The organism is Bacillus sp. KH172YL63, assembly GCF_011398925.1.
In the GTDB taxonomy this organism is placed as follows: domain Bacteria; phylum Bacillota; class Bacilli; order Bacillales; family Bacillaceae_B; genus Rossellomorea.
In genome coordinates, this window is record NZ_AP022842.1 from 1,857,967 (window position 1) to 2,088,652 (window position 230,686).

A 230,686-nucleotide genomic window follows, 5' to 3' on the forward strand; every position below is an offset into this window, starting at 1 on the left:
AACATCTATTGAAAAAGATCATCTCAACCGAAGAGGTGCTTTCAACGATGGTTGGAATGAAGCAAGTGAAACATATAAAAGAAAATCTTGAAGTGTTGAAAGGTATTAATGTTTGAGAGAAAAATAGGATTGCAGAAAAATTGGGGGGAAGTGTAATGAATTCAATTAACGGAAGGGTAGTAGGGTTTGAGTTATCGAGCCAGGAACCGGAAAAGGCCGTTGCTTTTTATTCAAACGTGTTTGGTTGGGATGTGGCACCGCCTCAATGGGACTATTGGAGAGTCAATACCGGTGAAGGAGTAAGCGGGGGAATCAGCAAAGGACCGGGTGACCACCCTCACGGAACGCGTATTCAAATTGAGGTGGATTCAATCGATGAGGCCATCACGGCGGCCATAGACAACGGAGCGATGGTCGTGCGGGAAAAAATGGAGTTTGATCATTTTTACCTAGCGTATCTTGTAGATCCAACAGGAGTGGGATTTGGATTGATTGAGAATAAATGATCGTGGTAAAACAGGGATTGTTGTTACATGGCTTTTATCGGGCGGGATGGAGAAGGAAGTCAACCGTCATTTCTTGCATTCGATATGGGTCAATTTGATGAAGAAATTCAGGAGCTGTGACCGGAGATGTAGCTCAGAAACGCTAATGAATGATCAGGGAGCGAACGTTATGTTTAAAACCGTAATAGGGTTAAGTGAAATAAATGGTGAGCGTGAAAAGAAAGTAAGGACTGCAGTAAGAGCCGTCATTCTCCGGGATGATACAATCCTCCTCATGCATACCAACAGGGGAGACTATAAATTCCCCGGTGGCGGGGTCGAAGCAGGTGAGACGCTTGCAGCGGCGCTGGTAAGGGAAGTGATTGAAGAGACGGGGTATGTACACTGCAGCGTAGGAGAGCCCTTTGGGATGGTCACGCAGAGGCACAGGGATGTATATGACCCGGAAATATTATTCGAAATGAATTCCCATTACTTTCTCTGTCAATTACTGGACAACGAGCGGATACCCCAACAGTTGGAGAAGTATGAAACAGAGCTGAATATGGAGGCGAAATGGGTTCCGGTGGAGGAAGCCATCCGTGCAAATGAAGAGCTGATGAGCGAGTACGATCATAACCAATGGCTCATCCGGGAGAATTTTGTTTTGAGGGAATTACAACAGAAGCAGAAACAAACGTTTTCAAGCTAACAGAACATCCTCATGGTGATTCAGCCTGTTTGTGTCGAATCACCATGAGGATGTTTATGTGTGATGAGGAATCAACAAGTTGGAAGGGGAAATCTGTAAAGAATTCTATTTTTATAAGTCCATCCCGTACTTCTTCAACTCTTCACAATCATGTGGTAGTACCACATACCCTTCGTGCTTCATTCCGAGTTTTTCGAGAAGGTTTGAGGAAGCGGTGTTATCTTTTGTCGTAATCGCAACCAGTCTGTTCAATCCTTTGTCTTTGGAGAATGAGATCACAGCAAGAGCCGCTTCATAGGCAAAACCTTGAGATTGACGGGCTTCCAGGAACGCGAAGCCGATATCGACATCTTCTAGTCCATCCCGCTTGATTAGTCCGCACAGCCCGATGGGAACGTAATCCACTTTTCGTTCCACGAGGAAAAGTCCGAATCCTTCACGCTGGTACATGGCCTTCGGACCATTGAGAATATATTTCTCTGCATCTTCAAGTGTCCTGATGCCTTTATCACCGATATATTTTAGCCAGCCTGGTTCATTTAATAATGTCAGAATAAATCCGGCATCATCCGTTTCGACCCATCTGAGCATGAGTCTTTCCGTTTCTGCAATTTTCATGGTTGCACCCCGTTTCTTTTACCATTTTACCTGTAAAAATGAATTTGCGACAGTATGAATCTTTCAAGTATTTATCCCCCTTCAAGCCCTCTCATCCGTTCTAAGTGGTATAGTAGTTCCATAGATATTGACCAAGAAAGAGGAGTAACCATGTCGAAAACTTTCAAAATTGAAGTGCCAAAGATTCCGTCCGATTTGCCATCTGCTGACCTCAGCGCTGTCAACACTGATGAGGACCCTATCCTGTCAAACGGCAAAATCGAGCAAACACGTATGGAGCACATACACATTGATTCACTGCTTTTAACAAAGATGAGGTTTAAACATGTTTCATTCATCGGTTCTTCCTTCCCGCATATTGATATGACAGATGTCGTATTTGAGAACTGTGACTTTTCAAATGTCACCTTTTCAGAAGGAATCATTCACAGGGTGACATTTGATGGGTGTAAACTGATCGGAGCTGATTTTTCTGAAGCCACTTTGGGGAATGTACGCTTCGTTGGATGTCTGTCAAACATGAGTGATTTTGCAGACGCCCGGTTGAAACAGGTATTATTCAGCGATACATCATTACAGAATGCCAATTTCTCCGGGGTGAAATTGGTGAAGGTCGGGTATGATCAGTGCGATATCCATGACGTTGATTTTACCAGTACAAGTTTAAAGGGGATTGATGTCAGTACGTGTACGTTTTCCCGGATAAATGTATCCCTTGAACATTTACCTGGATGCAGGGTCTCACCTGAGCAGGCGATCGGATTTGCGAAGTTATTAGGTTTGGAAGTGTCAGATTAAACGTAAGATTTCGAAATAGTATGGGAGGGAAAGGCATAAGGATAGTAACGATGGTTTGCCATTATGCTTTTTATTATCATGTTTGTGTGTTAAAAGTGGGAATGAATGAGTTGAATCTTTTCTGCCTTCTCAATTGTATACGAAGTAACATCAGGAAGTGGCACTATTTAATGAAAGGAGTGTTCTAAATGATTGAAGTGTGTAATGTTAGAAAGCGGTATGATGCGATCCAGGCTCTCGGGGGAGTTGAACTGACTGTCCAAAAAGGCAGCTGCTTCGGCCTCGTTGGACCAAATGGGGCAGGAAAGTCGACGTTGATGAAAATCTTATCAGGCATCCTGCAGGATTTTGAAGGAGATATTCTGGTAAACGGGCAGTCGGTGACCGGGAATCGTAAGAAAGTGAAGAAGATGATTGGCTACATACCGCAGGATATTTGTCTGGAAGAAACACTCTCTGCCAAAGATAATCTTCTATACTTTGGGAGGTTGTACGGATTGAAAGGGAAGCTGCTCGATCAACGTGCAGGTGAAGTGTTGGCGCAGATTGGCTTGAAAGACCGGGGCAAGGATAAGGTCAACACTTTTTCCGGTGGGATGAAGAGGAGGTTGAATATTGGGTGCGCGCTGCTTCATGATCCCTCAATCGTCATCATGGATGAACCTACAGTCGGTATTGACCCCCAATCAAGGAATTCAATTTTCTCCATTATCAATCAATTGAAAGCAAAGGGCAGCACGATTATATATTCCAGTCATTATATGGAAGAAGTCGAGCATCTCTGTGACAGCATCGGGCTCATCGATAAAGGGACGCTTGTTGAATGGGGGACGATGAATGACCTGCTTCAAAAATATAATGAGCCTTCTCTATTTATATCAGGTGAGGGGATCGACGAAAACTTGCTTTCCAAGCATGGCCACGTTGAAGCGAAGGGCAGTGGATTTATCGTGGACAGTGAGGAACCATTACAGACACTTCAGGTTCTGATTGAAGAGTTGCGTGCTTTAAAGATTGATCCTAAACGATTGGAATTATACCATCCAAGGCTGGAAGAAGTATTCTTCAACCTGACAGGAACCCAATTAAGAGATTCATAGAAGGGGAGGGAAAAATATGTGGGCCATTGCAAAGACGGAATTGAAAAAGAATTTGCAAGACAAAGGGTTATGGTTTTGGACGTTCATCTTACCCATCGTATTCATTATTGCATTCGTATCGATTTATTCCGGTGATGAAACGACAAGCCACAAGGATGTTGTCACACAGATCATCCCCGGATACACGATTATGTTCACTTTTTATATTATGATTTCCATGGTGATCGGTTTTGTGAAGGATCGGGATCGGGGGATGGTTGCCCGTATCGCCAGCACCCCCCTGCCGCTTGCTGATTATTTCATAGGGAAATGGATACCGTTCTTATTGATTGTGCTGATCCAGATTACAGTGTTGTTCGGATTCGGGGTAATTGTCTACGATCTTCCTTTAGGAGACCCGCTCTCATTGATGATACTGTCACTATCCCTGGCATTTATCGTAACCGGCTGGGGGATGGCGCTGTCTGTTCTTGTGAAAACCGAGAATATGGGCATCGCCATGACACAGATCATCGCTCTCGGCGGAGCCATGCTCGGAGGGTTGTGGATTCCTGTAGAATATATGCCGGACCTCATTCAATCCATCAGCAAACTTCTCCCTCAATACTGGGCGATAGAAGGCTATAAAGAAATCCTTTTAAGAAACGGGACGACCGCCGACATCGGATGGAATATCCTCATTCTACTGGGTGCCGGTATCGGTGGGGCATTGATAGCATATGCGGGGTATCCCCGTTTTCTCCGATTTTCAAAAAGTTGATACGCACACCTGTGCATCAGAAAAGCTCAAAACAGGTAAGGTTTTGAGCTTTTCTTTGTTCATGATTCCTCTTCTATGATCAACGTCTCTTTTATCCGGTCCCTCGCTCCTTTCCTCCATTTCTTCACAGCTGAAACCGATACATTCTCAGCCTCTGCAATCTCAGAGATTGTCAGCATATGCACACATGTATACAGCACCCACTTCTTTTGATTGGCTGTCAGGTCAGCGCAGTAGGATAAGACCAGATCATATGCAAGCTGATCATTTCCACTTTCATCCTCTATCACCTCGAAAAATGACGCTTCTTTAAACATGATTCGTTCTTCATTACGATTCTCAGTTGACAACTGAGACAGAATCCGTCCCCTGATGAAGGAATAGGCATACGAAGGAAACGCACCTTTTTCTGAATCAAAGTTTTCCCTGGCCTCCCATAAAGCAATGAGACCAGTCTGGTAATATTCACTCTTGTTTTTGTAGATATGCAGGGTGTGGATCAATTTATGGATCATCAAGTCGTACTGGGATTTCAGTTCTTCGAAATTATCCATGCCAATTCCTTCTGATTGACGCGCCAACTCATTGTGTTCCCGGGTATTCCTACCGTACAGGGGATTCAGTCAGCGCACAAAGGAGGGAAGGGCATGTTTGATGTATGGAAAGAGCAAAGTAAATATAAGGGAATGATGCTTTTGCATGAATGAAATTGTATGATAAACACAAATGATACAATAATTAATAATGAATGTTTATGAATGTAGTAATTGACAAGGAATGCCCTCTGTAACAAAAAGATTGTTTAACTCATAAACCTTCTGCATCCAGGACATCCGACCATTTCTTTTTCCATGCATCGACTTTGGCTTCGATTTCTTCTTTTGCCAGTTTGGCTTCCTGCTCTTTCTTGTCATACGTCTCATTGATGTATTCATTTCTCACTCGGTGCATTTCCTCTGTTTTTTCTATCAGGATAGTTCGTTGCCCGGAATCGATGATGCGTTTGGCGTATAGCTCATTTACAGCATGCTTGATGCGCTGTTCCTCCCTCAGTGAGGAATAGAATAGAGCATTTTTAATGTTAACAAGCTCTTCGTATTGTTTTGCATAGTCAGGGAGACTCACACCATGTGTGGTCATGATCTGCAATCTGCTTGGCCTCCATTTTTCACTGACAACCTTTTCTAATTCCTGTTTATCTTTTACAGTGTCATATTCACCGCCGCCGGCTTCAGCTATTTCCTTCAGTTGCTGTTGACCTTCATCATCAACATCAAAACCGATGATGTTCACTGTTGCGTCTATTTGGTGATTTCTTAGCTTTGAAACTGCTTTGATTGGATCTCCGTCACACGTTTCAATGCCATCACTTACGATGAACACTTTGTTATGAAATTTCTCTTTTGGGTAGGTTGATAAGATTTCACCGGCTTTATCAATTGCAGCCGAGAGGGGAGTCCAGCCGCTTGCCTGGAATGAATCCATGGCTTTTGAAAAACGTCCGTGATCCAGGGAATCTAAAGGATAAACGGTTTCAATGGCCTTGCAAGATTTTTCTTTGTCTTCTTCACTTCCAGTACCTTTATGACCATATGCAATCAAGGATAAATGTGAGTCTTGATTAAGGTTTTCAGTGAACTTCCTGATGCTTTGTTTTGCCAGTTCCATCTTGATACCGCCGTTTACTTCTTGTTTCATGCTGCCGCTTGAATCAAGGAGAATCACAATGTTCGTTTTCATATTTCTCTCTGCCAGGACTTCTTCCTTACTTTCCGGCAATTCGGGCATTTCGTATCCGTGGTCAAATGACAATAGTTTGTCATTATATTCGGCATATTGACCAGAAGCCAACTGATAGACAAGGTAGTCATAGATTTCATCATTGCTTAAGTCTGGGTGTTCCTTAAAGAATCTTGCCAGTTCTTTTTCAATAATAGGATAAAATGTTTCATCCATATATGTACGATAGCGGTCAATATGAAAGCCATTGATGACTTCCAGTTCAGGATCTAAATGTTTGTTCACGAGATTTCCGGGTTTTTGATCAAGCATGCCTTCCAAGGTTTCAGGTGCTGCAGGAATCGCTTGCTCCTGATGATTGACCTTTGGTTCAGCATCAACCCTTTTCTCCGTGGAAGAAGAGGGGTCAGGTGAACAGCCGTTGAGGACAAAGAATGCTAATGTAAACAGTAGGGGAAAGTATAAAATTTTTTTCAATTTCGAATGCCTCCTTATGTAAATGGGTTATCATCGTTTACAATATTTTCAAAACCACATCTTCCGTTTACCCAAAAACAGGAAGGAATTAACCCTCGTTCAGAAGATAGAATGATGATGGATTTTTTTCTAAGATCCGTTACTATACATAAAAAAGATAGGGGAATAACATGAAAAAATCAATGAAATGGTCAGCTGTCGGGATATGTGTGTTGATTTTACTGGCAGCGGGCACTTATAAATGGATGAATGCAAGGACCTTCCAATTGTTCGGTTCTTTAACTGCTGAAGTTGAAACCAATGAAAAAATAATAGCCATCACGTTTGATGATGGACCTACCGAAAATACTGATGAAATCATAGCAACTTTGAATGATTATGGAGCTCAGGCGACATTCTTTCTCGTCGGGAATGAAATTGAAAAACATCCTGATGAAATGAAAAAACTGATAGAGGCCGGGCATCAGATTGGAAATCACTCTTATTCACATGAACGGATGATCTTTAAATCCAGCCATATTTACAGGAAAGAAATTGAAAGGACAGATGAATTGATCAAGAAAGCGGGGTATCAAGGTGAAATCCATTTCCGTCCTCCTTTTGGGAAAAAGCTCATCGGTCTACCATGGGCGCTCCATATGCAGGGGAAAAGGACCATCATGTGGAGCATCGAACCTGATAGCGTATCATCCGATACCGACGAGAAGGTTTCAATTGTAAAACAAAAAGCGAAGCCGGGCTCCATCCTGCTATTACATCCCATGTATGATAAAAGCGGCCAAGAAATAAAAGTGCTGGACGAAATCCTATCAGCCCTATCCAAAGAAGGCTACACATTCGTAACAGTGAACGAGCTTCTGCAAAGGGCAGGAGAAAATTAGTGAGGGACGGACCTCTTCCCTTCCTGGAGATTGATATGCACATGGTCAAAATTTGATTTTAATAGAGGTATCCATCCTAAAAGTGTTGAATATTACCAATTGGTAGATACAGAGAATTGGAGGTTGAAAGATGAAAAGCCCAATACGAAATAAGATAAGTGGTGTTTTTATCCCGGTTCATGATATCTCAATGGCAAAAGAATGGTACAGCAACATGTTGGGGCTACCTGGTGGAGAGGAGCACTTCGATCATCTATTTGTTGCGGATATGGAAGGGACGGGGATGATCCTAGATACAATGCCGATGTGGAGAGATGAAAATGGACGTCTTCCAAGGCTCAATTTCCCAGCCGTCCAATTTGCTACTGACGATATCCATGCCGCCTATCAATTCATGAAGGAACACGGAGTAGAATTAGAAACAGAAATTGTGAATGATCAATTCTTTGTCTTTAAAGATCCTGACGGGAATATGTTGATGGTTTGTCAGTGATCAATCGTGGGAAATCGGCGATTACACTGCGAAGACCTAAAGAGGTGAAGTTGTAAAAGAAAGAGAAGGAGTACGATACGATGTCAATCAGAAATTCAGCAAAAGCCATCATCATCAAAGGAGATAAACTGCTGCTAACAAAAAACAGGGATGAGGAGGGGGATTTCTACCTTTTCCCGGGTGGCGGACAGGAACATGGGGAAACGCTCCATGATGCCTTGATTAGGGAATGCATGGAAGAAACCGGGTGCACGGTGGAAGTCGGGGAACTGATTCATATCCGGGAATACATAGGGAAAAACCATGAGCATGCTTCGTTTGATTCCGGGCTCCATCAGATGGAGTTTTACTTCCGGACAACTATTACGGGAGAACAGGACACCCCTCAACCACCTAGCATCCCTGATAGCCATCAGGTCGGAACGGAATGGCTTGATCTGCAGAGTCTTGTGCAATTCAGGATCTATCCTAAAAAAATTATTCCGCATCTCATAGGAAAAGATGCGCCGGTGTATTTGGGGGATATGAACTAAATGCTGCAGGAACCGCTCTGTCAGTAGTGAATCACTGGACAGAGCAGGATGTGCTACCGGAGGATCCACTCTCCAGTAGGGACGGTATCAGCAAACCAGCGGAGCACTTCATTGTGGTGGGAAATGATCTGTTCGGCGGAAATGCCTTGTTTATCAAACGTTGAGTGGGCATCGGAAAGCAAAGTAACTTTGTAATCCAAGCTGAAAGCCGCCCTGCACGTTGTATCAACACAGGCTTCAGTCTGAATCCCTGCCACAATCAGATGCTCGATCTGCTTCTCTTTCAACACCTGATGAAGCCCTGTCCGGTAAAAGCTGTCGGGCGTCTTCTTCTCTACCACAAGAGCACCGGTACCCGGTGCGATCCTTTCATGAAACCGCCATCCCTCTGTGCCTTTCTCCAGTGGGCTTCCTTTCTTTCCATTATGCCTGATGTAAATGATCGGAATTTCATTTGTCTTCGCATACTTAACTGCTCCATTAATATGTTGCAACAGGACTTCACCCCCGTGGACGGGAGAGGCGGAGGAGAACATGCCATTCTGAACGTCAATCACCAACAATGCTTCTTTCATTGACCATTCCCCCTTAATGTTCCATTCCACTAGGAGGCTTCGGTCTTCTGACTAATTCCCCGCTGCAGTTTGGACAGATGAAGTCATATTTCTCCGTGCATTTTTCACAAAAACTGCATTCATGAACGCAAATATACGCATCTTCATGCAAGGATTTATAGCATGCCTCACAGTTTGTTTTCATTTCCAGTCCCATATGTATCTCCCTTTCTTTCACACTATTTCCATTATATTCTAACATAAGTTAAGATAGTGAAAGAGAAGAAATGTGATAACCAAAGGAGGAAACCTGATGACATCCACATATGCAACATGGGGGAAATCGAGGGTGAAACTGACTTGGGAGCAGGGTCCTCACCTCCCCGACGTTAACAGGATCACCAGCGTGCACGGCTTCTGTTTCCATAAGGGGAAGATCCTGCTTGTGAATCTGCACAAAAGAGGATGGGATTTTCCCGGAGGACATATAGAAACCGGTGAATCCCCGAAAGACTGCTTAAACAGGGAGGCAATGGAGGAGGGGTATGTTTCAGGACCTTCAAATCTACTGGGGACTATTACAGTGGATCATCACGACAATCCTTACTGGAATGAAGAGAGTCCGTATCCCAAAGTGGGCTATCAGGTATTTTATAAAATGGAAGTTGAGACCATCCATCTATTTGGAGCCCAGTATGAATCAGACAGCAGGTGCTGGATTGAACCCGGAAGTATAGGGGATTATTATCCATCATGGAACGGACTGTATCAGGAAATTCTGTCGCTGGCGTGCAAAGGAGGGGATTCTTTATGATCAAGGCGGCGATATTTGATCTGGACGGGACGCTGTTAAACCGGGACGAATCAGTGAAGACATTTATTTCAGCGCAACATAAGAGATTGAAGGATCAGTTGGGGCATATTCCTGAAAGCTCTTACAGGGAAAGATTTATCCAATTAGATCAGCGGGGATATGTATGGAAAGACAAAGTTTATCGGCAGCTTATCGAAGAATTCAATATTCCCGATGTAACATGGGAGAACATGCTTGAAGATTATCTTAAGGAATTCAAGCACAGCTGCGTTCCTTTCCCCAACATGCATCAAATGCTGAATGAACTGAAGGGGGCTAACCTGAAGCTCGGGATGATCACCAATGGATTCGGACAATTTCAAATGGATAATATAGTCGCCCTTGAGCTTCATACATATTTTGATGAAATTCTTATTTCAGAATGGGAAGGGCTGAGAAAGCCTGACCCAGCCATTTTTGAAAAAATGGTGGACCGGCTGAACGTTGAGCCCGGCGAGTGTATCTTTCTCGGTGATCATCCGCATAACGATGTAGAAGGAGCCCAGCAGGCAGGTATGAAAGGCCTGTGGAAAAAGGACCACGGTTGGAAGCAACCGGCCAATGCCGATGCAGTGATCGATGATTTACTTGAATTGCCCGGCTATATCAAATCTCTGAAATAGGCAGTAAACAGGAATATTGACTAAAGGAAGTGTTCAAGTGGCTAATCCAACTGTTCAACTCGTTCCATACGATCCCAAATGGCAAACCCAATATCATCAGGAAAAAAACAATATTGTGAGCGCACTGGGTCGCTCCCTCAAAGGAATTGAACACATCGGAAGCACGTCTGTGGAAGGGATGGACGCCAAGCCCATCATAGATATCATGGTAGGTGTGAAGAATCTCGGCGAAGTGGATTCCTTGATCGAACCTTTGGGAAATATTGAATACACGTATATACATAAGCCGGAGTTAATCAATCGCAGATTTTTCCGAAAAGGCGGGTGGCGATCAGGCACATGTCACCTGCATATATGTCAGTTCGGAGGGAGTGAGTGGCACGAAAAGCTTCTGTTTCGTGATTACTTAAGGGAATTTCCTGAGTCTGCAGAACAATATGCCAGGTTGAAAAGAAACTTGGCAACATTGTACCAATTCGACCGTCCCCGCTATACGAAGGAAAAAGAACCTTTCATCATGGAAACGCTCCATCGGGCGATGAATAAATGAATCGGATAAGAACAGGATGGAGAACAGTATGAATGTAGAAAAGCTTGAGTCCATACCCCCGCAACAATTGAAAATATTTTTCGAAACACATTGGGGGAGTCCTGTGATTGTCGTGTCAACGGGAACCTATGACTGCACGACACTGTCAGGGTTCGCCGTCCTCGACGAACATTCGGCGATCATCGGCTTGGTCACATATGCTCTGAAACGTGACGAATGTGAAATCATCTCATTAGACAGCCTTCAAGAAGGAAAGGGAATAGGCACATCATTGATCAGAAAGGTGGAAAGTCTCGCTTACACACAACAGTGTAAAAGGCTGAAGCTCATCACAACAAACGATAATTTACATCCGCTGGGATTTTATCAGAAGCGTGGTTTCAGACTTGCCGGGGTATATGTGGGTGCTGTTGAGAAAGCGAGAAAGATCAAGCCTAAAATCCCATTGAAAGGTTTTGGCGGCATTCCGATACGGGATGAAATCGTGCTGGTGAAGGATCTCGTGTGAAGTACCCTACTCTGCAGTGTTTCTTATGATTTTAGAAATTTATTCCCTTACCACAATGACTTCAGAATAATGAACCAATTTACAGTTATTCAGTATATCAGACGTAATCTCAATAAACCCACTTTCGTAAATCCAAAACACAACGTATTCTTCTTCATCGTATAGGACTTTATCACCTAAATGATATTCCATAATATTACCTCGCTCATTAAAAGTTGGGTATATAATACCATTCAATGGGAAATGATGAATATCCGTCGAGCTATGAAAATATTGAGATTTCTACTTGAAAGAGAGAGAATGCGCTACCATTTGTATGATAATATTCTTATAGGCATTTTTGCATATATTGGATGAGTGGGTTTATCCCTCCCCTCTATGAAAAGATTCGTTTTTTTAGTATAATAGACACCTTGTTACTACATATACAACAATATGTGAGAGAAATGAATCATCAGGAGGGTCCAACTTGTTTGAACTTAGTGACTTATTTACAGAACCAGTCAAGACAGTTGCGATCAACATTGCAATTGTTTCACTGGCTACGCTTTCTTTGACCACATTCATTTATACAGTGCTTAAATTTATTAAGCTGCCGGAAAAGGTAATCGAGAATATGATTGGTTTCATCGTGGTGGGCGTCGGAATCAGTACTGTATATTATTCATTAAAATGGGATTTATTCTTAGCGCTATAACAATAAGAAGAAAGTTTGTAAAGCATCTTAACAGGTGCTTTTTTTTATTGTCAGCCAAAAGTCTTAATATGTCTCAGCCGGGTGGTTCATGACCGGCTATTTGGAAAAAGGTACACTTTCATTAGAAAAGGATGAATATCCTCTTGCTAATATGTAGAAATTTCTTTATATTTAGTGAATACCATTTTGCCAATTGTTGGAGGGATCAGCATATGAGTGACCTGATGAAACTTTGTAACTCCATTAATCAATGTTTAGTGAGGCCAGGTTCCCGTCGTGATGAATTACATATAGGGGAAATTGTTTACATATTACGGGTGAAGTCCCGGTTGACGCAGGAGGATCTTGCCCAGAAAGCAAAAGTATGTGCCCAAACAGTGAAAAGACTTGAAGGTGGAAAAGGGAAAGTAAGTGATTTCACATGTCGTGCCATATTTAAGGCGCTCGGGGTACACATCACTTTACTGACAAAACTGCTGGATGACTGAAGAGCATGTCTGATAGACAGAGAGGGGGAAATGTATGAGATTCAGAGATTTTCATAAAAATATTAAAATACGGATCATTGAAACATTCATGAGCAGATTTATCGGAAGCATGATTTTTCCGTTCATGTCGATCTATTTAGCGGTTCATTTTGGGGCGAAGGTGGCGGGGCTGCTTTTATTGATCAATGTATTTGTCGGGATCGGGATAAACTTTCTGGGAGGGTATTTCGCCGATCAATTTGGCCGCAAAAAAATCATGCTATTTGCAGAAACGCTCCGGTTTCTAGCATTCGTCACGATGATGATCTGTAACTCGCCGTGGTTTCAATCAGCTTCGATTACGTTTGCCATGATGACGATCAACAGTATATGCTGGGGCCTTGCAGGACCTGCAAATCAGGCGATGATGATTGATGTGAGCAGCCCACCTGAAAGAAAACTGATGTACTCAATCATGTATTGGGCAAACAATCTTTCCATTGCCATCGGAGGGATCATCGGTGCCTTCCTCTTCAAGGACTATCTGTTCGAGCTGTTCCTTGCACTGAGCATCGCATCTGGAGTGACAGCCACACTGGTAGCTTTCTTCATAGATGAAAGCTATGCACCGGATAAAAAAGAATTGTCTCCTGCACAACATGTCGCGCAGCTGCTATCCAACTACGGAAAAGTGATGCACGACAAATTATTCGTCTTCTTTACCATTGCCGGTGTATTGATCCTTTCCATGGAATTTCAATTAACCAATTACATCGGTATCCGGCTCAGCGAGGATTTGCCATCACAGCAGTTCCTGATGTGGACAATTGACGGCGTACAGACAATGGGGATATTAAGAAGTGAAAATACGATATTAGTCGTGATCCTCATGCTGTTCATCACAAGGATCCCCCATTCATTGCAAGACAAAACCATCCTGGTGTGGAGCTGTTTCTTCTTTACGCTGGGGTATGCGACACTCGCCTACTCAAATCATTTATTCATCCTGGTTATGATGATGGCGCTCCTCACCGTTGCAGAAGTTTTCCGCGTACCGGTCGAGCAGTCATATATGGCGGCGATCCCACCCGATGATGCGCGAAGTTCTTATATGGCATTCAATGGATTGAAATTCAACCTTTCCATGCTGATCGCCTCCCTTACAGTCACCTTGGGAGCCATTCTCCCTACAGGCGTCATGGCCGTCATGATCCTCTCCATCGGACTTGCCGGAACACTGATCCTGAAAATGATCGCCCCGGAACTCGACATCCGGAAAGAAGGAGCCGAATTGAAAGCGCATATGAAAGCAGTATAACGAGCGGGCAGCCTTTCTGTTGGAAGGCTGCCTTGTTTATTTTGCAAAATGCTTTGAATTTGAAAGTTGGAAGATTAAGTCTATATAATTGTGTAAATAAAAAAGGGCCATTTTAATTCCCATGATACAATGTTTTCGACCAAGAAAATCTGTATATGGAGGAATTAAAATGACCCAACTTAATCTTACTTTAAATATCGAAGAATTAAAAGACCAGGTAGCTAACTCTGATCTAGATACCCTTGTTAAATCTTCCCTCGTCTTAGTGCTTAATGAGTTCATGGAAAAAGAACGTAATGACTACTTAAACGCCAAGGCTTATGAAAGAACTGACGAACGTTTAGACTACCGAAATGGCTACTACAATCGTGATTTTGTCATTTCAATCGGCAAGCTTACTTTAACCGTTCCTCGTACAAGGAACGGGGTATTCTCCACTTCATTATTTGAAAAATACAAGCGTGTAGATCAGGCACTGGTGCTTTCAATGATGGAAATGGTGGTCAATGGCGTTTCTACTCGAAAAGTTACTAAGGTAATGGAACAACTTTGTGGTGAAAGTGTATCTAAGTCAATGGTTTCTAACATTACCAAAAAATTAGATCCGATTGTAAACGAGTGGGCAACACGCCCTCTTAATGTCATGTACTACAAATATGTTTACGTTGACGCTATGTACATTAAGGTGAGAGAACATCAACGAGTTGTATCCAAGGCGGTCTATATTGCGATTGGAATCAATGAAAAGAATAAGAGAGAAATTATTGGCCTCAGCGTGAATCATGCAGAGTCCAAATCTGGTTGGATTCAATTCTTCGACCATTTAAAATCCAGAGGGTTTCAATCACCTCAAATGATAATCTCTGATGCGCATGAGGGCTTGAAAAGCGCTATTCGAGAATCTTTTATTGGGGCAAGTTGGCAACGCTGCACCTTTCACTTCAAAAAAAATATGATTGATGTAATGCCTAAAAAAGACTCTCGTGAAGCCAAACAAATCATCAAAAAAATCTTTGATGCCTCTACTCCACAAGAAGCTAGAGAAATCAAAGATGGATTCATTACCCTATTCGAAGGACGAAGTTCTTATCAAAAGGTTATAAAGGTTTTAGATGATGGATTTGAAGACGCGATTCAGTTCATGAATGAGCCTCAGGAATATCATCAAAAACTAAGAACCACAAATAATTTGGAGAGATTAAATTCTGAAATACGAAGACGCGAACGTGTGATCAGAATCTTTCCAAACACGCAATCAGCCTTTCGACTAATTGGAGCAGTTCTGATGGAGCAGGAAAAAGCCATGGATCCAGGAAACAGAAAATATCTCTATTGAGTTTTCAATGTTCTTTTGGGGTCCTCCAGCTAGCTGGAGGACCCCAAAAGAACAATCACTAATATTGGTTGAAGACATGTATTTGAATTTACACAATAAAGTGGACTTGACTAGTTGGAACATGTGAAATGAGTAGATTGAAGTATAATGGAAGAGACTTTTTATAGTATAAGGTGAGAGGGCATTCAGCTAGAGGTGGTGAGGGGTACTTATCGGCGAAATATTAAGTTTAACGGCGAAATTTTCATTTTAACGGCGAAATCCCTGATATAACGGCGAAATTTTCATTTTAACGGCGAAATCCCTGATATAACGGCGAAATTTTCATTTTAACGGCGAAATCCCTGATATAACGGCGAAATTTTCATTTTAACGGCGAAATCCCTGATATAACGGCTAAATATCAAATATAACGGCGAACGCATATCCCCTACACCGAAAGCACCTGCCGACCCTTCCCAAAGAAACCTCCGCCCAAAAAATTCAATAAGCAGAAACCCGCCTCCCTGCATAAAGTTCATTCCCTCTACTAACTTTCATCAAACTGATGAGAATTTATTTAAATTTTGCCAAAACTAGTTTATCATAATGAAGTAGATGCAAATTTGTAAAGTCAGCGGAGTTAAAGGAAGGTACACATATGACATTAGAAAATGAAAGAAATATTACGAGAATACATATGGATGGGAAAGAATACATCCTGATCGGAACGGCCCACGTTTCCCGTCAAAGCGCAGAGCAGGTCAAGGAAGTGATCGAAGCGGAGAAGCCGGACACGGTGTGTGTGGAGCTCGATGAACCGAGGTATCAATCGATCGTCGAAGGAGACAAATGGAGAGATACAGACATCTTCCAGGTAATCAAAGATAAAAAAGCGACATTGCTCCTGATGAACCTTGCCATCGGCTCATTTCAACGGAGGATGGCGAAGCAGTTCGGTATCAAGCCAGGTCAGGAAATGATTCAGGGAATCCAGTCGGCAGAAGAAACAGGAGCGAAGCTGGTTCTTGCCGACCGCAATATCCAAATTACATTTTCACGGATTTGGAGCTCTGTCGGATTCAGCGGCAAAGCAAAGCTTCTGACTCAAATCGTTTACAGCATATTCAGCAATGAGACCATTTCCGAAGAAGAGCTCGAAAAAATCAAATCTCAGGATATGCTTGATTCCATGCTGAATGAATTCACACAGGTGTTCCCTAAATTAAAGACACCGTTAATCGATGAGCGGGATCAATACCTCGCACAAAAAATCAAGGATGCACCGGGAGAGAAGATCGTTGCCGTCCTTGGTGCAGCCCACGTGCCGGGGATTACGAAAGAAATTCATAAGAACCATGACCTCGATAAGCTGAATAGCCGTCCTGCCAAATCGCCATGGCCGAAGATCATCGGGTGGGCGATCCCCTTCATGATTCTTGCTGTTATCGCTTATACCTTCTTCTCCAATCCGGATGCAGGTATTCAACAGGGAATCAGCTGGATTTTATGGAACGGTGGCTTTTCTGCCCTGGGCGTGGCCATTGGGTTAGGTCACCCATTAGCAATTTTGACTGCTTTTGTAGCAGCCCCATTCACGTCTTTGAACCCGTTGCTTGCAGCAGGCTGGTTTGCAGGATTCGTTCAAGCTTATTTCCGCAGGCCTAATGTAGGGGATTTTGATTCTCTCCCGGAAGACGTATTAAGCGTCAAAGGATTTTGGCGGAACAAAGTGACCCGGATCCTCCTCATTGTGGTGCTTGCCAACCTGGGCAGTACGCTTGGGACGGTCATCGGTGGAGCCGACGTCGTGCGTTTATTCATTGAAAATTTATAAAAAGTCTTAAATAAGCCGTCCTTCTGGATGGCTTATTTTTTCATTGTTATTGGTATATTATGTTAAAGTATAGATGCAAAGATGAAATGGAAGGAGAATGGCATTGAAGCGATTTCTTGGCAGGAACGCCCATTGGTTATTGTTTTTTATTGTAGGCTTAAGTCTATTGACAGGATTCACCTTCATGAAAAATTCAGTACAGGGAATCATCGCGGGGATATTCGGGTTGGTTGGATTTGCAGGTGCTGCCTATCTTGCATTTTTCATGGAAAGAAAAAAGCGTACATAATGAGTGGCAGGAGAGGTCTCTTTTATGCCTTCAGAACATCACTTGATTGTTTCAGAGACTGATAAGACCTACACCCTTCATCTTCTAATAGAAAGGATACACAACATGATATATGTAATCAGGCATGGACAGACCGATTTGAATCAAGAAGGCAGGCTGCAGGGCAGGAGGGGCCGTCCGTTAAATGAAGCTGGCATGATTCAGGCTCAGAATGCAAAAGAGGCGTTATGTGACATTCATTTCGATTACGTCTTTTCTTCCCCTCAGGAAAGAGCGGTGCAAACGGCAGAAATCATCTCAGGCAAAGAGGTGAAAGTGGATGAGCGATTGGATGTATTTGATTTAGGTGAGGCGGATGGACTGTTGAAGACTGAAGTGAAAATGTCTGGATACCTTCCTGATCAATCCGTCTATGAAGGAATAGAAAATAAGGAGGACTTCATGGGGCGGATCTTTTCATTTATGGATGAGCTTCAAGGGAGTTTAGCCTCCAAGGATGTAAATATCCTGATATCAGGACACCGTTGTACAACAGGGGGGATTGGTGCCTATTTCAAAGGAATTCCAACAGATCTGAACATCCTCCAGTACTCATCGAACAATGGTGAGTTTAAGACGTACCGCTTTAAATGATTTTTTTAGGAAAAATGTCCCTGAGGCGTTTTCAAGGATGCAGGTTGGGTATATAGTTATTAGCCTTTACCCGCAACCCTGTGGGGGGAAGATAATAGGAGCTGTGGAAAGCGTTGTTCAATATACACGACAAGTATTCAATTGTTTTGTATCAAACATATGTTGCCAGAATGCAGGCTTCTCGCAAATCTCAGAAAATCACAATCCAAATGCTTTCTCAGTACACAGGCTTTTCTGAGGAAATTATTCTCGAAGCACTAGAGCTTGGAACATTATCACCTGAATTATCTTATGGATAATCACCAACGTGTAAAGGTCTAAGAAAATTATTTTCCCCACCAGGGTTGACCCATCTTATGGCGTTACATCATTGAATGATTTTGTAAAATAAATAAATGTGGCTTTATTAGCATATATTGTTGTTATTATTAGACGTTAATGGGAAGATCATTGGTACCTTGAGATAGCGTAATAAAAAACTTTTATAGCAATGAATCAAAGGCAATGTACTTAAATGACGTTGATCATTACTATTCAGAAGATGAATTAATCCAGTGAATATGGTTTTTATCTTCGATGGTTGATTGGAGCGGAAGATGCTCGACTCCTGCGGGAACTGATGGACAGGTGAGACCCCGCAGGACGAAGTCCGAGGAGGCTCACCGCCATCCCCGCGGAAAGCGAGCATCTGGAGCGGAAATCAACCGCATCTGACTGTTTATAAGCAACAATGTTTACAAAACAACCATAATTTTTAAAGAATATATTGAAAAAACAAGCCTATATTTATTATAATAGCAGAAAGGATTTATAGAGGAGGATCTAATGGACACCCACAGGAGTAAAAGGATATCAAAGTTATACCGAAAGTTGATTACTTCTGATGCAACACAAGCTTTCCTTATTTATAAAGGCCTAGATGAAGCAACCAAAGCAGAATTACTCGATTTAGTGGCAGAGATGGGCGCACAGCACTCAGAAAAACTTTTGAACAAAATAAGCTAATATATATGCCAAACATAAAGACCTGGAGAAGGAATTCTCCGGTCTTTTTTATTGTGCGCCCGGCATGGGTGTAATCTATAGGGTGAGAGTCCCGAGCCGTGAAGACAGTTGTAGCGGTTAGCTTAACGCAAGGGTGTCCGGGGTGACCTGGAATCTGAAGGAAGCGGGCGGCAAACCTCCGGTCCGAGGAACACGAATCTCATATAAGGCTTGTTGCACTGGATGAGTCTGCAATACAAGATGAAGTCCGAACTGTCGAAGGTGCAGAAAGTAAATGAGGCGGATAGATGGAGGGAAAGATTACACTCTTACCCGGGGAGATCTGGCGGATACGCCTTGAACACTTGGTAACCGGAGAAGTGATTCTCCGCTGAACCGCCAGAAGTCAGCCGAGGTCATAGTACCGGCTTTTCTCGAGGAAGCCGGGAAGGACTGAACAATCAAGAGAGTGCCACGACCTGGCTCATGGTAACTGAGAGACTCACAGACAATCTGAAAAGAGCTTTCCATTTAGAGGTAACGGTGAATTCCGTAAGGGCTGGTGGAAGTGTGAGGCAGGGTCATCGAAAGAGGAAACGTGACACACGAAGGAAAGGAATATCAGTGATGTTGATGAATATGATTCTGTCTAAACCGAATATGCTTGAAGCACTGAAACGTGTAGAACGTAATAAGGGAAGCCATGGCGTGGATGATATGCCCGTACAAAACCTGCGATCGCATATCATGCGCGAATGGCAGTCGATTCGCAAGAATCTCCTTGGGGGAACCTACAAACCGGACCCGGTACGTCGGATCGAAATCCCGAAACCAGACGGCGGCGTCCGGTTGTTAGGCATCCCAACGGTGACAGACCGTATGATTCAACAATCAATTGCCCAAATACTCTCCGGGATATACGAGCCGACCTTCTCTGATCATAGTTATGGGTTCCGACCAAATCGGAGTGCCCATGACGCCGTTAGAAAAGCGAAGATGTATATCCGGGAAGGGATATCGCTGGGTTATCGATATTGATTTAGAAATTCTTTGACAGAGTGAATCATGATAAGCTCATGGGTCTTCTGGCGAAGAAAGTAAAGGACAAAGCACTTCTGAAACTGATTCGTTCTTACCTCAATGCAGGAATTATGATAGAAGGTGTAAAGGTGAAAAGCGAGGAAGGTACGCCACAGGGCGGACCTCTCAGTCCATTGCTTTCTAACATCATTTTGAATGAACTGGACCAGGAATTAGAGAGACGGGGGCTACGTTTTATACGGTACGCAGATGATTGTAATATCTTTGTCCGTTCGCCAAAAGCCGGTAACCGGGTGATGACTTCAGTGACGATGTTTCTTGAGAAGAAACTTAAATTGAAGGTAAACCGAAAGAAATCTGCGGTGGATAGACCTTGGAGAAGAACGTTCCTTGGCTTTAGCTTTACATCGAATCGTAAACCAAAAGTCAGAGTTGCCTCCCAAAGTATAAAACGGTTGAAACAGAAAATCCGTTATCTAACTTCCAGATCTTCAGGATGGTCGATGGAGGGACGAATCAGAAAGCTGAACCAATATTTAATGGGATGGATCGGCTATTTTCAGCTGGCTGATACACATAGCATCCTAAAATACCTGGATGCATGGATCAGAAGAAGATTGCGAATGTGTCTGTGGAAGCAGTGGAAACTGCCGAAAACTAAAGTCCGTAACCTCATTGCGCTCGGCGTTCCAAAATGGAAGGCATATGAATGGGGAAATACCCGGAAGGGGATATTGGAGGGTCGCACAAAGTCCAATACTACACAGAACCCTTGGCAATTCCTTTTGGAATCGCCAAGGGCTCCTAAGTCTTATCGGTAGGTATGAAAGTCTTCGTCAACCATCTTGATTGAACCGCCGTATACCGATCGGTACGTACGGTGGTGTGAGAGGTCGGGGATTAATCATCCCCTCCTACTCGATTTGTTTCCTTACTCACGGGAAAAAGAGAAAGGTGCGGATTACACCGGTAGTTTCCTTCGAAAGGACTGATACTTTTGTAAATAAGTAAGGGGAAAAGAAAAACAGATACATCACAACAGACTATTTTCCTGTTTTTATGTAAATAGGAGATTATTCCTTTTTATTCAAAATAATGTTGTATTATTATATAATGATATTTATAATATTAAGAAAATTCTATAAAAAGAGAGGGGGAGCGCAATGAAGGTGTATATGTCTGTGGATATGGAAGGGATTACCGGTCTGGTCGATCATACCCACGTTAGTCGCCAGAAGCATAATTACGAGCGTGGAAGAAGGCTCATGACCGGCGAGGCAAATGCGGTGGCAACCGCTGCATTTAATGCGGGGTGTCAAGAAGTGCTGATCAATGACAGCCATTCTGAAATGAATAATGTATTAATTGAAGAGCTGCACCCTGAAACGAAACTGATATCCGGAGGAGTGAAACCATATTCTATGGTTCAAGGACTGGATGGATCGTTTGATGGTGCTTTTTTTATAGGGTATCATGCCCGGGCCTCTATGATGGGTGTGATGTCGCACTCAATGACCTTTGGGGTGCGCCACATGTTCATTGATGATGTGGCTGTTGGGGAGCTCGGGTTCAATGCCTATGTCGCCGGATATTATGGGGTACCTGTATTGATGGTGACAGGGGATGATCAAACGGCACGCGAGGCGGAATCCCTGATTCCCAATGTGAAGACGGTCATTGTAAAGGAAGCGGTATCCCGGTCCGTTGCGAAGAGCCTGACACCTGAGAAGGTGCAGAAATTGTTGTATGAGAAGACGCCTGAAGCGATACATAACAAAGGAAATGTTAAGCCACTTATCCCACCGGATCGTCCGGTATTGCGGATAGAATTTGCAAATTATGGCCAGGCCGAATGGGCCAGCCTCATGCCGGGGACGGTTCATGAACCTGGTACAACCACAGTCAGGTTCGAGGCGGAAGATATTCTTGAAGCGTACAGAGCGATGCTTGTTATGACTGAACTCGCCATGCGCACTACATTCTGTTAGAAAGTGAGAGATCTATGGGCACATATTTGATGAAGAGGCTGCTGGCGATGGTGTTGACACTATGGTTGATTGTTACATTGACATTCTTTCTGATGCACGCAATACCGGGTTCGCCTTTTAATGAAGAGCGGAATACAAGCGACATTGTTCAGCAGAATTTAGAAGATCATTATCATTTGAATGAACCACTGATGGTTCAGTATTTTCTCTACATAAAATCACTTGTATCTTTAGACTTTGGTCCCTCCATCACACAGCCGTCCCAAACGGTGAATGATTTGTTGGGGAGAGGCTTTCCGATTTCATTTGAGTTAGGGATGCTTACACTATTGATTGCCGTCTTTTCAGGGATCACCCTTGGCGTATTGGCTGCCCTCAGGCATAACGGCTTGATTGATTACGTGGCAATGGGCTTTGCCGTTCTGGGGATCTCCATTCCCAATTTTGTAATGGCCACACTCCTGATTCAGGTGGTAGCGGTGAATTGGGAAATACTCCCTGTTGCGACCTGGACAAGCTGGCGGCATATGGTCCTTCCCACCCTGGCGCTTGCTACAGGGCCTATGGCAATCATTGCCCGCCTGACACGTTCAAGCATGCTGGAAGTCTTGACCCAGGATTATATCCGGACTGCCCGGGCGAAAGGTTTGTCACCAATGAAAATCGTAGTCAAGCATGCTCTTAAAAATGCCTTAATGCCGGTGGTAACGGTGCTTGGAACCCTGGCTGCAGGCATATTGACGGGAACTTTCGTGATTGAACAGATCTTTGCGATACCTGGAATGGGAAAATATTTTGTGGAGAGCATCAATCAGCGGGATTACCCTGTCATCATGGGAACGACCGTCTTTTACAGCGCTTTTCTCATCGTCATGTTATTTCTCGTAGATTTAACTTATGGATTCCTTGATCCACGGATAAAGTTGCACAAGAAGGAGGCGAAATGATGGGAATCCGAAAACAACAGGATCGATTGATGACAACTGAGGTGAAGGACGAATGGTTTACCCCGAAGCGAAGTCATTCAGACGACAGAGAAGCGGTGGTAAGGCCGAGTCTCTCATACTGGCAGGATGCCTGGAACCGTCTGTTGAAAAATAAACTCGCCATGTTTGGTTTAATATGCTTGATCGGATTGCTCGTGATGGCGGTGTTCGGGCCCGTCATTTCGCCCCATGATGTGACAAAGCAGACGCTTTCTAGTCAAAATCTTCCCCCTTCTGCTCAGCATTGGTTCGGGACAGATGATCTCGGCCGTGACGTTTTTACACGTACTTGGTATGGTGCAAGGATTTCCCTTTTTGTAGGTTTTATGGCAGCCCTGATCGATTTCGTCATCGGAATCGTCTACGGGGGGATCGCCGGGTATAAAGGGGGCAAAACCGACCAGGCCATGATGCGCATTGTCGAAATTCTATACGGCTTGCCTTATTTATTGGTGGTTATTTTATTGATGGTTGTCATGGGACCGGGTCTTTTGACGATTATCGTGGCCCTGACCGTTACCGGCTGGATTGGAATGGCAAGGATTGTAAGGGGACAAGTACTTCAGATCAAGAATTATGAGTTTATACTCGCTTCCAGGACATTCGGGACGAAAACAGCAAAAATCATCCGGAAGAACCTGTTGCCGAATACGATGGGGCCGATCATCGTGCAGCTGACATTGACGGTGCCCAGTGCCATCTTTGCCGAAGCGTTTTTAAGCTTCCTTGGGCTCGGCATCCAGGCCCCTTATGCGAGTTGGGGCGTGATGGCCAATGATGGGCTTTCGACGATCCTTTCAGGATACTGGTGGCGCTTATTCTTCCCGGCTTTATTTATTTCATTGACAATGTTTTCATTTAACGTGTTGGGCGACGGATTACAGGATGCCCTTGATCCGAAGCTGAGGAGGTGAACAGAATGGACCACGTATTAACAGTAAAAGACCTCGAAGTCTCATTTACGACTTATGGGGGTGAAGTCAAAGCGGTCAGGGGAGTGAGCTTTGATCTCAGTAAAGGTGAAACGCTTGCCATTGTAGGGGAATCGGGCTGTGGGAAGAGTGTAACCTCCCAAAGTATCATGAAATTGATCCCTTCTCCACCGGGGAAAGTGACGAACGGGGAGATACTCTTTAAAGGGTCCGACCTGTTAAAGCAAAGTGAAGCACAAATGAGGAAGATCAGGGGAGCAGATATTTCCATGATCTTTCAGGATCCGATGACTGCCCTGAACCCGACATTGACGATAGGGGAGCAGTTGATGGAAGGGATACTGGAGCATCATCCGATCGGCAAAAAAATGGCCAAACAAAGGGCGATTGAGATGCTTTCTCTTGTGAGTATCCCAAATCCTGCAGAGAGGATGAGGCAATATCCCCATCAGTTCAGCGGCGGGATGAGGCAGCGGATCGTGATTGCCATGGCCCTTGCGTGTGAGCCGGATGTGTTGATTGCCGATGAACCTACAACCGCTCTGGATGTAACCATACAGGCACAGATTTTGGAACTGTTTAGAAAAATACAAAACAACACCGGTGTTTCCATTATATTGATCACCCATGATTTAGGCGTTGTCGCCCAGGTGGCCGATCGCATTGCGGTCATGTATGCGGGAAAGATTGTGGAAGAAGGGACAAGAAGGGAAATTTTCTACTCTCCTCAACACCCTTATACGAAAGGGTTGCTGAAGTCGGTGCCGCGGCTGGATCTCGAAGGGGAAGAATTGTATCCGATCCCCGGGTCACCGCCGGATTTATTTGCACCACCAGTCGGATGTCCGTTTGCTGCCCGGTGTGAAAAAGCAATGGAAGTGTGTGTGCGTGTCCATCCGCCAAAGACACAATTATCCGGGGATCATCATGTGGAATGCTGGCTTCAGGATGAACGGGCGAAAAATATGGCGCTTTCATCGATTAGTCTGACAATCAGGTAGGCTAATTGTTTGATAGATCAATACTATACAAGGGGGAAAAACATGAAAAAGCTAATGACATTCTGTTTAGTCGGCATGCTTCTGTTTGTTATGACTGCATGTACTGCTACCAAAGATGCCGGGAGTGAATCAGACAGCAAGACAGAAAATGCAGGAAAGGTTCTTTACTTGAACAATGGCGGGGAGCCTACTTCATTTGATCCGCCGATCGGGTTTGATTCTTATTCATGGACAGCGCTTAACAACCTGATGGAAGGAATGACACGGCTGAATGCAAATCACGAACCAGAAGCGGCCATGGCAGAAAAGTGGGATGTTTCTGAAGATGGGAAAGTATATACGTTCCACATTCGTGATGACGCCAAATGGTCGAACGGGGATGATGTGACAGCGGGAGACTTCGTCTTTGCCTGGAAACGCTTATTGGATCCGGAAACCGGGTCTCCAGCTGCATTCCTGGGTTATTTCATTGAGGGTGGTGAAGCCTTCAATACGGGAGAGGCTGCTGCTGATGACGTAAAAGTTGCTGCACTGGATGATAAAACTTTCGAAGTGACATTAATCAGTCCGCAAGCCTACTTTTTAAGCGTAATTGCAAACCCTGCTTTCTTCCCAATTAATGAGAAAGTGGCGAAAGAGAATCCTGAATGGTACGCAGAAGCGGATTCTTTCGTTTCTAATGGACCTTTCACTTTGGCAGAGTGGGAGCATGACAGTCATTTTGTGATGGAGAAGAATGACCATTATTGGGACAAAGATTCAGTAAAGTTGAATAAAGTTCATTGGGCAATGGTCAATGATTCTAACACCGATTATCAATTATTCAAGACGGGGGAACTTGATACTTCAGATGTTCCGGCAGATCTAAGCAAGCAATTATTCGATGAAGGAAAGGTGAATGTTGAAGACCAGGCCGGAACCTACTTTTACCGGTTCAATGTCGAGAAAGAGCCTTTCCAAAATGAAAACATAAGAAAAGCATTCGCGATGGCAGTCGATCAGCAGCAAATGGTGGACTTTGTCACAAAGAATAAAGAGAAAGCCGCCTACGGATTTGTGTCGAACGGATTTAAAGACCCAGCCGGGACAGATTTCCGTGAAGCAAACGGGGACCTTGTGAAAACAGACGCACAGGAAGCAAAGGCGTTGCTTGAAAAAGGCATGAAAGAAGAGGGATACGACAAGCTCCCTCAAGTCACTTTAACGTACAGTACGAGTGACACCCATCAGAAAATCGCAGAGGCCCTTCAACAAATGTTCAAGGAGAACCTTGATGTAGAAGTAGGGTTGGCCAATATGGAGTGGAATGTATTCCTTGATGAACAAAAGGCATTGAAGTTCCAATTATCACGCAGTTCATTCTTAGCCGACTATGCGGATCCTATCAATTTCTTGGAAAATTTCCAAACCGGCCACACGATGAACCGTACGGGCTGGAGCAATGGAGAGTATGACAAGTTGATCCAGCAGGCGAAGAATGAGGCGGATGAGACGAAGCGTTTCGACTATATGTATGAAGCGGAAAAAATCCTCATGGATGAAATGCCGATCATCCCGATCCATTTCTACAACCATGTGTATTTACAAAATGAAAAGGTATCCGGTATCGTCCGCCATCCGGTTGGTTATATGGAATTGAAATGGGCAGATAAACAATAGAAAGTAAAACAGAAGGAGTGGAGGAGCGCAGGAGAAAAGCCTCGCGTTTACCTCCTTTTTTTCTCGGAAAGGAGTAAGGGATAGTGAAGCCTTCTAAGTTGAGAAAAGGAGATACTGTCGGGGTGATCGCACCTGCAAGTCCGCCAAAAGCAGAACCACTGCAAAAGGGTGTGGACTTTTTGGAAGAGCTGGGTCTCAAAGTGAAAGTGGGGGCGTCTGTATATAAGACATTCGGTTATCTTGCCGGAAAGGATCAAGACCGTATAGATGATATCCATACGATGTTCAGTGACCCTGAGGTGAAAGCGATCATCTGTGCATGTGGCGGATACGGGACTGGGCGGATTGCCGCCGGACTGGATTATCATTTGATCAGAAACAACCCGAAAATCTTTTGGGGTTACAGTGATATTACATTTCTACATACAGCCATTCATCAACAAACAGGTCTCGTGACGTTTCACGGGCCGATGTTAAGCTCCGATATTGGACTAAAGGATGTTCATGACGAGACCAAGGGGAGTTTTCAACAATTATTTCATACAGGAGAACTCGCCTATTCTTTCGAAGGATCAAAGCTTGTGACAGTAGTGGAAGGGAAAGCGGAAGGCGAGGTGATCGGCGGAAATCTGACGTTACTTTCAAGCACGTTGGGAACACCATACGAGGTAGATACAAAAGGCAAAATCCTTTTCATTGAAGATATTGATGAAGAACCTTATAAAGTTGACAGGATGCTGAATCAATTGAAGATGGCTGATAAATTCAGTGAAGCAGCAGGCCTCATCATCGGTGACTTCAAAAATTGCGAACCGAAAAAACGGGAGGACTCCCTGTCATTGGAGGATGTGCTGAACGAATATATCACATGTGAAGGAAAGCCGGTCATGAAAGGGTTTCATATCGGCCATTCATCACCAAGCATCGTGATTCCGATTGGCTCCAGAGCAAGAATGAACACCTCTGACCACAGCTTCATCATTGAGTCCCCGTTCAGTGAAGAGGGGACGTCATGAAAATAACCCAAATAGATACATATAGGACATCCGTCCCCTTGCATACGCCATTCAAGACTGCACTCCGGACTGTGCATGAAGCTGAGGCAGTGATTGTGAAGGTCACATGTGATAACGGGATGACCGGATGGGGAGAGGCCCCTCCTACAGTCGTCATCACAGGGGAGAGTCTGTCAAGCATTGAAGCTGCGATCCAGCAAGTCATCACACCTGTCATCATCGGGAGCGACCTTCTTGATTATGAAAAACTGTTCCAGTATATTCACTCCTGCATCATTGGGAATTCCAGCGCGAAGGCAGCTGTTGATATGGCGATTTACGACTGTTTGGCACAAAACAGCGGGCTCCCCCTTTTCAAGTATCTTGGAGGATACAGGAATGAACTTGAAACGGATTACACGGTGAGCATCAATTCCCCTGAGCAGATGGGTGAGGATGCGGAAGCGTATGTTGCGCAAGGGTTTCATATATTGAAAATAAAAGTCGGAAAAGATGACGCATCTCTGGATATCAAAAGGATTCAAGAAGTACGAAGCCGCGTCGGGAATGGGATCACATTGAGATTGGATGCCAACCAGGGATGGGGCACGAAGGAAGCCATCTCCGCGATTCGAAAAATGGAAGATCTGGATCTTGGAATAGAATTGGTAGAGCAGCCGGTCCCGGCGTGGGATATTAAAGGGTTAAAATGTGTCACTGACGGGGTGGATACACCGATCATGGCTGATGAGAGTGTGTTCAGCCCCCAACAGGCATTTGATGTCTTAAAGACCCGCAGTGCAGACTTGATCAATATTAAGCTGATGAAGTCGGGAGGGATCTATCAAGCCGAGAAAATTAATGCGATGGCTGAGTTATGCGGGGTCGAGTGCATGGTAGGAAGTATGATTGAAACACGACTCGGCATTACAGCCGCGGCCCATTTTGCGGCGAGTAAGAAAAATATCACCCGCTTCGATTTCGATGCCCCGCTGATGCTTGCCAAGGATATCGTAAAGGGCGGAATCCTTTACAGTGGAAGGAAAATTTCTCTGCCGGCCAAGCCCGGGCTTGGTGTGAATCATATCGAAGGATTGGGAAAGGGGAAGGAAAATGAATGAATATGGGATGATCATTGTTCCTGCCGCAACAGTATGGACGAATCCAGATTCGGCCCGTGAAATAGATGCAGGCGCCATTTCAAACCCTGTGAATATCTCTGGCTGGTTGGATTCTTTAACAAATGAAACCCGGCTGGCACTGTGTGATGAGAACCGGATACAGACCCAATGTTTATTTGGTGAAGCTGTCATTGTGACAGAAGAGAAGGATGGCTGGTCACATGTCACCATTCCTGATCAGCCGTCACGTAAGGATGAACGGGGATATCCGGGCTGGATACCGAGTACCCAGATAATAAGGGGTGAATTACCCCATTGTGAAAAATATGCGATCGTCAAAACCCCATTTTCACCATTAGTTACAAAAGATCCAGAAAGTGGAATAGAGCTGAGCTTCCAAACGGTTCTGCCTGTAATAGAAGAGCAAGGTGACCTGATCAAAGTAGCCACTCCTTCCGGGATCGGCTTCCTAAGAGCAGAGGATGTAACCCTCTCTTCCACAAAGCTGCCCAGCCGGAAAGGGACGGGTAAAGGCATCGCTTCGTCAGGCGAGCGGTTCCTCGGCCTCCCCTATTTATGGGGCGGAATGTCAAGTTACGGCTATGATTGTTCGGGTTTCAGCTATACGATGTGTAAAACACAGGGCTATCTGATACCAAGGGATGCCACTGATCAGGCGAAAGAGGGAAAGGATGTCCCGCTGGATTCATTAATGGAAGGAGATCTTCTTTTCTTTGCATATGAAGAAGGAAAAGGGAGCATTCATCATGTAGGCATATATTATGGAGACGGCAAAATGATTCATTCCCCGACAACAGGAAAGAGCATAGAAATCCTGGCATTGAAAGGAACCTATTACGAAAAGGCGCTGTGCGGGGCAAGACGCTACTGGGGGGATCGTGAAGATGGATGAACCAATACTTGAAGTGAAGAGTTTAAAGAAGTACTTTCATCTTGAAAAAGGAAATGTATTAAAAGCGGTCGATTCCATTTCGTTTTCAATCAACAAAGGTGAGACTTTCGGTTTGGTCGGGGAATCGGGATGCGGGAAGTCGACAACCGGAAGGACCGTCATCGGTTTATACGACCGGACAGATGGAGAAGTCCTTTACAAAGGGAAGAACGTTCATACGCTCCGAAAAAAAGAGAAGTTCTCCTTTTCCCGCAGCATGCAGATGATCTTCCAGGATCCGTATGCCTCTCTCAATCCCCGTTCAACGGTGAGGGAAATCATAGCTGAACCGATGGAGGCGCACGGCATTTATAAGGATAAGAAAGAACAGATGGAACGAATATATCAATTGCTCGAAGATGTCGGTTTGAATCGTGATCACGCCAACCGGTACCCCCATGAATTCAGCGGGGGGCAACGACAGCGGATCGGAATCGCCAGGGCATTGGCTCTCGAGCCTGAATTCATCATCGCAGATGAACCGATCTCTGCCTTGGATGTGTCTGTTCAGGCACAGATTGTAAATCTCTTAACCACATTACAAAAAGAAAAAGGATTGACCTTTTTGTTCATTGCACATGACCTGTCAATGGTGAAGCACATCAGTGACCGGATCGGCGTGATGTATTTAGGGCAAATCGTCGAAATGACGGAAAGCTCCGAACTGTATAGGAAGCCTCTTCACCCTTATACCCAGGCGCTATTATCAGCAATTCCGATTCCGGACCCAGACATCGAGGATGCAAGGGAAAGGATGCTCATTGAAGGAGAGATTCCAAGCCCGATCAACCCTCCAGGCGGGTGTGTGTTCAGTACCCGTTGTCCGGCGGCCATGGAGGCATGTACAATCCATAAACCAAAGTGGCAGGAAGTAGAAGACAAACATTTTGTTGCATGTCACTTGTACGATAAGGAATACAGCCGTGAACGGGATGAAGTGGCTGCCACAAAATAATGCAGGGCGAAAGAAAGATCCAGGGTTTGTCATCCTGGATCTTTCTTATTTTATCGGTCTGTTTCTCTGAACGTGATGTTGACCAGCTTCTCCGTCGGAGTCTCGTACTGAATGTCAATCAGAACACCAAATTCCCTTCCATCCTGTTTCAGCCAAAGTTTAAACTTCTCCGTCGAAACTTTCGACCCATTTTCCCTTCCGATATGCAGATAATCAATAAGATAGGCCCGTGGATATTTCTCTTTGGTTTTCTGGACTGCAAGACTGCCCCATTTGGCATAGGATGGGATTTCTTGCTGAGCATGAACAGTGTGATGGGATTCAATCGATGCCAGCATGCACATAGAAAGTAGAGAGAAAGAGAATAGAAACATTTTTGTCCTTTTCATGGTTTAACCCCTTTTTTCAAGTAGGTTGTTCAAAAAGAGCTGGAATATCCCAAGTATGACGATTTTTATCGGGCGTTGCATCATGAAGTGTATAAAAAAGTAAATGAAATATTTCTTTTTATTAGAATATTCTTTACTTACCGGCGTAAAAATTTTAAACTGTGGAGGTGGGAAGAAAATCTTTCCAATCATTGAAAGGAGGCGATGACGATGATGACAATCGTCGATGTACAGAAAATGAATGATTATGAGGTTCTTTCACTTAAAACATAGCGTAGGAGGACATGATGAGAACAACATTGGAAGAAGTAAAAATCGTGGAGTATCATAATGGGTTAGCACAAGGGGTAGCGAAAATGTGGAATGAAAGCCGTGAGAACTGGGGCGGGGGATTCCACTGTCACAACAGAGCAGGATGTTCTTGATAAAGAAGCGAACTCATCGAACCTTCACCTGTTTCTTGCAATGGTAGGGGATGAAGTGGCAGGATACTGCGGTCTGTCCGAGTACCGGGAGGATCAGGACGCTCTTTATATCCCATTATTGAATGTGCACCCACAATATCAAGGGTTGAAAATAGGAAAAAAACTTGTCATCACGGCCGTAGAAAAAACGGTGGAATTAGGATGGCCGAGACTCGATCTGTTTACCTGGCCGGGGAATACGAAAGCGGTCCCGCTCTATAAAAAATGCGGATTCTTCTGGGAGGACCGTGATGATACTGTCCATTTAATGAATTTTATCCCGATGGTACTGCAAATTGAACTGTTAAAACCATTTTTCAAAAAACATGACTGGTATCACACGTCGCAGAGATCAATAGAAATCAAACCTGACGGGCTGAAAGAACAAGACCATACAGTATACGAATACAGGTGGGAAGCAGGGGAGGATTTCGTTCGTATTCAGGTGGAGAGGACAGGTCGGGGAATCCGGTTGATAGAGACGAACGATCTCTTCGTACAGATGAGTCTCCCTCACTTCAAGCTTCTTGAAAAAGTGGGGCATACCGTATCTTACCGGGTCGAAAATCGTATGGAAAAGCCAGTGGAAGTAGAGCTGAGAGGAATTCTTTCACCTGACGTCCAGCATGATTTTCAAGAGAAGATAAAAGTGGATTCCGTTTGGGAAGCGGCATTTCCGGCAAGCGTTGAGATGCCGGACAGGGAGCCGAGCCCGTGGAAGACCCATCCGACCGTAGGGTCCCTAATAACAGTGAATGGCGTGACGCTGCCTCTGAAAATGGGGATCTTCCCGAAACAGGCCGGCAAACTTCATTTAAGGTCAGTGAAAAAGCAATGGAGACCATCCAGTGAGGAAACGCTTTACCTCGACCTTGAAAGTCAGTTAAATGAAGATACGTCCTGGACGATCAAACTTCCCAACAATGACGTGGTGCAGTGGAAAAGGGAAGAAGTGAAAGTGGATATCAGTGGTAATGGCAGAACCTCAGTCTCATTACCTGTCCAGGTGCTTAGAAACGGTCACATATCTGAAGACGTGACGGTATCGGTAGAAGCGGGCAATGGGGAGACCACCACTTTCACAACCAGAATGTCTCACTCCTTTCCGGGATCCGGTGCGAAGTTTGGCGGCGAAACAGAAGAGCATTGGACCGGATACAATGGGCCATATTATGTAGAGATTGAAAAACGGAATCATATTGTCAAGATTGGATCGACAGGTTACACGAAGGATCCCATTACCCTCTTCACTCCGAAACTGGGCAAGCCATATAGTGAAGAATTCTCCAAGAAGGAAGCCTCGGCTATTGAATTCATTGAGCTTCCGGAGGCTTTCGTCATGAAAACAACACTCATGTCGGACACATTTCCTTCAATCCTGCTAAACTCCTATTATAAAATCTTTGGGGACGGCTTGGTGGAAATCAAGCATGAAGTTGTCAATACCGGCGCAAGTGACAGGGAGGGCCTGTCGCTGTTCCAACCGATTTTCACCAGCCTACAAGGGATGGCGGTGCCTCATAAGGATGGGGTGCTGATCGGAAATGAATCCCTTGTACCATTCATGGATTATCTCCATCATCATCTCATTTCTGAGAGATGGCTTTACCTGTCTTCAGCGAAGGGGGAAAGCTTCGGTCTATCCTGGCCGGATAACGCCCGTGCTCTAAAAGACGACTGGCGGATGGCTTTCGAATATCACATGGATCACGTAAAGGCCCATGAAGAAGTATGCCTCGGTCCGATCCGGGTCGGCGTGGATGTGTCCGGTCACTGGTCAAAATGGCGTGAAACCATACTTGGAAGCAACGGGGTTGTACCTAAGGAAGTGCCGCTCTACAGTTTTGAAGGAGAGAATGGTGATGTGGTTTGTAAAGCGGGAGAAATGGTGGATTATTCGTTTAAAACGAGGATGTCCCCATATGTCCACGGCAATCTTACAGTACGAAATGGTGCCGAAACACTCACGGAAAGCTGTCTGAAAGAGGAAGAGATGACGAGCATGAAGGTCGGTCTCAAACATCAGGCTCCTTGCATCAAATGGCTGAAAGGCGAGTTTCAATCTCCAGGTCAACATGGATCGTTTGAAACGGTGCAATTCGTCCAGGGATCCAGTGCAGTGAAGGTGGAAAAAGATGGTGATATCTGGTCGGTGGACAACGGGGCCCTCACGTTCCAAGCGTCCGCTTCTTACTTCCCTGGTATCTTCTCGTTAAAGATCAGGGGGGAAGAGGTGCTGGATCATCAATATCCTTCTCCTGGTCCCCGCGGCTGGTGGAATCCATGGGGCGGCGGGATTGGGTTTGCATTCCACGATGTCAGTGCCTATTCAAAGCTGAAAGAGGCAACGGAGATTGAACACGTCACAAAAGTGGATCAGCACGGCAATGAATGGTCAGGAATCTGCCTGATCACAGCGTATAGGGAACATGAAAAAATGAAAGGCGTCATCCTTCGCCAGTATGCGCTTACCCTGCCTGATGTCCCGGTGTTTGCCATATATGCTGAAATTCAGCAGGATTCCGGCAGGACTTTTGCGAAAGAATTACTCGACCTGGAGGCATTCTTCAAGATTGGTGAAGATTTATCAACAAATCACGCCATGTACCCTACAGAAGGCATCTTTAAGCAATACTATGCAGGAACGGATGAGGTTGTGTTGAGAGATACCCCATACGTCACAATTGGCGCAGACGGGGAAGCGGAAAGCATCTCTGTCATCCATCCACATGAGAGAAAGCACTCAGAAGCCTACTTGAATCAGGATGTCTTCCTTATTGGTTCTACCCATGAATGGTCGGCAGCAACCGGGGAAACGGTGAAAATAAAACCGACTGTCCTATTCCATGGAAGTGTCAAAAACACACAAAGCATTCGCCCGATCCAAAACCTGAACTTTCAATAATCGTCACGCGAACCTACATTAAATAGGTTCGCGTTTTTTGGAGAAGGGGACGGACCTCCAAAATCATCGATGTTTTTAGAAGGAATGTTGATTTGGCAAGGTATGAGGTGTATGCATGTGTCATATTTGGAGGTCCGTCCCCCATCTGACATGAAGGGAGCAGATACAAGGTGAATCAACGTGAAATGAGCAGGGTCAATGGAATTGGCTGGAATCAGGGGGCATATGCTGCCTGGGTGAAACGCTATGGTGTGCCGGAGGAGTATGCCGAGATACTGAAAGGGAATCCACAGAGGAAGGTGTCACACTATACATCCTACATAGGGGATGTGAGGGGAAAGAAGATTGCCCATTTATTAGGTTCCAAGGGAAATAAGGCGGTGTGCTTCGCTTTAATGGGAGCAAATGTGACGGTGGTGGATCTTTCAGTGGAGAATAAAGTATATGCTATGGCGCTTGCTGATCACGCCGGTGTAACGATGGATTATATTGTTTGCGATTTGTTGGAGGTGCCGGAGAAGCATCCCCTTAACGATTTCGATGTCGTCCTACTCGAGCTTGGCGTTCTCCATTACTTCGTGGATTTGAAGCCTGTGTTCACCATTGTAAAGGACATTCTCAAGTCAGGCGGTATGTTTGTATTAAGGGACTATCATCCTGTCGCGTCGAAGCTCCTCAAAGTAGAAGCAGGGAAAATGGTGGCTGAAGGTGATTATTTTGATAAGGGGATCGTGGATTTAGATGTAGCGTTTTGGAACTTGCTGGATGAAAGAGAAACTGAAGGATACATTCAAAATAAAATCCGAAGATGGACATTGGGTGAAATCGTCACTTCCTTAGTTGAAGCAGGACTGACAATCAAGCGGCTGGATGAAGAAAGTGGTGTGAGATGGGCATTCCCACATCAAGCTCCACCATCAATCGAACATCACATACCAGGGCTGTATACCATTACCGCTGTAAAGGAGTAAGGGACGGACCTCTAAAACGGTCCTTTTAGTGTAAAAAGAGGCCGTTTAGAGGTCCGTCCCTCAAAAAAAGCTGGTTTCTTCTATTAATATACTTTATCTCCGTTGAAGATGGAGTTTTTGACGATGACGTAGTCGACGGTGCGGATGGCTTCGAGTTTTGTTCCGCCTGCATATGAAATGGAGGATTGAAGGTCTTGTTCCATTTCGATCAGGGTATGTTCTAGAGACCCTTTGTGTTCTACATACATTTTCTTTCCTTCGACGTTTTTCTTTTCACCTTTTTGGAATTCAGAGGCAGAACCGAAATATTCTTTATAGAGTTTGCCCTCTTTCTCAATCGTATCCCCTGGAGACTCTTCGTGACCGGCAAACAGGGAGCCAATCATCACCATTGAGGCGCCGAAGCGGATGGATTTGGCAATATCTCCGTGTGTACGGATGCCGCCATCGGCGATGATAGGTTTGGTAGCGGCTTTCGCACACCAGCGTAAAGCGGCAAGCTGCCAGCCTCCCGTTCCAAAGCCGGTTTTGATTTTTGTGATGCATACTTTCCCCGGCCCGATGCCAACTTTGGTCGCATCAGCCCCGGCATGCTCGAGTTCCCGTACAGCTTCAGGCGTACCGACATTTCCGGCGATGACAAAGCTTGATGGAACATGCTTTTTGATATGCTGAATCATGCTGATCACGGCATTTGAATGGCCATGGGCAATGTCGATCGTGATATAGTCGGGAGTCAGCTTTTCCTCTGCCAACATTTCAACGAAAGCATACTCTTCTTCTTTCACACCGACAGAAATTGATGAAATCAATCCCTTCGCCTTCATATCTTTAATGAAGCTGATCCGTTTTTCAGGCTCGAACCGGTGCATAATATAAAAATAATGATTTTCAGCTAAATAGGCTGCAATTCTTTCATCGATGATGGTTTGCATATTGGCAGGTACCACCGGGAGTTTGAACGTATGTTCACCGAGTGTCACCCTTGTATCACATTCTGAACGGCTGTTAACCACACATTTTGCAGGAATTAATTGAATATCTTCATAATCAAACACATTTTCCATTATTACACCCCTAAATACGAATATTAATTATTGTATATCTATAAAACGTTCGTACATAACGTAATTTACATCATTTTCATGTAGATGTCAAAGGTTTTAAAAATATCAGATGAAAACAGGCAAAAGACCAGAAAGGACAGTGGAAGTCAGTCTATGTTACAGTATAAGGAAGAAATATGACGTTAAATTGGAAAGGTGGTCTACGAATGTATTGGGTCATCGCCCTGTTCGATAGTAAAACAGAAAGCACGATTGAAAACATTTGGAAAGAGCTGACGGTGAAGGATATTTCTTATTATGAAGAAGAAATTGACGACGCCCGCCCGCATATTACGTTGGGAAGTTATACAGAGTTGGACAAAGAAGCATACATACAATCCCTTGAAACCTTTTATGAAGGGAAGGAAGCGGTCAATCTCACATTCAATACTGTCGGATCATTCATGAATTTCGGTACACTATTTCTTTCTCCGACTGTAACGAAGGAGCTTCTCGACTTTCATTCTTCTCATCATGATCATTTCCACTCCTTTCAGGGGACCGCCAATCACCTCTACCTTCCAGGCAGCTGGATCCCTCACTGTACGCTGGCGAATAAGTTACCACCTGAAAAGCTTGCAGAAGGTTTCAAGCATTGTTTAGAAAGGGGAGACCTCATAGAAGGACAAGTAACCTCCATCGCATTGATTGAACTGGTCGATGACACAAGTGAATGCATGGATGCCCCGATTGTGTATGAAAAGCAGCTTGTACGTTAGATAATGTTTAAGGCTCTTTTTGCATAGGCTGGTGTTATTCTTTGCCAATCGCTTATTCGTGACCGTGGATTGAAGGATTAATCTAATTGAGTTCCTCTATTTTCTGCCTTCAACCAGGTAGATGAAGGTTTATGTATGCAAAAATAAAAACTTGCACAGTTGATTTAAGCGAGCATCCCTCGCTGCAATCAACCACCTCTCGCTTGTTTAATGCAACAATGTCTAAGAATCAATCATTTTATGTGGTATTTTACCAAGGAAAAAGCAGTGGATGTTACATCCACTGCTTTTTGTCATGCATGCCGCATGTTTTTTAAGGATTTTCAAGTTAATCCCCTACAAAACGTTTGAACTTTACGTTAACGTAAATGGTAAACTATTAATATCGAAATATTCTAAAAAAGAGATGATGCCATGACATTCAACATATCCCAACTGTCAGAGGAATTCGGCGTGTCGACACGTACGATCCGTTATTACGAAGAACTTGATCTGCTGCATCCTGCGAGAACACAATCAGGAAGGAGAATCTATTCTAAAAGTGATGTAACGAAGCTGAAACTGATTTTCCGGGGGAAAAGGTTTGGCTTTTCGCTGGAGGAAATCAAAGAGATGGTCCTGCTGTTTGATGAGGACAGGAGTGGACGTAAACAGTTGGAACGAACGATTGAATATGGAACGAAAAGGATCGGGGAAGTCACCGATCTCATTCAGGAGCTGGAAGGCATGAGGCGTGAACTGATTGAACTGAGAGATGATTTTGCCCGGAAATTGGAAGGGGAAGAATCCCTCCACGAATGTGACGATAACAAATAGTGAGGAGTTCGATTGCAGATGATGAGGACCATTGAAAACTTTTATAAAGAAGATGTTCACTTACAGTCCATTTTAAAACAGAAACTTCCTAAAGACTTCTTCAACTGGGCAGATCAAAGATTGGATTCATTTGGTGCGCTATGTGCAGGGGAAATCGATGTGCGGGCTGCCCACACGGATCGTGAAGGTCAGCCTAGGCTCATTAAATATAACCGGATGGGGGAAGAGATTTCAGAAATCTGGGTGAATGAGGGGTATAAGAAGACGGTTGAGCAAACGTATAACGAAGGAATCGTCGGTTACATTCATAAACCGATCCCTGAGCTTGGACGCAAAGGTAATTATCTTTACTCCTATGCTCAAGGGTATTTGTTGTCCCAGACAGAGCCCGGTTTCTATTGTCCGGTGACACTGACAATGGCCACTGCACTGCTGCTCGAAAAATATGCCTCGGATGAGGTGAAGGAAAGATTCTTACCTCATGTTCTGTCAACCGGGGACGTAGAATTGTTTGAAGGAGCGACATTCCTGACCGAGAGACAGGGAGGATCAGATGTCGGTGCCAATGATACCCGGGCCGTTTTGAATGGCGAGACGTATCAATTGTGGGGTGAAAAATATTTTGCTTCAAATTCCGGCATGTGCGGCGTTGCGATGGTGCTGGCAAGGATGGATGGAGCAGGAAACGGGACGAAGGGGCTCAGCTTATTTGCCGTGCCATGGCGGAATGGTGATGGTTCATTGAATGGGATCCATATCAGGAGGTTAAAAGATAAGTTGGGTGTCCGGGCGGTCCCTTCTGCGGAAGTTGAATTCAAAGGAGCAGAAGCCTATCTTGTCGGAGAACCCAATCGAGGGATCTATTACATGATGGAAGCCCTGAACCTATCCCGGATATGCAATGCAGTCGCGTCGATCGGCATCATGAGAAGGGCGTATATGGAAGCGAGGAATTACGCTTTTTACCGTGAGGCATTCGGTGAGCCTTTAACCAATTATCCGATGATCCAGGAATCTTTGACCCTCCTTGCTACCAAACAGGAAGTAGAAACGAGTGCAGTCTTTCATCTTGTATCATTATTTGACCGGGTCATATCAGATGAAACCCCGACCACGGAAGAAGAAGCTGTCCTGAACCGCCTGCTGATCGCGATATTGAAGAAGGAGTCTGCAGAACAGGCCATCCATTTTTCTCACGAAGCGATCGAGATGCACGGCGGCAACGGATATATTGAAGACTTTGTCCTACCCCGATTACTCAGGGACGCACAAGTATTAACCGTGTGGGAAGGAACCGCAAATATTTTAGGGTTGGAAGTATTGAGGTTAATGAATAAACATCGTGCCCATGAATATTTTTTGGCATATATCAAGAACGAACTGGCCAACCTCCCTGAAGATCTTAACGTTTATGCAACTCCGGTTAAAGCAGGGGTTGAAACACTTCGGCAGCTGGTTGGAAAAGTAGCATCCTCAGATGAGGATGCCCAGACATATCATGCAAAACGGATTGCTGTACTGATGGTTAAAATCTTTGAAAGCGTTCTCGCACTGAAAGACGCCGGTATAATGGGGGGAGAAAGAAGGAGGCAGATTGCTGAAATCTTCATCGGCCACACTTGGAATCAATCTCAATGGATTGATGAAGATATGAAGGCAGTCCGCTATTTTGATAGTATCGTTGGAGGCAAAGTACGGGTGTAAACAGAGACCCCTGAACCGGTTAAAAGGTTCAGGGGTTTCTTTCATTTCTCACAACAGCATGGACAATCGCATTCCTTTTTAGTTTTACAGGTGCACCGTTCACAGGAACATTCTTTTTTCACCAAAAGTTCCACCTCCTCTGTCATGTTTTTTCACTATTCATCGTGTCCAAAATAAGAGGTTCCATACGCTTTGGGATAGGTGAAAGAACAAGGTGATCTCTAAGGAGCATGATCATTCATAATTTATAACCTCTCCATAGTAACTATAACTTTATTATGTAAACCTTTTTCTCCCTTTTGAAATCTGTTTACAAATAATACAAATTTATATCCAATTGTTTACAAAATAACACCTATAAGGTAATATATGTAATTGAAGTGACGAACAAAAGGGGGAGAAATTTATGAAGAAATTGATGTTGCCATTTCTATTACTGTCCATGAGTTTATTCATTGCAGCATGCAGCAGCGATGAAGGAGGTAAGGAAGAAGGGGAAATGGAGAAAGAAACGACGGAAGAAACGGCTCAGAATGATGAAGGGGAAATGAAGACAGCTCTACTGGACTTTCAAATGGAAGTCATTGACACAGTAAACGCAAATGATTCAGCGATTTATGCATTTGAAACAGCGAAAGCAAAAGAAGAGGATAAGCCTTCTGCAGAAGAAATCGCCAAGCTGAAAACTGACGCTGAGGCAGCAGCCAAAAAGGTAGCGGAAGATGTCAAAGCGCTTGAAGTACCAGCGGCGCTCGATTCTAAAAAGGAAGAGATCCAGGGTGCTTTGGATGATCTATCATCATCCTATGAAACAAGAGCTGCCAACTTATCGGATGAAGCGGACGCTGAATATGCAGAATCAGATGAAAAATTTGCATCATTTGAAGAGAAGATGGCTGCTGTGTATGAAGAAGTCGGTTTGTCAAAGCCTAGCTTTGCAGCGGATATCGTTGACTGAAAGTAGATTCATAGAGAGATTTTAATAATTAAAGGCTGCTTTTGCAGTCTTTTTTTATTGATTGCAAGGGGATTTAGAATTCTCTGAAACTTCAATCGACCTCAAAACGTATAACTTAAGAAGAGGTGATGATATGACAGGATTTATATTATTAATGATCGTATTACCGGTAGCATTCGTGTTTGCGGCGATTTCACTTGCAAGATCTGCAAGGCGGGATGATCGTCATGGGGACGGTGGATACACTGGACCAACTGACGGAGGAGCTGAATATGCCGACCATTTTGACAGTGGAGGGGACGGAAGTGATGGCGGGGGAGGAGAATGATTTTAACCGTCATCATATCTAAGGGGAAGGAGTTCTTTTATTGAAACGGTATTTCATTGAAATGAACAAGCAGTCCATACATATAACGGAATGGGGAAGCCCGGATCACCCTGTGATATTTTGCCTTCACGGGCTGGGGTCTACATCTTTGAGTTTTATAGAGCAGGCAGAACGGTTGAGAGATGAGTTCAGGATCATCTCGGTTGATGCCCCGGGTCACGGGAAAACAGCGGCCTTCGCTTCTGGCGAGCAATATGAGATGAATGGGATGGCAGATTGGTTGAATGGAGTGGTCGAGGAGCTCGGCACCTCCCGTTTTTTCTTTCTGTCCCATTCTTGGGGGAGTTTTGTGGCCCTCTTTTTCACAGCCAGGTTTCCCCATCATGTACTGGATAACATAATGATAGACGGTGGATACCAGGGGAAACGTCATTCCGATCTAACCATGGAAGAAGAAGTTGCCTATTATGAGGCGGATTTTGAACAGGAATGGAAGTCATGGGACGACTTTCTCGCCCTGGTAAAAAGTGAAACACTTTCCTGGTCCGACTTGAAACTTGAGGCGGCCAAGGATCTATATTTGGAGAAACGTGGTCACTACTATTGGCATGCCCGCGGAGAGACAGCCTCTCATATCGTCCGTGCCATGTATAAAGACGAAGCGGAGGATATCTATCATAAGCTCGATTCTTCCATATTACTTCTAAGGGCTACCTTGCCTCAGACATTGGAGAAGAAACGTCACAGATCTGCAGCCATCCTGCAGGAAAAGACCGGTGCAGGGGTGAAATTGATAGAGGGAACCCATCTCCTTCATTGGGATTACCCTGAACAGGTGGTGGAGGAGATCAGAAATCGCTGGTCAAATAAGGAGGAACACAACATATGATTCAATTAATACCGATGACAGAAGAAGCATATTCCGTGTGGCTTAAGACTGCTATCAAGGAATATGCAGAAGAAAAGACGACAGCAGGTAACTTCCAAGAGGATACGTCAGTGGAACAGGCAGACAAAGAATTCAATCAGCTGTTACCCCATGGGCTTCAGACTGAAAATCATCACCTGTTCACGTTGGTTACAAACGATGATGAAAAAATCGGGTCACTCTGGGTCAATACAAATCCAGAAAAAGATGAGATATTCATTTATGATATTAAAATCTCTTCCGACAGAAGAGGAAAAGGATATGGGAAACTGGCATTGCAATCCCTGGAAGGTTTTGCGAAAGATAGAGGAATATCGAAATTCTCACTTCATGTATTCGGTCATAATACCATCGCCCGGGCATTGTATGAAAAATCAGGATATGTGGTGACGAATGTGCTCATGACCAAAACAATCTGACATACTGCATGAAAAAAGGAGTGAATCGCCATGGCGAATGTAGCATATGCCCAGATGTCCGATTTGTTGTCCCTGGTTGAAATCGACTGCGCCGTGATCGGAAATGAAAGCCGGAAGGAAGAGATTCTTCAACACATCCACCGAATGCAATGTCTGGTTGTGAAGGAAGATGGCACGGGAACAGGATTTCTATTATTTCATACTTCTTTCTTTGATCAGACATTCATCTCCCTCATCGTGGTTGAACCGGGACATAGGAGGCAAGGGCATGCTTCTTTATTGTTGAAGCATGTTGAAGAGATTGCCGGGACAGAGAAAATCTTCTCTTCTACAAATGAGTCCAATAAGAACATGCAACGCGTTTTTCAAAGAAACGGTTATGTGAGAAGCGGCTTCATCGAAAATCTTGATGAGGGTGATCCAGAGATTGTGTATTTCAAACGGAAGCTGGAGGAGATTTAATTTCGTGTTTCAATCAAGCAAGGAGGCTGCAGGATGATCTTCATCGTATTAATTTTTTTGTTAATCTTTTCTTATGACTTTACGAAGTTTAGAAAACAAAATCAAACCATGATCGAGCAGAATGAAAGGATCATTTCCCTACTTGAGGAAATAAAAAATAAATAAAGAGCTCATACGGAGAAGGCTTTATGTTTGAGTCTTCTTTCTTTTAGGCTCTTTTCCTATAGATTTGTACGACACATAGATGACCATGTTGCATGCTCACTTGTTTATAAGCAACAATGTTTACAAAAGCACTCTGCTATATGACCTACATGCAGGATTTCACGATAAGAAGATAGAAGTATGATGTGGAGACAGGAGACTGAAAGGGGAGAAGGGCAGTGTATGAACTAAAGACAAAACAAAATGACAACTCGGTCATTGAATTCATTGAAAAAGTGGATAACCCGAAAAAGCGGGAGGACGCTTATCGGTTATTGGACCTCTTCACTGAAACAACTGGCTATGAAGCGAAGATGTGGGGCCCGAGCATCATCGGATTTGGTGCATATCACTATCAATATAAAACGGGTCATGAAGGCGATGCGCCGCTGGTTGGTTTTTCACCGAGAAAAGCGAAGATCAGCCTGTATTTTGCAACCGGTGATCCACAAAGGGAGGCGCTGCTTGCAAAACTGGGGAAGCACACATCCGGAAAAGCGTGTGTTTACATAAATAAAGTGGCAGACATCGATCAAGAGGTTTTGAAAAAGTTGATCACTCAATCTGTCAATTTTTTACAGGAATTGTATCCGGATTAAATATAATTGGAGGAATTAGTCATTTATAAGGGACTAATTTCTTATTTTTTTGAACGAGAACCTTTAAATTTGTATTCGACATTAATATCTTATATTATTAATCTTGAATTAAGACTATATCGTTTCAAGATAAATGGAATGGGTATATTCACTACATCACTGTATTTCGTACAGATTTAAAAATAGAAAGGGAAGATTCAACATGACAAAAGTTTTATACATCACGGCACATCCGCATGATGATACACAATCCTACAGCATGGCGGTAGGGAAAGCATTCATTGACACATACAAGGAAGCAAATCCGGCACACGAAGTGATCAACATTGATTTATACAAGGAGAATATCCCGCAAATTGATGCAGACGTATTCAGTGGCTGGGGGAAATTGCAATCAGGAAAAGGGTTCGAGGAACTTTCTGCAGAAGAACAAGCGAAGGTAGGCAGACTGAATGAATTATCTGATCAGTTTATTGCAGCTGATAAGTTCATCTTTGTGACACCGTTCTGGAATTTCTCATTCCCTCCAGTGATGAAAGCTTATATCGATTCAGTTTCAGTTGCCGGCAAGGCATTCAAATATACAGAACAAGGTCCTGTTGGACTGCTGACTGACAAAAAAGCCCTTCACATCCAGGCACGGGGAGGTATTTACTCCGAAGGTCCTGCAGCAGCGATGGAAATGGGACACCGTTACCTTGAAGTTATGATGCAATTCTACGGGGTGCCTTCATTTGAAGGACTATTCGTTGAAGGCCATGCGGCAATGCCTGATAAAGCGGCGGAAATTAAAGAAAATGCCATCGCACGTGCAAAAGATTTAGCCCACACATTCTAATAGATGAATAAAGAAAAAGATGTCATCGTGTCACTCGATGGCATCTTTTTTATTTTAGGAATAAATTCTCAATGGAAAAAGGAAAAGAAGCGGACGGCCTCGCCTCAGCTCGTCGTCCGCTTCTTTCAACTGAAATTATTTCTTGATGAACATCTGTGTCCAATAATGGCCGTAAGATCCACCTTTAACATAGCCGACACCAATTTCGGTGTATGTCGGGGAAAGTATATTCTTTCGGTGACCTTCACTGTTCATCCAGGCTTCGACCACTGCTGCAGGCGTTTTTTGACCGGCTGCAATGTTTTCACCGGCGGACTGGTAGTGAATGCCGAAATCCTTCAACATTTGAAAAGGTGATCCGTAAGTGGGAGAGGTATGGCTGAAATAATTTTTCGCGATCATGTCTTCCGATTTATAACGGGCAACACGTGATACTTCCCAGTTCTCCTTGAGGGGAGGTAATCCGGCTTTTGAACGTTCCTGATTGACCAGCTTCACGACCTCGGCCGTATAATTGTCGGCAATGCCATTTCCACCAGGGACGTTGATGCTTTGACCAGGGTAAATCATATTTGGGTTAGAGATTTGCGGGTTTGCTGATATCAATTCAGAAACACCGACCTGATGTTTGACGGCGATCTTCCACAGCGTGTCACCATGAGATACAGTGTAGCTCCCTGCTGCAGATGGGCTGCCTATTCCAAAGACTAAAGTGGCGAACAACAAAACGGAAAGAAGTTTAATAGTTTTCATAACTCTATTACAGTATATTTCTGCGGTTCTTGAAACAGGTAGTTGTTGCCACCCCGTGTGAGCCCTTTCATAACGGGGATTAGCAATTTTTCCTAGGGTGAATTTAAGACAATGGTGGTCTGAATATGGTATACTTTGGAAAAATGAAAGCTGACTATGGGAGGAATCGTCATGACAACTCAGTTATTCGAAGATTTATTGAAAGAAGTGGAAGAGGAATTTACCGGCTGGGATTTTTCATATATTACAGGTACAGGGCGTATGGGCTCGGGTATGATTCCATGGTCTTATGGCAGCATGGCAATCCCACTGATCAGGAATGCTGATTCAATGCTCGACATGGGGACGGGTGGGGGCGAACTTCTGTCCATGCTGCAGCCTTTTCCACCATCAGTGTGTGCAACAGAAGGGTATCCACCGAATGTACCAGTTGCAAGGGAACGCCTTGAACCATTGGGTGTGAGGGTGGAAGAAATCAACGAAGATTTTCATCTGCCGTTTGAAGATAATCAATTCGATCTGATTATCAACAAGCACGAATCTTATTCACCGGCTGAAGTGAAACGGATATTATCGGCTGGAGGCACATTCCTGACCCAGCAGGTCGGAGGGGATGATTGCAACGGGATCAACATTGCGTTGGGTGTTCCCATTCCTGAAGATTACACACATTGGACCCTGGAGTATGCCGTACAGGAGTTGGAAAAAGAAGGTTTTGAAGTTTCATATTCCAATAGAGCGTATTCCTGTCAACGATTCTATGATATCGGTGCTCTCGTCTATTACATAAAAGCCATACCGTGGCAAATACCTGATTTTTCGGTTGAAGCATATCGTGACAGCCTGTATAGGATTTACCAGCTCATTCAGGAAAAAGGTTTTTTTGAAGTGAAGCAGCACCGCTTTATCATCAAGGCATCTTTGGCAAAATGATAAAGTGTGATTGAAACTTTCTTCCATTTTCCAACGTATAACTAGAAGGGGATATGTTTCCTTTGAAATCTTCTGAAGGAAGGGGGATCTTTATGTGGCTGAAAGGTATTTTCATCATCTTGGTTTCGTGCGGCGCATTCCATCTGATCCGTCACAGAATCAACCTTAAAAAAGCAGCAGATAAGACAGGTACGGCCATATACCCTGCGAGTAGACAAGAAATGAACAGTATTCTTATTCCAATCAACTATAAGGAAATGGAGCCATTATCGAAAAGAACAAAGTCGTATCAATTGGTGAAATGGGGGAGCAGAGCAATCATCGCAGCTGTGGTGTGTTTGACCTGGTTCGTATTGACAACAGAGGAAATTCTCCAGATCCTCCCCACCGTGCTGTACCTCTTCATTCTGTCGATCTCGACCATTAAACACCGGGGGAATTTTTATATTTTGCCTGATGGACTTATTGTGAACGGAAAATTCATTCCGTGGACAAGAATCAAGGAATATAAAGTGGAGAAGATCATGAAGTATCACCCTCTATATGGGCTGGATGATAAAATCAATCACGCTTATAAACTGAGCATCAAAGTGAAGAATATATGGCTTCAGACAAATTATGTCGTCGTCAGGGACCCGGACAGTCTTGATAGAATACTTGCTCTATTGGAAGAGCGTGGCATCACTGGATCACAGCTAAAGGATAGCGGCTATATGTCATTGAGGAAAAATTAGTGCTTTCACAGCTTTTATATTCCACTGATTGAATAGGAGATGACTTTTATGGACTGGTTGAATTGGTATGACCTTTTGGCACCAACAAATCCATATGCTTCACTGCTCTTCGGTTTCATTATTACGTTGGTCGTAGGGGTGGCCGTCATGCTCGAAACGAAACAAAAGCGTATCGGTGTCATGGCTGTTATTACGGGGGTATTAACGACGGTCATAGGCGTAGCCTTCCTTACATGGATGGGATTATATTGATCATCCGGGCCGATAAGTGCAGACAGGGTGGTATAAGCTCAATGAGCCACCGGACGTCTCCCAATGAACTGAAAAGGTAGTGTATAAGAATGAATAATCTTTCCCTTGACGACTATGATGTTGTGATGTTTGATTTGGATGATACACTGTTTGATCATGTGCAAGCTTATTCAAAAGGACTTGAAGTTGCTATCAGGCAATTTGAACATTTGGATGATATCAGCACTTCTGATTTCCAGACAGCTTTTACAAGACATCATCATCTTTTATGGCCCAAGTTTGCAGGAAATCAGATGGATTATCAGGAGTTATCACGAGTAAGGATGGAAAATACATTGAGTGATGTCGGGGGTGAAATGAAGGGGGAAGCGTTACTTCAGCTTGTAAAAGCCTTTCAGGCCTCCTACCTTGATCAAATCAAACCAGACAGGGAGCTCAATGATTTTTTGGCAGACATTCAAAGATCCGTTTTTATAGGAATCATTACAAACGGCACGGTGTCCAACGCCTATGAAAAAGTCAGACGTCTCGGTTTGTCAGGGCTTTTCCCTGCTGATTCGGTGGTTGTGTCAGAAGACGTGGGTTTTTCTAAACCAGATCCACGGATTTTCAGGCATGCACTCCACCGTTTTAATGCATCTCCAAACAGGACGTTATTTGTGGGTGATCATTATCACGCAGATATTTTGGGCGCTATATCCATCGGTATGGATACGGTGTGGGTCCAACAGATTGATTCATCCCCTTTGATTGAAAAGCCCCACTATATTGTGAAGAGAATATTGGAATTGAAGCCTTTGATGCTATAGGGGAAATGTGAAAAGAAGAAATATGTTGAGTATTTCCATCATCTGTTCATGGATAGTAAATAAAGACAAATCAAATCAGTATGGAAAGCAGGATAATAACATGACAAGGCGTCCACCGGTACAAGCTGCAAAAGATTTTTTAAAGAATCATTTTCCTGACTGCCAGGGGGCTCTGCTTGCAGGGAGTGTCGTACGGGGAGAGGAAACCAGCACCTCTGACCTTGATATCGTCATCATAGACGACACCCTGTCTTCTGCATACCGGGAATCCTTTTTCGTGAACGACTGGCCAATTGAAGCCTTCTTTCACAACCAGCATACAATCCGGCAATATTTTCAAACAGACTGTGAGCGGGGGGAGACCTTCCCTGCCAAGAATGGTGGCAGAAGGGATCACTATCCTCGCTCACCCTCTCATCCCGATCCTCAAAGAAGAAGCAGATAAGCTGTTGGGGGACGGACCTTCACCTTGGTCAAAGGAGACCCTAGAAATGAAAAGATATTTCCTTACGGACGCACTTGACGACTTTGTCGGAGCTGCCGACAGGGGTGAAGGTTTATTTAGCGCAAACCTGCTTGCCGAATCCGTCCATGAATTTGTCCTTCGTACGAATCGAAGATGGACCGGACAGGGAAAATGGGTTCTCCGTGCGCTAAAGGAGTATGATCACAAGTTTGCAGAGAGATTCTTATTCGCTTTCGACCAATTTTATTCCAAGGATGATAAAAGGGCCATCGTGCAACTGGTCGACTCAGTTCTGGATCCACATGGAGGCCGGTTGTTTAATGGGTTCTCTATGGGAAAACAATGAACATGCCATACTTAAATTAAAAAGCCAAGAGTACTGGTTATCCAGCATTCTTGGCTTTTATCATATATCCTGACATATCCGCCAGGCAAAAATTATACTAAAATCTGAAATTCATCATGGTCGACGCTGTTGACACCGTCATCAAAGACGAGACGGGTGACAAATTTATAAGAGACCGACTCACTGCTTGGAGGAAATGAATCCGATAGTCTGCAGGAAAAGTGGATGGTGCGCTGTTCGTTTGCTTTCATCGTGGATGAGCTCAAAATGGTATTGTGATGAAGAACAGAAAAGCGGTCAACATTCTCGTCATATTGAAGAAGGTCAGTTTCGATCCTCTTTAATTTCTGCTCAACCCGTCCGCCGGTCAATTCATATTCGCCCTTAATGACGTCGCCCGGACGAAATTCGTTCTTATTCAACACCAAATCAATTTTTGTGGCCCCAATACCGAATCTGCACATCAGTTTACTAAACATATCAGTCATTCAACCTCTCAATCATCTAGTTACCAATTCTACGCAATAAGGAGAGCTTTGGTTTCATTTTTCTTCGTCTTTTATACGATTTTATTCTAAAAGAAACGCAGCCGTTTTGTCTATATTCCTTCTTCGACATTTTTTGCAGAAGATGATCGTGACGCACGCGCATAATAGCGAAAAAAGTAAAATAATTGGTATTTACACCATAAAGAGGTAGAAATGGAGTGGTCTTTTCTTTAAAATAGAAGAGGACCTTATCATATTTTGGTAAAATACAAGTTTAAAAGGGGTAAATCAATTTGAAGGAAAAGAAGAAAAAGAAAAAAACCCATGTCCCATTAAGGATGAATCTATTATTTATAACGGTCTTTTTTCTGTTTTCGGTTCTGATTCTTCGTCTGGGAATTGTTCAAATCGTGCAGGGGAACCATTATGAAGCAGAAGTGTCGCGTACGGAGAACGTTAAATCCCATAATGGTACACCGCCGCGGGGGAAAATTTATGACCGCAATCGCAATGTGATTGTCGACAATGTCCCATTAAATGCGATTACATACACAAGAACACAGACCACAAAATCTGAAGAAATGCTGAAAGTAGCTAAGAGCCTGGCTGAGTTGATAGAAATGGACACCGGTAAAATCACCGACCGTGACAGGAAGGATTTCTGGCTCCTTACTCATCAAGATGCTGCAGAAAAACTGGTTTCCAAGGAAGAAATAAAGAAATTGGAAAACAATGAAGATCTTTCTGATGATGACAGGAACAAGAAGATTTATCAAATGCAGCTGGATCGTATCACAGATCAGGATATTCATTCCTTTTCCAAGCAGGAGGAGGAAGTGCTGGCGATATTCCGTGAATTCAATACCGGATATGCCCTCAGTCCTCAAATTGTAAAAAATAGGGATGTTTCCATGGAGGAAATGGCCCGGGTGAACGAACGATTATCAGAGCTTCCCGGTGTGAACGTCACCACAGACTGGGAAAGGAAATATGTGAACGCCAGTACCCTCAGGACAATTCTTGGGAGGGTGTCGACGTCGCAGCAGGGACTTCCGAGCGAACTGGTGAACGAATATAAAGCACAGGGATATGCACTGAATGACCGGGTCGGGACAAGCTATTTCGAATCGGAATATGAAAATGTCCTTAAAGGTCAAAAAGAAGAAATCGAATTCATCACGAAAAACGGAAGCGTCCTGGATACAAAGCTTGTAAGTGAAGGGCATAGTGGAAAGGACGTCGTTCTCACAATCGACCTGGAACTTCAAAAAGAAATCGAGAAAATCGTGGAAGAGGAACTGAGCAGGCAGGCGTCCAAGTACTGGCAGTCACCTTTCCTCGACCGTGCCTTCGTCGTGATGATGGATCCCCATACAGGGGAGATCCTCTCAATGGTCGGAAAGAAGTACGGGAAGAACGCCGACGGTAAGACCGAGCTTCAGGATTATGCACTCGGCACCTATACTTCAGAATACGGGGTGGGATCTGCTGTTAAGGGTGCTACGGTGTTGACGGGGTATATGACGGGGGCGTTGAGTGTTGGAGAAGTTTTATATGATGAACCTATTAAAATAAAAAACACTCCACAAAAAAAATCCTGGTTTAATTACTCAAAATACTTCTCAGATGTTGAAGCTTTAGAAATATCATCCAATGGGTACATGTTTAAAACAGCGATTAAAATTGCAAACGCAACATATCGCCCAAATCAACCAATGGACATTGATACTGAAGCCTTTGATACTATGAGGAATTATTATAGTCAGTTTGGTTTAGGAGTTAAAACTGGCATAGACCTGCCAGGAGAAGTAGAGGGGTTAAAAGGAACAGAAAGGATACCAGGAAAACTACTGGATTTTGCAATAGGACAATATGATTTATATACCCCTATGCAACTTGTTCAATACGCATCTACCATTGCAAATGGTGGATATCGAATGAAACCACATATCATGAAAGAAATCCGTGAACCTAGTCAAGAAAGGGGGAAGGTGGGCCCCCTTTTGTATGAAAATGAATCTCAAGTCCTCAACCGTATTGACGCAACTGACAACCAGATACATCGGGTACAGCAGGGCTTTTATAGAGTCACACATGGGAGCAATGGTACAGCGAAAATTTTTAGTGCTGCGCCATATAATGCAGCCGCTAAATCCGGAACCGCTCAAGCATTTTACTACAGTCCGGAAGAAAAGAGACAGTATGAAACGTATAACACCACGTTAATTGGCTACGCTCCATTTGATAACCCGGAAATTGCGTTCTCAGTGGTGCTGCCATACTCTCATCAGGACATAGATCCTTATGTGAATAAAGACATAGCCAAACGTGCAATGGACAAATACTTCGAATTGAAAAAGAAGTATGACAAAGAAGGGTATTATAATTCATCCACTGAAGAAAAAGTACGGAATGCGGATCAATTGGAAGATACGGCTGATCCAGAAACTGAAAATGAATAAATCAAAGCGCAATCTTTCACGTTAAAGATTGCGCTTTTTTTGGTTCTATATCCTCTCCCAACCTCATATGGTGAAGGGCAGCATATGGGAAGTGTTCTTTCTGTAGCAGCAAGGACTATTTCCTTATTTATCCCGCCATCGTTGACATTGATAATCATTTTCACTTATGATTTCAATTGAAAATAATTATCATTTAAAAGGAGGTTTCAATATATTGAACACAGTCGAAAATCCCGATTTACTTTTGATCCAGGATCACAATGTTCAGGCGAGTCTGGAAGAGCTCCTGCCTCGTTCAGAGAAACGGATTCTTCACAAATTGATACAGGCGATTCTTCGTGAAAAAATAGTCCCCTATTCGTGGATGCAAAATGAATCAGGAAAAATCTTTTACATAAACACAAGCCATGACCGGACTGTCAGCATTCCGGTAAAACATACTTACATACTCGGGCACATCGATATCGATGGACCAATCACCATCCAAACGGAAAACGGCAGGAGCGTGATCGAAACCCCAAAAGATTTGGTCAATGAGTTGTTCAGGGGAAAAGCTGCAAATGCAGGCGTAAAGCAGCTGTCGGAGGAGCTTGACAACTCTGTCAGAAATGACGCATTGGCTTTAACGGCAGGAGAACAAAGGAAAAGTCATTTCGGCAATGATACTCTGACTTATTTGCAGGAAGCACAAACCTCTGATCCTTCTTTCAGTCCTTTAGTCTTTTTGGAACAAATGGTCATCGAAGGGCATACGCTTCACCCATGCTCTAAGACAAGAATCGGTTTATCAGCGACTGAAGTTATCAGCTATGCACCTGAATGGAGGAAAGAGGTCAATCTTATCCCCCTTGCAATCCATAAAAGCATATCGAGAATGACCTATATGAATGATGGCAAAACCATGGCGGAAATATTATTCCAGGAACATTCAGGATTAAAAGAAGCGGTCCGGGAAAGCGTCATGAAGTTGGGTAAAGCTTTCGGTGAATACGAAGTAATTCCCGTTCATCCATGGCAGTACGAACACACCATTACTTCTCATTTTCAGGAAGAGATAAAATCAGGGCTGCTCATCCCGGTTCCATTGGACCTTCCGTATCATCCGCTCATCTCATTTCGGTCATTGGCACCGGGGAGCAGAATGAAGCATCACGTCAAAACGGCGCTGAACGTACAAATGACCAGCGCGAAAAGAATTGTATCTCCCACATCTGTCTGGAATGGGCCTGTTCTTTCAGAGCTGCTGCAGACGATTTCAAATCACGACGGTGCCATTAAAGAGACCATCACATTTTTATCAGAACGGTGCGGGGGACATTATCACGCTCAAAGGAGCGACGACTCCCTGCCTCTGTCGAAAAACCTGTCTGCCCTCATCAGGGAGAATCCGGAAGCAGACTTAGCGGAAAATGAAATTGCTGTCCCGGGGGCTGCTTTGATCAATACTTCCCCTGTATCAGGGGAAATCCTTGTTAGTGAAATCATACAAATCTGGGCAAAAGCCAAAGACGTGACTACGGAAATCGCAGGTGTGGATTTCATTCAGGATTATGCACGAACACTCATCCCTGGTCTGCTGCATTTGATTGTAAAATACGGCATCAGCATGGAGGCCCATCTTCAAAACGCACTGGTACGATTCGAAAATGGAGTACCGAAGAAATTACTAGTGCGGGATAACGGAGGGATAAGGATAATGGCAGAGCGTCTCCGTCCCTATATCGAACCGGGAAGAATCAGCAATGATACTAATCTGCTCACCGAAGACCCGGTTGACCTCTATAAAATGTTTTCACACGCAGTCCTGCATAATCATCTTGGAGAAATGATTGTGAGTATTGCAAAAGAGCTGGGCATAGAAGAAAACCTTATGTGGAAAAAGGTATCTGTTGTCATAGAAGATACGCTGGAGGAACTGAAAGCAGAGGAAGCACATCGAGATGCTGCCATCCATGTTGAAGAAGCATTATTCGGTCCCCATACTTATTTAAAATCGCTGATCAAAATGAGGTTATCAGACGCGTTCACGGATAATGCTTATGTTTTTGCACCGAATCCATTGATTCATTCAGGAAAGGAGAATTCTATTGTCACTCTATAATCATCCCCAATCAACCGACCATCTGCTGGAAGAAGAAAAGCGGTGTTTGAACTATTTGGAAGAGAATCAGCCCCACTTGGTAGGTCACTTTCGGGCACACATAAAGACAGGGAGAATGGCGATTCTTCATAAGCTTGCTGCTTCTCTACTGAGAGAAGATGTTCAATCGCTGTATTCAGATTCGGTTCAATTGAAGAAAATTGGGTCCGTGTACGTAACCAGTCTGCTGAAGGTGTATAAAAAATGGGAGCCGTTTCTTCATCAGCTTCAAAGTCTAAATTTAAAAGAAGGGATTTCATATAGGATGAAGTCTTTCGGTGAGTATGTGATCCTGTTTCCTATCAAAGATGAACTTGCCTTCCAGCGTGTCACGCTTGCCGGGGATATCCTGGTGATTTCACAGGATTCACACCGTATCGTCAACACGGCAAATGAGCTTCTATCACTGCTTGGTCTATCAGAAGCAGGGCAGGGGCTCGCTGATGAACTGGACAATGGAACAGCCAATCAAACGTTGGGATATGCTGCACATTCATTCTGGAAAGAAGAATTGAAGAAGGATAGCAACGGACGCTCGATACGGTCAACTCTTGACTATATCCGTATCAAAAAGGGGGAACAATCAACATGGAGTCCCCTCGCTTTCTTCGAACAGCTGAGCCTTGAAGGGCATCATCTTCATCCTGGCTCAAAAACGAAAACGGGTATGTCCCCAGGGGATGTGCTTCGATACTCTCCAGAATTCCATCAGCATTTTGATATTTGTTTCGTGGCAGTGGATAAAGAATATATGGAAAACACTGAAATCGAAAGCGGAATCATAGAGGGAACTTTTAGCAGCATCATGCCTCAATATGAATCATTCATGATAGAAAGAGGGATTGATCCCCGCGGATATCAACTGCTGCCTGTTCATGAATGGCAGTATCAGCACGCACTGCATTCTCTTTATCGTGATGAGATCAAGAAAGGGATCGTCATACCTATTGATGCCCTTTGCGTCCAATGTGGTGCCACATCATCTTTCAGAACCGTGATTCCTGCCAACCGTCCGGACCGTTTCATCAAGCTTGCGGTGAACAGCCAAATGACTTCAACTGTGAGGTCGATCTCTAGTCAAACCGCATTGAACAGCACCGTGTTCACGGATATGATGGATATCATATTAGAAAGAGAACCGGCCCTTTCAAACTTCCTTCCTTTAAATGAAATTGCGGGGTATACATTTAAGTCTGAACGAAATGAACAAAGGAGAAACCTGACGGTGGTCATCAGAGAAAACCGGGAAGATGAACTGGAACATGAAGTGATGGTAACCGGAAACAGTTTGTATGCCATTTCCCCATTTTCAGAAAAGACGATCCTCGCTGAACTGCTCGATGAGTATTGTCATCATCGGGGAGTGCCAAACAGGGAGGGTGCCAAACTATTTTTCAAAGACTATGTATCTATTACATTACCCGGGGTACTTACCCTGTTGACCAAATATGGTGTTGCACTTGAAAGTCATTTGCAAAATAGTGTCCCGGTATTCAAAAATGGTAAACCGGTCCGCTTTTACTTCAGGGATTGGGGGGGAGCACGGATATACAAGCCCCGTCTGGAAGCACAGGGAATATTCCCGGCGTTTTATCCCGGCAGTATCACGATGACCAACAAGAAGGACGAGATGTATGCGAAGGCACATTATACATTTTTTCAAAGCCATCTCGGAGAAATCATCCGGTTGTTGGTTGAGGAAACAGGTGTGAATGAGAGTGAGTTTTGGCAAATTGTAAGGGATGACTGTGAACAGATTTTCAGTTCCCTTTCTATGACGGTTCCTTTGAATGTAGAGGAAGATCGGGCATATATCTACCAAGGGGAGGTAAGTCACAAAGCATTGACAAAGATGAGAATGATGCCGTCATCAGGTTATCTTTATTCTCCCGTGCCAAATCCTTTAAGCAAAGAAGCGGATACAAAGTGAGCCTTTCCACCGCATCACAGCAGCTGGCATTAAAGTCTCCGTCTTTCCGTCGATTTTTATATGGCAGTTTCTTTGTCAGGTCCACTGACTGGATGGACCTCACCATTCTTAACTGGGTTGTGTACGAATGGACCCATTCGGCTCTCGCTTTAGGATTCGTCAATGCATGCAGGCTTTTGCCCGTTTTTATCTTTTCCATGTCTGCAGGGCATGTCGCTGATAAGCACAGTCGGAGGAATCTCCTGTTTTTCCTGTATGGCGGAATGTTCCTATCTACGATTGGCATCGCCCTCCTGATCAGTGAGGAGGCGTCGTTTTATGGACTGCTCATGTTGATTACATTTCGATCTGTTCTGATGAGCTATGAGGTGCCGATCAGGAATGCATATTTATCAGATATTGTTCCTTCTGTCATGCTTGGCAGTGCCATCACACTTCAGACTACGTGCATCAATGTGGCGAGGATGATCGGACCTGGTTTGGCCGGCGTGCTACTTGGCTATTTTACGGCTGGAAGTGTGATGATGGGCGTATCGTTCGGCACACTTTTCGTAATGATCTCCCTTCTTTCGCTGCCGAAACTTCAAGGGCAAGTGAAAGAGAAGAACCAGTCGAACAAGCAGTCGTTTCAGGATACACTCCGTTATATCAAAACTCAGCCGGGAATCATGGGTATTTTACTCATTGCAATCGGGCCGATGATTTTCGGATTTCCTTATACGACCATGCTCCCCGTTTTTTCAGAACAGTTGATGGGACTCGGACCGGCAGGATTTGGATTATTGCTATCCACATCATCTGCCGGAGCGATTGTTGCAACCGGAATCCTCACCTATCGCAGGCCGGCTGCAGGAGGGAGATGGCTGATTCTTTCTTCCCTTTTATTCGGGACGAGCCTCATCCTTTTCATCGTTTATAGCTCTGTATACATAGCAGCATTGGGCATGATGTTCATTGTTGGATTCGTCAGTCAGTATTACCGGACATTGAGCAGGATCCTTATTCAAACAAAAGTATCGGACGAGTTCAGGGGAAGGGTCCTTAGCATCGCGTTGATGGACCGGGGATATATCCCGCTTGGCGCCATTGGTATCGGATTCATTGCAAGTACTGTTGATGCATACGCTGCCGGGATGTCAATGGGCATCGGGACAATCCTTTTCACATTGATGGTAGTGCGGGGGAACCGCACATTATGGAAGGAGTAAAATATGATCTCACAGACCGTAACAGAGTGGATTCCATCTCTCTTAAAGAAACGAACAGAACCAATATGTGCATATGTATATGACATAGGCGCATTGAAGCAACACATGGAGAAAGTGAAGACATCTTTACCTTCTTACTGCTCGCTGTTTTATGCAGTAAAAGCAAACCCAGACGAAAACATCATACAGACTCTAGAAGCGTTCGTCGATGGATTTGATACTGCATCAGAAGGAGAAGTGATGTTGATAAACAAACTCTCCAACAAGCCGATCTTTTTCGGGGCTCCCGCCAAAAAAGACAAGGAAATGTCCTATCTCGCTGAGGGAACCCTGAAGGCGATGAATATTGAAAGCGAGCGGGACCTGCACCGTTTGAACCGCCTGGGATCCCGGTATGGAAAGAAGCTGCCGGTTCTCATCAGGGTAAATAGTACATACCAGGTCGCGATGAGCTCCCACAGGATGGCCGGGGTGCCGACCCAGTTCGGGATAGAGGAAGAGGGGATACCGGCATTGTTGGACGGACTTTCTCAATTTCCATTTGTAAAAGTGGAAGGGTTTCATTTTCATGCAATGAGCAATAATCTGGATGCAGACGATCATCTGGGATTCATCCAGTATTGCAAGAAGAACATGCTTGAGTGGAAGAAGGATTTCGCACTCTCTGCATCCGTTCTGAACGCAGGCGGAGGGATCGGGGTGAATTATGATGATCCTGGTGTCCCATTTGAATGGGGAGCGTTCAGCAAAGGCTTGCATGAATTGGAGCAATCCTTTAATGCAGACGGTATACAGCTCGTCTTGGAACTTGGGCGGTACCTTGTCGCAGAATGCGGGTACTATGTTTCTGAAGTGATGGACCTGAAGAGTAATCATGGGGAGCATTTTGCCCTGCTCAGGGGAGGGACGCATCATCTGCGCTTACCTGCAGCCTGGAAAATCACGCATCCCCACACGATTTACCCGGTGGAGGAATGGTTCGATGATCCCCTCCCGCGGCCGCAACTGAAGGATGAAGCGGTGACAGTCGCAGGAGAACTCTGTACACCTAATGATGTCTTGATAAGGAGACAGTATGTGGAGTCCCTGATGGTGGGGGATTTAATCGTCTTTTCCCTTGCAGGTGCATACGGGTGGACGATTTCCCATCATGATTTCTTGTCCCATCCCCATCCTAAATTTTATTACTTGAAAGAGGAGTGAGCAGTGTGATCGGGCACTGCTCTCTTTTCTATTTAGTCAAGGGGGATATGGTAAAATGATCTTGTTAATTAGTGTAAATACATAAATAAGTGGGTGCAGGTGAGGGGAGGAAAAACATGATTTCAACTGAACATGATATTCTCGAATTGATCCAAAACGATCCCTGGATGATGGGGATCTTAAAGACGGCCCATAAATTAGACTTGCCTGACTGGTGGGTTTGTGCAGGGTTTATCAGAACAAAAGTGTGGGATGTCCTGCATGATTTTCCGAGTAGGAGTAGATTACCGGATATTGATGTCATCTATTTTGATCGTGTGAATACAAGCGAAGAAATTGAAAAATCACTTCAGCAGAAATTAGACAGGATGATGCCAGGCGAACTCTGGTCGGTCAAGAACCAGGCAAGGATGCATAAGAAGAATGGGGAAAACCCATACGCATCCTCAATCGATGCGGTTTCACGCTTCCCTGAAACCGCGACCGCAGTTGCTGTGACATTGAATGATAACGGAAAAGTAGTCATGGAAGCTCCGTGGGGAGTCGATGATTTACTTGCTCTGCAAATTAAACCAACACCGCCATTTATAGATAAATCGGCACTGATGACGATCTATGAAGATAGGCTGAAGAAAAAGGATTGGCAGAAAAAATGGCCAAAGGTGACCGTTCATCCTTCAGGTTGACGCCTTAGGGACGGACCTCCAAAATGGCTGATGTTTTCGAAAAGAAACCTTTGATAGCGGGATGCCCGTACAGAATTGTGACAATTTTGGAGGTCCGTCCCCCGGCAGTTGCGAAAAACCATAACGTTTAACTGTACGGTTACCGTGAAATGCAGTATACTACTCTAGAGGTGATATGCTTGGGAAATTGTATCGAATAGGGGAACTTGCGACTTGCAGTCAAGTGTCCAAGCGGACGATTGATTATTATACGAAAATGGGACTGTTGACATGCGACCGTTCCCGGAATAATTACCGGTATTATCAAGAAGACGCCCTTGATGACTTGAAGCTGATTGAACAGTGTCAGCAGATGAATATGACACTCAGCGAAATCAAAGACCGGTTGGTGCTGATGAAGTCTGAAAAGGTGGATCAATCCGTACTTGAAAAGCAAGTGAATCATATCCGGAACGAAATGAATCATCTGCACGATGAATTACATGAAGTCCTTCAGGCGATGGATACGCTCGGAGAAGACGAGAGAAAACGCATGATCAAACAGGTATCGCCGCAGGCCCTGGCCTTATTTCAGACATTAATGGTTTTTTCTGGTTAGCCAGCATAATAGATAATCAACTACAGGAGAGTGACTTTTTTTTGGACGATATACCACTGAATTCATTAGTATTACTAGGGGCATTGATACTTTTATCCGCCTTTTTCTCATCAGCGGAAACCGCTTATTCCAGCGTGAATAAAATCAGGCTGAAGAATTTTTTGAGTGAAGGAAGAAGAGGAAGCGTAAAAGCGCATTACATTGCTGAAAACTTTGATAAAGCCCTGTCCACGATATTGGTAGGTAACAATATTGTGAACATCGCGGCAGCGAGTATTTCAGCAAAGCTTGCGACAGATATTTTTGGAGGAAATACGGGGCTTGTCATCAGCACATTTGTCATGACGTTGCTGATCCTCATTTTTGGGGAGATCCTGCCTAAATCATTGGCAAAGGAAAATGCAGAATCCTATTCCCTGATCATATCCGGCGTGCTGTTTTTCTTGATCAAGCTTTTGACGCCGATCAACTTTTTCTTCATTAAACTGAAAGAGCTTGTTTCGAAATTCTTCTCAAAAGATTTCGAGATGCCGTCTGTGACAGAGGAAGAGCTAAAAGTAATGCTTGATATTAGTGAAGAAGAAGGAGTCATAGATAAAGAGGAAAGAGAACTGATCCATCGTTCGATGGACTTTGACGAAATCCTTGCAACAGAGGTCCTGACTCCCCGTATAGATGTGAAGGCCGTAGAGGTCAATCAATCGATCGAAGAAATCAAAGAAATGTTCTTCGAAGAACGATTTTCCCGTATTCCGGTATATGAAGACCATATCGACAATATTATCGGAATTCTTTCTGAGAAGGAGTTTTTCACTCACTTGATTAAATTTGGTGAAGTGAACGTCCGGGAATTGATCCGTGAACCGATGTTCATCTTCGAATCTGCAAAGATTTCATCTCTGCTCACAAAACTTCAAAAGAACAATGTGCATATGGCCATTGTGGTAGATGAATTTGGGGGGACGACAGGAATCATCACCCTTGAGGATATCCTGGAAGAAATCGTCGGTGAAATTTGGGATGAACAAGATGAAAAAACCCATTCGATGAAAAAGATCAGTGATAAGGAGTACACATTCGATTCTCAATATCAGTTGGACGAATTCACTGAACTACTTGACGTACCGGAACCTGAAAGTTCGTACCATACACTTGGCGGTTGGGTCGTCGAAAGCTTTGAAGACCTGCCTTCAGAAGGGGACAGCTTCGATTACGAAAACTTAAAAGTCAGCGTAGAAGAAGTCGATAACCGCCGCGTACGTACCATCAAAGTGGAAATACTTGAAGAAAAAAGAGAAGAAATCATTCAGTGACAAATGAAATAACAGGCTTAGTCGCCTGTTATTTTTTTACACAAATTTGGAGCGAAGCTGGAGGGACGGACCTCGAAAAAAGGTACCTTTCGCAAATTGAACCTGCTGTTTGCAGGATTCTTTCCGGGAAGCATATCATTTCTCGAGGTCCGTCCCTCCAAGTCTTATAGAGGGGATGTTCGGTTTGGATATACATGGTTATCGGGTAGGTGAGGAGGTTTTGCGCTCTTGGGGGGAGAGGCTGGTCCCTGAGGTGGAGTGGTTTTATTTTGATGAGGAAATCGAGGGGATCGGCGCAATGGAGGAGACAGCATCTCTTGATTACCTGCGGGATGTGCCTCTTGATATCCGTACTTCATATTGCACGTGGGCAATAAGTGAAAGGGCCCGCTTCTTCACTAAGATGGAGCCGGAGAGCTTTGCAGTGTTACAGCAGGAACTGAAGGATCAAATCCTAAAGAAGCAGTGGGAGCTGGGCAGGGGGCTGGTCTTCAAAAAAGATGAGCTTTATGAATGGCTCGGTACCGAAAGGCTGGATACACCGGTCACGATCCTCGATTCAGGGGAAGAAGTCATCCTCCTGCACCGCCTGCTGTGGGAATCGCTTCCTAAGAGGGCCCAACACTCGTTTCTGTTAAACTATTGCGCAATGTGGATAAAGGACAGGTCACGTAAGGCAACAATGTCTGAAGAAGATGTGAATGAGATTTTCCTGGCCACCCCTCATCTTCGGGATATGATTGATGCATTCCCCCTCGAGAATGGACCTAACTGCTTGGCCGCTGTTGCAACAGCACTATCCGGCAACCGTACATATAAGGATCAATGGATGATGAGCGTAGAATTTATGGGAATACTTCATAACGAAGGCTATCATTCAACCGATTCGAAGCACCCAAGGCGAGGGGATGTCCTGGTCTGGTACACTCAAGACAGGACAGCGGTGCATGCAGCATACGTCCTTACCCCTGATTATGTCTTTAACAAGCATGGACAGACAATGTTCAATCCTTGGCAGCTCCTGTCGGTTGAAGAAGTGTTATCCGCGTGGAACCAACCTGATCTCGTATGTGTCATATACCGGAAGAAAAGCAGGGGAACATAAAAGGGAGGAGTGTTGTATTGTCAACACTCCTCCCTTTCTTGTGCGGTCATTCCCTCAGCGCTTTTTATCTGAACGAATTATTCTTCCTCGTTTTTATCTTTATTGAACCAAAGTGGCTCGTCATTATCCACTTCTCCATTATAGTTAATGAGCAACTCTTCGCCGGCTTTGATGTCTGTGTATGCATAAAAGTCGAAAGTGTGGTTGTCAAAATTAATGTCATAAACCGTATTCGGTGTATATGAGTGGTTAAACAGCATGCCGTATCCTAGTAAAAGGGCGGTGTGGTTGATTCCATATTCGAATACATAATCCGCCAGGAAAGTCTTCTCGATATGTTCATGCTCTTCATTTGGATAAGGGATGACTGGTGCTTCATGAACCAGCTCACCTTTTGCAATATCTCTTTTAGCAAAAACGCCGCGATTCAAGTCACCATCGCTGAGAGATGAAATTTTTACTTCGATCATTATGCCACCTTCTTTCTAAATCCTCTAACTTAGTAAGCTTGACACGAAAAGGTAAGAAAAGCAACCGGAAATCATGGTAAATCATATTTATACGGGGGTTTAAAATATATTCTCGAAGAAATCCTGGATTCCACGGGCACTGCGAACGAACCAGCTTGCTTTTTCTACTGTTTCTGCAGCGTAGACATCCAACTTATATGAAGTTTCTTTTTTATCAAAAATGTATTCTTCCGCCACCGGAATGTCGATGACCAGTTCCCCGATTTTTTCACCTTTTTCTATCGGTGCTTTTAGCGAGCCTTCTTCATCGACTTTGTCAGGATCCATTTTCAGATTCGTTTTGACGCTGGCTGCCTCCTGTTTTCCAAGCCTGATGGAAAGAGGCTTGTCTACTTTCAAGCTTATTTCCTGCTTCACCCCGTCCGGTACCGGCAGTTTATGATTATTTTTATCAAGAGATTCCAACCCATACTTGACGGTTTTGAACTCGTTGAATCCATAATCAAGCAGCTCTTTCGTTTGAAGAAATCTTTCCCGGCTGCTCGGTTCCCCGTCATCATCCTTGGCATCCAATATGACGGAAATATACCGGACGCCATCCCGCATGGCCGTCCCGGTGAAAGTCGAGCCTGCAAATGGGGTCGTGCCCGTTTTCAGGCCGTCTGCTCCCTGATAATAATAGGATTTCCCTTTTAAGAGACCGTTCGTGTTTTTCATCACCAGTTCTTCATTCGTTCCCGGCCTGAATACCTTTGAAGACAAGCTGGACGTCTCGAGTACTTCAGGGAAGTCATGGATGAGATAATAGGCCAGTGTGGCCATATCTTCCGCCGACACCATGTTTTCATCAGTCACTTTTGTCCCTTCGGGGAACATCCCGAGCATATCGTAATTACTCAGACCTGACGCATTCACAAACTGATAATGCTCAAATCCCAGTTCCTCTGCTTTCCGATTCATCTTCTTGACAAATTCCCCTTCGGAACCTGCCACCACTTCAGAGAGGGCGATTGCGGCACCGTTCCCCGATTTAATGACCATGGCGTCATATAATTCTCTCACCGTATACTCTTCACCGGCTCTTAAGGGGACATTGCTTAGTCCGGGGGCATTGGCGAGCTGATAGACTTTCTCGCTCACTTTATACTTTTGCTCCCAATTGATTTTTCCTTCTTCGATGGCTTCTAACACAAGATATTCAGTCATCATTTTCGTCATGCTGGCAATCCCCAGCATCTCATCTTCATGTTCACTGTAAACGATCTTTCCAGTATCTGCTTCCACCAGGATTGCAGCATCAGCATGGATGTCAGGTTTTGTTTTTCCGTGAGCCGTTTGTTGAACGGAAGACATGGCAAGTAGAGATAACATGACAACCGACAAGCTTTGCTTCATACTTTTCTTTTTCAATTCTGTACCTCCATAAAGCCATTGATAGACAACTAAATTATTTTACCATACATTCGCCTCAACATCCCATAACGGGCTGTTCAAATGGAATTCAAACATCATAAATGGTAAAAAATTCTTGTTATAGAAAGTGTGTTCTGTTAGAATAGTCTAAATTGTCTGGGGAGGAAATCACATGATCACTTATCCAATATTAAAAAAAGATGCAATGGTCGGTGTTACCGCCCCCTCTTCGGGCGTGCCGGATGAATTGCATGGCATCCTTAAGGAAGCCATCCTCTCTATGGAGAAAAAGGGATATGAAATCAAATGCGGAGAAACGGTGTGGACTCAAAGAAAGGCAAAATCAGCACCCGCAAATAAGAGGGCAGCCGAGTTAAATCACATGCTTCAGGATGACAATATATCTTTGATTATTCCGCCATGGGGCGGTCAGCTGCTCGTTGAAATATTGGACCACATCGATTTTGATCTTATTAAGCCTAAATGGATCCTGGGATATTCTGATATTAGTGTGCTATTGCTTGCAGTCACATTAAAAACAGGGATCGCCATCACTGCCCACGGAACGAATCTCGTCGATCTGAGAGGGGAGCATAGTGACCAGACGACGGCAGAATGGGAGAATGTCCTTTCTACAAAGGAAGGCGCTTCCGTTACACAATATTCTTCCCCGCAGTTTCAAAAAGCGTGGGACCATGAAAGTCCTTCACCCGTTGTATTTCATTTAACCGAACCAACTCATTGGAAAGCGGTCGGGGATTCAGCTGTTCAAGTAGAGGGAAGACTGCTAGGCGGCTGCATCGATGTCATCCGGCATCTGATCGGCACTCCATACGGGGATATAGAGGATTTTGTGAACATCCATACGGATAACGAAAGAATTCTTTGGTACTTAGAGAATTGTGAGTTATCGAGTGCGGATCTCAGGAGGACGCTGGTACAAATGAAGCTCGCAGGTTGGTTCGACCAGGCTTCGGGGATCATGTTCGGAAGAAGTGCAGCCAATCATACGGTTGGGGATTACACAGTTGAGGATGTGTATGCAGAGCTCCAGGAAGAATTAAACATTCCCGTCCTTTACGATATCGATTGTGGGCATCAGCCCCCTCAGCTGACCTTCATCAATGGATCATACGGCTGCGTGGAGGTGAAAGACGGAGAAGGCAGGTTGAAACAAATTTTCAAATAAATGATTTCGAACATACTAAGTATCCAGCAATTGTTCCTTGCTATCTACGAATATATCGAAAAGGAGCTATGTACTATGAAAGCAAACATCATGAAAGTCCGAGGTAAGGGAATTCATGTCGAAACATACGGCTCAAATCTTCACCCTGCACTGCTTTATTTACACGGCGGACCTGGGGAAAGCTGTTATGACTTTACTTTCCATCAGCGTGAACGCTTAGCCGACAGCCTCTTTCTTGTCGCCATCGACCAGAGGGGCGTATGCCGTTCAGAAGCAATCATGGAAGGGGAAGCTTTTGGCTTTGACGATTTGATAGAAGACTGTGAAGCACTTAAGGAAGAACTGGGGATCGAAAAATGGTCTGTACTTGGTCATTCCTTTGGTGGTTTCCTGGCACTCGCATATGTACAGAAATATCCTGAAAGCATCCAAAAAGTTATTTTCGAATGCCCTACATTCGACTTTGCACTGACTTCAAAAGGGCTTCTCAAGAAAACGGCTGACCTGTTTGGGAAATATGATATGCCCAAGCTTAAGGAGGAAGCGCTGCGTTTAGTTGAAAAGGAAATGTCCCCCAGGGAATTCACTGAAACCTATATGAAGCTAAGTGATGAATTGGGGGAAAACAGGATGGAAATCTATACCCATTGCTTTGACAACCCGACCGATTATCACCTGATGTATACGGATGAAGAGTGGGATCGTTACTATGACCGGTCCGATCATCATTACGTGCTGTTACGGGAGGAGGGCTTTATTTTCAACAGTTTATTAGACTCATTGAAACACATCGAAAACCCTATGCTGCTTTTAACAGGCGAATATGATCCGGTTACATGTGCTGAACATATCTCATGCTTTAAAAGGGATGCAAGAAATGGTGAGGTCATACACTTCCGGCACAGCGGCCATACGCCTCACTATGAAGAAGCAGACAGGTTTAGAGATGTAGTAAAGGATTATGTAATGGAAAGATGATGAAGAGTGAAGGGGTGGGCTGAACGTGTTTACATATCGGATTAATGAAGAGTTAGCATTACGCTTACTTGAAGAACGGGATGCTGAAAGGATGTACGAACTTATAGACGGTTCCCGCCAATATTTGCAGCAATGGCTGCCATGGGTGGCGGGGACTAAGGCTCCGGAAGACTCAAGGGAGTTCATCAAAGGAACCCGTCTCGGTTTTGCACAGTACAATAGTTTGACGGCGGGAATCATTTTCCGCGATGAATTAGTGGGTGTTGCAGGTTTCAATGAACTGGACTGGTCCAATCAGGCGGCATCCATCGGCTATTGGCTTGGAGAAGGGTACCAGGGGAAGGGGATCATGACCACCGTGACCAGGGAATTGATTCAATATGGATTCAAGACGCTTAAATTGAATAGAATCGAAATAAGAGCGGCAGAATTCAACCATCGCAGTCGTGCAATCCCTGAAAGGCTTGGTTTCAAAGAAGAAGGGAAACTCAGGCAAAAGGAACAAATCCATGATCGCTATGTTGATCACGTTGTCTATGGAATGCTTGCGAAGGAGTGGGAAACTGCATGATCGGCGAAAAATCTCGTGCTTTTTCAGATCTGATTACATGGGTGGAAGACATAAAAAGGAAAAATAAAAGTTCAGCTTCTGCCCTATATATTGTGAAAGACGGAGAAGTTCTGCTGGAGCATTACAGCGGCAATCATTCCCATGACCCGCATGCACGACCTGTCACTGCAAGCTCTCAATTCAATATCGCCTCAGCCCGCAAGAGTTATTTAGGACTTGCTATTGCATTCGCCCTTTATGATCGTCATATCCATCACCTTGACGAACCTATCCTCAAGTTTCTTCCGGAATTGGACAGGGATGTCATGAGGGATACAACCATCCGTCATCTTGCGACTCATTCACACGGCCTTGATAGAGATGAAAGTGGAACCATTTACAGGCAATTCAAAGCCGGCACGGGCTGGGCTTATCATAATATCGGAGTTGAACTCCTGACCATACTGATTCAAAGGTTATACGGAATTGATTTTCCAAGTCTCCTTGAAGAAAGGGTATTTAGTCAGATGGAATTCAAAGAAACCGGCTGGAGGACAGAGAAAACCGATCATCTTGTAGACATCATCGATGAGTGGGATCAACCTTCTTTGTCGGGCCTTGGAAGTACTGCCGATGGAAGCGACAGAAATCTTTTCGTTTCCGCCCGGGAACTTGCCCTGTGGGGAGAACTGCACCTGAACGAAGGCAGGATGCACGGAAGACAAATCGTACCGGTGGAAGTAATCAAGCTTGCAACATCGATTCAGAATGTGCGCTGCAACGATCCGGCGCTCCCAGACAACGGTCTTTTCTGGTACGTCCAAGATCTGCCCCGTGAACGGAGTGAAATAGGGGAGCGGGTGCCAAAGGGTTCTTATCAAATATTGGGCGTCACCGGCCCCACGATACTGGTAATTCCATCAATGGGTGTCGTTGTCGCAAAAATGTACAATAAGAGGTACAACTATGGCGGGGAAGGATATCTACACTACCTCCGTGAGTTCAGCAATAAAGTGGCGGACCTGTTTTCAGCCCCGGGTATCTCTTGACAGGGGACGGCTTTTGTAATTGAAAAATGATCGAGAAATCAGGCATGGCGTATATAATCGTTCTCAAAACGAATAAAAATCCGAATGAACATTCGACATTCAGTACAAAAGTCGACCGCATTCGGATTTTTTATTGTTCTTTCTGAAAGATGTTCAGCGGTTTTCAGGTTTTTGAAAGGCGCAGGTAGGATCAGGAAGGAACCATCCCACGCTGCAATCAACCGTATCTCGCTTGTCTAAAGGTTTAAAAGCAACAATGTTTCCAACACCCTTATAAAAATAATACCATCAGCTCTTCATCAAAGTATTCATCATTATATTTCATTGCTCTCTTTTCTGTACCATACGGCTTGAATCCGCATGACAGGTATAGACCCCTTGCACTTTCATTGCTCGTTACGACTGTTATGGACAGCTGTTCGATGCCTTCGATTTCTTTAGATAAAGCGATGGCTGCATCCATCAGCTTCCTGGCAACACCTTTTCCACGATATGCAGGGCTTACATACATGGCATAAACGGATGCTTTATGGCGCATTTTTAGTGGGGCTTCCCGGACCAGGGTCACTGTCCCGGCTAATTGTCCATGAAACCAACAGCCAAATGTATGACTTTCCGGATCTTGTAATCTTTTAGAAACGGTACCGATGGGATCTGGACGTTTGATCGCTTCTTCATAGCTGCCTGCAAAGCTCGCCGGGCTATCCTGCAACATTTGGAGGCGAAGCGCCCAGTATGCCTCTGCATGACTGACATCCAACAATTTAATTTCCATTATTTTCTGACCTTCTTTCACTTCCATGATATGATAGGGGAAACATTATATGATCTAAACAACAATGTTCGACATAAATAAGGGAAACCCTTTATTTCACCGGATTATGGGAGGGAACGGAATGAAGAATTGCTTAGGCTGCAGTCTTGCCCATGAGAAAGAGAATGTTTACGTCATATATGAGGATCAATATATCACCTGCATCCTCGACCACATCCCCCATCATCCTGGGCATACGCTGATCCTTCCAAAGAAGCATAAAGAGGAAGTGACCGAATTCACTGACGCTGAAAGTTTATCAATCATGAAAGCTTCACAGCTCATATCACGTGTGATTCACACTTTATATGAACCGAAAGGCATCACGATTTGCCAAAATGGAGGCGTATTCAGTGATTTAAATCATTATCATATGCATGTGGTCCCAAGAAATGAGGAAGAAGCGCTTTTTGGTGAATTGTTTTACGGGAATGGCGAAATAATCGAACCTTTTGAAACACTGAAAGAAACGCATGAAAAGATGAAGAACTGCATCAATACAATGCTGGAAGAGGAGCCATACAATGACTATACATAAAGATTTGCATGAAAAAATGAAGAAATATGCCGAACTGGCAGTGAAAGTCGGAGTCAATGTGCAGCCTGATCAGCCTTTGTGGATTTCTGCACAGCTTGGTTCCGAAGATTTCGTTCGGCTGGTGGTGAAAGAGGCATATGCTGCGGGAGCAAGGACGGTACATGTTCAATGGACCGATGAAGAAATTCTCCGGACACATTACGAAATGGCACCGTTTGATGCTTTCTACGAATTTCCAAGCTGGCTGGCAGCTGCCCATGAATGGGTGGTGGATGTCAACGGGGCATTTCTTCAGATTGAAGCCAATGATCCCGACCTGCTCAAGGGCATCGACCCGGACAGGATCCTGAACTACGAAAGGGCAACAGGGGATGCGCTCGATCGCTTTTATGAAGCGATCGAAGAGGATCAGATCAGCTGGTCGGTCGTCGCCATACCTTCAAAGAAGTGGGCCGATAAAGTGTTTCCAGACCTTCCTGAATCAGATCGCATCGACCGTCTATGGGACCGGATTTTCACATCCGTGCGCATCGATCAAAAAGATCCGATCGCCGCATGGCAATCCCATATCCAAACCTTGACCAACAGGGCGTCCCAGCTTAATTCCCTAAAGCTTCGGAGCCTTCATTACCAATCTGAAGGGACGGACCTCAAAGTGGACCTTCATGAAGATCATTTATGGCTGACGGGTGCCAGTAAAACCCCTCAAGGTGCTCGTTTCATTGCCAATATGCCGACGGAGGAAGTATATACAGTCCCGGTGAAGACGGGAGTCAACGGTGTCGTAACGAACACGAAACCACTCGCATACAGCGGGAACGTCATTGACGACTTCACTTTGACATTCGTTGACGGGCAGATCACAGAAGTTACAGCAGGGGAAGGAGAAGATCTCTTGAAGAAACTGATTGATACAGATGAAGGAGCTTCCTACCTGGGAGAAGTTGCACTGGTGCCTCATCACTCGCCGATTTCAGATTCAGGTGTCCTCTTCTTTCAGACGTTATTTGATGAAAATGCATCAAATCATTTGGCCATCGGCTCTTCCTACCCTACATGTATAAAGGATGGCAAAACCTTAACTGATGAAGAGCGGGAAGAAAAAGGGCTGAATGACAGCGTGGTTCATGAGGACTTCATGATCGGGTCAGAGCATATGAACATCGACGGCGTCTGTGAAGATGGAAGCAGGGTTGCCATCTTCAGGAATGGAAATTGGGCCATTTAACCTGCATTTAGCTGAAAGAAAGGGAGTGGCAACGTGGGGGAAGGGATAAAGCTGATAAAGCCCACAGTCCGTTTGGAAAAAGAGTATTACGAGTACTATGCTGAATGGAAAGCAAGCGGTGAGGATATGGTGCCGTGGGTGAGCAAGAAAGATCCCAGTGAATTCAAAGAGCTGGTTCAGTTCTTGCTTGATGGTCAAAAGCCCTCTGCCGGGCAGGTTCCCCACTCCACCTACTGGCTTGTCACAGACTCTGGCCGGATTCTCGGGGTGGTGAATATCCGCCACTCCTTGACGAATCAGCTATTACGAAATGGCGGACACATCGGATATGGAATCAGGCCCTCTGAAAGAAGAAAGGGATACGCAAGGGAATTGCTTCGTTTGACCCTACAGAAAGTGCATGAAATGGGAATGGAAGAAGTACTGATTGTCTGCGATGCGTGGAATGAAGCTTCAAAACGCACAATCATGGGTGAAAACGGCAAAAGGACCGAAGATTTCGTCGAGGAAGACGGGAATGTCATCCTCCGTTATTGGGTAAAAACGTATGAGACCGCAAAGAATAGTATGGGGCGTGAATGGATGGCATTCATTCCACTCTCAGAAAGTGATATGGATCACTATGGACCCATTGCGGGCTCATTTTCTTTTGTTTTTCAAAATGAAAAAGTACTTCTTTGCTATCATTCGCTGCGTCAGCAGTGGGAGCTTCCTGCCGGGAAAAGGGAGAATCAGGAGACAGCTCTTGCTTGTGCGATCCGTGAGCTGTATGAAGAAACAGGACAAAAGGTGGATCACCTAGAGTTCAAAGGCTTAATGAAAATCAAGAGAAGTTCCGGAGAAATTCAATTTAATCCAGTTTTTTCGACTGAAATAACAGCACTGCAGCCATTTGTTGAAAACGATGAAACAAGCCGGATCATGTTATGGGACGGAAAAGAAGAAATCGGGATCGTCGATTCAATTGATGAAAAATTGATTCAAATCTTTTTGAGAGGGACACGTTGACAATCAGTGTGTTCCTTTTTTATGGGCACCGGCCATGGCAGGGATAGTGCCGGCTGTTGTATGACATGGTGATGAAAGATACGGGGGGGATACTATGTTTACAGAAGAAAGACGTGAGAAAATATTTGAAAAGGCGGAGAGGGATGGCAGGGTCCTCGCTAAAGACCTGGCGGAGGAATTCGCAGTATCGATCGATTCCATTCGTCGTGATTTAACTTTCATGGAAAGGGATGGATTATTGAAACGCACCCATGGAGGAGCCATCCTGCATCCGAAAGTTCAGAAGAAGCCCCGGGAAAGTGCCGACCGATATGGTGAAGGCACCCCTTTTCAACACGGGATCGCAAGGGAAGCGGCGGCCTGCATACAGGAAAATGAAACGGTCTTTATCGGAGGGGCAGGCATTCATGCTGTCATGCTGACATACCTCCCTAGTAAAATGTCTTTTACGGTGGTCACCAATTCGGTTGAAATCGCCTATCGTTTAAGGGACTATGACCTTATTCAAACCTATCTCATTGGCGGGAGGATGAAGAAGTCGGGTAATATGACTGACGGTTTGGCGAATGAATTCGCCGGTCAATTCACCTTTGACCGGGCATTCCTGACAGCCGGCGGGTTAACATTGAGGGGGCTCTGCACCGCCACTCCCGAAGTGGCGGTTTTTCACAGGACGATCGCTCAGCATTCGAAAATCGTCATTGCACTGATTGAACATACCAAAATCGGGTCGGACCTATTCGCGGACATGATGCCCCTGTCAAAATTGGACCTCATCATCACGGATGAAAAAGCGGAAGCAGAGGAAATCTCAATGCTCCGATTAGAAGGGGTGGAAACAATCACGGCTATAGTTCATGAGTAAAACTGCGTATGTAAGTTTTAATAAAGGATGCAGTCTATCCATTCCATATTGTGGTAATATGAAGGAGAGCTATTCGAATTATGTTATAATTTCTCCTTGTGAAAACTTTACATATGAAAATGAATGACGGAGGGAAAGAAAGTGAGCTTTGAAGGCCAAAAAATACTACCTGCTATCCGGTCGATGAAGGATTTTGATAAAATGCTCGACACTTCGTTTCAATACGGTGTGTTTCTCGATCTTCACGTCGGGATGTTGAAAAGCGTTTTTGAATATGCCCGGAATGAGAACCGAAAGATGTTTCTTCATATGGATCTCATCAATGGGCTGTCCAGTGACGAGTATGCAACGGAATATATTTGTCAGGAAATCAAACCGTATGGAATCATTTCGACCAAAGGAAATGTGATTAAAAAAGCAAGGCAAAAGGGCGTATTTGCGACACAAAGGATGTTTGTGATCGATTCTAGCGCAATGAACCGCGGCATCGAACTCATCCGGAAAACAGATCCGGATTTCATTGAGGTACTGCCAGGGGTCATTCCGAAAATCATCAGTGAAATTGCCGAGAAAACCGGCAAACCCATTTTTGCGGGCGGTTTGATCGACACTGTTGAAGAAGTGGAAGCGGCCATTTCAGCAGGCGCGAAAGCAATCACCACCTCAGACCGGGTGTTATGGAAACATTTTGATTGTTGATAAAATCAGAATATGATATTGACAACGCTTTCACTTCGGGTTAACATTAGTTCCAAGTTAATACGTTGTGAAAGAGAGTTAGAGACTCACGTGAATTGCCCCCTGATAGGTGGGGTATTCCGTGAGTCTTTCTATTTTTATTTGATCCGGAGTCCACGGTTATGAATGATTACAATCGGGTAAATGAGCATATAGAGGTTGGTGACATCCTGATCATTTGTTCTTTACCTGGTCATTCATTTCCCACCGGATATTTGCCAAATCAATGAAATGAGGGATGTAGGATGAATGCTTTTTTAGGAGAAGTGGTAGGAACAGCACTGCTCATCATTTTCGGTGCAGGGGTCTGTGCGAATGTCAATTTAAAGAAATCGTTCGCTTATAACGCAGGTTGGATGGTCATTACATTTGGTTGGGGCCTTGGCGTCGCGATGAGTGTATATGCAGTCGGTAAGTTCAGCGGGGCACATTTGAATCCGGCGGTCTCATTGGGGCTAGCCTTTAACGGCGATTTTCCATGGGGGGATGTGCCAGTGTACATTCTTGGACAAATGATCGGTGCGATGATCGGTGCTGCGGTCATTTATCTTCACTTTTTACCCCACTGGCATGCAACGGATGATCCAGGGGTGAAATTGGGGGTTTTTGCGACGGGCCCTGCGATTCCCCATTATTTCTCTAATTTATTGAGTGAAATCATTGGAACTTTTGTACTTGTTGTAGGATTATTGTCAATTGGGGCGAATACGTTTACTGACGGATTAAATCCATTCATTGTCGGGTTTCTGATTATCGCGATCGGAATCTCTCTTGGGGGAACGACGGGATACGCGATTAATCCGGCCCGTGATCTTGGGCCGCGCATCGCTCACTTCCTCCTTCCGATTCCAGGGAAAGGTCCTTCTAACTGGGGCTACTCATGGATTCCGGTTGTAGGCCCGGTAGTAGGAGGGTCATTTGGCGGCGTGTTCTATAAAGCGGTTTTCATTGGACAAGTCACGACAAGCTTCTGGGTGGTCCTCGTGGTTACACTCGGGGTGCTGGGACTTGCATACGCCAGTGACAGAAAGAACTCCCTGGCACAAAAAGTGCATAAATTATCAACTGAAAACTAATTTTTGGAGGGGTTATTGATGGAAACGTATATTTTATCATTGGATCAGGGAACAACAAGCTCGAGAGCGATCCTTTTTAATAAAAAAGGGGAAATCGTTCATTCTGCTCAAAAGGAATTCACGCAGCATTTTCCGAAACCGGGCTGGGTAGAGCATAATGCGAATGAAATCTGGGGTTCCATTTTGGCGGTTATTGCAAGCGTTTTATCTGAGACAAGCATAAAGCCGGAACAAATTGAAGGAATCGGCATCACCAACCAGCGTGAAACGACAGTTGTATGGGATAAAGAGACAGGTGAGCCGGTTTACAATGCAATCGTTTGGCAATCAAGGCAGACTGCCGGTATCTGTGATGAATTAAAAGGCCAGGGACTTCATGATACATTCAGGGATAAAACAGGTTTATTGATTGATGCATACTTTTCAGGGACGAAAGTGAAATGGATCCTTGATAATATTGAAGGCGCAAGGGAAAAGGCGGACGCAGGCAAATTATTGTTCGGGACAATTGATACTTGGTTGATCTGGAAAATGTCAGGCGGGGCTTCCCATGTGACAGATTACTCCAATGCGTCCCGTACGCTGATGTATAACATCCATGAGCTGAAATGGGATGAAGAGCTTCTTGACATCCTCGGGGTGCCTGCAAGCATGCTTCCGGAGGTCCGTCCCTCATCAGAAGTTTATGGGAAGACGGTTCCGTATCATTTCTTCGGAAGAGAGATTCCGATTGCCGGAGCGGCAGGGGATCAGCAGGCCGCCTTGTTTGGACAGGCCTGTTATGAAGAGGGGATGGCAAAGAATACGTATGGAACGGGCTGTTTCATGTTGATGAACACCGGTGAAAAAGCCGTAAAGTCTGAGAACGGTTTACTGACGACTCTGGCATGGGGGATCGACGGTAAAGTGGAATATGCCCTTGAAGGAAGCATCTTCGTTGCCGGTTCTGCCATCCAGTGGCTCCGTGACGGTCTCCGGATGCTGAAGGATGCCAAAGACAGTCAAAGCTATGCGGAAAGAGTCGACTCTACAGACGGTGTATATGTTGTCCCGGCATTCGTCGGCCTTGGGACCCCTTACTGGGACAGTGATGTACGGGGAGCAGTATTCGGTTTGACGAGGGGGACGTCGAAAGAACATTTTGTAAGGGCGACGCTTGAATCACTCGCGTATCAAACGAAGGATGTGCTGACGGCAATGGAAGCTGATTCAGGCATTTCCCTCAAGACATTGAGGGTGGACGGAGGAGCAGTGAAAAATGATTTCCTGATGCAGTTCCAAAGCGATCTGCTCTCTGTACCCGTGGAGCGTCCTGAAGTAAATGAAACGACTGCACTTGGCGCGGCCTATTTAGCTGGACTTGCCGTCGGTTTCTGGGAAGACCGTAAAGAAATTTCCCAACAGTGGAACAAAGATAAACAATTTGAGCCGGAAATGGCAGAAGACACTCGTGAAGAGTTATACAGCGGCTGGAAAAAAGCAGTGAAAGCTGCAATGGCGTTTAAATAAACTTTTATTTCAATCAAGCATATGATACAATGACAACAAGTTAATATTTCGGTTAGAGAGTAAGAGAGACCAAGCACACATTGTGGACATATATCCATAATGTTTGTTTCGGTCTCTTTTTTTATGGTTATACAAGTATAGAGGGAGTAAAGACACTTTATTGATCTTAGGAGGAACAGACGATGACATTTTCAAGCACTGCAAGACAAGAAGTGAAACATACATTATCTCAAACTCAATTTGATTTAATCATTATCGGAGGAGGGATCACCGGCGCCGGAATCGCACTTGATGCATCCAAGCGGGGCATGAAGGTAGCCCTAGTGGAAATGCAGGATTTCGCAGCAGGAACCTCCAGCCGGTCAACAAAACTGGTACACGGGGGCCTGCGATACCTTAAGCAGTTCGAAGTGAAGATGGTGGCTGAAGTAGGGAAAGAACGGGAAATTGTGTATGAAAACGGTCCACACGTCACCACCCCGGAATGGATGTTGCTACCATTGCATAAAGGGGGCAGCTTCGGATCCTTCAGTACATCGATCGGATTGAAAGTGTATGACTATCTGGCAGGTGTCAAGAAAAGCGAAAGACGGTCAATGCTTTCTGCATCCGAGACCCTTTCAAAGGAACCCCTCGTGAAGAAGGAAGGCCTAAAAGGCGGAGGTTATTATGTAGAATACCGCACGGATGATGCCAGATTAACAATTGAAGTGATGAAAGAAGCAGTTGCCCACGGAGCAACGGTACTTAATTATACGAAATCACAACGTTTCCTATACAGTGATCGAAAAGTGGTAGGCATTGAAGCGGAAGATCTCGTATCAGGAGAAACGATTGAAATCCGCGGTTCAAAAATCGTCAATGCAGCAGGTCCTTGGGTGGATGATGTCCGGGGTAAGGATTACAGCACAAATGACAAACAGCTCCGGCTTACAAAAGGTGTCCATCTTGTGATAGATCAAAGCAAATTCCCGCTCAAGCAAGCTGTATATTTCGATACACCGGATGGCCGGATGGTATTTGCCATCCCCCGTGAAGGGAAAGCGTACGTTGGTACAACCGATACGGTCTTTGAACAAGATAAATCAGCGCCTCATATGACGTCTGAAGACAGGGAATATATCCTGAATGCGATCCATTATATGTTCCCGGAGGTTTCTGTTACGGCAGAAGATGTTGAATCAAGCTGGGCAGGTGTCAGACCGCTGATTTTTGAAAAAGGGAAAGATCCTTCCGAAATATCCCGTAAAGATGAAATATGGGAAGCGGAAAGCGGCCTCATCACCATTGCAGGCGGTAAACTGACCGGGTACCGGAAGATGGGGGAAACAGTCGTTGATCTTGTTTCAAAACGATTAAAAGAAGAGAATAAACAAAAATTCCCATCTTCATCCACCAAGTATATGCCGATCTCAGGCGGTCATGTTGGAGGCTCTGAAAATTTCCAGGCATTCATTGAGCAGAAGGCAGGAGAAGCTGTCCAGTACGGTCTGACGGAAGCAGAGGGCAGGAAGCTTGCATCCATGTATGGGTCAAATGTTGATCAGCTTTTCAAACTTGCACATGCCTATTCCGGGACCGGGGACGAAAAAGCGATCCCGGCAGCATTATATGCACAATTGATCTACTCCATCCAGGAAGAGATGGCCATGAGCCCTGTGGACTTCTTTATTAGACGTACAGGCGCCTTATTCTTTGACCGGGAATGGGTTGAAAAATGGAAGGAACCTGTGATTGTTACCATGTCTAAGTTATTAAAATGGACAGAGGATCAGGAACAACAATACAGAAAAGAATTGGAGAAAGAACTGGTGAATGCAGTCGTCCCGGTCGACCTTCAAGCATAATGGAGAAAACGGCAGAAGATAGTTTCTGTCGTTTTTTTATTTTCTCGAAGAAACGGAAGGATATGGTAAAATTAGAGAATGATTATACTGGAGGGGGTTGCTTATTGAAAAGTGTTTATCAAGATAAAAAAGGTTTACTACTCATCCTCATTACTCTTACATTCTTTTTGATGGTCGTTCTTTTTTATAGCGATGAAAGAAGAGCCAAGGTGACGAAGGAAAGTGAGATATCAGCGCACCTTGAGAAGGTGTTCCTGAATGAATTCAATGAAGAAATCCACATAAAAATGACAAAGAAAATCGATTATCAATACTTGATCCTCTATAAGAGTAAAGCTGGCATCGGGGTAGCCCAATATGAAAAAATGAAAAAAATCCCTCTCTATCAGTTAAAGCATATTGTTCATTCCCCTCAGCATGCTGTCGGTGCTGGTTCAATTGGTGAAAATGCCTTTTTTGTATACGGGGACAGGGAGAGTATAGGGGCAGATTTCTTTTCTTATAGAAGGGGAAATGAATCCAGGAAGGTCAGACTCCTGGCACAGAACTACTTTCTTCAAGTGGAAGACGGCGGGGAGCGGGGGCATGTTCCCTTGGTGAATTATTATCGGGAGGATGGAAAGATTGTCGCATCCACACCGGAGAAATGAGTACTATGCCTACAATTATACGATTGGATGAAATGGGACCTTATTGGGATAATACAGCCGTTTATCGACTGAGAGAACAGGATATTGCTTCTGAGTGGATTTGTAGATGGAATCAGCATCATGTACATTATGAAGTAGAAATTGACATGACTCCTCGTTTGAAAGGCCCGGCTTCAATGGGATGGAGCCGGGCCTTTTTTTGTATAGATTCAAATGGAGCATTCAGTATGCTGTGTTGATCGAGGACGTTTATGCAAGGCCTTAAGGGGAATGAAGGAAGAGAGAAGCTGGTTCATCATGGGAAGTCGGAAAATCCTCAGCTTTGCATGTTAACTGCAGCTCTGCAGAACCTGATCAAGCTTATAATAACCACCTTGTTATTGTGACTGTGCAAAGAGTATTCTAAAATATCAAATCCTTACCGAATTCTATATGAGAAAGAAGCGAAACGTGCTATCCTAGAATTGGAAAAATGTTTTACACTATACATATAAAGGAGAGAATAGAATGGTGAAACGTACTGGAGAAGTCGTGATGGGGATCATTGGCATTGTGTTTTCCGCATTATTTTCTATCGCGGGTATAGTCGTCAACGTGTTGATGGACGATCCTGAAGTCAAGAACGCAATGGAAGAAGAAATGGGTAACGACCCGAATATGCAGTCAGCAGGCATGACAACAGAGGAAATGAATGCAATGATAGATATGATTGGATCAATGGGACCATATCTTATCGTACTTGGCGTAATCGCTTCGATACTGGGCCTTGTTGCCGTCTTCACGATTGTGAAAAACAGAAAGCCTATACTGTCCGGGATCATGTTCATCCTTGCATCACTTGTCATCGGTATCGGGACATTCGGTGCTGGATTCATACCAGGCCTATTATTCCTGATCGCCGGCATCATGGCATTTGCCCGCAAGCCTAAAAAAGTTGAGACGGTTTATTAATAAGCAATTTCAGCTTGTCTTCACCTTGATTTCTGCTTGGATTTATACTATCTTAAAAGTAGAACAGAATTAAAAAACAGAAGACATTGGCGGCAACCGATGTCTCCTGCTACACAGCAAACTGCAAGGAAAGCAGTGGCCCAATAGAGAAAGGAATATAACTCTACCCTTTAACGTTCAGGCGCTTCATGAGGGTGGGGTTATTTCTTTTTTTCGTTTGAAATAACTATGGCAATGATGGAGACAATCAATGAGCCGAATGTGATCATCAGCGTCAGTGCCTCATACGTCGTCACTATAAGCACCACCTCCTTCTGTCAGGAAGTGGCCACTCCCACCCTACATTCACTGTATACACCAAATTATACCACATGCCAAGAAGGTTTCTTATAGGTAAGAGGTAGGATTCCGAGGCTCATGGGGGCAGCGGCAGCCTGTACGCAGGGATTGTTTTCAACTCTGCTCAAAATATGTTAGCATGGATATGCTCTTATGAAACGATTACATAACAACACGAATTCAAGGAGGAACATATGACGAAACAACGATTGGAAGTATTAAGAAGCTGGTTACAGGAAGAAAGCATCGATGCTGCCTTCATCAACTCCACTGAAAACGTATTTTATCTGACAAATTTTCATACAGATCCACATGAACGCCTTATGGGATTATTTGTATTCCCTGATGCAGATCCATTTGTCGTGGTACCTGGAATGGAGGCCCGGCAAGTGAAGGATGCTGGATGGGATTTTGAAGTGATTGGGTACTCCGATCATGAAAACCCATGGGATTTCATTCAGCAGGCGATTGAAGCTAAGGGCATCAAGGGAGCGAAAGTATGCTTTGAGAATGAAGTTGTCACTTACGGAAGGGCACAGAGCTTCTTAAGCAAGTTCGATTCTCCACAAGTGGTGAACGTCGAAGATAAGCTGAATGAAATGCGTGTTGTAAAGGACGAAACCGAGCTCGAAATCATGCGCCGAGCTGCCGAAATGGCCGATTATGGGGTTGAAGTGGGTGTAGCTGCCCTGGAAGAAGGCGTCACCGAAATGGAAGTCCTTGCGAAGATTGAGTATGAATTAAAGAAGAAGGGCATCCGGGAAATGTCTTTTTCTACGATGGTGCTCTTCGGAGAAAAAGCAGGTGATCCCCATGGTAATCCAGGTGATCGCAAGCTGAGAGCCGGTGACTTCGTACTATTTGACCTGGGGGTCGTACTCGAAGGCTATACATCCGACATTACGCGGACATTTGCGTATAAATCAGTTTCTGATAAACAAAAGGAAATTTACAATACAGTCCTTAAAGCGGAACTTGCTTCCCTCGAAGCAAGTAAGCCGGGTAACCGGATCGGTGACCTTGATCAAATCGCACGGGATATCATCACAGATGCAGGATATGGTGACTACTTCCCTCACCGGATCGGACACGGACTCGGAATCAACGTACATGAATTCCCTTCGATGAGCCACCTGAATGATGGCATCCTGAAAGAAGGAATGACCTATACAATCGAACCGGGTATCTATGTGCCTGAAATCGGAGGAGTGAGAATAGAAGATGACGTCCTGATCACGGCTGATGGTCACGTTACATTAACCAAGTTCCCGAAAGAGCTTCAAATCATCGGGTGAGGACGGTAAGCGAAACGCCTTGCCGTTAGTTTGTTGGGCAACAAGCAAGGTATGATCATCATAAAATCAATCACAGAAGGTGTTACAAATGAAATATATAATTTGTAACACCTTTTTTGTTTCATGCTAGGTACTTAGGTCAAAAGTATAGAACAAGAGTTCTGTGAAACGTGATATAATATAAGAAAAGTAGAACAGGAGAATGTTATGAAAGTTGTAATAGCAGAGAAACCCGACCAGGGAGCCACTCTTGCAAAACCGTTTTCCCACCGAAAGAGGCAAGGGTACATTGAAATCCATCCAAACGCCGTGTTTCCGAAAGGTGCATACATCACGTGGGCAGTCGGCCATCTTTTTCAACTTCAGGCACCTGAGAAATATGATAGTAAATGGAAGAAATGGACGCTGGAGGACCTTCCTCTCATCCCTCATAGATTTCAATATGAATTGCAGCGGGCAAAAGCCAAACAATTTTCGGTCATAAAAGAGCTTTTACATAAGAAAGAAGTCACAGAAATCATCCATGCCGGAGATGCCGGGCGTGAAGGGGAATTGATCATCCGGAATATCATTTCCATGAGCAAGGTACAAAAGCCGATGAAGAGATTGTGGATTTCATCCCTTACTGAAAAAAGCATCGTAGCAGGCTTCGAAGGTTTGCGGGAAGAAGCGGAAATGAGACCTCTTTATTTTGAAGCTTATTCACGGGCTTGTGCCGATTGGCTTGTCGGGATGAATGCCTCCCGTGTATACAGTATCCTGCTTAAACAACAGGGCATGTCGGATGTGTTTTCGGCCGGCAGGGTACAGACCCCGACGCTTGCGCTCATTGTAAAAAGGGATGAAGAAATCGACCGTTTCAAGAGCGAGCCTTTTTGGGAAGTGAAGGCAAGCTTTAAAATGGATGATCATATTTATGAAGGAACGTGGGAAAAGGACGGAGAGAGCAGAATCAATTCCCGGGAACTTGCCGAAAAGATCGCCTCATTCTGTGAAAGCAAGCCTGCCGGGGTTGCAGAAATGAAAACCGAGCGAAAAGAATTTGCACCACCATTGCTGTTCAACCTTTCCGCCCTTCAATCGACCATAAATAAAATGTATAAGTTTTCCCCGAAGAAAACCTTGGATACCCTCCAAAAGCTTTATCAAAAAGGAATTGTATCCTATCCAAGGTCAGATTCACAATATGTGACGAAGGGGGAAGCAGAAACTTTTCCGGAAATTCTCGGAAAGCTGAAAGAATTCAGCCCATACAACAAGTGGATCCCAACCCCGAATGAAAGCTTGATGAATAATAAAAGGTTTGTGAATGATGCGAAGGTTTCAGATCACTATGCGATCATACCGACCGAGCAGGTGACGGATCCTGCCTCATTATCACCTGATGAAAAGAAAATCTATGACGTAGTCGTAAAACGATTCATCGCTGCCCATCATGATAAAGCGGTGATCAATTATACGACGATCAAGACCCTTGTCGACGGACGGGCTGAATTTATTTCCAAAGGGAAGCAGATTCTGCAGGAAGGCTGGAGACAGGTTCTTATCCAGACGGATGAAAAAGAAGACGAACCGTTACTCCCGCCGGTAAAAGAAAATGATTCCGGAATCGTAAAGAAGATTGATATCAAGGAAGGCAAGACACAGCCCCCGAAACGATATACGGAAGGACAGCTTATCACCTTGATGAAAACCGCCGGGAAATACATGGACAATGATGAATTAGAGAAAGTATTGAAGAAAACAGAAGGTCTCGGGACCGAAGCGACCAGGGCAGGAATCATCACAATGCTCAAGGACCGGCAATATATTGATATCCAAAAAAATATCGTATACCCGACAGACAAAGCGAAGGTTCTCATCAGGGCGATAGGGGATAATGTCCTTGCATCTGCCGAGATGACGGCAAAATGGGAACAGCGCCTGCAGAAAATAGGGAAGGGACAAGCTTCAGCCCCGGATTTCATGGAAAAAGTAAAAGTGTTAAATGAAAGACTGGTAGCGAGCGCCCTGGAAGAATCCAAGACCTGGAGTTTCTCAGACCTTGATACAGGATCCATCCAGAGACCTGCGGGTAAGAAAGGGAAAAGAGCATCCAAAACGAGCCTTGGTGCATGCCTGAAGTGCGGTGGCAAGGTGATTGACAAAGGGAAGTTCTATGGTTGCGCCAATTACCAAAAATCGAAATGCAGCTTTACGATATCCAAAACCATACTTCAAAAAAGGATCACCCAGGCAGTCGTGAAAAAAGTCTTATCAGAAGGAAAATCCGATCGGATTGATGGATTCAAGAAGGGTGAGAAAGAATTTTCAGCGTACCTCAGCTGGGATCGCACGCAGCAAAAAATTCAGTTTCAATTCGATCTGGTATAACATTATCTTAAGGTGGTGCTCTCCATGTTAGCAGGAAGTGTGTTCAAGGGTGTTTTTTATCAATCCAGGGTTCCTCAATTGATCATGACGACAGATGAAAAACAAATCATGTATAATCCTGCTTTCATAAAGTTTCTCGGCTATTCCGAAGAGGATTGGACAACTAAGACATTACAGGATATTTCACACATACAGGATTACGCCGTCAACAAAGATTACCTGCAGCAGCTCGTGAACGGTGACCGGGAAGAATATCAGCTTGAAAAGAGATATATTTGTCAGGACGGCTCAATCAAAACAGGAGATTTGCATGTCTCCCTCATCCAGGACAAAGGGATTCCTTACATCTTGGTCCAGGTCATTGATATTACGGAGAAGAAGCAAGTGGAAATGAAGAAACAGCAAAGCGAAGATAGATACCGGCTCCTGGCAGAAAATTCTTCGGATGTGATCAATCTTCACGACCATGATGGACATTATGTTTACTTATCGCCATCCATTCATTCGACCCTCGGTTTCCACCCCGATGAATTGATCGGTAAACACCCGAATGAGTTCATCCATCCAGATGATGTACCACTTACTGAAGAGTGGTTCAATCAGATGAAAAATGACAATATACCTGTGGTGATGACTTATCGGGCAAGACGTAAATCAGGGGAATACTGCTGGTTTGAAAGTGTAGTGAAGGCGGTCGTAGACCATCAGACGGATCAAGTTGCCAACATTGTATCCGTTTCAAGGAACATTGATGAAAGACTGAAAGTGGAGGATCAAATCAAGAAGTCCGAAAAATTAGCTTTGCTTGGTCAAATGGCAGCTGCCGTTGCCCATGAAATACGGAATCCCCTTACACCAATCAAAGGCTTTCTTCAATTATGCAACGATAAGAAGCAATATAATGAAGAATATGTACGTGTGGTCATAAATGAAATCAGCAGAGTTGAAAGCATCATCACTGATTTTCTGCATCTTTCTAAACCGCACGAAGGGTTGAATGAATGTGTGGATATCAGGGAATTGGTGAAGGAAGTCCTGACAATTCTCGATTCCGATATTTCCTCGAAGGGAGGGAATATCCATTTACCTGATGTTTCTTCACACACAGCCGTCTTGGGAAGTACAAATGGGCTGAAGCAGGTCCTTTTTAATATTCTGCAGAATGCGCTGGATGCTGTCGAACACGGGGGTAGCATTTCCATTAATTTTGAATGGGAGTCATCCTTCCTTCATACCATCATTAAAGATGACGGCTGTGGGGTCCCGGAAGCCATCATGCCTCACCTTGGAGAACCTTTCTATTCTACGAAGGAAAAAGGAACAGGCCTCGGCTTGCTTATTTCCCATAAAATCATTGAAAATCATGGAGGTCGTATTTCATATCTATCAAAGACCGGATCTGGTACGGAAGTGAGGATCAAACTTCCTTTATATGAAGAATACTCTCCTTCAACAAGAATCCAACAAAAGAGCTGACGGAATCCGTCAGCTCTTTTGTTGAATTTCTTTAACCTGCTTGTCATACGAAAAAAATGATCAGTGGAAGTTTAAATCTGCTCCAAGTGGATAAACACTTAAATAGTAAAGAGTGTTTCATAATTGGAGGGTTAAGATTGAAGAAGATATTAATGGTTTTAACAAATGCTAGTAAAATCGATGATGAACACGAAACGGGATTATGGTTATCAGAGTTCGCCGAACCGTATGAAGAATTTAAGAATCAGGGGTTTGAAGTGGATGTGGCAAGCCTGAAAGGAGGGCGCATCCCTCTAGATCCGAACAGCCTTGATGACGAGTTGACGGAAAAATGGAAAGGAATTACGAAGGAACTTGACCAGACAATGGTCCTTTCTCAATTGAACTGTCATGAATATGCAGGCATTTTCCTTCCCGGAGGACATGGAACAATGTTCGATCTGCCTGACAGTCCGGAGCTTCAGAAAGCTTTGGCCCACTTCGCAGAGAACAATAAGGCGATCGGAGCGGTTTGCCACGGTCCTGCAGGATTTGTCGGCACCAAGCTGTCGGATGGGAAGTGGCTGGTTGAAGGGAAGTCTATGACGGGTTTCACTAATGAGGAAGAACAGCAAACAGGCCTTGATTCATTAATGCCATTCTTGTTAGAAACCAAATTAAGGGAGCAGGGCGCTCAGTTCGAGAAATCCTCTGCCTGGGCTGACCATGTCGTGACCGACGGGAAATTTGTGACCGGGCAGAATCCCCAATCCAGTCAATCAACAGCAGAAGCATTTGTGAAAGTCGTATAAACAGACATCAAGTGATGCATGAGCATGGGGTGATTCCTGTGCTCTTTTTATTTTACCACGCTCCTGCAATGATTATGTTAAAATCGGATGAAGGATATTTGAGAGGAGATACATATGCAAGCCATGCGAATTCTCATGCAAATTGCCATTCTGTGTTTATTCTATGAATGTGGTAAATGGATTTCAGCCTACTTCCATTTACCGATTCCAGGCAGTATCATCGGCATGCTGCTATTATTTTTATTATTATTGACCGGAGTGATAAAAGAACGGGTATTGATGGACGGAGCAGGTTTTTTTCTCAGACATTTTTCATTCTTTTTTCTGCCTTTGTCTGTCAGTGCGATTGTACTTGGTTCATATTTCAAAGAATTTGGATGGAAATTGCTGATCATCCTGATTGTCAGCGGGTTGGTCGGGTTTGTGGCAACTGCTGTTTCAGCTGATCGCGTTGTGAAAGGGAAGGAGGATAAGAGCCATGGTTCATCTCATTAGTTCTTTACTCGCCCTGTCCATCACATTCCTGTATTTTCTCTTTGCGGTGAAGATCCATCGGATGTGGCCGAATCCCTTCACAATCCCGATTTTTATCAGTACCATTCTGCTGATCATCACACTCCTCGCGGTGGATATGCCCTATAGCAGATATGGGGAGCTTACTTCAGCCATCACCTACCTACTGGGGCCGGCGACAGTAGCGCTTGCTTACCCTTTATATCAGCACCGGAAACTGATGGCTGAAAACCTGATGCCGATTATGGTCGGGATATTGGTCGGAAGCGGTATATCGATGGGGCTGACCTATTATCTCTGTCTGTGGCTGGGTATTCCAACAGAGTGGGGAAGGTCTCTATTAATCAAAACGATTACCACTCCAGTCGCAGTTGATATCGGAGGAGTGATTGGTGCCAAGATTGAAGTCATTCCAACGGTTGTCATCGTGACAGGGATGATCGGTGCCATGACGATCCCGTTCATTTTGCGCATAATCGGGATCCGTCATCCTATTTCCCGGGGGCTTCCGTTCGGTGTCATTTCCCATGGGGTCGGTACAGCACAGGCCATCAAGGAAGGAGAGAGGGAAGGTGCTGTAAGCGGTGCAGCTATGGCGCTTACAGCTACGATCATGTCTTTTATCATTCCAATCATTTTTCTGTTGGTTTGATACCTTGTTATGAGGAGAAACTATAGGTAACGCACCTCTTGCACTGAAAGGAGATCAGACCAACATGAAACGATTCCTTATGGCTATTCGAAAAGGGGTATGGATCGTACCTGCCATCTACAGTGTAGGTTCATTGGCTTTGGCGATTGTCACTGTTTCGCTGGATACTTACTGGATACATAAGCTTGAACCGTTCCTGCCGGTCATGATGCTGACGAGCATCGACCTCGCCCAAACGGTACTCAGCGCGATAGCGTCATCGCTGCTAACGATGACGACGTTCACATTTTCAACTGTGATGGTTGTATTGACCACCTACTCATCACAGTTTTCACCAAGGACACTTCAAAATTTCGTCAGGGACAAAACCACGATGAGGGGACTAGGTATATTCCTCGGAGGTTTCATCTATTCAATCGTTTCTCTGCTGTTTATGAGGCAGAGCCTGGAAGAACACCTTGTATCCTCTGCATTTATTGGCGTTCTATATGCTGTCATTTGTTTAGCGTTTTTTGCCTATTTCATCCACCATATTGCGACATCCATCCAAATCAGCAGGTTAATAGAGCGCCTGGAGGGAGAAGCCTCTAAGGTAATCGATTATTACCGGGGGATGCAGGAGAAGCAAACGGTGAAACCATACAAGACGAATCCGCTTGGATATGAAAATAAATCCGGGATTTCGGCGAATCAATCAGGCTTCATTCAATACATTGATTTTTCAGGTCTTATCCATTACGCTTCGGAGAATCAAATCCTGATCAATTTTCAGAGAAGCGTAGGAGAATTCGTAAAGACCGGTGACACTTTACTCCATTATCATGGGGAAGGTGGTAAGGAAGAGGACATACATTCTTTCATCTATATTGGCAGAGAACGGATGGGTGAGTATGATCTTGCTTATTCCCTTCAAAAGATTGTTGAAGTCGCTTTAAGGGCTATTTCACCTGGGATCAATGATCCGAATACAGCAAGGGATTCCATCAAATACATGGGTCTCATTCTGAGTGAGACCCATTCCCTTGAAGATGGGATTGTCATTTTACATGATGAAAAGGGAAATCCCCGGGTCCAAGTGACTCTCTTTTCCTTCAACCATATTCTTTATCAAAGCTATTACCAACTCGTTCACTATGGAAAAGAAGACATTTCCGTGATTCTTTCCATTATGGATTCACTTGTCATGATTTACAGGGATGCCCCAATGGCCCGGAAGCATATCGTATATGACTTTCATAAATATGTATTGCATGGGATGGATAAGGATCAAATGCAGGAGTGGGATTTATATTATTTGAACGCAAAAATTGAAAAGTTGAAGACGGAAGAAGAAAGTGAGAACAATAATGGCTGATCCCGGCTTGGGTGTTCGTGAGGAAACAAGGAGCTTTCCCTTTAAAAATGGTCAATGTTTAGGTATAGTAAGGGAAGTAAATTTATAAAGTGAAGGAAGATAATATGATTGTTAAAACAGACGAAGATTTACTGGCCTTAAAAGAAATCGGGCGGATTGTCGCAATGATTCGTGATGAACTTCGCGCCCAGACAAAAGCCGGTATAACTACAAAAGAACTTGATGATATGGCCGGAAAGCTGTTTGAGGAAAACGGCGCGATTTCAGGCCCTAAAGGTGAATATGACTTCCCAGGGTTCACATGCATCAGTGTGAATGAGGAAGTCGCCCACGGTATCCCTGGAGACCGGGTGATACAAGGCGGCGACCTTGTCAACATCGATGTTTCCGGTTCTAAAAATGGATACTACGCAGATACAGGCATATCATTTGTTGTCGGCAACGGAGATCCGAAGCTGCAAGATTTATGCGATGCTGCAGTCAAGTCTTTCGAAGCCGGACTTCAAAAAGCAAGAGCGGGCTCCAAACAGAATGGAATCGGAAAAGCGGTAAACAACGAAGCGCGTAAAAATGGATATACGGTCATCATGAACTTGACCGGTCACGGTGTCGGCCGTTCACTGCACGAAAAGCCGGATCATATTCTCAACTATTTCGATCCTTGGGATAATGCCCTGCTCAAAGAAGGCATGGTCATTGCGTTTGAACCTTTCGTCTCAACGAAAGCACAAAACGTTGTGGAAAAAGGCGACGGCTGGACATACATCACACCAGACAACAGCCGTGTCGCCCAAATCGAACACACCATCATCATCACCCGTGATGAACCCATCATCCTAACAAAATAACCCCTTTAGAGGGACGGACCTCAATTCCTAGGAGCTGCTCCTAGGAACAAAGGTCCGTCCCTCTTTTTTGTTAAGATATTGGGTTATTGGAAGATTCTGAGCATAATGGTTGTGCAGGGGTGTGGTATGGGGTACATTTTATATACTTGTGTTGTACATAAATTATACAAATGACAAGGGGAATATATTCTGCATTTTATCGGAGGCATCCACTCATGGCTGTGTTATTTTCAAAGAAACCTAAAAACCATTCTGTCATCATGCCAACATCCAAGACAGTTGTAGTGAAAGATCAGAAGCTGAATGAAAGGCTTCATTATATGAAGTTTCAGGAACATCATTTGCTCGAGTTGAAGGAGGTTCTTCCTGTATATGAACAATTGGCAGATTTTCTTCTTGAAGCAGTGCTTGACCATTTTTATCAGCATCCGAGCTTAGTTGAAATCGCTCATCATCATTCCAGCAGGGAGCGGCTGAAGGCTGTGTTCCATGACTATTTCCGCTCCCTATTCTCCGGCGAATTGAATGAGGAATATTTCAGGATGAGAGAGCGAATGGGGCGGACACATAATCGAAACGGTGTGACAATTGACTGGTTCATTTCCACATATACAACGATCAAGCATTTCATGCTCCCGAAAATCGTTGAGCTCCACCAGCATGATCCTTCAAAACTCGCTTCAGTTTTGGTGGCGATTGATCATGGCATCCACCTGGATATGAGCATCGTTTCTGAATATTATATCCAAAGCCGGATGAACGAGCTCCAGGACCTCCATTTAGAAAACCAGGTGCTGCAAGAAGAAATGTTGAAAATGAATACTGAATTGGGCTCATCTCTTTCTCAAACAGAGAAAAGCTTAAACGGGACGGCAACAAAAGCAGAAAATATCCGTGATCAATCAGAAGAGACAGAAAAGAGCAGCAGGAATCTCCTTCAGCTTTCCAAATTGAATAAAGATCAGACAGACCACATGATCATGAGTTTCAGCGGTATAACAGAGGAAATCAAAACATTGCTCGGAGAAATTCATGGAGTGAAACAAATAGCAGAACAAATTACGCCTCTTTCGAATGCCATCCAACAAATTGCTGAACAAACCAATCTGCTTGCATTAAATGCTTCCATTGAAGCAGCAAGGGCGGGAAATGAAGGCAGGGGGTTTGCGGTAGTCGCGTCTGAAGTAAGAAAGCTTGCCGAAGATTCGAAAGAGCTGAGCACATCCATCCATCGCCTCGTGAATGAAAGTAATCAACAAATTAGTGTTGTCTCCAAGAGAATCCATCATATGACCGAATTGACAGAAGCATCACAAAAAGAAATCAGAAATGTTCAAAGCGGAATCATGACGGTCCAGATGGAGATGGAAAACTATATGGATATGTTCAAGCGCAATCGAGCCGAACTACACCATATTGTAGAGGCAATCAGACAGATCAATCATACAACGGATGAACTTGTCAGCTTCTCATCCGCCATCATAGAAAAGATGAATAGATAGAAAAAGGGAAGCCGGAGGACACCGGCTTCCCTTTCAAATTGTGCCATCGCTTAAACGATTTTTGTTTTACCTTCAGGATCTTTATAGAGGACGATATGTTCTTCATTGTTTTCCATCTGTATTCCTCCTGCTTTACCGCTATATTCAATATTATAGATTCTTTCTATCATCTTGTTAAGTAGAATTCTTCGATACGTATAAGCAGGCACTGCGGTGTGAAGAAATCACTGCAGCTTGCACTTCACCAATAATCATCCAAAATATCTATATTTTTCATCTTTTATTTCCTCAATTCTCCTATTTAAGATAGTTTATACAGGAAATCGCTTTCTATTACATCCATGAAATATACTTGACGCACGATGTTAAAGTCTCTGTTATTGTATTGAGATTTTCCTATGTTACGATGGGTCCTGTTAGCAAAAATAAATAACCCGCTAGCTACATAAGGAGGAATGTTTCTATGAAACTAAAAAAATCAATTATATCTGTGGCTGCTTTTACAACCCTTGCAGTATCTGGTGGAGCTAGCGCTTCAGCACAAGACATAGAGGTAAAAAAAGGCGACACACTTTGGGGAATTGCCAACGAATACGGCACATCGGTTGATCAACTGATGAAGTGGAACAACTTGAACTCAGACATCATTTATCCTGATCAGGAACTTAAAGTTTCTTCGAAGGAATATTATACAGTGAAAAAAGGCGATACTCTTTGGGGAATCTCTTCCCTATACGGTGTCTCAGTTGAAAGCTTAAAAGGATGGAACGCCCTTGAAAGCGAACTGATTGTACCTGGACAAGAGTTGGTCATCAATCTTGACGAAAAAACTTCAGCTGCTGCAAATACTTCTGAGCCGGCAAAATCCGTGAATGAAGAGGCAGAAGTAACTCCAGAAGCTGAAACTGCTGCAGCAGAACCTGCTGCAAATGAGCAGGCTGTGAAAGAATTGACAGTTGAAGCCACTGCGTATACAGCTGAATGTGAAGGTTGCTCTGGTACGACAGCAACTGGAGTCAACCTAAAAGAAAATCCAGATGCAAAAGTCATTGCCGTTGACCCTGATGTCATTCCGCTTGGTTCTAAAGTGTATGTAGAAGGATATGGATATGCAACAGCAGAAGATACTGGCGGAGCCATTCAAGGAAACAGAATCGATGTCTTCATTCCTTCAAAAGATCAGGCTACTGATTGGGGAAGAAAGACAGTTACTGTGAAAATTCTTGAAACAAATTAATAGATATATTGAAAACACTGGGAATCCATTCCCGGTGTTTTTTTATTGGTTTGTGGATCAATAATGCCACCCTGTTTGGGAGAAGTTGTGTTTCTTAAAACCCGGGAAAAAGAGCACTTTTTTATAGGGATTGAAATCTTACACGATCTAGCTTGATGAAAATTGTTGAAGTCACTCATATAGCCATTCATTTTCAAGAATGGCACATTCACCCTCAAACATCAGGTTGTTCCATATGCTGCCCATCAAAATTCTCCATTATTTGAAGCCTTTAGAGATATTTCCAGTGCTATAGACAGAAAACAATAAATATTACAGGCCTGTCATAAGATTGTTATTGGTTTATAAACAGTTTGTTATGTCCCTGAGGTCAGTCTATGTTACTATTTCACCTGTTGGTTTCTTAACCAATCATAAAAGGAGGAATCATTCAAGATGAAAAAAGTATTATTTTCCATTTTTTCCTTCGCTGTTTTTCTATCATGGGGACTTATAACTGTTTCTGCAGAAAGTGACGATAAGAGCATTAATGATTATCATAATATAGAAGAAGGCGACATTCTCTGGGAGATTGCCAATCGTTATCATGTGTCGATTGATGAAGTAGGCACACGTCAACTATTACTAGAAGAAGGCTTGGCCGTGAATAGTGAATCGGAAAACGATCAGGCTGTGAAAGCTGCCGAGTCCACAACTTCTGATAAAGAGGTTGTGAAAGAGGTTAACGTAACGGCTACAGCATATACAGCCCATTGTGAAGGCTGTATCGGAATCACAAAGACTGGTGTTGATTTACTTGAGAATCCTGACGCCAGAGTCATCGCTGTCGATCCTGCTGTCATACCTTTGGGAAGTAAAGTATATATAGAAGGTTATGGTTATGCACGGGCAGAAGATACGGGTGGAGCCATTAAAGGGAAGCGTATAGACATTTATATGGAAAAAGAAAAAGACGCCCTTCAATATGGTGTCCGGGATGTTTCTGTACAAATCATCGAAGAATAATATGAAAAAACGGGCGCCTGGCATAGGGCGTCCATTTTTATGGATGGAAATCTTTTTATTTTATTTTCCCAACTTTTTATATTTCTATTTACATGAAGTGAGACAATTTTTAATGACCTTGATTAAAAGGGTGGAATTACCAGATTGAAGTTACCTTCAACCGATGTTAAGCAGCCAAAGTTACGCAGCGGAATATTCTGTTTCTTCCTATTTATATGCACCTGAATCTTTTCCATTTCATTGAATTACGAGTGTTTTTTATTTTGATTATAAAAACGGTTCCATTTCCAATTTCAAAAAGTTGTTTACGTTACAATCTTATCTCCATATTAAAAAATAAAAGGGAATGAAATAGAAAAATTGACAAACACTATTAAAAAGAATAGTGTTTTTTACTTGCAATGTTCAACTTTTTTCTGATAGGGTAACAAATGTTGGTTTTATTAGAGAGTGACAAGGGAATAGGTAATAAGTAATTATCCCTTCGCTTCAGAATGCACATTTTCCCATCTGCATTAACTGAGACTCTTTCAGCATGAAGGTCTGACAGCCCGATTACATAGGAAGCATACAACACGCATCGGCTGAATGGCCCTACATTCAGAAAAGAGCAACGAAAAAATGAAGAATATGGAAAGGAGAATTTTATGAAGAGAATATCTAACGTCTTCTGGATTACTGTATTGCTTGTTGCAGCAGCAGTTGCGTATGGAGCGATTGCGCCTAAATCTTTTGAAGACATCACATCAAACATGCAAACATTTATCACCTCAACATTCGGTTGGTATTATCTTATTTTAGTCACAGTGATTGTCATTTTCTGTGTGTTCTTAATCTTTAGTCCTATGGGGACGATCCGATTGGGGAAACCAGATGAAAAACCAGAGTATACAAAAGGTACATGGTTCGCCATGTTGTTTAGTGCAGGGATGGGAATTGGATTAGTATTCTGGGGGGCAGCAGAGCCGCTGTCTCACTATATGTCGCCTCCGATGGCAGAGGGCGGAACAGATCAGGCGATCAAAGAATCGATGCGTTATACATTCTTCCATTGGGGAATTCACGCATGGGCAATTTATGCAATCGTGGCTTTAGCCCTTGCGTACTTTAAATTCCGCAAAGATGAGCCTGGCTTGATTTCTTCTACGCTGAAGCCAATCTTCGGAGATAAAGTGAAAGGACCACTCGGGACGGTCATCGATGTTCTTGCAGTATTCGCAACAGTGGTTGGGGTCGCAACGACACTTGGATTTGGTGCGGCACAAATCAACGGTGGGCTTTCCTACCTGCTTGGAATACCGAATAACTTTACTGTCCAGGCGATCATCATTGGGGTCGTTACAGTATTATTCATGATTTCTGCTTGGTCAGGATTAAGTAAAGGGATCAAATACCTGTCCAATACGAACATGGTACTTGCGATCATGCTCCTCGTATTGGTATTCTTCATCGGACCAACTTTGTTGATCCTGAATATGTTCACTGATACAATCGGTGCTTATATTCAAAATATCGCAGCAATGAGCTTCCGGATTGCTCCGCTGAATGAGGAGCACCGTTCATGGATTAATGGCTGGACCATTTTCTATTGGGCTTGGTGGATTTCCTGGTCACCGTTCGTCGGCATTTTCATTGCCCGGGTTTCCCGAGGCAGAACGATTCGAGAATTCTTGATCGGTGTCCTCTTGTTACCGGCTCTTGTCAGTTTCATTTGGTTTGCAAGCTTTGGTACATCTGCGATTGAATTACAGCAAGCAGGTGCTGAGCTTACAGGACTGAACACAGAGGAAGTACTATTCGCTGTATTCAACGGATTTGAATGGTCAACGATTCTTTCAGTGGTTGCGATCACATTGATCGGTACATTCTTCATTACATCTGCAGACTCTGCAACGTTTGTATTGGGGATGCAAACCACATACGGATCATTAACACCGCCAAACTATGTCAAGTTGACTTGGGGTCTTGCCCAATCTACGGTCGCATTGATCCTGCTATACAGTGGCGGACTGCAAGCATTACAAAATGCTTTGATTGTGGCAGCATTGCCATTTTCAATCATTATGGCATTAATGATGGTTTCTCTTTATAAGGCATTGACGATAGAGAAAAAGGAACTGGGCTTATATATTAAACCAAAGCCTAGAAAATCAAAAGAACAACAATCATAAGAACATGAAACCGCCTGGGACCTCTCAGGCGGTTTTTTTATTGCGGAGAATAGACATTTTACTCATTTTTTCAATCTGACACAGCCACAGAACCTTGTGATGGCGCGGATACCCACCACAAGGAGTCCGGTGCCAAAAAAATGGTCTCATGATACATTAACCTACAATTTGTCCACTACATACATTAATATCGTAGTAAGATAACTGGAGGTGACTGATGATGTATGGATATGGATACCCTGGATATGGATATGGCTGCGGTGGTGGTGGCTACGCTGGTGGTTTTGCGTTAATCGTAGTTTTATTCATCCTGTTAATTATCGTTGGAGCAGCGTTTGTTTGTTAACAATATATGAATAAATGATAAGCTGATGACCTCTTTGGATCCGGTGATTTACCGGGCTTTAAGGGGTCGTCTTTTTTATTTTCACCATATATGTGTGGTTGGATTCTCTTTTAGCATTGATTGTTGCTATTATGCAACTTTATGTGAGCATCTTTGGTAATTTGAGAACGGAAATTGAAAAAATAAGCGGATAATCCAATGAATTTTTGGTTTTTATCTTGGATGGTTGATTCTCGCTGCAGATGCTCGACTCCTGCGGGAACTGATGGACAGTCCGAAAAGCGGAGGCGGCTCGTACAGCCCCGACAAGCATAAGCTAAATGGGCTGTGAAGGCGGTCTTTGCCTTCATGGACCATTTAGCTTATGACCTCGAGGGGCTAGCCGCTAGACAGGTGAGACCCCGCAGGACGAAGTCCGAGGAGGCTCACCGCCATCCCCGCGGAAAGCGAGCATCTCTCGCTGCAATCAACCGCATCCCGCTTGTCAAAAGCCACAATGTTACGAAAACAGCCTTAATTTTTAAGAAGAGTGTAGAAGATGAATTGATAACAGTTCAATAATTTTATAGGATTTTCTTAAACCGTTGATTCTCGCTGCAATCAACCGCATCCCGCTTATTATTAAAGTTAAAATGATAACTCTTACTAGGAGAGAAAAATCAATAACGGATTGCCATCACGTACAACTCATATTAAAATACTTAAGGAAGTCATTATTATGAAAAGGATCGACCTCATATGCCCAAAAAAATGCTAAAAAAGAATAAACGATCCTCACCCATTCTTATTCTGCTCATACCAGTTATGATCTTGGGAATTTACTACTCAGTGAATAAAGAAGAGGTATCTTTTCAACTCAGCTCTATAGGGAAAGAAGAAGTTCCTTCAGAATATATTCCGATCTACAAAGCTGCCCAGAAGGAATACGGCGTGCCTTGGTATTTACTTGCGGCCCATCATCGGGTCGAAACAAAGTTTTCGAGTATGAAGACGCTTGTGTCTCCTGTCGGTGCAGAGGGACATATGCAATTCATGCCATGTACATTTGTGGGTTGGGCACATCCGAGCTGTAACGGCCTTGGCAAGGGGAATATTCCTGAAGAGCAGAAAACAGACCCCGACGTCATCAAAAAGTATGGCGGTTACGGCGTGGACGCCAATGGAGACGGCAAAGCCGATCCATACCAAATCGAGGATGCCATTTTCAGCGCAGCCAACTATCTGGCGCGCAACGGAGCGGCCGACGGGAACATCGAACAAGCTGTATTTGCCTATAATCACAGCGAACAATATGTAGAAGATGTGTTGTATTACGCAGACCGTTTTGTGAAGAAAGATGAAAAAGAGAAAGGAAACCCCCTATGACTCTTTCCTGAAATAGACACAAATGTTTTCTTAACACCCTTACTCATATGGGTGTTTTTTTGCTATAGTATATTCGTGACTTTTCCAAAAAAGGATATTTATTCTAATGAAAACTAGTAAGGGGAGTACTGACATTGTTCATTAAAAACAGATTAAAACCAAAAGAGGAAAACAGACTGAACGAAGAATCAAAGCTTTCGGAAGTGAGTATCAAAGTCTCTGATGAAGTACAGAAACAATTGGAATTGATTCAATTATCAGCAGGGGATCTGGCGGTACTAGCAAGTACAACCCCACATGTTGAAGACAATCTTGGTGAGATCATAGATGGGTTTTATTCACCTATTGAACGAAATCCAACATTAATGAAGATTGTAGAGAAATACAGCTCTATTGCGCGTTTAAAGCAGACACTGGCAGTACATGTAACAGAAATGACTCATGGGGTCATTGACCAGAACTTCATTGATAAACGCCGGAAGATCGCAAACATGCATATACATATAGGTCTGCCTACAAAATGGTACATCGCTTCATTTCAAAGTCTGCAAACTACCATACTAGACGTAATGTACCGCTCATACCATAACAGGAATGATTATAATAAAGTTATCAATGCCTATACAAAAATTTTAAACCTGGAGATGCAGCTGGTTCTGGAAGCATATGAAGAAGAAATCAATAACATGAGGGCAGAGTCTCAGCTTTTAAAAGATAAAATGAATGAAAATGTCAGGGAAGCGACCACCAATTTATCGGCTGTTTCAGAAGAATCAACAGCCTCATTGGATTCGATCAACTCCAGAATGAATGAAGTCAGTATCCTTACGAAAGAAGGGACTCAATCAATTGAAAGAATAAGTCACTTCTCCATTGAAGGCAAAAACAAGATGGGTGTGCAAAAAGAACATATGGGTAAAATTCTTTCAGACATGAGAGAGATGCTTAATGAAATCAATCAATTGCAGCAGATTTCAAATCAAATTTTTGATATCGTGTCCATTGTCCAGACGATTGCGGAGCAAACGAATCTGTTATCACTTAATGCCAGTATTGAAGCTGCACGTGCTGGAGAGCACGGAAAAGGTTTTGCCATTGTAGCGGAAGAAGTCAGAAAGCTTTCAGAACAAACCAAGCATTCTGTAACCAACGTATCAAGTCTGATCAGTGGAACCAAGCTGCAGGTGGACAAAATCTCGGGATATATCGTGTCCGTTGAAGAGCTTGCTGAAAGCGGGATGGTATCTACGAACGAAGCGGACGTATTCTTCCATGAAATTGTAGAGTCCATCGGAACTTCGAAAAATCAGAGTGAAAAAGTAGAAAGAGAGATGAATGAAATTTCCGTCGCTGTAGAAGAGATCTCCAATGCTGTCTCTCAACTCTCCCTATCAGCAGAACAATTAAGTCAGTTAACTGCAGATTTATGATAGTATACATACTTTGTTGATTGGTAAATATTCGAGCGGCTTTTTTCTAAATGAAACAAGGTCGCTCGACTTTTTTGTTTTATCATGAGCCACTGATCCATGTACATCCCGAACTAAAATTGTTATGATTGTATTCTTGATTTTAACGGAAATAACAAAGGTGATCACAATGCGTATGACAGATATGATTGAAGAGTGGAAAGAAGCTCTTGATATGGAAATTCTACAATTGAAAAAACGGGAATCCAACGGGATATCAATAGAAGAAGGCAGATGCATCAAAAAAGGGGAAAATGAGTATATATACTGGTTTATCCTCACTTACCCCTCTTCGCTTCCGGAAGGCGCCGGAGTTATGTTTAAGCGAAAGAACGCCTCCTATCAAGGTATGGTGATCAATTCAGAAGAGCGGGAATGCATCGTGGAGTTTGATCAATTCCTTGGGGATACGATTAGCTACGGGCAGCTTCTTCATGAACCGTGGGATAACCTTGTGAAACTTATGGAACGGTTGGATGAAGGGAAGGAGCGTCACGGAAAAGCTTTGCGTATGCAGCAGGTGATGAAGCCATCACCTGTCATGAAACACCCTGATACCCCATATGACACTCCTTTACACGAAGCATACGTCAGGAGTAAATACAATCCAGTCACGTTTTTATGGGGACCGCCGGGGACGGGGAAGACGTATACGTTGGCCCGGGTCGCGTCCTATCACTACTCTGAAGGGAAGAAAATCCTTCTTCTGTCCCACAGCAATGCTGCGGTGGATGTATTGATTGAAGAGATGCATCATTTCCTCAGCAGTCATGATCGATGGGTGCCGGGTGAGGTGATCCGTTACGGTGCAAACCGGAAGATGTTCGGAGAAGATGTGACGGATTTAAGTGTTCTTCAATTACTTGAAAAACAAGATCCAACACTTTCAGAGGAAAAAGGAAAGGTCGAAACATATAGGAGAAGATTAAAGGCGAAATTATCGAAAGCCTATTCTTCATACGATTCGGAAAGATTATCTCAACTTGAGGTTCATTATCAAAAGATCAAAGAAACATTCAAGCGGAGGGAAGGAGAGCTTGTCTCAGAGGCGAAAGTCATCGGGACCACCCTCTCAAAAGCTGCCATCGACCGATTGATCTACGAAGATGAATTTGATGTGGTAATTGTGGATGAATCAAGTATGGCATATGTCCCTCAGGTAGCATTCGCTGCCTCCCTGGCAAAAAAGACGATTATATGCGGTGATTTTAAGCAGCTGCCGCCCATATCAACTTCCTACCATCCACTCGCTGCAAAGTGGCTGAAGGAAGATATCTTTCATTCGGCAGGAGTCGCACGGGCTGTGGATGCAGGGCTCTTTCATCCTCAGCTATTGTTGCTTCCGGAGCAAAGAAGGATGCATCCCAGTATTTCTTCATTTACAAATAAATATATTTACCATTCAAATGTGGGGGATCATCCTTCCGTTGAAACGAAAAGAGCGGCCATTACCAATAAAAAGCCGTTTCCAACCCACGGTGCGACGTTGTTTTCCCTCATTGAAGGGACACAGTGGGGAGAGACGCACAAAGGATCCAGATGGAATGTATTATCCAGTCTGGTCACGATTCAACTGACGCTTCAAGCAGTAGAAGACGGAATTCATTCGATTGGTATTGTGACCCCATACCGGGTACAGGCAAATTGGTATAAACACTTACTGAGTGAGCTGGTGAATGAGACAAATCAGTCAGATCTTTATGCCGCCACCGTACACGGCTTCCAGGGTTCAGAAAATGATATGATCTTATTTGATCTTGTGGATGGCGTCTCTCATGGGAATCCCGGTGCGCTACTGACAAGAAAAGGAAGCGAAAGGCTCCTGAATGTGGCTGTCACGAGGGCAAAAGGAAAACTGGTGGTTGTCGGGAACGATCAGTTCATCACAGCCGGCACCCACCCGTCCAAACCGGTCCATCAATTCATCCGGCACCTTCAACAGGAGGGCCATAAGGAAAGCAGCGTTTCACTTAAACCCCAATCAACTAAGAAGATGAAGTGGATACCGTCCGGTGACTTCAGAAAGCTTGCGAAGGATTTACTTGCAGCAAAGCAGCAGATCGTCATAAATGTTGGGGCAGCAGCTGACATCCCGTCAGACATGCTGGATGTCCTCAAGACTGCGGCAAACGATATAGAAGTGATCGTTCAGTGCCGGGCATCACAAGGGACCAAGCTGTCAAAGAATATTGCAGTTAAACAAGCAGTCACTGACATTCCATTCATCGCGCTTGATCATAAAGTGATGTGGTTCAATTCTTTCACGAAAGATCATCAGGTATTTCCATATCAAATCCGGCTTTTTTCAAAACATCTCACAGCGCAATTCTTTAAATTGATTGAAGGAAAGTAAACGGTTGATACACTTGAAATGGGCCGGCACCTTGTCAAAATTAAACGAAGGTCTGGGGCAGAGCCCCAGACCTTTTGTATGGTAAATGTTAAGATTCATCAGACAATCCCTGTACCCGTATGACAAAAGATGAAGGTACCGAGCATTCTTTTTTTGGGATATTGATTTCGATTGTGTGATGTTCGATTGAATATGTGATAGGCCTCTGTTTTAAACAGAAAGGAAAACAGATGGTCCTTTTCCTCGTTTTCTCTTCGTTTTTCATCAGGATTGACACGTCCAATTGTGTATCCTTTTTCTTGATGATCAATTCTTCCGGACAAACATTTTCTGTTTCAATCTCTACAATGAATGAATCGGTCGTATCAAGAAAATCAACCCGGAATTCTTCCTCATCCAATCGGACCGTCGCAGGATCCAAAAGCCAATCCTTCATATTTTCCTCCCAATTTTCTAAGAAAAAATCCTCCTTTTCCTTACCCATTTTCCACCTGACCCCCAACTACTTCTTTTACATATTGTATTCGGCGTCAATGATTGTGTGAGGATGTGGAAAGCAGAGGGGAAAGAGGAAGCGCATGAAAAAAGAGAGCGGTCATTGTGCCGCTCTCCCTTTTAATCCTTACATATCGTGATGTCCATGTTGTTTTTGTCTTGTATGATTTCGGTTCTTGACTTTATGTGAACCGCTCAGAGGCTCCTGCTGCCCTGATTGCTTTGGTGCATTTTTACGCATGTCTTTCCCATCGTTTTTGTTCATGATTCATCCCTCCTGCCTTTAGGATGCATTGGAGTGAACCGGTTTATACAATGTATAGAATGGAGCTGGTTTGCCTATACTATAAAGGCTGATTTCAGAACAAGGAGAGATGATTCATGCCTTATCATAAAAATAAACAGCAAGCTTATCAGGCAGTGGAGCAAAGTGTGACCGAAGTGCAGAACACTGTCAATGAACTGGTATTGGATGGAGCGAGTTACGGATCTCAATTGGCCCACCTGAAGAATGAAGTGAATGAAGCGTATCAGCAAATAGAAAACGCTTTGGAAGTGGCATCTGAAACACAACGGGCCCAGCTTCAACAGTTCAAGTCTGATTTATCCGCTATCATGAACGAAGTGAATAACCATTCTTGAGGTACAGTTCCAAAAAACCCCGACTGCAAAACTTTTGCGGTCGGGGTTTTATTTTGAAGTGAATCGGGTAGTGGAACTGTGAAGTCTCAAATTACATAGGTTTGAGCATCTCATCTCTTGCCAGTCCTATTGATTCGTTTTTCGTTTCTTGCTGAACTGCCGCTGCCCTTCTGTTAATGGTTCATTGGCGTATTCTTCGTTATATCCTGCCCCGTTGCCCTGTGACTTCGCCGCATTTGGCTCGTTGATCGTATGATTTGCTTTTCGTTTCGCCATTTTTCTACACCTCCATACAAGTAATATGCCACCGTTACCAAGTGTTTAGTAAAGGGAATGGCTAACAGAATTGTTTTTTCACGATAACTTTTTGAATGGTGCGACATGTTTTGACACAGGTGAAAATGTTGTAATACCAATATTTTCACTAAAAGCAAAAGGAGATTAATGTTTTAGATAAGAAAAACTTATCAAAAACAATAACTTTATTGTTATTTACTTATGTAATCGCTTGTATTAAGATGGAAATGTGAGAAAAGTTCGTTAGTTTAAGAACGAAGACTTTTCGACTTATTGTTTGATGCAGTTTAGAGGGGGAATCGAAATGGCAAAGAACGATGTATTTAATGCACGCTCTTCTTTCGAACTTGAAGGAAAACGTTATCATTATTATCGTCTAAAAGCACTTGAAGAAGCTGGAGTTACAAAAATCAATCGCTTACCTTACAGCGTAAAGGTATTGCTCGAATCTGTCCTTCGTCAATTTGACGGACGTGTCATTAACAAAGAGCATGTTGAGAACCTTGCGAACTGGGGATCAACTGAAGTGAAGGATGCGGAAGTTCCGTTCAAGCCTTCACGTGTTATCCTTCAGGATTTCACTGGTGTACCGGCTGTCGTAGATTTGGCATCCTTACGTAAGGCAATGGCTGATATCGGGGGCGATCCTCAGAAGATCAATCCTGAAATCCCGGTTGATCTGGTTATCGACCACTCTGTACAGGTTGATAAATATGGAACAGCGAATGCACTGCAAGTTAACATGGATCTTGAATTTGAACGTAATGCAGAGCGTTACCAATTCCTTAGCTGGGCTCAAAAGGCATTTGAAAACTATCGTGCCGTACCGCCTGCAACCGGGATCGTTCACCAGGTAAACTTAGAATACTTAGCAAATGTCGTTCACGCTGTTGAGACAACAGAAGGCGATTTTGAAACATATCCGGATACACTTGTTGGAACCGACTCCCATACGACAATGATCAATGGGATTGGTGTCCTTGGATGGGGTGTTGGTGGAATCGAAGCGGAAGCTGGAATGCTTGGTCAGCCATCATACTTCCCAATCCCAGAAGTTATCGGGGTGAAATTGACTGGAGAGCTTCCAAATGGCGCAACTGCGACAGATTTGGCTCTGAAAGTCACACAAGTATTGCGTCAAAAAGGAGTAGTAGGAAAATTCGTCGAGTATTTCGGAACAGGTGTTGCAACACTGCCGCTTGCTGACCGTGCGACGATCGCCAACATGGCTCCTGAATACGGCGCAACTTGCGGATTCTTCCCTGTAGATTCCGAATCACTGGATTATCTTCGTTTAACGGGACGTGATGAAGATCATATCAACATGGTAGAAGAATACCTGAAGAAAAACGAAATGTTCTTCACGCCTGAAAAAGAAGAGCCAACTTACACAGACGTCGTGGAAATCGACCTTTCTGCAGTAGAACCAAACCTTTCCGGACCGAAACGTCCTCAAGATTTGATTCCACTGTCAGATATGAAGGAATCTTTCCTTAACTCCATCACGGCTAAAGAAGGCGTACAAGGATTCGGCCTTGACGCATCTGAAATCAACAAAACAGCCAAGTATACGACTGAAGACGGTACGGATGTAGAAATGCCTACCGGTGCGATCGGTATCGCTGCCATCACGTCTTGTACGAATACATCAAATCCATATGTTATGTTAGGTGCCGGCCTTGTTGCGAAAAAGGCAGTGGAACTTGGCATGAATGTCCCTGATTATGTGAAAACATCACTTGCACCGGGATCTAAAGTTGTTACAGGCTACTTAAGGGATTCAGGATTACTGTCTTACCTTGAGACAATCGGCTTCAACCTTGTTGGGTATGGTTGTACGACTTGTATCGGTAACTCCGGTCCACTTCGTCCGGAAATCGAGAAAGCTGTTTCTGAGGCTGACTTATTATTAACATCAGTCCTTTCAGGTAACCGTAACTTCGAAGGACGTATCCACCCATTGGTGAAAGCAAACTACCTTGCTTCTCCGCCACTGGTTGTAGCATACGCCTTAGCTGGTACAGTAAACATCGACCTTCAAACCGAATCACTAGGAAAAGATAAAGATGGAAATGATGTATTCTTCAAAGACATCTGGCCGACTCAGGATGAAGTGAAGGATGCGGTCAAGTCTACTGTAACACCAGAATTGTTCCGCAGGGAATATGAGCATGTTTTCTCTGAAAACGAACGCTGGAATGAGATCAAAACAAGCAACGAACCACTATACAGCTTTGATGAGAACTCAACTTACATCCAAAACCCTTCATTCTTCACAGGACTTGCAACAACGCCTGAGGACATCAAAGGGTTGAACGGACTTCGCGTTGTCGGTAAGTTCGGGGATTCGGTCACAACTGACCACATTTCACCAGCCGGTGCCATCGGAAAAGATACACCAGCAGGGAAATATCTACGTGCAAACAACGTTGAACCACGTGACTTCAACTCTTACGGTTCCCGTCGAGGTAACCATGAAGTGATGATGCGCGGTACGTTTGCAAACATCCGTATCCGTAACCAAATTGCACCGGGTACTGAAGGTGGATTCACTACCTACTGGCCTGAAAATGAAATCATGCCTATGTATGATGCCTGCATGAAGTATCAGCAGGATGGAACAGGGTTGGTTGTGCTTGCAGGTAAAGATTACGGTATGGGATCTTCCCGTGACTGGGCAGCGAAAGGAACAAACCTTCTTGGCATCAAGACGGTCATTGCTGAAAGTTACGAGCGTATTCACCGTTCAAACCTTGTGATGATGGGTGTGCTGCCTCTTCAATTCAAGAAGGGCGACAGCGCTGAAACACTTGGATTGACTGGTAAAGAAACGATCTCTGTCAATATCACAGACGATGTAAAACCTCGTGACATCCTGACAGTTACTGCAGTCGCTGAAGATGGCACCACAACAGAGTTCGACGTGCTTGCACGTTTCGATTCTGATGTTGAAGTGGACTACTACCGTCACGGTGGAATTCTGCAGATGGTTCTTAGAAACAAATTACAAGCATAATGCACACATGAAGCCCCGGGAGTCTCCCGGGGCTTATTTTAGGTTATGGGATATGTCCATATTACAATGTCTAAAAAGAGACAAGCTTACATAACATGGTAGTACGATCATTTCTATGAGAGGAGCGTACTGCTTTGAAAGCCATATTTGGGGTATTACTTGTCACATTATTGATTTTCAGCTTTTATATTGAGAATTCATCGGATCCTTATTCGTTTTCAGAAGACTCGTTTGATGCGGCTGCTTCATATGATCAATTGATTGATATCGACGAAGGAGAGCTTGCCAAAACGCAGTCGGTCGAAACAGCGGCAGGTCCGAATATCGGGGATAAAGCAATCGACTTTAAGCTTGAGACGCTGAATGGCGAGGCCATGACTTTATCTCAGTTCAAAGGGAAGAAAGTCGTACTGAACTTCTGGGCGACATGGTGTCCGCCTTGTAAAGAAGAGATGCCTATCATCGAATCGTTTTATAAAAAACACGGAGATGACGTTGAAGTCCTTGCCATCAATATCGATCCTCAATATAACGTCAAGGAATACCAAAAATCCATGAAACTCACCTTTCCGATCCTTCTCGACAAAGACGACAAAATAAACAACGCCTACGACATCCTGACCGTACCCACCACCTTCATCATCAACCAACAAGGCATCATCACCAACAAACACATCGGAGCCATCACCACCCTCGACGCCTTTACCGCTTTACTCAAGTGAGGGACGGACCTCCACACCACACATACGTAAATCACTGTTAGCAACCACCAACGGGGGACGGACCTCACACCGTCCGTGTGTCCGGGCAACCCGATAAGCGGCCCACCTGATCCTCTAATTGTGACCTTTGTTTAAAATATCTGACATTTGGATATACTATTTATACAAACCACAATAGAGAGTGAGGGGAAGAACATGCGCAGACCAAGGAAAAAATCATTCGCAGATCTTGTGAAGGAAAACAAAAAACAATTACTCCTCGATCAAGATGCGATGGATGCGATAGAAGAGCGGATTGATGCAAGATTGGAGATAAAGCGTTCCATTGGAAAAGCCGAGTAAGAAATTACGAGGCTTATTTTTTTTGCCTGACATTCATACATGCCAATAATTACGCCCTATCAACCCGGCCAATTTGGAAATCATATTAGTAAGGAGGGGAAGTTTATGAGCAACTCAAAAGGTAGTCCGAATCATTTCGCGCCTAACCATATCGGTACGCAGTCCAGAGCTGCAGGCGGCAATAAAGGGAAACAGATGCAGGATAAATCAGGGAAGCATGCACAGGTCATCCAAACAAAGGGTGAATAAAGTTTACCTGTAGCAGCTACCCGGACGGAAAGGTCCGTCCCCCAAAAATATGATTGATATAGGAGGAATTCAGGATGGCGTGGGAAAAGCAGAATCCGGATGATCGCAGTGATAATGTTGAGAAGCTTCAAGGCATGGTGCAGCATACGATTGAGAATATCGATCGAGCTGAGGAGTCCATGGCTTTAACGGACAGTGAGGAACAGCTGCAATCGATTCAGGCTAAGAATGAACGCCGGAGAGAGAGCCTCCAGGCATTCCGAAGCGAAATTAAAGACGAAGCGAACGCAAGGAAATAAACCCAATCAGTTCATGACCCGGGAAGGACGATCCATCAAATGGCGTCCGGCCTGGGTCATGCTGTTATTTTAGATTGTCCCTTTCACAGCAAGCGGATTTGTATATTGCCTCTGACAACTATGATAAAATGGGAACGATACTCAATAGACGAAGAGGGTGTGAACATGCATATTGCAGAAAAAACAATAGAAGTCCGCTATGCAGAAACAGATCAGATGGGGGTTGTGTACCATGCCAATTACCTGGTCTGGATGGAATTGGGGCGCACACAGCTGATTGAGGACCTGGGGTTCAAATATGCGGATGTTGAGAAAGAGGGCATATTATCTCCTGTCATCGACCTGAATGTCAGCTATAAGTCACCAGTCAGATACGGAGAACAAGCGTTCATCAAAACATGGGTGGAAGCTTATGATGGTCTTCGCATCACCTATGCATATGAAATTTTCAACGGGAAGAATGAGCTTGCCATCACCGGTCAATCAAAGCATGTATGTGTCAAACAGGAAAATTTCCGTCCGGTCTCCATCAGGAAAATGTTCCCTCACTGGCATGAAGCATACGAAAAAGCAATGAAATCTTAATTCATCCATACATAATCCGGGAAATCAGGGAAAAAGGGGGCTTTCCATGGCATTCGGCATTAACAGACAAGAGCTAAAGGATTGGAAACAAGCGGTCATGGGCGGTGACATTGCTTTTTTGACCCATTACTGGCTTGATGATCGGTTTCCTGGTGCCCGGTCCGTCACGAAAGTAGGCTGTTGTGATTTGGATACGTTAGCTCGCTGGGGAGATCAATACAGCTTGAAAAGGGAATGGATTCATCAGCGTGAAGGCGGCTTCCCTCATTTTGATCTTGTAGGGGATACCCAGCTCAAGATTCTTCGGAATGAAGGGCTGCATGATCATATCGATCGCTTCCTGAAGGGGTGAAAATGACCTTCAAACAAGGAAAAAGGCTGGCGTCTGCCAGCCTTAGACCACATTATTTTTTGTACTCATAGGATGGTTCCTGAAGTGTTTCGTCAAACTCGACGTACAAATCATGACCGTCAAAAAACCATAAATCCCTTTCTTCAATAAAAAACGTCCGGTCTTCGACCACAACCTGTTCACCGATGTCGACAGGTTCATCTTTTGTCACACCTAAGGAAAAACTATCATGAAGAGGACTTGAGCCTCCGTAACGTACGTAAAAGCGTACTTGTCCGCCTTCTTCCACCAGCATTTCATCTTTAAACCAAAACAACGCTTTTTCAGAAATATGTATATTCATGGATGAAGCTCCTCTCTGTACTTCATGTCCAACCTGCTTTCTGGACAAAGAAAGTTTCATTACATATTATATACATAGATAAGCTTTAACATCTACCCATACGCATAAAGGAGGAGAATCATGAAGACACAAGCATTGCTGTATTACATAGGCGCCTTTATCTTTGCAGGGTTGAGCATCTTAACTTTCATTCAACTGCATGATCCGGTCTATCAGATGGAAGCGGGTGCATTCATCATCACATCGGCACTCATCTATTACGGAATGATCACCCTTTTCTTTAAAGGAAACAGAAAGACATTCTTAATGATCAACGGTGCCCTGGCGATTTTGGCGCTTGGCGGCATCTTCTTCAATTCATTGATCTTTGGGGGACATTAAAAAAACGAGCTTACCGTATAGTAGGCTCGTTTTTATTATGGCGTTACCCCTTATGAAAGAGATATCACTCCGGCAGTCCATTCACCATGTGAGATACCATTTCTTCTTGAGAATAACGGATTAAACCGTTTTTCTCGGCAAAATCCAGCGGGTAAATCCTGTAATTTTTATAGTGATTTTCAGACACGAATGTTGGCTGAAAATCGATGGAAGGGTATGTGATCTTCGTACCTGCGGGGTTACTCCTTTTATCTACTTGCACTGTCACCATTCCACCAATATCTTTAAAATCGTCTTTTTGTCCTGAAAGGAAATTTCCGAGCGAGTAGATAACGACGGCTTCGCGTCCGTCTTCAGTCTTATAGGTCTGAATCGGCTGCAAAACGTGCGGGTGATGACCGAAAATGATATCAACCCCGTTATTCGTCAGCACTTTTGCGAGTCTTTCCTGTTCCCCGGTCGGAAAGCGCTGATATTCATTACCCCAATGGAGGCTTAATACAACGATATCTGTATCCATCATTCTTGCCTTCCTGACTTCCTTCAGCATCTTCTGCTCATCGATCAAATTGACTAAGTAATCTTTTCCCTGAGGGACCGGGATGCCATTCGTTCCATACGTATATGAAAGGAGGGCAAACTTAATTCCGTTCACGTTGAATGTACGGATGCGATCCTTATCCTCTTTGCTTTTAAAGGCACCAACATAGGGCATCGAAATCTCTTCATAGTAATCGATTGCGCTTTTTAACCCCTTTTCCCCTTGATCTAGTGAGTGGTTATTCGCTGTCGTTACTGCGTCGACGCCTACTTCCTGCAGTGTTTTCACGATTTCTTTAGGGCTGTTGAAAAGCGGATAACTTGAAAGTCCGAGCTCTGCACCGCCAGGGGTCGATTCCTGGTTTGCAATCAAGAAATCGGGCGCGGATAAGATGTCTTTAACAGGTGCGAACATCTGTGAGAATTGATAGCCGGAACCGCTGTTCGCATCGTTATACACCGTATCGTGGAGGAGGATATCTCCGATTGCAGCGATAGAAGCAGTGGTATTGATGGACTTTTCCGAAGCTTCAACTTCCCGTGTGGTGTGCAGCAGCGATGAAAGGGTTTCTTTCTCCCCGGATGCGGCTTTAAATTCTGTCAACTGTCCATATAATAGAAAGCCCATGACAAGAAGCAATGGCAGGGATATGGCCAGTGCAATGATGGAGCGTTTTTTCTTCATATTCATCATCCTTTATCTGTCTCTATCCCTATTTTACATAATTTCCGATGTGTTTTGTGCTAATTGTCAAAAATGGTGTAGAACTTTATCGAAACGCGCATCTACCATCATCTTTCTCATAGGAAGAGAGGTATATACGTCTAGGTGCCAGTAAAAAAGTGACCCATATACCAACCGCCCGCTGGAGGGAGATGGTTGAATGGGTCACCTTTTTAAAGCCACTTGATTTTTGGTTCGGTTTTATCTTTAATGCGCTTAATATTTGCTCTATGTCTGTAAATGACAAAAATGGCGAGTATGCCGACAACGATTATGAGTGGAAGGTCTCCCGTAAAGATCGAATATGTAAAGGCGAGGACCGCTGCAATCATGGATGACAGGGAAACATATTTCGTTGCATATAAGCATATGAAAAAGACACCGAGTAGAATGATAAACAAGATGGGGTTGTATCCCAGGAGGACTCCGGCAGATGTTGCCACAGCTTTCCCTCCCCTGAAGTTTGCGAACAGCGGGTACATGTGTCCAATGACGGCAAATACCCCTGCCAACAGCATATGTACGTCACTTGCGAACAATAGGGGCAGCAAAGTGGCGGCAGTACCTTTCAGGATATCCATGATCGTCACGATCATACCTGCTTTCACACCAAGGGTCCTGAAGGTATTCGTTCCACCGAGATTGCCACTTCCATGTTCACGGATGTCTTTTCCGTAGAATGTCTTTCCGATCAGCAACCCTGATGGGATAGAGCCTAATAAATACGATAATACAAGAATAAGGGCAAAAATCATCATCACTGCTCCTTTTAAAATAACTGGTTCGCTTTTATTTTACCATGTTTTCCTTTTCAAGGGGAGAAAATCCGTGAAAAAATTAGTACCTGTTCCTAAAATCAGCTATCATTCCAATCTTTCATAAAAGGATATCCGATGGTGTGAAGTATGATAAAATGGACACACTTTAAATCGTTGAAATGTAGGTGAGTCGAGATGCAGCTTTTTTTATCAGCTTTGCAGTGGATGGCTTTCATGATCGCAGGATCGATTGCCGCTCCCATTGCCATAGCAGATTTGTTTCAATTATCCCCGGCTGAAACAGCGGGATTTATACAGCGGACCATTTTTGTATTGGGCGTCGCGAGTCTCATTCAGGCATGGGTTGGTCATAGGCTCCCGATAAATGAAGGCCCGGCCGGGTTATGGTGGGGAGTTTTTGCCATCTATGCCGGATTTTCAGGCACTCTTTATGACAGTCACGGAGAAATCATGACCGTTTTACAGGGAGGGATGATTGTCAGTGGTGTGATTTTCTTCATACTGTCAGCCACTGGATTGCTTAAAAAGCTATCCTCATTGTTCACACCGACGATCACGTTCATCTATTTGATGCTTCTGATTCTGCAGCTGAGCGGATCATTTATTAAAGGCATGTTCGGCATACAACACGAGGGTGGATCCTTTCAGCCGATCGTCCTCGCAGGCAGCCTGCTGACAATCCTTGCGGCACTCTACTTTTCCAGTCATAAGCGGAAATGGATTCAGCAATACTCGATCATCCTAGCCATGATAACCGGGTGGCTGATTTTTATCCTGTTAGGTTTGGGTGAAGGGGCTACAGTGTCTGATCAGTGGTTTTCTCTCCCTGAAGTCTTTGTGTTCGGAGCACCTGTCTTTGATACAGGTGTCATCGTCACATCGATTTTCATTACCTTCCTCCTGACCACCAATATGATCGCTTCCATCAGGGTGATGGAAGCGGTGATGAGGGCTAACGGACATCCTGCGCACCACCGCTATACAAAAAGCGGCTTTGCTTCAGGGGTGAATCAGTTACTGGGCGGTGTGTTCTCAGCAATCGGTTCTGTTCCCATCTCAGGTTCGGCAGGATTTGTGGCTGCGACCGGAATGTATTCGGTCATCCCGTTTGTATTAGGGAGCGGCCTCATTATTCTGATCAGTCTTATCCCTAAAATGATGAACCTTTTTGCCAGCCTGCCTGCTCCGGTCGGCTATGCGGTGACAACGGTCATTTTCATTAAAATGGTCGGTCTTGCCCTTGGTGAATACCGGAAAGAAGAAGATCTGGAACGGATTCATTTCGTCGCGGGAATCGCCCTTATTGTCGGGGTCGGGGCAATGTTTGTTCCTTCATCGGCATTCAAGGATATGCCTGTTGTGGTTGCTTCCATTTTAAACAACGGTTTGATCCTTGGTACCATGACCGGGATCGTGGTCGAACAATACATAGAGAAAAAGCATAGTAGAAAAAAGGAAACCAGTGAACATTAGTTTGCTGGTTTTTTTCTATTGAAAAATCCCGCTTTCCATCGGGAGATAGAAATAATATTGAGGAGGTATGTATAAAACCCATTTCTCACACACTAAACCAACAGGGTTTGTTTATGTATTGTACCTAAAGGGTATCACTACTATGTTTAGAATATATGTCAAAGGAAGTTAGGCAGGTGGAGAAATGATTGAATTCAGGAATGTCACAAAAACGTATGAAGATGGAACGGAAGCGATCAAGGGTATTGATTTGACAGTACCCGAAGGAAAGCTCGTCGCGTTGATCGGTCCGAGCGGTTGTGGAAAAACGACGACGATGAAAATGATCAATAAGCTGATTACACCAACGGAAGGCACGATCCTCATCAATGGGGAAGATATCTCACATGCAGATGAAGTAGAGCTTAGGAGAAATATCGGATATGTCATCCAGCGGATCGGTTTGCTGCCCCATATGACCATTGAAGAAAACATCAGCCTTATCCCCCGTCTGAAAGGATGGAAGAAGGAAAAATATGAAGGACGGGTAGATGAACTCCTTAACCTCGTAGGACTCGAGCCGTCGGTGTATAGAAAAAGGTATCCTCTTGAACTGAGCGGAGGCCAACAGCAGCGTGTGGGCGTGATCCGGGCACTTGCAGCCGAGCCACCCATCATATTGATGGATGAACCATTCAGTGCCCTCGATCCAATCAGCCGGGAACAGCTTCAGGACGAACTGAAGAGTATTCAAAACACCATACATAAAACAATCTGTTTTGTCACACATGATATTGACGAAGCGTTGAAGATCGCCGATGAAATCGTGATTATGCGGGATGGGAAGATAGAGCAGGTAGGAACGCCTTCAGAGCTGTTGAATCATCCGGCCAATGATTTTGTCTCCACCTTCATCGGAGAGGACAGAATGAACCGAATGGGAAGAACTGTGAGGCAGGTCATCGACATCATGGATGAAATAAATGATCATGTGATGCTGGATGATGGTGAGGGGCCGCAGATCCCACATGATGCTTCAATCAATGAAGCGGCTGGCCTCCTCCTTTCATCAGGAAAACGATATGTGGTCGTCATGCAAGAAGGCCGTAAAGTGGGGATTGTCACCGCAGAGGGCATTCTTTCAGTCATCGCCTCACAGCAGAATAAGGAGGCGAATGGGTTATGAACACACTCACCATAGGATTCATTCAGACGGTCACAAACAGATCCGATGCGATCATGACCGGACTGCTGGAGCATTTATATTTGTCTTTTGTGTCTATCTTCATAGCGATCGCGATTTCCCTTCCACTGGGTATTTATATTTCCAGAAAGAAAAGGACCGCAGAGTTATATATCGGGGTTACAGCCGTTTTCCAGACGATCCCCAGTCTTGCACTGTTCGGTTTCCTGATTCCTTTGCTTGGTACAGGAAGCATGACGGCCATCATAGCGCTCACTGTATATGCCCTTTTGCCGATTCTGAGAAACACGTATACAGGGATCATCGGTGTCGATGAAGGTGCCATCGAAGCCGGCCGGGGAATGGGGATGACGGATTCACAGCTATTATTTAAGGTGGAGCTCCCCCTTGCCCTGCCAATCATCATGGCTGGGATCCGGACGGCTACTGTGCTGACGGTCGGTGTCGCCACCCTCGCCACCTTTGTCGGCGCAGGCGGACTTGGGGACCTGATTTATCGAGGACTTTCAACTTGGAATAATAGTCTGGTACTCGCAGGGGCAATTCCTGCCGCATTGCTTGCCCTCGGCTTTGATTTCTTCTTGAAGGCACTTGAGAAGCTGACCACTCCAAAAGGATTGAAAACACGAAAATAATCATGAGATAAAGGAGAATCACAATGAAAAGAAAATTACAGACATTTGCTATACTCATCATATTTTCCATCACAGCCGCTGGATGCGGAAACGGCGGCGGGAAAGATACGATCACTGTCTCCGGGAAGAAGTGGACGGAGCAATACATTTTAACCCACATGATGGCAGAACTGCTGAAAGAGAAGACCGAGCTTGATGTGAAAGTGGAAGAAGGCTTGGGCGAAGTGTCGATCCTGACGCCAGCTCTTGAAAAAGGAGACATCGACGTATATGTGGAATATACAGGAACAGGTCTTGAAGCGGTCCTCAAACAACAGGCAGAAGAAGGTGCAACTGCAGATGAAATCCTTTCACAGGTGCGGAAAGGGTATGAAAAGAAATTCGATGTGACGTGGCTGAAGCCGCTTGGATTCGAGAATACGTATACGCTCGCTTACACAGAAGATCAGGATTTCGATGCCAAAACGTTCTCAGATCTCGTCCCGCTTTCGAAAACCCTGAGTTTTGGTGCACCCCATCAATTTTATGAACGAGAAGGCGATGGGTATGATGCCTTTTCTGAAGAGTACGGGTTTGAATTCAAGGATAAGGAAAGCTTTGATCCTAATATTATGTATGAAGCGGTCAAAAATGGAGATGTCGATATCATCCCTGCTTTTACGACCGATGGACGGATCCAGCGTTACAACTTGAAGACAACAGAAGATGATAAAGGATTCTTTCCGCCATATGATGCAGCGCCGATTATCCGCCAGGAAGTGTTGAAAGAACATCCTGAGGTGGAAGAAGTGCTGAATGAACTTGCCGGAAAGATTTCTGAACAAGAGATGAGTGAGCTGAATGCAAAAGTCGATATGGATAAACAGGATCCAAAGGAAGTCGCCCGTGACTTTCTCATTTCAAAGGGGTTGATTAAAAAGTAAACGCCGGTGAACATGGGCAGTCAAGCCCGAGCCCTGCTCCAGTCCTCTGGCTTGACTTTAATTCACAATCGTTTTTTATAAAATTTTGAAAAAATCAAAGGGAATTATGGTATAAAAGGAGAATAGGACATAAGAAGCAGATGTAGAAGAACAGATTCAGTGAAGGAGTTGTGCCCACCTATGGAAAACCCAACACGTGAAGAAATTGGACATATTCTCAAACAGTCTAAGCGCATTGCCGTGATCGGTTTGAGTGATAATCCAGCCAGGACATCATATATGGTTTCAAAAGCCATGCAGGATCAGGGTTATGACATCATCCCGGTTAATCCCACCATTGAGTCAGCCCTTGGGGTGAAAGCAGTAAGCTCACTACAGGACATTGACGGTCCGGTCGATATCGTCAACGTATTCAGGCGGTCGGAATTCCTGCCCGAAATCGCGGAAGAATTTGATCGCTTTAATTCAAACGTCTTCTGGGCTCAGCAAGGGGTGGTCAATGAAGAGGCGTATCGTTTTTTGAAAGAACGGGGGTATACAGTCATCATGGACCGCTGTATTAAGGTTGAACAAGCTTTAACCAAATAATTCTTACTCGGACAAGCGGTTCTTACCGCTTGTTTTTTTACGGAAGGCGCGTACTCATTCGTTGACTTAAACCGGGATGGAAAACAAGGGGGATGGGATCTGTTCACGGAAATATCATTTGCGAAAATGAAATAAAACGCTACAATAAGCAATAGAGTTTACCTTGAAAATGACGAAAACAGGTAAACGAACAAATGTTCTTATGTTATAGTAAGTACATACATAACCGATAATAACATACAAAACCATACCATTATCGGCAGAGAAGTTTTGAAAGGGGAATGTTCGTGGCCAACCAGAATAAGACCATGGATTATAATGATGATGCTATACAAGTATTAGAAGGCTTAGAAGCCGTCCGGAAGAGACCTGGGATGTATATAGGATCTACGGATACAAGAGGTTTGCATCATTTAGTATACGAAATTGTCGATAACTCAGTTGACGAAGCGCTTGCAGGCTTCGGTGATGAGATTATTGTTACGATACATAAGGATAATAGCATTTCAGTCCAGGATAAAGGACGGGGGATGCCGACCGGGATGCATAAACTCGGAAAGCCGACGCCGGAAGTCATCCTGACAGTGCTTCATGCAGGCGGTAAATTCGGTCAAGGCGGTTATAAAACAAGCGGCGGCCTGCACGGTGTGGGTGCATCTGTCGTCAATGCCTTGTCAGAATGGCTCGTCGTGACGATTGAAAGAGACGGAGTGAAATACGAGCAGCGCTTTTCAAAAGGCGGGAAACCGGAAACCACTCTTGAAGTGATCGGCAAGACGAAAAAAACCGGTACTCGTATTCATTTCAAACCAGATCCTGTCATCTTCAGCACAACCACCTATAATTACGAGACGCTTTGTGAGCGGCTGAGAGAGTCTGCTTTCCTTCTAAAAGGATTAAAGATTGAAATCATAGATGAGCGCCATGATCAAAAGGAAGTCTTTCATTTCGAAAGCGGGATACAGGCATTCGTCCAGTACTTAAATGAAGAAAAGGACGCCCTTCACAACGTCGCTTTCTTCGAAGGGGAGAATCACAAGATTGAAGTGGAGTTTGCCTTTCAATTCAACGACGGATTCTCAGAAAACATCCTGTCTTTCGTCAACAACGTCCGTACAAAAGATGGGGGAACACATGAAGCAGGTGCAAAGACTGCTATGACCCGGGTATTCAATGAATACGCCCGCAAAGTGGGTATTCTGAAAGACCGGGACAAAAATCTGGAAGGTACCGATATCCGTGAAGGATTGGCAAGCATTGTCAGCGTCCGCATACCTGAAGAGCTCCTCCAGTTTGAGGGACAGACGAAAGGGAAGCTGGGGACAAGTGAGGCACGTTCAGCGGTCGATGCTGTCGTATCGGAACATCTTCTTTATTTCCTTGAAGAAAATCCAGACACAAGCTCACTGCTCATCAAAAAATCGATCCGAGCGGCGCAGGCTCGTGAAGCTGCACGAAAAGCAAGGGAAGATGCACGGAATGGAAAGAAGCGTAAGCGCTCTGAAACAGTTCTGTCAGGTAAATTGACGCCTGCACAATCGAGAAATCCACAGAGAAATGAATTATATCTTGTGGAGGGAGATTCAGCCGGCGGTTCAGCCAAACAGGGACGGGACCGTAAATTCCAGGCAATCCTGCCGTTACGGGGGAAAGTCATTAACACGGAGAAGGCGAAACTCCAGGATATATTCAAGAATGAAGAAATCAACACGATCATTCATGCCATCGGTGGCGGAGTCGGTCCAGAATTCAACGTCGAAGATATCAATTACGATAAAGTGGTCATCATGACCGATGCCGATACAGATGGAGCCCATATCCAAGTGCTTCTCCTGACGTTTTTCTATCGTTACATGAAACCATTATTGGAAGCAGGAAAAGTATATATCGCCCTTCCCCCCCTTTATAAAGTGAGCAAGGGTTCCGGTAAGAAACAGAAGCTTGAATATGCATGGACCGATGATGAGCTTAAAGGTGCCATCTCAAAAGTCGGAAAAGGCTATATGATCCAGCGCTATAAAGGACTGGGTGAAATGAATGCCGATCAGCTGTGGGAAACAACAATGGACCCTGAAACCCGTGCACTTATTCGCGTGCGCATAGATGATGCGGCCCGTGCAGAACGCCGGGTGACGACGCTGATGGGCGATAAAGTAGAGCCGCGCCGTAAGTGGATTGAAAGCAACGTAGCATTTGGCCTGGAAGAAGACGGAAGCATACTGGAAAACGAAAATATTACGGTCGGAGAGGAGGGGTAAACGATGACAAATGTAGAAAGATATCAAGATTTACCTCTGGAAGAAGTACTTGGCGACCGCTTTGGGCGTTACAGTAAATATATTATTCAAGAACGTGCATTACCGGATGCACGGGACGGATTGAAGCCGGTACAAAGGCGTATCCTTTACGCCATGTACGTAGACGGGAATACGCAGGAGAAGGGTTTCCGGAAATCTGCGAAAACCGTCGGTAACGTAATCGGTAACTATCATCCCCACGGGGATACATCCGTATATGATGCCATGGTGCGGATGAGTCAAACGTGGAAGGTGCGTAAATATTTAGTTGAAATGCACGGAAACAACGGAAGCGTAGACGGGGATCCTCCAGCCGCGATGCGTTATACAGAAGCAAGACTTTCTGCGATCTCGACGGAGCTTCTCCGTGATATTGATAAAAAGACGGTGGACTTTGTTCCAAACTTTGATGATACTTCCAGTGAGCCGACCGTTTTACCGTCCCGTTTCCCGAACCTTCTGGTAAACGGTTCAACAGGGATCTCTGCAGGATATGCAACCGATATCCCTCCCCACCATTTGGGTGAGGTCATCGACGCTGCCATCCTTCGTATGGATCGTCCTCAATGTACCGTCGATGATTTGATGACGGTGATGAAAGGACCTGATTTCCCGACCGGAGGAATCATCCAGGGAATTGAAGGGATCAAGAAGGCTTATGAAACCGGAAAAGGCAAAGTGGTTGTCCGTGGAAAAGCCGAGATTGAAAGCATCCGTGGAAGCAAACAGCAAATTGTCATCACAGAAATCCCATATGAAATCAATAAAGCGAACCTAGTCAAGAAAATGGACGAGTTCCGCCTTGACCGGAAAGTGGAAGGAATCGCGGAAGTGCGGGATGAAACAGACCGTGACGGTATGCGGATTGTCATCGAGTTAAAGAAAGATGCAGACGCAACAGGCGTACTGAACTATCTTTACAAAAACAGTGACCTTCAAATCTCCTATAATTTCAATATGGTTGCCATACATAACCGTCGTCCGACACTCATGGGCCTGCGTCAACTGCTGGATGCCTATATTCAGCATCAAAAAGAGGTCGTGACGAACCGGACGCGCCATGATTTGACGAAAGCAAAGGACCGTCAGCATATCGTCGAAGGTCTGATGAAAGCCCTGTCGATTCTTGATCAGGTGATTGCGGCCATCCGTGCTTCCAAAGATAAGCGGGATGCAAAGGATAATCTGATTCAAAAGTTCGGGTTCACAGAAGACCAGTCAGAAGCGATCGTGAGCTTACAGCTCTACCGTTTGACCAACACTGATATTACAGCCCTTCAGGCAGAAGCGGAGGAACTCGCGAAAACGATTGAGGAACTGACAGCCATCCTTGATAGCGAAAGCAAGCTTGTCAGTGTCATCAAGAAAGAATTGAAGGCTATCAAGAAGAAATTCGCTGATGTAAGACGTACGCGTATTGAAGACGAAATCGAGGAACTCAAGATCAACCTTGAAGTTCTGATCGCAAGTGAAGACGTCATGGTGACCGTCACACGGGACGGCTACATGAAACGGACGAGTCTCCGTTCCTATTCAGCGTCAAACGGACAAGATCTGGCGATGAAAGAGACAGACAGGCTTCTTGGACAGTATGAGATGAATACAACCGATGTCCTGCTTGTTTTCACGAACAAAGGAAATTATATCTATTGCCCCGTTCATGAATTACCTGATATCAGGTGGAAAGATCTTGGCCAGCATGTCGGAAACATCGTCCCGATCGATCGTGACGAACAGGTGCTCAAAGCTATCCCGATTAAAGAGTTCTCAGCGGAACACTATTTGCTGTTTGTAACAAAGAACGGAATGATTAAGAAATCCGAGCTTCCTCAGTACAAGGCACAGAGATACTCACGCCCCCTTGTAGGAATCAATTTAAAGGGTAATGATGAATTGATCGATGTGCATCTGACTGACGGCTCCCACGATGTTTTCCTTGCCACTCATTTGAGCTTTGGATTATGGTTCTCTGAAGAAGATGTCAATATTGTCGGACCCCGTGCAGCCGGGGTGAAAGCGATCAATCTGAAAGACGATGACTTTGTCGTTTCAGGGAAACTGGTAAGAGATCCTGCGAAAGAGTTTATCTTCTTAGCCACCCAGCGCGGCGCAGTGAAAAAGATGAAGTTGGCAGAGTTCGAGAAAACCTCCCGTGCAAAACGCGGGGTCATCATGCTCCGTGAATTGAAGTCGAATCCACACCGTGTCGTGTGCGTTGAAATCGTGAGAGATACGGATAAAGTCGGACTCATCACGAATAAAGGTAAAATGGAAGAAGTACAGGTGAAAGACCTCAGACCAAATGACCGGTACTCGAACGGATCATTTGTCATCGATGAAGGGGACAGCGGCTCTGTTTATGAAACTTGGACAGAATCACTTCTCCCTGATAAAAAAGAATAATGACAGACAAAAAGACCAGGGCCGTTCCTGGTCTTTTTTGAATACAAAACACATGATTTGGAAAATAATGAGGAAGGCACGACTGGTTCTGAATGTCGAATGTATATTCATTCATGATTGTTGTACAATCACAGGGAGAGATTGTACAACAATTCATATTCTTTCAACAATATGAATTTTTAAGTTGAATGGAAATTCTTTTTTTGGTAGATTAAATAAGTGTCTGAATGGGTAAACATACATAGGTTCACACAAAATCATGCATAATACATACAACTAAGGGGGAACAATGATGGATTTATTTTCAAATATCATAGGTACGCTAAATGACTATATGTGGTCGTATATCCTGATCGTCGGATTGATTGGATTGGGACTATATTTCTCACTGCGCACGAAATTTGCTCAATTTCGTTACCTGGGGGAGATGGGGAGACTTCTGACAGATAAGACAACGATCTCGGCAGAAGGAAAACGTGGTATCTCTTCTTTCCAGGCATTCACGATCTCAACTGCATCACGTGTTGGTACAGGTAACCTTGCAGGTGTTGCAACTGCAATCGCAGGCGGTGGCCCAGGTGCCGTCTTCTGGATGTGGATCATTGCACTGCTTGGCGGAGCGACAAGCTTCGTAGAAAGTACACTTGCCCAAATCTACAAGGTGAAAGACGGTAAAGATGGGTACCGTGGGGGCCCGGCTTACTATATGGAAAAAGGTTTGAACGCACGTTGGATGGGAATCCTGTTTGCGATCATCATTACATTCTGTTTCGGACTTGTTTTCAACTCTGTTCAGTCCAACACGATCTCGCTTGCGATGGAAGAGGCTTACGCATTTGACCGTTTGACTGTCGGTATTGTCCTGGCAGTTCTGACGGCCGTCATCATCTTCGGAGGGGTGAAACGGATTGCGAGCGTCACTCAAATCGTCGTTCCAATCATGGCCATCCTTTATCTGATCCTTGCATTCTTTATCTTAATTACGAATATTACAGCACTTCCAAATATGTTTGTCATCATCTTTGAAAATGCATTCGGTATCCGTGAAGTAGCAAGCGGCGGAGTCGGCGCAGCGATCATGATGGGAATCAAGCGGGGATTGTTCTCGAATGAAGCAGGAATGGGTAGTGCTCCGAACGCAGCAGCGTCCGCGGGTGTCACACACCCAGTCAAACAGGGACTTATCCAGACCCTGGGTGTCTTCACTGACACACTTCTGATCTGTACAGCAACTGCGTTCATGATCATTTTGTCTGATCAATATACGACAGGGATCGATGGTATCCAGTTGACGCAGGCAGCCCTAAGTTTCCATGTTGGTGAATGGGCCGATACATTTGTTGCAGTGGCAATCTTCTTATTCGCATTCAGCTCAATCATCGGAAACTATTATTACGGTGAAACGAACATCGAATTCATCAAGTACAGCCCGGTGTCCCTATTCATCTACCGTATGGCGGTCGTTGGCATGGTGATCTTCGGAGCGGTTGTCCAGCTTGATATCGTCTGGAGTCTTGCTGATCTCTTTATGGGTCTGATGGCAATCATCAACCTTATCGCGATCACACTACTCACTAAGATTGCGATTGCGGCATTGAAAGATTACCGTGAGCAAAAGAGACAAGGGAAGGATCCCGTTTTCTACTCTAACTCGATCAAGGGGTTACAGGGCATTGAAAGCTGGGAAGCAAAGCCTGAGTCTGGTAAACAAAAATAATGAACTCGGAAAGACCAACCTGATTGTAATGGGTTGGTCTTTTTTATATTCCGGTACACCGGTATGGTTAAATGAGATTAGTATTACATAGATTTTCCTTCTTTGGTGAAAATAATGGAGAATAACTTTGTATCAAGGAGAGAGGATCATGAGAAAAGAATTACTATTTGCATTCGGGGCTTTCTTTATTCTGTCGCTTCATGCCATTGCAGGTAATATTTCAACTGTTTCAGAGGAAAAACCGTCAGCCAATAAAATTCTCATTCATACGTATGAAAAAGACGTAACCGGAGATGGAAAGAAAGACCGAATTGAACTGAAGGCAATCCCATTTTCTCCTGACGCCCTTTTCCTGAAGCAGATTTGGGCAGACATTGCCACTTCAGCAGGCAGTAAGATGCGGATTGACTATGAAGGCGGATACGAACCTGCCATTCAGTTTGTCGACCTCAATCACGACGGAATAAAGGATATGTTGTATTCATCAGCGACAGGAGGAAGCGGCGGACTGTATGACATGGACCTCCATACTGCTGCAGGCGGTCAGCTGAAGGATATCGGCCTTCCTGAGCCACTGACGATACAGGCGCAATTTGAAGATGATTACAAGGCATCACTGTCATTTGCAGACACAAATCAGGCATATACGGTGAATTTAGCGGACCGTAAAGAAGACTATGAGAAATTAGGCATTTATACGGATGGTGAATTGAATGAACCGATGGAATTGATGGTATTGCCTTATGCCTTTTTCGAGCCTGTCAAGATTTTCGGTAAAAAGGGTAAGGGCCTCAAAGGATATCAGCAAATCAGCGGTGCCTATAAAGCGGACGGGATCGGCACGGTGACCTCGTATTGGTATTATGATCAAGGGAAATGGAACTTGAAGAAAATCAAATGGAAAGAAAGCGGTGGCAGGAACCGTTTATAGGCATTTATCATACTCTGTTGTAAGCCCATTTTGAACAATAGGAGGCTTACACATGAGTGAATTTAAGCCAGAGAACTTGGTAGTGACCCATTTACCTCCAGCATCCAGCTTCTACCCGATTGATAACAGGAAATACACCCTGACACACTCAGACTCCACAGGTGAATTATGTTTAAGCATCGGGTGTCATTTTGACCCCTCACACATCAATCCTGCCATGCGGGACGAAGTAAAAGCAGAGTGGAGAAGGGACCTCGGTCAGTATACACTTGCAGGAACCGTTTATGTGAGCGGGGGAGAATATGATCAGCAGCTTTCAAACGTAAGATACATGATCTTTAAGAAAGAGATCCCGCTTGCTTTATCAGCGATTGTAAACGGGGATGAAGGGTTTTATACGTACTATCCATGGCTGCTCGATGCACCGATCTTCATTTGCTTCGAATCAGTTTTCCCACAGTTTCAACAAACCATATATTTTGGAACGCCGAGGCAATATAGGTTATGAAGTAAGAGCATAAGGAGATTTCTCTTTATGCTTATTTACTTTCTTAAAAAAGTGGGTTTTACTCATTCATAATAGTATTATGTAAACTTTAGGAAGCGTATATGCTTTATTAAAGTCATTGATTTCGCAATTGCATAAACTGATTGGAATTTTAGAGGGTATTGGAGGAACATGTCGAAATCATTTCAAATAGAACCTATTCATGCGTTGGAGGTAGAGAAATGAAAATCACAAGAATGGATCATATCAGTATAAACGTGCATGATCTTTCAAGCGCGAAAGAATTTTTTATTGATTTAGGACTTGAGGTGAAAGCGGAATGGGAGATGGATGGAGAATTGCTGGACAGGATCGTTGGCTTAAAGGAGGTAAAAACGTCATGCGTAGGGATGGGCTTGCCGGACGGTCAGACATGGATCGAACTCGTTAAATATATCACACCCGCTGATGAAGAGGGCATTCAGCACACGCTTCCCAACACGCTCGGTATCCGGCATATCTGCTTCGCAGTAGACGATCTTGACACCATGGTTGCCCATTTGAAAAGAAAGGGGACCGGAATCTTTAGCGAAATCCAGCAATATGAAGACAAATATAAGTTATGCTACGTTCGTGGTCCAGAAGGAATCATGTTAGAACTGGCGGAGGAACTCAGATAATGGATGAGGAATATGCAAAAAACTGATGCAAGCATGTAGAATCTTGTTTACATAATAAAGAGCTAAACGCAGTATAAGAAAAGGGGTTTCATTGTGCCCGTTCCAAGAAGAATTACACCCCTGTGTCCAAAATGCAAGGGATATAACACGTATGACATCATTCCGGAGATTCCGGATCAACCGGAGTTTCAATTACGACCGGATGAGTTCTTACATGATACGTATTCGATTGGCAATGCAAAGTATCATTGTGCAGATTGTGACCATACCTGGAAAAAGTACGAGGGGGAGCAACCTTATAAAAGGATAAAAGTGATCCACTCTTATGTAGGCGGGTTTCCCGGTCCGAACCATCATGTGAGGGTTGATCTTGCAGACAAAAGAGTAGACCATCATACCGAATACCTTTTTTTAGACGGAAAACAAGAGAGTGATTATACATTATTGACTGATGAGGATATAGATTTTTATCCTCATGAACTTTATCGATGTGATTTCGTGAACTGGGCTGAAGAATACGATACCGTTTGTTTAGTAATGGATGGTACTCATTGGCGAGTGCGGATAGAATACGATACGCATTGTGAAATAAAAGTTGGGGACAACCACTTCCCGCCAAAATGGGCAAAGTTCTGTAAAACGTGTTCAGCGATGAGTGGTCATGAGTTTAAATAGGAGGATCATTAAAACTACTGTAGATAAACGCTTGCCGTTGATCTTCTTTTGACTTAGCGGCAGCGTTCCCTTTAAATCACTCGATAGGGACTGCCTGAATGAAAATGAAGGGGGAGGAGGCTTATTTTTCCTTCCCATGAATTAAAGAAGATATTATTTGCACATGTTTGGCTTAGAAAAGTTGTTGATGAGTATGCAGTAGGATATTTATGGAATATTTTATGGCTGTTGAGATACAGCTGATATTCATACAGAGATTAATGAAAATTCATCTAAAAGACCGCCAATTAATGATGATTTGAAGAGATCAACAGATTGTAAACCGATTCAGGGATTTTTGAACAGCACCGAAAATTTATCAGGAAGACTTGGAAGTTATCCGAAATAATTTTTGAGAAGTAACTCATTAAAAACTTCTCAATATCATTTATTATGGAAAGTGTCTCATTTACCAAAATTTTTATTCCGTCTCAATATAAGGCGTATACTAGCCTTATGAGACTCATTCAGTCATTTCGGATTAACTTCCGATAATATATATTATGTAAACTAGAAAAGGAAAACAACGAGAACCCTAAATTCTCTTCCTCCTCCGCTTTTCTTCCTGCATACCTATCTTTTACTAACGTGTATAAACCTTAAACTGTTTTCATTTACACTCCAACCCAATTTATTTTCCTGTATTTTGATCATCCACAATAAAAATTTAATCCGGAATGATCCTTATGAATGTGATTTATTTTTTCTCCCCATATATCTAACGCTCATTTTCTTTTTTGTATCTAATTCACATGCATTCATCTATGTCTCTTATGTTGTTCTATGTAAAGCAAGGCGCAAAGCCCTGCTTTCATCTTTCTTATCGTTTGTCTCTCATTTCATTATCGAATGAATGTGCAATCATCCGGATCTTCTGGTGTCCTCTTCGGATTGGTCCGTGGAGAACAGAATCCTCCGAGCAATTCGAGCTTTACAGGATAGATGCTTTCCACTTCTACACATAATTTTGTCAGCAGTGTGAACTGTTCATTTGTTATGGTGCTGCCCGCTCTGATGAACGTCTCCATTACCTTCACTGACACGTTGGATGGAGTCATCGGTTCAGGTATACAAATGGCCAGTTCCTCGTCGAATGTCACAGGAACCTCAAAGGACAGTACCGGTTCATCTGAACCGTTCTCAATCACTTCGACTTGTACTGTGACTTCAAATCTGATTGTGGCAACACCCGGGTTTCCGTTTGCTAGTGCAATGACTCTACCTGTAGGAATGCCGGTTATACTGGTCCTTAACTCCATAGGTGAAGCACCGGTCAATACTGCTTGTGGAAAGAAAACAGTCTGTTTTTGTGATGCAACAAATACGACCCAATCGTACACTTTGTCGATTGAAATACACTCGGGGCTCAGGTTACCACTGAGCGGTACCAGGCTGATATTTAACAGTAGTGCTTCAAATGGATCCAGTGTGAGGGTGAATCTCGCTTCCTCGTAACCTTGGGTACTGGCAATCAGGACATACGTGCCAGGCGGGAGCCCGACTAAAGTATAACGCCCTAATTCGTCTGTATAGGTGGTTTGAATAGGCAGGTCGGAACCTGGGATCGTGACCGTCAGTTGTACGTTTGCAATTGGCTCTCCTGTGATGCTATTCGTTACGCGTCCATAGACACTGGCAGGGAATCTTGATAATGGCACATTGATGGTCCGAATTTCATCTGCCCTTAAATCGACAGTATTGATTGAAGTACCGTAACCTGGATAGCTGACACGCAGCGTGACTCTTCCAACCGGTATGCCTTGGATTCTGTAATATCCCATGCCGTCTGAAAGTGCACTTCCGACCAATACGCCATCTACGAAGACTTCGGCTAATGCACCTATGATTTTATTACCGGTATCACCATCGGTAATATAGCCCTGGAGTGTTGCAGGATTATTGAGTAACAGAAAATTAACTGTCTCCGTGACGCCTGTTTCAATAACAAGAGCACCTATTCCTGCCTGGTAATTTGGATTGGTAGCCGTGATATCATAGCTGCCGGGAGCAAGACCATAAATGAAATATTCTCCGTTTATATCCGTCGGGATTGTGGCTATGATATTCCCTTCGCCGTCGATCACAGAAATTAACGTGTTCGCTAATGGGAGCCCGCTGCTTGCGCTCCTGACGATGCCCTGCACCCCTCCGCCAGTTGGCGTCAACTGAAAATTCAAGATAATCGTCGTATTGTCCTGGATAACAACTGTATCGTTCTCAGAACTGTACTCCGGCTCCCTTGTCACTAGTACATACACCCTTGAAGAAAGTTCCGTGGTTCTGTAAAATCCGTTTTCATCAGTGACGGTCGTGAAAATGATCGGACCGGTCGGGCCATCTTGCCGTATGACTACCGTAGCACCAGGTACAGGCAATCCGGTGACGGAACTGGTGACAGTCCCTTCGATTACGGCAGTTGATGGCGTCATTGCGAAGCTGACCGTGGCGATTTGCCCTGGAGACAGGAATACGCCTGCTGTCTCAGGGCCGAATCCTGAAGCATTGGCCACGATAGTGTAGTTGCCCGGGGCAAGATCTGTCAGTACATATGCACCTGTGGAGTCGGTCAAAACTGTTTTAATCAGCACTGACGTATCATCGTACAGCTGGATCACGCTATCTGGGATCGGCTCCCCTGTATCGAGGTTGGTGACAAATCCGTTCACACCTGCTGGAACAGGTGAAAGACGCAAAGTAGTTGTGACCGTATCGCCCGGACTGCTGAATATCGATTTGGAATCACTTCCGTAATCGTTTTTAGACCCGGTCACCAGCAATTCACCGCTAGGCAGATTATTGAAGGTGATTTGGCCATTGGCATTGGTTAATCCTACGGCGATCCTGACACCGTCTGTCTGTTCGACGGTGACCGTCGCGCCGGATATTGGCAACAGCGTCGTCGCATCGATCACAGTAGATGTCAAAGTTACCGGGAACGCTACCAATACATTTGTGACATTCGTCGTTTGATTGGAAACAACAACTGCAGCGACCGTGGATGATGCATATCCGGGAGCAGACGCCACCACATAGTACGTTCCGGGCGCAAGGTCAGGTACTGTAAAAGTCCCGTCAGGATTTGCAAGCAGTGAAGTGATAACGGTTTTATTTTCATCCTCGATTATGATTGTTGTATTGTTTTCGGTGATTGGATTCCCGTCTTCATCCACGACCAACCCGGAAATGGTTCCAGGGTTAGGTGTCAAAGCGATGTTTGCCCCTGTCGTGTCCCTTGCTGTAACGATGGCCCCGGTTTGCCCGGTGGCAAATCCGGTTTTCGATGCGGTGACGATTTTCTCACCGATTGGCAAGTCACCAACCAGGTACGTTCCTGAAGAAGTTGTTGTGGTAACGGCGACAATTTCCTGGGTTTGCACATCCCTGATCGTGACGGTCGCACCTGGGATGAAGTCCCCGGTGTCAGCATTTGTCACTAATCCGCTGATACCTCCCCTTTCTGTCACCAAAGTAAGGTTGATGTCAGTCAGCATCTCTCCTGAAGAGACTGTCACACCAGTGAAGGACGGTGCGTATCCGTCAGCAAATACTTCAACTGTATATGAGCCGGAACCTAACCCGGTAATAAAGTACTCACCATTTGCATTGGTAAAGGTCTCAGCGATCAAGTCGCCTGCAGCATCCCTTATTTCAACGATGGCGCTTTGGATAGGTTGATTGTTCGCATCGACAATCCGTCCGGAAACAGATGCTGGTGATGGCTGCATGGTGAGCGTCACTGGTGAGGCTTGATTCGAGACTACCTGAACACCTGTGGTAGCCGTCACATAGTTATTTGCACTTGCTGTGACAGTATAATTCCCCGGTGCGAGGTTATTAAATGAGAATGCGCCGCTGTCGTCTGCTATGACCGATGAAATGAACACACCACTCGCATTGAATAGCCTAACAACCGTCCCTGGAACGATAGGGTTAACGACACCGGTAATGCTGCCCGGATTTTGTTCCAGTTCGATGGCAACCGGGGTCGTTTCGCCACTTAACACAATGGCTCCTATCGTATTGTTCTGATATCCGGATGCGATGGCTGTGACATTATAGCTGTTGGGGGTCAATCCATTAACAGTAAAAACCCCATTGACATCGGTAATGACGGTTGCGACAACAAAGCCCTGCCCGTCCACCACAGTGACTTCGGCCCCTGCGAGGGGAGCTTGTGAATTTATGTCCAGGACTGTACCTTGAATGGAGCCTGGATCAGGCACTAAACCAACATTGACTGTAGCCGTCTGTCCAGCTTCGACCAATGTCGATACAGCGGTTGTTTGGAAATTATCAGCAGAGAAAACAAGTGTGTATTCACCGGGAGCAAGTTGATTACTGGAGAATTGACCGTTCGTGTCAGAAAAAATCGTGGATACGATCGCGCCTGTGGAGTCGAGTATTCGAACTTCTATATTGGCACCCAAAATCGGATCACCTGTTTGGACATTGGTAATCTGACCAATGATTCCGCCTGGATTTGACACCAGGATAAAGTTTGAGGCAGTCGTCTGATTGGAAGAGATTGACGCTCCTATGATCTGTGTCTGGAAATTAGGAGCACTTGCTGTGACCGTGTAGTTTCCAGGTGCAAGTCCTTCTACCACATAGTTACCATTCGAATCTGTCACGGTCGTCAAGATGATGCCCACATTCGTTTGAATGCTGATGGTCGCGCCTGCAATCGGATCGCCTGAATCGTTCGTCACATTTCCTGACAACGTTCCAGGGTCTGGCGCCAACACCACATTGGTCACTGTCGTTTCTCCACTCGTAATGATGGTTCCTACGGTTTCTGTTGTGAAGTTGTCCGCGCTGACTACTACGGTATACGAGCCGGGCGCCAGGTTTGGTACTTCATAATTTCCGTTCTGATCGGTGATATCCGTTGCAATTGGAATATTGTTCTGGACAATCGTAACTAGTGCCCCTTCTATCGGAATCATCGCATTATCAGTCACTGTACCCGTCACAAGCCCTGCAATCGGATCTAGCCCAGCGTCAAGGGTGGTCGTTTGGTTTTGTGTAACAATTGCCCCAAGGACCGTATTGGAATAGCCATTTGCGCTGAAAACTACTGAATAACTGCCCGGAACGAGATTTTCAATCGTATAATTACCCAATGCATCCGTCGTACCAGTCGTGACCACCTGCCCGGATGAATTGATAATCTGTACAACCGCTCCGCTGATGGGCTGACCGCTGACATCGTCTGTCAAATTCCCGCTGATCGTGCCTGGAACGGGCTGCAAAGGAACATCCGACGTTGTCGTTACGCCGCTTGTGACGGAGGCACTGACTGAATTTGTTCCATAATCCGCTGCACTCGCCCGTACGATATACGTCCCTTCGGCCAGGTCCTCGAGTAAATAGTACCCGAGAGCATCCGTTGTCGTGGATTCTACAAATACCCCTTGATTCGTCAATACTTCTACTGTAGCGTTCGGGATCGGGTCTCCGTTCGTTTGGTCAAACACGGTTCCTTCGATGGCGCCCGGGTTAGGAAGTAAATCGAAATCGACCACGGATACGGTATTTGGTTCAGTAATGACCGGCTCTTGTGCTGATTGGAAATTGTTGGCGATCGCTTCTACGATATATGGCCCAGGTGTTACGTTAAGGAAAGAGTAATTTCCTGTTACATTGGTTGTCGTGGTCGCCACTTCTACCCCGAAGTTGTTCAATAATCTGACGGTAGCGTTTACCTGAGGGATCGCACTGCCAGTGACCGTTCCCTGAATGGTACTGGTAGCCGGGGACAGGAAGATATCCTGTGAGACCGATTCTCCGCTTGCTACCGTGACAGGGACTGATGCTTGAGTATAATCAGGTGGATTTGAGGCTACAACTGTATAATTTCCTGGTGCGACATTTACAAATCCATAGAAACCATTAATATCCGATGACGTAGTCGCAACCGTCGTAGCACCTTGCTTTAATTCTACTGTTGCCCCGGCAATAAATTCCCCGTTGGATGAATCGATGATCGTCCCGTTTACGGATGCGTCGTCGAGTACTGTAATCGGAATGGTGGCTGTATTTGATTGAATCGGATCTCCTGATAAATTATCTACACCGTCAGCTGTGACTTGATCGAGGAAAAAGCTCGCTTGTTGATCATCGGTAAAGCTTCCTGTTGCTGTGAACGTCAACGTGGCCGTATCACCCGCTGCCAAGTTACCGACGTCCCATGTAACGGTCTTGGTCGTCCCGTTAAATACTGCGGTACCTTGAGAAATTGTATCAATAGAGTAGGTCACAATGTTATCAAGACCGATCACATCATTTGCCAATATGGCGGTAGCAAGAGCCTTACCTATGTTGGATACGGTGACCGTACCGGTCCAAGTGGCCGTTTCACCGAATTCCACCTGCGTCGGTCCGCTTGTGAGTGTTTTCGCTACACTTAGGCGTGCACGGACATCTGTATCTTCTACAGTAATGGGGTCTGTGAAGGCATCAATAAACTCAAAGCCTTCATTGGTTTGCAGGGAATCTTTGTTATAGTTGTTTGAGTTTGCAGAAGAAAAGTATACCGTGGATATCGTTGATGTTTCATTGATGCCCATCACGTTGAATATCGTATCGGCAGGCAGAAACCAGTCCAAAAAGTAATCCTGATCACCATCAATGGAAGAATCCGCTAATATGACCCTGGCATAGTCGAAATTTGTGATTGGCTGTGAGAAGTTTGGGTTTCCATTAATCCCTTCAGCAGGATCATTCCATGAGTTGAACTCCTTTATGATATTTTCGTAGATATTGACTGATTCATCCAATCCATCAACGTTCAACAGCCAGTCATACGTTCCTGCATCCCCTGTTGTATTGAACAAAACACCCCATGCGAATTGCCTGAAGCCCTGTCCTTGTCTCGGGTCCGCGTTCAAACGGAGCCTGAAGAAGATGTTTTCACCATCATAGGCAATGAATCCGGCCGGGAACGTACTGTTTCCTACGATGTCAATCGGTTGCGGTGATTCATCCCCGAAGTTATCAAACAGCGGGGTCCCGTTTACCAATAAGGGAGTATACTGGGAAGCGCTTGGGAATTGCATTACACATCCCTTCCTTTCTATATGTTTTCATACTCTTAATAGTTTATGTAGAAATTGGAAAACGGACTAGGCCTCAAGAGAGATTAGGTTTGAACCTAATTCTTTCATGAATAGGGGTGGCAATTTTTTTTTTGTGCTTCCCCCAAAAAACATCTCCCGTTTTCTCTGTTTTCCTTTGATTTTCGGTGGTGGTTGGGTAATTTTATCGAATAGAACGTTTGTTCTGTGTTGTTTTTCTATCATAAAATAAGAGAAGATGCAGATTAGTATCCTGCACCTTCCCTTTATTAAATCCGTTCTTCTGTTTGAATGAGATTTTCCCTCAGAAGGAATTTTTGGATCTTACCGCTGGCATTCCGGGGAAGCTCTTCAACAAATACATATTCCCTTGGGCGTTTATAATCTGAAAGCAGGTCTCCGTTCTTTAAGAATGAATCCAGTTCATCCGCTGTCAGGGTCGGAGTCTTCGCCACGACTACTGCAATCACCTGCTCTCCCCACTTTTCATGCGGCTGACCCAAGACGGCTACATCCAAGACCTCTGCATGAGCATGTAGGGCATCCTCAACTTCACGGGGATACACATTCTCTCCGCCTGATATCACCATATCATCCACCCTGTCAGCAATATACAGATATCCGTCTTCATCCAAATACCCAAGATCACTGGAATGGTACCAACCTTTATGCAGTGCCTTTTCCGTTGCGTCCTTCCGGTTGTAATATGCCTGCATCGTACATGAGCCACGGACGATGATTTCACCGACTTCGCCCGGCTGACACACATCATCAGGATTAGACGGGCCGTCCTCTTTCGGTTTTACCACCCTGATTTCATGATTAAACGCAGCCCTTCCTGCCGACCCGGTCTTCGTCAGTTGTTCATCCTCGAGCAGGAAGGTGACAGCCGGTCCCATTTCTGTCTGACCGTAAGCCTGGATGAGGCCGATATTGAGTTTTTCATGGATGGCACGTACTAGGACGGGAGCCATCGGGGCCGCCCCATATAACCCCACCCTCAAGGAGGATATATCATAGTTCTCCACCCCATGCTGCAGCAGCATATTCCACATAGTTGGAGCTGCGAAGAGCGTGGTGACTTTTTCCTGTTGAATGACATCTAGAACTGTTTGGGGATTGAATTGATGGATGATGATGCTCTTGGCTCCCGCTTGCACTCGTGGAAGGAAGCAACAATGAAGTTCTGCGCAATGGAACATCGGTGCTGTAACGAGGCCGATGTCGTTTGGTCTCAGAGCCATGACAGACGTACATATCAAGCTTTGTTCCGCCATATCCCTGTGCCTGTGCAGCACACCTTTAGGCCTTCCTGTGGTTCCGCTCGTATACATGATCGCATAGGGATCTTTTTCATCCACTGTGGTTTCCTGCAGGTCAATTCCGTAATGACCGACTACTTCATGATAGCTTTCTGCATATGACGGGGCCGAATTCCCAACATGCCAAAAGAGTGTATGGGGGAAGTCTTTTCTGATTTTTTCAATTGGTTTCCCGAGCTCCTCTTCAAAAACGACGACCTTTGGTTCTGCATCTTTCAGGATGAACTGAATCTCCTGGGCCTTCAGCCGGAAATTGATCGGGTTGATCACCGCGCCGATTTTTCCGCAGGCGAAATACAGATTTGCAAGTTCAAGCGTATTGTATAAATAGCATGAGACCCTGTCGCCTTTTTTTACACCGGCATCGAGCAATGCATTGGCTGTACGATGGACCTCCTCCTGCCACTCCTTATATGTAAGTCTTTTTCCTGTCCTCTCTTCGACGATCGCCTCCTTATTTTTGAATTTATCCACCGTTTGATCAAAAATGCTTCCTGTCGTTGCGTACATCGTCTTCCTCCTTTATAAATAAGCTTTGCATCCTTCCCCTTTCATTTCGCTGTAAGAGAGTCATTCCCCTTCTTTAAAATCAGATAATTCAGAAATATTTTGATAATAAAGAAAAAAGCAGCCATCATCTGACTGCTCATTGTCTTAACCTATGATCTTATCTGCGAGTTCCCTGAGCAAACGCCGTTTCTCTTCCGTAGAGCAGGAAGAAGAAATAAGCTCTCTCCGCCTCTCTCCGATTTTATTGAGCCTTTCCACAAACGCTTCATCACATTGCTGAGAAAATGTATCGCATAATCTTTTCCCTACAAGCGGGCTTGCACCATTTGTGGATACGGAAATCGTCAGGCTTCCCTGCTGGTGGAATGAGGTCATTTGAAGCGTGCCTTCACTCCCCTGATCAGCAACACAGACCAGTTGATGATGCCCCGCCGTTTCTTTCACCCATTCATTTACCTGTCGCACATCCGTTGCGGCAATCACGATGAATGCATCAAGTAAATCTTCCGTACAAGCCTCCCGTTTGATCCAGGTCACACGACCTTCCCTGTAAAGGTCTTCGATTTCGATTATAGCCCGGGGGCTGACAACTGTTACGCTGGCACCATGTTGTAAGAAAACAGACAGCTTTCTATAGGCCACTCTTCCACCGCCGACGACGGTCACCTTTTTATCAGTAACATCAATCATAAGAGGAAGCATAGCATACTCCTTCCTGATACAGAGTTTCTTGAATTCTGTCGAGGAAAGCTTCTTCTACAAGTGGATCATACCCAAGGTAATCACCGAGCAGGATGTTTGGGTTTTGCGTTGAAGAGATTGCATGTTTGATTTCCCGCATCAAAATCCCTGTAAACAATAGGTAGGGAATGAACACGACAGGAGTGCTTGAGTCCTTCAGATCTTTCAGCGTGTCGGAGAAACTAGGTTCAGATGCTGTAAGAAAGCAGGTTTTAACCTCTTTCAGGTGAGTGGTTTGCTGAACGAGATCTCCTATCGCCCCAAGATCCCTTTTAACATCCGGATCTGAACTTCCCCTGCCGATCAAGACAACTGTAATCGAAGGATCGACTGTGATCGCATCGGCCAATTTCTTTAGGACACTTGCAACCATTTTATTGTGTATACCGATTGGGCGGCCGACGTGCACGTTTATGGAAGGATATCGTTTCATGCATTCTTTGATTTCTTCAGGGATGTCGATTTTGGCGTGTACTGCAGTTAATAACAGGAGCGGAACAACAGAGATATGGGTCGCTCCTTTTTTGACACAGTTTTCAAACCCCTGTGGGATCGAAGGTGACGCAAGCTCGAGAAAGCATATTTCCTGGATGTCTGCATGAACATGTTCCTGGCATCGTTGAATGAATGCGACAGCCTCATCCCTCGCTTCAGGGATGCGGCTGCCGTGGCATACATATAGGACTGCCTTCTTCATTATAAAGCCTCACTTATGGCTGCATTCTTACCTAGCGTTTCTTCAAACCATTGAATCCGTTCACGGTAGCGGACAACTTCTCCGATAATGATCATGCTTGGGTTTTCGATCTTTTCTTTCTCCACGATTTCCACGATGGTATCAAGGGTGCCCGTCACTGTTCTCTGAACGTCTGTTGTTCCCCAATGGACGAGTGCAACCGGTGTATGCCTGCACTTCCCATATTGAGTGAGCTTCTCTTTAATGTAGGGTAAATTGCCGACCCCCATATAGATGGCGAGTGTATCAATTCCTTTAGCTAAGCTTTCCCACTTCTCGTCTTCGAGTTCATGATCCTTTTTATGACCGGTTACAAAGGCGACGCTTGAACTTGCATCCCGGTGGGTGACAGGGATGCCGGCATAAGCTGCAGCAGCGATCCCTGAAGTGATCCCAGGGACGATTTCAAAGGGAATCCCCTTTTTAGAAAGAGCTTCTGCTTCTTCCCCGCCTCTGCCGAATACGAATGGATCGCCTCCCTTTAGTCTCACAACCGTCTTTCCATTGGACGCATAGCGGATCAGGAAGCGATTGATTGTTTCCTGCTTCATCGTATGGTAGTCGGGAAGCTTGCCGCAGTAAATCAAATCAGCTCCTTTTTTCGCGTAGGATAGAAGCTCTTTATTGACTAACCGGTCGTATAATATGACATCCGCTTCCTGTATGGTTTTCAAACCTTTCACGGTAATCAGTTCCGGGTCACCCGGTCCCGCTCCGACTAAGTACACTTTTCCCATTGCTTCAGCTCCTCCTCATGATTTAAGTATCGTTTCTTGCTCATGGAGGACAAATCCTGCGCCGTTTCCGCTGATTCTGCGCTTTTCATAAAGGGAGATATCCACCACTTCCGGCTTTTTCAAAAAATATTTCTCCAGTTCGACTTCTGCCAAATCAAATGCTGCTTCATCTGATTGTGCCGCTACAACGACAACGGTGACAAACTGAGGTGTCGTAACTTCAAAACGATATAGGTTCATGTAATGGCCTCCCTATGCTTCCTGCAGCAGTGTATCCAAGTGTTCCTGGAGAGGGGATGTGCCGACACGGTTGATATAGTCAAAGAACGCTTCCCCCTGATTCTTGGTTTGTTTGAAATGAATGAGAAGCTGCTTGATGACCTCTGTCAGATTGGACGCTTCTACTTTTCCTTTTAACTTTTCATTGAGTTTTCCGCCGTCCTGCAGTGTTCCGCCAACGTAAATTTCGAACGCCTCGATCATTTTCTTATCTTTCGTGCGCATCTTGATCCCTTGAAGGCCGATGTCTGCTATCTGCCGCTGACCGCATGAATTCGGGCAGCCGACCATATGGATTCTGACCGGAACATCAAGCGTGAGATCCTGGTCAAGCTGATTGGCAATCTGCCTCATCCTTTCTTTTGTCTCGACGAGCGCCAGATTGCAATATTCGATCCCTGTGCATGAAACTGAGTAGCCTATAAATGAAAGGGGGCTTGTAGAGATCCTGTCAAAGATGTTTTCTGCAAGCAGCGCTTCCACATGCTCATCCGGGATATTTGGAATGATGAGATTCTGAGAGTTGCAGTTTCTCAGTTCACCGTTTCCATATTTCTTTGATATTCTCGCAAGCTCATATACCTCATCGGAGTTGAGGCGCCCTACAGGGACATTCAGTCCGACATAATTGAGTCCTTGTTGCTTTTGGGGATGGACCCCATAGAAATAACCTGCATTCCATCCGCTAACAGCATCGGTGCCGGCTGAGGGAAGTTCAACATATTCCAACAGCTTTTCTTTGAATTTCTCCGGTCCCCAGTCTGCCATCAAGAATTTCAGGCGGGCCAAGTGCCGCTTGTCACGGTATCCAAAATCCCGGAAAATCGTCGTCACTGCAACCGTCACGTCTTTCACTTGATGGGGAAGGATGAAGACATCCAGCTCCTGTGCAAGAAATGGCCTTGCTGATAATCCGCCACCGATTTTTAAGTGAAATCCGGCTGCTTCTTCACCGTCAATCTCTTTCTTTGCCGGTACAAAAGAAACACAGTTGATTTCTGCATTTGATGCATTATTGACGTTCGCAGAGATCGCCACTTTATATTTTCTCGGCAGGTTTGAGAAATCTTCGTTGTGTTGAAAGAAGTCATATACTTCTTTTACAACGTCCCTTGTGTCTATGATTTCGTCAGGATCGATTCCTGCCAGCGGGTTTCCGACGATGTTTCGGGTGATGTCACCGCATGCGCCGGCAGACGACAGTCCTACCGCATCCAGCCGCTTGAAGATATCGGGAATCTGCTCGATCTTCAGCCAGTGAAACTGAATGGCCTGCCGGGTCGTGATGTCATATACATCCCTGCCATATTCCTTGCAGATGCCAGCGAGTGCCCTTGCCTGCTCATAGGTGAGGATACCGGACGGTACGTTCACTCTCATCATGAAGTATCCTGCTTCCTTCGGCTTTTGCAAGTAGAGGCCGGCCCATTTGAATTTATCCCATTCTTCCTTCGGGATGGAAGAGAACCCGTTTTCAGCATAGGTTGGAATGTCATCAAAGATCGTCAGTCCATCTTTTTCGAGCTTCCATTTTTCTGTTTTATTCAATTTCTCATTTGTTTCCCAGAATTTGCTGTATGCCATGTTTTCCTCTCCTTATATCAGATGTTTTTCTTTTAAAACCTGTAGGATGTGGTCTACACATTGATCGATTGTATTTTTCTCGGTATCAATCACCACTTCAGGATGAGCGGGTTCCTCGTACGGTGCACTGATGCCTGTAAAGTTTGTGATTTCATGTTTTCTTGCTTTTTTATACAAGCCTTTTGGGTCACGTTTTTCACATGCCTCCAAGGAGCATTGAACGTAGACTTCAAGGAATTCACCTTCATCGACCAGATTCCTGACAGTATCCCGGTCTGCCCTGTAAGGGGATATGAAAGCGGTGAGGACGATTTGACCGCTATCAATAAAGAGCTTGGATACTTCCCCGATCCTTCTGATATTTTCTTTCCGGTCCTCTTCCTTAAAGCCCAGGTCAGCATTTAATCCGTGGCGGATATTGTCACCATCAAGTACATACACCTGCTTTTTCTGCTGAAAGAGTGCATGTGACAGTGCATTTGCCACAGTGGATTTTCCTGAAGCAGACAGCCCTGTGAACCACACGATGAAGCTTTGATGCTTATTTTGATTTCGCCTTTGTTCTTTTGACACTGCGGCTTTATGCCATACGATGTTTTCCTGGTTATCACTCACGCAAAATCCTCCTTAAGAGCTTTCTTTTGATTCCTGCTGCAGCCCTTTGATCAATACTTGAATGACTTCCGGCCGGCTGAAGGTCGATGGGGGCACTTCCCCGTTCCGCAGCATCCCTCTCACCTTGGTGCCGGAAAGGATGACGTGATGCTCTTTGTCATGGGGACACGTCTTTGTGGTGGCCATTCCTTCGCATTTCCCGCAATAGAAACTGTGTTCAAAACGTAGCGGGATGATCCCGATTTCATCTTCACTGAACTGATCAAAGATTTTCTGTGCATCGTAGGTTCCGTAATAATCGCCGACCCCTGCATGGTCCCTTCCTACGATGAAATGGGTACAGCCATAGTTTTTTCTGACGAGTGCATGGAAGATGGCTTCCCTCGGTCCTGCATACCTCATCGCCGCGGGAAAGACTCCGAGGAATACCCGCTTCTTGGGATAATAATGCTTCAGCAGGACGTCATAGCTTTCCATTCTGATTTCAGCTGAAATATCATCAGCCTTCGTTTCCCCGACCAACGGATTCAAGAACAGGCCGTCCACGGTTTCCAATGCTGTCTTTTGGATATATTCGTGTGCCCGGTGAACCGGATTACGCGTCTGGAATCCGACGATGGTCTTCCAGCCTTGTTGTGAGAACTTTTCCCTTGTTTCCTTCGGATCGAATGTGTGCGCACTGAATGGTTTCGGAAGTCTCCGGATCAACGTGATCTTACCCCCGACGTATCGGTCACCCCGCTGCATCAGTTTCTTTACACCTGGGTGGGCAATGTCTGTTGTGCCATAAACCAATCGTGCTTCTTTTTGCTTGTCGGGGACATATATATCTTCTATATCGATCAATCCGTATGTGTCTCCCTTATATACGAGACGGCTTTTAACACCGGCCTTTAGGGGAGCTGCCGTTTCTTCATCGATGGGCAGTGTGACCGGTATGCTCCAAACCGTCCCAGCCTTCAATCGAAGATTTTCTACGACACCCTCATAGTCAGGCTCCGTTAGGAATCCTTCAATCGGACTGTATGCGCCGATCCCGATCAATTCGAGATCGCTTAACGCTATTTCGTCCAATGGGATTTCTGGTTCAATGTCTTCATAGGCCTCCTTGGGTGAATAAGCTTCAATTAATTTTCCGCCGTGTGGCTGTAAACTCATTCCATATCCTCCTTTATATATTGTTTTAATCAGAATTAAGATTAAATCCCTCCGCCGTCCTCGTGTAAAGAACGTCTCTCTTCGTTTATAACCCTCATCAGGGAAAGTGCACCGATTGTCGCGATGATGACGCTGACCGGAACGACCATGGAATAAAGATCACGGTCAATGACAAGCTTCACCAATACATATGAAATGCAAAGAGAGATCAGTGGGGACACCACCCATATTTTCACGATTTTCTTCACGATTTTCTTTTGCAGCATGTGCTTTCCGTCTTTTGCCATCCCTAATCCGATGATGGAAGAGGACGTCACCTGGGTAAGGGGAATTGGCAATCCGTACAGGGAACTCACCATGACCAGCAATGCACCGGTAGTTGAGATCAAGATGCCTTCTGCCTTCGAGTACTGTGTGATTTTCTTCCCGTTTGTTTCAACCACTTTCTTACCAAGTAAAATTGCGCCGAGGGAAACAAATAAGCCGCCGATCCATATTCCATTAGAAGCGGATAATAAACCGGATCCTACAAGGGGACCGACTGCATTTGCCACATTGTTCATCCCTGCTGAAAAAGCCTCAAAGAACCCTGCAACAATCAATACATATGCAAGCCAGCCTTTTTCTAACCGGACTCCCCGTTTTCCAAGCTTCACCAGCAAAATTCCACATAACCAGGTCAATCCGAACGCGATGACCGGGACAATCACCCAGAAGCTCATGATGGTGATCAAAGACTTCACGTACAGCACCTGAAAGCTGACTCCTACACCAACCACCGCCCCGACCGTCACTTCACTTGTTGATAAGGGGATCCCGATTAAATTCGCCAGGAACAGCGATATGGTCGCCGAAGATAATATGATGATGACAATCTTGATGGATAAGAGTGATGGCGGGATGATCCCTGAACTGATGGTCTTCACCACTTCACCGCCGCCAAGTACCGCTCCGCTCAGAACACCGATTGCACAAATCAAGAGAGCCGTACGGATATTCTTGATGGCTCCCGCTCCATACGCCACCCCCATCGATGCGGCCGCTCCACTGGCACCAATGTTCATGGCAAAGAACAAGCTGATCGCGATGGCCAGAATTTCAAGCAAAGATTCTCACCCCGCTTAATGAAGTCCGCATTCTGTCTTGCCTTTACCCGTCCATCTCCCAGAGCGGAGATCATTCATATCGATGGCAGGCTTTGTGCAATGGGAGCAGCCTATACTCGGATATCCCTGATCATGGAGGGCGTTATACGTTAGATTCTGTTTATGGGCGTATCGCCAAATGTCTTTCCATGTCCAGTGGATCAATGGACAAATTTTGATGGATTGGAATTTTTCATCCTTGTTGATGAATTCAACATTCCTCCTTGTGGGCGATTGTTCCCTCCTTAAGCCTGAAATCCATGCTTTTCCTTCTGATAGTGACTCTTTTAAAGGATCTAACTTTCGAATTTGACAGCACTGATTTGGATTTCTCTCCCACAGCTTTTCTCCGTGGACCTCAGCCTGCTCTTTTAAGGTTAATTCCGGTTTTTTCATCTGAATATCTATACCTGGATATCTTTTTCTTACTTTTTCGATGACCTCATAAGTTTCTTTAAAATGTACGCCTGTATCCAGAAATACAATCTTTGCGTGAGGTTCTACCTTGCTTATGAGATCGATCAGGACGATGCCTTCGATTCCGAAACTGCAGGCATAGACGACTTCGCCTCCGTACTCTTCATAAGTCCATTTCAGTACATTCAAAGCGCCCTTATAAACAGGGTCTATGTCAAAATCGACAGTGTGCGCTTTCCAGTTTGAGTAGGTTAACATATTGCACCCCTTTCCCTGAGGCTTATCCATACAAAAAGAGGCGATAACAAGATAAAGGGATTCCCCTATCTGTGTTATGCGCCTCTAGTTGTCTAGTCAGCTTATTTAATTCGGACTTTCTCATTTTTCTCTAGTTGAATGACTTTCCCGTCTTGAACGACGATCGTGATGGAACCAAAATTCATCGATTCCAGCATGGATTGAATCTTTTCCATCACGTCGTCCCCGTTTTGTTTATTCGCTTTGGTCACATGATTCCCCCAATTTCTTCTTATCCAGATTCAAAAACAAAAAAACAACCATCCATTTTGGAAAGTTGTTCAGGTAAGAATACCTTATCTTCCAAAATGACTTCCCATTTTGCTGGAATTAGCACCTTACATTTCGTAGGTTGCTGGGCTTCACAGGGCCAGATCCCTCCACCACTCTGGATAAGAGTTATTAATTTTAATATTCTAAATAATATCACATTACACACGGAAGTCAACCCGACTTTTTCTATCGGATTTATGTCTTTTGTCTTATTTTTACTTTCCATATACTTTATATCTATTCAATCAATTGGTGTAATACGACATCATATTTTTTCAATTGCTGGATGGAGCCCTACTGGAAAAGTGAATAGACGATGCTTCCTTCAAGCACTTTTTTGTCATGCTGATTGATTGCGAGTAGGCTGAAGGAGAGACAATTTTCCCTTATATCTGTTAATTCGGCGAGCAGGGTGATGTTGTCTCCAAGGAGGACCATCCCTGTAAAACGGACAGAGTAGTCTTGTATGAAGCCTTCCTCACTATGAGCGCTGAACAGCCTGGAGGCAGTTCCCATCGTCCACATCCCATGGGCGATGATACCGGGGAGCCCGAGATTCAGTGCTACTTCTTCATTCACATGAATGGGATTGTGATCACCTGAAGCCTTGCTGTAAGAAATCAAATCTTCCAGCGAAACCGGTCCCAGTTCAAGCGGGGGAAGTCGGTCTCCTTTTTGATATGTCCGAAGATTTCTCATTGATTCCACCTCTCTTTGACGGCTTCCGTAATGATTACAGTGGAGGTGGAAAAGAAAATGGTCTCTCCCTCCGGTGTTTTCCCGATGTCCTCGATCACAAGGAAGCCAAGCGTCCCCGACGAACCGGCCCGTTCATTATAATTCTTTATCTCAGTCGAGCAGCATATCGTTTCGCCTACATATAACGGCCTCCTGTATTGAAAAGACTGTTCCCCGTGGATCAATCCTTCGTTTGGTAAATGGAAACCTTCAATCATTCCGTAGTCAAACACCCTCGGGAAAGTTGGTGGAGCAATATTTCTACCATAACGGGAACGTTTGCCGTACTCTTCGTCCACATAGATGGGATGAGGGCCGCCGATCGCTTCTGCAAATTGACGTACGGCGTTCTGTTCGACAATGTTGGCAACAGGATCAGAGCGCCTGCCTATATATTTCTGGAACATGTCTACACCTCTATTCTTTTCAAACTCTTACTATTATCTTATCATTCTATCCTGAAAATTATGGAGGTGACTTGAGAATCAGGGCTGTCATGGAGATTTTTTTACAAAAAGAGGGGCAGTCCCATTCTGTCATGAGGCTGCCCCTTGTATCAGATGTCAAGTTGATGAATTGTTTTCTTTCGTGACGTGCAGTAAATGAATCGTATCAGGAGGATTTTTGCAAATCGCTGATATGACAGCGATTCCATCTGCCCCTGCTCTAAGAACCTGTGATGCATTTCCCGCGTGAATGCCACCGATACCCACAAGTGGCAGCTCTATGCCTGCTTTTCTGATTGATCTGATCACTGAGGGACCTTGCACATCCCTGCAATCGGACTTCGTGGACGTATGAAACATAGGGCCTACGCCGATATAGTCGGCTCCCGCATTTTTTGCACGCTTGGCTTCTTCCACATGATGGACGGACACGCCAAGGATCTTCTCGCCGATTTTTTTCCGTACGTCTTCGACTGAATCATCTTCCTGTCCGATATGAACCCCATCCGCATTTAATGCAAGGGCAAGTTCCACATCATCATTCACTATGAAAGGAATCTTGTGCGCGCGGCATACATGTTGCAGGCTCCGGGCGAGGGTGTACCTGGCTTTTCCGTGCAGGCAGTTGAGGCCCTTTTCCCGGAACTGAAACATGGTGATCCCCCCTGCGGCGGCTTCTTTCAACACTGAAATGGGATCCTTTTCACAATTCGTACTGCCCATGATGAAATAAAGCCTTAAATAGTGTTGTATATTCATATTTTCACCCCTGCTTCCTTCATCCCATATAGCGGTGGTAGACTGTCCTGGCCGTATCGGTTTCCTTCGTTCCATGGATGATCGCCCGGCCATCCTTGAAAAGAACGAATCTCAAAGCTCCCTCATTGAAAGAAATCAAATAGGGATTCGCCATCACTTCTTTTCCTTTGGTGCTTAGCATCAAGGCGAATTCCTTAAGATTGATGGACGCAGGTGATGCGGGTCGGATTTGAACAGCCTCCCTCCCGCATAGGACGGCTGTTTTTGTTTGGTTGGCATATTGCAGGTAAGGATATGTCCTTGTGTGACCGCAGGAGGGGCAGTCTTCTTTTTTTAATGAGCCGACAGACAAAGACGAATACTCATTTTTCCATAAATCAAATGAAACGATTCTGTGACTGAGTGAAGAGGCATCTTCTACTAATATTTTCAACGCTTCGGTCGTTTGAAGGGCTGTGACAGAAGAAACGGCAGGACTGATGATTCCCGCCGTATCACACGTCATTCCCCCGGTCGGGACCGAATGGATCAGGCATTGCAGGCAAGGAGTAACACCGGGTACCATGGCAAAGGAGATGCCGTAGCTTCCTGCGCAGGCACCATAGACCCAGGGGATGTCATGGAGATGGGCTGCATCGTTCATCATCATCCTTGTTTCAAAGTTATCGGTGGCGTCAATCATGAGATCGACGCCATTGAGCAGGTCCAACAAATCTTCAGCCAATACATCTCGTACATGAGCAGAAACCTCGACTGTTGAATTGATTTCTTGCAATCTGTTTTTTGCTGCAACCGCTTTTGGCAAAGAATCGATGGCATCCTGTTCTTTGTATAGCTGCTGCCGTTGCAGATTGCTCCACTCCACATAGTCACGGTCAACAATCGTCAGTTTTCCGACGCCGGCACGGACCAGGGCTTCGGCGTTCCCCGTGCCAAGTGCTCCTGCACCGACAATCAGTACGTGTTTATCCTGGATTTTACGCTGACCATCTACACCAATCGGTGAAAAGAGAGTCTGCCGTGAATATCGATTGTGTGTCAAACGCTCAACCCCTCCACCGGACTGCTGGCAGAGGCATAGAGTTTCTTTGGGATTCTCCCTGCTTCATAGCCGAGTCGCCCTGCTTCAATGGCGAGCTTCATGGCCCTGGCCATCTTCACAGGATCCTCCGCCCCGGAAATCGCCGTGTTCAGTAGCACCGCATCCGCTCCCAATTCCATGGCGTGGGCGGCATCAGACGGTGAGCCAATCCCGGCGTCTACGATGACAGGGACGTTTGCCTGCTCAATGATGAATCTCAGATTGACTGGATTCAGGATTCCCTGACCTGATCCGATCGGGGAAGCCCCGGGCATGATTGCATGAGCACCGAGCTCTTCCAGTTTTCTTGCCAATACTACGTCATCCGACGTATACGGAAGGACTGTGAATCCCTCTTTCAGCAGCTCCTCGGTTGCCTTGAGGGTTTCTACTGGATCTGGGAGCAGTGTTTTCTTACAACCGATCACTTCAACCTTGATCATATCGCAAAGGCCTGAAGCCCTGGCTAGTTTTGCATGGCGCACCGCTTCCTCGGCATTTTTGGCACCTGCTGTATTCGGTAACAAAGTAAAATTGCTTGGATCCAGTTCCTCGAGAAGATTCGGCTGGTTTGGATCGAATATGTCCATGCGTCTGACCGTAAAGGTGAGAATTTCCGCACCTGAAACGTCAACCGCTTTTCGTTGCGTATTAAAATCCGGGTATTTCCCGGTACCTAGCAATAATCTGGAATGGAATGAATGTTTTCCGATTGTCAACAATTTAACCGCCTCCTACAAACTGAACAAGTTCTATGTGATCCCCGTTTTGGACCGTGGTTTTTTGATGATTTTCTTTAATCAGGATGTTTCGGTTTTGCTCCACGATGATCATCCTCTGATTAAGTTTAAAATGGTGTATCAGGTCGTCAATCGTTACGATCGTATCAGGTACTGTGACAGGCTGACCGTTTATTCTTAATTCCACTTTCCCCACTCCTTCTGAAGATATTTAATAGAGGATTTTCCCGGCCTTCAATCAAATCAGCCATCAACACGCCTGTGATGGGGGCAAGGAGGATTCCATTCCGGTAATGGCCGGTAGCGGCAAAAAGCCCTTTCCATTCCCTGCTTTTTTCCATTAGGGGAATCCCGAGCTCCGTTTGTGGTCGGATACCCGCCCACGCTCTATCCCAGTGAGCGTATTTCAAGTCTGGAACTAATGCTGTCGCTTTTTCCATCAAATGCAATAAACTGTCTAGCGAAATGTTTTCATCAAATGAATGAGGTTTTTCCGTCGCGCCGATCAACAGTCTGCCGCCAACCTTAGGGACAATATAGCAGCCGTCCGTAAAGAGCGTTGCCCTCACCAAACTCCTTGGAGCAGTGACGGAAAAACATTCTCCCTTTACCGGATATGCCCCGTAGTTCATATCAAGGTGATCAAGCAGTGACCCGCTCCAGGCACCGGCGGCCATGATGGTGTTTTCTGCATATATGAAGCCACGGTTTGTTTCGACGCCAATAATCCTGTCATCTTCCTTCAAAAAAGTAGATACTTCCGTATATTCCAAGATCTTTGCCCCCATTTTGGCAGCTGCCAAGCCGAGCGCGTTCGAAAGTTTCGGAGCAGAGACGTTTCCGTCGTCAGGGATCCATAAACCGCCTGTCAATTGATCAGAAAGGTTCGGTTCCATGGCAGATAACTGACTCCCTGAAAGCCAGGTGATTCCTTCATTCCTGTCAGACTGTGCGTGCATGCCCATGAGTTTGTGAGCCTCTTCTTCGGATCGGGCAAGCTTGAGCATCCCGTTTTGTACTAGTTCAATGTCAATCCCGCAAATTGATGTCAGTTCTTCAGCCAAAGAAGGATAGAGGCTGCGGCTCGCTTTGGCCAATTGATAAAGTGAACTGTTTGAGGATAATTCTGTATGAACACCCAGCATGCCGGCGGCCGCGCTGGACGCTTTGCCCGCGATCCGATCTTTTTCCAGTATCAGAACCTTTTTTCCTCTTTTCGCCAACTGATAGGCGATGGAACAGCCTATCACCCCTCCACCGATAATCAGCACGTCATATTGTTTCCCCAAGTGGGTCCACCTCCCTTTGCAGTGCCTCTTGATACTTCCTGGCTGATTCTTCAGGGTCTTGAGAGAGGAAGATGCCTGATAATACAGCAATCCCGTGTGCGCCAACAGAAACAATTTCCCGCACACGTTCCGTGGTCACGCCTCCTAATGCGATCGTCGGGACAGGAAAGGCGTGTGCCATCTCTTCAAGCTTTGAAATACCTGCCCCGGGTTTTCCGGGTTTTGAAGAGGTGGGATAGATGTTTCCATACAGCAGGTAATCGGCTCCCTGCCGGAAAGCTTCTTCAGCTTCCTGCAGGTTATGAACAGATGCACCGACTTTTAAATGAGGAAATCTATCCTTCACCATCCCAACCGGTACGCTTTGATATCCTAACTGGACCCTTTTCACATCCTTCAAGGCCGCTATATCGACCCGGTGATTGATGCAGATCTTTTCAATTGGTACGCTTGCATCCCTTAACTGATCGATAGCCGTCACCCAATCATGATCTGTCCAGCTTTTTTCCCGGAGATGAATGACATCTGCATAAGGATGGATAACCTTCACAATGTCTATGACCTCTTCCATTGATTGTGTTCCTGATGAGATGGCATGCAAATGACCCTTTGGTTTAAGACCCATGGCGCACATCTCCTATTCCGAAGATTGGCAGATATGTAGATGCATAGTAACTGGTAATGATGAGTAAAATGACGCACCCAATAAAATATCCGTCACGCAGTGAGTAACCCGTCTTATAGTAATATGTCCGGCGTTCGTCACCATGAAATCCTTTCGTTTCCATCGCGACTGCAATTCGGTGGGCTCGGCGAATGCTCTGGGCCAATAATGGAATGGAATACATGTTCAACTTCAGCAGAAAGCTTTTCCATCCTTTCTGATCCCTGACGCCCCTCACTTTCATTGCCTGTCGGATCGTGACATATTCTTCAATCATGATCGGAAGCAGCCTAAGTCCTGCCAGAAAACTATAAGCATACTTCGGTTTCAGGCCCAGTTGCTGCATAAGTGAGTAAATCAGCAACACCGGCCTTGTCGTCAATGCGAAAAGGAGCCCGAGTGTGGCAAAAACAAATGCCCTAAGACCGATATGGATTCCCCGGTAGAAGCTTTCCTCCGTAATATGGATCAGTCCCCATTCAACCCATGTGGTCTCTCCCTTTCCGAATAAAATCATCGAGGAAGCGGTAGAAGCGAATACGAGAAAAAAGGGAAGCGTCAATATGCAGATGATTTTACTTGAATAACCTGAAAACAATACAAGCAGGGCATAAAAGAACAACGTCAAGTAGAATAACCAGTTGAAATAGTGAACAAAAAGCATGAATAGAAATAATCCGATCATGATCATGAGCTTGAAGCTTGGATTGATCTGATGGAACCATGTTTCTTTATAGTCGAATTGAATATTCATAGTGCTTTGCCCCCAATAGAAAGCTTGCAACAGTCGGCCACCAGCTGTCCCTGTTCAACTGTCCAAACCCTTGTAGCGAATTGGGAACGGATCTTGTCGTCATGGGTGACCATCATAATAGTGGTTCCCTCTTGTTGGAATTCCTGGAGCATTTCAAGCAGTGCAAAGGTATTCACGGAATCCTGCCCAAAAGTCGGTTCATCCAATAATAAGATGTCCCTGTTTCCGACGATGGAAGCCGCAACACTCAAACGCCGCTTCTGGCCCATAGATAGATGATAGGGATGGTGATCCTTGAAGTCTTGCAGATTGAATCTTTCCAGTAATGCATTCACCCTTCTTTTCACCACATGGGAAGGAGTATCTCTGAGACGATAACTGTAGGCTGCTTCTTCATAAACAGTCTGGGCAACAAACTGAAACTCAGGATTTTGAAATACAAAGGAGCACCCATCCGGCGGTTTCTTGCTCGAGATCTGTTTGCCATGCAGTTCATACGTCCCTGAAGTCGGGATGAACTGCATAAGGCTGTGAAGCAAGGTGGACTTACCGGCACCGTTCCTGCCAGTGATGACGATCCATTCACCTCGGTGGATGTCTGCTCTCGGAATGTGTATTTTCATTTCCTTCTGGATGTAACCTCTGAAGTTCTCTAACCTCATGATTTTTTCAAGAGATGCGCTCACCGTTTTTGGCGGCGAGGTTGAGAGATATTCCTCCCATGCTTGTGGATACCAGACACCGATGGTTTTCAGGACGTGTTTAAACGTTTTGAATATGGTTTCCTTTCTCCCATCTGCCATGATGTTGCCGTCTCCATCAAATAGAATGAGCCGGTCAATGATCTCCAACACGTGATCAAGCTTATGCTCAATGATGACGAGGGTCCGGTCCCGGGAGTTCTCTTTCACGGTCTCCCACACTTCCTTCGTACTGTCATCATCCAACAGGGCGGTAGGTTCATCGAGAAATAACGTATCGGGACGGAGGGCGAGAGTTGACGCAATCGCTAGCTTTTGTTTCATCCCCCCCGACAGGGTTGAGATTTTCGTATGGGGATCTTGAAGCTCTAATCCCACCATATTTAACATTTCCTGAATTCTCTGAGGCATTTCAACTTTTGGAACCCGGAGATTTTCAAGCACAAAGGCAATTTCCTCATCTACATAAGGCATGCAAAATTGCGCGTCTGGATCTTGAAACACATAACCGCTGCTATCAGCGGTTTTAATGGTCTCGGCTTTCATCGGCACTTCGATAGACTTTGGGATCACCCCGGCCAAGACGTTGAGCAGGGTGGATTTCCCGCACCCGGATGGCCCTAACAACAATACTTTTTCCCCTTTTTCAATAGTCAGGCTGAGATCTTTAAACAGAAGTCGTTCAGATCCGGGAAATTTAAGCCGCAGTTTTTCAATATGCATGAGGCATCACTCCTTTATAAATCGAGTGCATCATACTCCTCCTGATCGACCCGGCGCACCAAACTTGTGACGCCTGTTTTTTCAAGGGCTCTGACGAGGAAATGGGAGCCTATACCTGCTATTAGGATTGCTCCTATGATTCTTGCAGTAATGAATAAGAGTAAATTCCAGAGAACAAGGTCCCCCATATACCCTTTCGCATAATCCATGAAGATCGACCCGATGGCGGAGCTGACCGCGGCGGTGCAGATGACCAGGATGTCATAGCGTTTATATCGTGTGGCAAGGAATACAAGTTCAGCCATCAGCCCTTGTATGATTCCGAACAGCAGGACCTCAAGTCCCCATTCAGAGCCCATCAGGAATTCTCCTGAAGATGCGGCGATTTCCGCCAACAGTGCCACCCCTGGCTTGCGGATAATCAAGAATGCGACCATAGCCGCCATGAACCACATGCCATAAATCAATTGATCCGCGTGTATACCGAAAGGCTTCAGCATGTTATAGAGGGGACCCCATACTTTGTAAATGACCCCAAAAAGAATCGAAATCACAACCGTTACCAATATATCCGTCAATTTCAACTTAGACACGGCCGGCACCTTCCTTCCGGTTGAAAGCAAGGGTATGTTCATACGGCCATCTTTCAAGTGTATAAGCCATTTCCCAGAACTGCAGTTCATAAATACTGCTTAAGATAAAGTTTTCTTTCATTCTATCTTTATCTGAGGCTGACATCGTTTCCGCCAACGTGTCCAGACGCTCGATCTGCTCTTCCACCAGCTCCCGGAACCACTCTCCACCATAGGCGGCAATCCATTCCTGATAAATCGGTTCCTCCGGGGTACACGATTTCAAGTGCTCGCCAACCTCATAATACAGCCAATAGCAGGGAAGTATGGCGGCAAGGATATCTGCAAGCCCGCCGTATTGAGCGGATCGGTACATATGTGACGTATATGCATAAGCAGTCGGGGCAGGCTTGAACTGTTGCTTTTCTTCTTCTGTGATGCCCAACCTTTTCGAGAAATTCGCATGAAGTGAAAGCTCTGCTTCATTTGTCCCGACAGCGTGTGCTGCCATCCTCGATGTCGTATGTAAATCGGTTGCTTTCGATGCGCCTAACGCTTGTACCTTGGAAAAATGGGAAAGATAATAAGCATCCTGGAGCACATAATACTTAAAGTTTTCCAACGGAAGCGTTCCGTCGCCGATCCCTTTTACAAAGGGATGGTTGAAGCTCGCCTCCCAAATGTCAGTGACTGCATTTCTTAATTCAGCTGTAAATGTCATGATTCTCTCCTTTTCCAGACGACCCGAACTAGGCACAAAAAAGCCACTTTCCATGATGCATGCAGCATACAGAAAGTGGCTTGAGATCTCTTTGATCATACATGATGATACGTGACCGTCAAACACCACTTCCCTACGCTGGTCTCAACCAGATCAGGTTCAAAGGGTCTCAAAGTCATACTTTAATCTCAGCCTTCAACAAGGCACCCCTAGTGGATCGTCTTATGAAATTTGTATTCGATGTAATCGTACCATGATTCTATTTCTTGTCAACTAAAAAAAGAATTTCTTTTCGTTCAAGAGGGACGGACCTCTTATTCAAAGGTCCGTCCCTCCAGGCTATTTAAACCATCCTTTTTCTTTTGAGTGGGTGATGGCTTCTATGCGGTTTTTGACTTCCAGTTTGTCAAGGATGGCAGAGATATAGTTACGGACGGTCCCTGTTTTCAGGGAAAGCTCATCGGCGATTTCCCGCGTGTTTTTTCCGTGGGACACGAGTTCAAGAACCTCCTTTTCCCGGTCGGTCAGCGGATTTTCTTCACTGTACACATCATCGATCAATTCAGGTGCATAGATCCGCTTTCCGTCCATGACCAGCCGGATCGAGTCTGCCAACTCTTCGCTCGGGCTGTCCTTCAATAAATATCCTTTGACCCCGCCTTTTAACGCGCGCTGGAAATAACCTGACCGGGCAAATGTCGTGAGGATAATCACTTTGCATTCTTCCCCTTTTAATTCCTCTGCTGCTTCCAGTCCGGTTTTCTTAGGCATCTCGATATCCATAATGCAAATGTCAGGTTTGAGTTCATGGACGAGTGAAACGGCCTCCTCCCCGTTCGCCGCTTTACCGACCACTTCCATATCGTCCTCCAAACTGAGCAATGATCCCAGAGCACCGAGCAGCATTCTCTGATCCTCTGCTATAACGATTCTTATCATGCCATTCCCTCCCTATCTACCTGCTTGATTACTTTAGGCACCTTCATGATCAATGTCGTCCCGTGTTCTGAAAGTATTTCCAAGCTTCCATTCACAAATTCAAGCCTTTCTCTCATCCCGATCAAGCCACTGCCCTTCGATTCTGTATAATCCCCGGAGATCCCCCGTCCGTCATCCTCCACCGTGATGATCATTTCCTTATCAGAATCTTTAATATCAAGACGGCACACAGATGCGCTGCTATGCTTGACCACATTCGTCACGGCTTCCTTTAAGCACATACTCAATATATTTTCCATAAACAAAGAGGTCTGTGGCAAAGCCGCCGGTTCTGCCATTTTGAATTGAATGTCGGCCGCTTTTAATAATTGCTTGATGCGGACGATTTCGTCTTTCAGCCTGACGCCCCTCATCTGGGAAACCATTGTCCTGACTTCGCTCAGGGCTGTCCTTGCCGTCTGCTGGACATCCCTAAGCTCACTTCTTGCCTGTTCAGGATCTTTGTAGACCAGCTTTCTTGCAAGATCACTTTTCAGTCCTATGAGTGACAGCTTTTGACCGAGTGTATCGTGCAGGTCCCTGGCGATTCTATGCCGCTCTTCCTGTTTAACCAGGTCAGAAATCCGTTTATTCGCATCCTCCAGCTGATCCTCAAGCAGCACTTGCTTGTTCCTGTTGTAAATATTGAAAGGCAGGAGGATGACGCTGATCCAAATGATCAGAATGAATGGAAACTGAGATAAAAATAACTCATCCTGCAGCACAAAGTTGTAGTTGATCGAGGCTGTCGTTAGGACGAGGTGGATGATGTACAGTGTCAAGAATGCTACCCGGTTCTTTATATTCCCGTTGTAATAGGCGATATAAAAAGCAAAATAGATGAAATTGAACTGAATCGTCATCGTGATCGATATCGCGATCAAAATCGATGTCCATAAATATACCGGCCAATCCCTCGATATAAAAGCAAACCGTAATGAAATAAAGAAAAGAATCGTTAAGGTGATTCCCACTGCGATTTCAATCGTCGAGGATGATTGAAAGATAAAATAAAATGGCAGGATAGAGATGATACTCCATATGTAAGGAGATATACCTGAGGCCCGCTGAGTGGTGATAAGCTTTCTTGGCAATTGCACGTTAAACCCTCATTTTTTAATCATATTTCATGCTGGTCTCCTGTATGATCCCATTCATGATTGGATGTCCATAAGTGCCCGACTCAGTAAAGAGCGGGTCAGTATTTCCTGGATTTAAGGGATTTTTGTTTCTGCATAACCTCATAGGATTTATGAATGATATCCGTCAGCACGTCACCTTTATACACACGGCCGATTTTTGTATTCTGCTGATAGTATTCGACGATTTCATCCAATTTCTCTGAGGTTTCTTTATCTACCCTTACATTCAACTGCATTCTTCCTTGATCTGACAAGGTTTTTCACCCTCTTTCGTCATTATGATATCAATTGCTAGCACTTTGATATCATAAGTATAACAGATGCTATCAACATGTTACATGGTGATTTTTTATCATATGGGTGTAGGTTTCCTCATAGAGAAAAAAACACCCTCCACCATCCGATGGAAAACGGAGATGAAGGGTGCCTTATTACCTGATGTGTTCCTTGCAGTAAGAGAGAAGAAGATTTTCTTCCTCTTCCTCTAATTCAAAATCAAGGAATTCTTCAGTATTTCGTTCAATGATGGTTGATTGAACAAGTCTTTCTCCGCTTTCGTCACGGACAAAAATAGCCTTTATGTAAATACCCTGTTCTGAATAGAGTTCATCGTCTTCCGGAACTTCGATGTCGAAAATAACTTCATAACGATCCCCGCTCAGGATACCGGTTGGGTCTTTAAGCTCTTCTACTTGATGATGCGTGATATTCATTCATTTAACTTCCTTTCAGTGAAAAACATGATTCTTGCTTCTACCCATTATACACTTATGATCAATCATTTAGAAATAATAGACTTGAATGGGCATCTGCCTTCAATTTCGTTATAATACAACTGAAGCCCGATCAATAAGGAGAGAGTGTATGAATTCAAAAGAAATGCAAGAGAAAATCATCCAAAACTATCAAAAAGACGAACATATGATGATCCTCGTGTTTGCACAATGGTGCGTCAACCATGATCTAGATCCTGAAGCCCTGTATCGTAAAGCTTATCCTGAACAAAGTGACAACCCGGCGCTGCAGCAGGGAATCGACCTGACCGTCCCGAAAGAAGAATCAGAAGATATCCCCGACAGCACCCTCCTCGGCGTTCTATCTTTATTCGGTAATGACGACCTGGCGTTTGTGGTGACTGAAGAAATCAATAAGCGTCCTACAACCCGCTGATGATGATCGGCGATGGTAATTCCGAAGGCGGAAGATGAGCGATTGCTCTTTTTCCGCTGAAGGAGCTTAATGACGCCTGCTTTTTTGCTGAAATTACCGCTTTGCACTTCAATTATCTTCAGAACTGGCTCCATTCCGTTGGGAAATCCCGCCTGAAGTTGATGGCTGATAGCGATATTATCGACTTTGCCCTGTATTTTATCGAGTTTTCAAATATATTTTCGACTTCTGCCCATATATTATCAACTTTCCGATTATTTTATCGACTTCTTTGCTTATATTATCAACTTACATATATTAGGATCCTCCGACCCGCCCTTCTCAAATTCAATAAACGCTTCCCCTCACATAAAATCAAAATAATATCGAATGATGTGGAAGAAAATCGGTGACGTATAGGCGAGGCTGTCCACCCGGTTAAGATAGCTTTCTTTAAGTGAAGTGAATTTTTCTTGATCACCAATCAGCAGGTCCCGCTTCAGCACAGATATCGTCAAGCTTCCGATAAATCCGCTGATGGCAATGATCAATCCGGACAGGATGCCGAATGTCTGATCAAGTGGTGTCAGTACTGGATAAAGGATATAGGATACCACCGTTGTACATATTACCGCAGCGAGAAACCCTTCCCACGTGATGACCGGGTTTGCAGTAGGCACCACCTTGCGCTTTCCTAAATAGATGGAGACCACATACTGAACGATGTCGCTCACTTGGGTCAAGACGACAAGAAAAAGGACAAGATTCCCGCCATAAACAGGGGTTGCGACCTGATAGTAAGCAAGGTGGCTCAATCCGAATACCATCAGCATCAATCCCCATTGAGTCGAACTGACCGAGCGGAGAAACCCAAGGGTCCCTTTCCCCAACAGGCGTGGCAGGGGCAGCAGCAGGAAGACATATACAGGGATGAAAACGATGAACATCCCATACCATCCAATATATATCCACCAAAATTGAATCGGGATGGAAAGGTATGCCCACAGAAAAATCCTCCGGTCCGCCTTCCTTGTTTTCATCATGGAGAAATACTCCTTAAGTGAAAAGAAGCATAGCATCATCAAAGACAGCATGCTGATCACTGGATTAAACAGTGTAGCAAGACAAAAGATCGCAAACATCCCCCACCATGTTTTGAGCCGCAGGGATATCCTCGAGAAATCTTTCTCCCCTTGCTTTTTTTGAATGATCAAAAATAACACATTCACTGCGACCATCAGAATGAAAATGGTCAATAAAGTCCAAATGGCCGTCTCCATTTTCTTCCCCCTTGATTTGTTTGTATTCAGCTGATGGAATTACTGTATAATTAAGCATATGGGAATTTCTACTACTTTTAAAGGGGGAATGAGGGTGGAAGAAAAATATATTTATATTTTATTAACGGATACAGGTACACTCTTCACCAAATCGATCAAAAAATATACAAAAGCCCCTTACAATCATGCTTCGATTTCCTTTGACCCAGACTTGAGTGAACTGTACAGCTTTGGACGGAAGCACCCGGATAACCCGATAAATGGCGGCTTTGTCAAAGAGGATATCTTTCAAGGGACATACAGCAAATACCCCCATACGACATGTGTGATTTACAGATTACATGTAACGGAGCGGGAAATCGCGAAAATGAAAAGAATCTTAAATGTCTTCAAGCGGAGCAGGCATAAATTTCTATACAACCTCCTTGGTGTCTTCGGCGTTTCCCTTAATGAACCAGTGGAATTCAGCAATTCTTATTTTTGTTCGCAATTTGTAGCGGAAGTTCTCCAAAGATCCGGAGTGAGACTGTGGGATAAGCTGCCTGCCCTGGTCACCCCTGAAGATTTCAGATCCCACCCGGACCTTCATCATATATACGAGGGGAAACTATTCGAGTATGGTCCGATTAAGCAGAAGAGAGCAAAATAAAGCCAACCCTAATGTTCTAAAGGATTGGTTTAAGAAGAAAAACCTTACATTATACCCTGATTAGCGTCAGGAATAACAGTGTAGATAACACAATTTTAACAGCAAAAACCCAGATAAGATGGCTCTGGGTTTTTACAATTTCCAACATGGTATTCCCGTAATAGTAGAACAAGAGCTATTCCGAAAGATTTGTCAGTTCAAAGAATTCAGGTTCTGGTTTCATGATTTTCGTTCCTTTTTTTGATTGAAAATAAATTTCTTTATCATTTCCATAATAAACATTTATTTCAATATTCCCGAAATCTATGACACTGGTTTTCTCTCTAGTAGGTACCATCTCATAATCCCTGTCGATTGCCTTATTTATTAGTTGTTTGATGCCCTCGACCTTAGTTCTATCATCTATCACAAAGCAATCTTCCTGATTTAAGCTTTCATGAATACAAATGTTGTTTGGTACCTCTTCAATCCAGGAAGTGGATTGATTAATAGGAGTCCGATCAAATATGACCTCGGTTTTATCATCTAATTGATTATAAGTTGCTGAAATCCATAACTCCCCGTCAAAACCTTCTTTACTCCAATGTGAATCAAATCCAGACGCATCATTTTCTGCATCGATATCATCCAACGCTGACTTGGCACGTTCCATTTTCCAGCCAAGGGATGGAAGTTTACTCATATAAAAGTCGTAAATATCCTCCCAATGATTTCCCTTTATGACATAGTAATGGCCAGCTGGTTTTAAATTCTCAAATAAAGGAATGTCTTTGTGCTGCTCTGGGATGATCGACATGTTCTCATGAGTGTCATCAGTGAGTTTATGAAGAGCAAACCAACTTATTGCAATCAATAATGTGATCCCTACAGACAAAAATAAACTTTTTTTCCTCACATCATCACCCCTTGATCACGCTTCATTAAACTGACCGGAAATGGATTCACCATTATCACTTTTCCTTTCTGGAGCTCATTATGGCAAGAAAAGGGCGCGGATCGACAAGTCATCTAATGTACGAAAACATTATTATCACAACAAATAAAGCAGGTCTAATTCCTCTGCGGAATAGCCTGCTATTGTTCATGTTATTTGTCATTTACGTTGTCAAAACGGGACCTCTAAACTATACTCGCACGGAGTTATTTTTATGCTTCTTCCACTGTCTGAAGAAGCTTGAATAGAAAATCAAAGATCAGTTCATAAACGGCGTGCATGCTCAGTCCTTCATTGAATCCGGGGTGGTCATTCAGTGTGAAATTCAAGTCCCATAAGCCGTCTTCGCCGTTGAATAACAGGTCATACGAACTTTCATCCTGAAGTGTATCCTCGAGGAACAGTTCAATTTCTTTCCGGTGTTTCTTTTGAAGTTTCAACCCGAGCATGGCGTCATACGTGCCGAATACATCGTCCACTTCGATTGACACCGCATCGGCCCCAATCACTGTAAACCAAACCGACTCAAGGAATACGAACTCATTTTTATGCTCATTCAGGTAGGTAACAGGCTGATCAAGGAAACTGGCCGTTTCTGTACGGATCGGTTCTTCTGTTTCTTTATCACAGCGTTCAATGAACGCTTCTTCAAAGCGGGGGCTTTCTGGTGAAAGGACTTCTCCTTCAGATATCAAGCCATTTTCCAAAGCGTACCCACGTTCTGGTTCGAATAAAGTTACTTTGGGCTGCGCCGCTTTTTGTTCTTCGATATATTGTGCGATTCGTTTTTTTAACATTTTCTGACCTCCAATATTTATACCTCTTTTATGTACTCCTTCAATTCCAAGTATACAGGACAGTGATCGCTCCCGAGGATTTGTGAGTGAATCTCTGCTCCATTGATTGAAGGGGATAAGCGTTCTGATACGATGAAATAATCGATTCTCCAGCCAATATTCCGCGCACGTACATTGCTCATGTATGACCACCAGCTGTAAACATCATCTTTTTCTGGATGAACATGGCGGAAGCTGTCGACAAACCCTGACTTCAGCAAAGCTGTCATTTTTCCCCGTTCTTCTTCAGTGAAACCTGAATTCCCCTTGTTTGACTTATCGTTTTTCAAGTCGATTTCTGTATGGGCGACATTTAAATCCCCGCAAAGGACGACCGGTTTGTGAAGATCCAGTCCGAGTAAGTATTCCCTTATCGTATCTTCCCATTCCAGGCGCTCGCCAATTCTGGAAAGATCTCTCTTGGAGTTGGGGACGTATACATTGACTAAGTAAAAGTCGGCGAATTCACAAGTAATGATTCTGCCCTCCGGTTCCCGCTTTCCATCTTCGAAACCGTAAGTCACTTTCAAAGGCTTTTGTTTGGTAAATACAGCTGTACCAGAATAGCCTTTTTTCTCTGCGTAATTCCAGTACTGATGGTATCCGTCCAGATCCAAAGAAATCTGCCCTTCTTGAAGCTTGGTTTCTTGAAGACAAAAAATATCCGCATCCATTTGATGAAAATAATCCAGGAACCCCTTCTTAACGCATGCCCGTATACCATTTACATTCCATGATACTAATTTCATTGTAATCTAAAAAACTCCTTTTCTCTATTCTTCATCTCTTATTATCCTACCATATTTTAAAACAAATCCGTTTATTATACCGGAATAACTTAAGGGAGAAACTGATATTATACCGATATAACAACAGGTTCTTCTGGTTATTTTCACCCGATAATGAGGAGGATTCATCAATGTGGAAGCCGTTTAAATATGAGGATTTCGTTCATGTTCGAATACTCACATATCAGGCAAAAAGAAATCCCCACGCCACCGTATCCAATGAAGGATATCGGACCAACGTGAGGATTTCCGTTTTCATATGTTTATCTTTATTTCGATGGGTGCTTGCCGGTAGAAGGTTTTTTCTCAATTGCTTTTCTTGTTGACCCTTTCACGCCAAGTTTCTTTTCAGCCTTGGGTTTATGGGAATCTGAAGGCTTCTTTCCTTTCGGCGTACCTTTCGGCGTATTTTTTCTGCCTTTTTTCTTAGCCCCCTGGCGCTTGCCGGAACTGTCTTTAAGTGAGATCGTATTCCCGAGATTTTGCTTTTGGAATCTCGCATTCAATACTGTCTCAATCTCATCGAGCGTACTACGTTCCTCGGTGGAATAAAGTGTATAAGCAAGGCCGCTTTCCCCTGCTCTTCCCGTCCTTCCGATCCGGTGAATATAGGTGTCTGCATTGTCAGGCATGTCGTAATTAAATACATGGCTCACCCCTTCGATATCCAATCCCCTCGAAGCGACATCCGTTGCCACCAGCATCGGGATTTCACCTGTTCTGAACTGCTCCATGACGATTTCCCGTTTTTCCTGTGGAAGATCACCATGAAGCTCTGCCACCTTGTATCCTTTGGATGTGAGTACTTGATATAACTTCGTCACCCGTCGCTTCGTTCTGCAGAAGACGATTGACTTTGACGGCTTAAAAGCATCGATCAGTTGGATGAGGGTATCCTGTTTCGCCCGATCCACTGTAAAGATGGCAAATTGGTTAATCGAAGTGGACTTTTCAGCATGAGTCACCTCGATATAGTGAGGGGATTTCATGTATCTGTTCGCTAATTTTTTGATTTCAGAAGGGATTGTGGCTGAAAACAGCATCGTTTGGCGATTTTTAGGTGTTTTTCTTAAAATCTCTTCGACCTTATTGAGAAATCCGATCTGTAATAATTGATCCGCTTCATCAATGACAAGAAAGGAAAGTTGGCTCACATCAAGATTTCCTCTTTTGACATGATCAAGGAGACGGCCGGGCGTTCCGACTACAACATTCACCTGCTTCTCCAGCTCTTTTATTTCTTCTTCATGACTTTTGCCTCCGTAGATGGAAAGGACAGAGAAACCTTTCTGTTTAGTCGTCAGCTTTCTTATTTCACCTGCCACCTGAATCGCCAGTTCCCGTGTTGGCGTGATGATCAGAGTTTGAATGTGTGATGATTTGGTTGGGCCTTGCTCTAATATCGGTAATATATACGCAAGGGTTTTACCGGTTCCGGTCTGTCCCTTTGCCATGACATCTTTTCCCTGAAGGATTTGTGGGATTACCTTTTCTTGTATAGATGTCGGTTTTTTAATTCCGTTGTTCAACAGAGCTTTTTGAAGACGTTGAGATAGATTAAATGAGGAAAACGAGTTCAATGAATATTCCTACTTTCTGATTGCGAGTTAGACTTGTCTACTTATACTGAAGGTTTTCGAAGGAAAAAGCAAGAAAAAAAGGATTCCCGGAAAGGAATCCTTTTGTGTTCTATGATCAGAAAGTTAACGTAACATCCGCATCTTTAGAGAACTCAAGGAACGTAACGGCACCGCCGACTTCGATTCCATCCACGAATGCATCTTTCTCTAAGCCCATGACATCCATTGTCATTTGACAGCCGATGAATGTCACACCCATCTCTTGTGCCATTTCTACCAATTCAGGAATGGCCGGTACATTGGCTTTTGCAAATCCTTCTTGGAAATGTTCTTTTCCTTCAGGCATTGGAAGCTGCTTGTGGCCTTCTTTATGGATCAGGTTCAATCCTTCAAATGTAAAGAAGATGGCTACCTCCTGGTCAGTGGCAGCTGCCGCTGTTGCAATGTTAAATACTTTATATGCGTCGAATAAACCGCCATTACTTGCAATGATCGCTACTTTTTTACTCATGTTTCATTCCTCCGCTTCGTTGTAGTTGGATATTATTCTGTCGGACCTGTCCAGGACATCATCCCGCCGCTCATATTGATGACATCAAAACCTTGACTTTCAAGGAATGAAGCAGCTTGTCCGCTTCTGCCGCCTGAACGGCAAACCATGATATATTCTTTTGATTGATCTAATTCATTTACGCGTGCTTCTACTTGACCAAGGGGGATGTGCTTGGCAGTCGGGATGATCCCGGTTGCCACTTCCTCATCTTCCCGGACATCAATGATGTTTAGAGAATTGTTCTTGTCAGCAAGCAGTTCTTCAACTTGTTGAGCTGTAAGTTGTTTCATGATTCATTCCTCCAATATGGTTTCTTTTGTTGTTTATGGTCTTATGATATACCTATGCGGGTATATTGTCAACCGAAAAAATCTCAATGGCATGTGAAGCATGTGGGGTGATGAAACATAGAAAAAGCATCCTCATCAACGAGAATGCTTTTTAAGATCAGTCGTCACCGTTTAATAAATCACCGAGTCCACCCAATATACTTCCCTCACCGGTTGAACGGCCTCCGCCTTGAGGGGCATTTGCATAGATTCGTTCTGCCAGACGGCTGAATGGCAGTGACTGAATCCAGACCGTGCCTGGTCCCCGGACGGTTGCGAAGAACAAACCTTCTCCACCAAGGAAGGCAGATTTGATTTTTCCGACGTATTCGATGTTATAATCCACTTCCCGGGTCATCGCGACTAAACAGCCCGTGTCTACCCGTAAGACCTCTCCAGGCTGAAGCTCTTTTTTATAAATGGTCCCTCCTGCGTGTAAAAAGGCCAACCCGTCTCCTTCAAGCTTCTGCATGATGAAGCCCTCACCGCCGAAGAATCCTGTCCCCAGTTTTTTCTGAAAGTCGATCCCGACAGAAACCCCTTTGGCTGCACATAGGAAAGCATCTTTCTGACAGATCACTTTACCGCCTAATTCACTTAAATCGACCGGGATGATCTTTCCTGGATAAGGAGCTGCGAACGACACATGCTTCTTCCCCATGCCCTCATTGGTGAAAACGGTCATAAACAGGCTTTCACCGGTTAAGATACGCTTTCCGGCACCTACCAGTTTCCCCAGGAAACCGCCTCCACCGCCACGCTGTGAGCCGTCACCGAAAATCGTTTCCATTTCAATGCCGTCTTCCATCATCATCATCCCGCCGGCTTCTGCAACGGCGCTTTCACCTGGGTCTAATTCTATTTCCACAAACTGCATGTCGTCTCCGTGCAATGTGTATTCAATTTCGTGTGAATTCATCCCATATTCCTCCTCAAAAGACCAAGTCTATGTACCTATTCTTCAAACACAGGGGTTTTCCCTCTTTCTATCTTATATTCACAACCCCTGTATTTCAATAAAAACCCCCGCCAGATCACAGCGGGGGTTCGTCGGTTTTATGGCTTTGGGATATTTTTCCCGTAGAATATTTCGTCCATTTCCATTTTAAGTTTATCTGTAATATCGTCCATTTCTTTTTCACTGAGTTTATCTTTGGTGTAACCGAACAAGTAATTATTCAAATCAAACTCTTTCAGTTTGCATTTAGTGTGGAAAATATTTTGCGGATACACATTCACGTCGATCATATCATATTCATCTTTGATCTCTTCCGGGATATAATTCTGGATCGAGTTGATATCGTGATCGATAAATAATTTCTTTCCATTGATATCACGTGTAAAGCCCCTTACACGGTAGTCCATCGTCATGATATCCGTGTCGAAGGAATGAATCAGGTAATTCAATGCTTTAAGGGGTGAAATTTCCCCACAGGTGGATACATCAATATCAGCCCTGAATGTCGAAATCCCTTCATGGGGATGATATTCGGGGTACGTATGGACCGTGATATGACTTTTATCAAGGTGCATGGTTACCGTAGAGGGAAGCGGTCCCGGAGACTCGTCGAAATGTTCGGTCGGCACTTCTACAATCGGTCCTTCCGAGACGAGGATGGTCACGCTTGCCCCTTGAGGTACGTAATCCTGCTTGGAAATGTTCAGGACGTGGGCCCCGATGATATCCGATACGTGTGTAAGGATTTTCGTCAACCGCTCCGCATTGTATTGCTCATCGATATATTCTATATATGCCTCCCTCTCTTCACGTGTCTTCGTATAACATATATCATACATATTAAAACTCAATGATTTTGTTAAGTTATTGAATTCATGCAGTTGAATTCTTTCTTCATGAGATAATTTCATTGTGCAATTCCCCTTATATGTAAATTTTGTTGTCTACCTTATTTATTTATCTTACCCATACCTCCTGATACTAAAACAGGTTCTTTTGGTTGAAAAACCTATAGAATGGGTACAGGACTGTATATGAAATCAGTCTGATCACATGCTGAAATCTCCCGTCCTTTCAGCTGATACATATGCATGAGATGAGAGTTGAGAGATCCCTTCCCATTTACAACTCAATCATTTTGGATACAATGAAAGATAGAATGGAGTGTTAGCAATTGAAACGTTTATTTCTTCTTATCATGCTTGCTGCCGTCGCCTTTATTTCAAAACCCGCCTGGGAAGAAAAAGTAAATGCTGCGGGCTTCGATTCAGTCCTTGATAAAATGGAAGAACTGAAGAACAGCCCTGAAGTGAAGGAAACCTTTGATCAACTTTACGACAAGGTCAGCATGCTATTAATGAACCTGGATGAATCATTCAGGGATCTTGAAAGCCGATCCCAAACCAAGGAAGAACATCATGTAGAAAAACCGGCATTACAGGTCCCGGACGAGCAGACATTTTCTATTTATAATATTGAAATAGGCGATGCAAAAGATAAAGTAGAAAACGAACTTGGCCAAGCAAAAAGGCGCTCAGTTAATGAATATGGGGTGTCCTGGTATGCTTATCATGATCAATACCGGAATTTTTTAATGATATCCTATGATGCTGATCAACAGGTCACTGGCCTTTATACGAATCATGATTTGGTTTCATCACAAACCGGGATCGAGTTGGGATCCTCCAAAAATATCGTGCATGATGCGCTCGGTAAGCCATTAAAGACGATCCGCAAAGGTCTTACCCTCTATCAGTTACAGGAGACAGGCGAGCACGAAACCTATCAGTTGGATAAGAGCTACGTGACGATTTTTTATGACAAGCATGAAAATGATACGGTGACCGCCATTCAAATGATTGACGAGAAGCTTGAAAGCGCCAAGAGAGCCTATTATGCCGACCCCAGCCCGGAAATGAAAGAGGGCTTCGAGTTCCAACTCTTTGATTTAACGAATGCTGCCCGTGTAGAGAAAGGATTACCTGTACTGTCCTGGAGTGAAAAAGTAAGAGACACTGCAAGGAAGCATAGTCTCGACATGGCGGAACAAGACTATTTCAGCCACACGAATTTAACGGGTCAGTCCCCATTTGACCGAATGGAAGAAGATCAGGTCGCTTTCCGCACAGCAGGTGAAAACCTCGCGTACGGACAGGTGAGTTCAATCTATGCACATGAAGGATTGATGAACTCTGAAGGACACAGGGAAAACATCCTCCAGCCCCATTACGAGCAGTTGGGCATCGGCGTGGCATTCAATGAAAAATCCCAGCCATACTATACAGAAAACTTCTTCAGTCATTAAAAAAAGCAAGTGTGAGAACCTCTCCACTTGCTTTTTTATTATGGTGTCACCCCTTTACGTTGGGTGTGTCACATCCATCTTCATCACAAGTCTTTCCGTCAGTTCCCAGCGGTTGGAGTACAGAAGAGGAATTCTCTTCTTCCCACACTTTTTTTATTGAATTTAAGAAAACATCGCTCGGTTGGGCACCGGAAACGGCATATTTGCGATTGATGACGAAGAAGGGTACACCCTGAACACCAATCTGTCTTGCTTCCTCTTCATCTTTCCTGACTTCTTCTGAAAATTCTTCACTTTCCAGGAGCAACGCCGCTTCCCTTGCATCCAATCCTGCCTGGGCTGCAAGTTCTGAGAGCGTTTTCCGGTCACCGATATGCTGTGACAGCGTGAAATGGGCATGAAGCAGGATTTCCGTCAATTCCGCTTCTTTTCCTTTTGTACCGGCATATTTCGTGAGACGGTGGGCATCAAACGTGTTGGTTGGAACATTTGAATCAAAACGGAAATCCAATCCGGCAGCTGCAGCTTGTCCGGCAACCCCTTCCGCCATGGTCTTTGCCTGTTGTAAAGACGTGCCGTATTTTTTTGACAAAATCTCATAGATATTTTCATTTGTATCAACTGGCGCATTGGGATCTAGTTCAAAGCTTTTATAAGAAATCTCCACTTGGTCCCTGTGGGCAAATTGATTGAGTGCTTCCTCAAGACGACGCTTGCCGATATAACAAAATGGACATACATAATCTGACCATATTTCAATTTTCATCTCTTTCGCACCTTCCTTCTTTTACCTCTCGTATCGTAACATAGATGGCCTGCATTTTCGTTTAATGTGCTCATGATTCAGGATCGTGGGGGCTGTCTCCTTCTTCTCCGTTTCACTCTTGCACTATGACACCGGTCACAGATCGGAAAGCCGAATTGTGGTGGAAGCTTCTTCCCGCATTGCCTGCACGATTGTGAAATGCTTGATACCTCTGTATGGAGACTTTCATGCACACCATCGGCAATCTCACTCCTCACCCGCTCCCAATAGTAGGCTTCCGTCTGTCTGCCAAGTCTGTAGAGAAAGAGAAGATGCAGCCCGACGGCTTTATAAGATACCTCTTTTTGTTCAAGGTTGTTGGTCTTGATCATTGGCTCTGGCAGGTCTTCACCGTCTACAATTGCGTACATGCAATCAAGCCACTGTTCGGTCAATTCCGCTTCTTTCTTTGAAAACGGAAGATGCAAAAATCCATACAGATCATTTAATGAGAGTTTTGCCTCAATATCTGTATCGCGGATCAGTTCATATAATTCCCGTTCTTCCAGAAGGTTGGATTTTTCAGTACCGTCAGGACTGTTGAACTTATCCCAAAAGTGGAAGAACGTGTCCAGGTCATGATGATAACGCTGAAACCGTTCGAAAACCCCGGAAGTAGGTGCAATGGCGAACGTTTCAAGGGACTCGTCCTTCTGTTCAAGCAAACGGCTCATCACCTTTATATCTTTGGAAAAGGCAACCCTTCCTTCATTGTATAAACCTTTTCTCCCGGCTCTTCCGGCAATCTGTTTGACCTCCTGAGAAGTCAGTCTTCTCCTTCTCGTACCGTCAAATTTATCTGTTTCCAAGAAAACAATTCTCCTGATCGGTAGATTCAGCCCCATCCCGATTGCATCAGTTGATACGATGACGTCTGTTTTGCCATCAATGAATTGCTTCATTTGTCTCTTGCGGGTTTCAGGCGGCATGCTTCCATAAATCATGCTTACCTTGTGTCCATTATTCTGCAGTCTCGAAGCGGTATCGAGCACTTTCCTCCGGGAAAAGCAAACGACGGCGTCTCCTTTCTTCGCATGTCGAAGCTGGAATTCCTGCGATTCAACCTGCAGAGGTACATCCCTTTTATAATCATGGATTTCGATTTCCCCGTCTCCGATCAAGCCTAATAGGAGTTCCCGTACGTTTTCACTTCCTATGATATGAACTTCCTTTGCATTCGCTTTGGAAATGGCCCTGTACCATGAGAAACCACGGTCTTGATCGGCAAGCATCTGCGCTTCATCAATCACGATTACGTCATATCGGTCTTTTTCACGGAACATTTCAACCGTTGATGATACATGGTGTGCATGGGGCATTTCTTTCTCTTCTTCCCCGGTTTTCAAATTACACGGAACGCCGTCTGCATTTAATGTATCGAATACTTCAAGGGCAAGAAGGCGCAGAGGTGCCAGATACATACCGCTCTGAGCCTGTTTCATGCGGGAAATGGCTTGATGTGTCTTCCCGGTATTTGTTTCTCCGATGTGAAGGATATATGTGATATCGTCACGGAATGAAGGACTGTATTCACGCCCGAAAATATCGTCTAACATCCTTTTTTCCTCTTCTTCCCTGCGCTTTAACTCGGCAATAGCGTGCGCCTTCCTTTTTTCCTGCTGCACGAGATCTTGCTCATATATGGAGAGATGCGTGTCTATGTCAAATGGCACATCAGTAAGCTTGTCTAAATCGGCGGTATATTCCTCTTCTATCTTTTTAAAGAAAGAGGATTTTAATCCGAGGAGGAAATGGTGACTCAATCGGCTCAGTCTTTCTTCTGAAAGCTCCTGACCGTAAGCTTCTGTGTAATCAGTCAGCAGTTCCCCAGGCATATGCGCGATGAGGTCACGATAGACGATCTGTTCAGCGTGATAAGAGACGAACCGCTCATAAGGGTACAAATAGGTTTCATACTCCCAGCCGTGACCGTCCCAATATTCATTCTTTTTATGGATAGATCCTGTAAACTCCTGCAGAAAGTCGGCTACGGTGTTGAATGAGTCAATGCTGAAACTTCCCTCTTCCTCTAACTTTTCTTCCAATAAATATGGTTCAATTGGGCGGTAGCGGGTTTTTACCTTGATATCAGAAATGAGTTTTTTGGCCAACAGATATCGTAATTCCACATACCAGTGGCGTTCCCGTGTTTCCATCTGGTGCTGGATATAGGAAAGAAGGTTCTTTTGAATGTCTTTTTGCAGTCCAGCCTGCCGCTTTTCTTTGATGTTGCTGAAATACTTTGTCCGTTCATGTTCATAACGTTTCTTCCACTCTTCTTCCCCCGGGGGATGCTCCATAAGCCATTGATGGATATTGAATGGAAGATGATCACGTATTTCATTTCTGAACAGTTTGTTGATCAGCTTCTTATCCAACCCTTCAATATCGTATCCCCTTGCTCTTAAAAAGGCTTTCTTATGGCTTCTCAGTACATCATTCGTTACTTTATTGAGCCAGCAGTTCAGCCAGATCCCTTGAAACAATCCCTTTCGTTCCGATAAGTAATCATCAAAGGTTGGACAGCTTTCATGCTTCACCAGGAAGCTGTTGATATCTTCATTCATCTTATGTTTTGTTTCTTCTATGGCTTCTTCCCGAAGCTGTTGAAGGTTTTGCATGTTAAGACCCCTTTTATTTCTAAACAAATCAGCTTTGTTGGTATTTTTTATTGTATGTAGTCCTTCTTCAAACAACTCATTGTACCATACGGGATGTTGAATCGGAGGATCAGGCTTTTCCCTTCTCGATTGCTTTTCCTACGGCTGCAGTCAAATCTCTTGTCAAATCATGTACCATTGTATCAAAGCTTGCTTGAAGAAGCTTTCCGACAGGACTCATCGCTTCTATTTCTAGGTAACCTGTCATTGAAGTGATGCGATTGTTTTTTTCTACTGCCCTGAAACTTCCTTTGCCTGTCAATTTATGATTGATTCCTGTAATGACGAATGTAACCTGAGACGGCTCTTTCCACTCAGTAATCAAAACCTTTACTGAGAGCTTCTTTTTCACAACACCGTATTGAACAGTAAACGTCCAGGAGGAAAGGTTTTCTGAATGAATATGATGACTTTTATACCCTGGGACGAGGGGAGCCCATTGATTCATGTCCCGAATGAATTCCCATACCTCTGACCGAGTTGCCCGAACTTCAACCTGGTGCATTCCTTTAGACATCTTCATCCCCCCATTATCGTTATGTCAGTGAATACTATGTCGATTTGACATTAAATATGAAGAGAAAATAAAGGAGCTCCGGATGGAAGCCCCTTTCATTCATGCATTGATCTGTTTGATGATATCGATGATGTCATGCAGGTTTTTCACTTCATGATCAGGTTTGACATCTTGGGGGCGCTGTTGCCTGCGGTTGATCCATATGGTTCTGATGCCCATCCTGGATGCGCCAAGAATATCGGTGAGCAGATTATCCCCCACCATGATCACTTCATCGCTTGTAAGCTGGAGTCTTTCCAGTGCATGCTCAAACATGGCGGTATCAGGTTTCCCTTTGCCGATGTCCCCTGAAATGATGATTTCTTTAAAATAAGGTGTGAGCTCTGGCGTCTTTGAAAGTTTTGTATGCTGTAAATGAGGGGATCCATTCGTCAATAACAATAATTCATAATCCCCTTTTACCTCATCGAGCACATGGAATGTATCTTCATATACGTAAGGGCGCTGTTTCCTTTCTGTGCGAAACACTTCAGAAAGTTCAACAGCAAGATCTTCATCGGATATCCCTTGCGCTATTAAGCCTCTGGTCCACGCATCCTTCCTGTATGAAGGCACGATGTCTTTCATTTGATGAAACCGTTCATCATGCTCATCCAGGAATTCACCCCATAGTCCTTCAAAGGGATTGATCCCGATATTTTGTGTGAATTCATATGTATCATACGTTGCGTAGAGCTCCCTGGCAGCATCACGCACACTCTTCTCCAATTCAAGTGGATCGACTCCCACTTTAGATTGGGCGTATTGGCAGGTCGCTTGAAATGCTTCTTCAATACTTCTTGAATCCCATAACAACGTATCATCCAAATCGAACAGTATCGCTTTTATCATGACTATCCCTCCAGTGCCATTCATACATGACCTTTCATTTAGCTTACAGGGAATGCTTCTATTAGTAAACGGGAAATGATGAATAAAATTTACGTTATATTTAAGAAATTTAGGGAATATAAGAATAGACAATATTGAATGAGGTGAAATAAAGATGTGGATCGTGTACGTGAGTATTGCAGTCTTTGTGACTGCCCTGGTGATGCTTGGCATCTCTTTAGTAAAAACGATGAAGGAAACAAAGCCTGTCATCAATGAAATGAATCATACCGTCGCAAGCATCCAGTCCAGGATGGACAAACTTTCAATGGAAGCGAATCTGCTCCAGGAAACACAGGGAGAAATTCAGGATGATATCGAGTTCAAGAAAACGGCAATCAATGAAACCGTGAATGAAGTGAAAAAAACGCCAAAGGTTATGATGGGGTTCTTGAGGAGTATGAAAAAATAGTGAAAAGGGGTTGGGACAAAAGGGTGCTCGCCAGTAGAAATCCGAACGAATGATTTTTGGACATCTTCGTTCGGATTTTTTGTGGCATCCCTTCAATATATTTTTAGCAGCTTCCAGCTGTTGATTGGGATGCAAGGCGAAGATTCCTTCGGTAAAAGCGGGGTTGGTGTGACTCCGTTGCAGATAGCGACGAACACGCACCACCTACCGGGGAAAGAGAAGCCTTGCACGGAAATCAACAGCGATTTACCAAAATGAATCATTTAATAAATTTCGTGTTTTAAGTAGGAGGGCATCTTTTTGTGCCGAACCCCATTCTCAAATATAAGTTTACATAACAAAATTATTGTAACCACACTTCCCTCCCCCGTTTTGTCATATAAAAATGGTTTTAAAGAAGCAAGGAGTGTTGAAAATGAAAAAATGGGCATTTGTTTCGGATTTTGATGGTACGATCTCCAAAAAGGATTTCTATCAGCTCGTATTGGATAAATATTTTCAAGAAGGTAAGAAGTTGTATCAACAATGGAAAGCCGGCAGTTTGAAGGACATTGATTTCCTTACCAGGGTGTTCTCCTCCATCGACCAGAATGAAGAACAGATCATTCAAGACATCCGGTCGATTGAGATTGATGAGCATGTTCCGGCATTCATCCGCAAAGTACAGGAAAATGGTGCAGATTTCTATATCCTCAGTGCCGGGACCACGTACTACATTCATCACCTTCTGGCCCATCACGGGATACACGATGTCAAAGTTTTTTCCAATGAAGGTTACTATAAAGATCAAAATGTATATATGAACATTGATCCCCGGCATCCCCACTTTTCAGAGAGGTATGGGATTGATAAATCTAAGGTGCTGAGGGAATTACAGGAAGAATATGAAATGATCTTTTTCGCCGGAGACAGTGAGCCGGACAGTCACCCGGCAAAAGTAGCCGACATCACCTTCGCCATGAAGTCACTGCCTTCCATCCTTCGTGAAAGTCAGACGCCCTTTATCAAGGTGGATGATTTTCATGATATCGACCGGTATTTAACCGAGAAAGGATTTTTGAACTGACCGGCTTTGCATCATGCACCCATTCGTGGTAAAGTAAATATGCCCCTCCCGAACATTCGCTTGTTGCGGGACACTTAACCATGTACGGACGGGAGGGGCCTCGATACATAAGCGTAAGGCTGGATGACAATATTCATCGAGCCTTTTTTGTATGCGTCTGATTTTCCTCACATCCCCAAAATGAAAAAGCCAGCCCCCGATTGGGAACTGACTTGAGATACTCATTATAAGGAGCCACATTTGCCGTAATTTTGGTATAAGAAAGTTTTAAACCACCACTCCTCAAAGTGGGTGTTTGCAGAAGGTTTCCTGTCGTCCTCAAATCGTGGAGGCTTGACATTCCGACTTCGATGTAAAACTCCCTGTTACAGTTTAAAGGTTAAAACTTTGTTATGATTACGTACAACGCAGCCTGTATGAGTATCATACACCATCACTGAAATGATTTCAACCATTGTTTATCAGGAAATCATTCAGCAGGAAAATGTGAACGGAGCAAGGTCCGTCCCTCCATTCATTATGCGTCGAATACAACCATCTTTTCCATAACGTCGCCGTTTTTCATTGATTTGGCAATGTCGATGCCTGATGTCACTTTACCGAAAACAGTGTGTACACCGTTTAAGTGTGGCTGTGGCTCGTGGACGATGAAGAACTGACTTCCGCCTGTATCTTTTCCTGCATGTGCCATTGATAGGGAACCTTCTTCATGCTTATGAGGGTTTCCTTCTGTTTCACATTTGATTGTGTAACCAGGACCTCCCATTCCATTTCCGTTAGGGCATCCGCCTTGGCTCACGAAACCAGGGATGACTCGGTGGAAGCTTAAACCATCGTAAAATCCTTCGTTTGCCAGTTTTTCAAAGTTTGCTACTGTTCCAGGTGCTTCGTTTGGAAATAAATCAAATTCGATTTTTTCACCTGTTTGAAATTGTATGTATCCTTTTTTTGCCATTTAAAACAGCTCCTTTTCATTATAGGTCAATCAATATAATATCACTGAACAATGGGCATGTCACTTTAAAGGTCATATTTATCCATCGCTTCTTTCAATATAGGTTGTCATGAATTGTCCGATTGCCCAATAAACTGATAGTAGAAGTCAAGAATCATAATAGGGAGTGAATTGGATGATTGAAAATCTGTTGAACGGGATTTCCATCGACCCTCAAGTCACCGTGCTTGTTCCGATATTGTGGGTATTGGGGTATGCATTCAAACGCACGCCTCATGTGCCTGACTGGCTCATCATCTGGGTACTGCTGGGTGTTTCAGTTGTTGTCAGCGGCTGGACATTAGGGTTTGATTTAAACGGGATTTCCAATGGCTTTATTGCTACAGGAATAGCGATCACGACCCATCAGTCAGTCAAACAGACTTTCTTCAATAGAGTCAGTGACCGGAATAAACGGGATAGGAAGATTTAGAGGAAGGTGTGATTCAAATCTAAGGCATTGTTTCGTGAACATTGTGGCTTAAGAACATTTTAATTAAGCGAGATGCGGTTGATTTCCGCTACAGATGCTCGCTTTCCGCGGGGCTGTTGGTGAGCCTCCTCGGCTGCGCCTGCGGGGTCTCACCCACTGGCTTTGCATAAATTCCAAAAAAAGTAATTCTCTGTTTCTATACTCTGTAGTTCATTATTCTTTTGGTACGTTGATAGATAGACAAACACAAAAAAAGCTCCTATTGTAGATATGTTGAGCGTTTGTTCCCAAAACAAACTATCTACAAAGGAGCACCAAATTAACCTCATTATGATAACTCAAAATCAGTCATTAGTCAATGTTTATCGTTATTACCTACCGAGGGTTTGGCTTGTCCACTTTTAAATTACAATAATAAAAAGCTTTCGATTGAACAGTTAGTCAAAATTTTTGTTACGGCTCAATTGGATAAATGGGGATCGTATCCTGAATTTGACACCCAAATGCAAGCGAACCAGGACTTTATGAATGACATTGGAATCGAGAGTATAAGTAGTTCTCAACTAAGTAGAAGGATAAACGAATTAGATACCACTATTCTACAAACTCTTTTTTCAAAGTTCTCAATAACCTAAAGCCCTATATGCACTCATTTTCAGGCCTTCCGAATATCGGAAAACTTCATATTGTTGATGCGACCCATATTAAGCTACCGCCTGTATTGTCTGAATGGGCCTATGTCACCAAAGGGTGGAACGTTGTCAAAATGCACACCCGTTTGGTGGTGGCCTCACCGGATGTATATTATCCCGATAAAATTGTCCCTTCAAACGGGAAAGCTTCAGATCATGAAGGGGGAGAATTCTTAATCGAATCAAGCGATGCCACCTATGTGATGGATCGTGGATACATGGATAAAATCAGGATGAATCAATGGATCAAAAACAACATTAAATTCGTGATTCGATTAAAGAATGATATCCGCATACAAGTCGAGGAAGAGCGTGAAATCCCTGAAGGGGAGTCGGGATCAAATCTTAAGAGATGCCAAAGTAATATTAGGTGTAGAAAAGAAAATGGAGCCGGTACGATTAGTGGAATATCAGGATGAGAATGGAAAGTTGTATAAAGTAGCTACGACAAGATGGGACTTAACGCCAAGTGAAATCGCAGACATCTATAAAAACCGTTGGATCATTGAAATATTTTTTAAGTGGATCAAACAATCTCTTCGATTTGTGAATGTTTGGAGTACCAAACCGAAAGGCATATGGAACCAAATGTTTATCGCAATGATTACCTATATTCTTACTTTGATGGTGAAGTTGAAGACGAAATCTCAAAAAAGTATGTTGTCTATTCTTAGACATATTCAGATTTACCTCCATCGGACATGGGGGGACTTACAAGCTGCCTTGGACTACACTCCAAAAAGGACTTCGAGAGGCAGGCAGAAGATCCCCGACAAACCTCCAAAAGAAGTAGATTTCGGATCCGTCGCTCTCATCGTCAAACAAAGAAAGAAACAGGTTAAAAGGATGATAAAATAATATTACAAAAAAATGGGAACAAACAATAATCTTTTATAGAGTTTCTCTTTTTTGTTCCCACAGGTAAATCCAACTGTAATATTTTTACTTAAATTGAAATTGATTTACACTTATGCAAAGCCAGTGGGTCTCACCTTTCCAGCGTTTCCCGAAGGAGTCGAGCATCTTCCGCTCCAATCAACTGGCAAAGATAGATTTTAAAAATCACTGAACTACCTACCATTTCTTTTTTTTTGAGAAGCAGTGACCAATGGAATATCAGGACCTTTTCGAATTGCAGAAGATAGTCACACCTCAGGCATCTCACTTATTCAGCTTTTCCCGTCGGAGTATTCGACCTGATTCCTGTTACGAGCCGGCATGTGCTCAACCTGTCAATAACAAAAAAATCCGAACCCATACGATTTTCGTAAAGAATTTCGTATGATTGTTCGGATTTTTTATGTTTCTAACGCCCGGTCCCTGGGTTTTCAACCTATTTTTCCAGGGCTACAATAAACTCTCTCATGTAATCAGGCAGATCAGGCGGCCGTCTGCTGGAAACGATATGTCCATCGGTTACGACAGGCTCATTTACCCACGTTGCACCGGCATTTTCCATATCATCCTTGATCCCGGGTGTACTTGTAACGGTCACGCCCTGGAGGATTTTGGCGGATATTAATACCCATCCTGCATGGCAAATCTGGCCGATCGGTTTCTTCTCCTTGTCCATCTGCTGAACCATGGAAATGACTTCTTCATATCGGCGAAGTTTATCAGGTGACCACCCTCCAGGTACGAGGATGGCATCGTATTCATCCGGGTTGATATCGCCGAAGGCAAACTCAGATTGAATAGGGACGCCATATTTTCCGATGTATTGCTGATTTGCTTCTTCCCCTACAATATGTACTGTAGCCCCTTCTTCCCTCAAGCGCAGCACTGGATACCACAGCTCAAGGTCTTCGAAATCGGCGCTTACTAATTGAATGACTTTCTTTCCTGCTAATTTCAATGTTCCTACCTCCAATCGTATTCTCCCATCCATTGTCCAAGTTATCATGGAATATTGCAAATGATAACCTAATGATAGGGACTGTATTTTTTTATCGCCTTGATGATCGATTTTGTCTGGAAATATGATACTAAGAATGCGACTGCGGTCATGATCGTACCATACGTATATATGACTCTGGATAATCGTTTAAATGAGTTTTTTCTCAACCCGCTCACCTGTCTTTCACATATTTTAGTCTGCATCTTATTATTTCCAGTTTTATCAAGAGTATGTTCATTCACGAAAATTCACTGAATCGAGCTCAACAATCAAGCGATCCGTCCAATAATTGAATCAACGCTTGCGTTCCCTTGTCTTCTTGACCTTTAGAAGCCAATTCCTCATAAAGTGAAAGGGCGAGTTCCAGGCCCGGTGTCCTGATTTCCATGTCTCTTGCTGAATCAAGGGCGATTTTCAGGTCCTTGATGAAGTGCTTTATAAAAAAACCAGGGGCAAAATCCCCTTCAATCATCCTTGGAACGAGGTTGCTCAGTGACCAGCTCCCTGCTGCACCAGATGTGATGCTTTTCAGTACCTGACGGGGATCAAGGCCTGACTTTCTTGCATACAGAAGTGCTTCACTGATCCCCATCATATTTGATGCAATCGTGATCTGATTACACATCTTTGTATGCTGTCCTGCACCCGCTTTTCCTTGATACACCACATTAGTGCCCAAGAGTTGCAATAAAGGTTCTGCGTATGTAAAGCTGCTTTCTTTTCCCCCTGCCATGATGGATAATCTGGCTTCCTTAGCGCCAATATCTCCCCCAGAAACCGGGGCATCTAACACTGATATTCCTTTCTCGCTCCCTGCCTGGGCAAGTTTCTCTGCGAGTGCAGGTGAAGAAGTGGTCATATCGATGGCCAGGGCGCCTTGTTTCATATGTTGCAGGATACCTTCACTTCCGAGGTAAAGTTTCTCAACGTCTGAAGGATAACCGACCATCGTGATGACGACGTCTGAAGCTTGAGCTAATTCCTTCGGTGTTTCGGCCCATTTCGCGCCGTTTTCGATCAGCGGCGTGGCCTTCTCTTTCGTCCGGTTGTATACAAGAAGTGAGTATCCCGCTTTCTGGATATGAGCAGCCATGCTTTGGCCCATGACACCTGTTCCGATAAATCCGATGATGCTTTCTTTAGATAATACTTTCACACAATTCATCCTTTCAACATTAGACTGTGTATTCATTTTCCACCAGAATGTTGCGGTTGTCCACTTTATCACAAGTGTAAACTGAGCCAATGTTTATTTTTATGTGCAGGGGGAAAAGGATGAACATATTAAATCACGATACTATTGAATGGAGGAAAAGGATATGAAAATGAATAAATCATTACTTGTCGGCGCGACTGTGACAGCAGGGTCTTTAGGTTGGATACTCTCTTCCAAGGAGAAGCGCAATCAGCTTCACAATATGAAAGAAGGCTTGATCACAAAAATCAAAAAAAGGACAAAACAAGATCTTCCTGTTGAAAAAGCAGGCAATCCTGATCCGAAAAATATAGAAGATAATTCGATGGTAAGTGAAGGTGCCATGACATCAGTTCAATATTACAATGAACAAAAGCAGGATTAAGTGATGTGAAGAAATAACCATTAATAAAAGAAAATCCGACGGTTTCGAAGCCCTTTTTCCGGCACGAAGCTGTCGGTTTTTTTATGTTTCCATTACTTAAAAGAAAGAAAATATACGGTCACAAATATTAAAATGATGATTGCGACGCCTGCCATCACTTTGATGAATGCATCTGATGAGGTGAATGTCTGCGTATTGATGTGCTTCCTCGTACGGTAATAATTGACGGTCGCCCCTCCAATGATCAGGAGGCCGATGATAATTGACACAGCGCTGATGATGATGGCGATGCGGTCTTGCAGAGGGCTTCCCTGCAGGGAATTATAATGAAGGCTCGTAGTAAGAAACCCGATCCCAATCATGGCAATCGCTGTCCTGATCCATGCCAGGAAGGTTCGTTCATTTGCCAGATGCTGTTGTATATACTTAGACTCTGGTGTTTCTTCCATGAAATATCACGTCCTCTCAATCCATAAAACGATCCCGAAAAGGCATTCGGGATCGTTTTGTCTTTCTATCAGAAAACGACAGGATTAACGTACGGCACAGCGATTCGGACCTGTCTCCATCTCGCGTTTTTCATCGTCATCCGGTTTCATTTTACCCATATTGGTTTCCCGGATCTTTTCATAGCTATTCGGCTGAGGAGGGAGATTTTCAGTGACAGTCTTTCTGAACTCTTTCTCATCCTCGATATTCAACCCATGATTTTCTTTATAAAGAGCATTCAATGATTGTGACACCGAACCGTCTTCATTCATTTCATCAATCGTCATGAAGTGTGCCGGCAGGACAATCAGGTCATTTTCAAGATTTTTGTAACGTGAATATAGCGTTTGTCTTAAATCGCCGACCCAATCTTCGGCCTTACCTGCTAAATCCGGTCTTCCGATGGAATCAATAAACAGGATATCGCCTGTTAACAGGTAATGCTCATTTACAATAAATGATGTGCTTCCGATTGTATGACCGGGTGAATAGACCGCTTCGATCTTCGAGTCGCCCACTTCTACCACGGTATTGTCTTCAAGTGCAGTAAAATCGAATTGAACCTCTTCCGCATCTTTCGGCGGTAAATAATAAGGTGCCTGATATTCCTCGCTTAATTGGCGGCCGCCAGAAATATGATCGGCATGCAGATGGGTATCAAGAACTGCTTTGACTTTCAGACCTTTCTCCTGGATAAAGGTTTTATAAGGTTCCAATAAACGGGCTGCATCGATGAATGCCACTTCTCCATCCGACACAATTGCATAGGATAGGCATCCCTTGCCGATCCGTACAAATTGGTATACTTCTCCATGTGGAATGTCCCCGATTTTAATGGGTTCGAGATGCTCACTCCAGGCTTGCATTCCGCCTTCCACTGAGTAAATGTTGTCCATCCCTGCTTCAATCAGCATGTTTGCAGTCTTCGTTGAAGAATTTCCCTTGGCACATATGACATAAATCGGTTCACCTTGCGGGAGGGTGTTTTTAACCGATTCAAGATTTTCTTTCAGCTCGTTAAAAGGTTTGTTGATGATGGTAACGTTGTTTCCTTCCACCTTCCAATCATCAAAAGCATCTTTTGGACGGACGTCGAGAATGAACATTTTATCCCCGTTAATGATTTTTTTAGTGAGCTCGCTTGCTGATAATTGTTTGATTGTCATCGTCATAATCATAACTCCTCCCTCAAAATTATTTTTCCTCAATAGTCATACATTATCCTTTAAATGATTCTTTAAACCTGTATGGGTATATAAAATTTCGTCAGTCTATTCCATTTTCCCTTCCCATACAGACATTCCACCTTGCATATTGGTGACTGAAAACCCTTGATAATCAAGAAACTTGACTGCCTGGCTGCTTCTGCCGCCAGATTGACAGACTACGATATAATCTGTTCTTTTGTTCAATTCATTCATTCGGAATTCAAGTAATCCAAGTGGAATGTTTACACTTCCCGGGATTTTTCCGGTTTTCACTTCTGCCACTTCACGGACATCGATGATATTCAGCGTTTCCCCTGATTCCAGTCGCTTTTTCACTTCACTTGCCAATATGGTCTTCATTTGTTTCTCCCCTTTTTCATGCGGATTGGTTTATATTAAATTCCAGGCGTTCATCCCGCCGCGTACATTCGTGACCGAGGTGAACCCTTTTTGTTTTAAGATTTTACATGCATTTGCGCTTCTCATCCCGCTCTGACAAATGACCACCACTTCTTTTTCTTTCGATAGTTGGTCCGTTTGCTTGTGGAGGGATTGTAACGGCATATTTTTAAATGTTTTGATATGCTTGTTTTTATATTCCCCTGGTGTTCTCACGTCGATAAATTGCTTGCTCCGATCGTTGAGCATCCCTTTTAGTTCACCCGTGGATATTTGATTGATGCCTTTCCCGTTTTTTTTCACCATCATATAAAGCATAATAAGTACGGCAAGAATGATTAATCCTAAGAATTCCATGTGTTGCACCTCTTCTTCTTTATTTTGGGCTATGCGCCTCATGTCTATATGTATTATATACCCCATTGGGTATAATGTCAAACAGCACTTTTAGGTGATTGTATGCTTTCGTTTGCTCTGCTGGGGTTCGTTGCATCACCATCAAATTGAAGGTCGTCGGTTCCATGCCGCAGGAACAGAAATATACATAAATTGTTGATAAAATCTCACAAAAAGTTCACGGTTATTCACTATAATAATACTTGATGCAATTTCTTATTTTTGAGTTTGGAGTGGTTTGAATGAAACAATGGAATATACTGATCGTTGACGATGAACCGGAAATGAGACAGCTGATCAAACTGTATTTAAACAGGCAGCACTATTTTTGTGTTGAAGCTGAGAATGGACTCGCCGCCCTAGATCAGTTGAATAAAACCCACATTGATTTAATGATTGTGGATATCATGATGCCATTTATGGATGGCTTTCAGCTGTTGGAAGAAGTGAGGGAAAGAAGTGAGGTCCCCTTTATCTTCCTATCGGCAAAAGGTGATGACCTGGATAAAGTGAAAGGGCTCAAACTCGGGAGTGACGACTATATGGTAAAGCCTTTCAATGCAGAAGAATTGGTTGCAAGGATTGAAACCATCCTCCGCAGGTCGTACGGCGTGCAGATGAGTCAGCGTTCAATGGTGGAACGTTTTGGTCCTGTATCATTCAATCTGGCTTCGAGAACGGTGACTGTTGGTGACCATTCTCCCAGATTGACACTGAAGGAATATGAATTGTTCCTTTTCCTGGCAAGACACCAAGGGAGGGTTTATAAGAGGGATCAGCTCCTTGATCACATCTGGGGAAATGATTATGAAGGAAGCGACCGGACGGTGGATACCCACATCAAAACACTGCGCCTGAAGTTAAAAGGATACGGGCATTTGATAGAGACAGTCTGGGGGCTGGGGTATAAATTTGAGGTCTCACTGTGAAGAGAGGATCCCTTTCCCTAAATAAAAAAGTGTCCCTGCTGTTATTGAGCAGTTTATTTTTAACGATTGTCTTCTCGTTTCTGTTTATCCACTTTCTTTATAAGGATCTTTACATCGGGACTGTCAAAGAGTCCCTCCTCTATCAGGGACAGCGGACGGCAGACCACTATCATTACGGTGATGTCAGCGGGAATGTCAAAGATAAAATCCTGTGGTATAACGTGATTTCTCCGTATGAAGTGACTGTAGTGGAAAACCTTGATGATTTACAAATCAGTTTTCCATATCAGATTGAAGAAAAGCCTCTCATTAATGAAAGCGATCTTCATGTACTCAAACAAGGTGCACATATTATGAAGGAAGGGTATGTGAAAGAGTTCCACCGGAATGTAATCGGGGCTGTGTTCCCCTTGATGAATGAAGAGAGATTAATGGGTTATCTGTTCATTTACATCCCCCTTGCCGAAATGACGGAAGTATTCAGTAAAGGCATTCCGATTTTACTGTTGGCCGGGGTCCTGTTTTATTTCGTCCTTTTTATCATTATTCAATCAACGCTTTCCTCCCTGTTCAAACCAGTAAGGGAAATGCAGAACTTCTCCAATAAGGTGGCAAAGGGAGATTTCTCTGAACGGGTCACCGTTACATCTCATGATGAAATGGCTGAGCTTGCCCATACATTCAACAGTATGGTGGATTCCCTTCAGCACCAGGAAGAACGGAAGAGGCAATTTCTTTCAAATGTTGCCCACGAATTGCGTACCCCCCTTACCTATATCGGCGGCTATGCAAAAGCATTGACAGATAAGGTGCAGATGAACCCGGAGGAAATCGAAAACAGCCTCCAGCTCATCCAAAAGGAATCCGTACGCATGCAGAAGCTGATTACCGAACTGTTAGAACTGAACAAGTTGGAAGATGCATCATTTTCATTGGACGTTGAACCAATTGTCCTGTCACAATTCATCATGGATTCACTCAGTATGATCCGCCCGTTTGCAGAATCAAAGCAAATTGACTTTCAACATGAGCTGGACGAAGACTTAATCATATCCGGGGACCCGGACCGGGTGATGCAAGTGCTTTATAATGTCCTTGACAATGCTTTCAAATACTCACAGAGAAACAGCTCAATCGTCGTATGGTCCTATGAAGAAGAAGGCATGGCGGTCGTCAAGATAAAAGATGAGGGAATCGGCATTCCACAAGCATCTCTTTCACAAATCGGTGAACGTTTCTTCCGTTCAGATCTCTCAAGAACCCGTGATACAGGCGGATACGGACTTGGCTTGTCTATCGCCAAAGAAATCATGCGCAAACATGAAGGGACATTGTTCATCGAAAGTGAGGAAAATAAAGGCACCACTGTGTATTTGAAGTTCCCTCTTCTGGAGGTTTAGTTCACTTGCAGTCTTTCAGGAAATAAAATAAAGCGAAAGACAAAGTCATTTCCGACTCGGTCTTTCGCTTTTATCGCTTAACCAAATAAATTTTTAATGGAAGCAAAGAAATCTTTGATCGCTTCGATGAGAGCTGTAAAGAAATCAGACACCTTTTGGCCGAATCCTTTATCATTCACGATGTCTTTGATTGTGCTTTGAATATCTTTCGTCAAGTCATCAAGCTGCTGCTGAACATTATCAAAGTTGATGTCAAGGGATCGCATCTTATCAAATAGATCAATCAGCAATTGACGATCTTCAGGACTTAAATCAATATTCAACGTTTTTAACTTCTCTTCAACGATTTTCTCGATTTCTTCTTTTGTGGCAGGATTCTGATCGGCAATTTCTTTTTTGATCTCTGTCAACAGTTTGCTGACTTCTTCTTTGTCGATCCCTGCTTCTTTTGCCAGTTCAGTTGCGACATTCAGTTCTTCATTTGCCACTTCCATCCGAACCGTATCCAGCTTCTCCCCGCTGACATCATAGGCTTTGTAGATCCCGACCAACGCGGAATGTCCACTCACCTTCACAGGGGATGCAACATCAACGACTGCATTTTCCACCCCTGCCGTCAACAGGGCATTGGAATACATGGAATTGGTCACTTCAGTGATATTTTCAGGCGTGACGATATTCACTGTAAGCCCTTCACCCTTTTCCTTCCGGGTGATCATGGCAGATGAAAACATGCGGGCGTTGCGGTTTTCACCCTCTATATATTTTACAAGGTCTTCACCAGTGGCGGTGAATTCTTCAACCTCAGTGCCTTCATCCACACCCAGTTGGGCTTGGACTTCTTTTTTCTGCTGAGAGGTCAGCGTTTCCCCATACACGACGATAGGCAGTCCGAATTTTTCATTAATGCTTGCTTTATCATGATCTGCTGCTGACGCTGATTGAATCCCGCTAACCAGTAGTGTACATAGTAAGGCGATTCCCATCATCTTTTTCATGTTCATTCTCCCTTTTCTAATCATTGTGATCGATCAGCCGGGACAACCCGGCCATTTCCCCATTGTAAGCTATTCTTAGACGGCTTTCATCCATCCAGGGTCTGATTTACTTCTTAGACGAAACATGTATATGAAACGTTACACACTTTTAGAATGGACGGTATCACGGTCAATCCTTAGCATACACAGGAAGGGGAAAAGCCACCTTGACACATGTCCCTCCTGACCCGCTCGTGATATTCACATCCCCCAGGTGATTTTCGACGATTTGCTTACTGACCATGATGCCGAGTCCCGTTCCATTCTCTTTTGTAGTAAAGAATGGTTCTCCGATTCTGTTCAACACTTCCTTCGGTATCCCCTCCCCTTCATCGATGAAGCAGACGCAGGCCATTTGTTCGATTTCCTCTACATGAATCGATACCCTGCCACCCATACTCATGGATTCAATGGCATTTTTAATGAAATTAATGAATACCTGTTTAATCTGATTGGCATCCCCAATGACGATGCACGAATCTTCTTTATATGTAGTCTGTATCTCAATGTTTTTCATGATGGCATCTGTATTAATCAGTGTGATGACCTGTTTCAATAACACAATCAGGTCTACTTCCTGCATATCCGAAACCTTGGGTTTTGCCAGGGACAGCAGTTCATTCAAAATCAATTCAATCCTGCTCATTTCACTCATGATCACGTCGAAATAGTACTGCTTATATGTATGATCCCTCTCCATCAGCTGGAGGAAACCTTTGATGGATGTGATCGGATTGCGGATTTCGTGTGCGATGCCTGCTGCCAGCTGACCGGCCACTGATAATTTTTCAGACCTGATCATGAGCTCTTCGGTCAGTTTCCTCTGTGAGAGATCCCGGATCATGACGTGAGACACTAGCTCATGATGGATATAGGTTGGGATTGCCTTCACTTCTACCTCCACAACAGAACCGTCCAGACAAATAAGCTTTTCGATTTCAGGGAGAACCGCTTCCCCTTTATTAAGACGTTCAATTCTTCTTAACACTTGTTCTTTGTAGTCTGGGTGAATGAAATCAAGGATGTTCCGATTCACGATGTCGTCTTTCGATTTCGCTTTCAGGAAATTGATGCCGGTTTCGTTGATATACTGACAAATGCCATTTTGACTGATCATTACTGTATCAGGAGAGAATTCAACCATCTTACTATACAGTTCTTCCCGTCTCTTCAGTTCTTCTTCATTTCTTTTGAGAGAGGTGATGTTCTTGGCAATTCCATATACGCCGATGATTTCATTGGATGTTTCCACTGGGAACATGGTGATATTGACTTCCACCAATGTGCCTTGTGCATGCATCACTGTGAAATCGAAGTTTTGTATACTTCCATTTTTAACCGAGGGGAAATGGATGAAAGAAGAACCTTTTTCGGTCGGGGGGATGATTTCAATGAAGTTTTTTTCAGTCAATTGATTCGGGGAATATCCTGTTATCAGTTCGCACGGCTTATTTGCATAAATGAATCGACCTTCCAGATCTAAAACGAATAAACCATCTGCATTACTTGTAAATGAGATTTGATCGGATTCAAGCTTATGTTCGATATGTTGTTTAAGTAATGTTCTTTTTCTCGATGCTTCTTCTCCAGACATGGCTCTCTCTCCTTTTTTAACGGTATATGGAAATGGATGTCCATATACCTCATTGTACATAAGAATAGTAGAATTGTATAAGCCTTTCTGGAAAAGTCATGAAATTCCTTCACAGAAGAAAAGCCTGGAACCTTTATGCCATCTATTTAAAGAATAGATGGTACGAAGGCTCCAGGCTCTCATTCATTATAGTATATCCACCCAAATTTTGATGGCAGTCCCCAAGATGAGAATTGCAAGGATCATTTGAAGGATCTTTGTGTTCATTTTCTTGCCGGCCATTGCACCTAGTGGTGAAGCGATTAGACTGGCTACTACCATGATCATGGCAGGCAGATAATCGACTTGACCTGTCGTGATTTTACCAACCGTCGATCCGATGGATGAAATCAGCGTGATGGCCAATGAAGAAGCGATGGTCATACGGGTTGGGATTTTTAGGACAACGAGCATGATTGGTACAAGCAGGAATGCTCCCGCAGCGCCGACGATACCAGCGCCGACCCCTACGATCAGGGCAAGCGTTGCTGCCAGCCATTTGTTGAAGGAAACATCTTCAAGTTTCACGTCATCAATGCCCTTTTTAGGGATGAACATCATGACAGCGGCGATCAATGCAAGAATACCGTAGACAATATTGATTCCTGCTTCACTCATGAATTTTGAACCGTATCCTCCGACAAAGCTACCAATCAAAATGCTGACACCCATATAGGTGATAAGCGTTTTGTTTAAAAAGCCTCCCTTTCGGTAAGCCCAAACGCCGCCAAGAGTGGCAAAGAACACCTGTACGGCACTGATTCCGGATACTTCGTGTGCAGAAAATGTTGCAACACCGAGTAAAGGCGGGATATAAAGGAGCATCGGGTATTTAATGATACTCCCCCCGATTCCCACCATCCCGGAAATATATGATCCGATAAAACCGATCAGAAAGATTGTAATAATAAATGCTAAATCCATAGAAAGTCCCTCCCTTATTAGTGAAACGGGAACCGCACCAGGCGAGTTCCCGTAGGATCAAACGTATGCGAGCGGGTCCTTAGCGGACGGCACAACGATTCGGTCCGATCTCCATTTCACGTTGTTTCTCTTCATCAGGGGTGATTTTCCCCATATTTGTTTCACGGATCTCCTGGTAGGCATTTGGTTGTGGAGGAAGATTCTCAGAAACCAATTTACGGAATTCTTCTTCACTCTCAATGTTCAAACCATGATTTTTGGCAAATAATGTGCCAAGCTTCTCGCCTACAGAACCGTTGTCATTTAATTCATCGATGATCATGAAGTGTGCAGGAAGGACAGTCAATTCCATTGAAAGACCTTTATAACGAGAATACAGGCTTTCTCTAAGATCGGCTACCCAATCTTCAGCTTTCCCGGCCAAGTCAGGACGGCCGATGCTGTCAACGAACAGGATGTCACCGGATAGTAGATATTTTTCATCAATGACAAATGAAGTGGATCCGATTGTGTGACCTGGTGAATAGAGTGCGTTGATGTCAATCGTAGTTTCTCCGATCACCACATGATTCCCGTCCTCAAGTGCTGCGTATTTGAATGTTACTTCTTCTGCATCTTTCGGAGGCAGCCAGTAAGTGGCATTCGTTTTCTCAGCAATTTGTCTACCACCGGAAATATGGTCAGCGTGCAAGTGAGTGTCGAACACGTGTGTGATGACAGCTCCTTTTTCTTCTGCAAAATCAGTGAAGATATCGGTCATACGGGTAGCATCCACGATTGCAGCTTCTCCCTTGGAAATGACCATGTAAGAAAGACAGCCTTTTCCTAAGCGTACAAATTGATACAGTTCCCCGCCGTCAGAAAGATCGCCGACCTTAACTGGTTCCAAGTGCTCACTCCAAGCTTTCATACCTCCCTCAAGATAAGAAACATCTCTACCTTCTTCTGAAAGCATGTCAGCCACCATGATGGAAGATCCTTCTTTCGCACAGACAACAAGGATGTCTTGATCTTCTGGAAGTTGATCCATGATTTCTTCTACACCGTCTAGTAAGTCGAAGTATGGAATATTTAAATATTCGAATTGTTCACCTTCAATTTTCCAATCTTCAAAAGCATCTACATTTCGAACATCCAGGATGAATAATTTCTCCCGATTCATTACTTTTTGTGCAACTTCTTTTGTGTTCATTGCTTTAACCGCCATTGCATTCCCCTCCAGTTTCTCTCTCTTTATTGGTTATATCGGAGGACGCCCTCATTTCTGAAAAAGCTAGGATGAAAGCTGTCCCCGGATTTTACATTGCTTATGATAAATGTTTGTCACGGACTATTCGATGTCCGATTCCACATCTCCGTTCCACTCGCTCATGCCTGGCACAACATTGACCACATTGGTGAATCCTTTTTGTGATAATTGCTGCGCTGCCATGTCACTTCTGTTACCCGTACGGCACACAACATAAATCGTTTTATCTTTATTCAGTTCTTCCGCACGCTCGTCTAATTCACCAAGTGGGATGGAAACCGCTCCAGGGATGTGCTTGAAAGCATACTCAGCTTTTTCACGAACATCTACTACGACTGTATCTTCATCGCTTAGTTTGCTTGCAAGTGTTCCGTTATCTGTCACTGCTTCATGTTTGCGTTCCAATGCATCCTCACCGCTTGATTTGCGTACGAAGTGCTTCAGGACGTCGCCTTCTTCAATCGTACCAAGGTAGTCATGGCCAGTGCTTTTCGCCCATGCCTGCAGATCTGCTTTAGAACCTTTATCTGTAGCCTGGATCTCGATTACTTGACCAGCTTCAAGATCTTTCATGGCTTTCTTTGTTTTTACGATCGGCATCGGACACGCCAATCCTTTCGCATCTAATACAAAGTTTGATTCAATCGTCTTCATCATGTGTAACCTCCAATTACCTGTTAGGGTATATTTCGTTGCAAAAAAAATTAGATGAACAAGTTAACATTTCCATTTTCAGCATCGGCTAGATATGCAGCAACTCCTGCATACTCAATCTCCTCGAGCAACTCATCCTTGTGCAGGCCGAGTAAGTCCATCGTCATCGTACATGCGACCAATTTAATGTCTTGTTCCTTTGCCATATCGATTAAGTCCGGTAAAGGCATCGCATTATGCTTCTTCATGACACCCTTGATCATCTTTGGTCCCATACCCATGAAGTTCATGTTGGATAATCCAAGTTTGTCAGCGCCTTTAGGCATCATTTTACCGAACATCTTTTCCATGAATCCTTTTTTCACAGGAACCATTTCTTCTTTTCTTAATGCATTCAATCCCCAAAACGTATGGAAGATCGTTACTTCGTGATCATACGCTGCAGCTCCGTTTGCGATGATGTATGCTGCCATTGCTTTATCATAATCTCCACTAAAGAGAATAATATTCGTTGTTTTTGTCTCTGACATGTTATCTCCTCCTAATTACTGTCCGGGGTATGTTTCCCGGCAAAAAAAATCAGCCTTTTTTAATCCAGAATGTGAATACATCTGCTTCTTCTGTTGATTGTACCAATTCATGACCAGTTGACTTCGCCCATGCTGTCAAGTCACTTTTTGCACCTTTATCCGTTGTTTGCACTTCCAGGATTTGACCTGATTCAATTTCTTTGATTGCCTTTCTTGTTTTCACGATCGGCATAGGACATGCTAAACCTTTTGCGTCTAATACTTTATCTGCGTTCATTCATAATTCCTCCTAAATAAAATGTATAATACCTATAAGGGTATATTAGATGATATAAAAAAAGATGTCAACCTTTTTCTTATCGGCTCTTCACTAATAAATTGACTGCTTCTTTCACTAGTTCTTCTGTACTTTCCCCGGTTTCTTGTGAATCTCTTACACATGCCACCAGATTCATGCTGACAATCAAGCCTACGGAACGATCCAGTGCGGTTTTGGCTGCTGAAAGCTGCGTGATGACATCTTTGCAATCTTCCCCCTGCTCCATCATCCGGACAATTCCACGGAGCTGCCCTTCAACCCGCTTAATCCGATTTTTGATTTGTGAATTGTATTCCATAAAGACACCTCCAATTAGCTTGTTGTTTTCTTGCTACATGTATAATAATATACCCTATAAGGTATATAGTCAAGGGGGTATTTAAATTTTTTTCAATTTGTATCTTCTTCTTTTTCAAAGAGCGTTCTCCGGGCTGAACGGGCTCCCAGTGCATAAAAAGAACTGATCAGCTCAACACATGATCAGTTCTTTCTTATATAAGGTAAAATTCCGTTTGTCTTTTCGCCATATAATGAAGGCGATCCTGTATAAAGGCGACGGGCTCTTCGAGGAAAATAGGTACAACCTGGTCCCATTCGGGCACATATTGTCTTATATTGAATTCCATCGCGTAGCATGTATCTGCGGTAAGCGACAAATCTCCTTTAATGGGCACATCTCCCTGTTGGTCGTATAATCCGATCAGTGCCCCTGCTTCATGACAATGATACCCGAGGGGGTGGGAATATAGCATTGCTTTGATTTCTTCCTGAGCGGCCGTTTTCATTACTTCATCAAAAATTTCATTCCCTGTCCTTCCCACCTTCATTTCTCCTGCGACAATGTCTTCAAATCTCACTGCAGTTTCAAGGGCTGATTGCAGACCTCTCGGCGCATCTTCCTCACCCGGGTGAAGCACATAAGCAAGCTGCTGGGTGTCTGTTGCAAGACCAAGATATCTGATACCGAAATCCAAATGAATGATATCCCCCCATCGAATGATCTCCCCTTCCAAACGATCCATTGCAGCACCTCTTCTCTGGATATCCACTGTCGGATAAAAAGAGGTTTCCAATCCTTTATCGAGTACCCTCTGCCGTATCCACTCGACGACATCCTCTGTCGTAGTAATACCCGGGTGAATCACTTCACTTGATAAAGCCTCCCCTGCTATTTTCCTTGCGAGTTCAGCAATGGCCGGGTAAGCCGTCAACTCCTTGGAGGATCTGACAGACAGCCAATCAACAATGAGCGACTGAGCTGAAACGAATGTGTGAGCGTAATCAGAAAGCAGGACATCCAATTGCTGATAATTGGAATGGCTCAGACCGTCACATACAGCAAATGTTGAAGAATAATTCAATCCGATGGTATCGGGATTCATTTCTTTTACCAATCTCCTTAAACATTCCCATTGATCACATTCTGACGGCACCCAGATCCGTTCATAAAAAGGTTCGAAATTCGGATTTTGGTGAATGACCGATCTGTTCAGTTCTCCATCATGCATATGAAAAACAAGGATGGTGAGCCTTCCTGATCCATCAATCCCTGAAGGATAGAGGGTTTTTAAAATGGGATCTTCATTATATTCCCTGCCGATGATGATCCACATATCAAGATTGTGCTTTTTCATCATGGATGGCAAAAGGGTGTTGAGCCGGTGAAACAACCATCGATTTTGGGTTTCTTCCCTTTTCTTTATTGAAAGAACGCCCGACATTCCTGACTGTTGGTGAAGCATTCTATCATCTCCCATTGATCACTGTTCAATGATTACTTCGACAAAAGCAGGCATCATCCCTTTTGAATAAACCAATAAAGATGCACATCGATGAAGTTAGATCATGACTTCTTTTTGAAGATAACCGGCGAATCTCTCGAGATGCTGTATGGAATAGATATCCTCTTCCATCAGTGGAATCCGGTACAATTGCTGAGAAGTGAATGTATTCTCCATTAATTCCAGGTACACTTCTTCCTGTGCTTTCCGTTTTTTCAAAAAGCCCCCGTCAGCATCCTCTGGCAGGATTTTATTGATGACCAATCCACCGATATGCAATGAATGGCGTGACATCATGTCGATCGCTTTTTGGGTTTCAAGAATTGGAAGCCTTTCAGGGATGAGCACAAAAATGAATCCTGTCTTTTTATGATCCAGTAAGATGGATCGAACTCTCGAGAACTTTTCCCGCCGTTGCTGTAATACGTCGAATATCGGATCTTCCACCGGTTCGCCGTCATTGAGGAGCTGAGAATAGTTTTTATTGGTTTTCCTCCTTCTTTCAATCATCCCGTCCATCCATACCCCCATCAGTTCGGGAAGTGTCAATAAACGGATAGTATGTCCGGTTGGAGCAGTGTCAAAAATGATTTTATCAAACTCCGAACTTTCCTCAAGAATGATGGAGACGATGCGATCGAAAAGGGCGGCTTCCTCGGCACCCGGTGCAGAAGCAGCCATATCGATCTGACGATGCACTTCATCTATCATCGTGGCTTTGACCATCCCCTTCAGGTTACCTTTCACCCCTTCGATATAAAGCCGTGTTTCTGTTTCGGGATTGATTTCAACCCCCCACAAATGATCCCTTAATGATGTCTTATCCCCCTGGATGTCCTGGTGGAAAATATCTCCCAGATTATGGGCAGGGTCAGTGGAAACGATTAGCGTCTTTTTCCCCGCTTTCGCAAACATCACGGCTAAAGCCGATGCAGTCGTCGATTTCCCGACGCCGCCTTTTCCACCTACAAAGATAATAGACTGTTGATTGAGATCATGCATCAAGCTCTCTCCTTTCTCTTCCTGTCAGCAGCATCTGATTCCGTCCAATGGAGAATGCTCCATCCCCATCCGGATATGCCAGTCGTGAAATTTTTCAATCATATAAGGGTAGAGTTCGAGTGTATAGTAGTACACAGGATTGGGGATCCCGATCATATCGGAATAAAGCAAAAGTAGAAAAAGATCATCTTCATCCCTCAGTTCCCGGGCTATTTCCGTTTTGTGGGGAAGTCGGATGATTTCATCATAAAGCTCGATCACCTGCTTGAATCTTTCCTTCAAAGATGTTTCCATCTCATTTCCTCCTTAACATGCAGTATATAAAGAAGGGACCCAATTTGAGTCCCCCTTGATTACGCTGAGAATTGGGAAGGGTCATCACCCTTTTTAGACAAGGACGAGGCTGCAGTGATTAAGATCCACAGAGTGAATATCAAAATAATGCTTCCAAAGATGAATAGCAGCATATTCCCTTCTGACTCTCCTGTGCCGGACCATTCAAACACGACTTGATGAATCATGGCCCATAGTGTCATGAACATAAGGAAAAGCATTGGGATTAATGTAACAAAGTAATTTCGTCCTTGCCGTTTCAGCCAGATGGTGATCAAAAGCAGACTGATCCCGGCAAGTAACTGGTTGGATGTGCCAAACAGCGGCCATAGGAGGTATCCCCCTGAACCGAAACCTTTCGGACCTTGTGGTAAGAGGGTAAGTGCCGCACTGGATACGACAGCCACCGATGTCGCAACATGAGCTTTGGTTAACGGTCGAACCTTATATTCTTCACCCAGCTCTGAAATGATATAACGCATCAAACGGACAGATGAGTCTAATGTAGTCGCTGCAAAGCTTACAATGATGACAGAAACGATCGTCGCAGCAATATCGGCAGGAATGCCAACCCCTGTCGCAAGTTGGCCGGCACCTTTGATGAATACCCCCAGGCCTGCCCCGCTTGCTGCTGCAAATCCGCTGTATGTTGCTTTGAATTCAGCCACATTAGGGAAAAACGTGATACAGGCAATGATGGCGATCAATGCAAGTGCACCCTCTCCCACTGCACCGAGATAGCCGACAAAGCGGGCATCTGTTTCATTATCGAGCTGTTTGGATGATGTGCCTGAAGAAACGAGGCCGTGGAAGCCGGAAATGGCACCGCATGCGATTGTAATAAATAATAACGGGAACCATGAGACATCTGCGGATGAATTTGTCATTGGCGCAGTGATTTCAGGATTTGTAAATAATAGCCCCAGATAGAGCAGGCCCAGACCAACGATCAATTGATGTGAATTGATATAGTCACGCGGCTGCAATAACTTCCAAACCGGAAGGATCGAAGCGATGTACACATAGATCATTAATATGACAATCCAAACCATGAATGCCATACTGGTCGAACTTAATCCGAAAAGGGATGATGCTTCCTGTCCCCCGAAATACCGGACTAAATCGATCTGGAGAAATTCTACCCTGCTTGCGATGACTGCAGAGGCATACATGACGGCAAGGGCGATGACTGAAGGTAACAACATACTGCCATTTCGCTTATACACCGAATAGCCGATCCAGACTGCAAGTGGTATCTGGATGAATACAGATAGGACGCTGGCCGGAAATGTAATGAACAGGTTCGCAATGACCCATGCAAATACGGCATTGACCATTAAGACCAGAATGAGAATTATGAATAAGAACAACACCTTGGCTCTTTTTCCGATCAGTTTATTGGCTAATGATCCTACAGATTGTCCTTTATTTCGAACCGACAGGACAAGGGTTCCGAAATCATGCACCCCTGCTGCAAACACAGTACCAAGGATGACCCACAGGAATGCCGGTAGCCATCCCCAATAGACAGCGATTGCCGGACCGACGATCGGTGCAGCCCCTGCCACGGAGGTGAAATGATGCCCCCAGAGGACAAATTTATTTGTCGGGACAAAATCCACCCCGTCTTTGTATTGATGAGCAGGCGTCACATAATTTGGATCCAGTCTGTACACTCTTTCTGCAATCAGCTTGGAGTAGTACTTATACCCCAAAATAAATACGATGCCCCCCATTACCGCAAGCCATATTCCACTCAAAAAAAATCCCTCCCGTTAAAATGATATAAGCGCTTCAAATATAGTCTGAATTTTTAGAATGTACACGCTTACTACATTTTACAATGGGATATTATGGATTACAATATGCATTTTACATGAATGAACAATAAAAAAAGTACGGATTCACTCAGAACCCGCACTTTTCATTACCTTACATGGATGCTGTCTTCATCTGTCGGATCGACTGCCTGTGGAATATCGACCCTCGTCCTCAGGATGGTTTGATCGGTATCAGTCGTTTTAGGATGATCCATCTTGGTTGGAAATTCGAAATTGAACCTCTTTTCCTCACCTGAAAGGATGGTACCGATATGATCAATGGAGATGGTGTCCAACTCTTTTTCGTGATAAGAAAAGTCACTGTCTTTCTTGTCCTCTTCATATTTATGAAGAAGCAGTAATTCTATCTCGTTGATGGGCTGATCTGCCATCCCGCCCTTTAAAACGACTTCCCCGATAATCCGGTCACCTGAAGAAATTTCCGGTGTATGCACAATGGTATCTACTTTTACATGGCCGATCCCGATGCTGGATAAAAATTTATTGATCATCATAAAGCCCCCTTATGTACTGTGTCTTCTTATCGTATCAATTTCCCCTCTTCATCGTCTACTCCCACATATTTTGCCAGTATCATGCAAATAATATGTTGGAAATGATGATAAGGAGGAATGAACTTGAAGAAAATAATTTATTCAATCATGGCGGTGTGTGTGCTCAGCCTCGGTGTATGTGGCAGCGTTGAAGCAGTAGGACAGAACACAGAGCAAAAGGTGAATTTAACGGCCGAACAAAAAGCCGAGCTTGGCAAATTACATGACCAGATGTTCGCCACAAAGAAAGAACTCGTGAAAAAATATGTCGAGTACGGTGTGTTTTCAAAAGAGCAGGGAGATAAAGTGCTTGCGATGATGGAAGAGAAACACAAAAAGTTAAAAGAAAACGGCTATATGATGAGATGGCATCCCCATCATGGCAAAAAACTTGATATGAAAGAATGAAATAGAAGAGGTTGGGACATAACGATGCTCTCATTCTCAAAACCCGAACTGTAAAAAATGCTATTCTTTTGATATGCCGCTGTTGATTTCCGTGCAAGGCTTCGCTTTCCTCGGGCGGCGGTGAGCCTCCTCGTCGCTATTCGCTCCTGCGGGGTCTCACCTACCCCGCTTTTCCCTTAGGAGTCTCCGCCTTGCACTCCAATCAACAGCTGGAACCTGCTAAATACATATAAGAAGTGATAGCTAAAAAAATCCGAACGGAGTAGATTTACGATAAATCACTCGTTCGGATTTTCTGTTTACGAGCACCGTTTTATCCCAACCCCTATTTAAATTCCCTTTGAAGAATATTGACCACTGTATCGATGTCATCCTTTGTCACATCGTAGTGGGTCGTAAAGCGGACAAGGGTCGGGCCGAATGTGACTGTAAGGATGCCTTTCTCTTTCAGGTGCTCTACAAACTGTTCTGCGGATCGTCCCGTTCCAGATATATCAGCTACGACAATATTCGTATCCACTGAATTGATCACTTGAATTCCGGTGCACGCCATCAGTCCCTGCTTTAATACGGCTGCCTTTTCATGGTCTTCTCCCAATCTATCTCTCATGGAGGTGAGTGCAACCAATGCAGGGGCAGCAATCATACCGACCTGTCTCAATCCTCCGCCCAATCTCTTTCTCCACTTCCTCGCACGGGAAATAAACGCTTGATCACCTGCAATGATCGACCCCACCGGCGCGCCTAATCCTTTAGATAAACAGATCTGCACGGTATCACAATGCTGCGTGAAATCCACTACGTCCCTCCCGCTTGCCGTCACGGCATTGAAAAGCCTTGCACCATCAACGTGAACAGGAATGCCATATTGTTTAGCAACTGTATGGATCGCTTGCATGTTCTCAGGTGATACGATGGCCCCTCCTGCCCGGTTATGGGTATTTTCTATACAAATCAACCCTGTTTCCGGAAAGTGCTGATCCTCAGGGCGAATGGCTGCTTTGATATCACTGGGATCCATTTCGCCATTCTCACCCCTGATGGTCCTCGTCTGGACCCCTGCAAGTGCCGCAACCGCCCCAGATTCATAATAGAAAATATGTGAGTTTTCTTCTAAAATGATTTCGTTGCCGGGTCTCGTATGAGTGAGTACGGCAATCTGGTTCCCCTGCGTTCCGCTCGTGACGAATAACGCTTCCTCTTTGCCTAGAATCCGGGCTGCTTCTCTCTCAAGCTTCAGGACGGTTGGATCTTCACCGTATACGTCATCACCGACTTCTGCCTCATAAGCGGCCCTTCTCATGTCTTCCGTTGGTTTGGTCAAAGTATCACTTCTTAAATCTATCACGTTGCATTCTCCCCCTATTGCTGACTGATGGAACCATTATAACAAAGCTGAGGGTCATGCTGGTAAAAAGCAGGCGCCATGTTCCAAATGACCTATATAAAATTATAATTATAGGAATATTCAAAACATTTCGAGGGAGGATGTGATACTATTTTAGTAAACTCGTCCCTGTGACAGAGTCTATCGCCCCGTAAGAGGAGAAGTGTCCAATGACGATCGGTTCAAAAATCCGTTTCCACAGATTAAAAAGAAAATTAACCCAGGAAGAGCTATGTAAAGGCATCATGTCTATTTCCTATCTATCCAAACTTGAGAACAATCAGGTCACACCTTCGCCGGACATCATCGAATCATTGTGCGAGCGCCTAGGCGTGAGTAATCTTTCGGATAATCCCAACCGCTTGAATAAGCTTCTCGAAACATGGAATCATGAACTTCTATGGAATCATGGTAATCCTGAAGGCTCTACGTTCCAGCACATTCAACGTGAGCTGGAACAAACGGATGACCTTGTTCCCCACTTATTTTACCGCATTCTTTGTTTCCGCCTGCACTTATTGAAGCATGATCTGCCAAAAGCCCACCAGCAGATGAATGATTCACTCATCCATTATAAAGAGCTGACGGATACATTAAAGTTCTATTTTCACAAATATCGAGGCAATTATTATTACCTGCTGAAAGACTATGAGCAAGCACAGGCGGAACTGAAGGAAGCTGAGACCTATTACGTGCTTGGAAATGTGGTGAATGAAGAAGAACGGGCAGATTTATATTACTTGTCAAGCCTCGTTCTAAGCCGCTTGAATCAATACAGGCTCGCCATTTTTTATGGAGAAAAGTCCCTCTCCATCTTTCAGGGCGTTTACTTTCAGAAGCGGTGTGCCGAAGTTCACTTACTGCTGGGCATCTGCTACCGGAGAATAAGATACGCAGAGCAGGCCATGAAGCATTATGAATGGGCAAAGTTCATTGCCCGTTCGATCGGATATAACGGGCTGCTCGCCAAAGTCGAGCAAAACCTTGGGTATCTAAAATCATTCATGAACAAGAGCGAAGAAGCGATCGGACATTACTTGAAGAGTATCGAGCTAAAAGAAAGCGACTTAGAAGGGAAGTTATTCTCCATTCTATCCCTCGTGAAGGAATACTATAAATTGAACCAGTATCAGCATGTGTGTCACTGGCTGCCAAAAGGATTATCACTCTGTTCAGAGGATACATATCCTGATAAATTCTATCAGCTATCATATTATCAGTTTGCGATGAATGATTTCCCAAACGGTTTTGAGTTGTTCATGAAAGAATATTGTCTTCCCTTCTTCAAAAGGAACGGCTCCCTTCTATTATATGCTGAATACGCGAAATACCTTGGCCAATATTATCAGATGGTCAGAAAATATAAACCTGCAGCCTTTTATCTCAACGAAGCGAATGAGATTTATGAAGAGATGCTGATCATTTAAGGAGGTGAAAACAATGAAGAGCGTAAAGAAATTATTCATCGTCATGAGTCTTACTGCTGTGGCATTTGCCGGGGTGGTTGTCATCCATTCCAATGAGGAGGAATTCCCGCCTTTCTCAAGTAAATTGTAGAAGAAAAGGAACTGGCCAGTGTGTGGACCAGTTCTTTTTTTGTCGATTTGAAGGAACGGGTAATAATATTGAACTTTATCAATGAAATTTTCTGAATAAAGAGATATAGTTAGATATGAATACATATTAAGGGGGATTTTGAATGAATCAAGCATTTGAGAAGAATTTAGAGAGATATGCTGATTTGATTGTACAAGTGGGGTTAAACCTGCAGAAAGATCAGGAGCTGTTAATTTCAGCCCCGGTCACATCCTACGAGTTTGTACGTCTCATCACCAATAAAGCGTATGAAGCCGGTGCAAAGTACGTGCTGACCGACTTCCATGATGAAGAGCTGAAGAAAATCCGCCTGGAGAAGTCTTCCGAGGAAGGATTGAAAGCTTTCCCTGAATGGAAGGCAAAAGGCTACATCGAAATGGCAGAAAACAATGTTGCCCTGTTAAACCTTGCTGCTCCGAACCCTTCCCTTCTTCGGGATACCGACCCTGCCAGGGCCGCAATACTCAATAAAACATCTGCATCTGCCATGAAAGATTTTTCTGCTTATATCGGAGGAGGCAAGATCAGCTGGTTGATCGCAGCGATCCCTACCGTGGAATGGGCACAGACGATTTTTCCGGAATTGGATGACCAGGAAGCTGTCGAGAAACTATGGGAGAACATCTTCTACACGACCCGGACAGATCAAGAGAATCCTGTTGAATTATGGACAGCCCATATCGACCACCTGAACAAAAATGCAGCCCGTTTGAATAACGGAGAATATAAGAAGCTTCATTATAAAGGTCCGGGCACAGACCTGACGATTGAATTCCGTCCAGAGACAAAATGGATCAGTGCCCAGTTCACAAATGATAAAGGCACGCCATTTGTCCCGAATCTTCCAACCGAGGAAGTGTTTACGATCCCTGATAAATACGGTGTGAACGGTGTTGTATCAAGTACTAAACCTTTGAATTACAGCGGAACGCTCATTAAGAACTTCTCCCTTACCTTCAAGGAAGGAAAAGTGGTAGATTTCACAGCAGAGGAAGGGTATGAAACGTTAAAGAACCTGCTTGAGACAGACGAAGGTGCATCGTATCTTGGTGAGGTGGCATTAGTGCCACATGACTCCCCAATTTCAAACACCAACATCATTTTCAACAATACGCTATTTGATGAAAATGCGTCTTGTCATATCGCATTGGGCAGAGCCCTGACTGTATGTGTCGAGGGCGGAAAAGAAATGACTTCAGATCAATTGAAGGAAGTCGGCTTTAATGAAAGCATGGTCCATGTCGATTTCATGATCGGATCTGATCAGTTGGATATTGATGGAGAGAAAGCAGACGGCAGTATTGAACCGATCTTCAAATCCGGTGATTGGGTTTAAGATAAGGATCACATAGGAAGACTAAAGAAGAAGGCTTGAATATGCATTTAAGCCTTTTTCTTATGGGAAAATTCAGCTCATAATATGAATTGGTAAAAATTACACGAAATATGACAAATAAATTTCGTTTTTAACATATTCAATACTTCACGAATATTTTACAATGGTAATATACTTATTTAAGGAGCGATGATCCTTGTCTTTCATCACAAAACGAACTTTTTTCTGGAGCGGCCTTTTTCTCATCGGCTTCTTCACTTTATATACAATATTCCGGACGTCCCATGTTGAATCGAGTGAAAAACCCCTCTCGGCTGTTGAAAAATATCCGACGGTGTTCGTTCACGGTTACAAAGGCACCTACAATTCCTTCAGGACGATGCTTGACCGGTTTGAAAATCAGCACGGCTGGGGCCAAAAAACATTGGTGATCACCGTTTCGGAAAAAGGGAGTGTCTCGTACAGGGGAACCCTTCCGAGAAACCCTGTCTCCCCTCCCCTTGTCCAAGTCATATTTGAAGATAATCGAGCTTCTTTAGATAAACAGGCCCTCTGGCTTGAAAATGCGATGAAGCTCCTGCATCACCGCTTTGATGTGGAATCTGTCAATATTGTGGCTCATTCCATGGGAGGGCTTGCATCGACAAAATATCTTGAAGATACGGGTCATGCAAACTTCGTCCCTCAAACCCATAAATTCATTACCATCGCTACCCCATTTCTTGGCGTGACGAAGGAATCCTACGGGCAAATCAATACAGGCGAAGCGGTGATTGACTTAAAACCTCAATCTCATGCATTGAAAGAGATGTATCTCAACCGAAACCTCATCCCCGGGGACATCCAGGTTTTGTCCATCGCTGGATCTGGTGATGATGTAGTAAATGTACCGAGCGCACTTGGAAGTTCTTCATTCTTTGAAGGTCAGTCCTATGAAACGAAAATTGTGTATGACCCCTCCATTTCTCACAGCGGCCTCCATGAAACGATCAAGGTCGACCGTCTTGTCGGAGATTTTCTCTGGGGTAAATAAAAGGCTTTCCTGTTCACATCGACAGTCGATCAGAGCAGGGAAGCTTTTTTGTGCAGTTGCGTAAAAGTCTTTAACGTTCTATACTACACAAGACTATACCTATGAGTTAGGATGAGAAGATTGACGAAAGAAAGAATGATGAAAGCAAACCCGACATACATACAACAATTCCAGAAGGGCTTCCCCCTCTTAAATAAAGAGAATGTGATGGGTTCGTCCGACCACATACAGGAAGGAGAAATCCTGTCCCTCGTTGACGAACGAAATCGCTTTATAGCGAAAGGATATGCCGGTAAACAGAACAAGGGAATCGGCTGGCTCCTAAGCTGGAAAGAACAAGAACTCATTGATCAAGCGTTCATTCAAAAAAAACTTCAGGCTGCCATTAATCAGCGCCTCCATTTCTTTTACAGTGAAGATACGACTGCATTCAGGGTTTTCAACGGTGAAGGTGACGGATTTGGCGGCATCACGATCGATTACTTTGATGGCTATTATCTGGTCCAATGGTATTCCAAAGGGGCTTACTCCTTTAAAGAAGATGTCATTCAGGCCATTAAAAATTTGACCGATTATAAAGGCATCTATCAGAAAAAGAGATTTGCCGAAGAAGGTAAATACGTGGAGGAAGATGATTTCGTTGAAGGAATCCGCCCATCCTTCCCCCTTCTTGTGAAAGAAAACGGCGTACAATTTGCCATTTATTTAAACGATGGCGCCATGGTCGGTGTATTCCTCGATCAACGGGAAGTCCGTAAAAGAATCCGTGATTCGTATTCTGAAGGAAAAAGGGTATTGAATACCTTCTCGTATACAGGAGCCTTTTCAGTATATGCAGCCCTGGGCGGTGCTGTGGAAACGACAAGCGTTGACCTTGCCAACCGCAGTTTAAGTAAGACGATCGAACAATTCAGCATTAATGGAATCGATTATGAAGCGCAGAATATCATCGTCGAGGATGTATTTAAATACTTTAAATACGCCGTTAAGAAAGAGCTTTCCTTTGATTTGGTCGTCCTTGATCCCCCAAGTTTCGCCCGTTCGAAGAAACATACCTTCAGCGCTGCAAGGGATTATAAGGATTTACTCAAAGAAGCAATCGCGATTACCGAGAAAAACGGTGTGATCGTCGCGTCGACAAATTGCAGTACATTCAATATGAAGAAATTTAAAGGATTCATTGAAACTGCCTTCAAAGAGTCTGACGAGAAATATACCATTCTGGAAGAATACACGCTTCCCGAGGACTTCAGAACAATCAGTCAATACAGGCAGGGCGACTATCTAAAAGTAGTATTCATTAAAAAGATGTAGACGGGCTTTCGAGGTCCGTCCCTCTTCCTTCTTAAATGACAGATTATTCTGTCATTATTTCCTCGGAAACCGCAGAAAACGACAGTGCAAGTGAGAGTATTGGAGAATTTTATCGAATTTGGAGGTTTGATGATGAAAAAAGCAATTTTTCTTGACCGTGACGGGGTCATCAATGAGGTAAAATCCGAAAGAGTGAAGTTTGTAAATAAGCCAAGTCAATTTTATTTCCTGGAAGGTGTGACGGAAGCGGTCAAGAAGTTATCTCAATCAGGGTTCCTTCTATACGTTGTCACGAATCAAGGCGGCGTCGGCCTTGGCTATCTGACGAAAGGAGAGCTCGACAGAATCCATGATCATATGGTGGCTGAAATTGAGAAAGCAGGCGGCAGAATAGAAGAAGTGTCATGCTGTATTCATAAACCGAAGGAAGGCTGTTCCTGCAGAAAACCGGAAGCCGGGATGATTGTGGCTCTTGCAGAAAAACATGGCTTGGATCTCAACCAGTCCTACATGATCGGGGACCGTGATGTCGACATCGAAGCCGGACGGAAAGCAGGATGCAAGACGATCCTTTTAGCACATCACTCATCTCCCCAATACGGCGCTAATCATATTTTCCCTTCACTGAAAGAGGCTTCTGAGTATATTCTTTCCTCTCAATAAACTGATGGAAGGATTAATTGCATGAGCAACGATGGATTTGGTGCATGGGCTCTCCCCATCCCCCATACCTGCCTTCTTCCCTACTAAGTCAGTGATTCGGTTGGATTTATGGAACACCAAGGTCACCATGAGTCACGTCGCACTCATGGTGACCTTTTCCGTTGTGGGGCCTGGTTTATCGTTTCAAAATGGGGAATTCTATGTTAAAGTACTATGGAACTAGCGTGAACGGGAGGGATTGGATGAACCAGCAGGAGTTATTACAAATCATACAGGGGCACTACCCATTTGACGTTTTGTCCTCAGAACAGTTGGATTACATCATTTCAGGTTCGAGATACACTACTTTTAAAAAAGGCGAGTTTTTGTTTCATGAAGATGAAACGGTTGAAGACCTTGATATTTACTTCCTTGTATCAGGTCTTGCCAAAAACGTCCTTCATCGTTCAAACGGCAAACAGTACTCCCTGAGATTTTATTACCCCGGTGACCTGATCGGGATCATGATTATGCTGACGAGCGGCCAGATGACATTTTCCGTGCAAGCGATCGAGGATTGCACGGTGTTCAGAATCCAGAAAGACCGGATCCTTGAGGTGATGACGAAGAACAATGATTTCTCCAAAATCATCTTTGAAAGCATCGGCAATCGCATGAAAACACTGTATGACGAAATCAAGGCAAAATCGGCAACTGAAACAGACGATGAAAATATCAACCTTTTCAGGACGAAAGTACATACCTTGATGGACAGCCCTACGTTCATCAGAGAAAACGATTCGATTGTGGAAGCGGCCAAGAAGATGAAAGAGCACGATACGTACGGCCTGGTGGTGGTCGACGGGGATAAAAAAATGCAAGGGATTCTGACCCAGCGGGAAATTCTTTCTTACATCACCTCCCCCTCTTCATCCGAGACCGTGGCCGATTGGATGAAAAAGAAACCGTTTTGGATCAGGGATGAATCGTTCGCTTATGAAGCACTCTCCTACTTCAAGCATGAGGAAGTGGATTTCGTTCCAATTATACGGAATGATGTGGTAGTCGGCATCCTAACAAGCACATCATTCCTCAATATTCAGGATTCGAATTATCTTGATCTCTCTTATAAGATCCAGAAGGCGCTGACCCATGATGAACTGGTGAAGCTTGCCACTGTCAAAAGTGAAACTTTTCAACAATTCATACAGGATCTGCTTTTGCAGGACAGCTTCGGCTACGATATATGCGAAGTGATCACCAATTATAATGACCGGCTTCACCGGAAAATCATTCAACTGAGTGAAAGGGAAATGCGTCAGGAAGGTTACGGTTCGGCACCAATCAATTACTGCTTCATTGTCATGGGGAGTCAAGGCCGGAGTGAACAGGGTTTCCATACTGATCAGGATAATGGGATCATCCTTGATGACTATGATCATCTTTCCGACCTGAAAAAGGTGGATCATTACTTCCAGGCGTTCACAGAGAAGCTGAATCTGAAGCTTGCAGCGTGCGGTTTCCCTGAATGCACCGGAGGCATCATGGCCAAGGAACAAAAGTGGAAAAGATCTTATACCGACTGGAAAAGGGCGATTGATGACTGGCTGCATGAAATCGATGCCCAGGAAGTACAAAATATCACGATGTTCTATGACTTCCGGCCGATTTACGGGGACTACTCGATAGCAGAAGAAATTCGGACTTATCTCGCCGAAAAGTCAAAAAGGTCATTGAATATGCAGCAGCTCTTACGAAAAGACGCCCTCCGCTTCAAGCTACCCGTCGGACCATTGGGAAGGGTGAATCTGAAACCCCGGAATCACCTTTTCAATTTGAAGAAGTCAGGGTTATTGCAAATCGTCAATATGATCCGGATTCATTCGGTCAAATATGGAATCAAAGAAGTGAATACGATCAAGCGGGTTCAGGCGTTGAAGAAGATTCAGGCCTTTCACCCAAGGGATGCTGAAAATGTCAAGACGGCGATGCATATCCTCTTGACGCTAAGAACAAAGCAGAATCTTCTTGAGCTAAGTGAAGGAAAGCCATTAAGCAATGACATCGATGTGAGGACCCTTTCTAAAGAGGACCGGCAGAAATTAAAAGAGTCCATACAAATCGCCAACCGACTCCAACAAGTGATGGAAATCAGCTTCAACAGGAATCGGGTGGTTTAATGGAACAAGTAGGGATTAATGTAGGCTTTCGTATTCTGAAGTATTATTTATGGCATCAATTCTTTTTCAGACATCAGGTGAAGAAAGAAAAAGAGAAGCTTTCTTACCATAAATTATCCCGTACTTTAAAAGAGTTTGAAGATGAAAAGCCAACTCTTCAGAAAAAGCATCTGTTTGATTGCACGTTCACCATCTTCGACTTGGAAACGACAGGGTTTTTCCCCGAGATTGGGGATGAGATCATTTCCATCGGGGCTGTTAAGGTGCATGAAGGGAAAGTTCAGCGGGATGAGACGTTTTATCAAGTCATCAACCCCCTTCAGACGGTGTCAAGGGAGACGAAGCGGTTCACGGGGCTGCGGAGGAAAGATTTCATTAACGGTGTGACACTGCCGATCGGACTTGAAAGATTCATCGAATTCAGCAAAGGAACGATACTGGTTGCCCACCCGGCCAGCTTTGATATCAATTTCCTGCAAAAAAGGATCAGCCGCTGGGAATTACCTTCTTTTGAACCGGAATATGTTGATTCTTTTTCACTTGCTAATGGTTTGCTTGCCAGGGATGACTGTTATCTCGATTCCCTTGTGAAAAAGTTCAACATCGACAGCAGGGCACGTCATCATGCATTGAACGATGCCATCATGACGGCCGAGATCTTTGAAAGGCTGTTGATGATATGCTACGAACAAGAAGTCCATACCATACGCGGCATGCATGAATTCATTCTTCACGAATCGGGATGAAAAAAAAGCTTGAGGAATCTCTCCTCAAGCTTTTTTCTATAGATTATCGGATTTGACCTGTTCCGTGCATCATATACTTCACAGTCGTGAGTGCCGGTAATCCCATTGGCCCTCTTGCATGAAGCTTCTGTGTTGAGATGCCGATTTCTGCACCGAATCCGAGTGCCCCGCCATCTGTAAAGCGTGTCGACGCATTGTGATACAGTGCTGCAGCATCAACAAGCATCATGAACTTCTTGGCGGTTTCACTGTTTTCAGTTACAATCGCTTCGGAATGCTTTGTTCCGTATTGTTCGATATGATCCACTGCACCATCAAGATCTGACACGATTTTGACCGCGATATCCAGGCTTAAATATTCATTGGCCCAGTCTTCTTCGCCTGCAAGCTTCGCATCATCGATGGCAGCCACTACTTTTTCGTCACCGTGAATAGAAACGCCGTGTTTTTTGAGCTTTTCCACAAAGGCATCTTTGTTCGCTTCAAACCATTCTTCGTGAAGAATGACCGTTTCTGCCGCATTACATACCGCTGGACGGTCTGTCTTGGCATTGATCATGATATTCAAAGCTTTTTCTACATCCGCTTCTTTATCAATGTAGATATGGCAATTTCCTACCCCGGTTTCAAGCACTGGAACTGTAGCATTATTAACAACCGCATTGATCAATGCACCGCCGCCGCGGGGAATTAAGACATCGATATATTCTTTCATCGTGAACAATTCACTGGTTGCCTCTCGGTCAGTGGTGTTGATGAATTGAACCGCTTCTTTCGGGATATCTGTCTTTTCTAATGCATCATGCATCACATCAACAATCGCTTTATTAGATGTGATGGCATTGGAACCGCCTTTCAGAATGATCGCATTACCAGATTTAAGTGCCAATCCAGTCGCATCTACTGTTACATTTGGCCGGGCTTCATAAATCATGCCGATGACACCTAGTGGGACGGTAACCTTTTGGACTTGCAGTTGATTTTCCAATGTCCAATCAGACACGATTTTTCCAGTTGGATCTTCAAGATCCGCTACCTGGCGAAGACCGTTCGCAAAGTCTTCTACGCGTTCTTTGGATAGTGACAAACGATCCATGAATGCTGCTTCAAAGCCTTTCTCTCTGCCTCTTTCTAGATCCTTTTCATTTTGCTTCAAGATGGATTCATAGTTTGTCTCCAAATGGTCTGCAAGCGTGTGAAGCGCTTTGTTTTTCTGATCAGTTGTTAAAAGGCTGAGTGTTTTTGCCGCTTTTTTAGCCATCATCGCTTGTTTTTTTACATCGGTTTTTTCTACTGTTAAAGTCATCAAATACCTCCTGGTTTTTTGGGTGAAGCTTGATTGAACTTATTTTGGATTTGTTGAGTTATTTATGGAAATGGACGGGAGGAAAGCCCTCCCTTAGACGCCCATTGGAATCGGTACTTCTACGTGGCAAACGAGCTGGTCGATTTCCACTGCAATTTCATCCGATTTGATGTCTGCAGGGTTTTTCAGTTGACCTGATCGATAGTTGACCATTCCAAGCCCGACTTCTTCGTTGCGGTTATCGAGGATGCGCACGACCGCGCCTTTGTTGAAACGCCCTTTTACTGAGTAAATATCATCGATTGTCAAGCTTTTCTTTTCATCGAGAATACGGTCTTTCGCATCTGCATCGATGGTGATTTCTCCTTCAGGACCTGAGTTGAATGCGATCCATTGCTTCTTGGAATCAAGATTCACCGAATCTTCCGTCGATTCAAAATAGGTTCCTTTTGCTGTATGCTGTACAGCATCATATATGATATTGGCGTGACCTGATTTACCAAGGAATGCCGGGATGCCGGATGCCATGGTGATCTTGAAAGCATCAATCTTCGAACGCATACCGCCTGTTCCGACTGAGCTTCCAGGCTCTCCTGCCATGTCTTCGATCTCTTCGGTGATTTCAGTAACCGTTTCAAGAAGCTCGGCATCTGGGTTTTTACGTGGATCCGCATCATATAATCCGTCAATATCAGACAGGATGATGAGTTGATCTGCATCGACCAGTGCTGCCACTTTAGCTGAAAGTGTATCATTGTCGCCGAATTTCAAGCGGTCGATCGTGACGGTGTCATTTTCATTTACGATTGGGATGATCCCTCTTTCAAGAAGTACATTAATCGTATTTCTTGCATTGTTGTATCTACCTTCATCTGAAAAATCACTGCGAGTGATTAAGATTTGCGAAGCCACATATCCATTGGAAATGAGCAGATCGGAATATGCTTCAATCAATAGACCTTGACCAATCGCTGCAGCCGCCTGCTTCTCCGGCAGAGAACTTGGGCGCGTCAAGCAGCCTAATTTACGATAACCTGCTGCGACTGCTCCTGATGAAACAAGCAGAACTTCATGGCCGTCGTCTTTCAAACGAACAACTTCATCTACAAGACGCTCGAGCTTCCTGCGGCTCATTTCTCCGTGTAAACTTGTCAAAGAACTACTTCCAATCTTAATGACGATACGTTTCTTCTTATTATCTTGGGACATTTAATCACTCCTGGTAAGGTCCGTCCCTCGCCCCTCTTGCTGATTGCAGGGACGGACATGTATTTCTTTTCTGATATATGGGTAAATGGGTGAATATTCGTGTTTAGCTCATGACTAATTCTTTTGTTTGTAAGGAAGAGCTGATTTCTTTGGAGCGTCTTTCTGCTCCTTTGACAGCTTCTGAGATTGCCTTCCCTCCACCGAACTCTGCAAGTGCATCAAGTCCTGCGGCGGTTGTGCCATTTGGGGATGTTACGTTTTCTCTGAGTTGTGCTGGTGATTCTTCCCGCTCTAACATCATCTTGGCTGCACCAAAGATGGTCTGTGCACCGATTTTACGTGCAAGTGCCGGTTCTAATCCTGCCTCTGCACCTGTTTTTTCGATATGTTCCATTAAATAGTAGAAATATGCTGGACCACTCCCGGCGATTCCGGTGAATATGTCCATTTGGTCTTCATCAATGATGAACACTTCTCCAATGCTTGATAATAATTCTTCTGCATTGTCCATGTCTTCTTTAGAAGTGAATCTTCCTGCGGAAATCGCAGTGGCAGATTCCTTCAACATACTGGATGTGTTCGGCATTACGCGAATCACCGATTGACCGGCTGGCAGTTGTTCTTCCATATGGGAAGTGGTAATGCCCGCCAATACGGACAGGATCACTGTATCCTTTCGAACCAGTTGATTGATGGACGCCAATGCTTTATCAATGTCCTTTGGCTTCATTGCCAGTATAAGGATGTCAATTTCCTCAAAAGGTAAATGATCCTTTTTAAGAGCCGTTATACCATATTTTTCTTTCATTTCATCTAATTTATCTTGATTGCTCCGATTTGAAACAATGATTTGTTCTGTTGGAAGCTTTCCGCTTTGTACAGTACCTGAGATCATGGCTTCAGCCATATTTCCTGCACCAAGAAAAGCAATCGTTTTATTTTTCAACAAACATATCAGCTCCAGTTCATAGTGTACGTTCTTTTTAATTTTCATTTAGTCATTTTAATAGTAAATAGTAATTGCACCCCGCCAAAAGCCTTGAGTGGCGTGTGCTTTGTTCACAACGTTTATTATCGTAACATGCTGATAAATGATATCAAGGGCAATAAAGGAAGTAGTTAGGAATTTGCCGTATAAGCTAGTGGAAGCGCTATCATCCCCTTTTATGTTATTCAGATTCCTTCTAAAGGCCGTATATTGGACGAGAGAGCCTATAATCAGAATTTTTACTTTTGGAAATTGGCTGGATTGGAGGGGTGGATCGTGCCTGGGAGCAGTGAAGACAGTATAATGTGGGGGTTGAAAGAGGTTATATTTTCATGGCCAATGATATTAAGTGTTTGGAAAATAAAAAACATCCCGTTCAGCAGCAATGTACTGAACGGGATGTTGGTTGATTATTCTGTAGTAGCTTCATCAGATGTCCCGTTAAGGAAGTCTTTCAAAGCCTGTTTATTTTCTTCAAAGTCGATTTCAAGGACTGACCCGACTCCGCTGTAGCTTGCATTATCGAAAGAACCATTGACCGGTAGCGTCAGCTTGTCCATATCACTTTTATTGCTTAAAAGGATATCTTTCGCAATGGAGATCTGATCCAGTTTATTCATATTCGTTTGAAGATAGGGTTGAATTGATCCTGCCATCTTAGGAAGCTTTGTTACGCCTCCTATCGATAATACTTCTTCTTTTAGGGCTGAAATAACCTTCTGCTGCCGTTCCACCCTGCCGAAATCACCCTGTGCATCATGACGGAATCTGGCATAGCCCAATAATTCTTTCCCATTGAGCTTTTGGACACCTGGTTCCAGGGAAACGCCGATATTTGCCGACATTGCCTTTTCAACGTCCATCTCGATTCCATCCGGGGCAAGGATATCGACTGATTGCTCAAACCCTTTGAAGTCCACAATCATGTAATACTGGATATCGAGGTCAAAGTTTTGCTTGATTGTTTTTCGCAGCAATTCAGGACCGCCTAAATAGAATGCAGTATTTAATTTATAATTCCTGTAACCGGGAATCTCCGCGTATATATCCCGCATAAAAGAAACGAGTTTGGTTTCATTTGTTTTAGGGTCGACTTGAGCAAGCATCATCGTGTCGGTCCTCGATTTCTCCTCGCCCCTGCTGTCGACACCCAACAGTAGGATGTTCACCTTGCCGTTTGCATCTTTTACACCATTGAACTTATAGTCTTCCTGCATCGGATCTTCACCGGCCATTTTATATCCGCTGTAAAATTGAAAAGCGGCATAGCCGAGTAAACTTAAAATGAGAAGCAATAATACCAGAACTACTTTTCTTCCACGTTTCTTCTTTCTGGTCTTGCGATTTATTCGTGAATCCATTTCTTCACCTACTTATAAGACATTCATGAATTACCGATGATAGTATGAAATAGTACGTGATTCGCGGATATTTGACAATCGTAGAATGTTGGATAACTGTACATATTTCTCCAATCAGTTGGTTGAGAATATATTTTATCACAAATACCTTTAAATGTACTTAATTATTATCACTATTAAGTTGCAGGAAATGGAAATATGGCCGGGTGATTTCCGTGATTTCCTCTAAGTCCTCTTGATTGTAGGAAATGATGAATGATGTCGAGGGACCGCTGGACTTTTCCATATCAAGCACTGACTGAATGTCATGTTTTTCGACGGATCTCCCTATTAGTATGGAGAGTTCAGCACGTATCCCTTTTGAACCGACCGGAAGTATGTGTTGAATGGACGGATGATTCATGCAGATGTGGAACAATGACAGAGGTGCGACAAATTCTTCATTTTCCAAAACTTCCTGGCCAACCAGCGGTTTACCGATCACCCCATAGGAAAGCGAGTCGGGATCAATTCTGTCAGGTCGCGTTTCTTTCATGCCGATGCATGTTACGGCGATTGCCGATTGAAGAAGATGGATGTTGGATTCGGAGCTCCCGGTTACCGGAATCCCATGCAGCCCCAATTCGGCCAATCCTTTATTGATTCCATTGTTATAAGCGTCCCATACAGAATCAGATGTGAAATTCATCAGCTGAACAGCAAGCAGGTCGGCCCCTGCTGACAGGCACTCCATCGCCGCAACCCTGAAGCAGTAGTACCCGACTGTTTCAGGATCAGCCTGCACTGGGTCATCCGGCTTCAACCCAATACCGCCGCTGCATTCAGATGCGAAAATCAGTTGCTTATCGCCGGTATGAACCGATAATACGTCTCTTCCCTTCATCATGCGAAGTCCCCCTTCTTCAAACTGCGCACCAATGGTGGATACAGGAAATGCGCAAGGGTCAAATTCATCAAGCTACCCGTCAACAAGGAAGGCAGCATCGCAAAATAGAAGGACAGACTCAATAGAAAGATAAATGGAATCCCTGCTATCAAACCATTGCCGATAAAAAAGAGGATCGCAGCGATGACCGGCTTCCCCTTTGAAAAAATATAGCCGAATAACCATACAAAAAGCGCCATCTCAGCAGCAATGATCAGATGGAAAGGTCCGAGGGGAAATCCTGCGTAAAGGGCTGACAGAAGATGCCCTCCCCCTGCTACTACTGCCCCTTTTCTTCCATTATATAATGATGCTGCCAATAGGGCAGGCATGCTGTCGAATGCAACGGTCCCGATGACAGCCGGTATTTTCACCAGCCCACCGATCGCTGATAAAGCAATAAAGAGGGATAGGATGATGAAAGATTTCAGGTTATTTCTCATTTGGTGCAGTTCCTGAGGAGAAGACATTTGCACTCCGGATATATTCGATATCTTTCACGTTGGCTCGATGGTTAATGACCCGTGCCAGGGCAAAAAAGTAGTCGGATAAGCGATTGACGTACTGAAGCGTGACGTATGGGAAATGCTCATCAGTCTTTGATAAAGAAACGATAGATCTCTCGGCCCTTCTCGCCACGGTTCTTGCGATATGAATACTTGCTGCTGCCTTGACGCCCCCAGGCAGGATGAACTTTTCCAGTGGAGGCGCTTCCTCTGTTAAGCGGTCAATGTGTTCTTCCAGTCTTTGAACCGACTCTGGCTTGAGCTTGATCTGCCTTCTTCTGGATACATTTGATAGATCACCTCCACAATCGAACAATTCATGCTGGATCGTCTCCAGCGACTGAATAAGGTCTTCGTATCGCTCAGCATGGAGTTCCGTGATCGCCTGACCTACGAAAGAATTCACTTCATCCAATGTTCCATATGCATCGACGCGGATGTCATCTTTATCTACCCTGCCGCCAATCAAACTTGTTTGTCCTTTGTCCCCGGTCTTTGTGTATAATTGCAATTTTCCCCTCTCCTTTACCTCTTTATTGGTGTCCCGATTCCGTACCATACTACCCATACTTCCTGTGCCATATCAGCAAGGTCTTGATAGATCCAGCCTGTCACATCCCGCCATTTTCTGTCTGCAGCATCAACCGGTACAATCCCTTTGCCAATTTCTGAACCGATCCAGATCACTTTCCTTCCCTGTACATCCTGTTCCCATTGGAGCAGAGACGACATCCGGTGTTTGAATTTTTCCCGTATATCTTCTGCCGGTAGGTGCAGAGAAGAACGGATGGCATATTCGAGCCCTTCCAATACGACGGTTGCAGCTGTGGTCTCAATTGTTTCTACATCTCCATCGAAAAATGAAAACCAAGTATACTCCGGATTATTATGAAGAAAAGAATCATTCACCCATTTTCTTTTTCCATTAAAGGAACCGCCCGTAACGAAGTACATGATTGTTTCCTCCAATCCTCTTCTGTTTTCCATCTTAACTCGTAACCTGAAGCATGAGGCACATCCCACTCCCAAAATGTCCGCTTTTCATTCATTGGCGAAAGGACTGTCAAAAGATGACGCATGACCCCGCCATGGCTGATGATGGCATATTCGTGTCTGCCATCACACCGTATTTCGTTCATGATATGGGACCAGGCGATGTTAATGCGCTTCTTGAACTGACCGATGCCTTCTCCATTTGGAGGGGATTGGTTCGGATCGGAAAGCCACATTTGATAGGCCGCATCATCCTTTAACTTGGCGTGGGTCAATCCTTCCCATTCACCGAAGTGGATTTCCCTTAACAAAGGTGTAGAAATGATGCTTGCATCTTGAAACAATATAGCCGCGGTTTCCATCGTCCTGTTCAAATCACTTGCGTACACTGTTTTAAAAGGACGGAATGAATGCTTGTAGAGATGAAGATAATCGATTCCTGTCGGTGATAAACTTGAATTCGTCCAGCCGATGTATTGTCCTAGTTCATTCTCAGCCGTTACAGCATGCCTGATGAGCATAATAACCATATAGTCATCCATAAAATCCACTCCACCCCCTCGACACTTGCTCCGGTGGTATCGCCCGTCATCCCGCCGAACCATTTAATGGTCTTGCTATATATGAAGAGAAAGAAAACTCCGGTCACGAATGCGAATACCCAGAACAGGTAAAGGGAACCCCATATCCACATGACGATTCCCACCGCCAAGCCGAATGAACCTATCCAAACGATGTCCAGGGTTGAAAGGTTCTTGCTGAATTCATAGCCCATTCCTGACTTCTGTGCAGGAGGGATGAAAATGGTACCCGCCCCCATCACCACTCTTGAGAAAAAGGGAATCAATATGAGTGTGGCCATAAGGATGTTGGGTGGAGCAGTGAGAACCGATTCATAAATAAATAGAAACCGGGATGAAAGTAAGATCAAGATCGACATGACTCCGAATGCGCCAACCCGTGGGTCTTTCATGATCGTTAACCGCTTTTCCTTTTCTCTGTAAGAAAAATATCCGTCGCATGCATCCATAAAGCCGTCGAGATGAATGGCGCCTGTCAGGATGATGGGCACGACCCAGACGAAAAAAGCCGTTGCCAATGTGCTCAGCCCCGTATAGGTATCAAGGACCGCATAACCACCTGCAAGGAGTAGACCTAGAAACACACCTAATAGAGGGAAGATCCTGACCATCCATACCAATTCCCTTTTCCCGACGGTGAGTCTACTGTGAATCGGGATGATCGTGAAAAACTGAAGGTTCAACAGGAAAGCTTTGAGAATACTCATAGTGAGAGAACTCCCTTCTTCACATCGGGGATCCCTGCCGACATGTCAATAGAAATGGTAGAGAGTCCTACAATGCTTCTATGTATGGATCCGAGTATCTTAAGGAACGATAGAACATCCTTGTGTTCCGGCGGGAAGTCGGAGAACAATTCATTGCTCACCACAACCAATATCCTTACTTTATGCATGAGCATTTTAATAGATTGGCAGATGTCAACGTATGCTTCCTCCCCGTTTTTTCCGTCTGGGGCGAACATGATATTGGTCAACAAAGTGGTGACACAATCCAGCAGCACGATGGAGTCGGGCGGGATGGAGTCAACGACCTCATGAAGTGAGCCACTGCATTCAATCGTCTGCCAGGATTCATCTGAGAGCTGACGATCGTGTTGATGTTTCTGTATCCTTCTCCTCATTTCAGGATCGGTATCGATGCCGCAGGCAAGATAGATAAGAGGTTGTCCGGGTTGTCTTTTTGACGCTGCAATCTTTTCAGCGAGTGAACTTTTGCCGCTCCTCACTCCTCCGGATATGAAGATGATATGTCCCATATACGCATCCTCCCTTCCTTGATCACCTAATCAGGGGGTCATTTATTCTCTCCGTAGCGTTGAATGGCTTTTTTCGTCACTTCATACACACCGCGGCCAATCAGTTTACCAAACGGTGTGATCGGTCCTGCGAAAGGCTCGATCTCGCCTTTCTGATTGGAAGCAATCAGGATGCTGTCTGTCGGTGTCCCGGTGGCAAGTGTTCCTGTCCGTTTGTCCCTTACATCCATATCCTGAAGGGCCCTGACTTTCGCCTCGGTTGCTGTGACCAATGCTTCGATGTATGCTTCATCTGATAAATGACCATTGATGAACACCCACGTGTTGATCGTTCCAGGCTTATAATCAATGTCATATTGATAACTCGTTGACACATCCATGGCATTTCCGACCCCTGCTGTCACGACGATAAAGACAGATCGCCCGTCGTGTTCAAATCTGTCTGAAATCATATTCGTCAAAGGCAGCGCCGTCATCATCCCGACGGATAAAGACGGATCTAATTGCTTTTCGATGAGGTATTCTTTCATATCGTGCTGGTAATCTGAACAATTATAATCAACCGGAACGCTCCGGTTGATAAAATCCGTATACCACCCGATCCCGGACCCGATAATACCTGATGACATGCATTTCAGCGGGGAAGGAGCAGAGAAATGGATACAATCCTCTTTCAGTGTGAGGAAACGGCCGTCCAGTAACATGTCTTCCCGTTCCTCCCCTTCTGGTACAAGAACCATTTGGGGCTTTGCAACAATGGGATGGGCCTGTTTTTGCACTTTTGTCTGGTACACCTCTTCAATATGCTCTTCCTTCAGTACTTCTTCGGGATGGTGAAGCATACGGGTTTCACCGTTATTCAACAGAAGTAACCTGTCACAGTAGAGACTCGCTAAATTCAAATCGTGGAAGATGGATACGACCGTAAGATTTTCCTGTATCGTCTGGCTTTTGATCAAATCGAGAAGTGATTTTTGGAAAGTGAGATCAAGGTGATTCGTCGGTTCATCCAAGAGGAGAATCTTTGGCTCCTGGGCAAGTGCCTGAGCCAGGAATACCCGCTGTCGCTCCCCACCGGACAATTCATGGAGATAACGGGATTGAAACTTGCTGATGCCAGTCTGTTCCATCACTTTGTCCACAATCTCTCCATCCCGGATAGACGCCCCTTTGAATAACCCCTTCTGATGGGCATATCTGCCGAGCATCACCGTCTCCCGAACTTGATAAGAAAATGTTTCTGCCGACAGCTGCGGCAGGACAGCGATATTCTTTGCCAATTCTTTTGAGGAATACTGCCCCAACGGCTTCCCCTTCAGTTGGATGGTCCCCTCCATTAATGGAAGGAGGCCGGTGATTGCTTTCATCAAGGTTGTTTTCCCGCTCCCATTGGGGCCGAGGATTCCGAAGAATTCCCCTTGATGGATATGGAAGTTCATGTTCCGGATCATTTTCCGCCCGTTGTAGCCGGCTGAAACATGTTGAACATCGATCATGAAGACAACCCTCTTTTCTTAAGAAGTATATAGGCAAACATAGGTGCCCCGATCAACGCGGTGATCACTCCGATCGGAAGTTCTGTCGGAGAAATGATCGTTCTTGAAATGAGGTCGGCAAGTACGAGGAATCCCCCGCCTGTTATGATCGACAATGGAAGGAGATGCTTATGGTCATGTCCGATGATTCTTCTTAGAAAATGAGGAATCACAAGGCCGACAAAGCCGATCGTACCAGAGACAGCGACAGCTGAACCGGTGAGGATACTCCCTGCGATCAGGATCATCATTTTTCTTCTATGTACAGATATGCCGATATGACGGGCCTGTTCTTCCCCGAAACTCATTCCGTTCAGTTCTTTGCTGTTAAAGAATAATATCGTAATGCCGATGATGAAAAACGGCAGGATGATTGTAATATAGTCCCATCCCCTCATAGAAACGCTTCCGAGGAGCCAGCCGATGATCTGTCGCAACTCCTCCCCTGTCAAGGCGATCATCAGTGAGATCAGCGATCCTAAAAAGGAACTGAATATGATACCTGTGAGGATGATTGTTTCTACTTTCATCGCCTTTTCCACTTTTTGAGCAAACCATAATACGAGGAATACGGTGATCACAGAACAAAGGATACTGAAAAAGGGAAGCGTAAACGCCCCTATGACAGGAATGCTTAAATTGAAAAATAATGTAACGACTGCCCCTACTGAAGCACCTGATGAGACCCCAAGTGTATACGGGTCAGCAAGTGGATTACGGAGCAGCCCTTGAAAAGAAGCCCCGGCAATCGCCAGGGAGCTTCCGACTAACAGGGCTAGTAATACGCGCGGTAAACGAATGGTAAAAACGATGTTCTTGGTCATCGGGTCGATGGATTGGGGCAGATGAACCCCAATGATCTCAGACCCTATGATGGAAATAATATCTCCCGGTGGTATATGGATTGTCCCGATCGATATGCCTGCAAGCAGGGATAAAATAAGAAATATCCCTGCGCACATATATGTGAGCCATATTTTATTCTGCAAATATCTCCGGATAGATTGACTTGGCAATTTCCTCTACTCCTTCTACCAATCTTGGACCGGTACGGGTAACAAGATCTGAGTGGACATCATGAACGTTCCCTTCCTTGACAGCTTTTACATCTTTCCAGCCATCTCTTGACAGGACTTGTTCCTTGGGATCCTCACTGTAGTAGCCATATGTTGTGATGATGACATCAGGATTGGATGAAATGACAGCTTCCTGGTTCACCTGCACCCAGCCTTCTTCGCCACCCATCACATTTTCTGCCCCTAACATGGTCAGCATTTGATCAATGAAGGTATGTTTACCTGTTGAATAAATATCAGGAGATGGAGATACTTCCACATACACCTGTTTTTTCTCTTTGACATCCTGCACTTTTTCTTCAATGGATTGAAGGTCGGCTTTCATGCCAGAGATGACGTTTTCTGCCTCTTCATTCTTTCCTACAAGCATGCCGATATTCTCGATCGTACTGTATACTTCATCAAAGCTTTTCGCATCTTGAACGATGAAGACATTGATTCCTGCATCTTTCAGCTGTGTCAATCCAGCCTCTGCCGATGTTGCCGTGCTTTCATGTGCAAGGACGAGGTCTGGCTTCAGGGAGACAATTTTCTCTACGTTGAACTCCATTCCTCCGATTTTTTCTTTTTCCGCTGCTTCTTCCGGATAATTGTCAAAATCGGATACGCCGACAACCTCATCATTCAGTCCCAATTCAAATAAGATTTCTGTATTACTCGGAATTAAAGAAACGATATGTTTAGGTTGTTCTTCCAAAGTCACTTTATGCTCCAGTGCATCATTTACAGACAGTGGATATGCTGCACCATTTTCCTCGGTGACAGCTTCCTGCTTTCCTTGCTTACTTTCCTGATCCCCGGTTCCGCATGCAGACAGGACCCCGATGGATAATAATAATGCCAGTGTGATTTTCCAAAAGTGTGTCATGTTCTTTCCCCCTGTGGTTGTGTGTAGTCAGACAAAAAAACACCTCTGGATGAGAGGTGTTGTGTAAAATGCATGAATGGTTACATAAATAACCGGCACATTACACCTTTCTATCCGCGTAGAATCTGGTGCGAAAGACATCAGGCAGGTCTCCTGGCTCATGGTCATTGTTCGCTGCGCCTTCCCATACAGATTTGTACAGTGGCCATCATTGTGCAGCTTACTACCATTTACAGTGGCGGGACCGCGTTGGAATTTCACCAACTTCCCTATTAAGAAGCTAAAAAGTAAGTGTACTTTCGCTTCACCTAATCTCATATCGTATACAATTGTTCCGTTCATCAGAATTATACACAAATTCCCGGGGTTAGTGAATCCTATTTTCAAAATTTGTTGAAAGTTGTAGCAGCGCTTACATTTTTTGTCGTCCTAAATGCACGATCCTGTGTGAAGAACTGCCATCGGGTCATCCATCTGACCGTCGGAGTGAAAAATGTTGTCGCCACATTTTATTCGTGATAAAATCTGTTTCAAGCTTACACTTTAATGCTTTAAAGAAGCATATTTGATATTGGAGGATTCAGCATGAACGTAAAGAAGGAATTGGCTACCTTTGCCGGTGGCTGTTTTTGGTGCATGGTCAAACCATTTGATGAATTACCGGGCATCATCGACGTTGTTTCCGGGTATACCGGCGGGCATCTCGAGAACCCGACCTATAAAGAGATTAAACAAGGGGATACCGGCCATTACGAAGCCGTCCAAATCACATTTGACCCGTCCCTTTTCCCTTATGAGAGGCTGTTAGAGCTGTACTGGCCGCAGATTGACCCAACCGATCCAGATGGTCAGTTCCATGATCGGGGAGATCAGTACCGGACAGCGGTCTTTTATCATAATGAGGAACAGAAACAATTGGCTGAAAAAACGAAAAATGAGCTTGCAGAAAGCGGAAAATTCAAGAAACCGATCGTAACAGGTATCCTTCCCGCCTCTCAATTTTATCCGGCGGAAGAGTATCATCAAAAATTTTATAAAAAAAATCCTGATGAATATAAAGAAGACCGTGCCAAATCCGGGCGTGATGAATTCATTCAGAACCACTGGTAAAACAGCATTGAATGAAACACCCTCTTTCCCTCCAAACTAATGGAAAGGAAAGGGGGTTTTTTTATGAAGAAAAGAAACAGGAAAGATGCTGATACCGAACAAGTCATAGGGTTTGATGGTCCGGGCAGGGTCGTGAATTTCTTTGATCCGTACCCGGAGGAAGATGATGCCGAGGCGAATAACTCGGATATGGTTGACCTTCCTGCAGAAAAAGAGAGGTGAAGGAGCGCATGGCTTCTTCACCTCTTTTTTATCCTATATAGCGGTTCAGCTTGAGCTGTTCCTCGAGGATCAGTTCTGCCGTCAGTTGACCGGAAAGGGAAACCATCGGTACACCCCCGCCTGGGTGGGTTGACCCTCCGACGAAATACATATTAGAGAGAACTCTGCTTTTGTTTGGTATTTTGAAGCCCCCGTTTAGCTTACGGTCCGTTACCGTACCATAAATCGACCCGCCGTTTGATCCATATAAGTTTTGGATGTCGTTTGGCGTGAAGGTCATTTCGTATTCTATGTGATTTCGTAAATTCGTCACGCCCATGCGTTCAAGCTTTTCCAGAATGGTATGACGGTATTCTTCCTGATAGACCGTCCAGTCTTCCCCGTCCTTCAATGGCGGGACATGGGTCAGCACGAACAGGTTCTCTTTCCCTTCCGGTGCCTGTGTTGGGTCGGACTTGGATGAAATACCGATATAGACTGTCGGATCATCGGCTAACACCTGCTCGTCAAACATTTGCCTGAATTCTTTCTTCGAATCATTGCTGAAGAAGAAATTATGGTGTGCAAGATGATCATATTTCCGGTCTACACCGAGCAAAAGGACGAGACCGGATACAGTCGGAGCGTATTTGTTCAGGTCCTGTACTTCCTTCTCTGACTCATGATAATCTGCAAGCAGGGATTTATAGCAAGGGATCGCTTCCAGATTCGACACGACGATATCGGCCTTCAGTTCTTCCCCAATCTTGGTTTTGATGCCGGTTGCCCTGGAACCTGATGTAAGGATATCTTCTACTTCGCACTGCAGCCTGACCTCGACACCTAGTTCCTCAAGCACTTTAGCCATCGCTTCTGCAATCTTGTACATCCCTCCTTTGACATAATGAACACCGAGTCCCAATTGAACGTGAGCAAGCTGGGACATGACTGCTGGTGCGTGATAGGGTGAGGATCCGACATACATGATCAGGAAATTGAAAAGCTGCCTGACGTGCTTATCTTTAAAAAACTTGCGGTTTGCAGCATCGAGAGATTTCATCGGATCCATCTGAAGCAACTCTTTCACAGGATGCATGGCACGGAGATCTTGTAAGCCGTTGAGGCTCTTTTTATAAAAACTTTTCATTGTCAATTCATACATTTTCGAACAATAGCTTAAATAGTTGAAGAAATGGTCTGCATCTTCGCCTGATGTTTTCTTTAATTCCTCCAGCATGGTGGGTAAATCACTTGATACATCCATCCTCTTTCCATCTTCAAAGAACGTCCTCCAGCCCGGTTCCACCCTGATGATATCCAGGTAGTCATACAGATCCCTATTTGCATGGGCAAATACCTTTTCAAGTACCCAAGGCATGGTGAGGATCGAAGGACCTGTATCAAAGGAGAATCCTTTTCCTTCCCGCTTATTGAGCTTTCCGCCAAGTCTTTCGCCTTTTTCCACAATGGTCACATCATAGCCTTCAGAAGCGAGGCGAATGGCTGTAGACATCCCGCCTAAACCGCCTCCAACGATGATACACTTCTTTTTCATGATCAATTCCTCCTTGGGAGCAAGATTCCCCAGTACTTTTCAGCTCTCCAGTGTGCCCAACTTTGTCTTTTTCATACGTATGTTTGCACAGATGTATGCAGAGCGTGCAGGATGGATACAATGGCGATAAAAAAACAGAAGGTGACAAGTATGTATATCGGATTTGCCGTTATCGCTCTTACGTGGCTTCTCTTTAGCAGAATTCCACTTGTAAAAAGATCCATCCATGTCAGGAATGGTTATCTTGTCAAAAAATGCTCCATCATCATTCCTGCCAGAAATGAAGAAAACACCATCGGCCGTTTGCTCTCAAGTATTCAATCCCAATTTATACAACCGAGTGAAGTGATCGTCGTCAATGACGGTTCAAGTGATCGAACAAAACAAATCGCCGAAACATACGGCGTGACCGTATTGGATAATCCCCCGCTCCCCCACGGCTGGAACGGGAAATCGTGGGCTTGCTGGAATGGAGCCAGGCAAGCCAATGGTGAATGGCTGATGTTTGTCGACAGTGACACGTGGTTTGAGCGAGCAGGGCTTCTCCGAATCGCCGAAACGTATAAAAGAAATCAATGTCAAGGCGTCTTAAGCATTCATCCCTATCATAAAATGCAAACCGGGTCTGAAAGTCTTTCCATGATCTTTCACCTCGTTGTATTTGCATCTACGAATATCACCCACCTCTTCGGACGATGGATGAAGCCTTCAGGCGGTTTCGGGCAGTGTTTCCTTTGTTCCCGAGCAGTGTACGAGAAGATTGGTGGACACGAAGCCGTTAAAGGAGAAATGGTCGAGCATTTCTCATTGAGTCAGCATGCGAAAACACTTGGTGAAATGACTGATGCAGTCAGCGGAAAAGATGCCATTTCCATGAGAATGTATTCACATGGTTTAGGGGAGCTTTTTCGGGGCTGGTCAAAAAGTTTCGCATCCGGTGCGAAATCGACGAATATATTTCTCTTATTCGTCGTGTCTATATGGATCTCATTCCTCACATCCTTTCTTTTTCAATCTATTGGAATGATCTCCACAAATCCGTCCCTGTATATGATGCAATACGCTCTGATTGTCCTTACTCTTTATTTCCAGTTGAGGAAGATAGGTGATTTCACGATTTTTGATTCACTCATATTCCCTGTTCACCTTCTGTTTTTTATTGTCACCTTTTCCTATTCATTTCTGAATACCTTCATATTGAAATCGACCCAGTGGAAGGATCGGTATGTGTTCCTCGACCGGGGAAAGGATGAAAGAATGAAATGAACCTTACCTTCAATATCGTGGCATGGATCACGATTCATCTTGGTGTATCTTATCTGACTTCAAGAATCCATCGACAACATCTCGCATCACTCACTTCCATCTTTCTTCACGGGAGGTGGGAAGTTGAAGAAGGATTTTACCGGTTTGTTCACATAAAGAAGTGGAAAGCATATATACCCGATGCAGGTGGATTGTTTCAGTCTGTCGGCAGGAAGGATGAGATTTGTCTTTTTTCACACCGTGGCAGGAACGAGTTCCTCTGTGAAATCAACCGGGCGGAATTATCCCACTGGCTCCAAATGCTGCCTGCCCCGTTGTTCTTTATATTCAATACCGGAACACTGTCCTGGTGCATGCTGCTTTATGGCATCCTATTCAATCTTCCCATCATTTTCATTCAGCGTTTTAACCGACTAAGGATTTTGAAATTGATGGATACGCATGAGTCCGCGGAAGCCACTATTCATTCAGAAAGCCACCATGTTTCTAAATGAAAGATTTTTGTATATTTTTGATCATTTAGAACATTTTAAGAAGAAGAACCGAGGAAGTCCTCCACAATATATGCCGTTAATCCCTTGATTTGCTCGGTTCGCTTCTTCCTGTTGTTGGAATTTGTCGAAGAAATCCAGCGTGTACACCTCACCCCTTATGCTACACTTAATGAATCAAACCATAGGAGGAAAAATCATGCTAAAAATATATTTACATATGCTTTATTCAACCAAGAAGGAGTGACCATTGACCATTAAATAAAGGACGCTCCTTCTTCCGTATCGGATTTCATGAAGGAAGCAGGAGAATATATTGAAGACTCAAACACTCGCATCCCATAATATCAGGATGCTATTTTGGATTTCTTTTTTTGGTTCAATCAGTTTTCTACAACCGGTGTTGACTTTGTTTTACTTTGAGAGAGGGTTGACATCCTCAGATATTTTAATCGTGCTCATGTTTTGGAGCGGTGCTGTGTTACTTGGGGAACTCCCGACAGGTATCATAGCTGACAGGTTCGGGGCGAGACATTCTTTCTTTCTCGGTTCATGCTTGAAATTCATCAGCATCTCCCTTTTATTATTCGCGTATGAACCATGGATGTTTTTCCTGTACAGCTTTATCAACGGATTTAGTGTAACCTTCTTTTCAGGGGCTGATGAGGCATTAATCTATGATTCTCTTAAAGAATCAAATGAAGAGAATACAATGGATCACGCCATGGGAAGAATTCAGTCTGCATCATTTGTCTCCATGCTGATCGCGGTTCTATTCGGATCTTACTTGGCAAAGGACTTGGCAGACAGTCAATTTAACTTTCTTATCATGCTCGGGCTTGGCTTTCATGTGATAGAGCTCATCCTGATCTTAAAGATCCGGCAGCCCGCTCGTGACTCGTACACGAAGGAAAACCCATTTTCCCAGTTGAAGAGCGGAATCTCGGTGATCCGGAAAGCACCGCAGCTGCTGATCATGTTTTTGAACGTCACGCTGGTTTTCATCCCTGCCGGGGCGGTGTATCAGTACTTCGATCAACCGTTGATGAAGGATGCAGGTGTACCGGTATATTTGATCGGAGCATTTTACGCTGTATCTGCTGTCTTCGGTTATATAGCTTCGAATTCTATCTCACTGCTGACGTCCCGTTTCGGGCGGGTGGCGTTGATGAATGTATCGGGTTTGCTGACGGTGCTGGGGCTTCTGTTATCGGCACTTTTCGGCTCATCGCTTTGGATCGTTCTCGGCTCATTTTTCCTTATTCGTCTTGTTAAAGCGATTCGATATCCCATCTATTCACAATTAAGCAATGATCTGATTCCATCAGGCATCAGGGCGACTACCATTTCACTTCTATCCATTGTGGACTCGGTCCTCGACCTGATCGTCTTCGGCCTTTTAACCATTGTGGCATGGAAGGGGTATTCTACCATCCTCATCGGGTGCGCGATCATCGCACTGATCGGCACTTCTTTACCAATCAGGCCTTATAAGCGGTATGAAATGTTTGGAGAACCCAGTGAGGGACGTACGGTGGAAAAAGGATAAATAAAAAAGAGTGCCGACTTCTTGTCCGGCACTCTTTTACTCATTATTTCTTTATATACGTCCAGCCTTCTTCCTGATAAACCTGACCTTCTTTCATCAGTTTACCAAGTGCCCGCTTGAACGATGCTTTACTCATATTGAAGCGGTCTTTGATTTCCTCCGGCTGGCTCTTATCCCAGAAAGGAATCGCCCCGTTCCGCTGTGCAAGATACTCGAGGATCACCTCTGCATCATCCTGCATTTTTTCTTGTTTTAACGGAAGGAATGATACGTTCAGGTTCCCGTCATCTTTCACATCGATGACTCTTCCCTCTACAAGTTCCCCAAGTCTCGGTTCTGCTCTACGTTCGTTCATATGAACGAAGCAGCGATACCCCTGCTCGGATAAGAAGAACGTTCCGACTCTTAATAGACGGTACACTCTCCCCTGCACCTTCCCGTTCATCATGTCAGTGGAAGCGCGTCTGGCAACCTGTTCAATGATATTCTCTGTAGCAAGCTTCCCGTACAGACGATCCTGCTTGTCCCGGTTCAATGTCAAGAACAGCTGATCGCCGGGATTCGGCCACAGCTCGGTGAATTTCGGCAGATCGTCAGCTGAAACGAGTATATCTTTTGGCAGTCCGATGTTGACGAATACACCGAGATCCTCTCGCTTATCCACCACTTCTGCCCAACCGTATGCCCCTACCTGAATCTTAGGGATCCGCATAGTCGAAGTCAGACGGACTTCCTTATCGTGATAAAGGAATACCTTTACAGTATCTCCTTCCTGGATTTCTTCTGTTATTTCAGAATGGTGCAATAGTACACGATCAACATCATTCGTAAGAAAGAAGCCGTAGGGCATTTCTTGATCGACGAATAAATCCACTACTGTACCTGGCTTTAATGAAGACATGATTCAATTTCCTCCTATATCAATCAACGTAATAGATGAAGTTTCTCTATTCAAGTGTATTCACTTAATATAGCTTTTTTCTTTGCCTATGTATAGTGTGTTTCGGGATATTGATAATAAATCACCAATTTAGAAAATAAAGAATTCATGGACTTTTTTTCGTGCCATTGACCACTTGTCGGCGACTTGATATGATGCTTCTAATTCAATTATAGCAAAAAACAGATACCTTGTATAAGTTCAGGAATATGGCCTGGACGTTTCTACCAGCTACCCTAAATGGCTTGTCTACAAGATGAAATGGGAGACTATTTTATTTTGTGTATATGACTCTGGTGTGATTCTGCACCAGAGTCTTTTTTTATTTTCTTCCTGGAGGGATATGCATGAAAACATTTTTTCAATTTGCTGAAAGAGGAACAAATTATAGAAAAGAGACATTGGCCGGGATCACGACGTTCCTGTCGATGGCTTATATTCTCGTCGTGAATCCAATCATCCTCAGTCAGGCTGGTATGGATAAAGGTGCGCTGTTCACCGCGACCGCCCTGTCTGCGATTGTTGGATCACTGTTGATTGGGATCCTCGCCAATTTCCCGATCGGCATTGCGCCGAGCATGGGTCTGAACTCTTTCTTCACTTTCTCGGTATGCATCGGGATGGGGGTTGAATGGGAAGTCGCTTTGACCGGTGTTTTCGTCGCAGGTGTTATCTTTATGATCCTGAGTGTAATGAAGATCCGTGAGAAGATCATCAATGTCATCCCCCAGGATCTGAAATATGCCATTGCCGGCGGGATCGGTTTTTTCGTAGCCTTTATCGGCTTCAAAAATGCAGGACTTGTCGTGAGCAATCCAGAGACATTCGTCTCGATCGGACATCTCTCTTCGCCTTCTACACTCCTTGCTGTTTTCGGATTCATCATCACCTTGATGATGCTCGTTAAAGGCATAAAAGGCGGAATTTTCTATGGGATGGTCGTCACCACAGTGATCGGGATGACTGTAGGAGAAATCTCTGTTCCTGAAACCATTATTGGCAAGGTTCCAAGTCTAGATCCCACTTTTGGAGTCGTATTCGCTCATCTGGGGGACATTTTTTCGATGGACATTCTCGCCGTCATCTTTACGTTTCTATTCGTCGCCTTCTTTGATACTGCAGGGGCATTGATTGCAGTGGCAAGTCAGGCAGGGATTTTGAAGGATAATCAAATACCAAATGCAGGGAGAGCGCTGCTTGCAGACTCTGCTTCAGGTGTTGCCGGAGCCATATTCGGTACTTCTACAACAGCTTCCTTTGTAGAATCGTCGGCAGGCGTTGCCGTAGGCGGGAGAACCGGGTTCACGTCTGTCATCATCGCCCTGTGCTTCTCGATTGCCCTGTTCTTTTCACCTATTTTGTCTGTCATCACGCCTGAGGTGACGGCCCCTGCCCTCATCATTGTCGGGGCATTGATGGCCAGTGAAGTGAGACATATTAATTGGAATGCGCTCGAAATTGTCATACCGTCCTTTGTCACGATCATCATGATGCCGTTGACTTTCAGTGTCGCGACGGGAATAGCTTTTGGGTTTATCTTGTATCCATTTGCAATGATTTCACTGAAAAAGTGGAAAGACGTTCATCCGATTATGTATGTTCTGAGTGTGTTGTTTATCATATACTTGGCGTTTACGTGAAGGCTTAAGTGAATGATAATTGGATGACCTGTGAAAGAATATAATGTTCAGCTTTTGAGGTGGTCTTAAAGACATTCATATCGCCTACCAAACCGTCAGCAAAAAGTAAAAAGGGTTCGGGACATATCTATGTCCTCTTACTCAAAGCACGAATTTCTATAAAATTCAATTCATTATGATCAACCGCTGTTGATTTCCGTGCAAGGCTTCGCTTTCCTCGGGCGGCGGTGAGCCTCCTCGTCGCTGACGCTCCTGCGGGTTCTCACCTACCCCGCTTTTCCCGAAGGAGTCTTCGCCTTGCACTCCAATCAACAGCTGGACCCTGCTAAATATATGTATATATGTATGAGGGATATAACAAAAGATCCGAACGAAGTAGATTTTTGACAAATCATTCGTTCGGATTTTTTATTGGTAGGCAATCTTTTGTTCCAGTCTCTTTTTTGTCTGGTAAATTAAATTGATACCGGTTTAACGATCTTCAATTAAAGCCAATAATCTAATCCGTCAAAGTTATCCCCATAATATGGTCGGTATAAATGGCGAAACTTTCACTTTCCATTTGAATATCAGGATTAGAAAATGGAATTATCTTAACATTGTTCAACACAATCATAGCGTGCAAGTTGGCAACTCTTCCTTCTTGCATCAACTTGAAGGTAGTATCCTCAGACTTTAGAATCGCTTTGTCTAATAAAGGAATATTATTGATATCAGGTTCCTCTGTGTTTATTCTCTCAGCGATTATAAAGGAGTTTGGTGTGGCGATTTTAATTTATCTTTTATTGTTATTTTCTTTTTGTAACTCATCTAATACCGCCTGTATTACTACAATGTCCAATTTCTTCATATCGTGAAGTTCGGGATTTAGCTCGTGTCCAGAAAGTTCGTGCAATAATATCCCCTCCAATTAATTTAGCAATCATAAAATTACTAAAATTTGTATAATGAATGTGTGATTTCCTATTCGATTAACCTGCTCTTTAATAGAACATAAGTTTCTTTGTCTATCCTTATTTCTCCCCAAGTTAGGTTGCCTATCTAACGGTTTGTCATTTGTTTTGACAGACGAAACGGCGAAGCACTTGCATACATCCTTTTCTACGTCACTCTTTATGAAACCCCCGCACAGCATCATCTGTCGGCAGGAAGAATGTCAACATACCGAAAAGTGGTAGGAAGCTGCAAAGAACCATGACAAAACGGATCGTATACACGTCTGCCAATCCCCCGAAGATGACCGCACCGACTGCCCCCATTCCGAAAGCGAGTCCGACTGTGAGTCCGGATACCATTCCGATTTTTTTCGGTAAAAGCTCTTGTGCATATACGACAATTACACTGAAGCTTGATGATAATATGAGTCCGATGGTGAAAATCACCGGATAGACAAGAGGTAAAGATAAATACGGTAAAGCGAGGGTGAACGGTGCCGCTCCGAGCATGGAGAAGAAAATAATATTTCTTTTCCCAAACCGGTCTGCCAACGGACCTCCAAGGAAAGTGCCGAGTACCCCGGCAAACATGAACGTGAATATGTACGGCTGTGCTTGTTTAATGGACAGTCCGTAATCATCGATTAAATAAAACTGGTAGTAATTCGATAAACCGGCCCCGTACCAGCTTCTTGCAAATACAAGGAATACAACGAAAACCATTGCCCATTTGATTTTTGGATTTATAGGCGTTTTTTCTCCTTTAGACCTAGTGGGTAAGGTCTCTCTTGATTGGATCCGTTCAGCATACCATCGGGAAACGCTGAATAACACTATGATGCCGATAACCGCCAGAATCGAGAACCATAGTGCACCCTTTTGGCCATACGGGACAAAGACAAAGGCGGTAATCAACGGCGCAAGTGATTGACCGGTGTTGCCGCCCACCTGGTAAATCGATTGAGCCAGTCCCCGTCTTCTCCCTGCTGCCATATAAGCAACCCTTGATCCCTCAGGGTGAAAGATCGCTGACCCAAAGCCGATCAATAAAACGGAAAGAATGATCCAGATAAAATGCCCTGACAAGGCAAATCCGATCAGTCCGGCAAGGCTCGAAGCCATCCCGAGCGGAAGCAAAAATGGCCTTGAACGGATATCTGCATAAAACCCGAATACCGGCTGCAGCAAGGAAGACGTCATGTTGAGGGCAAATGCGATCCAGCCGATTTGGGTATAACTCAACTGAAGCGACTCTTCGATGATCGGAAACATGGCGGGTACAACGGCCTGCAAGGTGTCATTGATGAAATGCCCTGAACTGATTGCGATTAGAATCCCATAAATCGTGGGATTTGCGGATGGTTTCAATGAAGCTTGTGGCATGTGCGTCACTTCTTTCAATATGTAGTGAATAAATAATAGCCTTCTGGGCTGCATGGGTAAAGCTTCCTCTTGAGGGTCTGTTAAAATATGAATTTATAAACTCTACCAATTATTTCAAAATAAGCAGAAGAATACAAGTTTCTTTTGAAAGAATGCGGCCGGTTTGCCATATGGCAAACCGGCCGTTTCACGAAATATGGACGCTTGCCTATCCTATCAATTAGCAGGCTTTTGTGCGAACCCGGGTTGAAGTTTCACTCCATTTCCTCCCGGATAAAAAGGTTTGCTGATACTCCTTCAAGAAACGGTGTCTCTTTGCCTACACTGTATAGTTGGAGTTCATGCATGGCTCTCGTGCAGGCGGTATAGAATAACCTTTGCAGACTATGATCTTTATAAATGTCCATCGATGCATTGTAAATGATCACCGCATCGAATTCGATTCCTTTGGCCAGGTAGGCGGGAATGACGACCGCTCCCTGTTCATACTGGAGAGCCCCTCTTTCTATCAGCTTCAGGTGAGGAATCTCTCCCAAGGCTGCAAATGCTTCCTCACTTTCAGCGGCAGATTTACAGAGTATGGCAATCGAGTGATACTGTTCTTTCTTCCACTCTTCCACTTTTCGGACAATGTGCCGGTGCAATTCTTCTTTTGATGAAGCAGAAGTCAATACAGGCTTTTTGCCCTGCCGTTCAAATGGGATGATCTGTTCACCGTCCGGCACAAGTTCCCGGGTGAAGTCGATGATCGGCCTCGTCGAACGGTAGCTCTGGTCGAGTTTTACAGCGATCGTTTCATCCGCTCCATATAAGGTGCTCAATGTATTGAAATCTACATGGTGCTGGGCATGGGCGAATATCGCCTGATTGAAGTCACCAAGAACCGTCAGTTTTGCAGCAGGAAACAGTCTTTTGATAAATTCAAATTGGAACGAAGAATAATCCTGGGCTTCATCAATCAGTACATGCTTGATGTAGGTGTTCGACTGGAAACCCAATAACAACTCTTTTAATAATAAGTAGGGTGTTGCATCTTCATAGAGAAGTTTCCCTTCCTCCAGGGATCCCAACGTCAAATGACAGATAGCGGTCCAGTTCTTCGGGATGTTCAATTTCTCTGTTGATACACTTGTATCCTTGTAAAGCTGTTGATAGATCTTCTTCACATCGACGAATGAATAACCGTTGACCCACTTACGGATCCGCTTGAATCGTTTCCGGACGACACATCGGGATAACGTGTCAAACTCATCTGCATAATCAAAGGATGGGTCCTTCTTTGCCAGATGCTTCTCTGCTTTATGATAGTCCTCTTTGCTCAGCAGTTCGATTTCTTCTTCAACCCAGGCCTTCCCCCGTTCCTCTTTCTCGGTGATATCAAGTTTGGATTGAATCCACTCCTTCAATTTCTCGAGCCTGTTGTGTAAACGGAGGTGCTGATCTTCTCCATAAAACCTTTCCCTGATCTGTTCCCCTGTTACAATAGGAATCCCCTTGAACTTGATACCTTTAAAAATCATCCCTTCTGTCTCCAGCGATTTCCTGTAGCGGTAAATCATCTGAAAGAAATCAATTGATGCTTTGAATGTAATGCTTGCTTTCCGGGCGTCATAAAATGGTTGTTCGGAGGAAGTCAATACATACTCCAATTGTTCGTACGGCCCTTCTATTTCGAATTCCCCGCTCAGCCGATGATCTAAATATTCCTGGAAAGTGACCTGTTCCATGTTCTCTTCACCCAGTTCAGGGAGAACATTCGAAACATAATGATTGAACATCGCGTTCGGAGAGAAAAGGATAACCTGATCCGGTTTCAGATAACCGCGGTATTTGTACAATAAATAAGCAATCCGCTGCATCGCAGCAGATGTTTTTCCGCTTCCTGCAGCTCCTTGGACGATCAGAAGCTTTCCATTGTCATGCCTGATGATCTGATTTTGTTTTTGCTGAATGGTGGCAACAATACTTCTCATGTAGGTGTCGGTCCTCTTGCCGAGTGCTTTCTGCAGGATTTCATCCCCAATCGTCAAGCTCGTATCAAACATGGATTGAAGGTGTCCGTCCTCGATGAGGTACTGCCATTTCTTTTCTAAAAGCCCCTTGATGACGCCTCCAGGTGTATGATATTCAGCGGGTCCGGGGGGATAATCATAATAAACGCCGGCGATTGGTGCACGCCAATCATAGACGAGGAAATCGTCCCCGGTTTCGTCAGTTAAAGTCGATAGACCGATATAAATGGGCTCAGCCTCTTCATTCCCTTCTTCAATCAGGTCAATCCGGCCGAAGTAAGGCTTTTCTTTCATCCTTGTCAAAGAGGACAGCCGGTTTTTCGCCTGCTTGTGCGTACTTTGGCTCACAGTCAAAACTTGTGCCTGCTGCCTCAAGCTGAGTACGGTCTCCAGAAAATCGTCGAAGGTGTCTGTATTCACCTTGACCTCATCCCAAAAGTGTCTGCGGATGTCGGTCACCTCCTCATGCCGCTTTCCTGTTTCCTTTTCCACATGTGCAATTTGACTGGAGATGATATTAATGACGTGATCGACTCTTTTCTGCTCTATCAGGATATCGGGGTTCATTCAAGCACTCCTTTTTAAAAAAAGTAAGGGTTGACGGGCAAGAGGGTTATGTTATATAATTATAGTTGAGTTAATATGTTTTATGATAAATAACCATTGCATATCTTTTCTAATTTACCATAAATATGCTCTGCTTTCAATAACAAAAGGGATGAAGACTACAGTCTTCATCCCTTTTTTACGTTGATATGCCCATATTCGCAATCAAAATACACCATTTTCATTAGGGGAATCTTCCGGAATCAATTGCCCTACGTCCCATAATTCTGCGATCAGCCCATCCTGGAAACGGAAAATATGTACAACGACTGCGCCCGGGTCTTCCGGGTTTTGTTTCACATGTGAATGAACGACCACTTGCTCTCCTTCTGCGATCGTCCGTTTTACTTCAAATCTTTTGTCAGGATTCTGCTCTGCATTTGCCTCCATAGCGTTCATCAATGAGGCTGCATCACCTTTGAAAAATGGATTGTGATGCAGGAAATCCGAGGATGCAAACTGATGATAAGCATCCTTTACATTCCCTTTTGCGACCATTTGTAAAAACGTCACCGCTCTATCCTTATTTGAAAGTATTGAATCCAAAGCGATCATCCTCACTTTAAATAGATTTATTTCCATTATAAAGGAATGCCCGGTTTATTTCAGGTAATAAATGCCTTCATATCATAATTGATCGTAAAATGTTCCATTGAAAAACAATGTGATGTCCCCCAGGGTACCGATACAAAAAAAGATAAAGTAATAGCTGGCCACTGTCACTTCTTTATGAAACAACTCTTTGAATGCCTGTATGAAAAGACGTTCAAATTTGAACCAACTCAACATCCACGCAATGAGTAAAAATGTAACAATTGTCATCGGTTTCCCTCCCTCTATACTGTCATCTTCCAGCTTGTGTAAGAAAGCCACTGTTCCTTCTCCTTGTAATCGGGCATGATTTTCCCGACGAGCCTCCAGAAAGATCTGTCATGATTGAGGTGCACCATATGGCACATTTCATGAACGACTACGTAATCGATGACTTCCTGCGGTGCCATGGCAAGTTTCCAGTTAAAGGTCAGCTGTCTGCGTCCGTCACATGTACCCCATGTTGTACGACTGTCTGAAATCTTGATGGATCGGGGTTTCTTCTTGAAGTGAGCCTGGTGAATCGAGATGCTCTCTTCCACAAGCGCTTTGCATTTCTTATAATAGAAACGTTTTAGAGCCTGTTGAATGCGTGCATCCTCAAACTCCTTCACAACGATGTAAAGTGCATTCTCTGTGAATGTGACAGAATCCTGCCCCGCGTTGCTATCTTGCGTGATGTTGATCGGGAATGACTGGCCCAGATAAAGGAAAGTTTCTCCGTGATCATATGTCTTTTGCTCAGGGCCATTCAACCTTTCCTTCTTTTCCTTTGATTTATGAAGGATCGTTTCCCAATGCTCTTCCAGGAACCTGAGAAGCGCTCCTTCATCTGCGCCCTTAGGAGCCTTGACTTCTACTTGTCCATAACTGTCAAGGTAAATGCCGATTGAAGTGCGATTTTTATATGAAATGGTAAAATGAAGCATTTCACCTTTGTGGGTATGGAGCATCGCTTTAACCTCTGTATCTAAAGGTCAAGCCTTTTAAGAAGTTCCTGGCATAACGATCGCCACAGATCCGGTAATTTTTATGGCCTTCCCGCCTTAGCATCGCACCAAGTTCGCCTTTGGTGATCATCACTCCGGTTTCAGCGAGTATGTCGAT

235 protein-coding genes, 1 other RNA gene, 5 pseudogenes and 4 riboswitches (2 of these 245 running past the window's edge) are annotated in these 230,686 nt (G+C 44.3%); of the genes and pseudogenes, 137 read left to right on the forward strand and 104 right to left on the reverse strand.

The annotated features are described in order from the left end of the window. The 3 genes from KH172YL63_RS09210 to KH172YL63_RS09220 all read left to right on the forward strand — a co-directional run. Positions 1–116, forward strand: the final stretch of a protein-coding gene (locus tag KH172YL63_RS09210) for an aldo/keto reductase (RefSeq protein ID WP_173105823.1). 916 nt of this gene lie to the left of the window's left edge; the window shows 116 of its 1,032 coding nt (coding positions 917–1,032); its start codon lies off the left edge, out of view; its stop codon occupies positions 114–116. A gap of 39 nt (positions 117–155) precedes the next feature. Beyond that, entirely contained in the window at positions 156–506 is a 351-nt protein-coding gene (locus KH172YL63_RS09215; RefSeq protein WP_173105824.1) for a VOC family protein, read from the forward strand. 169 nt (positions 507–675) lie between these two features. Continuing rightward, complete coding sequence (locus KH172YL63_RS09220) at positions 676–1,197, forward strand: NUDIX domain-containing protein (protein ID WP_232066161.1); 522 nt, start codon at positions 676–678, stop codon at positions 1,195–1,197. Between the two features lie 111 nt (positions 1,198–1,308). Here the strand turns inward: KH172YL63_RS09220 and KH172YL63_RS09225 are convergent, their stop codons facing one another. Next, positions 1,309–1,815 (reverse strand): GNAT family N-acetyltransferase, encoded by a 507-nt coding sequence (locus tag KH172YL63_RS09225; RefSeq protein ID WP_173105825.1) that lies wholly within the window; start codon positions 1,813–1,815, stop codon positions 1,309–1,311. Between the two features lie 150 nt (positions 1,816–1,965). Here KH172YL63_RS09225 and KH172YL63_RS09230 point away from each other — a divergent pair, with 150 nt between their 5' ends. The 3 genes from KH172YL63_RS09230 (at position 1,966) to KH172YL63_RS09240 (ending at position 4,473) form a co-directional block, all read left to right on the forward strand. Beyond that, positions 1,966–2,613, forward strand: a complete 648-nt coding sequence (locus KH172YL63_RS09230; RefSeq protein WP_173105826.1) for a pentapeptide repeat-containing protein — start codon at positions 1,966–1,968, stop codon at positions 2,611–2,613. A gap of 188 nt (positions 2,614–2,801) precedes the next feature. Next, positions 2,802–3,713, forward strand: a complete 912-nt coding sequence (locus KH172YL63_RS09235) for an ABC transporter ATP-binding protein (RefSeq protein WP_173105827.1) — start codon at positions 2,802–2,804, stop codon at positions 3,711–3,713. 16 nt (positions 3,714–3,729) lie between these two features. Continuing rightward, positions 3,730–4,473: an ABC transporter permease gene (locus KH172YL63_RS09240; protein ID WP_173105828.1), complete on the forward strand. Its 744-nt coding sequence runs from the start codon at positions 3,730–3,732 to the stop codon at positions 4,471–4,473. 59 nt (positions 4,474–4,532) lie between these two features. On the opposite strand, the gene KH172YL63_RS09245 is transcribed toward KH172YL63_RS09240, so the two are convergent. Beyond that, on the reverse strand, positions 4,533–5,027 hold the full coding sequence (locus KH172YL63_RS09245) for a sigma-70 family RNA polymerase sigma factor (protein ID WP_173105829.1): 495 nt from the start codon (positions 5,025–5,027) through the stop codon (positions 4,533–4,535). A gap of 253 nt (positions 5,028–5,280) precedes the next feature. Next, a complete protein-coding gene (locus KH172YL63_RS09250) occupies positions 5,281–6,690 on the reverse strand; it encodes a vWA domain-containing protein (RefSeq protein WP_173105830.1) in 1,410 nt (469 codons plus the stop codon). Between the two features lie 170 nt (positions 6,691–6,860). On the opposite strand from KH172YL63_RS09250, the gene KH172YL63_RS09255 reads away from it, so the two are divergent. The 3 genes from KH172YL63_RS09255 (at position 6,861) to KH172YL63_RS09265 (ending at position 8,597) form a co-directional block, all read left to right on the forward strand. Next, positions 6,861–7,571 carry a polysaccharide deacetylase family protein gene (locus KH172YL63_RS09255; protein WP_173105831.1) on the forward strand — a complete coding sequence of 237 codons (711 nt, stop codon included), beginning with the start codon at positions 6,861–6,863 and terminating at the stop codon, positions 7,569–7,571. Positions 7,572–7,701: 130 nt separating this feature from the next. Then, positions 7,702–8,064, forward strand: a complete 363-nt coding sequence (locus KH172YL63_RS09260) for a VOC family protein (RefSeq protein ID WP_173105832.1) — start codon at positions 7,702–7,704, stop codon at positions 8,062–8,064. 80 nt (positions 8,065–8,144) lie between these two features. Continuing rightward, positions 8,145–8,597, forward strand: coding sequence for an NUDIX domain-containing protein (locus KH172YL63_RS09265; protein ID WP_173105833.1), 453 nt, complete (start codon positions 8,145–8,147; stop codon positions 8,595–8,597). A gap of 53 nt (positions 8,598–8,650) precedes the next feature. Here the strand turns inward: KH172YL63_RS09265 and KH172YL63_RS09270 are convergent, their stop codons facing one another. Together KH172YL63_RS09270 and KH172YL63_RS09275 are read right to left on the reverse strand one after the other, a co-directional pair. Then, on the reverse strand, positions 8,651–9,172 hold the full coding sequence (locus tag KH172YL63_RS09270; RefSeq protein ID WP_173105834.1) for a cysteine hydrolase family protein: 522 nt from the start codon (positions 9,170–9,172) through the stop codon (positions 8,651–8,653). Between the two features lie 13 nt (positions 9,173–9,185). Next, a complete protein-coding gene (locus KH172YL63_RS09275; protein ID WP_173105835.1) occupies positions 9,186–9,368 on the reverse strand; it encodes a DUF1272 domain-containing protein in 183 nt (60 codons plus the stop codon). Positions 9,369–9,464: 96 nt separating this feature from the next. On the opposite strand from KH172YL63_RS09275, the gene KH172YL63_RS09280 reads away from it, so the two are divergent. From KH172YL63_RS09280 to KH172YL63_RS09385, 22 genes and pseudogenes are all read left to right on the forward strand, one after another. Then, complete coding sequence (locus KH172YL63_RS09280; RefSeq protein ID WP_173105836.1) at positions 9,465–9,965, forward strand: NUDIX hydrolase; 501 nt, start codon at positions 9,465–9,467, stop codon at positions 9,963–9,965. After that, a complete protein-coding gene (locus tag KH172YL63_RS09285) occupies positions 9,962–10,627 on the forward strand; it encodes an HAD family hydrolase (protein ID WP_173105837.1) in 666 nt (221 codons plus the stop codon). Before KH172YL63_RS09280 ends, KH172YL63_RS09285 begins: the two co-directional genes overlap by 4 nt. A 37-nt stretch (positions 10,628–10,664) precedes the next feature. Further along, entirely contained in the window at positions 10,665–11,177 is a 513-nt protein-coding gene (locus KH172YL63_RS09290; RefSeq protein ID WP_173105838.1) for a GrpB family protein, read from the forward strand. A gap of 28 nt (positions 11,178–11,205) precedes the next feature. Next, complete coding sequence (locus KH172YL63_RS09295) at positions 11,206–11,685, forward strand: GNAT family N-acetyltransferase (protein ID WP_173105839.1); 480 nt, start codon at positions 11,206–11,208, stop codon at positions 11,683–11,685. Between the two features lie 469 nt (positions 11,686–12,154). Then, positions 12,155–12,382: a hypothetical protein gene (locus KH172YL63_RS09300; protein WP_173105840.1), complete on the forward strand. Its 228-nt coding sequence runs from the start codon at positions 12,155–12,157 to the stop codon at positions 12,380–12,382. A 212-nt stretch (positions 12,383–12,594) separates the two neighbouring features. After that, positions 12,595–12,870, forward strand: a complete 276-nt coding sequence (locus KH172YL63_RS09305; RefSeq protein ID WP_173105841.1) for a helix-turn-helix domain-containing protein — start codon at positions 12,595–12,597, stop codon at positions 12,868–12,870. 34 nt (positions 12,871–12,904) lie between these two features. After that, positions 12,905–14,167 (forward strand): MDR family MFS transporter, encoded by a 1,263-nt coding sequence (locus KH172YL63_RS09310; protein WP_173105842.1) that lies wholly within the window; start codon positions 12,905–12,907, stop codon positions 14,165–14,167. A 169-nt stretch (positions 14,168–14,336) separates the two neighbouring features. Further along, positions 14,337–15,503: an IS256 family transposase gene (locus tag KH172YL63_RS09315; protein WP_173105843.1), complete on the forward strand. Its 1,167-nt coding sequence runs from the start codon at positions 14,337–14,339 to the stop codon at positions 15,501–15,503. Between the two features lie 640 nt (positions 15,504–16,143). After that, the gene (locus KH172YL63_RS09320) at positions 16,144–17,319 is read left to right on the forward strand and encodes a TraB/GumN family protein (RefSeq protein ID WP_173105844.1); all 1,176 of its coding nucleotides are present in this window, start codon (positions 16,144–16,146) and stop codon (positions 17,317–17,319) included. 103 nt (positions 17,320–17,422) lie between these two features. Further along, entirely contained in the window at positions 17,423–17,608 is a 186-nt protein-coding gene (locus tag KH172YL63_RS09325; RefSeq protein WP_173105845.1) for a hypothetical protein, read from the forward strand. Between the two features lie 105 nt (positions 17,609–17,713). After that, the gene (locus KH172YL63_RS09330) at positions 17,714–18,241 is read left to right on the forward strand and encodes a histidine phosphatase family protein (protein WP_173108114.1); all 528 of its coding nucleotides are present in this window, start codon (positions 17,714–17,716) and stop codon (positions 18,239–18,241) included. Between the two features lie 825 nt (positions 18,242–19,066). Beyond that, the gene (locus tag KH172YL63_RS09335) at positions 19,067–19,246 is read left to right on the forward strand and encodes a hypothetical protein (protein ID WP_173105846.1); all 180 of its coding nucleotides are present in this window, start codon (positions 19,067–19,069) and stop codon (positions 19,244–19,246) included. 606 nt (positions 19,247–19,852) lie between these two features. Continuing rightward, positions 19,853–21,115 (forward strand): annotated as a pseudogene (ltrA, locus tag KH172YL63_RS09340) (group II intron reverse transcriptase/maturase). Positions 21,116–21,429: 314 nt separating this feature from the next. Beyond that, a complete protein-coding gene (locus KH172YL63_RS09345; protein ID WP_173105847.1) occupies positions 21,430–22,254 on the forward strand; it encodes a M55 family metallopeptidase in 825 nt (274 codons plus the stop codon). A gap of 14 nt (positions 22,255–22,268) precedes the next feature. Then, on the forward strand, positions 22,269–23,201 hold the full coding sequence (locus KH172YL63_RS09350; protein ID WP_173105848.1) for an ABC transporter permease: 933 nt from the start codon (positions 22,269–22,271) through the stop codon (positions 23,199–23,201). After that, positions 23,201–24,154 carry an ABC transporter permease gene (locus KH172YL63_RS09355; protein WP_173105849.1) on the forward strand — a complete coding sequence of 318 codons (954 nt, stop codon included), beginning with the start codon at positions 23,201–23,203 and terminating at the stop codon, positions 24,152–24,154. The genes KH172YL63_RS09350 and KH172YL63_RS09355 overlap by 1 nt, the downstream gene beginning before the upstream one ends. A 5-nt stretch (positions 24,155–24,159) precedes the next feature. Next, complete coding sequence (locus tag KH172YL63_RS09360; RefSeq protein WP_173105850.1) at positions 24,160–25,173, forward strand: ABC transporter ATP-binding protein; 1,014 nt, start codon at positions 24,160–24,162, stop codon at positions 25,171–25,173. Between the two features lie 42 nt (positions 25,174–25,215). Continuing rightward, a complete protein-coding gene (locus KH172YL63_RS09365; protein ID WP_173105851.1) occupies positions 25,216–26,832 on the forward strand; it encodes a peptide ABC transporter substrate-binding protein in 1,617 nt (538 codons plus the stop codon). Positions 26,833–26,915: 83 nt separating this feature from the next. Further along, positions 26,916–27,848 (forward strand): S66 peptidase family protein, encoded by a 933-nt coding sequence (locus tag KH172YL63_RS09370; RefSeq protein WP_232066162.1) that lies wholly within the window; start codon positions 26,916–26,918, stop codon positions 27,846–27,848. Next, entirely contained in the window at positions 27,845–28,948 is a 1,104-nt protein-coding gene (locus tag KH172YL63_RS09375) for a mandelate racemase/muconate lactonizing enzyme family protein (protein WP_173105852.1), read from the forward strand. Before KH172YL63_RS09370 ends, KH172YL63_RS09375 begins: the two co-directional genes overlap by 4 nt. Beyond that, complete coding sequence (locus KH172YL63_RS09380; RefSeq protein WP_173105853.1) at positions 28,941–29,861, forward strand: C40 family peptidase; 921 nt, start codon at positions 28,941–28,943, stop codon at positions 29,859–29,861. Before KH172YL63_RS09375 ends, KH172YL63_RS09380 begins: the two co-directional genes overlap by 8 nt. Further along, positions 29,854–30,855, forward strand: coding sequence for an ABC transporter ATP-binding protein (locus KH172YL63_RS09385; RefSeq protein ID WP_173105854.1), 1,002 nt, complete (start codon positions 29,854–29,856; stop codon positions 30,853–30,855). Before KH172YL63_RS09380 ends, KH172YL63_RS09385 begins: the two co-directional genes overlap by 8 nt. 50 nt (positions 30,856–30,905) lie before the next feature. Here KH172YL63_RS09385 and KH172YL63_RS09390 read toward each other — a convergent pair whose 3' ends face one another. Beyond that, the gene (locus tag KH172YL63_RS09390; protein ID WP_173105855.1) at positions 30,906–31,244 is read right to left on the reverse strand and encodes a DUF3889 domain-containing protein; all 339 of its coding nucleotides are present in this window, start codon (positions 31,242–31,244) and stop codon (positions 30,906–30,908) included. 287 nt (positions 31,245–31,531) lie between these two features. Here KH172YL63_RS09390 and KH172YL63_RS21590 point away from each other — a divergent pair, with 287 nt between their 5' ends. The 3 genes from KH172YL63_RS21590 to KH172YL63_RS09400 all read left to right on the forward strand — a co-directional run bounded on the left by KH172YL63_RS21590 (position 31,532) and on the right by KH172YL63_RS09400 (position 35,584). Then, entirely contained in the window at positions 31,532–31,669 is a 138-nt protein-coding gene (locus KH172YL63_RS21590) for a hypothetical protein (protein WP_232066163.1), read from the forward strand. Continuing rightward, on the forward strand, positions 31,608–34,613 hold the full coding sequence (locus KH172YL63_RS09395; protein WP_232066164.1) for a GNAT family N-acetyltransferase: 3,006 nt from the start codon (positions 31,608–31,610) through the stop codon (positions 34,611–34,613). Before KH172YL63_RS21590 ends, KH172YL63_RS09395 begins: the two co-directional genes overlap by 62 nt. Positions 34,614–34,783: 170 nt before the next feature. Continuing rightward, positions 34,784–35,584, forward strand: coding sequence for a class I SAM-dependent methyltransferase (locus tag KH172YL63_RS09400; RefSeq protein ID WP_173105856.1), 801 nt, complete (start codon positions 34,784–34,786; stop codon positions 35,582–35,584). 83 nt (positions 35,585–35,667) lie between these two features. Here the strand turns inward: KH172YL63_RS09400 and guaC are convergent, their stop codons facing one another. Further along, positions 35,668–36,651 carry a GMP reductase gene (gene guaC / locus KH172YL63_RS09405; protein ID WP_173105857.1) on the reverse strand — a complete coding sequence of 328 codons (984 nt, stop codon included), beginning with the start codon at positions 36,649–36,651 and terminating at the stop codon, positions 35,668–35,670. Between the two features lie 206 nt (positions 36,652–36,857). On the opposite strand from guaC, the gene KH172YL63_RS09410 reads away from it, so the two are divergent. From KH172YL63_RS09410 to KH172YL63_RS09455, 10 genes are all read left to right on the forward strand, one after another. After that, complete coding sequence (locus tag KH172YL63_RS09410) at positions 36,858–37,409, forward strand: 2'-5' RNA ligase family protein (RefSeq protein WP_173105858.1); 552 nt, start codon at positions 36,858–36,860, stop codon at positions 37,407–37,409. Between the two features lie 414 nt (positions 37,410–37,823). Beyond that, entirely contained in the window at positions 37,824–38,225 is a 402-nt protein-coding gene (locus KH172YL63_RS09415) for a MerR family transcriptional regulator (RefSeq protein WP_173105859.1), read from the forward strand. A gap of 21 nt (positions 38,226–38,246) precedes the next feature. Beyond that, complete coding sequence (locus tag KH172YL63_RS09420) at positions 38,247–39,929, forward strand: acyl-CoA dehydrogenase family protein (protein WP_173108116.1); 1,683 nt, start codon at positions 38,247–38,249, stop codon at positions 39,927–39,929. 406 nt (positions 39,930–40,335) lie between these two features. Further along, positions 40,336–40,887, forward strand: a complete 552-nt coding sequence (locus KH172YL63_RS09425) for a hypothetical protein (protein ID WP_173105860.1) — start codon at positions 40,336–40,338, stop codon at positions 40,885–40,887. Positions 40,888–41,020: 133 nt separating this feature from the next. Further along, positions 41,021–41,215 carry a hypothetical protein gene (locus KH172YL63_RS09430; RefSeq protein ID WP_173105861.1) on the forward strand — a complete coding sequence of 65 codons (195 nt, stop codon included), beginning with the start codon at positions 41,021–41,023 and terminating at the stop codon, positions 41,213–41,215. A 40-nt stretch (positions 41,216–41,255) separates the two neighbouring features. Then, positions 41,256–42,104, forward strand: coding sequence for an alpha/beta fold hydrolase (locus KH172YL63_RS09435; protein WP_173105862.1), 849 nt, complete (start codon positions 41,256–41,258; stop codon positions 42,102–42,104). Then, on the forward strand, positions 42,101–42,562 hold the full coding sequence (locus tag KH172YL63_RS09440; protein ID WP_173105863.1) for a GNAT family N-acetyltransferase: 462 nt from the start codon (positions 42,101–42,103) through the stop codon (positions 42,560–42,562). The genes KH172YL63_RS09435 and KH172YL63_RS09440 overlap by 4 nt, the downstream gene beginning before the upstream one ends. A 30-nt stretch (positions 42,563–42,592) precedes the next feature. Beyond that, the gene (locus KH172YL63_RS09445) at positions 42,593–43,024 is read left to right on the forward strand and encodes a GNAT family N-acetyltransferase (protein ID WP_173105864.1); all 432 of its coding nucleotides are present in this window, start codon (positions 42,593–42,595) and stop codon (positions 43,022–43,024) included. Between the two features lie 383 nt (positions 43,025–43,407). Next, the gene (locus tag KH172YL63_RS09450; protein ID WP_173105865.1) at positions 43,408–43,827 is read left to right on the forward strand and encodes a DUF1801 domain-containing protein; all 420 of its coding nucleotides are present in this window, start codon (positions 43,408–43,410) and stop codon (positions 43,825–43,827) included. 202 nt (positions 43,828–44,029) lie between these two features. Continuing rightward, positions 44,030–44,665, forward strand: coding sequence for an FMN-dependent NADH-azoreductase (locus KH172YL63_RS09455; RefSeq protein WP_173105866.1), 636 nt, complete (start codon positions 44,030–44,032; stop codon positions 44,663–44,665). Positions 44,666–44,800: 135 nt separating this feature from the next. Here the strand turns inward: KH172YL63_RS09455 and safA are convergent, their stop codons facing one another. Further along, on the reverse strand, positions 44,801–45,418 hold the full coding sequence (safA, locus tag KH172YL63_RS09460) for a SafA/ExsA family spore coat assembly protein (RefSeq protein ID WP_173105867.1): 618 nt from the start codon (positions 45,416–45,418) through the stop codon (positions 44,801–44,803). 171 nt (positions 45,419–45,589) lie between these two features. Between safA and KH172YL63_RS09465 the strand changes: the two genes are divergently transcribed. The 5 genes and pseudogenes from KH172YL63_RS09465 (at position 45,590) to KH172YL63_RS09485 (ending at position 48,958) form a co-directional block, all read left to right on the forward strand. After that, entirely contained in the window at positions 45,590–46,351 is a 762-nt protein-coding gene (locus KH172YL63_RS09465; RefSeq protein ID WP_173105868.1) for a class I SAM-dependent methyltransferase, read from the forward strand. A 92-nt stretch (positions 46,352–46,443) separates the two neighbouring features. Continuing rightward, complete coding sequence (locus KH172YL63_RS09470) at positions 46,444–47,085, forward strand: hypothetical protein (protein WP_173105869.1); 642 nt, start codon at positions 46,444–46,446, stop codon at positions 47,083–47,085. 48 nt (positions 47,086–47,133) lie between these two features. Then, complete coding sequence (locus KH172YL63_RS09475) at positions 47,134–47,337, forward strand: hypothetical protein (RefSeq protein ID WP_173105870.1); 204 nt, start codon at positions 47,134–47,136, stop codon at positions 47,335–47,337. A gap of 89 nt (positions 47,338–47,426) precedes the next feature. After that, a complete protein-coding gene (locus KH172YL63_RS09480) occupies positions 47,427–48,146 on the forward strand; it encodes an HAD family hydrolase (RefSeq protein WP_173105871.1) in 720 nt (239 codons plus the stop codon). 100 nt (positions 48,147–48,246) lie between these two features. Next, a pseudogene (locus tag KH172YL63_RS09485) lies at positions 48,247–48,958 on the forward strand (nucleotidyltransferase domain-containing protein). 92 nt (positions 48,959–49,050) lie between these two features. On the opposite strand, the gene KH172YL63_RS09490 reads toward KH172YL63_RS09485, so the two are convergent. Continuing rightward, entirely contained in the window at positions 49,051–49,437 is a 387-nt protein-coding gene (locus KH172YL63_RS09490; RefSeq protein ID WP_173105872.1) for a sporulation protein, read from the reverse strand. A gap of 347 nt (positions 49,438–49,784) precedes the next feature. On the opposite strand from KH172YL63_RS09490, the gene KH172YL63_RS09495 reads away from it, so the two are divergent. The 9 genes from KH172YL63_RS09495 (at position 49,785) to KH172YL63_RS09535 (ending at position 62,091) form a co-directional block, all read left to right on the forward strand. After that, positions 49,785–51,908 carry a peptidoglycan D,D-transpeptidase FtsI family protein gene (locus tag KH172YL63_RS09495; RefSeq protein ID WP_173108117.1) on the forward strand — a complete coding sequence of 708 codons (2,124 nt, stop codon included), beginning with the start codon at positions 49,785–49,787 and terminating at the stop codon, positions 51,906–51,908. A 214-nt stretch (positions 51,909–52,122) separates the two neighbouring features. Beyond that, positions 52,123–54,009 (forward strand): IucA/IucC family protein, encoded by a 1,887-nt coding sequence (locus KH172YL63_RS09500; RefSeq protein WP_173105873.1) that lies wholly within the window; start codon positions 52,123–52,125, stop codon positions 54,007–54,009. Next, positions 53,996–55,978: an IucA/IucC family protein gene (locus KH172YL63_RS09505; protein ID WP_173105874.1), complete on the forward strand. Its 1,983-nt coding sequence runs from the start codon at positions 53,996–53,998 to the stop codon at positions 55,976–55,978. Before KH172YL63_RS09500 ends, KH172YL63_RS09505 begins: the two co-directional genes overlap by 14 nt. Next, complete coding sequence (locus tag KH172YL63_RS09510) at positions 55,975–57,186, forward strand: MFS transporter (RefSeq protein WP_173105875.1); 1,212 nt, start codon at positions 55,975–55,977, stop codon at positions 57,184–57,186. The genes KH172YL63_RS09505 and KH172YL63_RS09510 overlap by 4 nt, the downstream gene beginning before the upstream one ends. A 3-nt stretch (positions 57,187–57,189) precedes the next feature. After that, the gene (locus tag KH172YL63_RS09515) at positions 57,190–58,389 is read left to right on the forward strand and encodes a type III PLP-dependent enzyme (protein WP_173105876.1); all 1,200 of its coding nucleotides are present in this window, start codon (positions 57,190–57,192) and stop codon (positions 58,387–58,389) included. 116 nt (positions 58,390–58,505) lie between these two features. Then, positions 58,506–59,075, forward strand: a complete 570-nt coding sequence (locus KH172YL63_RS09520; RefSeq protein WP_173105877.1) for a nucleotidyltransferase family protein — start codon at positions 58,506–58,508, stop codon at positions 59,073–59,075. Between the two features lie 175 nt (positions 59,076–59,250). Then, positions 59,251–59,673, forward strand: a complete 423-nt coding sequence (locus KH172YL63_RS09525) for a MerR family transcriptional regulator (protein WP_173105878.1) — start codon at positions 59,251–59,253, stop codon at positions 59,671–59,673. Between the two features lie 41 nt (positions 59,674–59,714). Next, positions 59,715–60,986, forward strand: coding sequence for a hemolysin family protein (locus tag KH172YL63_RS09530; RefSeq protein WP_173105879.1), 1,272 nt, complete (start codon positions 59,715–59,717; stop codon positions 60,984–60,986). A gap of 184 nt (positions 60,987–61,170) precedes the next feature. Then, a complete protein-coding gene (locus KH172YL63_RS09535) occupies positions 61,171–62,091 on the forward strand; it encodes a hypothetical protein (RefSeq protein WP_173105880.1) in 921 nt (306 codons plus the stop codon). Between the two features lie 77 nt (positions 62,092–62,168). Here the strand turns inward: KH172YL63_RS09535 and KH172YL63_RS09540 are convergent, their stop codons facing one another. After that, complete coding sequence (locus KH172YL63_RS09540) at positions 62,169–62,561, reverse strand: SET domain-containing protein (RefSeq protein ID WP_173105881.1); 393 nt, start codon at positions 62,559–62,561, stop codon at positions 62,169–62,171. Positions 62,562–62,660: 99 nt separating this feature from the next. Beyond that, positions 62,661–63,971, reverse strand: a complete 1,311-nt coding sequence (locus tag KH172YL63_RS09545; RefSeq protein ID WP_173105882.1) for a D-alanyl-D-alanine carboxypeptidase family protein — start codon at positions 63,969–63,971, stop codon at positions 62,661–62,663. A 175-nt stretch (positions 63,972–64,146) separates the two neighbouring features. Between KH172YL63_RS09545 and KH172YL63_RS09550 the strand changes: the two genes are divergently transcribed. The 4 genes from KH172YL63_RS09550 (at position 64,147) to KH172YL63_RS09565 (ending at position 67,740) form a co-directional block, all read left to right on the forward strand. Continuing rightward, positions 64,147–65,163 (forward strand): S66 family peptidase, encoded by a 1,017-nt coding sequence (locus KH172YL63_RS09550; RefSeq protein WP_173105883.1) that lies wholly within the window; start codon positions 64,147–64,149, stop codon positions 65,161–65,163. Between the two features lie 75 nt (positions 65,164–65,238). Next, positions 65,239–66,141 (forward strand): alpha/beta hydrolase, encoded by a 903-nt coding sequence (locus KH172YL63_RS09555; protein WP_173105884.1) that lies wholly within the window; start codon positions 65,239–65,241, stop codon positions 66,139–66,141. 25 nt (positions 66,142–66,166) lie between these two features. Beyond that, positions 66,167–66,712 carry a GNAT family N-acetyltransferase gene (locus KH172YL63_RS09560; protein ID WP_173105885.1) on the forward strand — a complete coding sequence of 182 codons (546 nt, stop codon included), beginning with the start codon at positions 66,167–66,169 and terminating at the stop codon, positions 66,710–66,712. Continuing rightward, positions 66,709–67,740 (forward strand): serine hydrolase domain-containing protein, encoded by a 1,032-nt coding sequence (locus KH172YL63_RS09565; protein WP_173105886.1) that lies wholly within the window; start codon positions 66,709–66,711, stop codon positions 67,738–67,740. The genes KH172YL63_RS09560 and KH172YL63_RS09565 overlap by 4 nt, the downstream gene beginning before the upstream one ends. A 271-nt stretch (positions 67,741–68,011) precedes the next feature. Here KH172YL63_RS09565 and KH172YL63_RS09570 read toward each other — a convergent pair whose 3' ends face one another. Beyond that, on the reverse strand, positions 68,012–68,515 hold the full coding sequence (locus tag KH172YL63_RS09570) for a GNAT family N-acetyltransferase (RefSeq protein WP_173105887.1): 504 nt from the start codon (positions 68,513–68,515) through the stop codon (positions 68,012–68,014). 121 nt (positions 68,516–68,636) lie between these two features. On the opposite strand from KH172YL63_RS09570, the gene KH172YL63_RS09575 reads away from it, so the two are divergent. From KH172YL63_RS09575 to KH172YL63_RS09625, 11 genes and pseudogenes are all read left to right on the forward strand, one after another. After that, a complete protein-coding gene (locus KH172YL63_RS09575; RefSeq protein ID WP_173105888.1) occupies positions 68,637–69,092 on the forward strand; it encodes an HIT family protein in 456 nt (151 codons plus the stop codon). Continuing rightward, the gene (locus tag KH172YL63_RS09580) at positions 69,079–70,320 is read left to right on the forward strand and encodes an aminopeptidase (protein ID WP_173105889.1); all 1,242 of its coding nucleotides are present in this window, start codon (positions 69,079–69,081) and stop codon (positions 70,318–70,320) included. The genes KH172YL63_RS09575 and KH172YL63_RS09580 overlap by 14 nt, the downstream gene beginning before the upstream one ends. Before the next feature lie 33 nt (positions 70,321–70,353). Beyond that, positions 70,354–70,863: pseudogene (locus KH172YL63_RS09585) on the forward strand (GNAT family N-acetyltransferase); the annotation flags it as partial. Positions 70,864–70,932: 69 nt separating this feature from the next. Then, positions 70,933–71,328, forward strand: a complete 396-nt coding sequence (locus KH172YL63_RS09590; RefSeq protein ID WP_232066189.1) for an NUDIX domain-containing protein — start codon at positions 70,933–70,935, stop codon at positions 71,326–71,328. 94 nt (positions 71,329–71,422) lie between these two features. Further along, positions 71,423–72,193 (forward strand): DeoR/GlpR family DNA-binding transcription regulator, encoded by a 771-nt coding sequence (locus KH172YL63_RS09595; RefSeq protein ID WP_173105890.1) that lies wholly within the window; start codon positions 71,423–71,425, stop codon positions 72,191–72,193. A 141-nt stretch (positions 72,194–72,334) separates the two neighbouring features. Continuing rightward, positions 72,335–72,892, forward strand: a complete 558-nt coding sequence (locus KH172YL63_RS09600) for a glycerol-3-phosphate responsive antiterminator (RefSeq protein WP_173105891.1) — start codon at positions 72,335–72,337, stop codon at positions 72,890–72,892. 284 nt (positions 72,893–73,176) lie between these two features. After that, the gene (locus tag KH172YL63_RS09605; RefSeq protein WP_173105892.1) at positions 73,177–74,007 is read left to right on the forward strand and encodes an MIP/aquaporin family protein; all 831 of its coding nucleotides are present in this window, start codon (positions 73,177–73,179) and stop codon (positions 74,005–74,007) included. Between the two features lie 18 nt (positions 74,008–74,025). Continuing rightward, the gene (gene glpK, locus KH172YL63_RS09610) at positions 74,026–75,516 is read left to right on the forward strand and encodes a glycerol kinase GlpK (RefSeq protein ID WP_173105893.1); all 1,491 of its coding nucleotides are present in this window, start codon (positions 74,026–74,028) and stop codon (positions 75,514–75,516) included. Between the two features lie 182 nt (positions 75,517–75,698). Beyond that, entirely contained in the window at positions 75,699–77,363 is a 1,665-nt protein-coding gene (locus tag KH172YL63_RS09615) for a glycerol-3-phosphate dehydrogenase/oxidase (RefSeq protein ID WP_173105894.1), read from the forward strand. A 104-nt stretch (positions 77,364–77,467) separates the two neighbouring features. Then, positions 77,468–78,013 (forward strand): hypothetical protein, encoded by a 546-nt coding sequence (locus KH172YL63_RS09620; protein WP_173105895.1) that lies wholly within the window; start codon positions 77,468–77,470, stop codon positions 78,011–78,013. 507 nt (positions 78,014–78,520) lie between these two features. Next, positions 78,521–78,964 (forward strand): DUF4064 domain-containing protein, encoded by a 444-nt coding sequence (locus tag KH172YL63_RS09625; protein WP_173105896.1) that lies wholly within the window; start codon positions 78,521–78,523, stop codon positions 78,962–78,964. 200 nt (positions 78,965–79,164) lie between these two features. On the opposite strand, the gene KH172YL63_RS21595 is transcribed toward KH172YL63_RS09625, so the two are convergent. Continuing rightward, the gene (locus tag KH172YL63_RS21595) at positions 79,165–79,260 is read right to left on the reverse strand and encodes a putative holin-like toxin (protein ID WP_232066165.1); all 96 of its coding nucleotides are present in this window, start codon (positions 79,258–79,260) and stop codon (positions 79,165–79,167) included. 237 nt (positions 79,261–79,497) lie between these two features. Here KH172YL63_RS21595 and KH172YL63_RS09630 point away from each other — a divergent pair, with 237 nt between their 5' ends. The 18 genes and pseudogenes from KH172YL63_RS09630 to KH172YL63_RS09705 all read left to right on the forward strand — a co-directional run bounded on the left by KH172YL63_RS09630 (position 79,498) and on the right by KH172YL63_RS09705 (position 100,053). After that, a complete protein-coding gene (locus tag KH172YL63_RS09630) occupies positions 79,498–80,598 on the forward strand; it encodes a M24 family metallopeptidase (protein ID WP_173105897.1) in 1,101 nt (366 codons plus the stop codon). A 207-nt stretch (positions 80,599–80,805) separates the two neighbouring features. Continuing rightward, the gene (locus KH172YL63_RS09635; protein WP_173105898.1) at positions 80,806–82,971 is read left to right on the forward strand and encodes a DNA topoisomerase III; all 2,166 of its coding nucleotides are present in this window, start codon (positions 80,806–80,808) and stop codon (positions 82,969–82,971) included. Positions 82,972–82,995: 24 nt separating this feature from the next. Further along, positions 82,996–84,447, forward strand: coding sequence for a PAS domain S-box protein (locus tag KH172YL63_RS09640; protein ID WP_173105899.1), 1,452 nt, complete (start codon positions 82,996–82,998; stop codon positions 84,445–84,447). A gap of 137 nt (positions 84,448–84,584) precedes the next feature. Further along, positions 84,585–85,238: a type 1 glutamine amidotransferase domain-containing protein gene (locus KH172YL63_RS09645; protein WP_332066974.1), complete on the forward strand. Its 654-nt coding sequence runs from the start codon at positions 84,585–84,587 to the stop codon at positions 85,236–85,238. Between the two features lie 114 nt (positions 85,239–85,352). After that, the gene (locus tag KH172YL63_RS09650) at positions 85,353–85,733 is read left to right on the forward strand and encodes a CidA/LrgA family protein (RefSeq protein ID WP_173105901.1); all 381 of its coding nucleotides are present in this window, start codon (positions 85,353–85,355) and stop codon (positions 85,731–85,733) included. After that, the gene (locus KH172YL63_RS09655; RefSeq protein ID WP_173105902.1) at positions 85,717–86,403 is read left to right on the forward strand and encodes an LrgB family protein; all 687 of its coding nucleotides are present in this window, start codon (positions 85,717–85,719) and stop codon (positions 86,401–86,403) included. The genes KH172YL63_RS09650 and KH172YL63_RS09655 overlap by 17 nt, the downstream gene beginning before the upstream one ends. A gap of 64 nt (positions 86,404–86,467) precedes the next feature. Further along, positions 86,468–87,757 (forward strand): DUF2254 domain-containing protein, encoded by a 1,290-nt coding sequence (locus KH172YL63_RS09660; RefSeq protein WP_173105903.1) that lies wholly within the window; start codon positions 86,468–86,470, stop codon positions 87,755–87,757. A 104-nt stretch (positions 87,758–87,861) separates the two neighbouring features. Then, complete coding sequence (map, locus tag KH172YL63_RS09665) at positions 87,862–88,605, forward strand: type I methionyl aminopeptidase (protein WP_173105904.1); 744 nt, start codon at positions 87,862–87,864, stop codon at positions 88,603–88,605. Positions 88,606–88,865: 260 nt separating this feature from the next. Continuing rightward, positions 88,866–89,348 (forward strand): annotated as a pseudogene (locus tag KH172YL63_RS21845) (protoglobin domain-containing protein); the annotation flags it as partial. Positions 89,349–89,585: 237 nt separating this feature from the next. Next, positions 89,586–90,107 (forward strand): methyl-accepting chemotaxis protein, encoded by a 522-nt coding sequence (locus tag KH172YL63_RS21850; protein WP_442858780.1) that lies wholly within the window; start codon positions 89,586–89,588, stop codon positions 90,105–90,107. Positions 90,108–90,570: 463 nt separating this feature from the next. Next, positions 90,571–91,344: a 3D domain-containing protein gene (locus tag KH172YL63_RS09675; protein ID WP_173105906.1), complete on the forward strand. Its 774-nt coding sequence runs from the start codon at positions 90,571–90,573 to the stop codon at positions 91,342–91,344. Between the two features lie 435 nt (positions 91,345–91,779). Then, positions 91,780–92,349, forward strand: a complete 570-nt coding sequence (locus KH172YL63_RS09680) for a 3D domain-containing protein (RefSeq protein ID WP_173105907.1) — start codon at positions 91,780–91,782, stop codon at positions 92,347–92,349. A 647-nt stretch (positions 92,350–92,996) separates the two neighbouring features. After that, a complete protein-coding gene (locus KH172YL63_RS09685; RefSeq protein ID WP_173105908.1) occupies positions 92,997–94,520 on the forward strand; it encodes a glycine betaine uptake BCCT transporter in 1,524 nt (507 codons plus the stop codon). Between the two features lie 220 nt (positions 94,521–94,740). Beyond that, entirely contained in the window at positions 94,741–94,866 is a 126-nt protein-coding gene (locus KH172YL63_RS09690; protein WP_106298454.1) for a YjcZ family sporulation protein, read from the forward strand. 738 nt (positions 94,867–95,604) lie between these two features. Further along, entirely contained in the window at positions 95,605–96,231 is a 627-nt protein-coding gene (locus KH172YL63_RS09695) for a lytic transglycosylase domain-containing protein (protein ID WP_173105909.1), read from the forward strand. A gap of 203 nt (positions 96,232–96,434) precedes the next feature. Next, positions 96,435–96,896: pseudogene (locus KH172YL63_RS21855) on the forward strand (protoglobin domain-containing protein); the annotation flags it as partial. Between the two features lie 276 nt (positions 96,897–97,172). Next, complete coding sequence (locus tag KH172YL63_RS21860; RefSeq protein WP_442858781.1) at positions 97,173–97,661, forward strand: methyl-accepting chemotaxis protein; 489 nt, start codon at positions 97,173–97,175, stop codon at positions 97,659–97,661. 169 nt (positions 97,662–97,830) lie between these two features. Then, a complete protein-coding gene (locus KH172YL63_RS09705; RefSeq protein WP_173105911.1) occupies positions 97,831–100,053 on the forward strand; it encodes a DEAD/DEAH box helicase in 2,223 nt (740 codons plus the stop codon). 88 nt (positions 100,054–100,141) lie between these two features. Here KH172YL63_RS09705 and KH172YL63_RS09710 read toward each other — a convergent pair whose 3' ends face one another. Then, on the reverse strand, positions 100,142–100,489 hold the full coding sequence (locus tag KH172YL63_RS09710) for an Hsp20/alpha crystallin family protein (RefSeq protein WP_173105912.1): 348 nt from the start codon (positions 100,487–100,489) through the stop codon (positions 100,142–100,144). A 186-nt stretch (positions 100,490–100,675) separates the two neighbouring features. Then, entirely contained in the window at positions 100,676–100,816 is a 141-nt protein-coding gene (locus KH172YL63_RS09715; protein ID WP_173108119.1) for a small acid-soluble spore protein P, read from the reverse strand. Positions 100,817–100,929: 113 nt separating this feature from the next. Here KH172YL63_RS09715 and KH172YL63_RS09720 point away from each other — a divergent pair, with 113 nt between their 5' ends. Then, complete coding sequence (locus tag KH172YL63_RS09720; RefSeq protein ID WP_173105913.1) at positions 100,930–101,190, forward strand: hypothetical protein; 261 nt, start codon at positions 100,930–100,932, stop codon at positions 101,188–101,190. 126 nt (positions 101,191–101,316) lie between these two features. On the opposite strand, the gene sspO is transcribed toward KH172YL63_RS09720, so the two are convergent. Then, positions 101,317–101,466, reverse strand: coding sequence for a small acid-soluble spore protein O (sspO, locus tag KH172YL63_RS09725; protein WP_173105914.1), 150 nt, complete (start codon positions 101,464–101,466; stop codon positions 101,317–101,319). Positions 101,467–101,791: 325 nt separating this feature from the next. On the opposite strand from sspO, the gene acnA reads away from it, so the two are divergent. The 7 genes from acnA (at position 101,792) to KH172YL63_RS09760 (ending at position 107,052) form a co-directional block, all read left to right on the forward strand. Then, a complete protein-coding gene (acnA, locus tag KH172YL63_RS09730; protein ID WP_173105915.1) occupies positions 101,792–104,503 on the forward strand; it encodes an aconitate hydratase AcnA in 2,712 nt (903 codons plus the stop codon). 134 nt (positions 104,504–104,637) lie between these two features. Continuing rightward, on the forward strand, positions 104,638–105,225 hold the full coding sequence (locus tag KH172YL63_RS09735; protein WP_173105916.1) for a TlpA disulfide reductase family protein: 588 nt from the start codon (positions 104,638–104,640) through the stop codon (positions 105,223–105,225). Positions 105,226–105,420: 195 nt separating this feature from the next. Then, positions 105,421–105,567, forward strand: coding sequence for an FbpB family small basic protein (locus KH172YL63_RS09740; protein ID WP_173105917.1), 147 nt, complete (start codon positions 105,421–105,423; stop codon positions 105,565–105,567). Between the two features lie 105 nt (positions 105,568–105,672). Beyond that, positions 105,673–105,816: an acid-soluble spore protein N gene (locus tag KH172YL63_RS09745; RefSeq protein WP_044336998.1), complete on the forward strand. Its 144-nt coding sequence runs from the start codon at positions 105,673–105,675 to the stop codon at positions 105,814–105,816. A gap of 74 nt (positions 105,817–105,890) precedes the next feature. Further along, positions 105,891–106,115 carry a small acid-soluble spore protein Tlp gene (gene tlp / locus KH172YL63_RS09750; protein WP_173105918.1) on the forward strand — a complete coding sequence of 75 codons (225 nt, stop codon included), beginning with the start codon at positions 105,891–105,893 and terminating at the stop codon, positions 106,113–106,115. Between the two features lie 165 nt (positions 106,116–106,280). Then, the gene (locus KH172YL63_RS09755) at positions 106,281–106,700 is read left to right on the forward strand and encodes an acyl-CoA thioesterase (protein ID WP_173105919.1); all 420 of its coding nucleotides are present in this window, start codon (positions 106,281–106,283) and stop codon (positions 106,698–106,700) included. A 46-nt stretch (positions 106,701–106,746) separates the two neighbouring features. Then, positions 106,747–107,052 carry a hypothetical protein gene (locus tag KH172YL63_RS09760; protein ID WP_173105920.1) on the forward strand — a complete coding sequence of 102 codons (306 nt, stop codon included), beginning with the start codon at positions 106,747–106,749 and terminating at the stop codon, positions 107,050–107,052. Between the two features lie 52 nt (positions 107,053–107,104). Here KH172YL63_RS09760 and KH172YL63_RS09765 read toward each other — a convergent pair whose 3' ends face one another. Further along, positions 107,105–107,395 (reverse strand): HesB/YadR/YfhF family protein, encoded by a 291-nt coding sequence (locus tag KH172YL63_RS09765; protein WP_173105921.1) that lies wholly within the window; start codon positions 107,393–107,395, stop codon positions 107,105–107,107. 120 nt (positions 107,396–107,515) lie between these two features. Between KH172YL63_RS09765 and KH172YL63_RS09770 the strand changes: the two genes are divergently transcribed. Beyond that, positions 107,516–107,776 carry a hypothetical protein gene (locus tag KH172YL63_RS09770; RefSeq protein ID WP_173105922.1) on the forward strand — a complete coding sequence of 87 codons (261 nt, stop codon included), beginning with the start codon at positions 107,516–107,518 and terminating at the stop codon, positions 107,774–107,776. Between the two features lie 64 nt (positions 107,777–107,840). On the opposite strand, the gene KH172YL63_RS09775 is transcribed toward KH172YL63_RS09770, so the two are convergent. Then, a complete protein-coding gene (locus KH172YL63_RS09775) occupies positions 107,841–109,001 on the reverse strand; it encodes a CapA family protein (protein WP_173105923.1) in 1,161 nt (386 codons plus the stop codon). 212 nt (positions 109,002–109,213) lie between these two features. Then, positions 109,214–109,798 carry a glycerol-3-phosphate 1-O-acyltransferase PlsY gene (plsY, locus tag KH172YL63_RS09780; RefSeq protein WP_173105924.1) on the reverse strand — a complete coding sequence of 195 codons (585 nt, stop codon included), beginning with the start codon at positions 109,796–109,798 and terminating at the stop codon, positions 109,214–109,216. Positions 109,799–109,993: 195 nt separating this feature from the next. Between plsY and KH172YL63_RS09785 the strand changes: the two genes are divergently transcribed. The 12 genes from KH172YL63_RS09785 to KH172YL63_RS09840 all read left to right on the forward strand — a co-directional run bounded on the left by KH172YL63_RS09785 (position 109,994) and on the right by KH172YL63_RS09840 (position 123,811). Then, positions 109,994–111,292 (forward strand): purine/pyrimidine permease, encoded by a 1,299-nt coding sequence (locus KH172YL63_RS09785; protein ID WP_173105925.1) that lies wholly within the window; start codon positions 109,994–109,996, stop codon positions 111,290–111,292. A gap of 184 nt (positions 111,293–111,476) precedes the next feature. Continuing rightward, complete coding sequence (locus tag KH172YL63_RS09790) at positions 111,477–112,457, forward strand: ABC transporter ATP-binding protein (RefSeq protein ID WP_173105926.1); 981 nt, start codon at positions 111,477–111,479, stop codon at positions 112,455–112,457. After that, positions 112,454–113,110 carry an ABC transporter permease gene (locus KH172YL63_RS09795; RefSeq protein ID WP_173105927.1) on the forward strand — a complete coding sequence of 219 codons (657 nt, stop codon included), beginning with the start codon at positions 112,454–112,456 and terminating at the stop codon, positions 113,108–113,110. Before KH172YL63_RS09790 ends, KH172YL63_RS09795 begins: the two co-directional genes overlap by 4 nt. A gap of 23 nt (positions 113,111–113,133) precedes the next feature. Beyond that, complete coding sequence (locus KH172YL63_RS09800) at positions 113,134–114,033, forward strand: glycine betaine ABC transporter substrate-binding protein (RefSeq protein ID WP_173105928.1); 900 nt, start codon at positions 113,134–113,136, stop codon at positions 114,031–114,033. Positions 114,034–114,213: 180 nt separating this feature from the next. Beyond that, a complete protein-coding gene (locus KH172YL63_RS09805) occupies positions 114,214–114,621 on the forward strand; it encodes a CoA-binding protein (RefSeq protein WP_173105929.1) in 408 nt (135 codons plus the stop codon). A 287-nt stretch (positions 114,622–114,908) separates the two neighbouring features. Further along, the gene (parE, locus tag KH172YL63_RS09810) at positions 114,909–116,879 is read left to right on the forward strand and encodes a DNA topoisomerase IV subunit B (RefSeq protein WP_332066975.1); all 1,971 of its coding nucleotides are present in this window, start codon (positions 114,909–114,911) and stop codon (positions 116,877–116,879) included. 3 nt (positions 116,880–116,882) lie between these two features. After that, entirely contained in the window at positions 116,883–119,321 is a 2,439-nt protein-coding gene (gene parC, locus KH172YL63_RS09815) for a DNA topoisomerase IV subunit A (protein WP_173105930.1), read from the forward strand. A gap of 292 nt (positions 119,322–119,613) precedes the next feature. Next, positions 119,614–121,038 carry an alanine/glycine:cation symporter family protein gene (locus tag KH172YL63_RS09820; RefSeq protein ID WP_173105931.1) on the forward strand — a complete coding sequence of 475 codons (1,425 nt, stop codon included), beginning with the start codon at positions 119,614–119,616 and terminating at the stop codon, positions 121,036–121,038. A gap of 148 nt (positions 121,039–121,186) precedes the next feature. Next, positions 121,187–121,969 carry a hypothetical protein gene (locus KH172YL63_RS09825; RefSeq protein ID WP_173105932.1) on the forward strand — a complete coding sequence of 261 codons (783 nt, stop codon included), beginning with the start codon at positions 121,187–121,189 and terminating at the stop codon, positions 121,967–121,969. 52 nt (positions 121,970–122,021) lie between these two features. Beyond that, positions 122,022–122,477: a staygreen family protein gene (locus tag KH172YL63_RS09830; RefSeq protein ID WP_173105933.1), complete on the forward strand. Its 456-nt coding sequence runs from the start codon at positions 122,022–122,024 to the stop codon at positions 122,475–122,477. Positions 122,478–122,698: 221 nt separating this feature from the next. Beyond that, positions 122,699–123,136, forward strand: a complete 438-nt coding sequence (locus KH172YL63_RS09835; protein ID WP_173105934.1) for a VOC family protein — start codon at positions 122,699–122,701, stop codon at positions 123,134–123,136. 93 nt (positions 123,137–123,229) lie between these two features. Continuing rightward, a complete protein-coding gene (locus KH172YL63_RS09840; RefSeq protein ID WP_173105935.1) occupies positions 123,230–123,811 on the forward strand; it encodes a hypothetical protein in 582 nt (193 codons plus the stop codon). 881 nt (positions 123,812–124,692) lie between these two features. Here KH172YL63_RS09840 and KH172YL63_RS09845 read toward each other — a convergent pair. From KH172YL63_RS09845 to KH172YL63_RS09980, 28 genes are all read right to left on the reverse strand, one after another. Further along, positions 124,693–130,908, reverse strand: coding sequence for a carboxypeptidase regulatory-like domain-containing protein (locus KH172YL63_RS09845; RefSeq protein ID WP_173105936.1), 6,216 nt, complete (start codon positions 130,906–130,908; stop codon positions 124,693–124,695). A 287-nt stretch (positions 130,909–131,195) separates the two neighbouring features. Then, positions 131,196–132,758 (reverse strand): fatty acid--CoA ligase, encoded by a 1,563-nt coding sequence (locus KH172YL63_RS09850; protein WP_173105937.1) that lies wholly within the window; start codon positions 132,756–132,758, stop codon positions 131,196–131,198. Between the two features lie 144 nt (positions 132,759–132,902). Continuing rightward, a complete protein-coding gene (locus KH172YL63_RS09855) occupies positions 132,903–133,460 on the reverse strand; it encodes a precorrin-2 dehydrogenase/sirohydrochlorin ferrochelatase family protein (RefSeq protein WP_173105938.1) in 558 nt (185 codons plus the stop codon). After that, positions 133,441–134,196, reverse strand: coding sequence for a sirohydrochlorin chelatase (locus tag KH172YL63_RS09860; RefSeq protein ID WP_173105939.1), 756 nt, complete (start codon positions 134,194–134,196; stop codon positions 133,441–133,443). Before KH172YL63_RS09860 ends, KH172YL63_RS09855 begins: the two co-directional genes overlap by 20 nt. Then, entirely contained in the window at positions 134,196–134,972 is a 777-nt protein-coding gene (gene cobA, locus KH172YL63_RS09865; RefSeq protein WP_173105940.1) for a uroporphyrinogen-III C-methyltransferase, read from the reverse strand. The genes KH172YL63_RS09860 and cobA overlap by 1 nt, the downstream gene beginning before the upstream one ends. A gap of 15 nt (positions 134,973–134,987) precedes the next feature. After that, the gene (locus KH172YL63_RS09870) at positions 134,988–135,212 is read right to left on the reverse strand and encodes a DUF3906 family protein (protein ID WP_173105941.1); all 225 of its coding nucleotides are present in this window, start codon (positions 135,210–135,212) and stop codon (positions 134,988–134,990) included. Between the two features lie 12 nt (positions 135,213–135,224). After that, complete coding sequence (locus tag KH172YL63_RS09875) at positions 135,225–136,835, reverse strand: nitrite/sulfite reductase (protein WP_173105942.1); 1,611 nt, start codon at positions 136,833–136,835, stop codon at positions 135,225–135,227. A 12-nt stretch (positions 136,836–136,847) separates the two neighbouring features. After that, on the reverse strand, positions 136,848–137,450 hold the full coding sequence (gene cysC, locus KH172YL63_RS09880; protein ID WP_173105943.1) for an adenylyl-sulfate kinase: 603 nt from the start codon (positions 137,448–137,450) through the stop codon (positions 136,848–136,850). Between the two features lie 12 nt (positions 137,451–137,462). Then, entirely contained in the window at positions 137,463–138,608 is a 1,146-nt protein-coding gene (sat, locus tag KH172YL63_RS09885; RefSeq protein WP_173105944.1) for a sulfate adenylyltransferase, read from the reverse strand. 41 nt (positions 138,609–138,649) lie between these two features. Next, positions 138,650–139,672, reverse strand: coding sequence for a sulfate permease (locus tag KH172YL63_RS09890; RefSeq protein WP_173108121.1), 1,023 nt, complete (start codon positions 139,670–139,672; stop codon positions 138,650–138,652). 57 nt (positions 139,673–139,729) lie between these two features. Next, complete coding sequence (locus KH172YL63_RS09895) at positions 139,730–140,428, reverse strand: phosphoadenylyl-sulfate reductase (protein WP_173105945.1); 699 nt, start codon at positions 140,426–140,428, stop codon at positions 139,730–139,732. 101 nt (positions 140,429–140,529) lie between these two features. Further along, positions 140,530–140,643, reverse strand: coding sequence for a YezD family protein (locus KH172YL63_RS09900; RefSeq protein WP_173108122.1), 114 nt, complete (start codon positions 140,641–140,643; stop codon positions 140,530–140,532). A 117-nt stretch (positions 140,644–140,760) separates the two neighbouring features. Beyond that, positions 140,761–140,866, reverse strand: a riboswitch (SAM riboswitch). A gap of 168 nt (positions 140,867–141,034) precedes the next feature. After that, complete coding sequence (locus KH172YL63_RS09905) at positions 141,035–141,439, reverse strand: MaoC/PaaZ C-terminal domain-containing protein (RefSeq protein ID WP_173105946.1); 405 nt, start codon at positions 141,437–141,439, stop codon at positions 141,035–141,037. Next, positions 141,436–141,885, reverse strand: a complete 450-nt coding sequence (locus KH172YL63_RS09910) for a MaoC family dehydratase N-terminal domain-containing protein (RefSeq protein ID WP_173105947.1) — start codon at positions 141,883–141,885, stop codon at positions 141,436–141,438. Before KH172YL63_RS09910 ends, KH172YL63_RS09905 begins: the two co-directional genes overlap by 4 nt. 156 nt (positions 141,886–142,041) lie before the next feature. After that, positions 142,042–142,683 carry a thiamine phosphate synthase gene (gene thiE / locus KH172YL63_RS09915; protein WP_173105948.1) on the reverse strand — a complete coding sequence of 214 codons (642 nt, stop codon included), beginning with the start codon at positions 142,681–142,683 and terminating at the stop codon, positions 142,042–142,044. Positions 142,684–142,702: 19 nt separating this feature from the next. Beyond that, positions 142,703–143,725, reverse strand: a complete 1,023-nt coding sequence (locus KH172YL63_RS09920; RefSeq protein ID WP_173105949.1) for a MoeB/ThiF family adenylyltransferase — start codon at positions 143,723–143,725, stop codon at positions 142,703–142,705. Then, positions 143,722–144,486 (reverse strand): thiazole synthase, encoded by a 765-nt coding sequence (locus tag KH172YL63_RS09925; RefSeq protein WP_173105950.1) that lies wholly within the window; start codon positions 144,484–144,486, stop codon positions 143,722–143,724. The genes KH172YL63_RS09920 and KH172YL63_RS09925 overlap by 4 nt, the downstream gene beginning before the upstream one ends. Position 144,487: 1 nt before the next feature. Further along, positions 144,488–144,691: a sulfur carrier protein ThiS gene (gene thiS / locus KH172YL63_RS09930; protein WP_173105951.1), complete on the reverse strand. Its 204-nt coding sequence runs from the start codon at positions 144,689–144,691 to the stop codon at positions 144,488–144,490. Beyond that, a complete protein-coding gene (thiO, locus tag KH172YL63_RS09935; protein WP_173105952.1) occupies positions 144,651–145,793 on the reverse strand; it encodes a glycine oxidase ThiO in 1,143 nt (380 codons plus the stop codon). The genes thiS and thiO overlap by 41 nt, the downstream gene beginning before the upstream one ends. Next, positions 145,777–146,418 carry a thiamine phosphate synthase gene (locus KH172YL63_RS09940; protein WP_173105953.1) on the reverse strand — a complete coding sequence of 214 codons (642 nt, stop codon included), beginning with the start codon at positions 146,416–146,418 and terminating at the stop codon, positions 145,777–145,779. The genes thiO and KH172YL63_RS09940 overlap by 17 nt, the downstream gene beginning before the upstream one ends. Further along, positions 146,408–147,211, reverse strand: coding sequence for an energy-coupling factor transporter transmembrane component T family protein (locus KH172YL63_RS09945; protein ID WP_173105954.1), 804 nt, complete (start codon positions 147,209–147,211; stop codon positions 146,408–146,410). The genes KH172YL63_RS09940 and KH172YL63_RS09945 overlap by 11 nt, the downstream gene beginning before the upstream one ends. Further along, positions 147,208–148,635 (reverse strand): ABC transporter ATP-binding protein, encoded by a 1,428-nt coding sequence (locus KH172YL63_RS09950; RefSeq protein ID WP_173105955.1) that lies wholly within the window; start codon positions 148,633–148,635, stop codon positions 147,208–147,210. The genes KH172YL63_RS09945 and KH172YL63_RS09950 overlap by 4 nt, the downstream gene beginning before the upstream one ends. Before the next feature lie 14 nt (positions 148,636–148,649). Next, complete coding sequence (locus KH172YL63_RS09955; protein ID WP_173105956.1) at positions 148,650–149,270, reverse strand: ECF transporter S component; 621 nt, start codon at positions 149,268–149,270, stop codon at positions 148,650–148,652. Next, on the reverse strand, positions 149,221–149,928 hold the full coding sequence (gene tenA, locus KH172YL63_RS09960; RefSeq protein WP_173105957.1) for a thiaminase II: 708 nt from the start codon (positions 149,926–149,928) through the stop codon (positions 149,221–149,223). Before tenA ends, KH172YL63_RS09955 begins: the two co-directional genes overlap by 50 nt. 113 nt (positions 149,929–150,041) lie before the next feature. Then, positions 150,042–150,149: riboswitch (TPP riboswitch) on the reverse strand. A 118-nt stretch (positions 150,150–150,267) separates the two neighbouring features. Beyond that, on the reverse strand, positions 150,268–150,867 hold the full coding sequence (locus tag KH172YL63_RS09965) for a response regulator transcription factor (RefSeq protein WP_173105958.1): 600 nt from the start codon (positions 150,865–150,867) through the stop codon (positions 150,268–150,270). Beyond that, positions 150,864–152,000 (reverse strand): sensor histidine kinase, encoded by a 1,137-nt coding sequence (locus KH172YL63_RS09970; protein WP_173108123.1) that lies wholly within the window; start codon positions 151,998–152,000, stop codon positions 150,864–150,866. Before KH172YL63_RS09970 ends, KH172YL63_RS09965 begins: the two co-directional genes overlap by 4 nt. A 104-nt stretch (positions 152,001–152,104) precedes the next feature. After that, entirely contained in the window at positions 152,105–152,302 is a 198-nt protein-coding gene (locus KH172YL63_RS09975) for a hypothetical protein (protein ID WP_173105959.1), read from the reverse strand. Positions 152,303–152,479: 177 nt separating this feature from the next. Further along, entirely contained in the window at positions 152,480–152,761 is a 282-nt protein-coding gene (locus KH172YL63_RS09980) for a DUF6509 family protein (protein ID WP_173105960.1), read from the reverse strand. A gap of 151 nt (positions 152,762–152,912) precedes the next feature. Here KH172YL63_RS09980 and KH172YL63_RS09985 point away from each other — a divergent pair, with 151 nt between their 5' ends. Beyond that, positions 152,913–153,218, forward strand: coding sequence for a hypothetical protein (locus tag KH172YL63_RS09985; RefSeq protein WP_173105961.1), 306 nt, complete (start codon positions 152,913–152,915; stop codon positions 153,216–153,218). Positions 153,219–153,562: 344 nt separating this feature from the next. Here KH172YL63_RS09985 and KH172YL63_RS09990 read toward each other — a convergent pair whose 3' ends face one another. After that, positions 153,563–154,477 carry a phosphatidate cytidylyltransferase gene (locus KH172YL63_RS09990; RefSeq protein WP_173105962.1) on the reverse strand — a complete coding sequence of 305 codons (915 nt, stop codon included), beginning with the start codon at positions 154,475–154,477 and terminating at the stop codon, positions 153,563–153,565. 94 nt (positions 154,478–154,571) lie between these two features. Between KH172YL63_RS09990 and KH172YL63_RS09995 the strand changes: the two genes are divergently transcribed. Beyond that, positions 154,572–155,126 carry a hypothetical protein gene (locus tag KH172YL63_RS09995; protein WP_232066166.1) on the forward strand — a complete coding sequence of 185 codons (555 nt, stop codon included), beginning with the start codon at positions 154,572–154,574 and terminating at the stop codon, positions 155,124–155,126. A gap of 175 nt (positions 155,127–155,301) precedes the next feature. Here the strand turns inward: KH172YL63_RS09995 and KH172YL63_RS10000 are convergent, their stop codons facing one another. From KH172YL63_RS10000 to speD, 8 genes are all read right to left on the reverse strand, one after another. Then, a complete protein-coding gene (locus tag KH172YL63_RS10000) occupies positions 155,302–156,021 on the reverse strand; it encodes a hypothetical protein (RefSeq protein ID WP_173105964.1) in 720 nt (239 codons plus the stop codon). A gap of 251 nt (positions 156,022–156,272) precedes the next feature. Beyond that, the gene (locus KH172YL63_RS10005) at positions 156,273–156,857 is read right to left on the reverse strand and encodes a branched-chain amino acid aminotransferase (RefSeq protein WP_173105965.1); all 585 of its coding nucleotides are present in this window, start codon (positions 156,855–156,857) and stop codon (positions 156,273–156,275) included. A 17-nt stretch (positions 156,858–156,874) separates the two neighbouring features. Next, on the reverse strand, positions 156,875–157,645 hold the full coding sequence (locus tag KH172YL63_RS10010) for an exodeoxyribonuclease III (protein ID WP_173105966.1): 771 nt from the start codon (positions 157,643–157,645) through the stop codon (positions 156,875–156,877). 308 nt (positions 157,646–157,953) lie between these two features. Next, complete coding sequence (locus tag KH172YL63_RS10015) at positions 157,954–159,264, reverse strand: DEAD/DEAH box helicase (RefSeq protein WP_332066977.1); 1,311 nt, start codon at positions 159,262–159,264, stop codon at positions 157,954–157,956. Between the two features lie 115 nt (positions 159,265–159,379). Then, a complete protein-coding gene (locus KH172YL63_RS10020; protein WP_173105967.1) occupies positions 159,380–159,775 on the reverse strand; it encodes a DsrE/DsrF/DrsH-like family protein in 396 nt (131 codons plus the stop codon). Between the two features lie 32 nt (positions 159,776–159,807). Beyond that, the gene (locus tag KH172YL63_RS10025) at positions 159,808–160,107 is read right to left on the reverse strand and encodes a rhodanese-like domain-containing protein (protein ID WP_173105968.1); all 300 of its coding nucleotides are present in this window, start codon (positions 160,105–160,107) and stop codon (positions 159,808–159,810) included. A gap of 157 nt (positions 160,108–160,264) precedes the next feature. Further along, positions 160,265–161,065, reverse strand: coding sequence for a TIGR00266 family protein (locus KH172YL63_RS10030; protein WP_173105969.1), 801 nt, complete (start codon positions 161,063–161,065; stop codon positions 160,265–160,267). 137 nt (positions 161,066–161,202) lie between these two features. Further along, positions 161,203–162,015 (reverse strand): adenosylmethionine decarboxylase, encoded by an 813-nt coding sequence (speD, locus tag KH172YL63_RS10035; RefSeq protein ID WP_173105970.1) that lies wholly within the window; start codon positions 162,013–162,015, stop codon positions 161,203–161,205. A gap of 263 nt (positions 162,016–162,278) precedes the next feature. Here speD and KH172YL63_RS10040 point away from each other — a divergent pair, with 263 nt between their 5' ends. Further along, positions 162,279–163,409, forward strand: coding sequence for a CAP domain-containing protein (locus KH172YL63_RS10040; protein WP_232066168.1), 1,131 nt, complete (start codon positions 162,279–162,281; stop codon positions 163,407–163,409). Positions 163,410–163,455: 46 nt separating this feature from the next. Here the strand turns inward: KH172YL63_RS10040 and KH172YL63_RS10045 are convergent, their stop codons facing one another. The 4 genes from KH172YL63_RS10045 to KH172YL63_RS10060 all read right to left on the reverse strand — a co-directional run bounded on the left by KH172YL63_RS10045 (position 163,456) and on the right by KH172YL63_RS10060 (position 168,282). Then, positions 163,456–164,175, reverse strand: a complete 720-nt coding sequence (locus KH172YL63_RS10045; protein ID WP_173105971.1) for a DsbA family oxidoreductase — start codon at positions 164,173–164,175, stop codon at positions 163,456–163,458. Positions 164,176–164,252: 77 nt separating this feature from the next. Further along, complete coding sequence (locus KH172YL63_RS10050; protein WP_173105972.1) at positions 164,253–166,835, reverse strand: DEAD/DEAH box helicase; 2,583 nt, start codon at positions 166,833–166,835, stop codon at positions 164,253–164,255. A 109-nt stretch (positions 166,836–166,944) separates the two neighbouring features. Beyond that, positions 166,945–167,391, reverse strand: coding sequence for an SRPBCC family protein (locus KH172YL63_RS10055; RefSeq protein ID WP_173105973.1), 447 nt, complete (start codon positions 167,389–167,391; stop codon positions 166,945–166,947). A 99-nt stretch (positions 167,392–167,490) separates the two neighbouring features. Beyond that, on the reverse strand, positions 167,491–168,282 hold the full coding sequence (locus KH172YL63_RS10060; protein WP_173105974.1) for an HAD family hydrolase: 792 nt from the start codon (positions 168,280–168,282) through the stop codon (positions 167,491–167,493). A 154-nt stretch (positions 168,283–168,436) separates the two neighbouring features. Here KH172YL63_RS10060 and KH172YL63_RS10065 point away from each other — a divergent pair, with 154 nt between their 5' ends. After that, positions 168,437–168,733 (forward strand): DUF948 domain-containing protein, encoded by a 297-nt coding sequence (locus KH172YL63_RS10065; RefSeq protein WP_173105975.1) that lies wholly within the window; start codon positions 168,437–168,439, stop codon positions 168,731–168,733. A gap of 415 nt (positions 168,734–169,148) precedes the next feature. Beyond that, positions 169,149–169,799 carry an MtnX-like HAD-IB family phosphatase gene (locus KH172YL63_RS10070; RefSeq protein WP_173105976.1) on the forward strand — a complete coding sequence of 217 codons (651 nt, stop codon included), beginning with the start codon at positions 169,149–169,151 and terminating at the stop codon, positions 169,797–169,799. A 227-nt stretch (positions 169,800–170,026) separates the two neighbouring features. On the opposite strand, the gene ssrS is transcribed toward KH172YL63_RS10070, so the two are convergent. Together ssrS and KH172YL63_RS10080 are read right to left on the reverse strand one after the other, a co-directional pair. Then, positions 170,027–170,216, reverse strand: a non-coding RNA gene (gene ssrS / locus KH172YL63_RS10075) — 6S RNA. 100 nt (positions 170,217–170,316) lie between these two features. Next, entirely contained in the window at positions 170,317–170,754 is a 438-nt protein-coding gene (locus KH172YL63_RS10080; protein WP_173105977.1) for a peptidylprolyl isomerase, read from the reverse strand. A 175-nt stretch (positions 170,755–170,929) separates the two neighbouring features. Between KH172YL63_RS10080 and KH172YL63_RS10085 the strand changes: the two genes are divergently transcribed. The 3 genes from KH172YL63_RS10085 to KH172YL63_RS21730 all read left to right on the forward strand — a co-directional run bounded on the left by KH172YL63_RS10085 (position 170,930) and on the right by KH172YL63_RS21730 (position 172,776). Next, the gene (locus KH172YL63_RS10085) at positions 170,930–171,226 is read left to right on the forward strand and encodes a phage holin family protein (protein WP_173105978.1); all 297 of its coding nucleotides are present in this window, start codon (positions 170,930–170,932) and stop codon (positions 171,224–171,226) included. A gap of 643 nt (positions 171,227–171,869) precedes the next feature. After that, a complete protein-coding gene (locus KH172YL63_RS21600; RefSeq protein ID WP_269475211.1) occupies positions 171,870–172,337 on the forward strand; it encodes a transposase in 468 nt (155 codons plus the stop codon). Then, entirely contained in the window at positions 172,303–172,776 is a 474-nt protein-coding gene (locus KH172YL63_RS21730) for a transposase (protein WP_269475212.1), read from the forward strand. The genes KH172YL63_RS21600 and KH172YL63_RS21730 overlap by 35 nt, the downstream gene beginning before the upstream one ends. A gap of 475 nt (positions 172,777–173,251) precedes the next feature. On the opposite strand, the gene KH172YL63_RS10095 is transcribed toward KH172YL63_RS21730, so the two are convergent. Together KH172YL63_RS10095 and KH172YL63_RS10100 are read right to left on the reverse strand one after the other, a co-directional pair. Then, positions 173,252–173,773, reverse strand: a complete 522-nt coding sequence (locus tag KH172YL63_RS10095) for a type 1 glutamine amidotransferase domain-containing protein (RefSeq protein ID WP_173105979.1) — start codon at positions 173,771–173,773, stop codon at positions 173,252–173,254. Positions 173,774–174,077: 304 nt separating this feature from the next. Continuing rightward, positions 174,078–174,971 (reverse strand): NAD(P)-dependent oxidoreductase, encoded by an 894-nt coding sequence (locus tag KH172YL63_RS10100; RefSeq protein WP_232066170.1) that lies wholly within the window; start codon positions 174,969–174,971, stop codon positions 174,078–174,080. 163 nt (positions 174,972–175,134) lie between these two features. Here KH172YL63_RS10100 and KH172YL63_RS10105 point away from each other — a divergent pair, with 163 nt between their 5' ends. After that, positions 175,135–175,395: a hypothetical protein gene (locus KH172YL63_RS10105; protein ID WP_173104249.1), complete on the forward strand. Its 261-nt coding sequence runs from the start codon at positions 175,135–175,137 to the stop codon at positions 175,393–175,395. 92 nt (positions 175,396–175,487) lie between these two features. Here KH172YL63_RS10105 and KH172YL63_RS10110 read toward each other — a convergent pair whose 3' ends face one another. From KH172YL63_RS10110 to KH172YL63_RS10125, 4 genes are all read right to left on the reverse strand, one after another. Then, positions 175,488–175,844: a YidH family protein gene (locus KH172YL63_RS10110; protein WP_173105981.1), complete on the reverse strand. Its 357-nt coding sequence runs from the start codon at positions 175,842–175,844 to the stop codon at positions 175,488–175,490. 84 nt (positions 175,845–175,928) lie between these two features. Further along, entirely contained in the window at positions 175,929–177,050 is a 1,122-nt protein-coding gene (locus KH172YL63_RS10115; protein WP_173108125.1) for an MBL fold metallo-hydrolase, read from the reverse strand. A 105-nt stretch (positions 177,051–177,155) separates the two neighbouring features. Continuing rightward, a complete protein-coding gene (locus tag KH172YL63_RS10120; RefSeq protein WP_173105982.1) occupies positions 177,156–177,452 on the reverse strand; it encodes a rhodanese-like domain-containing protein in 297 nt (98 codons plus the stop codon). Positions 177,453–177,482: 30 nt separating this feature from the next. Further along, on the reverse strand, positions 177,483–177,848 hold the full coding sequence (locus KH172YL63_RS10125) for a rhodanese-like domain-containing protein (protein ID WP_173105983.1): 366 nt from the start codon (positions 177,846–177,848) through the stop codon (positions 177,483–177,485). 281 nt (positions 177,849–178,129) lie between these two features. Here KH172YL63_RS10125 and KH172YL63_RS10130 point away from each other — a divergent pair, with 281 nt between their 5' ends. Together KH172YL63_RS10130 and KH172YL63_RS10135 are read left to right on the forward strand one after the other, a co-directional pair. After that, positions 178,130–178,816, forward strand: coding sequence for a response regulator transcription factor (locus tag KH172YL63_RS10130; protein ID WP_173105984.1), 687 nt, complete (start codon positions 178,130–178,132; stop codon positions 178,814–178,816). Beyond that, positions 178,813–180,216 carry a sensor histidine kinase gene (locus tag KH172YL63_RS10135; protein WP_173105985.1) on the forward strand — a complete coding sequence of 468 codons (1,404 nt, stop codon included), beginning with the start codon at positions 178,813–178,815 and terminating at the stop codon, positions 180,214–180,216. Before KH172YL63_RS10130 ends, KH172YL63_RS10135 begins: the two co-directional genes overlap by 4 nt. Before the next feature lie 77 nt (positions 180,217–180,293). On the opposite strand, the gene KH172YL63_RS10140 is transcribed toward KH172YL63_RS10135, so the two are convergent. The 13 genes from KH172YL63_RS10140 to KH172YL63_RS10200 all read right to left on the reverse strand — a co-directional run bounded on the left by KH172YL63_RS10140 (position 180,294) and on the right by KH172YL63_RS10200 (position 192,010). Further along, complete coding sequence (locus KH172YL63_RS10140; protein WP_173105986.1) at positions 180,294–181,214, reverse strand: DUF1002 domain-containing protein; 921 nt, start codon at positions 181,212–181,214, stop codon at positions 180,294–180,296. Positions 181,215–181,383: 169 nt separating this feature from the next. Next, the gene (locus KH172YL63_RS10145; protein WP_173105987.1) at positions 181,384–182,847 is read right to left on the reverse strand and encodes a PAS domain S-box protein; all 1,464 of its coding nucleotides are present in this window, start codon (positions 182,845–182,847) and stop codon (positions 181,384–181,386) included. A gap of 186 nt (positions 182,848–183,033) precedes the next feature. Continuing rightward, complete coding sequence (locus tag KH172YL63_RS10150; RefSeq protein ID WP_173105988.1) at positions 183,034–183,810, reverse strand: sulfite exporter TauE/SafE family protein; 777 nt, start codon at positions 183,808–183,810, stop codon at positions 183,034–183,036. Between the two features lie 79 nt (positions 183,811–183,889). Continuing rightward, positions 183,890–185,017, reverse strand: a complete 1,128-nt coding sequence (locus tag KH172YL63_RS10155) for an MBL fold metallo-hydrolase (RefSeq protein WP_173105989.1) — start codon at positions 185,015–185,017, stop codon at positions 183,890–183,892. 123 nt (positions 185,018–185,140) lie between these two features. Beyond that, positions 185,141–185,713, reverse strand: a complete 573-nt coding sequence (locus KH172YL63_RS10160; RefSeq protein ID WP_173108126.1) for a sulfurtransferase TusA family protein — start codon at positions 185,711–185,713, stop codon at positions 185,141–185,143. Positions 185,714–185,763: 50 nt separating this feature from the next. Continuing rightward, a complete protein-coding gene (locus KH172YL63_RS10165) occupies positions 185,764–186,243 on the reverse strand; it encodes a DsrE/DsrF/DrsH-like family protein (protein WP_173105990.1) in 480 nt (159 codons plus the stop codon). Positions 186,244–186,292: 49 nt separating this feature from the next. Continuing rightward, positions 186,293–186,520 carry a sulfurtransferase TusA family protein gene (locus KH172YL63_RS10170; protein ID WP_173105991.1) on the reverse strand — a complete coding sequence of 76 codons (228 nt, stop codon included), beginning with the start codon at positions 186,518–186,520 and terminating at the stop codon, positions 186,293–186,295. Between the two features lie 79 nt (positions 186,521–186,599). Continuing rightward, positions 186,600–186,860: a metal-sensitive transcriptional regulator gene (locus KH172YL63_RS10175; protein ID WP_173105992.1), complete on the reverse strand. Its 261-nt coding sequence runs from the start codon at positions 186,858–186,860 to the stop codon at positions 186,600–186,602. Between the two features lie 193 nt (positions 186,861–187,053). Continuing rightward, the gene (locus tag KH172YL63_RS10180; protein ID WP_173105993.1) at positions 187,054–188,304 is read right to left on the reverse strand and encodes a M24 family metallopeptidase; all 1,251 of its coding nucleotides are present in this window, start codon (positions 188,302–188,304) and stop codon (positions 187,054–187,056) included. 96 nt (positions 188,305–188,400) lie between these two features. Further along, entirely contained in the window at positions 188,401–189,345 is a 945-nt protein-coding gene (locus KH172YL63_RS10185) for an ArsA family ATPase (protein WP_173105994.1), read from the reverse strand. Between the two features lie 24 nt (positions 189,346–189,369). Beyond that, a complete protein-coding gene (locus KH172YL63_RS10190; RefSeq protein WP_173105995.1) occupies positions 189,370–189,639 on the reverse strand; it encodes a cory-CC-star protein in 270 nt (89 codons plus the stop codon). 59 nt (positions 189,640–189,698) lie between these two features. Continuing rightward, entirely contained in the window at positions 189,699–191,438 is a 1,740-nt protein-coding gene (locus KH172YL63_RS10195; RefSeq protein ID WP_173105996.1) for a carbon starvation CstA family protein, read from the reverse strand. 167 nt (positions 191,439–191,605) lie between these two features. Next, complete coding sequence (locus KH172YL63_RS10200; protein ID WP_173105997.1) at positions 191,606–192,010, reverse strand: sporulation protein; 405 nt, start codon at positions 192,008–192,010, stop codon at positions 191,606–191,608. Positions 192,011–192,136: 126 nt separating this feature from the next. Here KH172YL63_RS10200 and KH172YL63_RS10205 point away from each other — a divergent pair, with 126 nt between their 5' ends. Next, the gene (locus KH172YL63_RS10205) at positions 192,137–192,460 is read left to right on the forward strand and encodes a DUF2680 domain-containing protein (protein WP_173105998.1); all 324 of its coding nucleotides are present in this window, start codon (positions 192,137–192,139) and stop codon (positions 192,458–192,460) included. 325 nt (positions 192,461–192,785) lie between these two features. On the opposite strand, the gene KH172YL63_RS10210 is transcribed toward KH172YL63_RS10205, so the two are convergent. Next, entirely contained in the window at positions 192,786–193,808 is a 1,023-nt protein-coding gene (locus tag KH172YL63_RS10210) for a threonine aldolase family protein (RefSeq protein WP_173105999.1), read from the reverse strand. 209 nt (positions 193,809–194,017) lie between these two features. Between KH172YL63_RS10210 and KH172YL63_RS10215 the strand changes: the two genes are divergently transcribed. The 7 genes from KH172YL63_RS10215 to KH172YL63_RS10245 all read left to right on the forward strand — a co-directional run bounded on the left by KH172YL63_RS10215 (position 194,018) and on the right by KH172YL63_RS10245 (position 202,694). Continuing rightward, positions 194,018–195,274, forward strand: coding sequence for a helix-turn-helix domain-containing protein (locus tag KH172YL63_RS10215; protein ID WP_173106000.1), 1,257 nt, complete (start codon positions 194,018–194,020; stop codon positions 195,272–195,274). Positions 195,275–195,546: 272 nt separating this feature from the next. After that, positions 195,547–196,779 (forward strand): aminopeptidase, encoded by a 1,233-nt coding sequence (locus KH172YL63_RS10220; RefSeq protein WP_173106001.1) that lies wholly within the window; start codon positions 195,547–195,549, stop codon positions 196,777–196,779. Positions 196,780–196,975: 196 nt separating this feature from the next. Next, on the forward strand, positions 196,976–197,812 hold the full coding sequence (locus KH172YL63_RS10225; RefSeq protein ID WP_173106002.1) for an alpha/beta hydrolase: 837 nt from the start codon (positions 196,976–196,978) through the stop codon (positions 197,810–197,812). A 120-nt stretch (positions 197,813–197,932) separates the two neighbouring features. Next, complete coding sequence (locus KH172YL63_RS10230; protein WP_442858761.1) at positions 197,933–199,126, forward strand: class I SAM-dependent rRNA methyltransferase; 1,194 nt, start codon at positions 197,933–197,935, stop codon at positions 199,124–199,126. 132 nt (positions 199,127–199,258) lie between these two features. Then, entirely contained in the window at positions 199,259–199,789 is a 531-nt protein-coding gene (locus KH172YL63_RS10235) for a D-glycero-alpha-D-manno-heptose-1,7-bisphosphate 7-phosphatase (RefSeq protein WP_173106003.1), read from the forward strand. Positions 199,790–200,031: 242 nt separating this feature from the next. After that, positions 200,032–201,948, forward strand: coding sequence for a DUF294 nucleotidyltransferase-like domain-containing protein (locus tag KH172YL63_RS10240; protein ID WP_173106004.1), 1,917 nt, complete (start codon positions 200,032–200,034; stop codon positions 201,946–201,948). Further along, complete coding sequence (locus tag KH172YL63_RS10245; RefSeq protein ID WP_173106005.1) at positions 201,948–202,694, forward strand: 3'-5' exonuclease; 747 nt, start codon at positions 201,948–201,950, stop codon at positions 202,692–202,694. The genes KH172YL63_RS10240 and KH172YL63_RS10245 overlap by 1 nt, the downstream gene beginning before the upstream one ends. Positions 202,695–202,737: 43 nt before the next feature. Here KH172YL63_RS10245 and KH172YL63_RS10250 read toward each other — a convergent pair whose 3' ends face one another. The 14 genes from KH172YL63_RS10250 to KH172YL63_RS10315 all read right to left on the reverse strand — a co-directional run bounded on the left by KH172YL63_RS10250 (position 202,738) and on the right by KH172YL63_RS10315 (position 215,300). Further along, positions 202,738–204,000 (reverse strand): glutamate-5-semialdehyde dehydrogenase, encoded by a 1,263-nt coding sequence (locus KH172YL63_RS10250; RefSeq protein ID WP_173106006.1) that lies wholly within the window; start codon positions 203,998–204,000, stop codon positions 202,738–202,740. 93 nt (positions 204,001–204,093) lie between these two features. Beyond that, positions 204,094–205,209 (reverse strand): glutamate 5-kinase, encoded by a 1,116-nt coding sequence (proB, locus tag KH172YL63_RS10255; RefSeq protein ID WP_173106007.1) that lies wholly within the window; start codon positions 205,207–205,209, stop codon positions 204,094–204,096. Between the two features lie 103 nt (positions 205,210–205,312). Next, positions 205,313–206,158 carry a pyrroline-5-carboxylate reductase gene (gene proC / locus KH172YL63_RS10260; RefSeq protein ID WP_232066171.1) on the reverse strand — a complete coding sequence of 282 codons (846 nt, stop codon included), beginning with the start codon at positions 206,156–206,158 and terminating at the stop codon, positions 205,313–205,315. Positions 206,159–206,607: 449 nt separating this feature from the next. Next, a complete protein-coding gene (locus KH172YL63_RS10265; protein ID WP_173106009.1) occupies positions 206,608–207,558 on the reverse strand; it encodes an LCP family protein in 951 nt (316 codons plus the stop codon). A gap of 160 nt (positions 207,559–207,718) precedes the next feature. After that, on the reverse strand, positions 207,719–208,444 hold the full coding sequence (locus tag KH172YL63_RS10270; protein WP_173106010.1) for an ATP-binding protein: 726 nt from the start codon (positions 208,442–208,444) through the stop codon (positions 207,719–207,721). After that, the gene (locus KH172YL63_RS10275) at positions 208,441–208,926 is read right to left on the reverse strand and encodes an ECF transporter S component (protein WP_173106011.1); all 486 of its coding nucleotides are present in this window, start codon (positions 208,924–208,926) and stop codon (positions 208,441–208,443) included. Before KH172YL63_RS10275 ends, KH172YL63_RS10270 begins: the two co-directional genes overlap by 4 nt. After that, positions 208,916–209,500, reverse strand: coding sequence for a cob(I)yrinic acid a,c-diamide adenosyltransferase (locus KH172YL63_RS10280; RefSeq protein WP_173106012.1), 585 nt, complete (start codon positions 209,498–209,500; stop codon positions 208,916–208,918). Before KH172YL63_RS10280 ends, KH172YL63_RS10275 begins: the two co-directional genes overlap by 11 nt. 14 nt (positions 209,501–209,514) lie before the next feature. Further along, complete coding sequence (locus KH172YL63_RS10285; protein WP_173106013.1) at positions 209,515–209,943, reverse strand: bifunctional adenosylcobinamide kinase/adenosylcobinamide-phosphate guanylyltransferase; 429 nt, start codon at positions 209,941–209,943, stop codon at positions 209,515–209,517. After that, the gene (locus KH172YL63_RS10290; protein ID WP_173106014.1) at positions 209,895–210,524 is read right to left on the reverse strand and encodes a histidine phosphatase family protein; all 630 of its coding nucleotides are present in this window, start codon (positions 210,522–210,524) and stop codon (positions 209,895–209,897) included. The genes KH172YL63_RS10285 and KH172YL63_RS10290 overlap by 49 nt, the downstream gene beginning before the upstream one ends. Continuing rightward, entirely contained in the window at positions 210,482–211,270 is a 789-nt protein-coding gene (locus KH172YL63_RS10295; RefSeq protein WP_173106015.1) for an adenosylcobinamide-GDP ribazoletransferase, read from the reverse strand. Before KH172YL63_RS10295 ends, KH172YL63_RS10290 begins: the two co-directional genes overlap by 43 nt. Then, positions 211,267–211,821 (reverse strand): bifunctional adenosylcobinamide kinase/adenosylcobinamide-phosphate guanylyltransferase, encoded by a 555-nt coding sequence (locus KH172YL63_RS10300; RefSeq protein WP_173106016.1) that lies wholly within the window; start codon positions 211,819–211,821, stop codon positions 211,267–211,269. Before KH172YL63_RS10300 ends, KH172YL63_RS10295 begins: the two co-directional genes overlap by 4 nt. 38 nt (positions 211,822–211,859) lie before the next feature. Then, on the reverse strand, positions 211,860–213,317 hold the full coding sequence (locus tag KH172YL63_RS10305; RefSeq protein WP_173106017.1) for an adenosylcobinamide amidohydrolase: 1,458 nt from the start codon (positions 213,315–213,317) through the stop codon (positions 211,860–211,862). Beyond that, a complete protein-coding gene (locus KH172YL63_RS10310; RefSeq protein ID WP_173108128.1) occupies positions 213,314–214,318 on the reverse strand; it encodes a FecCD family ABC transporter permease in 1,005 nt (334 codons plus the stop codon). The genes KH172YL63_RS10305 and KH172YL63_RS10310 overlap by 4 nt, the downstream gene beginning before the upstream one ends. 16 nt (positions 214,319–214,334) lie before the next feature. Continuing rightward, positions 214,335–215,300 (reverse strand): ABC transporter substrate-binding protein, encoded by a 966-nt coding sequence (locus tag KH172YL63_RS10315; RefSeq protein ID WP_173106018.1) that lies wholly within the window; start codon positions 215,298–215,300, stop codon positions 214,335–214,337. A gap of 126 nt (positions 215,301–215,426) precedes the next feature. Continuing rightward, positions 215,427–215,627, reverse strand: a riboswitch (cobalamin riboswitch). 258 nt (positions 215,628–215,885) lie between these two features. Between KH172YL63_RS10315 and msrA the strand changes: the two genes are divergently transcribed. Together msrA and KH172YL63_RS10325 are read left to right on the forward strand one after the other, a co-directional pair. Further along, on the forward strand, positions 215,886–216,410 hold the full coding sequence (msrA, locus tag KH172YL63_RS10320; protein WP_173106019.1) for a peptide-methionine (S)-S-oxide reductase MsrA: 525 nt from the start codon (positions 215,886–215,888) through the stop codon (positions 216,408–216,410). 63 nt (positions 216,411–216,473) lie between these two features. Next, positions 216,474–216,632: a hypothetical protein gene (locus KH172YL63_RS10325; RefSeq protein ID WP_173106020.1), complete on the forward strand. Its 159-nt coding sequence runs from the start codon at positions 216,474–216,476 to the stop codon at positions 216,630–216,632. 28 nt (positions 216,633–216,660) lie between these two features. On the opposite strand, the gene KH172YL63_RS10330 is transcribed toward KH172YL63_RS10325, so the two are convergent. Continuing rightward, a complete protein-coding gene (locus tag KH172YL63_RS10330; RefSeq protein WP_173106021.1) occupies positions 216,661–218,166 on the reverse strand; it encodes a phytoene desaturase family protein in 1,506 nt (501 codons plus the stop codon). Between the two features lie 120 nt (positions 218,167–218,286). On the opposite strand from KH172YL63_RS10330, the gene KH172YL63_RS10335 reads away from it, so the two are divergent. The 3 genes from KH172YL63_RS10335 (at position 218,287) to KH172YL63_RS10345 (ending at position 221,472) form a co-directional block, all read left to right on the forward strand. Next, the gene (locus KH172YL63_RS10335) at positions 218,287–219,432 is read left to right on the forward strand and encodes a glycosyltransferase family 2 protein (RefSeq protein WP_173106022.1); all 1,146 of its coding nucleotides are present in this window, start codon (positions 218,287–218,289) and stop codon (positions 219,430–219,432) included. After that, on the forward strand, positions 219,429–219,926 hold the full coding sequence (locus tag KH172YL63_RS10340) for a glycosyl-4,4'-diaponeurosporenoate acyltransferase CrtO family protein (protein WP_173106023.1): 498 nt from the start codon (positions 219,429–219,431) through the stop codon (positions 219,924–219,926). Before KH172YL63_RS10335 ends, KH172YL63_RS10340 begins: the two co-directional genes overlap by 4 nt. Positions 219,927–220,239: 313 nt before the next feature. Further along, the gene (locus KH172YL63_RS10345; RefSeq protein ID WP_173106024.1) at positions 220,240–221,472 is read left to right on the forward strand and encodes an MFS transporter; all 1,233 of its coding nucleotides are present in this window, start codon (positions 220,240–220,242) and stop codon (positions 221,470–221,472) included. A 43-nt stretch (positions 221,473–221,515) separates the two neighbouring features. Here KH172YL63_RS10345 and KH172YL63_RS10350 read toward each other — a convergent pair whose 3' ends face one another. Continuing rightward, complete coding sequence (locus KH172YL63_RS10350) at positions 221,516–222,373, reverse strand: CvfB family protein (RefSeq protein WP_173106025.1); 858 nt, start codon at positions 222,371–222,373, stop codon at positions 221,516–221,518. Between the two features lie 210 nt (positions 222,374–222,583). Further along, positions 222,584–222,684: riboswitch (purine riboswitch) on the forward strand. A 75-nt stretch (positions 222,685–222,759) separates the two neighbouring features. Here KH172YL63_RS10350 and KH172YL63_RS10355 point away from each other — a divergent pair. After that, entirely contained in the window at positions 222,760–224,052 is a 1,293-nt protein-coding gene (locus tag KH172YL63_RS10355; RefSeq protein ID WP_173106026.1) for an NCS2 family permease, read from the forward strand. A gap of 1,106 nt (positions 224,053–225,158) precedes the next feature. Here KH172YL63_RS10355 and KH172YL63_RS10360 read toward each other — a convergent pair. The 6 genes from KH172YL63_RS10360 to KH172YL63_RS10385 all read right to left on the reverse strand — a co-directional run. Beyond that, positions 225,159–226,370 (reverse strand): MFS transporter, encoded by a 1,212-nt coding sequence (locus KH172YL63_RS10360; protein WP_173108129.1) that lies wholly within the window; start codon positions 226,368–226,370, stop codon positions 225,159–225,161. A gap of 254 nt (positions 226,371–226,624) precedes the next feature. Continuing rightward, the gene (helD, locus tag KH172YL63_RS10365; protein ID WP_173106027.1) at positions 226,625–228,949 is read right to left on the reverse strand and encodes an RNA polymerase recycling motor HelD; all 2,325 of its coding nucleotides are present in this window, start codon (positions 228,947–228,949) and stop codon (positions 226,625–226,627) included. Positions 228,950–229,153: 204 nt separating this feature from the next. Then, positions 229,154–229,534: a nuclear transport factor 2 family protein gene (locus tag KH172YL63_RS10370; protein ID WP_269475213.1), complete on the reverse strand. Its 381-nt coding sequence runs from the start codon at positions 229,532–229,534 to the stop codon at positions 229,154–229,156. A gap of 81 nt (positions 229,535–229,615) precedes the next feature. Then, the gene (locus KH172YL63_RS10375) at positions 229,616–229,810 is read right to left on the reverse strand and encodes a hypothetical protein (protein WP_173106028.1); all 195 of its coding nucleotides are present in this window, start codon (positions 229,808–229,810) and stop codon (positions 229,616–229,618) included. Between the two features lie 14 nt (positions 229,811–229,824). Then, on the reverse strand, positions 229,825–230,532 hold the full coding sequence (locus KH172YL63_RS10380; RefSeq protein ID WP_173106029.1) for a M48 family metallopeptidase: 708 nt from the start codon (positions 230,530–230,532) through the stop codon (positions 229,825–229,827). A 4-nt stretch (positions 230,533–230,536) separates the two neighbouring features. After that, positions 230,537–230,686 carry the 3' end of a YehS family protein gene (locus KH172YL63_RS10385; protein ID WP_173108131.1) on the reverse strand. Its footprint extends 351 nt past the window's final position, so 150 of the gene's 501 nt are visible here — the last part of the coding sequence; its start codon lies beyond the right edge, outside the window; its stop codon occupies positions 230,537–230,539.

Excerpts from the sequence above, each read along its gene's own strand:
- KH172YL63_RS10115 (WP_173108125.1), bottom strand. The coding sequence starts at position 177,050 with ATGACAATCAAACAATTATCAGCAAGCGAGCTCACTAAAAAAATCATT.
- KH172YL63_RS09825 (WP_173105932.1), top strand. The coding sequence starts at position 121,187 with ATGAGAAAAGAATTACTATTTGCATTCGGGGCTTTCTTTATTCTGTCG.
- KH172YL63_RS09230 (WP_173105826.1), top strand. The coding sequence starts at position 1,966 with ATGTCGAAAACTTTCAAAATTGAAGTGCCAAAGATTCCGTCCGATTTG.
- KH172YL63_RS09380 (WP_173105853.1), top strand. The coding sequence starts at position 28,941 with ATGAATGAATATGGGATGATCATTGTTCCTGCCGCAACAGTATGGACG.
- KH172YL63_RS09240 (WP_173105828.1), top strand. The coding sequence starts at position 3,730 with ATGTGGGCCATTGCAAAGACGGAATTGAAAAAGAATTTGCAAGACAAA.
- KH172YL63_RS10300 (WP_173106016.1), bottom strand. The coding sequence starts at position 211,821 with ATGGGACATATCATCTTCATATCCGGAGGAGTGAGGAGCGGCAAAAGT.
- KH172YL63_RS10250 (WP_173106006.1), bottom strand. The coding sequence starts at position 204,000 with ATGACTTTAACAGTAGAAAAAACCGATGTAAAAAAACAAGCGATGATG.
- KH172YL63_RS10215 (WP_173106000.1), top strand. The coding sequence starts at position 194,018 with ATGACGATCGGTTCAAAAATCCGTTTCCACAGATTAAAAAGAAAATTA.
- KH172YL63_RS09845 (WP_173105936.1), bottom strand. The coding sequence starts at position 130,908 with ATGCAATTCCCAAGCGCTTCCCAGTATACTCCCTTATTGGTAAACGGG.
- KH172YL63_RS09795 (WP_173105927.1), top strand. The coding sequence starts at position 112,454 with ATGAACACACTCACCATAGGATTCATTCAGACGGTCACAAACAGATCC.
- KH172YL63_RS09360 (WP_173105850.1), top strand. The coding sequence starts at position 24,160 with ATGGACCACGTATTAACAGTAAAAGACCTCGAAGTCTCATTTACGACT.
- KH172YL63_RS10310 (WP_173108128.1), bottom strand. The coding sequence starts at position 214,318 with ATGTGCGCAGGGATATTTCTTATTTTATCCCTGCTTGCAGGCATATCG.
- KH172YL63_RS10030 (WP_173105969.1), bottom strand. The coding sequence starts at position 161,065 with ATGAATTCACACGAAATTGAATACACATTGCACGGAGACGACATGCAG.
- KH172YL63_RS09895 (WP_173105945.1), bottom strand. The coding sequence starts at position 140,428 with ATGTTAACCTACTCAAACTGGAAAGCGCACACTGTCGATTTTGACATA.
- KH172YL63_RS10130 (WP_173105984.1), top strand. The coding sequence starts at position 178,130 with ATGAAACAATGGAATATACTGATCGTTGACGATGAACCGGAAATGAGA.
- KH172YL63_RS09520 (WP_173105877.1), top strand. The coding sequence starts at position 58,506 with ATGATTTCAACTGAACATGATATTCTCGAATTGATCCAAAACGATCCC.
- KH172YL63_RS10060 (WP_173105974.1), bottom strand. The coding sequence starts at position 168,282 with ATGATAAAAGCGATACTGTTCGATTTGGATGATACGTTGTTATGGGAT.
- KH172YL63_RS10150 (WP_173105988.1), bottom strand. The coding sequence starts at position 183,810 with ATGGATTTAGCATTTATTATTACAATCTTTCTGATCGGTTTTATCGGA.
- msrA (WP_173106019.1), top strand. The coding sequence starts at position 215,886 with ATGAACGTAAAGAAGGAATTGGCTACCTTTGCCGGTGGCTGTTTTTGG.
- KH172YL63_RS09860 (WP_173105939.1), bottom strand. The coding sequence starts at position 134,196 with ATGAAGAAGGCAGTCCTATATGTATGCCACGGCAGCCGCATCCCTGAA.
- helD (WP_173106027.1), bottom strand. The coding sequence starts at position 228,949 with ATGAACCCCGATATCCTGATAGAGCAGAAAAGAGTCGATCACGTCATT.
- KH172YL63_RS10240 (WP_173106004.1), top strand. The coding sequence starts at position 200,032 with ATGAACCAGCAGGAGTTATTACAAATCATACAGGGGCACTACCCATTT.
- KH172YL63_RS09445 (WP_173105864.1), top strand. The coding sequence starts at position 42,593 with ATGGCGAATGTAGCATATGCCCAGATGTCCGATTTGTTGTCCCTGGTT.
- cobA (WP_173105940.1), bottom strand. The coding sequence starts at position 134,972 with ATGGGAAAAGTGTACTTAGTCGGAGCGGGACCGGGTGACCCGGAACTG.
- sspO (WP_173105914.1), bottom strand. The coding sequence starts at position 101,466 with ATGGCGAAACGAAAAGCAAATCATACGATCAACGAGCCAAATGCGGCG.
- KH172YL63_RS10190 (WP_173105995.1), bottom strand. The coding sequence starts at position 189,639 with ATGGAAACATCTTTGAAGGAAAGATTCAAGCAGGTGATCGAGCTTTAT.
- KH172YL63_RS09495 (WP_173108117.1), top strand. The coding sequence starts at position 49,785 with ATGAATCTATTATTTATAACGGTCTTTTTTCTGTTTTCGGTTCTGATT.
- KH172YL63_RS09280 (WP_173105836.1), top strand. The coding sequence starts at position 9,465 with ATGACATCCACATATGCAACATGGGGGAAATCGAGGGTGAAACTGACT.
- KH172YL63_RS09980 (WP_173105960.1), bottom strand. The coding sequence starts at position 152,761 with ATGAATATCACGCATCATCAAGTAGAAGAGCTTAAAGACCCAACCGGT.
- KH172YL63_RS10080 (WP_173105977.1), bottom strand. The coding sequence starts at position 170,754 with ATGGCAAAAAAAGGATACATACAATTTCAAACAGGTGAAAAAATCGAA.
- KH172YL63_RS21590 (WP_232066163.1), top strand. The coding sequence starts at position 31,532 with ATGAGAACAACATTGGAAGAAGTAAAAATCGTGGAGTATCATAATGGG.
- KH172YL63_RS09385 (WP_173105854.1), top strand. The coding sequence starts at position 29,854 with ATGGATGAACCAATACTTGAAGTGAAGAGTTTAAAGAAGTACTTTCAT.
- KH172YL63_RS09680 (WP_173105907.1), top strand. The coding sequence starts at position 91,780 with ATGAAAAAAGTATTATTTTCCATTTTTTCCTTCGCTGTTTTTCTATCA.
- KH172YL63_RS09575 (WP_173105888.1), top strand. The coding sequence starts at position 68,637 with ATGAAGAATTGCTTAGGCTGCAGTCTTGCCCATGAGAAAGAGAATGTT.
- KH172YL63_RS09555 (WP_173105884.1), top strand. The coding sequence starts at position 65,239 with ATGAAAGCAAACATCATGAAAGTCCGAGGTAAGGGAATTCATGTCGAA.
- KH172YL63_RS09660 (WP_173105903.1), top strand. The coding sequence starts at position 86,468 with ATGAAACGATTCCTTATGGCTATTCGAAAAGGGGTATGGATCGTACCT.
- KH172YL63_RS09215 (WP_173105824.1), top strand. The coding sequence starts at position 156 with ATGAATTCAATTAACGGAAGGGTAGTAGGGTTTGAGTTATCGAGCCAG.
- KH172YL63_RS10295 (WP_173106015.1), bottom strand. The coding sequence starts at position 211,270 with ATGAGTATTCTCAAAGCTTTCCTGTTGAACCTTCAGTTTTTCACGATC.
- KH172YL63_RS10375 (WP_173106028.1), bottom strand. The coding sequence starts at position 229,810 with ATGACAATTGTTACATTTTTACTCATTGCGTGGATGTTGAGTTGGTTC.
- KH172YL63_RS09705 (WP_173105911.1), top strand. The coding sequence starts at position 97,831 with ATGCGTATGACAGATATGATTGAAGAGTGGAAAGAAGCTCTTGATATG.
- KH172YL63_RS10160 (WP_173108126.1), bottom strand. The coding sequence starts at position 185,713 with ATGAAGACGATTGAATCAAACTTTGTATTAGATGCGAAAGGATTGGCG.
- KH172YL63_RS09440 (WP_173105863.1), top strand. The coding sequence starts at position 42,101 with ATGATTCAATTAATACCGATGACAGAAGAAGCATATTCCGTGTGGCTT.
- KH172YL63_RS10350 (WP_173106025.1), bottom strand. The coding sequence starts at position 222,373 with ATGTCTTCATTAAAGCCAGGTACAGTAGTGGATTTATTCGTCGATCAA.
- KH172YL63_RS09900 (WP_173108122.1), bottom strand. The coding sequence starts at position 140,643 with ATGGAAAAGATTCAATCCATGCTGGAATCGATGAATTTTGGTTCCATC.
- KH172YL63_RS09570 (WP_173105887.1), bottom strand. The coding sequence starts at position 68,515 with ATGGAAATTAAATTGTTGGATGTCAGTCATGCAGAGGCATACTGGGCG.
- KH172YL63_RS09635 (WP_173105898.1), top strand. The coding sequence starts at position 80,806 with ATGAAAGTTGTAATAGCAGAGAAACCCGACCAGGGAGCCACTCTTGCA.
- KH172YL63_RS09745 (WP_044336998.1), top strand. The coding sequence starts at position 105,673 with ATGAGCAACTCAAAAGGTAGTCCGAATCATTTCGCGCCTAACCATATC.
- KH172YL63_RS09470 (WP_173105869.1), top strand. The coding sequence starts at position 46,444 with ATGTGGCTGAAAGGTATTTTCATCATCTTGGTTTCGTGCGGCGCATTC.
- KH172YL63_RS09905 (WP_173105946.1), bottom strand. The coding sequence starts at position 141,439 with ATGAGAAATCTTCGGACATATCAAAAAGGAGACCGACTTCCCCCGCTT.
- KH172YL63_RS09580 (WP_173105889.1), top strand. The coding sequence starts at position 69,079 with ATGACTATACATAAAGATTTGCATGAAAAAATGAAGAAATATGCCGAA.
- KH172YL63_RS09475 (WP_173105870.1), top strand. The coding sequence starts at position 47,134 with ATGGACTGGTTGAATTGGTATGACCTTTTGGCACCAACAAATCCATAT.
- KH172YL63_RS09785 (WP_173105925.1), top strand. The coding sequence starts at position 109,994 with ATGCAGCTTTTTTTATCAGCTTTGCAGTGGATGGCTTTCATGATCGCA.
- KH172YL63_RS10020 (WP_173105967.1), bottom strand. The coding sequence starts at position 159,775 with ATGAGTAAAAAAGTAGCGATCATTGCAAGTAATGGCGGTTTATTCGAC.
- KH172YL63_RS09790 (WP_173105926.1), top strand. The coding sequence starts at position 111,477 with ATGATTGAATTCAGGAATGTCACAAAAACGTATGAAGATGGAACGGAA.
- KH172YL63_RS09800 (WP_173105928.1), top strand. The coding sequence starts at position 113,134 with ATGAAAAGAAAATTACAGACATTTGCTATACTCATCATATTTTCCATC.
- KH172YL63_RS09345 (WP_173105847.1), top strand. The coding sequence starts at position 21,430 with ATGAAGGTGTATATGTCTGTGGATATGGAAGGGATTACCGGTCTGGTC.
- KH172YL63_RS09245 (WP_173105829.1), bottom strand. The coding sequence starts at position 5,027 with ATGGATAATTTCGAAGAACTGAAATCCCAGTACGACTTGATGATCCAT.
- safA (WP_173105867.1), bottom strand. The coding sequence starts at position 45,418 with ATGAAAACTATTAAACTTCTTTCCGTTTTGTTGTTCGCCACTTTAGTC.
- KH172YL63_RS10170 (WP_173105991.1), bottom strand. The coding sequence starts at position 186,520 with ATGAACGCAGATAAAGTATTAGACGCAAAAGGTTTAGCATGTCCTATG.
- KH172YL63_RS09765 (WP_173105921.1), bottom strand. The coding sequence starts at position 107,395 with ATGAATATACATATTTCTGAAAAAGCGTTGTTTTGGTTTAAAGATGAA.
- KH172YL63_RS10185 (WP_173105994.1), bottom strand. The coding sequence starts at position 189,345 with ATGCATGATCTCAATCAACAGTCTATTATCTTTGTAGGTGGAAAAGGC.
- KH172YL63_RS09420 (WP_173108116.1), top strand. The coding sequence starts at position 38,247 with ATGAGGACCATTGAAAACTTTTATAAAGAAGATGTTCACTTACAGTCC.
- map (WP_173105904.1), top strand. The coding sequence starts at position 87,862 with ATGATTGTTAAAACAGACGAAGATTTACTGGCCTTAAAAGAAATCGGG.
- KH172YL63_RS09320 (WP_173105844.1), top strand. The coding sequence starts at position 16,144 with ATGACATTAGAAAATGAAAGAAATATTACGAGAATACATATGGATGGG.
- KH172YL63_RS09410 (WP_173105858.1), top strand. The coding sequence starts at position 36,858 with ATGTATTGGGTCATCGCCCTGTTCGATAGTAAAACAGAAAGCACGATT.
- proB (WP_173106007.1), bottom strand. The coding sequence starts at position 205,209 with ATGTCCCAAGATAATAAGAAGAAACGTATCGTCATTAAGATTGGAAGT.
- KH172YL63_RS09695 (WP_173105909.1), top strand. The coding sequence starts at position 95,605 with ATGCCCAAAAAAATGCTAAAAAAGAATAAACGATCCTCACCCATTCTT.
- sat (WP_173105944.1), bottom strand. The coding sequence starts at position 138,608 with ATGAGTTTACAGCCACACGGCGGAAAATTAATTGAAGCTTATTCACCC.
- KH172YL63_RS10235 (WP_173106003.1), top strand. The coding sequence starts at position 199,259 with ATGAAAAAAGCAATTTTTCTTGACCGTGACGGGGTCATCAATGAGGTA.
- KH172YL63_RS10305 (WP_173106017.1), bottom strand. The coding sequence starts at position 213,317 with ATGATCGATGTTCAACATGTTTCAGCCGGCTACAACGGGCGGAAAATG.
- KH172YL63_RS10330 (WP_173106021.1), bottom strand. The coding sequence starts at position 218,166 with ATGAAAAAGAAGTGTATCATCGTTGGAGGCGGTTTAGGCGGGATGTCT.
- KH172YL63_RS09395 (WP_232066164.1), top strand. The coding sequence starts at position 31,608 with ATGAAAGCCGTGAGAACTGGGGCGGGGGATTCCACTGTCACAACAGAG.
- KH172YL63_RS09755 (WP_173105919.1), top strand. The coding sequence starts at position 106,281 with ATGCATATTGCAGAAAAAACAATAGAAGTCCGCTATGCAGAAACAGAT.
- KH172YL63_RS09225 (WP_173105825.1), bottom strand. The coding sequence starts at position 1,815 with ATGAAAATTGCAGAAACGGAAAGACTCATGCTCAGATGGGTCGAAACG.
- KH172YL63_RS09690 (WP_106298454.1), top strand. The coding sequence starts at position 94,741 with ATGTATGGATATGGATACCCTGGATATGGATATGGCTGCGGTGGTGGT.
- KH172YL63_RS09740 (WP_173105917.1), top strand. The coding sequence starts at position 105,421 with ATGCGCAGACCAAGGAAAAAATCATTCGCAGATCTTGTGAAGGAAAAC.
- KH172YL63_RS09830 (WP_173105933.1), top strand. The coding sequence starts at position 122,022 with ATGAGTGAATTTAAGCCAGAGAACTTGGTAGTGACCCATTTACCTCCA.
- KH172YL63_RS09455 (WP_173105866.1), top strand. The coding sequence starts at position 44,030 with ATGACAAAAGTTTTATACATCACGGCACATCCGCATGATGATACACAA.
- KH172YL63_RS10360 (WP_173108129.1), bottom strand. The coding sequence starts at position 226,370 with ATGCCACAAGCTTCATTGAAACCATCCGCAAATCCCACGATTTATGGG.
- KH172YL63_RS09350 (WP_173105848.1), top strand. The coding sequence starts at position 22,269 with ATGGGCACATATTTGATGAAGAGGCTGCTGGCGATGGTGTTGACACTA.
- KH172YL63_RS10010 (WP_173105966.1), bottom strand. The coding sequence starts at position 157,645 with ATGAAATTAGTATCATGGAATGTAAATGGTATACGGGCATGCGTTAAG.
- KH172YL63_RS21860 (WP_442858781.1), top strand. The coding sequence starts at position 97,173 with ATGCTTAATGAAATCAATCAATTGCAGCAGATTTCAAATCAAATTTTT.
- KH172YL63_RS09890 (WP_173108121.1), bottom strand. The coding sequence starts at position 139,672 with ATGAACATTGGTGCCAGTGGAGCGGCCGCATCGATGGGGGTGGCGTAT.
- KH172YL63_RS09270 (WP_173105834.1), bottom strand. The coding sequence starts at position 9,172 with ATGAAAGAAGCATTGTTGGTGATTGACGTTCAGAATGGCATGTTCTCC.
- KH172YL63_RS09565 (WP_173105886.1), top strand. The coding sequence starts at position 66,709 with ATGATCGGCGAAAAATCTCGTGCTTTTTCAGATCTGATTACATGGGTG.
- KH172YL63_RS09655 (WP_173105902.1), top strand. The coding sequence starts at position 85,717 with ATGGTTCATCTCATTAGTTCTTTACTCGCCCTGTCCATCACATTCCTG.
- KH172YL63_RS10355 (WP_173106026.1), top strand. The coding sequence starts at position 222,760 with ATGAAAACATTTTTTCAATTTGCTGAAAGAGGAACAAATTATAGAAAA.
- KH172YL63_RS09855 (WP_173105938.1), bottom strand. The coding sequence starts at position 133,460 with ATGCTTCCTCTTATGATTGATGTTACTGATAAAAAGGTGACCGTCGTC.
- KH172YL63_RS09590 (WP_232066189.1), top strand. The coding sequence starts at position 70,933 with ATGGATCACTATGGACCCATTGCGGGCTCATTTTCTTTTGTTTTTCAA.
- KH172YL63_RS09465 (WP_173105868.1), top strand. The coding sequence starts at position 45,590 with ATGACAACTCAGTTATTCGAAGATTTATTGAAAGAAGTGGAAGAGGAA.
- KH172YL63_RS10110 (WP_173105981.1), bottom strand. The coding sequence starts at position 175,844 with ATGGAAGAAACACCAGAGTCTAAGTATATACAACAGCATCTGGCAAAT.
- thiE (WP_173105948.1), bottom strand. The coding sequence starts at position 142,683 with ATGAATATACAACACTATTTAAGGCTTTATTTCATCATGGGCAGTACG.
- KH172YL63_RS10265 (WP_173106009.1), bottom strand. The coding sequence starts at position 207,558 with ATGGATTCACGAATAAATCGCAAGACCAGAAAGAAGAAACGTGGAAGA.
- KH172YL63_RS10270 (WP_173106010.1), bottom strand. The coding sequence starts at position 208,444 with ATGATGAAGGGAAGAGACGTATTATCGGTTCATACCGGCGATAAGCAA.
- KH172YL63_RS10005 (WP_173105965.1), bottom strand. The coding sequence starts at position 156,857 with ATGTTAAAAAAACGAATCGCACAATATATCGAAGAACAAAAAGCGGCG.
- KH172YL63_RS10175 (WP_173105992.1), bottom strand. The coding sequence starts at position 186,860 with ATGGAATACAATTCACAAATCAAAAATCGGATTAAGCGGGTTGAAGGG.
- KH172YL63_RS09805 (WP_173105929.1), top strand. The coding sequence starts at position 114,214 with ATGGAAAACCCAACACGTGAAGAAATTGGACATATTCTCAAACAGTCT.
- KH172YL63_RS09415 (WP_173105859.1), top strand. The coding sequence starts at position 37,824 with ATGACATTCAACATATCCCAACTGTCAGAGGAATTCGGCGTGTCGACA.
- KH172YL63_RS10025 (WP_173105968.1), bottom strand. The coding sequence starts at position 160,107 with ATGAAACAACTTACAGCTCAACAAGTTGAAGAACTGCTTGCTGACAAG.
- KH172YL63_RS09835 (WP_173105934.1), top strand. The coding sequence starts at position 122,699 with ATGAAAATCACAAGAATGGATCATATCAGTATAAACGTGCATGATCTT.
- KH172YL63_RS09365 (WP_173105851.1), top strand. The coding sequence starts at position 25,216 with ATGAAAAAGCTAATGACATTCTGTTTAGTCGGCATGCTTCTGTTTGTT.
- KH172YL63_RS09550 (WP_173105883.1), top strand. The coding sequence starts at position 64,147 with ATGATCACTTATCCAATATTAAAAAAAGATGCAATGGTCGGTGTTACC.
- KH172YL63_RS09260 (WP_173105832.1), top strand. The coding sequence starts at position 7,702 with ATGAAAAGCCCAATACGAAATAAGATAAGTGGTGTTTTTATCCCGGTT.
- KH172YL63_RS10285 (WP_173106013.1), bottom strand. The coding sequence starts at position 209,943 with ATGTACTTCGTTACGGGCGGTTCCTTTAATGGAAAAAGAAAATGGGTG.
- KH172YL63_RS09940 (WP_173105953.1), bottom strand. The coding sequence starts at position 146,418 with ATGGGTCTTAAACCAAAGGGTCATTTGCATGCCATCTCATCAGGAACA.
- parC (WP_173105930.1), top strand. The coding sequence starts at position 116,883 with ATGACAAATGTAGAAAGATATCAAGATTTACCTCTGGAAGAAGTACTT.
- acnA (WP_173105915.1), top strand. The coding sequence starts at position 101,792 with ATGGCAAAGAACGATGTATTTAATGCACGCTCTTCTTTCGAACTTGAA.
- KH172YL63_RS09720 (WP_173105913.1), top strand. The coding sequence starts at position 100,930 with ATGCCTTATCATAAAAATAAACAGCAAGCTTATCAGGCAGTGGAGCAA.
- KH172YL63_RS10165 (WP_173105990.1), bottom strand. The coding sequence starts at position 186,243 with ATGTCAGAGACAAAAACAACGAATATTATTCTCTTTAGTGGAGATTAT.
- KH172YL63_RS09515 (WP_173105876.1), top strand. The coding sequence starts at position 57,190 with ATGATCTCACAGACCGTAACAGAGTGGATTCCATCTCTCTTAAAGAAA.
- KH172YL63_RS10065 (WP_173105975.1), top strand. The coding sequence starts at position 168,437 with ATGTGGATCGTGTACGTGAGTATTGCAGTCTTTGTGACTGCCCTGGTG.
- KH172YL63_RS10325 (WP_173106020.1), top strand. The coding sequence starts at position 216,474 with ATGAAGAAAAGAAACAGGAAAGATGCTGATACCGAACAAGTCATAGGG.
- guaC (WP_173105857.1), bottom strand. The coding sequence starts at position 36,651 with ATGGAAAATGTGTTTGATTATGAAGATATTCAATTAATTCCTGCAAAA.
- KH172YL63_RS09490 (WP_173105872.1), bottom strand. The coding sequence starts at position 49,437 with ATGTTTAGTAAACTGATGTGCAGATTCGGTATTGGGGCCACAAAAATT.
- KH172YL63_RS09685 (WP_173105908.1), top strand. The coding sequence starts at position 92,997 with ATGAAGAGAATATCTAACGTCTTCTGGATTACTGTATTGCTTGTTGCA.
- KH172YL63_RS10125 (WP_173105983.1), bottom strand. The coding sequence starts at position 177,848 with ATGGAATTCTTAGGATTAATCATTCTTGCCGTACTTATTATGCTTTAT.
- plsY (WP_173105924.1), bottom strand. The coding sequence starts at position 109,798 with ATGATGATTTTTGCCCTTATTCTTGTATTATCGTATTTATTAGGCTCT.
- KH172YL63_RS21850 (WP_442858780.1), top strand. The coding sequence starts at position 89,586 with ATGAGTTTCAGCGGTATAACAGAGGAAATCAAAACATTGCTCGGAGAA.
- tenA (WP_173105957.1), bottom strand. The coding sequence starts at position 149,928 with ATGACATTTACAGCTGAATTAAGAAATGCAGTCACTGACATTTGGGAG.
- KH172YL63_RS09265 (WP_173105833.1), top strand. The coding sequence starts at position 8,145 with ATGTCAATCAGAAATTCAGCAAAAGCCATCATCATCAAAGGAGATAAA.
- KH172YL63_RS10340 (WP_173106023.1), top strand. The coding sequence starts at position 219,429 with ATGAACCTTACCTTCAATATCGTGGCATGGATCACGATTCATCTTGGT.
- KH172YL63_RS09990 (WP_173105962.1), bottom strand. The coding sequence starts at position 154,477 with ATGGAGACGGCCATTTGGACTTTATTGACCATTTTCATTCTGATGGTC.
- KH172YL63_RS10275 (WP_173106011.1), bottom strand. The coding sequence starts at position 208,926 with ATGAGAAATAACCTGAAATCTTTCATCATCCTATCCCTCTTTATTGCT.
- KH172YL63_RS09235 (WP_173105827.1), top strand. The coding sequence starts at position 2,802 with ATGATTGAAGTGTGTAATGTTAGAAAGCGGTATGATGCGATCCAGGCT.
- KH172YL63_RS09850 (WP_173105937.1), bottom strand. The coding sequence starts at position 132,758 with ATGTACGCAACGACAGGAAGCATTTTTGATCAAACGGTGGATAAATTC.
- KH172YL63_RS09220 (WP_232066161.1), top strand. The coding sequence starts at position 676 with ATGTTTAAAACCGTAATAGGGTTAAGTGAAATAAATGGTGAGCGTGAA.
- KH172YL63_RS09760 (WP_173105920.1), top strand. The coding sequence starts at position 106,747 with ATGGCATTCGGCATTAACAGACAAGAGCTAAAGGATTGGAAACAAGCG.
- KH172YL63_RS09770 (WP_173105922.1), top strand. The coding sequence starts at position 107,516 with ATGAAGACACAAGCATTGCTGTATTACATAGGCGCCTTTATCTTTGCA.
- KH172YL63_RS09525 (WP_173105878.1), top strand. The coding sequence starts at position 59,251 with ATGCTTGGGAAATTGTATCGAATAGGGGAACTTGCGACTTGCAGTCAA.
- KH172YL63_RS09285 (WP_173105837.1), top strand. The coding sequence starts at position 9,962 with ATGATCAAGGCGGCGATATTTGATCTGGACGGGACGCTGTTAAACCGG.
- KH172YL63_RS09330 (WP_173108114.1), top strand. The coding sequence starts at position 17,714 with ATGATATATGTAATCAGGCATGGACAGACCGATTTGAATCAAGAAGGC.
- KH172YL63_RS09710 (WP_173105912.1), bottom strand. The coding sequence starts at position 100,489 with ATGAAGGATTGGCTTTTGGATCCTGCGACGGTCCGATTGGATGAGGAA.
- speD (WP_173105970.1), bottom strand. The coding sequence starts at position 162,015 with ATGAAATTATCTCATGAAGAAAGAATTCAACTGCATGAATTCAATAAC.
- KH172YL63_RS10180 (WP_173105993.1), bottom strand. The coding sequence starts at position 188,304 with ATGCTTCACCAACAGTCAGGAATGTCGGGCGTTCTTTCAATAAAGAAA.
- KH172YL63_RS09390 (WP_173105855.1), bottom strand. The coding sequence starts at position 31,244 with ATGAAAAGGACAAAAATGTTTCTATTCTCTTTCTCTCTACTTTCTATG.
- KH172YL63_RS10050 (WP_173105972.1), bottom strand. The coding sequence starts at position 166,835 with ATGCAAAACCTTCAACAGCTTCGGGAAGAAGCCATAGAAGAAACAAAA.
- KH172YL63_RS09615 (WP_173105894.1), top strand. The coding sequence starts at position 75,699 with ATGACATTTTCAAGCACTGCAAGACAAGAAGTGAAACATACATTATCT.
- KH172YL63_RS09335 (WP_173105846.1), top strand. The coding sequence starts at position 19,067 with ATGGACACCCACAGGAGTAAAAGGATATCAAAGTTATACCGAAAGTTG.
- KH172YL63_RS09910 (WP_173105947.1), bottom strand. The coding sequence starts at position 141,885 with ATGTTCCAGAAATATATAGGCAGGCGCTCTGATCCTGTTGCCAACATT.
- KH172YL63_RS10315 (WP_173106018.1), bottom strand. The coding sequence starts at position 215,300 with ATGACACACTTTTGGAAAATCACACTGGCATTATTATTATCCATCGGG.
- KH172YL63_RS09775 (WP_173105923.1), bottom strand. The coding sequence starts at position 109,001 with ATGAAGAAAAAACGCTCCATCATTGCACTGGCCATATCCCTGCCATTG.
- KH172YL63_RS10085 (WP_173105978.1), top strand. The coding sequence starts at position 170,930 with ATGATTGAAAATCTGTTGAACGGGATTTCCATCGACCCTCAAGTCACC.
- KH172YL63_RS09650 (WP_173105901.1), top strand. The coding sequence starts at position 85,353 with ATGCAAGCCATGCGAATTCTCATGCAAATTGCCATTCTGTGTTTATTC.
- KH172YL63_RS09430 (WP_173105861.1), top strand. The coding sequence starts at position 41,021 with ATGACAGGATTTATATTATTAATGATCGTATTACCGGTAGCATTCGTG.
- KH172YL63_RS09675 (WP_173105906.1), top strand. The coding sequence starts at position 90,571 with ATGAAACTAAAAAAATCAATTATATCTGTGGCTGCTTTTACAACCCTT.
- KH172YL63_RS09945 (WP_173105954.1), bottom strand. The coding sequence starts at position 147,211 with ATGAATATTCAATTCGACTATAAAGAAACATGGTTCCATCAGATCAAT.
- KH172YL63_RS10120 (WP_173105982.1), bottom strand. The coding sequence starts at position 177,452 with ATGAAGACCATATTGGCAAGTGAAGTGAAAAAGCGACTGGAATCAGGG.
- KH172YL63_RS10335 (WP_173106022.1), top strand. The coding sequence starts at position 218,287 with ATGGCGATAAAAAAACAGAAGGTGACAAGTATGTATATCGGATTTGCC.
- KH172YL63_RS09870 (WP_173105941.1), bottom strand. The coding sequence starts at position 135,212 with ATGAACCTATATCGTTTTGAAGTTACGACACCTCAGTTTGTCACCGTT.
- KH172YL63_RS10290 (WP_173106014.1), bottom strand. The coding sequence starts at position 210,524 with ATGGATGACTATATGGTTATTATGCTCATCAGGCATGCTGTAACGGCT.
- KH172YL63_RS09985 (WP_173105961.1), top strand. The coding sequence starts at position 152,913 with ATGAATTCAAAAGAAATGCAAGAGAAAATCATCCAAAACTATCAAAAA.
- KH172YL63_RS09965 (WP_173105958.1), bottom strand. The coding sequence starts at position 150,867 with ATGATAAGAATCGTTATAGCAGAGGATCAGAGAATGCTGCTCGGTGCT.
- KH172YL63_RS09640 (WP_173105899.1), top strand. The coding sequence starts at position 82,996 with ATGTTAGCAGGAAGTGTGTTCAAGGGTGTTTTTTATCAATCCAGGGTT.
- KH172YL63_RS09595 (WP_173105890.1), top strand. The coding sequence starts at position 71,423 with ATGTTTACAGAAGAAAGACGTGAGAAAATATTTGAAAAGGCGGAGAGG.
- KH172YL63_RS09625 (WP_173105896.1), top strand. The coding sequence starts at position 78,521 with ATGGTGAAACGTACTGGAGAAGTCGTGATGGGGATCATTGGCATTGTG.
- KH172YL63_RS09355 (WP_173105849.1), top strand. The coding sequence starts at position 23,201 with ATGGGAATCCGAAAACAACAGGATCGATTGATGACAACTGAGGTGAAG.
- KH172YL63_RS10070 (WP_173105976.1), top strand. The coding sequence starts at position 169,149 with ATGAAAAAATGGGCATTTGTTTCGGATTTTGATGGTACGATCTCCAAA.
- KH172YL63_RS09255 (WP_173105831.1), top strand. The coding sequence starts at position 6,861 with ATGAAAAAATCAATGAAATGGTCAGCTGTCGGGATATGTGTGTTGATT.
- KH172YL63_RS09275 (WP_173105835.1), bottom strand. The coding sequence starts at position 9,368 with ATGGGACTGGAAATGAAAACAAACTGTGAGGCATGCTATAAATCCTTG.
- KH172YL63_RS09875 (WP_173105942.1), bottom strand. The coding sequence starts at position 136,835 with ATGGCATACAGCAAATTCTGGGAAACAAATGAGAAATTGAATAAAACA.
- KH172YL63_RS10155 (WP_173105989.1), bottom strand. The coding sequence starts at position 185,017 with ATGGCGGTTAAAGCAATGAACACAAAAGAAGTTGCACAAAAAGTAATG.
- KH172YL63_RS09605 (WP_173105892.1), top strand. The coding sequence starts at position 73,177 with ATGAATGCTTTTTTAGGAGAAGTGGTAGGAACAGCACTGCTCATCATT.
- KH172YL63_RS10245 (WP_173106005.1), top strand. The coding sequence starts at position 201,948 with ATGGAACAAGTAGGGATTAATGTAGGCTTTCGTATTCTGAAGTATTAT.
- KH172YL63_RS10045 (WP_173105971.1), bottom strand. The coding sequence starts at position 164,175 with ATGAAAATTGAAATATGGTCAGATTATGTATGTCCATTTTGTTATATC.
- KH172YL63_RS09375 (WP_173105852.1), top strand. The coding sequence starts at position 27,845 with ATGAAAATAACCCAAATAGATACATATAGGACATCCGTCCCCTTGCAT.
- KH172YL63_RS09540 (WP_173105881.1), bottom strand. The coding sequence starts at position 62,561 with ATGATCGAAGTAAAAATTTCATCTCTCAGCGATGGTGACTTGAATCGC.
- KH172YL63_RS21600 (WP_269475211.1), top strand. The coding sequence starts at position 171,870 with ATGCACTCATTTTCAGGCCTTCCGAATATCGGAAAACTTCATATTGTT.
- KH172YL63_RS09820 (WP_173105931.1), top strand. The coding sequence starts at position 119,614 with ATGGATTTATTTTCAAATATCATAGGTACGCTAAATGACTATATGTGG.
- KH172YL63_RS10140 (WP_173105986.1), bottom strand. The coding sequence starts at position 181,214 with ATGAAAAAGATGATGGGAATCGCCTTACTATGTACACTACTGGTTAGC.
- KH172YL63_RS09295 (WP_173105839.1), top strand. The coding sequence starts at position 11,206 with ATGAATGTAGAAAAGCTTGAGTCCATACCCCCGCAACAATTGAAAATA.
- KH172YL63_RS10105 (WP_173104249.1), top strand. The coding sequence starts at position 175,135 with ATGAAAATGAATAAATCATTACTTGTCGGCGCGACTGTGACAGCAGGG.
- KH172YL63_RS09955 (WP_173105956.1), bottom strand. The coding sequence starts at position 149,270 with ATGAACATACCCTTGCTTTCAACCGGAAGGAAGGTGCCGGCCGTGTCT.
- KH172YL63_RS10380 (WP_173106029.1), bottom strand. The coding sequence starts at position 230,532 with ATGCTCCATACCCACAAAGGTGAAATGCTTCATTTTACCATTTCATAT.
- KH172YL63_RS10055 (WP_173105973.1), bottom strand. The coding sequence starts at position 167,391 with ATGTCTAAAGGAATGCACCAGGTTGAAGTTCGGGCAACTCGGTCAGAG.
- KH172YL63_RS09425 (WP_173105860.1), top strand. The coding sequence starts at position 40,336 with ATGAAGAAATTGATGTTGCCATTTCTATTACTGTCCATGAGTTTATTC.
- KH172YL63_RS09315 (WP_173105843.1), top strand. The coding sequence starts at position 14,337 with ATGACCCAACTTAATCTTACTTTAAATATCGAAGAATTAAAAGACCAG.
- KH172YL63_RS10145 (WP_173105987.1), bottom strand. The coding sequence starts at position 182,847 with ATGTCTGGAGAAGAAGCATCGAGAAAAAGAACATTACTTAAACAACAT.
- KH172YL63_RS09630 (WP_173105897.1), top strand. The coding sequence starts at position 79,498 with ATGACGAAACAACGATTGGAAGTATTAAGAAGCTGGTTACAGGAAGAA.
- KH172YL63_RS09950 (WP_173105955.1), bottom strand. The coding sequence starts at position 148,635 with ATGCATATTGAAAAACTGCGGCTTAAATTTCCCGGATCTGAACGACTT.
- KH172YL63_RS10200 (WP_173105997.1), bottom strand. The coding sequence starts at position 192,010 with ATGATCAATAAATTTTTATCCAGCATCGGGATCGGCCATGTAAAAGTA.
- KH172YL63_RS09480 (WP_173105871.1), top strand. The coding sequence starts at position 47,427 with ATGAATAATCTTTCCCTTGACGACTATGATGTTGTGATGTTTGATTTG.
- glpK (WP_173105893.1), top strand. The coding sequence starts at position 74,026 with ATGGAAACGTATATTTTATCATTGGATCAGGGAACAACAAGCTCGAGA.
- KH172YL63_RS09305 (WP_173105841.1), top strand. The coding sequence starts at position 12,595 with ATGAGTGACCTGATGAAACTTTGTAACTCCATTAATCAATGTTTAGTG.
- tlp (WP_173105918.1), top strand. The coding sequence starts at position 105,891 with ATGGCGTGGGAAAAGCAGAATCCGGATGATCGCAGTGATAATGTTGAG.
- KH172YL63_RS10220 (WP_173106001.1), top strand. The coding sequence starts at position 195,547 with ATGAATCAAGCATTTGAGAAGAATTTAGAGAGATATGCTGATTTGATT.
- KH172YL63_RS09310 (WP_173105842.1), top strand. The coding sequence starts at position 12,905 with ATGAGATTCAGAGATTTTCATAAAAATATTAAAATACGGATCATTGAA.
- KH172YL63_RS21730 (WP_269475212.1), top strand. The coding sequence starts at position 172,303 with ATGGAGCCGGTACGATTAGTGGAATATCAGGATGAGAATGGAAAGTTG.